Source organism: Chloracidobacterium sp., assembly GCA_016715795.1.
GTDB lineage: Bacteria > Acidobacteriota > Blastocatellia > Pyrinomonadales > Pyrinomonadaceae > OLB17.
Genome location: JADJXP010000002.1, coordinates 632,636 through 863,321, shown reverse-complemented (window position 1 = coordinate 863,321; position 230,686 = coordinate 632,636). Strand labels below are relative to the sequence as shown.

Annotated in this window: 188 protein-coding genes, 2 tRNA genes and 1 pseudogene (2 of these 191 cut by a window edge); 90 read left to right on the top strand and 101 right to left on the bottom strand. The window is 56.9% G+C overall.

Going from position 1 to position 230,686, the window contains the following annotated elements:
- The 8 genes in view from IPM59_08850 to IPM59_08815 are tightly spaced (at most 53 nt apart) and all read left to right on the top strand, a layout consistent with a single transcriptional unit that may run on beyond the window.
- A protein-coding gene (locus IPM59_08850) for a c-type cytochrome (protein MBK9215697.1) crosses the window boundary here: on the top strand, window positions 1–629 show its final stretch. The gene continues 1,030 nt to the left of window position 1, outside the view; 629 of the gene's 1,659 nt are visible here — the last part of the coding sequence; its start codon lies beyond the left edge, outside the window; the stop codon is at window positions 627–629.
- An 18-nt stretch (window positions 630–647) separates the two neighbouring features.
- Window positions 648–4,085 (top strand): molybdopterin-dependent oxidoreductase, encoded by a 3,438-nt coding sequence (locus IPM59_08845; protein MBK9215696.1) that lies wholly within the window; start codon window positions 648–650, stop codon window positions 4,083–4,085.
- A 7-nt stretch (window positions 4,086–4,092) separates the two neighbouring features.
- Entirely contained in the window at window positions 4,093–4,581 is a 489-nt protein-coding gene (locus IPM59_08840) for a hypothetical protein (GenBank protein MBK9215695.1), read from the top strand.
- Window positions 4,569–5,711: a dehydrogenase gene (locus IPM59_08835; GenBank protein MBK9215694.1), complete on the top strand. Its 1,143-nt coding sequence runs from the start codon at window positions 4,569–4,571 to the stop codon at window positions 5,709–5,711. Before IPM59_08840 ends, IPM59_08835 begins: the two co-directional genes overlap by 13 nt.
- A gap of 37 nt (window positions 5,712–5,748) precedes the next feature.
- The gene (locus IPM59_08830; GenBank protein ID MBK9215693.1) at window positions 5,749–6,570 is read left to right on the top strand and encodes a hypothetical protein; all 822 of its coding nucleotides are present in this window, start codon (window positions 5,749–5,751) and stop codon (window positions 6,568–6,570) included.
- 53 nt (window positions 6,571–6,623) lie between these two features.
- Entirely contained in the window at window positions 6,624–7,439 is an 816-nt protein-coding gene (locus IPM59_08825; GenBank protein ID MBK9215692.1) for a hypothetical protein, read from the top strand.
- A complete protein-coding gene (locus IPM59_08820; GenBank protein ID MBK9215691.1) occupies window positions 7,436–7,942 on the top strand; it encodes a hypothetical protein in 507 nt (168 codons plus the stop codon). The genes IPM59_08825 and IPM59_08820 overlap by 4 nt, the downstream gene beginning before the upstream one ends.
- Window positions 7,939–8,580, top strand: coding sequence for a molecular chaperone TorD family protein (locus IPM59_08815; GenBank protein ID MBK9215690.1), 642 nt, complete (start codon window positions 7,939–7,941; stop codon window positions 8,578–8,580). Before IPM59_08820 ends, IPM59_08815 begins: the two co-directional genes overlap by 4 nt.
- Here IPM59_08815 and IPM59_08810 read toward each other — a convergent pair.
- The 3 genes from IPM59_08810 to IPM59_08800 all read right to left on the bottom strand — a co-directional run bounded on the left by IPM59_08810 (window position 8,577) and on the right by IPM59_08800 (window position 10,874).
- Entirely contained in the window at window positions 8,577–9,344 is a 768-nt protein-coding gene (locus IPM59_08810) for a YwiC-like family protein (GenBank protein MBK9215689.1), read from the bottom strand. The genes IPM59_08815 and IPM59_08810 overlap by 4 nt on opposite strands.
- Window positions 9,345–9,412: 68 nt before the next feature.
- Complete coding sequence (gene ric, locus IPM59_08805) at window positions 9,413–10,150, bottom strand: iron-sulfur cluster repair di-iron protein (GenBank protein MBK9215688.1); 738 nt, start codon at window positions 10,148–10,150, stop codon at window positions 9,413–9,415.
- Window positions 10,151–10,241: 91 nt separating this feature from the next.
- Window positions 10,242–10,874 (bottom strand): Crp/Fnr family transcriptional regulator, encoded by a 633-nt coding sequence (locus IPM59_08800; GenBank protein ID MBK9215687.1) that lies wholly within the window; start codon window positions 10,872–10,874, stop codon window positions 10,242–10,244.
- A gap of 123 nt (window positions 10,875–10,997) precedes the next feature.
- Between IPM59_08800 and IPM59_08795 the strand changes: the two genes are divergently transcribed.
- Window positions 10,998–12,437 carry a hypothetical protein gene (locus tag IPM59_08795; protein ID MBK9215686.1) on the top strand — a complete coding sequence of 480 codons (1,440 nt, stop codon included), beginning with the start codon at window positions 10,998–11,000 and terminating at the stop codon, window positions 12,435–12,437.
- On the opposite strand, the gene IPM59_08790 is transcribed toward IPM59_08795, so the two are convergent.
- Window positions 12,434–15,184 carry a serine/threonine protein kinase gene (locus tag IPM59_08790; GenBank protein ID MBK9215685.1) on the bottom strand — a complete coding sequence of 917 codons (2,751 nt, stop codon included), beginning with the start codon at window positions 15,182–15,184 and terminating at the stop codon, window positions 12,434–12,436. The genes IPM59_08795 and IPM59_08790 overlap by 4 nt on opposite strands.
- Window positions 15,185–15,252: 68 nt before the next feature.
- Window positions 15,253–15,825, bottom strand: a complete 573-nt coding sequence (locus IPM59_08785) for a sigma-70 family RNA polymerase sigma factor (protein MBK9215684.1) — start codon at window positions 15,823–15,825, stop codon at window positions 15,253–15,255.
- A gap of 146 nt (window positions 15,826–15,971) precedes the next feature.
- On the opposite strand from IPM59_08785, the gene IPM59_08780 reads away from it, so the two are divergent.
- From IPM59_08780 to IPM59_08745, 8 genes are all read left to right on the top strand, one after another.
- Window positions 15,972–19,313: a VCBS repeat-containing protein gene (locus tag IPM59_08780; protein ID MBK9215683.1), complete on the top strand. Its 3,342-nt coding sequence runs from the start codon at window positions 15,972–15,974 to the stop codon at window positions 19,311–19,313.
- Between the two features lie 92 nt (window positions 19,314–19,405).
- A complete protein-coding gene (locus IPM59_08775) occupies window positions 19,406–21,358 on the top strand; it encodes a glycogen debranching enzyme family protein (GenBank protein ID MBK9215682.1) in 1,953 nt (650 codons plus the stop codon).
- Window positions 21,359–21,364: 6 nt separating this feature from the next.
- On the top strand, window positions 21,365–21,538 hold the full coding sequence (locus IPM59_08770; protein MBK9215681.1) for a hypothetical protein: 174 nt from the start codon (window positions 21,365–21,367) through the stop codon (window positions 21,536–21,538).
- Window positions 21,539–22,058: 520 nt separating this feature from the next.
- On the top strand, window positions 22,059–23,063 hold the full coding sequence (locus IPM59_08765) for a site-specific integrase (protein ID MBK9215680.1): 1,005 nt from the start codon (window positions 22,059–22,061) through the stop codon (window positions 23,061–23,063).
- Between the two features lie 5 nt (window positions 23,064–23,068).
- On the top strand, window positions 23,069–23,266 hold the full coding sequence (locus IPM59_08760) for a hypothetical protein (protein ID MBK9215679.1): 198 nt from the start codon (window positions 23,069–23,071) through the stop codon (window positions 23,264–23,266).
- Between the two features lie 130 nt (window positions 23,267–23,396).
- Window positions 23,397–23,606 (top strand): helix-turn-helix domain-containing protein, encoded by a 210-nt coding sequence (locus IPM59_08755; GenBank protein MBK9215678.1) that lies wholly within the window; start codon window positions 23,397–23,399, stop codon window positions 23,604–23,606.
- Window positions 23,607–24,775: 1,169 nt separating this feature from the next.
- On the top strand, window positions 24,776–25,723 hold the full coding sequence (locus tag IPM59_08750; GenBank protein ID MBK9215677.1) for an AAA family ATPase: 948 nt from the start codon (window positions 24,776–24,778) through the stop codon (window positions 25,721–25,723).
- A gap of 129 nt (window positions 25,724–25,852) precedes the next feature.
- Window positions 25,853–26,089, top strand: coding sequence for a hypothetical protein (locus IPM59_08745; GenBank protein ID MBK9215676.1), 237 nt, complete (start codon window positions 25,853–25,855; stop codon window positions 26,087–26,089).
- Window positions 26,090–26,110: 21 nt separating this feature from the next.
- Here IPM59_08745 and IPM59_08740 read toward each other — a convergent pair whose 3' ends face one another.
- Entirely contained in the window at window positions 26,111–26,515 is a 405-nt protein-coding gene (locus tag IPM59_08740; GenBank protein MBK9215675.1) for a hypothetical protein, read from the bottom strand.
- Window positions 26,516–26,647: 132 nt separating this feature from the next.
- A tRNA-Thr gene (locus tag IPM59_08735) sits at window positions 26,648–26,723 on the bottom strand.
- Window positions 26,724–26,837: 114 nt separating this feature from the next.
- Between IPM59_08735 and IPM59_08730 the strand changes: the two genes are divergently transcribed.
- Entirely contained in the window at window positions 26,838–27,368 is a 531-nt protein-coding gene (locus IPM59_08730; protein MBK9215674.1) for a helix-turn-helix domain-containing protein, read from the top strand.
- Window positions 27,365–27,811, top strand: coding sequence for an ImmA/IrrE family metallo-endopeptidase (locus IPM59_08725; protein MBK9215673.1), 447 nt, complete (start codon window positions 27,365–27,367; stop codon window positions 27,809–27,811). Before IPM59_08730 ends, IPM59_08725 begins: the two co-directional genes overlap by 4 nt.
- Before the next feature lie 340 nt (window positions 27,812–28,151).
- On the opposite strand, the gene IPM59_08720 is transcribed toward IPM59_08725, so the two are convergent.
- The 3 genes from IPM59_08720 to IPM59_08710 form a co-directional block, all read right to left on the bottom strand.
- Entirely contained in the window at window positions 28,152–31,727 is a 3,576-nt protein-coding gene (locus tag IPM59_08720; GenBank protein ID MBK9215672.1) for an N-6 DNA methylase, read from the bottom strand.
- A 55-nt stretch (window positions 31,728–31,782) separates the two neighbouring features.
- Window positions 31,783–32,190, bottom strand: coding sequence for a hypothetical protein (locus IPM59_08715; GenBank protein MBK9215671.1), 408 nt, complete (start codon window positions 32,188–32,190; stop codon window positions 31,783–31,785).
- Window positions 32,191–32,418: 228 nt separating this feature from the next.
- Window positions 32,419–34,680: an EAL domain-containing protein gene (locus IPM59_08710; GenBank protein MBK9215670.1), complete on the bottom strand. Its 2,262-nt coding sequence runs from the start codon at window positions 34,678–34,680 to the stop codon at window positions 32,419–32,421.
- 411 nt (window positions 34,681–35,091) lie between these two features.
- Here IPM59_08710 and IPM59_08705 point away from each other — a divergent pair, with 411 nt between their 5' ends.
- On the top strand, window positions 35,092–35,364 hold the full coding sequence (locus IPM59_08705) for a hypothetical protein (protein ID MBK9215669.1): 273 nt from the start codon (window positions 35,092–35,094) through the stop codon (window positions 35,362–35,364).
- A 67-nt stretch (window positions 35,365–35,431) separates the two neighbouring features.
- Here the strand turns inward: IPM59_08705 and IPM59_08700 are convergent, their stop codons facing one another.
- On the bottom strand, window positions 35,432–36,604 hold the full coding sequence (locus IPM59_08700) for a cysteine desulfurase (GenBank protein MBK9215668.1): 1,173 nt from the start codon (window positions 36,602–36,604) through the stop codon (window positions 35,432–35,434).
- 207 nt (window positions 36,605–36,811) lie between these two features.
- On the opposite strand from IPM59_08700, the gene IPM59_08695 reads away from it, so the two are divergent.
- The 3 genes from IPM59_08695 to IPM59_08685 all read left to right on the top strand — a co-directional run bounded on the left by IPM59_08695 (window position 36,812) and on the right by IPM59_08685 (window position 40,034).
- Entirely contained in the window at window positions 36,812–37,972 is a 1,161-nt protein-coding gene (locus IPM59_08695) for a radical SAM protein (GenBank protein MBK9215667.1), read from the top strand.
- Between the two features lie 13 nt (window positions 37,973–37,985).
- The gene (locus IPM59_08690; GenBank protein MBK9215666.1) at window positions 37,986–39,167 is read left to right on the top strand and encodes a glycosyltransferase; all 1,182 of its coding nucleotides are present in this window, start codon (window positions 37,986–37,988) and stop codon (window positions 39,165–39,167) included.
- Window positions 39,168–39,284: 117 nt separating this feature from the next.
- Window positions 39,285–40,034, top strand: a complete 750-nt coding sequence (locus IPM59_08685; protein ID MBK9215665.1) for an SDR family oxidoreductase — start codon at window positions 39,285–39,287, stop codon at window positions 40,032–40,034.
- A gap of 4 nt (window positions 40,035–40,038) precedes the next feature.
- Here the strand turns inward: IPM59_08685 and IPM59_08680 are convergent, their stop codons facing one another.
- The 9 genes from IPM59_08680 to IPM59_08640 all read right to left on the bottom strand — a co-directional run bounded on the left by IPM59_08680 (window position 40,039) and on the right by IPM59_08640 (window position 49,928).
- Entirely contained in the window at window positions 40,039–41,097 is a 1,059-nt protein-coding gene (locus IPM59_08680) for a tellurite resistance/C4-dicarboxylate transporter family protein (GenBank protein ID MBK9215664.1), read from the bottom strand.
- A 49-nt stretch (window positions 41,098–41,146) separates the two neighbouring features.
- Window positions 41,147–41,398: a hypothetical protein gene (locus IPM59_08675; protein MBK9215663.1), complete on the bottom strand. Its 252-nt coding sequence runs from the start codon at window positions 41,396–41,398 to the stop codon at window positions 41,147–41,149.
- The gene (locus IPM59_08670) at window positions 41,388–41,951 is read right to left on the bottom strand and encodes a ubiquinol-cytochrome c reductase iron-sulfur subunit (protein MBK9215662.1); all 564 of its coding nucleotides are present in this window, start codon (window positions 41,949–41,951) and stop codon (window positions 41,388–41,390) included. The genes IPM59_08675 and IPM59_08670 overlap by 11 nt, the downstream gene beginning before the upstream one ends.
- A gap of 15 nt (window positions 41,952–41,966) precedes the next feature.
- Window positions 41,967–42,614, bottom strand: a complete 648-nt coding sequence (locus tag IPM59_08665) for a 4Fe-4S dicluster domain-containing protein (protein MBK9215661.1) — start codon at window positions 42,612–42,614, stop codon at window positions 41,967–41,969.
- Window positions 42,611–44,842: a nitrate reductase gene (locus IPM59_08660; GenBank protein ID MBK9215660.1), complete on the bottom strand. Its 2,232-nt coding sequence runs from the start codon at window positions 44,840–44,842 to the stop codon at window positions 42,611–42,613. The genes IPM59_08665 and IPM59_08660 overlap by 4 nt, the downstream gene beginning before the upstream one ends.
- A gap of 4 nt (window positions 44,843–44,846) precedes the next feature.
- Window positions 44,847–45,248: a hypothetical protein gene (locus IPM59_08655; protein ID MBK9215659.1), complete on the bottom strand. Its 402-nt coding sequence runs from the start codon at window positions 45,246–45,248 to the stop codon at window positions 44,847–44,849.
- A gap of 8 nt (window positions 45,249–45,256) precedes the next feature.
- A complete protein-coding gene (locus IPM59_08650) occupies window positions 45,257–46,357 on the bottom strand; it encodes an MFS transporter (protein ID MBK9215658.1) in 1,101 nt (366 codons plus the stop codon).
- Between the two features lie 238 nt (window positions 46,358–46,595).
- Window positions 46,596–47,078, bottom strand: coding sequence for an SRPBCC family protein (locus tag IPM59_08645; GenBank protein MBK9215657.1), 483 nt, complete (start codon window positions 47,076–47,078; stop codon window positions 46,596–46,598).
- 6 nt (window positions 47,079–47,084) lie between these two features.
- Window positions 47,085–49,928, bottom strand: coding sequence for a hypothetical protein (locus IPM59_08640; GenBank protein MBK9215656.1), 2,844 nt, complete (start codon window positions 49,926–49,928; stop codon window positions 47,085–47,087).
- Window positions 49,929–49,989: 61 nt separating this feature from the next.
- Here IPM59_08640 and IPM59_08635 point away from each other — a divergent pair, with 61 nt between their 5' ends.
- On the top strand, window positions 49,990–50,181 hold the full coding sequence (locus IPM59_08635) for a hypothetical protein (GenBank protein MBK9215655.1): 192 nt from the start codon (window positions 49,990–49,992) through the stop codon (window positions 50,179–50,181).
- A 1-nt stretch (window position 50,182) separates the two neighbouring features.
- On the opposite strand, the gene IPM59_08630 is transcribed toward IPM59_08635, so the two are convergent.
- The 3 genes from IPM59_08630 to IPM59_08620 all read right to left on the bottom strand — a co-directional run bounded on the left by IPM59_08630 (window position 50,183) and on the right by IPM59_08620 (window position 53,943).
- Complete coding sequence (locus IPM59_08630) at window positions 50,183–50,581, bottom strand: DUF2541 family protein (GenBank protein MBK9215654.1); 399 nt, start codon at window positions 50,579–50,581, stop codon at window positions 50,183–50,185.
- Between the two features lie 95 nt (window positions 50,582–50,676).
- The gene (locus IPM59_08625) at window positions 50,677–51,198 is read right to left on the bottom strand and encodes a hypothetical protein (protein MBK9215653.1); all 522 of its coding nucleotides are present in this window, start codon (window positions 51,196–51,198) and stop codon (window positions 50,677–50,679) included.
- An 84-nt stretch (window positions 51,199–51,282) separates the two neighbouring features.
- Window positions 51,283–53,943: a hypothetical protein gene (locus IPM59_08620; protein ID MBK9215652.1), complete on the bottom strand. Its 2,661-nt coding sequence runs from the start codon at window positions 53,941–53,943 to the stop codon at window positions 51,283–51,285.
- A 30-nt stretch (window positions 53,944–53,973) separates the two neighbouring features.
- Here IPM59_08620 and IPM59_08615 point away from each other — a divergent pair, with 30 nt between their 5' ends.
- The 5 genes from IPM59_08615 (at window position 53,974) to IPM59_08595 (ending at window position 58,631) form a co-directional block, all read left to right on the top strand.
- On the top strand, window positions 53,974–54,933 hold the full coding sequence (locus tag IPM59_08615; protein ID MBK9215651.1) for an RluA family pseudouridine synthase: 960 nt from the start codon (window positions 53,974–53,976) through the stop codon (window positions 54,931–54,933).
- Window positions 54,934–55,847: 914 nt separating this feature from the next.
- Window positions 55,848–57,731: a phosphoenolpyruvate carboxykinase (GTP) gene (locus IPM59_08610; GenBank protein MBK9215650.1), complete on the top strand. Its 1,884-nt coding sequence runs from the start codon at window positions 55,848–55,850 to the stop codon at window positions 57,729–57,731.
- Window positions 57,732–57,810: 79 nt separating this feature from the next.
- The gene (locus IPM59_08605; GenBank protein ID MBK9215649.1) at window positions 57,811–58,029 is read left to right on the top strand and encodes a redoxin domain-containing protein; all 219 of its coding nucleotides are present in this window, start codon (window positions 57,811–57,813) and stop codon (window positions 58,027–58,029) included.
- A gap of 9 nt (window positions 58,030–58,038) precedes the next feature.
- The gene (locus IPM59_08600) at window positions 58,039–58,374 is read left to right on the top strand and encodes a redoxin domain-containing protein (protein MBK9215648.1); all 336 of its coding nucleotides are present in this window, start codon (window positions 58,039–58,041) and stop codon (window positions 58,372–58,374) included.
- Entirely contained in the window at window positions 58,371–58,631 is a 261-nt protein-coding gene (locus IPM59_08595) for a hypothetical protein (GenBank protein MBK9215647.1), read from the top strand. The genes IPM59_08600 and IPM59_08595 overlap by 4 nt, the downstream gene beginning before the upstream one ends.
- Window position 58,632: 1 nt before the next feature.
- Here the strand turns inward: IPM59_08595 and xseB are convergent, their stop codons facing one another.
- The 6 genes from xseB to IPM59_08565 all read right to left on the bottom strand — a co-directional run bounded on the left by xseB (window position 58,633) and on the right by IPM59_08565 (window position 68,105).
- Window positions 58,633–58,857 carry an exodeoxyribonuclease VII small subunit gene (gene xseB, locus IPM59_08590; protein ID MBK9215646.1) on the bottom strand — a complete coding sequence of 75 codons (225 nt, stop codon included), beginning with the start codon at window positions 58,855–58,857 and terminating at the stop codon, window positions 58,633–58,635.
- Window positions 58,858–59,622 (bottom strand): hypothetical protein, encoded by a 765-nt coding sequence (locus IPM59_08585; GenBank protein MBK9215645.1) that lies wholly within the window; start codon window positions 59,620–59,622, stop codon window positions 58,858–58,860. It lies immediately after the preceding gene.
- On the bottom strand, window positions 59,622–60,941 hold the full coding sequence (gene xseA / locus IPM59_08580; protein MBK9215644.1) for an exodeoxyribonuclease VII large subunit: 1,320 nt from the start codon (window positions 60,939–60,941) through the stop codon (window positions 59,622–59,624). Before xseA ends, IPM59_08585 begins: the two co-directional genes overlap by 1 nt.
- Window positions 60,942–61,463: 522 nt before the next feature.
- Window positions 61,464–63,209: a VWA domain-containing protein gene (locus tag IPM59_08575; protein ID MBK9215643.1), complete on the bottom strand. Its 1,746-nt coding sequence runs from the start codon at window positions 63,207–63,209 to the stop codon at window positions 61,464–61,466.
- The gene (locus tag IPM59_08570) at window positions 63,206–65,497 is read right to left on the bottom strand and encodes a protein kinase (protein MBK9215642.1); all 2,292 of its coding nucleotides are present in this window, start codon (window positions 65,495–65,497) and stop codon (window positions 63,206–63,208) included. Before IPM59_08570 ends, IPM59_08575 begins: the two co-directional genes overlap by 4 nt.
- Window positions 65,498–65,543: 46 nt before the next feature.
- Window positions 65,544–68,105 (bottom strand): hypothetical protein, encoded by a 2,562-nt coding sequence (locus IPM59_08565; protein MBK9215641.1) that lies wholly within the window; start codon window positions 68,103–68,105, stop codon window positions 65,544–65,546.
- Between the two features lie 166 nt (window positions 68,106–68,271).
- Between IPM59_08565 and IPM59_08560 the strand changes: the two genes are divergently transcribed.
- A complete protein-coding gene (locus tag IPM59_08560) occupies window positions 68,272–68,841 on the top strand; it encodes a sigma-70 family RNA polymerase sigma factor (protein MBK9215640.1) in 570 nt (189 codons plus the stop codon).
- Window positions 68,834–71,188, top strand: coding sequence for a serine/threonine protein kinase (locus IPM59_08555; protein ID MBK9215639.1), 2,355 nt, complete (start codon window positions 68,834–68,836; stop codon window positions 71,186–71,188). Before IPM59_08560 ends, IPM59_08555 begins: the two co-directional genes overlap by 8 nt.
- Before the next feature lie 48 nt (window positions 71,189–71,236).
- On the opposite strand, the gene IPM59_08550 is transcribed toward IPM59_08555, so the two are convergent.
- The 4 genes from IPM59_08550 to rpsO all read right to left on the bottom strand — a co-directional run bounded on the left by IPM59_08550 (window position 71,237) and on the right by rpsO (window position 75,797).
- Window positions 71,237–72,190: a hypothetical protein gene (locus tag IPM59_08550; protein ID MBK9215638.1), complete on the bottom strand. Its 954-nt coding sequence runs from the start codon at window positions 72,188–72,190 to the stop codon at window positions 71,237–71,239.
- Window positions 72,191–72,251: 61 nt separating this feature from the next.
- Window positions 72,252–72,896, bottom strand: coding sequence for a PEP-CTERM sorting domain-containing protein (locus IPM59_08545; protein MBK9215637.1), 645 nt, complete (start codon window positions 72,894–72,896; stop codon window positions 72,252–72,254).
- 329 nt (window positions 72,897–73,225) lie between these two features.
- Window positions 73,226–75,334, bottom strand: a complete 2,109-nt coding sequence (gene pnp, locus IPM59_08540; GenBank protein ID MBK9215636.1) for a polyribonucleotide nucleotidyltransferase — start codon at window positions 75,332–75,334, stop codon at window positions 73,226–73,228.
- A 193-nt stretch (window positions 75,335–75,527) separates the two neighbouring features.
- Entirely contained in the window at window positions 75,528–75,797 is a 270-nt protein-coding gene (gene rpsO / locus IPM59_08535; GenBank protein MBK9215635.1) for a 30S ribosomal protein S15, read from the bottom strand.
- Between the two features lie 326 nt (window positions 75,798–76,123).
- Here rpsO and IPM59_08530 point away from each other — a divergent pair, with 326 nt between their 5' ends.
- Window positions 76,124–76,915, top strand: a complete 792-nt coding sequence (locus IPM59_08530) for a class I SAM-dependent methyltransferase (protein MBK9215634.1) — start codon at window positions 76,124–76,126, stop codon at window positions 76,913–76,915.
- A 199-nt stretch (window positions 76,916–77,114) separates the two neighbouring features.
- Here the strand turns inward: IPM59_08530 and accC are convergent, their stop codons facing one another.
- The 37 genes from accC to IPM59_08345 all read right to left on the bottom strand — a co-directional run bounded on the left by accC (window position 77,115) and on the right by IPM59_08345 (window position 100,483).
- Window positions 77,115–78,467: an acetyl-CoA carboxylase biotin carboxylase subunit gene (accC, locus tag IPM59_08525; protein ID MBK9215633.1), complete on the bottom strand. Its 1,353-nt coding sequence runs from the start codon at window positions 78,465–78,467 to the stop codon at window positions 77,115–77,117.
- 79 nt (window positions 78,468–78,546) lie between these two features.
- Entirely contained in the window at window positions 78,547–79,002 is a 456-nt protein-coding gene (gene accB, locus IPM59_08520) for an acetyl-CoA carboxylase biotin carboxyl carrier protein (protein MBK9215632.1), read from the bottom strand.
- 102 nt (window positions 79,003–79,104) lie between these two features.
- Complete coding sequence (gene rplQ, locus IPM59_08515) at window positions 79,105–79,608, bottom strand: 50S ribosomal protein L17 (GenBank protein MBK9215631.1); 504 nt, start codon at window positions 79,606–79,608, stop codon at window positions 79,105–79,107.
- Between the two features lie 4 nt (window positions 79,609–79,612).
- Complete coding sequence (locus IPM59_08510) at window positions 79,613–80,629, bottom strand: DNA-directed RNA polymerase subunit alpha (GenBank protein MBK9215630.1); 1,017 nt, start codon at window positions 80,627–80,629, stop codon at window positions 79,613–79,615.
- Between the two features lie 99 nt (window positions 80,630–80,728).
- Complete coding sequence (rpsD, locus tag IPM59_08505) at window positions 80,729–81,361, bottom strand: 30S ribosomal protein S4 (protein MBK9215629.1); 633 nt, start codon at window positions 81,359–81,361, stop codon at window positions 80,729–80,731.
- 114 nt (window positions 81,362–81,475) lie between these two features.
- On the bottom strand, window positions 81,476–81,877 hold the full coding sequence (gene rpsK / locus IPM59_08500) for a 30S ribosomal protein S11 (protein MBK9215628.1): 402 nt from the start codon (window positions 81,875–81,877) through the stop codon (window positions 81,476–81,478).
- Window positions 81,878–81,887: 10 nt separating this feature from the next.
- Complete coding sequence (gene rpsM, locus IPM59_08495; GenBank protein ID MBK9215627.1) at window positions 81,888–82,271, bottom strand: 30S ribosomal protein S13; 384 nt, start codon at window positions 82,269–82,271, stop codon at window positions 81,888–81,890.
- Between the two features lie 6 nt (window positions 82,272–82,277).
- Complete coding sequence (gene rpmJ / locus IPM59_08490) at window positions 82,278–82,391, bottom strand: 50S ribosomal protein L36 (protein ID MBK9215626.1); 114 nt, start codon at window positions 82,389–82,391, stop codon at window positions 82,278–82,280.
- Window positions 82,392–82,401: 10 nt separating this feature from the next.
- Window positions 82,402–82,623 (bottom strand): translation initiation factor IF-1, encoded by a 222-nt coding sequence (infA, locus tag IPM59_08485; protein MBK9215625.1) that lies wholly within the window; start codon window positions 82,621–82,623, stop codon window positions 82,402–82,404.
- A 71-nt stretch (window positions 82,624–82,694) separates the two neighbouring features.
- Window positions 82,695–83,492 (bottom strand): type I methionyl aminopeptidase, encoded by a 798-nt coding sequence (gene map, locus IPM59_08480; protein ID MBK9215624.1) that lies wholly within the window; start codon window positions 83,490–83,492, stop codon window positions 82,695–82,697.
- Between the two features lie 5 nt (window positions 83,493–83,497).
- Window positions 83,498–84,148, bottom strand: coding sequence for an adenylate kinase (locus IPM59_08475; protein ID MBK9215623.1), 651 nt, complete (start codon window positions 84,146–84,148; stop codon window positions 83,498–83,500).
- Window positions 84,149–84,217: 69 nt separating this feature from the next.
- A complete protein-coding gene (gene secY / locus IPM59_08470) occupies window positions 84,218–85,636 on the bottom strand; it encodes a preprotein translocase subunit SecY (GenBank protein ID MBK9215622.1) in 1,419 nt (472 codons plus the stop codon).
- Window positions 85,637–85,664: 28 nt separating this feature from the next.
- Complete coding sequence (gene rplO / locus IPM59_08465; GenBank protein ID MBK9215621.1) at window positions 85,665–86,135, bottom strand: 50S ribosomal protein L15; 471 nt, start codon at window positions 86,133–86,135, stop codon at window positions 85,665–85,667.
- Window positions 86,136–86,144: 9 nt separating this feature from the next.
- Entirely contained in the window at window positions 86,145–86,342 is a 198-nt protein-coding gene (rpmD, locus tag IPM59_08460; GenBank protein MBK9215620.1) for a 50S ribosomal protein L30, read from the bottom strand.
- Window positions 86,343–86,417: 75 nt separating this feature from the next.
- A complete protein-coding gene (gene rpsE, locus IPM59_08455) occupies window positions 86,418–86,921 on the bottom strand; it encodes a 30S ribosomal protein S5 (GenBank protein MBK9215619.1) in 504 nt (167 codons plus the stop codon).
- A complete protein-coding gene (gene rplR, locus IPM59_08450; protein MBK9215618.1) occupies window positions 86,921–87,325 on the bottom strand; it encodes a 50S ribosomal protein L18 in 405 nt (134 codons plus the stop codon). Before rplR ends, rpsE begins: the two co-directional genes overlap by 1 nt.
- Before the next feature lie 11 nt (window positions 87,326–87,336).
- On the bottom strand, window positions 87,337–87,897 hold the full coding sequence (gene rplF, locus IPM59_08445) for a 50S ribosomal protein L6 (GenBank protein ID MBK9215617.1): 561 nt from the start codon (window positions 87,895–87,897) through the stop codon (window positions 87,337–87,339).
- Between the two features lie 12 nt (window positions 87,898–87,909).
- Complete coding sequence (gene rpsH, locus IPM59_08440; GenBank protein ID MBK9215616.1) at window positions 87,910–88,302, bottom strand: 30S ribosomal protein S8; 393 nt, start codon at window positions 88,300–88,302, stop codon at window positions 87,910–87,912.
- Between the two features lie 72 nt (window positions 88,303–88,374).
- A complete protein-coding gene (rpsN, locus tag IPM59_08435) occupies window positions 88,375–88,680 on the bottom strand; it encodes a 30S ribosomal protein S14 (protein ID MBK9215615.1) in 306 nt (101 codons plus the stop codon).
- Between the two features lie 6 nt (window positions 88,681–88,686).
- Window positions 88,687–89,226: a 50S ribosomal protein L5 gene (rplE, locus tag IPM59_08430; GenBank protein ID MBK9215614.1), complete on the bottom strand. Its 540-nt coding sequence runs from the start codon at window positions 89,224–89,226 to the stop codon at window positions 88,687–88,689.
- Between the two features lie 53 nt (window positions 89,227–89,279).
- Window positions 89,280–89,753, bottom strand: a complete 474-nt coding sequence (rplX, locus tag IPM59_08425; protein MBK9215613.1) for a 50S ribosomal protein L24 — start codon at window positions 89,751–89,753, stop codon at window positions 89,280–89,282.
- A gap of 7 nt (window positions 89,754–89,760) precedes the next feature.
- A complete protein-coding gene (gene rplN, locus IPM59_08420; GenBank protein ID MBK9215612.1) occupies window positions 89,761–90,129 on the bottom strand; it encodes a 50S ribosomal protein L14 in 369 nt (122 codons plus the stop codon).
- Between the two features lie 18 nt (window positions 90,130–90,147).
- Entirely contained in the window at window positions 90,148–90,570 is a 423-nt protein-coding gene (gene rpsQ, locus IPM59_08415; GenBank protein ID MBK9215611.1) for a 30S ribosomal protein S17, read from the bottom strand.
- 17 nt (window positions 90,571–90,587) lie between these two features.
- Window positions 90,588–90,809: a 50S ribosomal protein L29 gene (gene rpmC / locus IPM59_08410; GenBank protein ID MBK9215610.1), complete on the bottom strand. Its 222-nt coding sequence runs from the start codon at window positions 90,807–90,809 to the stop codon at window positions 90,588–90,590.
- A gap of 2 nt (window positions 90,810–90,811) precedes the next feature.
- Window positions 90,812–91,240, bottom strand: coding sequence for a 50S ribosomal protein L16 (rplP, locus tag IPM59_08405; GenBank protein MBK9215609.1), 429 nt, complete (start codon window positions 91,238–91,240; stop codon window positions 90,812–90,814).
- 76 nt (window positions 91,241–91,316) lie between these two features.
- Window positions 91,317–92,048, bottom strand: coding sequence for a 30S ribosomal protein S3 (rpsC, locus tag IPM59_08400; GenBank protein MBK9215608.1), 732 nt, complete (start codon window positions 92,046–92,048; stop codon window positions 91,317–91,319).
- Between the two features lie 2 nt (window positions 92,049–92,050).
- The gene (rplV, locus tag IPM59_08395) at window positions 92,051–92,803 is read right to left on the bottom strand and encodes a 50S ribosomal protein L22 (protein ID MBK9215607.1); all 753 of its coding nucleotides are present in this window, start codon (window positions 92,801–92,803) and stop codon (window positions 92,051–92,053) included.
- Window positions 92,803–93,093, bottom strand: coding sequence for a 30S ribosomal protein S19 (rpsS, locus tag IPM59_08390; GenBank protein ID MBK9215606.1), 291 nt, complete (start codon window positions 93,091–93,093; stop codon window positions 92,803–92,805). The genes rplV and rpsS overlap by 1 nt, the downstream gene beginning before the upstream one ends.
- A gap of 1 nt (window position 93,094) precedes the next feature.
- Window positions 93,095–93,925, bottom strand: a complete 831-nt coding sequence (gene rplB, locus IPM59_08385; protein ID MBK9215605.1) for a 50S ribosomal protein L2 — start codon at window positions 93,923–93,925, stop codon at window positions 93,095–93,097.
- 41 nt (window positions 93,926–93,966) lie between these two features.
- On the bottom strand, window positions 93,967–94,296 hold the full coding sequence (gene rplW, locus IPM59_08380; protein ID MBK9215604.1) for a 50S ribosomal protein L23: 330 nt from the start codon (window positions 94,294–94,296) through the stop codon (window positions 93,967–93,969).
- Window positions 94,289–95,137: a 50S ribosomal protein L4 gene (rplD, locus tag IPM59_08375; GenBank protein ID MBK9215603.1), complete on the bottom strand. Its 849-nt coding sequence runs from the start codon at window positions 95,135–95,137 to the stop codon at window positions 94,289–94,291. Before rplD ends, rplW begins: the two co-directional genes overlap by 8 nt.
- Window positions 95,138–95,148: 11 nt before the next feature.
- Complete coding sequence (rplC, locus tag IPM59_08370) at window positions 95,149–95,787, bottom strand: 50S ribosomal protein L3 (protein MBK9215602.1); 639 nt, start codon at window positions 95,785–95,787, stop codon at window positions 95,149–95,151.
- An 89-nt stretch (window positions 95,788–95,876) separates the two neighbouring features.
- A complete protein-coding gene (gene rpsJ, locus IPM59_08365) occupies window positions 95,877–96,194 on the bottom strand; it encodes a 30S ribosomal protein S10 (GenBank protein ID MBK9215601.1) in 318 nt (105 codons plus the stop codon).
- Window positions 96,195–96,200: 6 nt separating this feature from the next.
- Window positions 96,201–97,388 carry an elongation factor Tu gene (tuf, locus tag IPM59_08360; protein MBK9215600.1) on the bottom strand — a complete coding sequence of 396 codons (1,188 nt, stop codon included), beginning with the start codon at window positions 97,386–97,388 and terminating at the stop codon, window positions 96,201–96,203.
- Window positions 97,389–97,434: 46 nt separating this feature from the next.
- Entirely contained in the window at window positions 97,435–99,531 is a 2,097-nt protein-coding gene (gene fusA / locus IPM59_08355; protein ID MBK9215599.1) for an elongation factor G, read from the bottom strand.
- Window positions 99,532–99,540: 9 nt separating this feature from the next.
- On the bottom strand, window positions 99,541–100,011 hold the full coding sequence (gene rpsG, locus IPM59_08350; protein MBK9215598.1) for a 30S ribosomal protein S7: 471 nt from the start codon (window positions 100,009–100,011) through the stop codon (window positions 99,541–99,543).
- A gap of 91 nt (window positions 100,012–100,102) precedes the next feature.
- Entirely contained in the window at window positions 100,103–100,483 is a 381-nt protein-coding gene (locus IPM59_08345) for a 30S ribosomal protein S12 (protein ID MBK9215597.1), read from the bottom strand.
- A 466-nt stretch (window positions 100,484–100,949) separates the two neighbouring features.
- On the opposite strand from IPM59_08345, the gene IPM59_08340 reads away from it, so the two are divergent.
- Window positions 100,950–101,882, top strand: coding sequence for an EamA family transporter (locus tag IPM59_08340; protein ID MBK9215596.1), 933 nt, complete (start codon window positions 100,950–100,952; stop codon window positions 101,880–101,882).
- Window positions 101,883–101,885: 3 nt separating this feature from the next.
- A complete protein-coding gene (locus IPM59_08335) occupies window positions 101,886–103,841 on the top strand; it encodes an NAD-binding protein (protein ID MBK9215595.1) in 1,956 nt (651 codons plus the stop codon).
- Window positions 103,842–103,922: 81 nt separating this feature from the next.
- Here the strand turns inward: IPM59_08335 and IPM59_08330 are convergent, their stop codons facing one another.
- The gene (locus tag IPM59_08330; GenBank protein MBK9215594.1) at window positions 103,923–106,727 is read right to left on the bottom strand and encodes a PBP1A family penicillin-binding protein; all 2,805 of its coding nucleotides are present in this window, start codon (window positions 106,725–106,727) and stop codon (window positions 103,923–103,925) included.
- Window positions 106,728–106,807: 80 nt separating this feature from the next.
- Here IPM59_08330 and IPM59_08325 point away from each other — a divergent pair, with 80 nt between their 5' ends.
- Genes IPM59_08325 through IPM59_08315 form a run of 3 tightly spaced genes read left to right on the top strand, consistent with a single transcriptional unit; the run spans window position 106,808 to window position 109,246 of the window.
- On the top strand, window positions 106,808–107,665 hold the full coding sequence (locus IPM59_08325; protein ID MBK9215593.1) for an NAD(P)-dependent oxidoreductase: 858 nt from the start codon (window positions 106,808–106,810) through the stop codon (window positions 107,663–107,665).
- Window positions 107,662–108,744, top strand: coding sequence for a lipopolysaccharide heptosyltransferase II (gene waaF / locus IPM59_08320; GenBank protein MBK9215592.1), 1,083 nt, complete (start codon window positions 107,662–107,664; stop codon window positions 108,742–108,744). Before IPM59_08325 ends, waaF begins: the two co-directional genes overlap by 4 nt.
- Window positions 108,719–109,246, top strand: coding sequence for an HAD family hydrolase (locus tag IPM59_08315; protein MBK9215591.1), 528 nt, complete (start codon window positions 108,719–108,721; stop codon window positions 109,244–109,246). Before waaF ends, IPM59_08315 begins: the two co-directional genes overlap by 26 nt.
- Window positions 109,247–109,256: 10 nt before the next feature.
- Here IPM59_08315 and IPM59_08310 read toward each other — a convergent pair whose 3' ends face one another.
- On the bottom strand, window positions 109,257–109,622 hold the full coding sequence (locus IPM59_08310; protein MBK9215590.1) for a phosphomannose isomerase type II C-terminal cupin domain: 366 nt from the start codon (window positions 109,620–109,622) through the stop codon (window positions 109,257–109,259).
- A gap of 17 nt (window positions 109,623–109,639) precedes the next feature.
- Here IPM59_08310 and IPM59_08305 point away from each other — a divergent pair, with 17 nt between their 5' ends.
- From IPM59_08305 to IPM59_08295, 3 genes and pseudogenes are all read left to right on the top strand, one after another.
- Window positions 109,640–111,391, top strand: a complete 1,752-nt coding sequence (locus tag IPM59_08305) for a PAS domain S-box protein (protein ID MBK9215589.1) — start codon at window positions 109,640–109,642, stop codon at window positions 111,389–111,391.
- 414 nt (window positions 111,392–111,805) lie between these two features.
- Window positions 111,806–113,200 carry a sigma-54-dependent Fis family transcriptional regulator gene (locus tag IPM59_08300; GenBank protein ID MBK9215588.1) on the top strand — a complete coding sequence of 465 codons (1,395 nt, stop codon included), beginning with the start codon at window positions 111,806–111,808 and terminating at the stop codon, window positions 113,198–113,200.
- A gap of 367 nt (window positions 113,201–113,567) precedes the next feature.
- A pseudogene (locus tag IPM59_08295) lies at window positions 113,568–113,651 on the top strand (prepilin-type N-terminal cleavage/methylation domain-containing protein).
- A gap of 492 nt (window positions 113,652–114,143) precedes the next feature.
- Here IPM59_08295 and IPM59_08290 read toward each other — a convergent pair.
- Window positions 114,144–116,342 carry a hypothetical protein gene (locus IPM59_08290; protein ID MBK9215587.1) on the bottom strand — a complete coding sequence of 733 codons (2,199 nt, stop codon included), beginning with the start codon at window positions 116,340–116,342 and terminating at the stop codon, window positions 114,144–114,146.
- Window positions 116,343–116,549: 207 nt separating this feature from the next.
- Here IPM59_08290 and IPM59_08285 point away from each other — a divergent pair, with 207 nt between their 5' ends.
- The 8 genes from IPM59_08285 to IPM59_08250 all read left to right on the top strand — a co-directional run bounded on the left by IPM59_08285 (window position 116,550) and on the right by IPM59_08250 (window position 123,606).
- Window positions 116,550–116,924, top strand: coding sequence for a hypothetical protein (locus IPM59_08285; GenBank protein ID MBK9215586.1), 375 nt, complete (start codon window positions 116,550–116,552; stop codon window positions 116,922–116,924).
- A gap of 260 nt (window positions 116,925–117,184) precedes the next feature.
- A complete protein-coding gene (locus IPM59_08280) occupies window positions 117,185–117,475 on the top strand; it encodes a nucleotidyltransferase family protein (protein MBK9215585.1) in 291 nt (96 codons plus the stop codon).
- Complete coding sequence (locus IPM59_08275) at window positions 117,465–117,812, top strand: DUF86 domain-containing protein (protein ID MBK9215584.1); 348 nt, start codon at window positions 117,465–117,467, stop codon at window positions 117,810–117,812. Before IPM59_08280 ends, IPM59_08275 begins: the two co-directional genes overlap by 11 nt.
- A 60-nt stretch (window positions 117,813–117,872) precedes the next feature.
- A complete protein-coding gene (locus IPM59_08270) occupies window positions 117,873–119,774 on the top strand; it encodes an O-antigen ligase family protein (GenBank protein ID MBK9215583.1) in 1,902 nt (633 codons plus the stop codon).
- Between the two features lie 63 nt (window positions 119,775–119,837).
- Window positions 119,838–120,632 (top strand): ABC transporter permease subunit, encoded by a 795-nt coding sequence (locus IPM59_08265; protein MBK9215582.1) that lies wholly within the window; start codon window positions 119,838–119,840, stop codon window positions 120,630–120,632.
- A 62-nt stretch (window positions 120,633–120,694) separates the two neighbouring features.
- The gene (locus tag IPM59_08260) at window positions 120,695–121,624 is read left to right on the top strand and encodes a hypothetical protein (protein ID MBK9215581.1); all 930 of its coding nucleotides are present in this window, start codon (window positions 120,695–120,697) and stop codon (window positions 121,622–121,624) included.
- A gap of 69 nt (window positions 121,625–121,693) precedes the next feature.
- Complete coding sequence (locus IPM59_08255; GenBank protein ID MBK9215580.1) at window positions 121,694–122,635, top strand: ABC transporter ATP-binding protein; 942 nt, start codon at window positions 121,694–121,696, stop codon at window positions 122,633–122,635.
- A gap of 683 nt (window positions 122,636–123,318) precedes the next feature.
- Window positions 123,319–123,606, top strand: a complete 288-nt coding sequence (locus IPM59_08250) for a hypothetical protein (GenBank protein MBK9215579.1) — start codon at window positions 123,319–123,321, stop codon at window positions 123,604–123,606.
- A 337-nt stretch (window positions 123,607–123,943) separates the two neighbouring features.
- On the opposite strand, the gene IPM59_08245 is transcribed toward IPM59_08250, so the two are convergent.
- Window positions 123,944–124,447, bottom strand: a complete 504-nt coding sequence (locus IPM59_08245) for a hypothetical protein (GenBank protein ID MBK9215578.1) — start codon at window positions 124,445–124,447, stop codon at window positions 123,944–123,946.
- Window positions 124,448–124,634: 187 nt separating this feature from the next.
- On the opposite strand from IPM59_08245, the gene priA reads away from it, so the two are divergent.
- From priA to msrB, 3 genes are all read left to right on the top strand, one after another.
- Window positions 124,635–126,875 (top strand): primosomal protein N', encoded by a 2,241-nt coding sequence (gene priA / locus IPM59_08240; protein ID MBK9215577.1) that lies wholly within the window; start codon window positions 124,635–124,637, stop codon window positions 126,873–126,875.
- A gap of 77 nt (window positions 126,876–126,952) precedes the next feature.
- Window positions 126,953–127,978, top strand: coding sequence for a UDP-3-O-(3-hydroxymyristoyl)glucosamine N-acyltransferase (gene lpxD, locus IPM59_08235; protein MBK9215576.1), 1,026 nt, complete (start codon window positions 126,953–126,955; stop codon window positions 127,976–127,978).
- Between the two features lie 23 nt (window positions 127,979–128,001).
- On the top strand, window positions 128,002–128,448 hold the full coding sequence (gene msrB, locus IPM59_08230) for a peptide-methionine (R)-S-oxide reductase MsrB (GenBank protein MBK9215575.1): 447 nt from the start codon (window positions 128,002–128,004) through the stop codon (window positions 128,446–128,448).
- Between the two features lie 16 nt (window positions 128,449–128,464).
- On the opposite strand, the gene ada is transcribed toward msrB, so the two are convergent.
- Entirely contained in the window at window positions 128,465–129,511 is a 1,047-nt protein-coding gene (gene ada, locus IPM59_08225; GenBank protein MBK9215574.1) for a bifunctional DNA-binding transcriptional regulator/O6-methylguanine-DNA methyltransferase Ada, read from the bottom strand.
- A 65-nt stretch (window positions 129,512–129,576) separates the two neighbouring features.
- Between ada and IPM59_08220 the strand changes: the two genes are divergently transcribed.
- The 6 genes from IPM59_08220 to rpoD all read left to right on the top strand — a co-directional run bounded on the left by IPM59_08220 (window position 129,577) and on the right by rpoD (window position 137,094).
- The gene (locus tag IPM59_08220; GenBank protein MBK9215573.1) at window positions 129,577–129,966 is read left to right on the top strand and encodes a DUF393 domain-containing protein; all 390 of its coding nucleotides are present in this window, start codon (window positions 129,577–129,579) and stop codon (window positions 129,964–129,966) included.
- Between the two features lie 91 nt (window positions 129,967–130,057).
- Window positions 130,058–132,523 (top strand): Smr/MutS family protein, encoded by a 2,466-nt coding sequence (locus IPM59_08215; protein MBK9215572.1) that lies wholly within the window; start codon window positions 130,058–130,060, stop codon window positions 132,521–132,523.
- Between the two features lie 98 nt (window positions 132,524–132,621).
- Window positions 132,622–132,981, top strand: a complete 360-nt coding sequence (locus IPM59_08210; GenBank protein MBK9215571.1) for a UPF0175 family protein — start codon at window positions 132,622–132,624, stop codon at window positions 132,979–132,981.
- Entirely contained in the window at window positions 132,981–133,397 is a 417-nt protein-coding gene (locus tag IPM59_08205; protein MBK9215570.1) for a PIN domain-containing protein, read from the top strand. Before IPM59_08210 ends, IPM59_08205 begins: the two co-directional genes overlap by 1 nt.
- Complete coding sequence (locus IPM59_08200) at window positions 133,397–135,247, top strand: DNA primase (protein ID MBK9215569.1); 1,851 nt, start codon at window positions 133,397–133,399, stop codon at window positions 135,245–135,247. Before IPM59_08205 ends, IPM59_08200 begins: the two co-directional genes overlap by 1 nt.
- Before the next feature lie 119 nt (window positions 135,248–135,366).
- Complete coding sequence (gene rpoD, locus IPM59_08195) at window positions 135,367–137,094, top strand: RNA polymerase sigma factor RpoD (GenBank protein ID MBK9215568.1); 1,728 nt, start codon at window positions 135,367–135,369, stop codon at window positions 137,092–137,094.
- A gap of 40 nt (window positions 137,095–137,134) precedes the next feature.
- On the opposite strand, the gene IPM59_08190 is transcribed toward rpoD, so the two are convergent.
- A complete protein-coding gene (locus tag IPM59_08190; GenBank protein ID MBK9215567.1) occupies window positions 137,135–138,532 on the bottom strand; it encodes an HD domain-containing protein in 1,398 nt (465 codons plus the stop codon).
- A 296-nt stretch (window positions 138,533–138,828) separates the two neighbouring features.
- On the opposite strand from IPM59_08190, the gene IPM59_08185 reads away from it, so the two are divergent.
- On the top strand, window positions 138,829–140,631 hold the full coding sequence (locus IPM59_08185) for an amino acid transporter (protein MBK9215566.1): 1,803 nt from the start codon (window positions 138,829–138,831) through the stop codon (window positions 140,629–140,631).
- On the opposite strand, the gene IPM59_08180 is transcribed toward IPM59_08185, so the two are convergent.
- The 7 genes from IPM59_08180 to IPM59_08150 form a co-directional block, all read right to left on the bottom strand.
- A complete protein-coding gene (locus tag IPM59_08180) occupies window positions 140,628–140,903 on the bottom strand; it encodes a hypothetical protein (GenBank protein MBK9215565.1) in 276 nt (91 codons plus the stop codon). The genes IPM59_08185 and IPM59_08180 overlap by 4 nt on opposite strands.
- Window positions 140,904–140,959: 56 nt before the next feature.
- Window positions 140,960–141,655, bottom strand: coding sequence for a response regulator transcription factor (locus tag IPM59_08175; protein ID MBK9215564.1), 696 nt, complete (start codon window positions 141,653–141,655; stop codon window positions 140,960–140,962).
- On the bottom strand, window positions 141,652–142,755 hold the full coding sequence (locus tag IPM59_08170) for a DUF4118 domain-containing protein (GenBank protein MBK9215563.1): 1,104 nt from the start codon (window positions 142,753–142,755) through the stop codon (window positions 141,652–141,654). The genes IPM59_08175 and IPM59_08170 overlap by 4 nt, the downstream gene beginning before the upstream one ends.
- The gene (locus IPM59_08165; GenBank protein MBK9215562.1) at window positions 142,752–144,143 is read right to left on the bottom strand and encodes a glycine--tRNA ligase; all 1,392 of its coding nucleotides are present in this window, start codon (window positions 144,141–144,143) and stop codon (window positions 142,752–142,754) included. The genes IPM59_08170 and IPM59_08165 overlap by 4 nt, the downstream gene beginning before the upstream one ends.
- Window positions 144,144–144,206: 63 nt before the next feature.
- The gene (rimO, locus tag IPM59_08160) at window positions 144,207–145,556 is read right to left on the bottom strand and encodes a 30S ribosomal protein S12 methylthiotransferase RimO (GenBank protein MBK9215561.1); all 1,350 of its coding nucleotides are present in this window, start codon (window positions 145,554–145,556) and stop codon (window positions 144,207–144,209) included.
- An 88-nt stretch (window positions 145,557–145,644) separates the two neighbouring features.
- Complete coding sequence (locus IPM59_08155) at window positions 145,645–147,291, bottom strand: hypothetical protein (GenBank protein MBK9215560.1); 1,647 nt, start codon at window positions 147,289–147,291, stop codon at window positions 145,645–145,647.
- Between the two features lie 54 nt (window positions 147,292–147,345).
- Window positions 147,346–147,768 (bottom strand): prepilin-type N-terminal cleavage/methylation domain-containing protein, encoded by a 423-nt coding sequence (locus tag IPM59_08150; GenBank protein MBK9215559.1) that lies wholly within the window; start codon window positions 147,766–147,768, stop codon window positions 147,346–147,348.
- A 317-nt stretch (window positions 147,769–148,085) separates the two neighbouring features.
- Here IPM59_08150 and speA point away from each other — a divergent pair, with 317 nt between their 5' ends.
- The 11 genes from speA to IPM59_08095 all read left to right on the top strand — a co-directional run bounded on the left by speA (window position 148,086) and on the right by IPM59_08095 (window position 161,867).
- Window positions 148,086–150,008 carry a biosynthetic arginine decarboxylase gene (gene speA, locus IPM59_08145; GenBank protein MBK9215558.1) on the top strand — a complete coding sequence of 641 codons (1,923 nt, stop codon included), beginning with the start codon at window positions 148,086–148,088 and terminating at the stop codon, window positions 150,006–150,008.
- A gap of 25 nt (window positions 150,009–150,033) precedes the next feature.
- On the top strand, window positions 150,034–151,095 hold the full coding sequence (locus IPM59_08140; protein ID MBK9215557.1) for a deoxyhypusine synthase family protein: 1,062 nt from the start codon (window positions 150,034–150,036) through the stop codon (window positions 151,093–151,095).
- A 68-nt stretch (window positions 151,096–151,163) separates the two neighbouring features.
- On the top strand, window positions 151,164–152,066 hold the full coding sequence (gene speB / locus IPM59_08135) for an agmatinase (GenBank protein ID MBK9215556.1): 903 nt from the start codon (window positions 151,164–151,166) through the stop codon (window positions 152,064–152,066).
- A 69-nt stretch (window positions 152,067–152,135) separates the two neighbouring features.
- Window positions 152,136–153,617: a DegQ family serine endoprotease gene (locus tag IPM59_08130; protein ID MBK9215555.1), complete on the top strand. Its 1,482-nt coding sequence runs from the start codon at window positions 152,136–152,138 to the stop codon at window positions 153,615–153,617.
- Between the two features lie 90 nt (window positions 153,618–153,707).
- Window positions 153,708–154,205 carry a hypothetical protein gene (locus IPM59_08125; GenBank protein MBK9215554.1) on the top strand — a complete coding sequence of 166 codons (498 nt, stop codon included), beginning with the start codon at window positions 153,708–153,710 and terminating at the stop codon, window positions 154,203–154,205.
- Between the two features lie 67 nt (window positions 154,206–154,272).
- Complete coding sequence (locus IPM59_08120) at window positions 154,273–154,659, top strand: hypothetical protein (GenBank protein MBK9215553.1); 387 nt, start codon at window positions 154,273–154,275, stop codon at window positions 154,657–154,659.
- Between the two features lie 112 nt (window positions 154,660–154,771).
- Complete coding sequence (locus tag IPM59_08115) at window positions 154,772–155,191, top strand: FixH family protein (protein MBK9215552.1); 420 nt, start codon at window positions 154,772–154,774, stop codon at window positions 155,189–155,191.
- A 13-nt stretch (window positions 155,192–155,204) separates the two neighbouring features.
- Window positions 155,205–158,333: an efflux RND transporter permease subunit gene (locus tag IPM59_08110; GenBank protein ID MBK9215551.1), complete on the top strand. Its 3,129-nt coding sequence runs from the start codon at window positions 155,205–155,207 to the stop codon at window positions 158,331–158,333.
- On the top strand, window positions 158,323–158,967 hold the full coding sequence (locus IPM59_08105) for a hypothetical protein (GenBank protein MBK9215550.1): 645 nt from the start codon (window positions 158,323–158,325) through the stop codon (window positions 158,965–158,967). Before IPM59_08110 ends, IPM59_08105 begins: the two co-directional genes overlap by 11 nt.
- Before the next feature lie 135 nt (window positions 158,968–159,102).
- A complete protein-coding gene (locus IPM59_08100) occupies window positions 159,103–160,317 on the top strand; it encodes a TolC family protein (protein ID MBK9215549.1) in 1,215 nt (404 codons plus the stop codon).
- On the top strand, window positions 160,314–161,867 hold the full coding sequence (locus IPM59_08095; protein ID MBK9215548.1) for an efflux RND transporter periplasmic adaptor subunit: 1,554 nt from the start codon (window positions 160,314–160,316) through the stop codon (window positions 161,865–161,867). Before IPM59_08100 ends, IPM59_08095 begins: the two co-directional genes overlap by 4 nt.
- Window positions 161,868–161,940: 73 nt before the next feature.
- Here IPM59_08095 and IPM59_08090 read toward each other — a convergent pair.
- Window positions 161,941–162,017, bottom strand: a tRNA-Pro gene (locus IPM59_08090).
- Between the two features lie 69 nt (window positions 162,018–162,086).
- Window positions 162,087–162,560, bottom strand: coding sequence for a MerR family transcriptional regulator (locus tag IPM59_08085; GenBank protein ID MBK9215547.1), 474 nt, complete (start codon window positions 162,558–162,560; stop codon window positions 162,087–162,089).
- Between the two features lie 78 nt (window positions 162,561–162,638).
- Between IPM59_08085 and thiL the strand changes: the two genes are divergently transcribed.
- A complete protein-coding gene (thiL, locus tag IPM59_08080; protein MBK9215546.1) occupies window positions 162,639–163,598 on the top strand; it encodes a thiamine-phosphate kinase in 960 nt (319 codons plus the stop codon).
- Here the strand turns inward: thiL and IPM59_08075 are convergent, their stop codons facing one another.
- Window positions 163,599–164,396 (bottom strand): phosphatase PAP2 family protein, encoded by a 798-nt coding sequence (locus IPM59_08075; protein MBK9215545.1) that lies wholly within the window; start codon window positions 164,394–164,396, stop codon window positions 163,599–163,601.
- 106 nt (window positions 164,397–164,502) lie between these two features.
- Between IPM59_08075 and IPM59_08070 the strand changes: the two genes are divergently transcribed.
- From IPM59_08070 to IPM59_08060, 3 genes are all read left to right on the top strand, one after another.
- Complete coding sequence (locus tag IPM59_08070) at window positions 164,503–165,066, top strand: HNH endonuclease (GenBank protein MBK9215544.1); 564 nt, start codon at window positions 164,503–164,505, stop codon at window positions 165,064–165,066.
- Window positions 165,067–165,149: 83 nt separating this feature from the next.
- Window positions 165,150–165,581 carry a hypothetical protein gene (locus tag IPM59_08065; GenBank protein ID MBK9215543.1) on the top strand — a complete coding sequence of 144 codons (432 nt, stop codon included), beginning with the start codon at window positions 165,150–165,152 and terminating at the stop codon, window positions 165,579–165,581.
- 100 nt (window positions 165,582–165,681) lie between these two features.
- Window positions 165,682–167,082 (top strand): cysteine--tRNA ligase, encoded by a 1,401-nt coding sequence (locus IPM59_08060; GenBank protein ID MBK9215542.1) that lies wholly within the window; start codon window positions 165,682–165,684, stop codon window positions 167,080–167,082.
- 3 nt (window positions 167,083–167,085) lie between these two features.
- Here IPM59_08060 and IPM59_08055 read toward each other — a convergent pair whose 3' ends face one another.
- Genes IPM59_08055 through IPM59_08040 form a run of 4 tightly spaced genes read right to left on the bottom strand, consistent with a single transcriptional unit; the run spans window position 167,086 to window position 172,170 of the window.
- Window positions 167,086–168,582, bottom strand: a complete 1,497-nt coding sequence (locus tag IPM59_08055; GenBank protein MBK9215541.1) for a glycosyltransferase family 39 protein — start codon at window positions 168,580–168,582, stop codon at window positions 167,086–167,088.
- Window positions 168,583–169,143 carry a cysteine dioxygenase family protein gene (locus IPM59_08050; protein ID MBK9215540.1) on the bottom strand — a complete coding sequence of 187 codons (561 nt, stop codon included), beginning with the start codon at window positions 169,141–169,143 and terminating at the stop codon, window positions 168,583–168,585.
- Between the two features lie 24 nt (window positions 169,144–169,167).
- Entirely contained in the window at window positions 169,168–170,244 is a 1,077-nt protein-coding gene (locus IPM59_08045) for a hypothetical protein (protein MBK9215539.1), read from the bottom strand.
- Between the two features lie 27 nt (window positions 170,245–170,271).
- The gene (locus IPM59_08040; GenBank protein MBK9215538.1) at window positions 170,272–172,170 is read right to left on the bottom strand and encodes a thioredoxin family protein; all 1,899 of its coding nucleotides are present in this window, start codon (window positions 172,168–172,170) and stop codon (window positions 170,272–170,274) included.
- Between the two features lie 502 nt (window positions 172,171–172,672).
- Between IPM59_08040 and pdhA the strand changes: the two genes are divergently transcribed.
- From pdhA to lpxD (IPM59_08000), 8 genes are read left to right on the top strand one after another with little or no spacing between them, the layout of a single operon-like run.
- Entirely contained in the window at window positions 172,673–173,602 is a 930-nt protein-coding gene (gene pdhA / locus IPM59_08035) for a pyruvate dehydrogenase (acetyl-transferring) E1 component subunit alpha (protein ID MBK9215537.1), read from the top strand.
- A 5-nt stretch (window positions 173,603–173,607) separates the two neighbouring features.
- Window positions 173,608–173,868: a DUF4160 domain-containing protein gene (locus IPM59_08030; protein ID MBK9215536.1), complete on the top strand. Its 261-nt coding sequence runs from the start codon at window positions 173,608–173,610 to the stop codon at window positions 173,866–173,868.
- 5 nt (window positions 173,869–173,873) lie between these two features.
- Entirely contained in the window at window positions 173,874–174,236 is a 363-nt protein-coding gene (locus tag IPM59_08025; GenBank protein MBK9215535.1) for a DUF2442 domain-containing protein, read from the top strand.
- A gap of 1 nt (window position 174,237) precedes the next feature.
- Entirely contained in the window at window positions 174,238–175,221 is a 984-nt protein-coding gene (locus IPM59_08020) for a pyruvate dehydrogenase complex E1 component subunit beta (GenBank protein MBK9215534.1), read from the top strand.
- A gap of 37 nt (window positions 175,222–175,258) precedes the next feature.
- Entirely contained in the window at window positions 175,259–176,575 is a 1,317-nt protein-coding gene (locus IPM59_08015; GenBank protein ID MBK9215533.1) for a pyruvate dehydrogenase complex dihydrolipoamide acetyltransferase, read from the top strand.
- Window positions 176,572–177,543, top strand: coding sequence for a DMT family transporter (locus IPM59_08010; GenBank protein MBK9215532.1), 972 nt, complete (start codon window positions 176,572–176,574; stop codon window positions 177,541–177,543). Before IPM59_08015 ends, IPM59_08010 begins: the two co-directional genes overlap by 4 nt.
- The gene (locus IPM59_08005) at window positions 177,509–177,790 is read left to right on the top strand and encodes an STAS domain-containing protein (protein MBK9215531.1); all 282 of its coding nucleotides are present in this window, start codon (window positions 177,509–177,511) and stop codon (window positions 177,788–177,790) included. The genes IPM59_08010 and IPM59_08005 overlap by 35 nt, the downstream gene beginning before the upstream one ends.
- Before the next feature lie 43 nt (window positions 177,791–177,833).
- A complete protein-coding gene (gene lpxD / locus IPM59_08000; protein MBK9215530.1) occupies window positions 177,834–178,856 on the top strand; it encodes a UDP-3-O-(3-hydroxymyristoyl)glucosamine N-acyltransferase in 1,023 nt (340 codons plus the stop codon).
- Here the strand turns inward: lpxD (IPM59_08000) and lpxB are convergent.
- On the bottom strand, window positions 178,828–180,000 hold the full coding sequence (lpxB, locus tag IPM59_07995; protein MBK9215529.1) for a lipid-A-disaccharide synthase: 1,173 nt from the start codon (window positions 179,998–180,000) through the stop codon (window positions 178,828–178,830). The two genes, lpxD (IPM59_08000) and lpxB, sit on opposite strands and share 29 nt — an antisense overlap.
- A 210-nt stretch (window positions 180,001–180,210) precedes the next feature.
- Between lpxB and IPM59_07990 the strand changes: the two genes are divergently transcribed.
- Both IPM59_07990 and IPM59_07985 read left to right on the top strand, forming a co-directional pair.
- The gene (locus IPM59_07990) at window positions 180,211–182,841 is read left to right on the top strand and encodes a PD40 domain-containing protein (protein ID MBK9215528.1); all 2,631 of its coding nucleotides are present in this window, start codon (window positions 180,211–180,213) and stop codon (window positions 182,839–182,841) included.
- A gap of 130 nt (window positions 182,842–182,971) precedes the next feature.
- On the top strand, window positions 182,972–183,934 hold the full coding sequence (locus IPM59_07985; GenBank protein ID MBK9215527.1) for a branched-chain amino acid transaminase: 963 nt from the start codon (window positions 182,972–182,974) through the stop codon (window positions 183,932–183,934).
- Window positions 183,935–183,952: 18 nt separating this feature from the next.
- On the opposite strand, the gene IPM59_07980 is transcribed toward IPM59_07985, so the two are convergent.
- Both IPM59_07980 and IPM59_07975 read right to left on the bottom strand, forming a co-directional pair.
- Window positions 183,953–186,463: an LPS-assembly protein LptD gene (locus IPM59_07980; protein MBK9215526.1), complete on the bottom strand. Its 2,511-nt coding sequence runs from the start codon at window positions 186,461–186,463 to the stop codon at window positions 183,953–183,955.
- Between the two features lie 60 nt (window positions 186,464–186,523).
- Window positions 186,524–187,018, bottom strand: a complete 495-nt coding sequence (locus IPM59_07975; GenBank protein MBK9215525.1) for a hypothetical protein — start codon at window positions 187,016–187,018, stop codon at window positions 186,524–186,526.
- Window positions 187,019–187,049: 31 nt separating this feature from the next.
- Here IPM59_07975 and IPM59_07970 point away from each other — a divergent pair, with 31 nt between their 5' ends.
- Window positions 187,050–188,723, top strand: a complete 1,674-nt coding sequence (locus IPM59_07970) for a methylmalonyl-CoA mutase family protein (protein ID MBK9215524.1) — start codon at window positions 187,050–187,052, stop codon at window positions 188,721–188,723.
- A gap of 41 nt (window positions 188,724–188,764) precedes the next feature.
- The gene (locus tag IPM59_07965) at window positions 188,765–189,199 is read left to right on the top strand and encodes a YraN family protein (GenBank protein MBK9215523.1); all 435 of its coding nucleotides are present in this window, start codon (window positions 188,765–188,767) and stop codon (window positions 189,197–189,199) included.
- Here IPM59_07965 and IPM59_07960 read toward each other — a convergent pair whose 3' ends face one another.
- The 8 genes from IPM59_07960 to atpD form a co-directional block, all read right to left on the bottom strand.
- The gene (locus tag IPM59_07960) at window positions 189,200–190,165 is read right to left on the bottom strand and encodes a hypothetical protein (GenBank protein ID MBK9215522.1); all 966 of its coding nucleotides are present in this window, start codon (window positions 190,163–190,165) and stop codon (window positions 189,200–189,202) included.
- Window positions 190,166–190,625: 460 nt separating this feature from the next.
- On the bottom strand, window positions 190,626–200,180 hold the full coding sequence (locus IPM59_07955) for a DUF11 domain-containing protein (protein MBK9215521.1): 9,555 nt from the start codon (window positions 200,178–200,180) through the stop codon (window positions 190,626–190,628).
- Between the two features lie 195 nt (window positions 200,181–200,375).
- Entirely contained in the window at window positions 200,376–206,381 is a 6,006-nt protein-coding gene (locus tag IPM59_07950; GenBank protein MBK9215520.1) for a beta-propeller fold lactonase family protein, read from the bottom strand.
- A 314-nt stretch (window positions 206,382–206,695) separates the two neighbouring features.
- Entirely contained in the window at window positions 206,696–208,834 is a 2,139-nt protein-coding gene (locus IPM59_07945; protein MBK9215519.1) for a carboxypeptidase regulatory-like domain-containing protein, read from the bottom strand.
- Window positions 208,728–219,518: a choice-of-anchor J domain-containing protein gene (locus IPM59_07940; GenBank protein MBK9215518.1), complete on the bottom strand. Its 10,791-nt coding sequence runs from the start codon at window positions 219,516–219,518 to the stop codon at window positions 208,728–208,730. The genes IPM59_07945 and IPM59_07940 overlap by 107 nt, the downstream gene beginning before the upstream one ends.
- Before the next feature lie 402 nt (window positions 219,519–219,920).
- Window positions 219,921–224,600, bottom strand: a complete 4,680-nt coding sequence (locus IPM59_07935; GenBank protein MBK9215517.1) for a choice-of-anchor J domain-containing protein — start codon at window positions 224,598–224,600, stop codon at window positions 219,921–219,923.
- A gap of 276 nt (window positions 224,601–224,876) precedes the next feature.
- Window positions 224,877–225,278, bottom strand: a complete 402-nt coding sequence (locus tag IPM59_07930; GenBank protein MBK9215516.1) for a F0F1 ATP synthase subunit epsilon — start codon at window positions 225,276–225,278, stop codon at window positions 224,877–224,879.
- Window positions 225,279–225,288: 10 nt separating this feature from the next.
- Window positions 225,289–226,800, bottom strand: a complete 1,512-nt coding sequence (gene atpD / locus IPM59_07925; GenBank protein MBK9215515.1) for a F0F1 ATP synthase subunit beta — start codon at window positions 226,798–226,800, stop codon at window positions 225,289–225,291.
- A 195-nt stretch (window positions 226,801–226,995) separates the two neighbouring features.
- On the opposite strand from atpD, the gene IPM59_07920 reads away from it, so the two are divergent.
- The 5 genes from IPM59_07920 to zwf form a co-directional block, all read left to right on the top strand.
- On the top strand, window positions 226,996–227,952 hold the full coding sequence (locus IPM59_07920; GenBank protein MBK9215514.1) for a PhoH family protein: 957 nt from the start codon (window positions 226,996–226,998) through the stop codon (window positions 227,950–227,952).
- Window positions 227,949–228,134, top strand: a complete 186-nt coding sequence (locus tag IPM59_07915; GenBank protein MBK9215513.1) for a type II toxin-antitoxin system HicA family toxin — start codon at window positions 227,949–227,951, stop codon at window positions 228,132–228,134. Before IPM59_07920 ends, IPM59_07915 begins: the two co-directional genes overlap by 4 nt.
- 7 nt (window positions 228,135–228,141) lie before the next feature.
- Window positions 228,142–228,354 (top strand): type II toxin-antitoxin system HicB family antitoxin, encoded by a 213-nt coding sequence (locus IPM59_07910; GenBank protein MBK9215512.1) that lies wholly within the window; start codon window positions 228,142–228,144, stop codon window positions 228,352–228,354.
- Complete coding sequence (gene ybeY, locus IPM59_07905) at window positions 228,355–228,804, top strand: rRNA maturation RNase YbeY (protein ID MBK9215511.1); 450 nt, start codon at window positions 228,355–228,357, stop codon at window positions 228,802–228,804.
- Between the two features lie 595 nt (window positions 228,805–229,399).
- On the top strand, window positions 229,400–230,686 hold the 5' portion of the coding sequence (zwf, locus tag IPM59_07900; GenBank protein MBK9215510.1) for a glucose-6-phosphate dehydrogenase. 213 nt of this gene lie beyond the right edge of the window; 1,287 of the gene's 1,500 nt are visible here — the first part of the coding sequence; the start codon lies at window positions 229,400–229,402; its stop codon lies beyond the right edge, outside the window.

Sequence of the window (230,686 nt, the reverse complement as noted above, 5' to 3'; positions counted from 1 at the left end):
ATGTGTTCTTGCCCAAAGATCGCGTAAAAGCCATGCGCTTCGGGGCACGAGAGTTTGCCAATGACGGGCCGACGATCTACGCGGCGGTCTGTTCGGCTTGCCACGCCGCAAACGGCGCGGGAGCAAGATATCCGGGGCTGGTGCCCAATCCATCGATCACGAATCCGGATTTTCTCTCGCTCGCGTCTGACGACTTTCTATTCGCGTCAATCAAAGGCGGACGGCCCGGCCGGCCGATGCTCGCTTGGGGCGAACGTGAGAATGGCCTGGAGGACGAGGAGATCCGCTCGGTGATCGCATACATCCGTGCCCTCGGCGGCGGCCAGCGGGCGGTGCCCGACACTAAGCCGCAGATATGGGCAACAGGCGACGCAACCAACGGCGAAAGGCTCTTTTCGGCGAACTGTGCCGGCTGTCACGGCAAGGCAGGTGTTGGGGGCGAAGGCCCCGCACTCAACAATCCTGCATTTCTGACCGCCGTGACAGATACCTATCTGGTCGGCACGATAACGAACGGCCGACGCGGCACGGTAATGCAGGGGTTTGCAAACGGTTCGCCGACACGGCCGGTTCTTACACAGGTGGAAATAGAGGCCATTGTTGTTTATCTGAGATCGCTCAAGAAATAGGTCACAAAGGAACAAGTTATGAAAAACGAATTATCCCGACGCGAATTTATGGCACGCATGACCGCGGCCGGCTTTGGTGCCCTTGCCCTCTCGGCAACGGATGCATGGGGCCTCGATGCGATAACCAATCCGCTCGCGGTTTACCCAAATCGCGACTGGGAAAAGGTGTATCGCGATCTGTGGAAGTATGACTCGCGCTACACCTTTACTTGCGCGCCGAACGACACGCATAACTGCCTGCTCAACGCGCATGTTCGCCAGGGCGTGATCACGCGGATCGGTCCGACGATGAAATACGGTGAAGCCAAAGACCTGCTCGGCAACGGCACGTCACACCGCTGGGACCCGCGCATCTGCCAGAAAGGGCTGGCGCTGACGCGTAGGTTCTACGGAGATCGCCGCGTGAATGGCACGATGGTTCGGGCCGGCTTCAAGAAGTGGTATGAGGACGGCTTCCCGAGAGGAAAGGACGGAAAACCGAGCGAGAGCTATATGAACCGCGGCCGCGACGAATGGGTGCGAATGTCGCATGATGAGGCCGCGGTAATTGTTGCCGCAGCGCTCAAGAACATCGCCGAGACCTACACCGGCGACGAGGGCATGCGCAAACTCAAGGAGCAGCACTACGACGAAGAGACCATCGCGGCGACGCAAGGCATCGGCACGCAAGTGATGAAATTCCGCGGCGGTATGCCGCTGCTGGGCATGACTCGCGTTTTTGGCATGTATCGCATGGCAAACTCGATGGCCCTGCTCGATAGCAAGATCCGCGGTGTCGGCCCCGACCAGGCGATGGGAGCCAAAGGATTTGACAACTATTCGTGGCACACCGACCTGCCGCCCGGACACACAATGGTGACGGGGCAGCAGACGGTCGAGTTTGATCTAAACTCCGTCGAGCAGGCAAAAACGGTCGTCGTCTGGGGCATGAACTGGATCACTACCAAAATGCCCGACGCTCACTGGCTGACAGAGGCCAGAATGAAGGGCACAAAAGTAGTCGTGATCGCGTGTGAATACTCAGCAACGGCGACAAAGGGTGATGAGGTCGTCGTTGTCAGGCCCGGCACGACACCCGCCGTGGCACTCGGGTTCGCCAACGTAATAATGCAGGAAAAACTGTATGACGAGGATTACGTCCGCCGTTGGACCGATATGCCGATCCTCGTCAGGATGGACACGCTCAAGTACTTGAAAGCGTCGGAGGTATTCGGCGGCGGCCCGGCCGAGCTGAAGCAGACCTTTATCGTCAAGGAAGGCGAGAAAGAGCCTCCGCCGATACAGCAAGACATCAAGAACGTCGTCCCGGAGAAACTTCGTAACGAATGGGGCGATTACGTGATCTGGGACACGAAGACCGGAACGCCGCAGATGCTCACCCGCGATGACGTCGGTGAGAATTCGAAAGCCGCGACGGCCCAACTCGAAGGCTCCGTTGAGGTCACACTTGCCGATGGCAGCAAGGTAAAATGCCGCCCGGTCTTTGATCTCGTCAAGGAATACGCCTCGCACTTCGACCCGAAAACTGTCGAAGAGCTCACCTGGGCACCTGCTGCCGCTATCGAAAAACTCGCCCGGCATTTTGCCAAAGAGCCTGGCACTACGCTCTTCGCGCTCGGCATGGGGCCGAACCAGTTCTTTAACAGCGACAACAAGGACCGCGACGTGTTTCTGCTCGCTTCGCTCACCGGCAACGTCGGGAAGATCGGCGGCAACGTCGGCTCGTACGCGGGTAATTACCGCACAGCACTGTTCAACGGCTCTGCACAGTGGATCAACGAGAATCCCTTCGATATCGAGCTCGATCCGACAAAACCCGCGCGGCCCAAACAGTATTGGAAGGCCGAATCGGCGCATTATTACAATCACGAAGATCATCCGCTGCGTGTCGGCAACAAGCTGCTGACCGGAAAGACACATATGCCGTGTCCGACGAAGTCGCTCTGGTTCGCAAACGCAAATTCGATCCTCGGCAACGTCAAGTGGCATTACAACATGGTCGTCAACGCGCTGCCGCGCATCGAGATGATCGCCGTGAATGAATGGTGGTGGTCAACGTCGTGCGAATGGGCGGACGTGGTATTCGGCGTCGATTCTTGGGCGGAGTTGAAGCATCCCGATATGACGGCGTCAGTGACAAATCCATTCCTGCTCGTCTTCCCAAAGACGCCGATGGAACGGATCTTCAACACAATGGGCGACATCGAGGTGTTCGCTACTGTTGCTTCAAAACTCGCAGACCTAACGGGTGACAACCGGTTCAATGACCTCTGGAAGTTTGTCCGCGAGGGGCAAACCGATGTCTATCTTCAGCGAATACTAGATAATTCGACCAACACGAAGGGCTACAACTTCAAGGAACTGCACGAAAAGGCCCTCAACGGAGTTCCCTCGATCATGTTGAGCCGAACGACGCCGAAGAACGTCGGTTACGACCAGCTTGTGGACGCAACGCCGTGGTATACAAAGAGCGGCCGGCTTGAACTGTACCGCGAAGAGGATGAGTTCATCGAGGCGGGCGAGAATCTGCCGGTCCATCGTGAACCTGTCGATTCGACATTCTACGAGCCGAACATCATTATTTCGGCGCCACACGAAGCCCTTCGGCCGGCGCAGCCTGAAGATTATGGTGTAAAGCGCGACGATCTCTCGTGCGAGACGCGTTGCGGGCGCAACGTCGTCTATACCTGGGCCGAGGCAAAGACGAAACCGCATCCGCTTATCAAGGACGATTACAAGTTCATCTTCCACACGCCCAAGTATCGCCACGGCGTCCATACGATGCCTATCGATACTGATATGAACGCCATTCTTTTTGGCCCGTTCGGCGACATCTATCGACACGACAAGCGAATGCCGTTCGTAAACGAAGGTTATGTCGATATCAACCCGCAGGACGCGCGAGAGATCGGTGTGAATGACGGCGACTATGTCTGGATCGACGCCGATCCGGAGGACCGGCCGTTTCGCGGCTGGCAGAAGGACAAGAAGAACTACGAATTCTCCCGACTCTTGTGTCGGGCAAGATACTATCCCGGCACGCCCCGCGGCGTGACGCGGATGTGGTTCAACATGTACGGCACGACGCCGGGTTCATTCCAAGGGCAAAAGGAACGCAAGGACGGCCTTGCCAAGAATCCACGAACTAACTATCAGGCAATGTTCCGCTGCGGTTCGCACCAGTCGGCAACACGCGGCTGGCTCAAGCCGACATGGATGACTGATTCACTCGTGCGCAAAGGAATGTATGGACAGGGGATCGGAAAGGGCTTTGCCGCCGATATCCACTGCCCTACCGGAGCCCCGCGTGAATCATTTGTGAAGATCACAAAGGCCGAGCCGGGCGGCATCGGCGATGAGCTGTTATGGCGTCCCGTGAAGCTCGGGATTCGGCCGGATAACGAGTCGGACGCGATGAAGAAATACCTCGCGGGCGAGTTCATTAAGAAGAAATAGGCGAGAAATGGACGCATTAAAACTACATCTCTTGCTCAATTATTACCCCGCGATCGGCATGGTGATCGGTTCGCTGGTTCTCGCCGCCGGTTGGTGGCGAAATCGGGCACGAACGCAGCGATTCGGGATCAAGGTCGTGTTGGTCACCGTCGCCGTCGCCATCGCCGTGGCCTTTACCGGCGAGTTCGCAGGGCTAGCGGCGGAGCCATCTGCCGGGCCGCGGGCTAACGCTCTGAATGCCCACAAGTTAAGCGCGACAGCCGCATCTGTCACGGCGCTTGTTGCGGGGATCTTCGGCCTAGTCGCCCTAATTCGCGGACGGGCCGATGCCGAACGTCCTAAGCGACTCTACGCGATCGCGATGATCTTCGCGATCGTATCCTCCGTGCTTTTCATCGCAACAATTTTCAAGGGGCGGCAGGTAAAATGGGCCGATAAGAATGCAACCCAAATAAACAGACCATCGAAACTGGAGAATAAACTATGGCACGCGTAAATAACTGGCAGCTTGGCCGTGAAATGTCTTACTGGTATCCGGAGAGTCGCCCTGAAAAGCAGTTCGCCGCCGTCTTCGACACGAATAAATGCATCGCGTGTCAGACCTGCACACTGGCTTGCAAGACCACCTGGACGAGCGGCAAGGGGCAGGAATACATGCTCTGGAACAACGTCGAGACCAAACCATACGGCTTTTATCCGCTCGCGTGGGACCTCAACCTGCTCCAGATGCTCGACGGCCAGCAGTGGACCGAGAAGGACGGTAAACACGTCTATGAGGGCAGCACGATATTTGAGAATGCTCCCGCGGGCGAACGCGTTCTCGGCTGGCGGCCAAGCGACGAGGATTACTCGTATCCAAATGTTGGCGAAGACGATTGTTCAGGCGGCGTTGACGGCGGAGCGAGCCTCGAAGGCACGCATGACATGGCTTGGTTCTACTATCTGGCCCGCATCTGTAATCACTGCACGTATCCGGCGTGTCTCGCATCGTGCCCTCGCGGTTCGATCTACAAACGCCCGGAGGACGGCATCGTGCTCGTCGATCAGGGCCGTTGCCGAGGTTATCAGGAATGCGTCCGAGGCTGTCCTTATAAGAAAGTGTTCTTTAATCCGATGACTTCGACGTCAGAGAAGTGTATCGCGTGTTACCCCAAGATCGAGGAGGGCCTGTCGCCGCAGTGCTTTGAGAACTGCATCGGCAAGATTCGGATGGCCGGTTTTCTCAACACACCCGACAAGGCGCAGGCAGATAACCCACTCGACTATCTTGTCCACATCAAGAAGGTTGCTCTGCCGCTGTTTCCGCAATTCGGGCTCGAGCCAAATGTTTACTACATCCCACCCGTGCATGTGCCGACGCATTTTACGCAGCAGATGTTTGGGCCGGGCGTCGATAAGGCGGTCGAGGTTTACAGAAACGCACCAAATGATCCAGAGCTAACAAGCTTGCTCGGGTTATTCGGTTCGACCGCGAGTATCGTGCGCAAATGGAAACGCGTGGGCGATAAAGCGATCGGAATGGATGAGAACGGTAAAGAACTGGTCAATGTGCCGTTCAAAGAACCGGTGCATATTCGCCCGGCTTACGACAAGGTCTATCAGATCACACGCACAAATTGCCCGTAGCGGGAGATATTGAATGCGGCCTGCGGCCCTATTAGTTTTGAGTCTGTTTCTGGCCTGGTTGGGTGATCCGATCGGGTCGGCGAAGCTTTACCTGATGCCCGTCAGCGATCTCACGCTGAATCCGAATGCGGCCGTTTGGGACTCCGCTGCATCGACCACCGTTAAGATGGTGCCTCAGGACTTGGTGACACCTAAACTGCTTGTCCCCTCGGTGCCTGAGATACAGGTACGCGGTATGTCCGACGGGACGAATATCGCAGTCCGGCTTGAGTGGCAGGACGCGACCCTGGACGACCGGCCGGTATCCGGTTCGTTTGTTGATGCCTGTGCGATGCAAGTGCCTGCGGTGACCGAGGCCTCGGTACCGGTGGTTGCGATGGGTCAGCCCGCACGGCCGGTCGATATTACATTCTGGCGAGCCGATTGGCAGGCGATCGTCGACGGGCGTGAGGACAGCATCTCGGCGTTGTTTCCGAATGCATCTATCGATCACTACAACGCAAAGGCCAAGCCGCTCGATAAAAACTCAGCCGCGCAAACGGAGTTCGGACTCCGCGAGGCTCCCGCCCGCGCCGTCCAACCCGGACGGTCGGGCCCACGCGCGGAGCCGGTGGAAGATCTCATCGGAATGGGCCCGGCCGACCTGCGGCCGGCGGCAATTAGCGTCTCGAAAGGGCGCGGCATTAGGACGGCTTCGGGCTGGGCGGTTGTGCTCTCGCGCCCGGCTCCAAAGGGGTTTTCGTCATCGAAACCGATCAATATAGCGTTCGCGGTCTGGGAAGGCTCGCATGACGAGGTCGGTTCGCGCAAGATGCGGAGTGCATGGGTGAGCTTGATGATGACTGATCTGCGCCGTTAGCGGCGCGACGGAGGTTTGTAAATAATATGCGACTGTTAACTATCGCAATAATAATGACGATCCTATTTGCGGCCGGATGCCGCCGAGTTCAAGTGCCGACCGCCGAGGTCAACGTGGCTCAGGTTAAAGAGATCACCCTAGATCCGAATGCCTCGCTTTGGAATAACGTCTCGCTGCATGCGTCGAAAATGATCCCGCAGGACATCGTCGATCCCAGACTGCTTGAGGTATCGACTACTGAGGTTCAGGTAAAGGCGATAACCGATGGCCAGCAGATCGCTTTTCGGTTGGAATGGCTCGATTCTACGCAGAATGACGTTCCCGGGCCGAAACACTTCCTCGACGGCTGTGCTGTTCAGATACCGGCCAAGATCGAGGCCAATGTTCCTGCACCGCAAATGGGCGAGGTCGGCAAAGGTGTCGAGATCGCATTCTGGAGGGCCGACTGGCAAGCGATTGTCGAAGGGCGAGCCGATGATATCAAGAGCGTCTATCCTAACGCCCAGATCGATCATTACCCCTCGCAGGCAAAGCCACTCGAAGGTAATCCGCAGGCGTTGGCCGAGGCTGGGGCACGCTATGCTCCCGCAAGGGCTCTCGGCAATAACCGCACGGGCCCGCGCGAGCAGCCGGTCGAGGACATGATAGCCGAAGGGCCGGGTACGCTAACGCCTGCCGCCGCAACGACATCTAAGGGAAAGGGTGTGCGGACAAAAACGGGCTGGGCTGTCGTCATCGCTCGAACAGTTCCGGCAGGGTTCTCATCCGCGACGCCAACACAGACCGCATTTGCGGTATGGGAGGCCGCCCATGGCGAGGTCGGTGCTCGAAAGATGCGCACCGGATGGGTCCCGCTGATGCTTAAATGACAGCAACGGTCACGGACATCATGGCTGTTCACGATGAGCTCGACTCAATATTCCTCGAGCATCAGCGTGCCCTCCTGCGCATGGACCACGCGATGGCTGTGAAAGAACTTGAACGATACGAAGTAGGCCTTGTTCGCCATATGTTGGATGAGGAACGCATTCTGCTGCCGCTATATTCCGAGCGTTGCGAATTCCCAGGCGTCGCTGCCCCAAAGCTCTTTTTGGATGAGCATGAGAAGATGCGTGCTCACATCACCGTTCTCAAGGATGCCACCGCAGATCTAACAAACGCCGCAGACGTCGAGCCTGCCGTATTGAGGCTGCTCGGCCATGAGGCATTCTATCTTCGGCTGTCGGGGCACCATGATAAGCGTGAAGGTGAATATCTATACCCTCTTCTGGATGCCGTACTGTCCGACGCCGAGCGACGCGAACTACTCGACCGCGTCTGGCTCGGTTCAGGACAGGACAACACTGCGAATACATTAGGAGATCAGAAATGAAGGACGCCGATACATTACTTAATGAGGCCGCGGAATGGCGATTGCTCAGCCTGTTGTTCGATTGCCCGAAACGCGATTGGTTTCGACAGGTCTCGCTGCTCGGCGAACAGGTGCATGATAAACGCCTTGCGGCGGCGGCCAGGGCCGCTCAGGATGAGGCGACCGAGGGCCTGTTTCACTCCGTCTTCGGCCCCGGCGGGCCTGCCCCCGGCCGCGAAGTGAGCTATCGAAGCTGGGTTGAGCCGGGTCAACTGTTGTCAGAGTTGTCGTCCTATTACGATGCGTTCGGATACAAGACGTCAACCGAAGAGGTGCCCGACCACATTGCGGTCGAGACAGGATTTATGGGCTATTTGTGCCTCAAGGAACTCTACGCTCGCGAATGCGGCGACTCTGAGAATGCCGAGGTCACGGCCGAGGCCGCCCGCTCATTTATTGACGACCATCTCTCGAAATACGTTGAAAAACTCGATTCTCTGCTAAGTGGTTCCGGCATCGAGTATTTGGAGGGCGCGGGCAAGAGCCTGTTCGAGCGAGTCGGCCCTGACAAGGACAAGAGCAAACTCCGCGAGGCGGCCCGACCAGTCCTGGCCGAAGATGAAGATGAAACTATGTTTGAATGCGGGGCCGCGGTCTAGGTCGCGATCGTGTACGAATAGGCGATGATGACCACGGCGACGAGTAACGCACCGTAGATTACTTCCCACACGCCGATCCTCATCGCCTTGACCTTTCTCCGTACCGGTGAGAGGCCGATGGCAGCTCGCAGGAATAGAAGCATGAACATCGCAACCGGCAGGAGCGGGATGATGCCGGATCCTGCTAGTGCGGCCGCGGCGCCCAAAGCGACGACATGACTGAGGATCGGAAGGGCAAACGACATCGGCTTCCCTTTATCCAATGCCAGCCTGTTTCTAACGTAAAGCACCGACGGCAGGAAGCGTGCGGCGAAAATGAACCACAGTCCGGCCGCCACTGTCCAGCCCTTGCCGTCTGCAAGGGCCATTGACGCGGCTGTCGCGGCCATAACGATGCCGCCCGATAACTCAGCAAATAGCTGCCTTCCCGGCCGTGCCGCCTCGTACCAAAGTTGAAAGAGAGCCAGCGGCAGGACCGCGGCCAGTGGGATCAGGCACTGCCCTCCGCCCGATACGGCGGCCCCCACGATGCCTCCGCCGATCAGAATAGAGAAAGACGTGAGAAAATTCGCTGCGACAGGAGCGATCATGTTCGGATCGCCGCGTCGCCACACCGTGAGTAGTACCTGCAGTGGGCGACGTGCGAGGAATGCCCCGATCACCGCAACCGCAATCCAAAGGCCTGCCGCGGAAAAGGCGACCGCTAAGCCCGCAACTATCGGTTCAAAAAGAAATCCCCACGAGCCGTGTTCGGTTGGAAGCACGATCTGCCTCAATTTTACACGGCGCGCGGGGGCAGTCCTTGAAACTGTAGCGGTCGCGGCCATAACTCTTACGCAGCGGCGGCGAGCAGGCCCTGTTCCATCTCGATCGCCTTCGGGAACAGTAGGTTATTCTCAAGATGAATATGCTGATGCAGGTCGGCCTCAAGCTCTGCCATGCGATGATACAGTGCCGTAAAGCTGGGGCACGCCCATTCCGGCAGCGTGTAATCATCCGTCAGCTTCCGCATCTTTTCGAGCAATTCGCCTGCCGACTCATGCTCTATCATCATCATTCCGACCGGATTCTGGACGGTCGCGAACGGTGGAAATGCCGGCGGCATATTCTTATCGCGTCGCGATTCCATCTCTTCGATATACGGGAACAACACGTGCTCTTCCTTCATCATGTGCGGGCCGAGCTCGTCGCAGAGCTCCTGAAATGTGTCTCTTAGCTCAAGCAGCGCCGGCAGATGATCGCCGTGACGCGTCGCTACCTTGTTGGCCAGAGCCGTCAAGTGGGTCATTTCTTCGCGTGTATAGTGGTGGTGCTTATCGACGATATAATCGATCACCTCGGCGAGAGCGGCCGTTGTTAGCCAATCAAGCTCTTGGTTGCCCAGCTGGCCGACAACACCATCGATCTTGTCGAGCACAGCCTTGGGATCGAGGCCCTTGCTGACGCACGCCTCTTCAAAATTCGTATGCCCGTGGCAGCAATAGTCTATCTTGTATTCCTCAAAAACGCGGGTAGTTATCGGCATCGCCAATGCGATCTCGCGAACCGTCTTTGTATGTAAGTCTTGCATCAAAAGTCCTCCTTGGTGACTATTGCCATTGTGCCGTTATCGAGCGGGGGCGAATATGACCTGCCTCATACGAAACGAAAAAATACAGGAGCTAATCGACGAGACGGCGGAGAGGTTCGAGCGAATCGATATGGATCTTGCCATGCACGATACGAAACAGATCACGTGCGGCCATGCGGCGGATAGAGCGGATGGTCGTTTCGATGGTCAGTCCGGCCATATCTGCGATATCCTGCCGGCGGTGGTCGATGCGCCGCGGCCCGGTCTCATCGATTTCTCCGACGATCGAGATCAGGACGCCGGCAATGCGCTGCTCGGCCGACGGCGTCGCAAGGATCCGCACCGTGTCGGCCTTCTGACGCAAGATGTCACACATCTGTTCGAGTATGACCGCCGAAAACTGCTGCGAACTGCCCATCAGCTCCTTGAAATCTGCGCTCGGCATAAAGAGCAGTTCTGACTCTTCCATTGCAACGGCTGTTGCCGGGAAACTCTTGCCATCCAATGCCGGCGGAATCGCGAACACCTCGTCAGATCCGAAGGTGCCGACGATGATCTCCTTGCCTAGTTCCGGGTATCGGACCATTTTAATACGGCCCGAACGCACGAAAGGCAGGAACGTAGCGTCGTCGCCCTCGGAGAAGACGATCTCGCCTGCAGAAAATCGTCTTGCCGACGACCTTTCGGCGAGTAGCTCGGTGAGTGTTGCGTCTAGAATCGCCATAGCCGTAAAGTTCGATTCTAGCGCTTCAGTTGACGAACACAATGTTGTGACCTCCGTCATACACGGTGGGGCGTCGCCAGGCGGAAAATATCTTAGGAGGGTTTGTTTTCAAGAACTACCGATATGAAGACACTTAGAGACGTCATTGTAGCCCTGTTGTTTCTGACGATCGCTGCGTGCACGGCCGTTTCACAGACCAGGGCCGAGCGCACGGATGTTGATGAACTTGCCCGTCGGATCGAGGACCTTGAACAAAAGGTCAGGCTGCTGACCGAGGAACTCGTTCGCCGTCAGACACCGGCTGGAACGATCGCCCCGGCGAAACAAACCGACCGCGATCAGGCAGTGGCCACGGCCGACTCGCCGTCACGACCTGTAAAAGATACTCCGCCGCAACGCGACCTCAGTGTTAACGTCGGCAACCTTAAACTGACGCCCTACGGCACGATCTACTTCAACGCCTTTGGCAATACGCGAGGGACCAATAACGCCGATGTGCCACTGTTAGCCTCGTCGGGAGGCACCGGCGGCATGAGCGCGAGCCTCAGGCAAACGCGGCTCGGACTCAAGATGGAGGGTGCCAAAGTCGGCAGGGCCCGTCTTGGTGCCGTTGTTGAAGCTGACTTCTTTGGTGGTTCGCCTGGCATCGGGATCGGCGAGAATTTTGGCCTCGTACGGCTACGCTTGGCGAATATCAGGCTTGATTGGGAAAAAACCGGCCTGACCATCGGTCAGGACTGGATGCCATTTGCCCCGCAGAGTCCAGTTTCGCTTGCCGCAGCCGCAATACCTCAGATGGCCGCCGCCGGCAACAACTGGGCACGCATCCCGCAGGTTAAGATCGAGAGAAAGTTCGGCGCCGTTGCATGGCAGGGAGCGGTTCTCGCCCCGCAGTCGGGAGATTCGTCATCCGCAGGCGGTTTCTTCCTTCAGCCGAATTCAGGTTCGACGTCGGGCTTTCCATTTTTCCAGAGCCGTCTCGCCTACTCAGGCAAGAATTGGTTAGCCAGCAAGAAGGCGGGGTCGATCGGCATTTCGGGGCATTTCGGCCGCGTAGCGGCCAACACAGGTCCGGCGAACGCGCGTTATACCGACGCATCGTGGGGCATCGCCGCGGATTGGAGCATGCCGCTGACCGATGTCGTCAGCGTCGCCGGCGAGGCATTCGTCGGCCAGGGCCTCGGTGGTTTTCAGGCTGGAGTTTTTCAGGGTGTAAACCCTGATTTCGCTCGTGTCCAGAGCAATGCGTCGACCGCAGACGGTATTCGGGCGATCGGCACACGCGGCGGCTGGGTCCAAATCGCCGTCACCCCGAGAATGAAGGGCAACAAGCTTGGCTTTTACGGCACGGTCGGGGTCGACGACCCTGATGACGCCGACCTTCGCAGCGTGAGTTCACGCGACTGGCGGACGCAGAATCTGGCTTTTGCCGGTGAGGTGATCTATAAGTTCAGCCCGCAGTTTCAGATGGGCATCGAGTTGCGGCGCTTCGACACGCGATACCGTCTGTCGCGGCGACGCACAGCCGAGCACCTCAATCTGGCGTTTGCTTATAGTTTCTAGGAGGAATACCGGGCCAATTCGTTCCCCAGTTCGGTAAGCAGGTCCTTGTCCGTATCGCGAAGGGCGTTCTCATCGCGCAGGCCTTCGACGATAGAGATCGCCTTTTTGATATTCTCAACGGCCCTCGCTTTGCTTCCAGTCCGGGCATAGGCTTCGGCTGAGAGACGATAGGCGATAGCTACGTCATACCGGTAGGTCGTGGTCGCTTTATCTGCCTCGGCGATAGGTATCATTACGCGAAGCACCTTCTGCGCGCCGTTTTGAGCCTCCGTGTATCGGCCAAGTTTCAGGTGTGCGCGAACGCGCTCGGTCTCGTAAACCGCCAGATTGCGCTGATACTCCAGATTCTCCGGGGTCTTCTTGCTCAACGGCGTCATGGCAGCAATGGCCCTGTCAGCATAGGTGATAACACTGTTATAGTCACCGGCGAAACGATATGCCCGGGCCGTATTAAAGTACGAGATCGCAAGGTCATAGGCGACGACGCCATTTTCGGGCTCCTTGGCCAATGCAGCCTTTGGAAACCCGATCGTCGGCAGGCATGTCTCCACGCCTTTTTGAGCATCCTCTTTATCGATATACAGTTCGCAGGTCAGCGAATCGGTAAGCCAGACACTTCGCTGGACGCGAAAATCGTCAGGAAACTGACTTGCGAGTTCACGGCTGATCTCCGCCGCGAGGGCAAAGCCCTTGATGCCGCCCTCGTAATCGCCGATCGAGCCTTTTGCCTTGCTCATGACGCGGAGCAACCGCGTTTGGGTCTTCTTAAAGTCGGCATTCGCAGGATCCTGGCTGCGCAATTTCTCAACGATCGCGAGTGCTTCCTCAAACAACACAAGCGCTTGCTCCGTCTGTGAATTGAAAACAGGGATCGCGCCGTAATCGATCAGCACCACAGCCAGACGGTTTTGGTATTCGACCGACGACGGCTGGCTGGCGACCAGCTCGCGGCGGAGCTTGAGGCTCCGCTCAAAGGCCCCGGTTGCCTCCTGTGTCTGGCTGTTGTTCCAAAGAGTGCGGGCTGTCGTATAGTAGTTCGCCGCAAGTTTTTCCTTGACATCAAGATCGGACGTATCGGCCTGATAGACCGCTTCGCGCAGTTTGGCCGCCTTTTTGTAGCTGTCGAGTCCTGCCTGGATGTTGCCCAGGCTGGAGTTGGTCAGAGCGCCCTGCACGTCGCCGATCTTTTCGTAAGCGGTCGCGAGTTCGCCCTGCAATTCGAGGTCGTCGCCGGCCTCTGTCGACAGGCTGTCGAGATAGCCGAGGGCATTCGTTAGTATCTTCTCGCGGGCCTTTAGCGAGCCTTCAAGGTTCTCGATCTCGGGATAAACATCAAAGATATAAGAATTCGCCAGCTTTCGAACATCGTTAAAGCGGCTTTCCGCCCTAAGGCGTTCGGTATGCGCTACGCGGGCCTGCCACAGTGTCGCGATGGCTCCGGCGATGATCGCGATCAGGACCAATGCCGCGGCGATCGCGGCGTAGCGGTTTCGCCGCACGAACTTCCCTGCGCGATAGACAAGCGTGTCAGGCCGCGCCGTCACGGGCAGCCCATCCTGATAGCGGCGGATATCATCCGAGAAGTTCTCGGGTGACAAGTACCGCCGCTCAGGCTCCTTTTTGAGTGCCTTCAGGATGATATTGTCGAGGTCGCCGCGCAGATATTGCGGCTTGATGCTCATCGGGTGCGGCGCCGTAAGCCGAGGCGATTGATGCCGCGTTTCATTTACGGCGGACATTTCGCCGGGTCTCGCGGTGATCGCTTCAGTGTCCCTTTCCGGCAATGTTCCGGCCATTGACGACGGCAGCGGCGGATCGGTCTCGATCACGGCGTGAAGGATATCCTTAAGGTTGCCCTCCTTGCCTTCGAACGGACGATGGCCGCTAAGTAGCTCAAAGAGTATTACACCAAGCGAATAGACGTCGGTCGAGGTAGTTACGCTCTCGCTGCGAAGCTGCTCGGGCGACGCATAGCCGGGCGTCATGGCGCCGAGCCGCGTGACCGTTGCTGCCGTCAAGCCCTCGTCGTCCTCCGACAGGATCTTTGAGATACCAAAATCGAGCAACTTTGGAATGCCGTCTTCCGTTACCAGAATGTTCGACGGCTTGAGGTCTCGATGGACAATTAAATTACGATGTGCGAAATCGACAGCCGAGCAGATCTGCCGGAAAAGCTCGAGCCGAGCGTCGAGATCGAGCCCGTGCTTGTTGCAGTATTCGTCGATTGGGCGGCCCTCGACATACTCCATCGCAAGGAATGGTATCTTGTCGTCGGTCGCTCCCGCGTCGAGTAGCCGGGCAATATTCGGATGCTCGAGACGCGAGAGGATGTCGCGTTCCTGTTCAAACCGGCGGCGAAGCGCGGCGGTGTTCATCTCGCGCTTGAGCAGTTTCAGTGCGACGCGCTGCGAAAATGTGCCGTCCTCTCTCTCCGCCAGATAGACGGCCCCCATGCCGCCATGCCCGATCTCTGACACGATACGGTAATGCCCGATAAGCTGCCCGGCCAACCGATCGTCCGCCTCTCTGCCGTCGATGAACGAGGCTGAGAACTCCACCGCCGAGAGCTGCATCAAGTCGGCCGATTGTTCGTCAAAGCTCAGAAGCGAATCGACCTCGGCCCTAATATCGGCCCCGAGTCCGGCATTATCGAGATAGGATGCGCGCGCGGAACCATCGATCCTCAGGGCTTCATCGAGGATCTCTTTGACCTTGTCCCAGTTCTCCGGCTGCATTTGTGTTGACACGCCCATTTCGCGCTTCTGACCAATATGCGTAGATTGTGAGGAAACTCTGCCAGAATTTCTGCGACTATTTAGCCGCCGGAGTTTAGCTCGCGATAGAGCCATAATCTTGCGGCCTGCCAGTCGCGCACTACCGTGCGTTCCGAGATGTCAAGGCTCTCGGCTATCTCACCATTCGTCATCCCGCCAAAGAAACGCATCTCAACGACTTTCGCCTGCTGCTCGTCTAGCTTTTCAAGCCTGTCGAGCACGTCGTTCAGCACGAGCAGCGAGTCTGCGCGTTCCTCGACCGATACCTGAACATCATCCAGCGAAAAATGTATCGGGCGGTTGCCGCGCTTTGCCGTCGCGTGTTGACGGGCGTGATCTATCAATATCTGTCGCATTAGCCGTGAGGCGATCCCGTAAAAATGGCTCCGATTCTTCCAGTCAACGCCGGCTTGCTGGTTTAGTCGTAAGAAGGCTTCATGGACAAGCGCGGTCGGCTGCAGCGTGTGATTATTGCGCTCGGACGACATTAGTATCCGGGCCTGTCGCTTTAGCTCGTCATAGACGAACGGCAAGAGTTCCTCCTTCGCGGCCTCATTGCCATCGTTCCAATCCTGCAAGATCCGCGTGATCTCCGATGGCTTGACGTCGCTCATAGGCTGGGTCGAAAGAGTGGTAATTCAAGACGAAGTTTAACCTTTTTCGTGAAATAAGGAAAATTATTGGTCGATTTGGCAGACTTCATCACACTTTTACGCATATCCGAGCAGACACACTCTCGTCCAAACAAAAAAGGAGAATTATGCTGAGTCGAATTACAATACTTATTACGTTATTGCTTACAGTTGGTGGTTTTCTCGTCGAGTGGAATGCAAGTGCCACGTCGGCCGCTGATTCGCGCCAGGCGTCGGGCGACCTGCCATCCCTAACCGGTTCGGCGGCTGTTGACTATCTAAAGAATGCTGATGAACTTGAGCGCCTGTACGCCTCGATGAGTACGAGCGCTGAGGGCGGCGGCGTATACACCCTCCAGCAAAGGCTGACCGCAAGCGACGGCAACACGGGAATGGGGATGAGCATCGCGATCTCCGGCGACACGGCCGTCGTCGGTGCCAATGGCGACGCCGGTCTGCGAGGCTCGGCATACGTTTTTGTCAGGAACGGTTCGACATGGACGGAGCAACAGAAACTAATTCCGAGCCACGCGTCGCCCGAAGCCACACAGTTTGGTTACTCGGTGGCGATCTCCGGCGATACGATCGTCGTCGGCGCCATATCTTCCCAGATACCGGGTTCGACCGGCCGCGGCTCGGCGTATGTATTTGTCAGAAACGGGACGAGTTGGACTGAGCAGGCTCGCCTATTAGCACCGGATGCAGGCGGCGAGGGCATTAATTTTCAATTTGGACGGTCCGTAGCTGTTGACGGGGACCTTGCTATCGTTGGAGCCGACGGCGCGGGGCCAAATTTTCGCGGAGCAGCATATGCCTACGTCAGATCCGGTGGCGCATGGGCGTTTGACCAGCGCCTCGCGGCAAGCGATGGGGCGGACGTTGACCAGTTTGGCTACAGTGTCGCCATCGAAGGTCAAACGACGATAATTGGCTCGCGTGGAGACGACGATGGAGGTGAGGCAAGCGGCTCGGCATACGTCTATGTGCGGAACGGCACATGGAGTGAACAGCAGAAACTGGTACCGTCCGATCCGATCCCATCCGGCAATTTCGGCATCAGCGTAGCCCTTTCGGGCGAAACTGCTGTGGTGGGATCAATGCCGCTGGACGATATTTTCACTCCCACACAGGGCTCGGCATATGTCTTTACCCGCAGCGGGGCTACTTGGTCGCAAGCTCAGAAGCTGCAGGGCTGCGACATCGACCGTGACCTGTTTGGCGGCAGTGTTGCGATCTCCGGTGACAGGATAGTTGTCGGACGAGAACTCCCTGCGAGCACGCCCCCGGCTATGCCGCCGGGAAACGCATACTTCTTTGACCGCACCGGCTCAAATTGGACGCTGCGTCAACGCATACAGGGCGGGCCGACCGCGGTGTACTACGGTAACGGAGTAGGAATCGCCTCAGACGGCACCGCTGCCGTCGGTTCAATCCGCGACACGAGCCTTACTGATCATGCCGCATACATCTACGTCGAGCAGCCCGGGTCTCCGTCGGCCCCATGTCCGGGAGGCACTCCGACGCCATCAGTAACGCCGACGCCCACACCTTCGCCCACACCGACACCCTCACCAAGCCCGACGCCAACCGTCTCGCCAACGCCTCCATCAGGCGGACAACCTGCAATGCTCTCGCAGAGCATCACTGGCGGAGGAGGCGCGATCGTAAGGTATAACGACCCGCGAAATGCGCCTGGCAGCCAGGTCTTCACGGCCGGACTGCCCTCGAATGCGGAACCACACGGGATCGCCGTTGCGGGTAATGACACAGTGCTCGTGGGCGATTTCAGTCATTCGAGGATCTTTGTCGTCCGTGCTTCGGACGGAGTCCTTCAATCGACGATCAGCACGTCTGCCGCGGGCTACAACGGTTCCGGCTCGATAGCTGTGCCGCCACAGCAGAACGTCGCCCTTGCGATCGGCAGCAGCAGCCTGAAAGTTATCCAGGCGCCATTTAACGAATCGTCAGCGATCACCTCCGTGTCGCTGCCCGGGAGCGTCGCGGCCTTCCAAACACAGGCCATCGTGTTCAATAGCGAAGGCCGTGCTTTCGTGCGGCACTCGACCGGGATCTCGGTATTAGATGCACCCTATACGTCGGTGGCATTTACAATTCCGATCAGCACCGGCCTCCGGGCCGCGATCGCGATCACCCCGGACGGCAACACGCTGCTCGCAACAGGCTCTAACGGTCTCACGAACTTTGTGTTCATAATAAACGCACCTTTCAGCGCCGCGTCAACGCCGCAAAGTCTCGGCGTAGTTAACACCGCAAATGGCATTAAGGTCACTCCGGATGGAAGCAAGGCGATCGTTGCGAGCAATGACCTGCACATTGCGTCCGCCATCTCGGCGCCATTCAGTTCCAGCTCGAACGTCCAGGCTCTGCCGCTGCCGGCGGGAACGGCCGGCTTCGAACATGTCGATATCAGTGCTGACGGACAGACCGCGATACTTGCGGGGCGAACCGAGGCCGAACCGCCCATCCTGATCCGGGCACCATTTACGAACGCCGGGGCCGTATCGTCGTATATTCCGGTCAATGCCTCTAACCCAAATCGCGGCGGTGGAGCCGTGGTCTTCCTGCCGCCATCAACTCCGCAGCGGACAGAATATGACTTTGACGGCGACGGGCGTGCAGATCGATCCGTTTTTCGTCCAATGCCCGATCCGGCGGCGAACTTCTGGTACATACAGCCAAGCTCAACCGGTACGAGCTACGCGACCGAATGGGGCATCGAGACCGATAAGCTCGCAACAGCGGATTACGATGGCGACGGCAAGGCGGACATCGCCGTTTGGCGTGAGGACCCGTCCGATCCCGACAGGGCGATGTTTTACGTCCTGCGAAGTTCAGACGGTCAGTTTCAGATCGAGCAATTTGGCAAAACGGGCGATGTGCATTCGGTCGTCGGAGACTGGGACGGCGACGACAAGGACGATGTGGCCGTCTATCGCGTGACCGGCGGACAAGGGCAGTTCTTTTACCGTCCGTCGTCCCAGCCTGGTGTTGATTTCGTGACGATCAATTGGGGTACGACTGGCGACCTGCCTGTCAGAGGAGATTTTGACGGCGACGGACGCCACGATGCCGCCGTATTCAGGCCGTCCGAAGGAATCTGGTACATCCTCCAAACCTCGAATGGCCAGCCTCAATATCGAAGCTGGGGCTCACCAGGTGACAAATTCGTCCCCGCGGACTACGACGGCGACGGCAAGACCGATCCCGCCGTATTCAGAGACGGCACGTGGTACATCCTGCAAAGCTCGAATGGCCAGCCAAGCTACATCAGCTTCGGCACATCGACCGACACCCTCGTCCCCGCCGACTACGACGGTGACGGACGCACAGATACGGCCGTTTATCGAAACGGCACATGGCACATAAACCAAACCTCCGGTGGTTTCGCTGCATTCAACTTCGGCCTCGGCTCGGACATACCCGTGCCGTCGGCCTTTGTCGGGCCCTAAGCGTGGCCTTTATTCTCCCACCTTTTGGCGAGGACATTGTCCTCGCCTTTTTTGTCCCCTTATCGGCGCTAAGGGTATCATCTATTCAGACCATGATCAGCTTGGGGCCGGAAATATGCACGGATCGCGTGGATTCATTCTCCCGCGAATGGCTCGAAACGAACGGCATCGGCGGATACGCATCGTCAACCGTGGCGTGCGCCAATACGCGCCGTTACCACGGCCTGCTCGTCGCAGCGACGCAGCCGCCGCTCGGTCGGATGGTGTTGCTCTCAAAATTTGAAGAGACGCTGATCATCGGTGAATGCCGCTTTGATCTCTCGTCAAACCAGTATCCTGACACGATCGATCCGAACGGCTACCAGTTTCTCACGGGCTTTCGCCTCGACCCATTCCCTGTTTGGACATACAACGTAAATGGCATCAAGATCGAGCGGGCCGTATTCATGGTCAATGGTGAGAATACGACCGTCTGTCGCTGGTCAATGACGGGCGCGGCCACGAGCGACGTTAGCCTCGCGCTACGGCCGCTGCTTGCGTTCCGCGACCATCATCACCTGCGGCACGAGAATGCTCAATTCGACAGAACATATGAGGCAGAACAGGGCCTCCTGAGGTTCTCGCCACTTGCCGACACGCCAACGCTGCATCTGGCACATAATGCCTCAAAGGTCGAGCCTTCGGGCTACTGGTATCGCGATTTTGAGTACGAGATCGAGAAGGAACGCGGCTTTGACTATCATGAGGACCTTTATCAGCCGTGCGTGCTCACCTTCGACCTATCCGCGGCAGCGGTGGTCATTGCTTCGACCGAAATGCCGAATGTCTCTGATCATGAAAGCCTTCGAGCGAGCGAGATTCGACGTCGTGCCCGCTTGGTCGCCGCTTCGGGGACAAAAGACGATACGGAACGCCAACTCGTTCTTGCCGCCGACCAGTTCATCGTCCGACGCGGTTCGGGGCACACGGTCATCGCAGGCTACCATTGGTTCTCCGACTGGGGCCGCGACACGATGATCGCCCTGCCGGGCCTGACGCTGGCCACGAATCGCCCCGATGTTGCCCGCAGCATATTGCTCGAATTCTCACGGCATATCTCGCAGGGAATGCTGCCGAACCGCTTCCCCGACGCGGGCGAGCAGCCCGAATACAATACCGTCGATGCGACGCTGTGGTTTTTTGAGGCGATCCGAGCCTATGTCGCCGCAACCGGCGATATTGCCTTCGCTCGGGATGAGCTATTCGAGAAACTTGCCAATATCATCGACTGGCACATTCGCGGAACACGATACGGGATCCGCGTTGACAATGACGGCCTGCTGGTCGCGGGTGAACCGGGGACACAGCTAACCTGGATGGATGCAAAGATCGGCGACCATGTCATCACGCCGCGTATCGGCAAACCGGTGGAGATCCAGGCACTATGGTTCAATGCCCTGTGCGTGATGACAGACCTCGGAGAACAGTTCGGTGATGTGGCGAAAGCTCAGGAATATCGCTCGATCGCTACGAGGGCAAAAGTGAGCTTCCGACGCTCTTTTTGGAATGACGAGCAAAACTGCCTCTACGACGTCATCAATGGTGACGAGCGCGATGCGTCTGTCCGCCCAAACCAGATCTTTGCGGTCAGCCTTCGGCACACGATGCTCGACGCCGCCGCAGCCCGCAAGGTCGTAAAAAAGGTTGAGGCCGAACTCTTGACGCCATTCGGGCTGCGTTCGCTCTCGCCGCGCGACCCGCGCTATGTCGGCCGCTACGAAGGCCCGCCGGAAGTGCGCGATGCCGCCTATCATCAGGGGACCGTCTGGAGCTGGCTGATCGGACCTTTCGTCGACGCCTATCGCCGAACGCACTCTAAAGACCGACGGGCCGAGTATCGCGTCACCGAGACCCTCGGCGCGCTCTACTCTCACCTGAACCATACGATGCTCGGGAGCGTCTCAGAGATATTCGACGGCGACGCCCCTCACACCCCACGCGGAGCCGCCGCCCAAGCCTGGAGCACCGCCGAACTCCTCCGACTCGCATCTACCATCAAACCGTAGAGCCCCATGCCAGCTTCCAAGGATTCATGGATCCATCACCTCCGGGCCGGTGCCGGCGATGAAGTCGAGGTCGGCGATGTCATCGGTCAAGGACACTATGCAGGTCGGGGCTATCGTCGTATCGTAGCCGATGCCTACGGCGAAGTCGGGTTGTCTCAGCTAAAACGTCGTCGACGCTGAGTCTGCCAATGCCCAGGCTCGAGAAACCTTAGACAATCTCGCCAGCATCGCAACCCGTTTGGACAAGACCGGCCGACTAGAATGACCCACCACAGAAAAATGGAGCCACCCGTCGGATTTGAACCGACGACCTTTCGATTACGAATCGAACCGACAGGGATTTTTGCCAATTTCACGATCTTTCCAACTATGTGTAAATTCAGTAGTTTACGCTTGACTACTTGTTCAGAAGATTTCACAATATAGCCTATCTCACCTAATTCTCACCTAGTTTTAGGTGAGAAAAAAGGTGAGAAAAAAGTGAGGTGCTTTTATGGAGATCACGGCGAAAGTATTCAAACGAAAAAGTGGCAAATCGAAAGGCAAATGGACAGCTCGCATTTCCTATTTCGATCACAGGACGGGCAAGACGTTAACCATTGAAAAAGCCAAAGCCAAACGAACGGACGCGATAGATGAACGCAACCGCCTTGTTAATGAGATCAAGAAATCTCACGGCGGAATCCGTGAAGGTGAAAGAATGACATTTTCGAGACTTGCAGATATTTGCTCAAAGCAATTCTATAAACCAGCCGTGATTGAAAATGGAGTAAAGACGGAAGGCGTAAGATCACACGCCGGAATACAATCCGCCGTTAAGAATCTCACAAGGTATTTTGGCAAACGTCGGATAGGTGAGATCACAAAAGAATCCCTTGCCGATTACAAGCAATGGCGGCGAAAACTAGGCTCACTCCGAACGAAGGCGAAAAATGAGCCTATAAAGATAGCTACTATCAATCGTGAACTTGCAGCTATGCGCCGAATGATGCGGTTTGCCTTATCGGAAGGCTGGCTAGTGAGAGATATTTTCTTTGGTGCAAAAGCCATTGTTACTTCCGCCGAAACCGTTAGGACAAGGATTCTGTCTGAAAGCGAACAGGAAAGGCTTTTAGCGGCCTGTGAGGGCGAGCGAGCTATAACCTATACACGGCATCACTACGGCAAGTCAGAGACGGTCACGGCAACGATAAAGGCCGATAATCCGCATTTGAAGGCAATCATCTTGCTTGCTGTCGATGCCGGAATGAGACGCGGCGAAATCTTGAAGCTGCATTGGAAGGATATTGATCTTGAGGCCGGAATCATTACGGTTAAGGGAAGCAATACCAAGACGGAGACGGAGCGTATTGTGCCTCTGACGGAACGGGCAAAGGCGGAACTGGAGAACGTCCGCTCTTTCACGCCCGAAGGCGAATCACGCCCGTTTCCATTTGTTGACTTTAAGCACGGCTGGCAGACGGCAAAGCGGATAGCCGGAATTGACGATCTTCACTTTCACGATCTTAGGGCTTCGGCTATCACGCGCTGGCAGAGAGACGGATTGCCATTAGCCTTTGCGTCAAAAATAGCCGGACACTCGGACACTCGGACAACGAGCAAATTCTATACATCCGCCGATGTAGAGATCGTTCGCGAGCTGGCGGAGACGATGAATCGCAGTCACGCAAAAGCGGATATTTTAGATACGGAGTTTGTGAACTAACGCTTATGGCTACAAAGAATCTTGTGGATTGGTATCGCGTATTGCCCCTTTTGGACTCCAAATTTGCTAAGGGCTTCGATGACTTCTTTCGTGATCTAATCGAAGGTCTAAGAGAGGCCGGACGCGATGAGGATGCGATGAGGATGCCGACGCTTGGGCTAAGGTTAAAAGCTACTTTCACGCCCGTTATTCAGCAAACGTGAATTGAGAAAACCCGCTAAATACGACCCGAAAATAACCCCTGAAATAAGTTGTTAGGTTAAGAGCTAGAGAGCAAATCTCTGGCTCTTTTTTGCATTAAGAGTCAATAAACATAAGGAGATACCTAATTTTATGACTAACGACAACGATTTCATTACACAAAACGAAGCTGCGGAACAATTCCCCGTCTCTACGGTGACTCTTTGGCGCGAACGCAAGGAAGGCCGTTTGCCCTTTTATCGCGTTCGCGGACGTGTCCTTTATCGCGTTTCTGACTTGATAGCACTCTTTGAGGCCGGACGGCGGAACGGTGCGGAGGCGATCGAAGATGAAAAAAAATGATGCCGAAGCAGTGGCTGGCTTCGGCATTACTCGAAAGACGAAAACATTTTTTAACAGTTTCAAGTCTAGCCGAAGCAGCTCTAAATATCAATGCCTTAATTGTGAGGCGTGGAAACAAGGCAGAAAGCTAATCGCGATTGCTCAATACGATCACGCGGCAGCCCGTCTCACGTTGTTTCGATCTTGCCGTCCTTGCTGGCAGTCATATAGCCGCGTTTCTGACGATCTAAAACAGGCTTTTATCTCTCGGATAAGAGAGAAAATCAGAAAGGCATCGGAGGTGATTATTGATGAATCATCTTGACGATCTTCTGCAAAAACTCTCGAAGGTAAAGCAAACAGCTAACGGCTGGACGGCTCTTTGTCCTTCACACTCGGACGCAAACCGAAGCCTTTCCATTGCGAACAAAAACGGCAAGATACTTCTCAACTGTTTTGCCGGATGCGACGTGAAAAACATCGTTGGAGCGATAGGTTTGCAAACCAGCGATCTATTTGAAGCGAACACGAACGGACTTTATGTTTCTGCGCCTGCAAAAGCCAAAACGATAGCCGCGATCTATGAATACTTTGACGCTAACGGAGTATTAGGTTATGAAAACGTCCGATACAGCAACAAGACTTTTACACAACGCAGGCCGGACGGAAAAGGCGGCTATATCTACAATCTGCAAGGTATAGATCGTATTCCTTACCGTTTGCCGGAACTGATCGACGCGATCAAAAACGGGATCAATGAAATCTGGCTTTGCGAAGGCGAGAAGGATGCTGAATCCGTGCGATCTTTGGGCTTTACAGCGTCCAGTTTTAAGAATTGGACTAATGACTTCAATCAGTATGTGAAAACGGCTCACGTCGTTCTATTCAGCGATCACGACACAGCCGGACAAAAGCAGGCAGCGGATGCCGCTAACATTCTTTCCGGCGAATGTTTATCCGTGAAGGTTATTGACCTTTTTGACGGTGAACCTTTGCTAAATAAAAACGGCAAAGACATTACAGACTATATTCAAGATGCCCTTGCCAATGGTGAAGATAAAGACGGCATAGCCGAAAGGCTGTGTCAGATCGTAGAAGGCGCAGAAGTTTGGACGGCAACCCAAACGACCGGACAAGCCGCGTCTTTGTCTGACAACCTTTTCACTTTACGGCCTGCAAACGAGTGGATTATGGACGCAAAAACGAGACCGATACCAAAGACTTTATTTGATGAATTTTGGTTTGAAAATGAGCTTTGTATTTTGTTCGCTGATACCGGAAAGGGCAAAAGTATCTTAGCCGTCCAGATCGGAGAAAGCATAGCAAGCGGACAAGCGATCAAAGGCTTTACGCAAACCGCGTTAACTCAAAAGGTGCTGTATTTTGACTTTGAGCTATCGGATAAGCAATTTGAATCGCGTTACTCTGAAAAGCCTGCAAACGGTGACTATCATACGAATCATTTTGTTTTCTCACCTAACCTTTTCAGGCTGGAAATCAATCCAGACGCGGACTTGCCGCAAAGCATAAAGTTTGAAGATTTCTTGATTCAGTCAATCGAAGATCGTTTGAAGGAAACCGGAGCTAAGGTTTTGATTCTCGACAATATCACTTACCTTCGATCCGACACGGAAAGGGCAAAGGACGCTTTGCCGCTAATGAAGGAACTCAAACGCCTAAAGACTCAATACGATCTTTCGCTTTTGGCTTTGGCTCATACTCCGAAACGCGATCTTTCGAGGCCGATAACTGTAAATGACCTTTCCGGCTCGAAGATGCTAAGTAACTTCGCAGACAGCATCTTTGCCATTGGCGAAAGCCAAAAAGATCACATCATTCGATACCTAAAACAGATAAAGACCCGAAGTTCAGAGACTATTTATCACGCGGACAATGTTTGTATCTGTCAGATCGAAAAGCCGTCAAACTTTCTGCAATTTCAGTTTTTGAACTTTGGCAAGGAAAAGGAACACCTTCTCGAAGTCTCTCAAAAGGACAAAGATGCTTTGATTCAGAAGGCTCACGATCTTCACTCACAAGGCAAGACGCAAAGAGAAATAGCTAATGAGCTATCTGTCTCGTTAGGCAAAGTAAATAAGATGCTAAAGACAATTCTGGTAAAGACGGCAACCCCGTAATGTTCATTTTGTTCACGGTGTTCATTTGTTCATTTGCGTGAACATTATGAACAAATGAACAAAATGAACAAGTGAACACGATCAAAGATGAACCGAAAAGCCAAAGGAAATCGAAACGAATATAAGACAATGCGGCTATTAGAATCGCTTGGCTATGAGTGTTTCCGTGCGGCTGGCAGCTTCGGACTCTTTGACGTGATAGGTATATCGGCTTCGGACGTTCTGTTAGTCCAGGTCAAATCAAACCGCTTGCCGTGCTCTGTGGAGATCGAAGCTATCAAGATGCTCAAGACACCTAAGAACTGTCGAAAACTTATTCACGTCTGGCGAGATCGGCAACGCTTGCCACTGGTAAAGGACATCTGACGAATAAACAGACTCGGACAATTATTCCGGCGTTTCGTCAATCGCGTAAATATCATCAATCACGGATTGAAGATCAACGTCCAGCTTGCCGGAAATTTGCTGATTAACGTCAAATCGTTCACGGAACTTTTCGGCGCGGTTGCCCTTTAACGCAAATTCCAACAAGCGATCACTCTTTCGCCGGATGCCGTCTTTGTCAACGATGCCCGTTACAGCTCGCCTGTATAGCTCGGATTCCATTTCGTCATAGACAGACGCTAGCACGTCGTCCCAAGCCGTTGAAAAGACGGCATCCTTCTGTTTGTGAAGATACGCAGAAGATCGGCTAATCTTGACCGCCTGAATCGCCTTAGAGACGTTGCCGTGAGAGGTCTTTAGCTTTTGCAGGAACGCGGCCTTTTGCTGTGTCGATAAAGTCAGTGACATAGCCCTATTCTAGCCCTACTTCGCAACCGCGATCTTCGATCAAAAACACGTCCAGCTCACCTTCTTAGGTGAGATTCTAGGTGAGACAGGCTTCTTTTCAAAAGCACAATCCCCGTAAGTTATTGATTTTAATGGAGCCACCCGTCGGATTTGAACCGACGACCTTTCGATTACGAATCGAATGCTCTACCAACTGAGCTAGGGTGGCTTACAGGAGGGCCGAATTTTTGAATATACGTGGCTCGCGACGGCGTGTCAAGCGCCTCAGTTTGATGCACTTATGAGATTGACGTTGCATTCGTAATACGTTAACATTTGTTGCATGGAAAACGAAGATTTCGTCCGCCGTCTTGATAAGGCGTTCGAGCATCAGTCGATGGCGGATGTGGCACGGCGGCTGCGCATTCCGCATGCGACGGTGAGGAATTATTATAACGGACGGCTGCCGGCATCTGACGTGCTGATCAAGATCGCCCGCGAGAGCGGAGTGTCGATCGACTGGCTGCTGCTCGGCAAAGGTGAGATGTATATCGGCGACACGCGGGGCGTGGATATCGGTCGGTTTATCGAGAACAAGATCACCGAGCTGATCGACGAAAAGCTTGCGGGCACGGGCCGCGAGGCCATTCGCGACCTCGGCACGATCGATGAATTTGACGTCGAAGCCGCCGTCCAAAGACTCAATGATCCGCAGGCGGTGATGCAGGAATGGTTCCGTCACGAGGGCCGCGAATACCCCGAGGATTACGGCATCGCGTTCTTCCGCGGCTGGGAATCGTTCAACTCGCGGCAGAAAGCAGAGGCCGTCCGCGACGCCAAACGCGTCCTCGACCGCTCTTATCCTAAGAGATGAAATTCATCATCGAAAAACTCTGCACCTTACGCATCGGATGGAACGAACGTGTCCTCGCCGAGTCCGATTTCCATCGCTTGTGCCGGCGTTTTCGCATCCGCGTCGACGAAATGCCGCTCAGGCCCGGCGGATTTTACTATCGACTGCGGGGCCGTGATTTCATAGCGATCGACAGCCGGCTGACGGGCGTGAGAAAACTCGCCGTGCAATTCCACGAACTCGGCCATTTTCTGCTGCATACGCCCGAAAGCGGCACCAGCGCAAACTTTCACCGCGTCGGCACACGCACCCGCAAAGAGCTCGAAGCCGACGCCTTTGCACTCTGCGCGATAATCCCGCTCTCGCTTTTCGAATCGCGCACACCCGCCGAACTCATCGACGACGGCTTCCCCGCCGACCTCGTCGCCGACCGCATAGCGATATTCGATCGCTACGGAATATGACTCACCGGGTCGGAGAGGCGGGCACCTTGCCCGCGCGTGACGTTCGTTATCTTGAACGCGGATCGAGCGGATGAATGCGGATAAGAATATAGAACTTCACATCCGGCTTTTTCCGCCTGATCCGCCTTATTTGCGTTCACGTGCGTTAAATACGCGCGGGCATGGTGCCCGCGTGCCGACACCACGCCATTCTCAATTCTCGATCCTCAATTTTCCTCGCCGTCGCGCGAATCGCAACCCCCTCCAACCTCTTCGGCGTCCTGAGCCGACTGGTCGTGCTCAGGACGCCGAAGAGGTTGGAGGAAGAAACCACGCCGCCGCCCCTCGCCCGGCTCAGATCCTAGTTCGAAAGGTCAAACGTATCGGCCTTTATGCGGTTGTAATTCTCGTTCAACTCAGATTCCATCAGTACCAGTGCGGCGATGCGGCGGGCCATGTTTGTTACCTCGGTCACCTCATCGATGGACAGCGGACGGCCTAGCAGGTCGAATTCGCGATAGCTGAGCCATTTCTTCATGACCTGATAGCCGCCAATGTAGTAGTTCCAGACCCTATCGGGCACGTTGCGAAAGTGCGCGACGTCGTTGAGATAGATATGGAGTGTCATATCGCCAAGGGCCTCCATTCCGTCTGAGCCGAGTGAGAGCATTTCGTCTTCGGTGTACGAGTTCAGCCATACCTGGCCCTTACCGGGCATCGTTACACCGTCTTTGCCCGTGTGCCCCCAGCCTGCGGTAACGCGAAGATCGTCGTCCTGCAATTGACCACCTCCAAGCCGCGACGCCACACCGATGGTTCTAAGTTCCGGCCTTATCTTGCCGGCAGTCACGCCCTCGACCTCCATTTCCGTATCAAGTAAAGCCGCTACGCGCCGCCCGAGTTCGGCCGATGCAATCAAGCTGTCGCGGTTTGCCGGCAATGGAACACGTGGGAAATCCTGTCGAATGCCGTCTGCGTTCTCGGTTAGGTATCCAGGGGAGTAGCCAATTGCTAGAGCGTGATACCAAATAAGCGCAGATGTCTGCTCATCGTCGTCGATCCTCTCAAATCCCAATTTGACCAAATAACCCCGAGCCGTCTCCGACAGATTCGCCCGCGTTACGGCTTCGCCTGTGCCGAAGAAACTACCCTGATTCTCGTCTCTTGCAGGTGCATCGCCTGATCTTAATCGGAACGGGACGTAATATGCGTGTCCGCGAAGCGAGTCGTTGTCGCCCAGCAGACCCGTAAAATAGAACGGCTTTCCTTCGGGGTTAGCGACACCGCCCGGCCGAGTTACCAGAAACAAGTTGCCCTTTCCAAAATGCTGCCACAATGTCGGGCGGGGTCGATTCCAAAGTGGATTGATCTCGGAAAAATAACACCAACGAGTCTCAAAAGGGCGGATCGAATAACGGAGAACTCTGTCAGGTTGAAAACTGGCTTTCGAGATCAGTTTCTTTCGCGTTTTTCTTGCATCATAACCGGCCATATCAGTAGTCAGTCCGCTTTCTAATCGCTGTAGTTCGTCCCACGAAACGCTTTTGTCGAAATACATCCTCATTCGCCTTTCGAGTTCATCCCTGTCGATATCGATCAATGCACCGCCCCGCTTTTCCATCAGGCCGTTTGAATTGACCTCACAAAGTTCGTTTATCAGCGGCCATGACTGATAGTCATCAGAAACATCGCCGGGACGCATCGAAAAGCGGTTGACCGCCCCCGGCGAAGCGGTTTCGTCGGCGAGTTTGCTTTCACTCTTCACGGCTCCGCCGCCCGATGTGCGGCGAAGCTCCGCTTCGCCGGCACCATCCCCAATTTCTTCGAGGCTGTGCCTCCGCTCCTGCCCCGGCGGCGTAGCCGCAAGATCAGATACAGCATCCGGAAAAGCAGAGCTTTTCCGCACATCGGGCGGCGGAGCCGAAGAAAGACTTTCGAGCAATTCTTCTCTTTTCCTCGTCCCCCAAAACTCGCGATAACCGACCTCGGCCATGCCTCCGTCAACATGGTCCGGCCGACGGACAAAAAGGCCGATCGAGGTTCCGACACGGATTCCGGTCTTTGTCTGCTCTGTCGAAAAAATGCTCGGGTCTGGTTTGCCGAGCGGCGTTGTTTTTCCCGTCTCCCGACTATCGCCGTTGAGATTGTCGATCCACACGCGGTCAAATTCCGATAGGAATTTTTTGCGCATTACGACAAATGACGGATCGCTCAAATAAGAGAAATTAGAGATATAACAGACAATTCCCTGACCTGTCTGTTCCGCGATCTTTCGTTCCGCGAGCCGGAAAAAACGTATGTAAAGGTCGTCAAGGTTAAATTTCTTGATTCCCCATTCCTTGATCAACCCTTTCTTATATGGTTCCACAAGGCCCATTTCCTCTTCGGGACTCACGCCCGCAAACCCGTCATACGGCGGATTACCAAGGATCACGAGAATGCGCGATTCGCGCTTTATCTGATCGGCAAAGTCACGTTCCTGCTCAAATTCCGGATAAGGAAGGTGTTTTTTGGGATGTTCGTCCCAGCCGGTGAGCGAGTTTGTTAGATAAACGCCGGCTCGTTCTTTTCTGTCGTCGCTAAAACCGACGCCGAGCTGTTCAAGCAGCAGACCTATCTGCAGATGAGAAACAACGAACGGAGCGGGCAATATCTCAAAGCCAAAAACGCGCGACATCACGGCCTTTTTCAGCTTCTGCCCCCGTATCGAATCCTCACCTTTTTCTTCCAAAGTTTGATTGATTCGTCGAAGCACTTCGACAAGATACGCTCCGGTGCCGCACGCAGGATCGAGGACATAGACGCTCTCATCAGCCAGGCCGTCGGGCAGGTTTAACTCAGTGCGAAGAACGCGGTCGACACGCTCGACCATATAGCGAACGATCTCCTCGGGCGTGTACCAGACACCGTATTTCTTGCGCAAGACTGGATCAAAGGCTTGCAGGAACGGCTCGTAGAAATATTGAACAGCGTGTTCCTCTGCAAACTTTGCAAAAAACTCTTCGCGAGAAACGCGATTGAGCACGTTTTCGGTCCAATCAAGCACCTCGACGATATCAAGCTGCTTAAGATTTGACGGAGTCGCGATCTGTTCAAAAAGCACCGAGATCATCGGAACCTTTAGCTCCCAAACGGCCTCTTTCCAATTGAATTTCTGCCGGCGGTCGCGATTTCGTTTGTGCCATAGCACCCACGCCGAAAATATGCCGTAAAAAAGCGTCTGGACGAGCGTCGAGCGAAAGAAATGCTCGCCTTTCTCCCCGTCAAACTTAATTCCGAGCGATTCTTCCAACGCCTTACGGATCGTGTCGAGAGCATGAAGATCAGCCTGCTCAACCCGGCCGCGTGCGTCTCGCGCATACGAAGCGAGGAACCACGCAACGTCCTCGGGCTTTGCCAACGCTGCCCGATAGAGCATCACTCTCTTGAGGAAATCAACAAACCGCTCGTTTTCAGTATCCGTGATCGCCCGATGGCCGTCAGCCTTTTCCCAGAACGCCGTTTCATCCTCCGCAAGACTAAAGCGTTCGAGCTTCTGCGGCTGACGGCTTTCATCGAGGCTTATCAATAGAAAGTCACGATAGTTGGTAACAAGCACCTGCCTATACTTGGCGAGGTATTTCCCAACTTGAATGCTATCTGCCGTGAAATCGACCTCTTCCGACGTACTCTTTACTTCGACCGCTCCACGCTCAGGCAGTTGGCCCTCGATCAGGTCATTAGAACTACGCTGAAACTGGTTCGGTGTGAAAAGACCGCCGTCGGGAATACCTGCACCTTTGTTGGACGGATTGATGACGCACTTGACCTTGGGTTTCAGCGATTTGCCAGCCTCGTTGAAAAGATTCTCTATAGCCCCGTAACCTGAAGTCTCGGGCACACCTCCCGCACGGCGGATTCGGCTCAAATGTGAGAGATATTCCCTTAAGGCATTCATAGGTTGGAGTTGAGGTTTCGCTAATGCGACGCGGGCATTATACACCAAAGCCTCGTTACTTTGGGGCGGCGGGGTTTGGGGTGTTGGGGTGGCGGCGGGCCGGGACGCGATATTTCAGTTCGAGGATGAGCACGCCGTGTTCGATGCGGGCGGTGGGGAATGATGCCGTGCCGTCGATCTTTATGCCCTGATCGCGACAGAACGTCCGGCAGGTGAACCCGTAGGTGTGGCCTTTGTGCAGGCTGCGGATCGTGTAGGCATGAGGCAGTTCAGGGTCGGCCGGCCTCATGCCTATCGAGCTGTTGCGTTCGTCCACGAGCAGTTCGACTGCGACGGGACTGCCAAGGTCGAGGAACGCCTTTCGATTTAACAACACGATTCCGTGTTGGTTCAGTGATACGTAAATGCTGTCACGCTTTGCCGTTCGCGGCCCGGTCCCATAAACACGCCATTGTCTGTCCATACGCCGAATGTGGCATATGTTTTCGTGCGTGTCAAGCATGCAACGTGTTTTGGGTTCCAGGCCTGCTTTCTCCCTACTGCCGACTGCCTGCTCCAGAACAGCGAGCACCGCCGGATGAGCAGTGGTGTGCAGGCGCCGCGCAATGGCCGCTCCGGGCGCGTTACAACATCCTCAAATTTGGGGTTTTTGTCGATACGATCCGAGTTTTTGTCGATACAGAATGGGCCTTTAGTGCAAAAAGCCGGGTTCGGATTTGATGATAGCGGGCGATCTGCCGTTTCGGCCACGAGGCGCGGGCGGGACATCGCCGGGTTTCGACGGCAGCCAGCGGCGGTGTTCGTAGAGGGCTCGCTCCATCTTTTCGCGGGTCTGCGGCTTTGAGAGCAGATAGCCCTGGCCGTAGTCGCAGCCGAGATTTTGCAGCAGTTTAAGCTGCGATCTGGTCTCGATGCCCTCGGCGATGACCTTCTTTTTCAGGCTCTTGGCGAGCGAGATGATCGTCTGCAGGATCTCGGAATTTTCGCCGCTCTCGCCGACGCTATAGACGAACGAGCGGTCGATCTTTAGCGTGTCAAAAGGCAGCCTGTGCAGATAGCTGAGGCTCGAATAGCCCGTGCCAAAATCGTCTATCGATAGCTGCACGCCGAGCGAATTCAGGCGATGCAGCATGCCGATCGTGTGTTCGGCATTCTCCATCGCGGCACTCTCGGTTATCTCGAGCTTGAGAGTCTCGGGCCGTATTTTTGCCGTTTCGATGGCCGCTTGCACGTCGTCGAGCAGGTCGTCATTCGACAGGTGTTTGCCCGAGATGTTGACGCTCACGACCAGCTCAGCGTATTCGGGGCCGATCTGCTGCCAAGCCGCGATCTGGCGGCAGGCGGTGTTAAGCATCCATCGTGTCATCGGCACGATCTGGCCGGAATCCTCGGCGATCGGTATGAACTTATTTGGCGGTATCTGGCCAAATTCGCCGTGATGCCAACGCATGAGGGCCTCAAAACCGAGCAGAGAGCCCGTGTGCAGATCGACCAGCGGCTGATAGCTTACACCAAGCTCTTCCCGGTCGAGCGCGAGCCGGAGGTCATTCTCATAACGAACTCGTTCCATGAATCGAGTCCGCAGGTCCATTGTGAATAGCTCCACGCCGGTCCCTCTTTCCTTGGCGTAGTGCATCGCGATGTCGGCATCGCGAAGCACCTCTTCGGGCGTCGAGTATTCGGCATCACACGGAGCAACGCCAATGTTGACCGATATCGAAATGCGATTGCCACTCAGGTTGAACGGCTCTGCGATGCTGTCAAATATCCGCCGCGCCACCTTTTGTGCCTTGCTCGCCGTCGCGAGGTTTTTGAGGATCACGGCGAACTCGTCACCGCCGATGCGGGCGACCATGTCGTCGTCTTTGAGCAGCCTGACGAAACGCTTGCCCGCGATCATCAGCACCTTATCACCCAAAGCGTGGCCGAGGCTGTCGTTTATGTTCTTGAATCGAGAAAGATCCAAAAACAGAACGTGAAACGTCTCTGACGGATCATTCCTGTAAGCCTCGATAAGCCGTCGGAGAATGTCGTTGAAGCGTTTTCGGTTAGGCAAACCTGTCAGCGAATCATGCAGCGCCGCGAATTGCAGGTCCTGCTCGCTCCGCCGCAGAGCGTCGTTGGCCCGCTCTTCCTTTTCGAGAGCTTGCTCAAGCTGGGCCGCGTTAGCCTCGGCTTCGATGCGGCGTTCGCGTTCAGCCTCGGCCTTCGATCGCTCTGCCGCCTCCATGTTCCTTATTGCCCGATTGGCTTCGCTGATCGATTTGCGGTAGCTCAGATATGCGATACCCAACGCAGTAAACGCGATAAGTCCGCTGACGATGTCGCCATAGTTGATCAGCTTGAAAATAAGTCCGGCCAAGGCCGCGCCAACCATCTGCGTCACGGAACTGCTGAAACAGTCCCTGAGCCAGACCGTCCAGAGGCTTGCGCCCTCTCGCAAAGCCTGGAACACCGCGACCAAGATCGATGAAACAGTAAACTGGACAACCGCTAAGCTGCCCAAGGTCGCGATCATCAACTGCATGCTGCCCGGAGCGGCCGTGACGAATGATGCACGCGGCACGTTGACATAAACCAGGTAAGTTATCGCGGTCGATACCGCGTTGATCGAAACATTGGTCGGGATCATCAATCGGCCGAATGGAAAGCCCTTTCGCCTCAGATACAGACAGTTCGCGAGGGTTTCAGCCCCGGCAATAATGATCGCCGCCGGGCCGCCGAAGAGCATAAATGACAGAAAGATGGCCGCGTCAGAAAAACTGAGTGCGAACCGCGACCCTTGCAGGGCGAGGCTCATCCGCGGAGCAACCAGCGTCGAGAACAGCAATACCAACAGGAATTCCAACCCGAGACTTGCCGTGTTAAAGCCAGAGACAGCCCATATCACACTAGCCATGCCAAGGAGGATGGCCAGTAGTTTGGCGAATTGTGCGATCTTGTCTCGCGTCATCGGAAGGAAAGAGGCGTGGATGGTCAATGGAAGGCGCACGATGAGGGACAAATTCCCATCAGAAAGTTTAACATTTTTGTGCATAAGAACAAAGAAAAAAAGTGGGCCGAAACGCGAAATGTATACAAGTTATACACCCAGAAAGTGTATATATCGTATGCAACTCTACAAGTATCTGGAATACATAGGTTTACGTCGACGATGGTGGTTTGTTGTTACATCAGTATACACAATCCCTCTCTTCGGCCCGTAACCGAAACTCTCCTCTCGGGTACGTGTAACATATTGATCTACAATGGCTTAAAGAAATCTAGTCGCGCGGTCGCCGCTTTGGCACGCGGGTTGTAATAAGGAGGGCAGAACGAAGCTGATGAGCTCCGGACTAAAAAATACTTTTTAGGAGATAAAGAAATGAAAAAGGTACTTTCGACGATCGGATTGGCAGTGGTTTTGGCCGGCAGCACATTTGCAAATGGCGGCATCATCGTGGGCGACAAGGGCACGACTTCGACAGGTTGCCCCACATCGCGGGACGGCATCATCGTAGCGGGCCGTGATGGCATCATCGTAGCAGGCAAGGATATTATCGGTATCATCGTTGCCGGACTGACGGGTGTCTCGATAAACACGACCGGCTCGGGCTGCACCTCGACCGAGCGTGACGGCATCATCGTTGGCGACTAGTTCTTGACTTCCAACCGGGAGGAAACTAAACAGCCGCGTCGGGAAACCGGCCGGCTGTTTCCTTTTGTTATCGCTGAACGGCCAACCCGCGAAGATTCTCAACCGCCGACGGCAGCACCTCCATCAAGCGGTCAATGTCCTCAATCGTGTTGAACCGACCCAGGCTGAATCTCACGGCGCTCCGAGCCTCGCCATCCTCGCGGCCCAATGCCCTTATCACGGGCGACGGCTCAAGGGTTCCGGATGAACAGGCCGAGCCGGTCGACACCGCGATACCGTGCATGTCCAGATTGATGAGCAGAGCCTCGCCCTCTATTCCTCGAAAGGAAATATTCGTGATATTCGGCAGTCGGGCGGAGCGGTCGCCGTTAAAGATTGTATTCGGGATCGAGTTCGCGATTCGCCGTTCCAACTCGTCCCGCAGCGCCGCTAATGATCTCGCTGAGTCGTCCAAAACAGCGCCGGCAATCTCGCAGGCCTCGCCAAATCCCGCGATCAGGGCCACCGACTCAGTCCCGCCGCGACGCTCGCGCTCCTGATGCCCGCCGAGATTCTGTGGGGTTATCCGGACGCCGCGCCGCAGATAGAGAGCGCCGCTTCCCTTGGGCCCGTGGATCTTGTGTGCCGAGATCGTCAGCAGGTCGCAGCCGATCTCACCGACATTCAAGGCCGTCTTACCGGCCGCCTGAACTGCGTCAGTGTGAAACCATATCTTCTGTCCGGCATCGCGGCGTTCACGCACAACACGCCCGATCTCGACAACAGCCTGGAGCGTGCCGATCTCGTTGTTCGCCGTCATCACGCTCACCATCAGCGTGTCGGGACGGATAGCGTTCTTGAGATCGTCGACTTTGACGATCCCGTTTTCATAGACGGGCAGATAAGTAATCTCAAATCCGCGCTTTCCCAGTTCCTCGCAAGCACCGCGGACCGCCGGATGCTCGATCGCGGAGGCAATAATGTGGCGGCCGTAGCTCGCATTTGATTCGGCGAAGCCGCGGATAGCGAGGTTATCGGCCTCTGTGCCGCCCGATGTAAAGATGATCTCATTCGGACGCGCGCCGATCAGGTCCGCGACCTGATGCCGGGCCTTGTCCACAGCCGCTCGTGCCTGCTGGCCAAAATAGTGAATGCTCGAAGGGTTTCCAAAATGCTCGGTGAGATACGGCATCATTGCCTCAACGACCGCAGGATCGAGCGGCGTCGTGGCAGCATTATCGAGGTAAACGCGGCGGAACATGAAGATAGTTTACTTTATGATAGCGTCCTAGTCTGGTCCTATTCGTGCATTCGTGGCTAGTTCTTTTTCCACCGATAGCCACGAATGCACGAATAAGACGCGACCTACTGTCCAAATACTGGCGAAAATGGTGCGAGTGCGATAGAGTTAAACTCGGCTTAGTGCATCTGCATCTAAGCCAGTTCGCCACTGTGCGAGGCAATAGTAATGGATTTTGCGACAAAAGAGATCTTTAAGCGATACGCCAGCCTGGTAACGGGCCGGACGATATCACCCGTTTTCCTAAATATCCTTGTGACAAGTGTTTGCGACATGCGCTGCACACACTGTTTCTTCACGGATGAGCTTGATGACCGTCCGCGAAAAAAGCTGCAGATGAAGGCCGATGAGATCGCCCGCATATCCGAAACACTTGGGGGCAATCTCGGCGTCCTCGTACTCGCCGGAGGCGAACCGTTCACACGCAAGGACCTGCCCGAGATCGTCCGCGCTTTCTACGAGAATAATAAGCTCGACAGCGTTTATCTGATGTCAAACGGCCAGATCCACCCGCGCATCTTCCCCGATGTGGCCCGCATCATGGACGAATGCCCGAAGCTGAACGTAAGCGTCGCTCTCGGCATCGACGGAATGAAGGAAGCTCACGAGAAGATCCGCCGCAAGGAAGGCAGTTGGGACAAGGCCATCCACACGGCACGCACGCTTCAGCAGATGAAGCGAGAGCAGTATCCGCAACTCGACATTCAGACGTGCACCTGTGTGATGAACTCGAACCAGGACACGATATTCGACTGGTACGATTTCCTCAAGTACGACCTCAAACCGGACAAGGTCAACATCAATTACATCCGCCCGCCATCGGCCGATCCGAGCGAACTCGACTTTGACCACCAGATGTATGCTCGCCTGTCGGACATGATCCTAGAGGACACCAAGAGTGCCGCGTTAAAAAACAATTACGGCGGCAAGGGCGGTTTCTTCAAGGCCGCAGTCGACATCTACATGCACGGCGTGATCGCAAAGACCAAGGAAGAGGACAAGGCTCAGCTCAAATGTTACGCCGGTTCTGCCGGTGCCGTGATCTATGACAACGGTGCCCTTTCGTCGTGCGAGAACAAGGCCGATGTCCTGAACCTGCGTGACTACGACTGGAATTTCCAGGCCGCTTGGAACACGGACCTGATGAAACAGCGCCGCAAAGAGGCCGGTGCGGGCTGTCACTGCACGCACGAGTCGAACTGCTTCTACCCGTCGCTGCCTTTTAACGTCAAACATCTCGTCAAGATCAAGAAACTCGAGAGCGAGATGAAAAAAGCGGCAAAGGACGCAGGATTTATCACCGGACGCGAAGTTGCTCTGAAGGCGTAGATTTTCGCTTCAAATGCAGCCCAACAACCCCAAAATTCTAATAATCTCCTCCGACACGGGCGGTGGGCACCGTTCGGCTGCGGTTGCTATCACCGAGGGCCTCAAACGGTTCTGGAAGGGCGAGTCGGCGGCTGTTCGCACTATACGTGCCGTCGAGGACTCGCATCACATCACCGAAAAGCTCGTAAATGTTTACAACTGGCTCCTGCGGCACAAGCAGGGCTGGATGAAATACCTCTATTGGGCGGTGAATAAGCTCCGTCCTGAGACACGCGAGTTCTTTCACAAGCGATGCTTTGGTTACGCACGCGACGTGTTCGAGAAATGGTGCCCGCATATCGTTGTCAGCGTCCATCCACTGACGCAGCATTTTGTGGCGAAGGTTTTACATGAACTTAATCTGTCACATCAGGTTCCGCTCGTAACTGTTGTAACCGATCCATGTTATGGATTCTGGAGGGGCTGGGCCTGTGATGATGTTTCTCTCTATCTCGTCGCTAACGACGAAGCCCGCCAGCAGTTGATCGACTACGGTATCGCTGAGGAAAAGATAAAGGTATCGGGCATGCCCGTGCACCCCAAATTCCACGAACTCGACGAGGCAGACGCCCAAAACGCCCGTCGTGCCTACGGCCTCGATCCCGACAAGTTCACCGTATTTGTGAACGCGGGATGGATCGGTGGCGGCAATGTCCCACAGATCTTCCGGGAACTCGTTCGGGGTGAACTAGATGTTCAGGCCATCTTTCTCGCCGGAAAAAATGACGAACTGCGAGCTGAAGCTGAGCGGATCGCAAAGTCTGCCAAATTCCCTGTCAAGGTCATCGGTTATTCCGACGAGATCGAGAAACTGATGCAATCGGCGAACGTCATGGTTTCAAAACTCGGCGGCCTTACTACTTTCGAGGCCCTTGCCTGCCGCCTGCCGATAATCGCCGACGCAACGACTCCGCCGATGCCCCAGGAGGCCGGGACCGTCCGCCTTCTTGAGACAAGAGGTGCCGGTGTTCTGCTCAAGAAGAGTGCCGATATAGTCCCTACGATCCAGGATCTCGTAAGCGACAATACTCGTTATCTTCAAATGAAGGCCGCTACGGCGGGGCTGACCATGCCCAATTCGACCGAGCAGATCGTCCGCGAGATCAACGCCCTCTGGCCCAATATCCAAGCCGGACCCGTGCACGCCGCCGCCTAAACCACAACGGAAAGTTGATAGTGGAAAGTGGAAAGTGGAGAATAGACTTTCGTTTTCAGGTTAGGTTCTGAATTCTTGCTTCTGAATTCCGACTTCTGAATTCCGACTACCCCATTTATGAGCCTGCTTCTGGAAGGTAAGCTTGCATTCGTGTCCGGCGGCACGCGCGGACTCGGCGCCGCGATGTGCGATGTTTTTGCCCGCGAAGGCGCTGACGTGGCGTTCAATTATCACTCGAGCGACGAGCGTGCTGAGGCGACAAAACGCACCATCGAGTCTCACGGCCGTCGAGCCCTGTCCTTCAAGGTCTCGGTCACCGATCGCTACGGCATGAAACACGTCGCCCGCGAGATCAAGGATGCATGGGGCCCGATCGATATTCTGGTAAACAACGCGGCGGTAAATAAGCCCGACAATTTCGCGACCACGACGGACAGATCCTGGGATTGGGTCGTAGATACCAACGTCGGCAGCCTGTTTGCCGTCACAAAGCCCTTCTACAAACAGATGATCCGCGAACGCCGCGGCCATATTCTTAACATCACCTCGGTCGGAGCGATCCGCAGTCTGCCAACGTCTGTCCACTACGCTACGTCAAAGGCCGCGATGATCGGATTTACAAAATGCCTCTCGCGCGAAGCGGCGAACTTTGGCATTTCGGTCAACGCCATCGCCGCCGGCATATTTGACACCGATCTCGGAAACACGCTGCCCGACCGCCTGCTCCAGATACACGAATTTTGGGTGTCAAAAGGCCGCTCCGGCATCCCGTCCGAGCTCGCCGAATATGCCGCGTTCCTCGTCAGTGACCGCAACACCTTTATGAACGGCGAGGTCGTCATCGTCGACGGCGGCGCCGTAACCTAGGCAATTAAAGTCGATCTCGCCGCGGAATAAAGCTGTAGATCATGCCGAGAAATGTGGCCGTCCAAGCGGCAAGCGCCAAGAATACAAAGATCTTTGGTATCACGAGCAGCGGCTGGAAGGGTATTGCCTTGGCAAGCTGGAATGTGCACGCCGTGTACATTCCCAACGGGAAGACCATGCTCCAGTACTGCGGATCATAGCTTAGCGGCTGCCTCTTGTAGAAATGCCGCCAGGCTCCGAGGATCAGCAGCAGCGGTATCCACCATGTTCCCGACGCCCAGAAGAATAGGGTGAACCCGACCAGAAACGGACGGATCTCGCTCAGGAACTGCCATTCGCCCACTGCGAGTATCAGCCTTGCTCCCGCAAGTGTCGTAATGGCGACGGCCCCCATGTTGATCCAGTAGGGCGGCGTAAGGGTCTCGCGGGTAATATCGAGGAACGTGAACCGGTAAAAGATCAGCGTGATCAGCATCAGATACAGCATGCAGCCAACGAGGAACATGCAGAGCGTAAAAAAGAGTATCGGCTCAGTATAGGGGCTGAAGTGGCCGGCCAGCAGCGTGCCGAGAACTGATATCGAATGCGTCGCAACCGCTGCTACCAGCCAGGCTCCGTTTATGCCCTTTTGGAGTACGGGCTTGTCCTCTTTTACTGTGACCGCCGTAAAGAAGCCATACATTATCACCAGCCAGCATGCGATGCCGAGGAACCACAAGGCGGCCGCGGCCTCATACTCTTCCTTAACGATCACGAACTGGCTGCCCAGCACGCACGACGCGGCAACCACCGTAAAGAAGCCGGGCCCGCGAACGTGGTCGCCGAGGTCCGTCAATACGCGCGGGAAGAACCATACAAGCCTCAAGAGCAGCATTGCCCACAGGATGACGAACGCCGCCACATTGACATAGACGAATGCTGCCGCAATGCCCGGCATTCCGAGGGAATGCATGGCTATCGACGTAATTCCCGTAGCCATCACGAGGGCAAAATAGCCCGGGAAAAGATCGGCGACGGCACGCATCAAACGGCCCTCGGCCTTATGGTTCGATTCCGGCTCCATTCTTCAATTGTGCTGATTTCGTGATCGTGCCGCAACCGAGGTCAGAGATCTAACGCCTGATCTTGACCGGTTTCCACCACAGTAGGATGGTGATCGCTATTATCCAGCAGACGCCCGACGCGATGACGAGTGGCATCAAGTGGTCAAATTCGTGTGCAAGTGCCGCCTCGACCACGGCCGACAGGATCCACATCTGGGCAATATTGATCATCACGAGCAAGGCGAGCCGCGCCTGCGATACGGCTTTGCGGCCGCGATTTTGCGGGCTATTGACACGGCTGTAGCCAATGCTAGGTTTCATTGCCCCTCACCTCTCTGCCGGTCGCAAAGACGCGGCCGTTGTGCACCTCGATCTCGATCTTATCGAGCGGCCGCGGAGGCGGGCCGTAGAGCACCTCGCCCGTCCTCTCGCTGAATCCGCCCTCGTGACATGGGCATTCGATCCGCTGGTGTTCTTTCGAATAATAGACGGGACACGAGAGGTGGGTGCATTTCTGTCCGAAAGCATGATAGCTGCCATCGCGCGACCTGATAAGGATCGCCGTGTCCTCCTCGCCCGGATATGTAAAGTTCATCGCGCTCCCCGGCGTGAGGGTCTCAGAATCCTCTATTGGGGTCGGCGCGAATCGCTTCTCGACTCCCGCGTCGTACATAGCCTTTGCCGAAAAACCGGCCGCACCCGCAAACATCGTGGTCGATGTCAGGACGAGAAAGTTGCAAAACTCCCGTCTCGTCACCTCGGCCTCCTGATCGCGGCTATACGGAAACTCGGCCTGGTGCGAATCCGTCGCCCGCCGAACGTCGGTTTCGTCAGCAAGAACTCGGTCGATAGTCTCTGACAGATTTGAACTCATATCTTAGGTCCGAAGCTAGAATTCATTGCCCTTGTCCGTTTCTTCCACTTGCGTGTCGATCCATGACTCATGGATCGACGGATCGACGCCAAGTCGTCCTTCAAAAACGCCGCATCCATCCACATCGACGGCTTCCTCATCCGTTGGCAGCATCAGAAAGACCTTTGTCTCCACCTTCTGATTGCCAAAAACGTGCACGTTCACGGGTTTCGTCCGCCGCAGCGGCACAACGTCTTGATACTTACCGAATGTCAGTGCTCCGGTCGGGCAAACGCTCGCGCACATCGGTTTTAGCCCTTCGCTCGTGCGGTCATAGCACATGTCGCACTTCATTTGCAGGTGCATTGCCGAGTTGTATTTCGGCACGCCGAATGGGCACGCATTCACGCAGTTCCGGCAATCGAGGCAGCGCGGCTTGAGTGCCGAAAGCACCACACCGTCCTCGGTCTGTTTGATTGCATCGGCCGGGCAGACCTGCGCACAGGTGGGCTCGTTGCAGTGCATGCAGATCGTCGGCATCGTCGCCGTCGTTTCGGCCCGGTCGAGATAATCGACAAAGATCATCGAATAGCCCTTGTGTGTCCCGCACTCGCGGCAGGCCGCCACGCAGGACCGGCAGCCGATGCACCTTTGCGGATCGATGAACATGGTCTCCTGCATCATTTTCCTCGCTGCACCTCGCTCGCGCTCCGCCCCTTACGGCCCTTGCCCAGGATCGGAAGCTCACGCGAATGTATCTTTTCGATCCTCGCCGCGCAGGCTTTGAATTCAGGTATCTTCGACGTCGGGTCGAGTGCCGCATTCGTTATCTGATTTGCGGCGAGTTGTTCACCCCAGTGATAAGGAATAAAGATCGTATCCCGCCGGATGGTATTAACGACAAGAGCGGGAAACACTCCCTCACCGCGGCGTGAGATCACCTTGATGCGTTCGCCGTCGTTTATCTGGTACTTCATCGCCGTCTCAGGATGTATCTCGACGAAGGGCTCCGGACACTGTTGCACGAGAAAACCTATCCGCCGTGTCTGATTTCCCGAAAGGTATTGGTGCACTATGCGGCCGCTTGTAAAAACAAGCGGATACTTGTCATCAGGCTGCTCGGCAGCCCCCTTGTATTCGATTGCGTGAAATCTCGCCTTGCCGTCGTCATGCGCGAATTTCTCCTCAAAAAGGCGCGGCGTGCCCTCGCTCTCCTCGGAGGGGCAAGGCCAAAAGACGCCGTTCTGCCGCTCGATCTTCTCGTATGAGATCCCATAGTAATCGGCCTTGCCGCCCTTTGACGCAAGCCGCAACTCGTCGAAGATATCTTCGGGACTACTGAAAGTAAAGTACTTTCCACGCCCGAGCCGGTGGGCGATGTCCTGCAGCATGTCCCAGTCGCGGCGGGCTTCACCGGGCGGCTTGATAGCCTTGTTTATCTTGATGACGCGGCCCTCGCCACTGGTCGTGGTGCCCTCGTCCTCGGCCCAAGTCGTCCCTGGCAGAACGACGTCGGCATAGCGGGCGGCCTCGGACATAAAAAAGTCTATGCAGACGTTGAAATCGAGCGCCTCAAGCGACTCGCGCACCTTGTTTGTGTCCGGCAGCGAGACCATCATGTTGCTGCAGATCGAGAGCAGGCCGCGTATCTCGCCGTCGCGCATCTTGCTAAACATCTCGACCGCCGAAACTCCCGCCTCGGGGAGTTCGGACTCGTCGATCCCCCAAACGCCTGCGACATACTTGCGGTGCTCGGGGTTCAACATCGATCTATAGCCCGGCAATTGATCGGCCTTCTGCCCGTGCTCACGTCCGCCCTGCCCGTTCCCCTGGCCCGTAATCGTCCCGTACCCGCGACCTTTCGCACCTATCTTGCCGGTCGCAAGCACGATGTTGATATAGCTAAGTACGTTTTCGGTGCCGTTGGAATGGTGCTCTATGCCGCGGGCGTGCATTATCATTCCCGTCTTTGCCCGGCCGTAAACCATTCCGGCCTGCACGATCTTCTCGGCCGGAACGCCGGAGATCTGCGATGCAACATCAGGCGTATATTTGAGCGCAACCTCTCTTGTTGCCTCCCAATCGTTCGTCCGGCTGTCAATGAACGCCTGGTCGATCAGCTTCTCGTTTATCAGCACGTTCAGTATTCCGTTCGTTACCGCCGCATCGGTTCCGGGCCTCAACTGCAGGTGAATATCACCTTGCCGGGCTGTCGGCGTTTCGCGCGGATCAATGACGATCCAGACGCCGCCATTGTCACGCTGCTTCCACAGGAACCCGTTGATTATCGGGAATGTCTCGGCACAGTTGGCCCCTGCGATTATCAGCACCTCGGCGAACGGAATATCACTCCATGGATTAGCCGCACGGTCGATGCCAAACGCTTTGTTGTTCCCAGCTGCTGCCGAGGCCATACACAGGCGGCCATTGTAATCGATGTATCGAGTCCCGAGAGCCACGCGGGCAAATTTACCGACCAAGTATGTTTTCTCAGTAGTCAGGGACGAGCCGGAATAGACTGCAACAGCGTCCTTGCCGTATTCCTCCTGCAAACCCCGGAGCTTCGAGACGACCAGATCGAGTGCCTCGTCCCAACTCGCCCGCTCGAAAACACCCTTTCGCTTGATCAACGGATATTCAAGGCGATCCGGATGATGCGTCTGCAGATACGCCGTCACACCTTTCGGGCATAGCCGTCCTTCGTTAACGGGAAAATCATATCGCGGCTCAAGGCCGACGACCTTGTCTTGCTCAACGAGCAGCTTTAGCCCGCACTGCATTCCGCAATAGGGGCAATGCGTATCCACGACCTTGTCGATCACGCGGTCTGACAGCCAGCCGCCGTCGGGCTCGTCGTGCAGGTGCGGCCCGAATCGATCGATGATGTTGTCGAGATACTCTACCTTTGACATAGATTCAAAGCTCCGGCCTAATTCCCCGTAAGCGGGCAGTAAGCAGCGGAGCAACCAGCATGAACGCCAACCCGAACAGCATTAGGCCGCCGCGTCCCGGATGGTAATCTTCGGCGATGCGGCTCCACGTCATCCCAAGAGCGCGTCCGAGTCCGACCTCGAAGCCCGCTGTGAGCATGACCCAAAACAACCCGACCATCACTAGTGCAGCACTCGACCGCATACCGAGCCAGCGGATCATTAGGAATGTCACGGCAAATATCAGGGCCATCCCGATAAATACGCCTGCCTGTCGTGCTCGCATGTCGCCCAGCCGCGGCTCTAATATGAGGCCGCGCAACGCCCCGTTGAAACTCTCGGCAATGATGATCAACAGCCATATTGCGAACGCCCGTCCCACCGCCATAGCCGATCTTATGCTTCCGATCCGCCGGCTCGCGTTCCCTTGAAGACCACATCTTGCTCATTCGCGATCCCCGCATAGGCAAGCCCGCGCATTACCCGTTTACATCGCGGGCAATAGTCCTGCAGCGTCTCGCCGTTTGGCATGCGATAGTCGTAACCGAGCCGCTCGACGACGATCTTCAGGTCGTCTATCCACATCTGACCTGCAAATACCGAATGACATCGCGGGCAAACGGCCTGCGACATCTCTTGCGAGTGTTTTTGGTAAAGCTCGACACCGATCGACGCCGGCCGCTGGACAATGTGAAACAGTTTGCCAAAGGGCAGGAAAAAAAGTGTCATTATCACCAACGCCTGATGCGAGAGCGATATGAACGAGTACATATAGCCCTCGAACCAAAGGCTGGACGCCGTCAGCATCAGCCCCGAGACCGAGATCGCCAACAGCAGCATATGCGGGACGAAATCGAGCAAAAACTGCTGCACGGCGATAGCACCACGGTCTCTCAATCTCCTGCGGATCGCGATCGCGCAGCCCGCTATGACCAACACCGCCGAGATATCGAGCCCATGGAACATGATCCACGCCGATATGCTTCGGCCTTGAAGGGCCGGCCCGGTTGGAAACCCGAAGAGGTATGGCTGATAGCCCATATCGCCGACCAGCTTGAAATGCACCCAGCCAAATACGAGCGGAAACGTGATCAACGCCGCCAGTATGCAGCCCCACATTATCAGGCCGTGCATCAGCCAGCGTCCCGCGCCCCGTTTGAATATGAATCGCTGCTCGATAAGGCTGGACGCGATCGTTTTCGCCGCCGTCGTCGCCTGTTTTGCAAACTTTCTCTTCTGAAAGAATAGCTGCAGGCCCCGTTTGAAATACACTCTCGTCGCCGGACGCTGCAGCCAAACCGAATAACGAAAAACTATCGCCCCGAACGCAGCGATGCTCGCGATCGTGTATCCGAACAGCGCGGAATCAAAGTTTTCCAGGTTTCGGGAGCCGACTATGACGAGGACCGTCAGCAAGAGAGACGCCGCCAGCCCGAGCAATGTCGGATGACGGAAATTGACCTTAGCAGGAGCTGAAGCGGACAGTTCGTTCCCCATTCTAACTATCCAGACACAGACCAAAACGCCCGATGTTGTCAGTTTACATCAATACTAACCGCAATCAAAAACCTCGCTCTCAACGACTCAGTAATAACCGGTGATAAATAAGATATGTTGGTAGTGTCTTAATTTGGATATATTCGTGCATTCGTGGCCAACTCTTTTGAACGCGTACTTAGCCACGAATGCACGAATTAAGACACTATGAGCAGATGGCATTTTCCAAGTGCCGAAGCTACTCTTCCAGCCTCTGCTTCGCCTTCTCGATGAACTTCCGGATCATCTCAGTGATGCTTGCGGTCATTTCTTTTGATATTAGCGATTCGCCCGCAAGCCACGCCAGAGCATGGAGTTCCGATGCCTTTTTGCGGCGAAGCTCGACCTGCTGGGCAAAGTGGACCTGGGTAACGCCGCCGTTTCCAAGAAAATCGGCCGAGTAGCGGAGGAAGTTGTCCGTTTCGCCCGCAAGCGGCGACCATTCGACGCGTTCCGGCGTGTTTTCAGTCAGTTCGAGCGAAAAATCCTGTATGATCTGCCCGACCATCGGCACTTCCGCCCCAACGCGCCACTGGGCAATGTTGTTGCTATCGAGATGGGCCCGCTCAACGCCCGGCATCATCTCGGCGAAATTTGAAACATCGAGAAAGAATTCCCGAACTTTCTCCGTCGCGGCCCTTATCTCAATATCGTCGCTAAACGCGGCGCGAACAGTAAACATATGTGCCTAAAATACTCCGTTGAACAAGATCGAGTTAAAGAAGAGCCGCGCGTTCGAGCGGAATATCCCGCGAAAGAACGGCTCCTCGGCAAACAGAATGACGTGGCCGCTGCCCTGCGATTCGTCGATGACGTATGACGTTCCGGCGAGCAGGCGTTCGGTATTATCGGGCCAGACAAAGCCTGAAAGCGTCAGTGGGCGCGCGGGTTTCGCATCAAAGACTACGGCGTTTGCTCCCTCTTTCGAGTACCGGAAGAAATAGCCGCTCGCGAGCAGCACAGGCATCTCATCCTGCTCGATACCATACGTGAGATATGTCGTCCGGTCGACCGTTGCCCGCATTATCGAGCCGGGCAGCGGGACCGGCACATTGTTGGCGTCTGCAGAGGGCGACGCTATCGGTGGCAGGCCCGAGCTCATACCATCGCCCCGATCGGTAGCCAACTCTTTGCGCGAAGGGTTAGCATCGGGTTCCTTTCTGGCACCTTGACCTTTCCCATCTGTCGGTGTCGGGCTGGGTGACGCTGTCTTCGCGTCGTCTTGCTTGATCTTGCCCTTTTCTTCATCCTCGTCGGTCCCGACAAGGCGCGTCGTCGTCAGCCCTACGCTCTTGATGGCGGCAAAGACCGATGCGGCCCTTACCGTGACGAGCGTGCCGCCATTCTCGGTCCAACGCTTGAGCTCGGCAATGCCGCCCGGGCCAAACAGCGCGTTATACTGGCTCGCCGAACCGTCGGGCAGGATCAGTACGTTGTAATCCTTGAGAGCTCCGCTGCGGATCGCCCTTATGCTCAACGGAGTGAACCTGATGCCGTACCGGTCGAATGACCACCAGATCGATCCATACGACGTCTGATTGACTGCCTCGTCGGCCGCCATGGCGATCTTTGGCTCGCGAAGCGATATCACATTCTCACCTCCGATCCCGGTGTCACCCTCGTCCGTAAACCCTGTATTGACAGAAGTTACATGCACCCCCATCTCACCGGCCAGCCGGGTAATCGTGTCGTGAACTGACTCAGGATTGCGATTGACGCGAATGACGAATGTGCCTCGCGGCCAGTTTCGTCCGCCCGCATTCATCTGCTTTGTGGCGACTGCGACGCGATAACCGCTCTGCATCAGCCGCGTCACAAGTGCAGCCGTCGAATCGGTCTTGTAAGGAATGATATACGCCGCCTGGGCCCGTCCGGCAACGCTTCCGCGCCGCGCGGCCGCGATCTTCTCAGCCGTTACGGCGCTTGTTGCGATGGCTCCCGCGTCCTCCGTCCACCACGCATCGATGCCGAAGGCCAGCGGCAGCGACCACGCCGTGATGTCATAGAAACCGTAGTCCTCCTTCGACTGCCCGGCACCCTTCATCTGATTGCGACGGAACCGTGCAAGGTTCTCGTCAACGAATGCCTTATCCTGCGGCGTGTCAGGTTCGAGTATGGCCTTGATCAGCAGGCGCTGCGGCTGGTTGAGATCGACGACGTAAGAGCCGGCCGCGAATGTCTTCGTCATCGCCGGGCTGTTGGTATAATATGCGTGTGCCGTTTGCGATGTGAAAGGCTGAGTTGTCACACCGACCTCGATCTTTGAACGCTGAAGTATCTCTACCAGTTCAGCCGCCTTCACCGTGTCCTTTGCAGGATCGATGATGACACGGCGGAGCTTTGCCGTTGAATGGCCACGCATGGCCGCAGCACGGAATTCGTAGTAGTCCCTGAGCTTTTCCGCCCGGTTTGCCGCCGTCGTTTCAAGCGTTGTCATCGACGCAACATAATGCTTTGCTATCGCCGATCGCAGTGTGGCGATCGTCCCGTCGTCGCGGGTCCACCGCAGCCCCTTCGTGCCTCCGCCATCGGTCTCATACGTCATGCCCGTCGCTCCGTTGAGATTCGGATACATATCCCAATAGCCCGGATAGAAGGCGTCAAAAACGTCTCGCACGTAATATTCCCAGCGATTTGCGTCAAAAGCTCGCGCGTTCGCGCGGCCATATGTCGTTTCCCATTTCGACGTCACGGGCTGCGGCAGATTTGGGTTGATCGGCAGCGCAGTGGGCGGAAAAAAGAACTGCGATACCTGCCCGTGATGATCGACGGCGACCTGCGGGTTCCATTCCTGAAAGGCACGGGCCAGGTTCTGCGTCTCTTTCTGCGTCATCGCGAGCGTGTCGCGGTTGAGGTCGAACCGGTAATGGCTCAGGCGTCCGTAAACGCTCCAGGGCTCGCCGTGCTCGATCGCGTTGCGATTGGCGTCGCCCGTCGCAACTGAGTTATACCAGGTCGCAAACCGCTCATGCCCGTCAGGATTCTCGCCCGTCACGATCAGCACGACGCAGTTCCGCAATATCTCAAGCGTCGCCGGCTCGTCCGATGCCGCAAGCTGATACGCGACCTGCATCATAGCCTCGAACGAAGCCGATTCGTTGCCGTGGATCGTATATGCCATCCAGGCGATGGCGGGCGTGTTTTGCGCGATCGTTGCGGCCTCGGCCGTCGACGTCCGTCGCGGGTCGGCCAGCCGGGCAATATTCGATTTGATCTCATCGAGAAGTGCGATATTCTCGGGCGACGAGACCGCAACGACGTGCATCATCCGATGCTCGTTCGTCAGCCCGATATCGAAAACACGAACCCGCGACGGCGCAGCAGCCGCGATGTTCTCGATCACGCGCTCCATCTGAGCGTATGTCGTGTGATGATCACCAACGTCAAACCGCAGCGACGCCTGCGGCCGTGGCACTCCGGCCGAATACGGCCCACGAGCGTAAAAATCGAACTTCTCCTGCGGCTGGCCCGAGGCAAATTGCGATACAACGAGACACGTCAACAGGGCGAGCGAATATCTGGCTTTTTTCATTGAACGAGAGTACTTCCGAGCGGCGGAAAATGTTTCTGATATTGTGAGATTATAGCAGACGATGACGAACGAAACCTGTCCGCGCTGCCACTCGCGAGCTATGCGACGCTGGCCCGACCTGACCGACGACGAGAAAATGCTTGCCGAACGCCTGCCAGCGTCAGCCGAATACACGCCGAAAGAAAGAAAAAAGCACCGCATTTGCATACGGTGCTGGTATGAGGATGACGGCCGTCATGAGGTGACGGCTTAGGTCATCTGGCTCCCCAAATATTTACTTTTGCCCCTCTTCCGCGAGTCGTGACAGCGTCATACCAGAACTCGATCTTCTCGATCGTTCGACTACCGCCGTTCAGGTCGATCCAGCGAGTCTGCCCGCCCGCGGGGATCCGATCACGCAGATCGATCTCTTCACTGCCGCCATTGCCGTAGTGGACCTTTACCTTGTGAAAATCAACGCCGTGCACCTTCACGCGGAACTGCAGCCGGCGAAAGTATCCACGTTTTGATCCGACAACAAGCGTGTCATGATCCGACCGGTCCGGCACCGTTCGGGCTCCAAGAAACGTGCCGCCCTGAGCATTCGCCTCAGAACCAAAGACAACAAACACGGCTGCAAGTATTGCAACCGCAAAGAAACTGCGTTTTAACATTAACTTTTACCTCCAGAAAGTTTGCGCGCATATCATAATCGCACCCCATTGGACGCGCAAGCCGAAGAAAAAGCCGGAAAACGTCGTCCCCGTAATTATGGCTGCGTGGTGACTTTAACTGACTTTTCCTCGTCCGTGAAGACCTTGATCTTTGTCCCTTCCTTGATCTCGGCGTTCTTACCTTTCTTTAGAAAGCCAAGGGGTCCGAACAGAATTACCAGCGCTACTGTCGTCCCGGTCTTGTCGTTTCCCTCTTTACCTTTGGAAGCTCGGACCTTAAGTTTCTGGCCATCGACCGTTACCGTCGATTCAACTCTAATGTTGAGTTGGCCGCCTTTGCCAAAGAATCCGCTCTTCTTTGCGTTTGTCACGACACCTTTCAGAATAGCTCCCTTTGCTATCACTATCGCCCCATTGATGATGACGTCTTCGTCAACCTTAAATGTGATCGCATCGTCCTCGTGGGCGGTCTTGCTGGATATCGTCTCCGTCGTCACCGCGGATATCTCAGTGCCGTCGGGGACGACGACGGTCTTATCAGCGAATCCAACAAGGCCGGCCAACGACGACCAAGTTAGAAGGCAGGTCAATAAAAGGCAACAAAATAACTTCTTCATACGGATCCTCCAAGTTACTAGTCAGGTTGTTCTCGAAATAATACTTGAAACTATATCACGATGGCCGTTTGCAAGCACCATAGGTCATCCGACCAACTCCTCGAATGCTTCTCGAATCCCGATCCGATCGAGAGTCAACTGTTGGAGCAATTCCACGGATGAGCCAAGGCCCATTCTCCTACCAATCATCTCCAAAACACCTTGCTTTCCGAGCGGCACGCGCGTCGTGCGGCCCACGGTCAGTCTGAGGTTGTGATCGAGGGCTGAGAGAAAACGGTAGCCGTCGCGCAGGGCGGCAAGCTCGGCCCTTGCGTCCTTCAACGTATCAATCGAGGCCAGCCGGTCGAGCATCGAAACGGTCGAGCGGTCGCCCGTGTCGTCGGGAATATTGTGCACGAGTTGCAGGTAACGCATTGCAAAATAGACGTCGAGCATGCCCCCCTCGCCGTATTTGATGTCGATCTCTTTCCCGCGACGCGCCTGCGAACGTTGTTTTTCGAGTGCGAGCCTGACGCGGCGTGTCTCAGCGGCGAGTTCGGCACGATTGGTAGCTAAGGCTCGTTCGTGGATGATCCGCCGAGCCCCGGACTCGGCCATTTCACCGAGCTTCACGTCGCCGCCCGCCGCACGCAGCTTTACGAACGCGAGCATCTCCCAGACGGCCGCCGTATCCCGCATGTAGTCGAGAAATCCGGAAGCCGGCATCGCGGTCAGCCCTTTTGATCCGTATGGCCGCAGCCGCAGGTCCACGCGATACAAGCTGCCGTCGCGCGTCATCGAGGATAGCGTCGTCACGAGCAATTCGGCCGCCCGTGCATAGAATTCTGCTGATGTCAGCTTATCGACGGGTGGCGGTCGCTCGTCGTCATAGACAAGCACCATGTCGAGGTCGGAATCGTAATCCAGCCCGCGTCCCCCGAGTTTGCCCAGGCCGAGAACGGCCAAATGCAGCACATCGATCTCGGCCACGAACTTTCTCGACAACTCAACCCTCACGACCTCTATCGCCGCTGCGATGCTCGCCTCGCCGAGCTGGGTCTGCAGCCGTTTGGCCTCAAACATATTTGCCTGTCCATATACGTCGCGAACGACGATCTTCAACAACAGCCGCGACCAGGTCTTTCTCAATGAGCTCAGGCGCTCGCGAAAACCGCTTGCATCCGTAACAGCCGTCATCAGCACTTCCGCGTAGTTCGGTTCACCGTCATCGAGCCGCCCAAGCTCGTCGACAAGCTGCGGATTCGCCGCTATCATCGCCGCAAATCGAGGCGAAACCTCGATCAGGCGCTCCAGGACAGGCGTATTGCCGCCGACATCGATCCCGGCCTTGTCGAGCGATGCCATCACATGTGCCCGCGTCCGGTCAGGGGCACGCGAGACCTCAATGCTCGCGGTAGTTTCCTCGCGTGCGGCCTCGCCAAAGACGCGGGTAAATATCCGCGCCACATTCTCCGAATGCCTAACGAGGTCGCTCTCAAACTCGCCGCCGCCGGCCATTTCGATACGACGAGCGAGCAAAGCACGCTTGGCCGCGTCGTCCGGCACGGTATGCGTCTGCAGCCCGTTCTCCATCTGCAGAACGTGTTCGGTCCGTCTCAAGAACTCATACGCCGACGATAGTTCCGTCAGTTCCGTCTCGCTCAGATGCCCTCGATCCGCCAACCGCGCGAGCGAGATCAACGTGTGCCCCTCACGCAGCCACCGGTCTCGCCCGCCATACGCAAGTTGCAACGCCTGTGCGATAAATTCGATCTCGCGAATGCCGCCGCGGCCGAGCTTGACGTTAAACCCGCCGCCGCGGGCGTGCAGGTCGATCTTGTCCTTCGAGGCCCGCGCGTTCGCCAAAGCCGTCTCGACGGTCTCATCCTTAACAAAAACCAATGGCTCGATCTCACCATAGAAACGCTTAAACAATGCCGCGTCGCCCGCCGAACATCGCGAACGCACCATCACCTGCCTCTCCCACGGCCGGGCGTCGTTCTGGTAGTAGCGAACCGTATCCGGAAACGACACCGCCAGCGGCCCAAGCGTGCCGTGCGGACGCAGCCTGACATCGACGCGATACGCGGTCCCTTCGCCCGAATGCACGCCGATCAGCTTGATCATGTGCTCAGCGAGCTTGACGAAATATTCGCGATTCGTCACCGCATCACGTCGCCCGCCAGTCGAAATGCCTTCATCGGAATAAAGAAAAACAAGGTCGATATCTGATGAATAATTCAGCTCGCGCGAGCCGAGCTTGCCGAGGGCGATCACGCAAAATGCGGCGTCATTGCCCGCCTCGCCATATCGCTCAACGATCTCGCCGCGAGCCATGTCCAACGCTAATTCCAGCGTCGCGTCGGCGAGATTCGATATCTCTTCGGTGATCTCGGCGATCGTCGCCAGCCGGCGAATGTCGCGCAGATATATCCGCAGTAATTCCCGCCGTCGAAACCGCGTGAATATCACCTGCGAATCGAGTGGGGGGCTTGCCTCGGCAAAGCGTCTGAGCGATGCGAGCAGCGCGCCCTTGTCACGATCTATTACAGAGCGCCTTTTCTCATCCAGCCACCAGAGGTATTCCGGCGTCTGCAGCAGAGTGGTCGCGAGCAGCGGGCTAAACGCCGCCAGCGTTGCGGCATCTGATAGCAACGCGACATTCGCCATCAGTCGCGAATGATGCTCGGGATGTTTGGCCGCGAGGTCCTCGACAAACCGCCGCGCGGCACCGCTGTCGGGCAGCCCGGCGATCAGTTTTTCCATTGTGTCTGCCACGCGTTAGAATCTACACCCGTGCCCGCAAGCGAACAAATCACGCGGCTGACTTTCGAGGTCGAGCCCGAAAGCCACAAACAAAAGCTCGGCGCATACCTGACCGACCACTTGCCCCAACTCAGCAAAATGTACATCCGCGAACTAGTGCGCGACGGCCACGTCGAGGTAAACGGCACCCACGAAAACAGCGGCCGCCGCCTGCGTCCCGTCGATTTCATCGAGGTAACCTACGACGCAACCCGCGGCACCTCAATGCGCCCCGAAGACATCCCGCTCGAGATCGTCTTCGAAGACGCCCACCTGATCGTCGTCAACAAACCCGCCGGCATGCTCGTCCACCCCTCACACCGCGAAAAGACCGGCACGCTCTTGAATGCTCTCACATACCACCTGAACCGCGACTCTCTTCGGGCTTCGCCCGCCTATTTGCGGAAAAGCTCCGCTTTTCCGAACGACACCAAAGAAAAAAGCGGCTACGCCGCCGCCGTACGTCCGGGCTTAGTCCATAGATTAGATAAGAACACCTCAGGCCTAATAGTGGTTGCAAAAACCCCATTAGCCCATCGAAATCTTTCAAAAAGCTTCATGCGCAAACAGGTCAAAAAGCTCTACATCGCCCTCGTCGAGGGGCTGATCCCCGACGACGCCGGTACGATCACCGCCCCGATCGGCCGCCATGCGATGCAAAAACAATGGAGCGTCCACCCCAGAGGCAAACACTCCGTCACAAACTACCGCGTCCTCTCCCGCAACCTCGACGCCGACACGACCCTCGTCGAATTAGAACCCGTCACGGGCCGCACCAACCAACTCCGCATCCACTGCCAATCGATCGGCCACCCCATCCTCGGCGACCAACAACGCGCCACCCGCGAGCATGCCAGACTCTGCCTCCACGCCCGCCGCCTCGACTTCCCTCACCCCGCAACCAACGAGCCGCTCCAATTCCAAACCACGATCCCGCGCGAATTCGTCTGACTCACCACGTAGCGGTGGATTGACATTAGCCGTGGGTTTCAACCCACGGAAGCCAAACGAATGCCGACCTCGTCGCGTCGCGACGAATGACCCGTCCACCGGTCGCTGCGCGACGGCCGATTACGCGAGCCTCATCACGAGCATTGGATCGTCATTAAACGATGCAATACCTTGTCAAGCCCTATTTTGTGGTCCGTTCCCTGAAAGGGAGCCATGTAATAGCGTCGGGAGCATCCCGACGATAGCGATCTACACAGGATCATGTCCCTGTAAGGGACAGATCTGCGTCTCGACCGCCTAAACTGCGAACGTTTATATGTCCCCTTCAGGAACACACGCGCAGGGGCCGCCTTGCCGTCGGGCTGCACCCAACGCTCTTGCATTTGTCCCTTTCTGAGACAGGCCAGGCGATCTGCTGACTACCGCTACGGCCTACTTTCCGGTGGATGGACTGAACGGATGGACGGAGCGAACGGACCGAAAGGCCGTGCGTCACAAAAACGGTCCGTTTTGCATGCGCGTGGGTCATACGAAAATGCAGTTGGTCATACGCGGGACACAAGCGTCCCGCGTCTTGGGTTCGGTATTAGGTGTTTGTCACACCTATCACCTAATGGGTAGTGGTTCAGTTTGAAAAACCGCCTCTCCGCGAACTCTGCGTTTCATTCTCTGCGTTCTCTGCGTGGAAAAAACCTCAGCAAACATTCCACGCGGAGAACGGAGAGAGTTTCGCAGAGATCGCAGAGACGATCACAATTTGAAACTGAACCATTACTACCTAATGCCGATCACCTAATACCTTCCCTATTTTGTGATAAGCTATACGAATAACCGCTGAAACTGTCGCTAATTACTCGTTTTATATGTTTTTTGGCGGCCGTTTAATAGAATCCTAGGTTGGAGAAACTTTTGTTATGGCAGAGATATCGATACCTTCAAACATCACGAACGAAGAGCTGATCAAGTTCGTCACCGAGGCCGTGGAGCTGTGCAAGCCGGCGAATGTAGTCTGGTGCGACGGCTCACAGGCCGAGTACGAACGCATGTGTCAGGAAATGGTCGATTCGGGCACGTTCATCAAGCTGAACCCCGAAAAGCGGCCGAATTCGTTCCTGGCCCGCTCGCATCCGAGCGATGTCGCCCGCGTTGAGGACCGCACTTACATCTGCTCACGTGCCAAGGGCGACGCCGGCCCAACCAACAATTGGATGGCTCCCGTCGAGATGAAGGCCATTCTCAAAAAGAAATTCGACGGCTGCATGTCGGGCCGCACGATGTACGTCGTGCCGTTCTGCATGGGCCCGATCGGCTCGCCGATATCGCAATTCGGCGTGCAATTGACCGATTCGGCCTACGCCGCCGTCAATATGAAGATAATGACGCGCATGGGCACCGAGGCTCTTGAGGCTCTCGGCGACGGTGAATTTACGCGTTGTCTGCACTCGGTCGGAATGCCGTTGAGCGATGGCCAGGCAGACGTCGCATGGCCGTGCTCGCCGGACCCGAAAGATAAGTATATTGTTCATTTTCCTGAGGAAAATTCGATCGTTTCCTACGGCTCCGGCTACGGCGGCAATGCACTTTTGGGCAAGAAATGCCTCGCCCTGCGTATCGCTTCGACCCTCGGCCGCGCCCAGGGCTGGCTCGCCGAGCACATGCTGATCGTCGGCGTCGAATCGCCCGACGGCAAGAAAGATTACGTCTGCGCGGCGTTCCCTTCGGCGTGCGGTAAGACGAATTTCGCTATGCTCATCCCGCCGAAACCGTTTCAGGAAGAAGGTTGGAAGATCACCACCGTCGGCGACGACATCGCCTGGATCAAGCCCGACGACACCGGCAAATTGCGTGCGATCAACCCCGAGAACGGCTTCTTTGGCGTCGCCCCGGGCACGAATTATTCGACAAATCCCAACGCCATGGAATCGATCAAGGAGAACACGATCTTTACGAACGTGGCCCTGACCGACGACGGCGACGTTTGGTGGGAAGGCATGGACGGTGATGCCCCGGCCCACGCCATCGACTGGCAAGGCAACGACTGGACGCCGGCAAGTGAAGGAAAAGCCGCCCATCCGAACTCGAGATTTACCGCACCGATCACGCAGTGCCCGGTCGCCGATGAAAGATTCAATGACCCGACCGGCGTGCCGGTCTCCGCCTTTATCTTCGGCGGCCGCCGCAATTCGGTCGTGCCGCTTGTGCAGCAGAGCTTCAACTGGGCCTTTGGTGTTTACATGGCCGCGACGATGGGGTCTGAGATGACCGCCGCCGCATTTGGCAATATCGGCGAAGTTCGCCGCGATCCGTTCGCGATGCTTCCCTTCGCCGGTTATCACATGGGCGATTACTTTTCACACTGGCTCAACTTTGGCCGCCAGATCCCCGATCCGCCGCGCATCTTTAGCGTCAATTGGTTCCTGAAGGACGAGAACGGCAAGTTTGCGTGGCCGGGTTATGGCGAAAACATGAGGGTGCTAAAGTGGATCGTAGAAAGATCTCGCGGCGGTTCAAAAGGCATCGAGACTCCATTAGGGTGGCAGCCTCGTTATCAGGACCTGGATTTTCGCGGCCTCGATTTTACGGAAGAGCAATTTAATGCCGTCATGAATCTCGACCGCAACCTCTGGCTCAAGGAGATCGCCCTGCACGACGAGCTTTTCTTTAAGCTATACGACCGCTTACCAAAGGAGATGACGTTCATACGAGAATTGCTCGTCTCCAATCTATGGCGTTCGCCGGAACTCGGTCTCGCCGCATCGAGGCCAGAACCCGAAGGTGCCGTTAAGGCCGCCGGTTAAGATCTAGTGAGGAAGCGGCTCGTCAGAGCCGCTTTTTTGATGTAGACTTGGCTGTACAAGTCAGTCTTGGGAGCCTCGTATGAAAAGGATATTGATATCGGCATTATATCTCCTACTGCTGGGCTCAGCCGTTCTGGCCCAAAAGGACGCCCTTGTACCGACACAGTTAAAGGTCGGCGACCTTGCTCCGAATTTCACGTTGAGCGATACCACGGGACATAAGGTCAACCTCAGCGATTTTCGAGGCAAGCACAATGTTGTCCTGGCCTTTTATGTTTTTGCTTTCACGGGCGGCTGAACGAAGGAATTGCAGGCGTACCAGGCTGGTATCGCAAACTTCGAGGCAGCGAACACAAAAGTTTTGGGCATCTCGATGGATTCGAGATTCTCGAACAAGGCCTTCGCCGAAAAGATTGGCATCAGCGGCTTTCAGCTGCTGAGCGATTGGGGCGGGGCCGTTACAAAACAGTATGGCCTGTTTAATGAGGCCGGCGGCTACGGCAAACGCGGCACGTTCGTAGTCGATAAAGAAGGCAAGATCCGCCAGGTCGTCCTCGATAATTTAGCGATCGACCCGACGAGTACGCTCGAAACTTGCAGCTTGATGGAGAAGAAACTGGTCGTTGCGCCGCCAAAACCATGACAAATTACGCACCATGCCCATTCTGCGGCGCAGCAAACGCCGAAAAAGTTAAGTTTACCTGGTGGGGCGGCCTCCTCGGCCCAAAGGTCCTCAGCCATGTTAAGTGCCTTTCGTGCGGCAAAGGCTATAACGGCAAGACGGGGAAAGACAATCAGACCGGCATTATTATCTATTCGGTGATCGTCGCGCTGGTCGTGCTGGCGTTTGTCGGCGTGCTCTTTGCGGCCCTCGCGATCCTGATGGTCGCGACGCGATAGCCTATCTGTCGTCGGTGGCAAGCTCCTCGACATGAAGGCCGTCGGCGTCCTTGATCAAGACCTCGATCCGCCGCTCGGCGTTTGTAAGCCGCTGCCGACATTCGCGTGAGAGCTTGATCCCCTTCTCAAATAATTCTAGGCTCGCCTCGAGCGGCAGGTCGCCGTCCTCGAGCTTGGTAACGATCTCTTCAAGTTCCGCGAGCGACGCTTCAAAGGTTTTTTCCATTTATCTCACCAGTTCTTCCGCCTGCCGCAGCAGGTCTGCGAGGTTGCCCACACCGAAGGTCTCAGCTGCCTTCTTGGTCAGACCGCGCGTAGCAAACTCGATCAGTTGTTGGCCGACCGTGCGCGCAATATCGGTCGCAAGTTGGTCGTCGTTGAGACCAACGACCTTCCACTTGCCGCCGACCTTGCTCATCTTCAATTCGAGCCGTTCGCTGGACCTGCTCCGTACGATCGCTGTATCGCCCGCTGCGTTAATGTCGAGGTATCGCCCGGCGCCAATTACCATCATAAAGAACGGGACGCGACCGTAGCGTTCGGTGCGGTCGCGAATGACCTTTGCCAACTGCGTTCGCGCCCGGTCCTTGATCGCGGGCATCAGTGGATCAGCGAGCCGCGACATCTTGTCGATGACCGGCTGCGGCACGCCGCGGCCGTACATCTCCACGGCCTTTTTCACAATCTGAGGCATGAAATCATCCACCACCGCATCGATGTCGATTATCTCGTTTATCGTCTGCTGGTCGTCCCGTTTGGCGGCGTCAACAAGCAGAGCCAGAGCGTACTGCGGTTCATCCTTCAGGCTCTGGTAATACAACCAAGCGGTGAGCCCGCCAATAGCGGCAACGCAGGCCGCGACCGCGACCATGATCCCGAGCACCTTGCCCTTCCGGCCATTTCGTTGAGAAACACTCTCAAATGGCGGCTGCGGTGCTGAGCGAACGCTCTGCGCCGGTTCGTTGTCAAGAATAACGCGAAATTCAGACATCAAACTTCAGTGGCCGTGACCTCGGCGTCCAGTTTCCCACGCTCAAGGCGTATTTTCAATTTATCGCCGGCCTTCGCTTGTCCCGCGTCACGCAGCACGCTGCCAGCGGCCGTTTGCGTGATGGAATAGCCCCGCGTGAGCACCGCGAGCGGCGAAAGGGCGTTGAGCTTTGCCATATCCTGTTCGAGTCGGGCCTCACGCGCTTTCATCGACCTGCCGACGGCCACATCGGCCCGCTGAAAGGCCGTATCGACCCTGTGTCCCAACCGCGCGGCCCTGGCTTGGATGGCGGTCGGCGTGAATCGGGATGCCACGCCCGAAAAACGGTCCTTTGCCTCTCGAACTCTGCCCTCAAAGCTGCTCTCCAAACCACTCGATGCCAGATCAAGCCGGGCGTTCGCCTCGTAGATCCTGCGTTCGGTCAGATCGCAGCACCGGTCGCCATACGAAACGAGCGCGTTAACGATATCCTCTTCCCTCGCGGCGACCATCTCTGCCGCCGCCGAAGGCGTTGGAGCACATACATCCGCCACGAGATCTGAGATCGACTCGTCGATGGCATGCCCGACGGCCGAGATCACAGGTATCTCGCTCGAGCGCACGGCCCTCGCCAAGGCCTCGTCGTTAAACGCCCATAGGTCCTCGGCCGACCCGCCGCCGCGTCCGATTATCACCACGTCGAGGCGCTCAGCGGCGGGCAAACCGCTGTTGTATCCATTCAACGCGATCAACGCCCGGCGAATGCTGTCGGCCGCTCCCTCGCCTTGAACCAAAGCGGGAGCCAGTAAAATGCTGACCGACCGCGCACGCCGCGTCAGAACCGTCAGAATGTCCTGAAATGCCGCTCCTGACCTGCTCGTGATCACGCCGACGCGTCGCGGAATGAACGGTATCACGCGCTTCAGTTCATCCGCGAATAACCCTTCGCCCTCAAGCCTCGACCTGATCTGCTCAAATGCTGCGCGCAGAGCGCCCTCACCCGACGGTTCAAGCGATTCTACGACGAGTTGATAGCTGCCGCCCGCCTCATAGACCGTAACTTTTCCGCGAAGACGCACGGTGATACCGTTCTCAGGCGTGAATTTGATCCTATAATTTGTTCCCTTCCAGCACACGCATTTGACCTGCGCATCGCCGTCGTTGAGGTTGAAATACCAGTGCCCCGACGCCGCCTTGGCAAAATTCACCACCTCACCTTCGACCCAAACACTGGCAAACGAGCGTTCTAAGAAGGCGCGCACCTCTGCATTTAGCTCCGAGACCGTCAACGGCCGGCTCTCATCCTGCTCAAACAATGCTTGGAACAGAGGTTCTTCCACTCGATTCAATTTGAACATATAACCAGCTCGGGGCACAAAGAACTGACAAGAAGGTGATCCTCTCCGACCGCCGCGCTGGCCGATCGGTCCGCCAGCTCATTCGCCTTCGCATAAAAAAAGGGAATAATTTGATGCCCGGCCCGCACAGCAGACGACACGCGGTCACAATGCGGGATCTCTTACTTTGACGCGAGAATGCACAATATGACTTAGATCTCTCAATAATGCATAGTTTGCGTAGAACGAGCGGCGGGATAAAGGGCCCGTTTTCGGCCATCAGCGGCGGGACGAGCAGCGTGACCAACCAATAGGACGAGTACGGCGTTTAAGGTGGGATAAGCACGGTCGATGATCGTGGCGCCTCAAAATGACTAATGGCGGGACAAGCTGAGTCGGTCTTTCTTAAAAAATGTCGATACAACCAGGGAAAATTGTCGATACAACTGACCAAAATGTCGATACAAAACGGCCGATTCCGGGTCGTCGCCCCTTCCTGACCGTGAGATAGCGAAGGGCACCGGTTTACTGATGAGCTTCGGCAGTGACGGCCGTCACTGTGGCAAACGTATTTTCCCGCTTCGACCTTATCTTGAGCTTTGGCGAAACGCCGCTACCCGCTGCGGTAGTGTCTGAGCGGTAGGTTATCAGGTAGGCCGAGCGGAGTTGGGCCACGATGTCGTCATAGGCCTGCTGGATCTGGCCGATCTGACGGATCGGGTAATATACCCCACCCGAGATCGCGGCCAGGCGTTCGCCTTCGCCTTCGCTCTTGGCAGAGAGCGACATATACTTCATCCGCATCGGGTCGATCACCGCTCCCGTTTCAGAGGCAGCAACCAAGCCTGACGGCACGTAGAGTGGATAAACAAGCGCCCCGCTTTCCTGGACCGACCCGGCAAGCGACTCGAACGGCAGGAATGATCGATTGTCGTCTCCGTCCGTAAGGATCACTATTGCCGACCGCTCACCTCTCAGCGGTCTCAGCGTGTCGGCGATCGTGTAGGCGAGGGCGTCGTAATACGCCGTGCCTCCGCCGGCGTCGAATAGATCAAGGCTCCGGGCCAGCGCCGTTTTGTCGGTCGAAAAGTCTGTGAGCTTCTTGATATCCTCGTTGAAGGTGACTATCGAAATACGGTCACGCTCATCGACCGTCTCAACAAAGTTCCGTGCTGCCTTCCGGATAAAATTCACATAGTTCTCGACACTTCCTGAAACGTCCAGGAGCAGCACCAGATTTACTGGCGCCATCGAACGCTTGACGGAAATGATCTCGCCGGGCTGTCCATTCTCAGATAATTCAAAGTCTGATGCATCCAAACCATCCATAGCACGGTTCCTCAGATCAGTAACCCTCACAGTCGCGGTCTTGATGGCCGAAATGGGCACGTCCAAAGGGGCTCGCTTGACCGCAAACGCCGGTTCGCCCTTGACCGGCGGGAGCGTACTCAGATAATCGCCAAAGTACTTCGGTGACGCCCTCCGTATTGCCTCGGTCAGGAGGCTGTCGCCGCTGCGAACTATCGCCTTCGCTGCCTCGGTCAGAGGCCGCTCACGAAGGTCTGACAGCACTTCGCTCGGAGGCACGTTCAGCAAGATGATCCCTCGGGCAGTTGTTAATTTCAAAGACACGGCCCGGCCAGTTCTGCCTACAGCCGTTCGACGATAACCCTTTTCTTCGGGCTCACCCGCCGCCGCTCGCGTTTCTGCCTCCTTCTCTTGTCGCTTCTTGTTTGTCTTTCCCTTTATCACAAAGCGGCCACCACTCTTTTCCTGGACCTCTTCGATGTCGAAATTGGCAAGGTATCGCGGCTTAGATTCTGTCCACAGGCATGAGTACTTCAGTTCGTCAGTTGGCACGTCCGTAACGATCGTGCCGGTGTCTGTGTTAGCCTCGACCGAGGCGAAGTTACCGACGATCTCAACAGCCCCGTCAACCGTCCCAACCCTGACCTTCATTCGTTCTGGAACTGTCAGGATCAGATCTATACGCTTATTCTTCTCGGCCGGTAGGACCATTATTCGCCCTTCCGCGATCCTTATATCCGACTCCAACACCGGCTTGTTCGAGATCGCCGTAAGGGTCGATTCCGCGGGCATCTCATCTTCTTTGGCAGGGACGGCCGTTACCCCGACACGGCCAAAGTTATTGGTCACATCGAGCGATCCGCCCTCGGTTAGGGTAAGCTTGCGCGTCTGTGCGTCTACAGACAGGGCCGCCGCACACACCAGACAGATTGTGAGAAGAGATCGTTTGGCGAAGGTGCTCATCTGCTCGGATTGCTCGATACTCGTCCAGACTGGATCAGGCGCTGACGCACGCGTTCCTGCCACTTCTTTTTTGGACGTCCGTCGTCGTCAAATCGTTCGATGAGATCATTCATCGACTCACCACCGGCCAGCCTCGTCTTCAAATAGAGCAGGGCAACAATTATCGCCGAAAACGAGAATACGACGATCTGACCCGGCAGCCAAAAGATCTGGATCAGCGATTCCAACAGCGTCTGGCGCACGCGTGAACGCATATCGGCCCCCTCGATCTTGACCTTCGGTGAGCCCGGACTGTTCACGGTGAAGCGAAACCACCCTTCATCCTGTTCAGTGTCCGACGGGGCCGTATCGTTGTTGCTCGCTTGTTCGCTCTCGGGCTTTGGCGCAGGATCAAAGGCCTTCGCCGAGACATTCACAACGAATGAAATACTGCCCGCGATTAGTGCGGGAAGCAAAAACATGATGAGCACAGCCCCGGTCGCAGTCGCAAAGGACCGACGTACAAGGTGCCGCGACCTTCTCAAAGCTTCGATCACTCCCACGTTCTCGAGCATCACCACTGGTGGAACCAAGATCCACCCAATATATGAATAGAAGAATCCAAGCAGACCGGCTCCGGCGGCGCCTATCGCTCCCGTTATCGGGATCACAGCAAAAGAATCCGTAAAGGGATAAAGAGCTAGTCCGAGTAAGGCAAAAACGACGAATCCTGCAATGCCCACAGCCCCGCCGACCACAAATGGCAGGATCGCGGTTAACACGCCGGAGCCGGCAATGCGCTTCCATTTACGACGTGCTTCCTTCAGCGCAGGCCGCACACGCACGGGCCTGAGTGGGACAGAGAGATATTGGATCGTGATCCAGCCTATCGTACCAATGATCAGGTTTGTGCAAAAGGCACTCGCAAATGACAGCGCCAGCCCTACCGCCCACAGAGCTACGCCGCTCGCTGTATCAGACATCATTTCGCTGACTTTCAGGAAGGAGAGTCCGAGCATCGCCAGGGTTAGAACGATCATCGGGGCGGAAAAAAATGCCGATAGCGAGACGAACTTACCCAGATGCTCGCTGTAGATCACCATCGCCCGCCGGAGCAGTCCCCAAATACCTTCGGACCGCGACCGCAACTGGCTTGCGAATGCCTCAGCCGTCTGCGGCCTTCTCTCGGGGTCTTTATCGAGGGCTGAGTGAATGGTCCTCCTCAGCTTCCGCCGAAGTTTGCGGGCACGAAGCTTCGGCGGATCGAGCGTCTTATGGGCCTCCATCACATCCTTAAAATCACCCTCGAATGGAGGCGAACCCGACAACATCTGATACGCGATCACGCCGAGACTGTAGATGTCCGACCTTGCATCGAGATGCTCGCCGCGGCATTGCTCAGGCGACATATATAGCGGCGTTCCCAACACCGCCCCAACACGTGTCAGGTCTGACGACGTCTTTGGATCATAGAGGGTCCGCGGTAATGAGGATTCGTCGGCGATAGGCGCAATACCTACCTCATCAACGAATACCTTCGTCCCAATAGTGTCCTGATCTGTCTGTACATCGTAGATGGCGGTTTTTTGTTCTTTGGCTGCAGGCGTCAGATGAGCTGTCACTTGGGCCCCTTTCTTTACAACCGCGGGGCCCTCACCAAAATAACTTGCCGCAACGGGATCGGTCATCGTCCCGCTTTCTCCGCCGTCAAGCGTGGTCGTCCCGCTGTCAGCGAAGGTTGGATTTCCGGTGATATGAATGCGCTCGCCGTTTGATCTTTCTGCCGGATCCTCTTCGAGCTTCGCGATGCCAAAATCAAGTACTTTAACGGTATAACCGCCACGCTGGTTTGGCTCTAGCCAAATGTTATCGGGCTTGAGGTCTCGATGTATGATGCCCTGTGTGTGGGCCGCATGGACGGCTGAGCACACCTGCTCGAGAATATCGAGCGTCCACCCCACCGGCAGGTTCTTCTCCTCGTCCAAGATCTCGCCCAGCGTGCAGCCGTCGAGATATTCCATTACGAGATAGGCGACCTGGCCATTGCGCGTCTCGGCGAAGCCGAAATCGGTTACATTGACAACATTTGGATGTCGCAGGCGTCCGGCCGCGCGGGCTTCGCGCCGGAATCGCTCGATAAATTCGGCCCGCTCCATGTATTGCGGAGCGATGACCTTGATCGCGACCGGCCGCTCGGTGCCGAGATGCGTCGCGAGATAGACCGTGCCCATGCCGCCGCGACCGAGTTCGCGGGTCATCTCGTATTTGCCATCCAAAACCTGGCCGGCAAGATCAGGGCATTCCATCATCGCGATCCAACTTCGCTTCGAATAACATCGTTAAGGCCGCAAACGGTCACGGTACATAAGCCTTCGGCATAGGCGTGTCGGTCGCTGCACCGAACTGGACGCCGGTGTAGCCTTGCGTCGAGCGGAGCATGTGCCAGATGCCGCCGCGATAGACGGCTCGGTCGTATTTGTTGTCCGCGTCGTAGTCGCCCGGGACAGGGATGTCGCCCGTTGTGCCAAACGGCTGGAACTCGACCTGGCCGTCAGAACTGCGTCGCACGATCCACAGCCCGTCACGGAACACGGCGATGTCGTCCTTGTTGTCGCCGTCGTAGTCTGCGGGTACGGGTATGTCAGCCGGGAGGCCGAAGTTCGTTGTCGTGCTGCTCCCGTCGTTGTTGCGGACAACCCAATCGCCGCTTGACGGGCGGAAATAGACGAGATTGGCCTTCCCGTCGCCGTCCGTGTCCATCGCATACGGCTTGTCGCCGTTCTGGCCGTGCGTGATAAAAGTGAATCCGCCATTCGCACCGCTCGAATTCACTATGTACCAGGTGCCGTCCGATGGCCGCCATGCCATGACGTCTGTCTTCTTGTCGCCATCATAATCGCCTGAGACGAAGATGTCTCCGGTGTTGCCCCAGACAGGGAACTTGGCCGTATTCGTCGAACTCTCCAGATAAATGAGATCGACGCCATCGGCCGTCGTAAACCTTGACACGCCAAAATCCGTTCTATTATCAGCATCAAAGTCACCTGCGATGGCAACATCGCCCGTATTGCCAAACTGTATCCCAAAGAAGCTGCCGTTGCCCGAATACTGCGTATAGAACGCACTCAGATTCGGTGCAAACGCCGTCGGACGCCAAACCGTCGTATCCGTCTTATTGTCACCATCATAGTCACCCCGCGTATACAAAGGCGTCGGCGACACACTCGGACTTGGGCTCGGAGAAGGACTCGGCGTCGGTGTCGGCGTTGGTGTCGGTGTCGGTGTCGGCGTCGGCGTTGGTGTCGGTGTCGGCGTTGGTGTCGGGCCGGCTCCGGGAACCATTGCGTATGCACGGGTCTCGCCATTATGGACACCGGTACCGACAATGACGTTATTTTCGCTGATACCCAGGGCGGATGACGACGTGTTAGTGGACAGGTCCCAGCCCGAGCCCGGCGGGATCAGGTCCTGCAAACGATACGACGACGTTCCGTCGAATAGGAACGGTATCGCGAATGCCGACGAGGCAGTACCAACCGCCCATCCGGCAGAGTTCACGGCACGCGCCGAACCTTGTGTTGTACCGGCAGGTAATGGGATCGCGGCAATACCAATGCCCGGCGTCCAGATATACGGCAGCCCCGATCCCTGATTCATCATCGACGCTCCGACGACGTGGCCCGCGTTGCTTACACCAAAGGCAAGCGCCCCATTGGCTCCTGGCAACGCTCCGACCTCAAAAGCGTTGGCCGTCCCGATGTCATAGACGATGCCTACGTTACGGGCTGCATTCTGCGGGTCTATACCCTGGCCGACAATGCGCCGCGAGTTATTTACACCGAAGGCCGTTACAAAGAAACTGCCTTCCGTAGTAGTTTGCGTAATGATCTCCGGAGCACCATTACTGTAATAGACCGCTTGCTGCAAGCTTCCGCCATCTACGGAGCCGACAACGACGCCAAAATTATTCACGTCGTTCGCATCGCCGAGTGTTTCGCCCGGCGGGAGGGTCAGTTGCGCGACGCTGCCGTTGGTCCACTGCAGCGGCAGTCTGCCTGAGCCGAACGCCGTTGTCGCGCCGGTCCCGACAACGATACCGTTGTCATTAGCCGAGTTCGATACGGCGAAGGAGCGGCCCGCGAGATTCGGCAACGCCACCAGGCCGCCGCCCTCCGTCCAGCTAAAGGCCTGTGTCCCGGCGTTACTCGGCCTGAACGATCGTCCGACGGCAACGCCGCCACTCGAAACTCCAAAGCCCTGCGACGCGGTATCACCGGCCTGCGCGATACCGATGTCGAATATCTGATACTGCGGTGGTGTCGGTGTAGCTGTCGGCGTCGGCGTCGGCGAACCGACGGCGATAACGGCCGACGCAGTGTATATCTGATCACCGTCGCTCGAACCATTGTCGTCCGCCTGATTGCCGGCTGCCCAAAATGATATCGGGCCCATGTCCGTCGACGGTGCCGTCCAACTGAATGCCCATTCGGCACCTCCGATCTGGCCACCGTACGACCCTTCGAGCGTGTGCTCCGCATACGAGCGGCCATTCTCGGTCAGTATCTGGGTGGTCGGCCCGAGACTGGTGAATGTGCCCGCAGGAGTCTGTCCTGAAAGCGACGTGACCTGAAAGCCCCAACGCAAGCGCGTTGCATCGGTAGTCGCGTGGTGAACCTGAACGAGGTAAGTCTGTCCTGGCACATACGACGTGGGAGCGGTTATCGAAAATTGCCCCGTATTGCTCGGTCCAGAGTGACAAGCCGCGCAAGTCGTTTCGTCTGGAGCACCGGTAAATCCCGCGGGCGGCCCCGTGGAGTAACCCCGGGCACGCTCGATCATTCGGGCATCGTTACTGACGATAGCAAAGACAGCGAAGGCGACACAAAAAGCAACACAAAATAGCTTAATTCGACGCATCAGGCAGAAAAAACCTCCAACATATAATGACGCAAGGATTTTATCACGATTGCAGCAGGGCCTAAAAATGCACGCTCCGGGGCCGATTCTATGTCCGGTTCAACTCGAAGAGGGGAAAATTCTTGTCGCTACGAATATTAAAAGGAGTATAATCACCCTGTCAAAAATGCCTGAAACGCACGAAGTTACGCTCCTTCTACATGAATTGAGTGACGGGTCCGGAGAGGCGCCTGAGAAACTGCTACCGCTCGTCTATGACGAGTTGCGTCGCCTTGCCCAAGGTTATTTGAACAATGAGCGGGCCGGGCATACACTGCAGGCCACCGCCCTCGTCCACGAGGCCTACATCCGCCTTGTGGACTGGAAGAACGTGTCGTGGCAGAATCGAGCACATTTCTTTGCCGTCGCTGCCCGCCTGATGAGGAAGATACTTGTAGACCACGCTCGCGCTCGAAAGGCAGAAAAACGTGGTGGGGCTTGGCAGCGGCTGGCGCTGGACGAGGCCGTGAGCTATCCGACGGGGCGTGACCTCGACCTGGTCGACCTTGACGATGCACTCAGTGCTCTTGAAGAGTTAGATCGTCTTCAAGGGAATATTGTTGAGCTTCGCTTTTTTGGAGGGCTGACTATCGAGGAAACGGCTCATGCACTCAGCATCTCTCCCGCAACGGTAAAACGCGAATGGACGGTCGCAAAGGCCTGGCTTTACCGTGAGATATCACGAAGTAATGGCTGACGGTGACTGGGAAAAAGCCAAGGAGATATTCCTAGCCGCCCTCGACGAGCCAGAGGCGGAAAGGACACAGTTTATTTCTGCCCGGTGCGGACCAGATCCGACCCTGATCGACGAAGTTCAATCTCTGCTTGCTTCACACGAAAGTGCGGGCGATTTTATTGAATTGTCGGCATTTTCAGTTTCGTCCATTGTAGGCGATTCATCATCGATCATCGGTAAGGAGTTCGGACCATATAAGGTACTTGACGAGATCGGCCATGGTGGGATGGGGGCAGTTTTTCTTGCCGAACGGTTCGACGGTGAATTTCGTCATCAGGTCGCCATCAAGATCGTTCGGCCCGGCCTCGATACGGCGAATGTCCGCCGGCGATTCCTACACGAGCGTCAGATCCTTGCCGATCTTCAGCACCCGTATATCGCTCGTCTGCTAGATGGGGGAACAACGTTAGATGGGCTTCCCTACCTAGTGATGGAATATGTCGATGGTATTCCGATCACAGAATTTGTAAAGCGCCTAAATCTTCACGAACGCCTAGGATTGTTTCAAAAAGTATGCGAAGCCGTCGCCTTCGCTCATCGCAGGCTCGTAGTACACCGCGATCTTAAGCCCTCGAACATATTTGTCACCCCCGACGGACGGCCGAAGTTGCTCGACTTTGGTATCGCCAAGATCCTCGAAAACGATGGGACTCAGGCCCAGACAATGACTAGCCTCAGCGCATTCACGCCTGATTATGCCAGCCCGGAACAAATTCGTGGCGGAGCGATAACGACGGCTTCAGACATCTACAGTCTCGGCGTGGTGCTCTACGAAATATTGGTGGGTAGATCGCCCTACGAGTTTGGTACACGCAGCCCCGAGGAGATGATCAGAGTCATCTGCGAGGACGCTCCAACCTCGCCGCAAAAGCAGCTATTTGGGAACACTGCAAACGAAAGTCTTGTTAGTGCCGGTGAACTCGCGGGCGACGTCGAGAACATTGTGCTAGTAGCCCTTCGCAAGGAGCCTGAAAGACGCTACGCATCAGTAGAGCAGTTCTCTGATGACATACGTCGACATCTTGCGGGGCTGCCGGTGATTGCCCGTGAGGATTCGGTGACATATCGGACGGCGAAGTTCATCAGCCGACACCGGATCGGGGTCGCAATGGCAACATTACTCGTTCTGATCCTGATCGGCGGTATCGTCACGACAGCTTGGCAGGCAAGGGCCGCGAGGCAGCAGCGCGATGCCGCCGAGGCCGAGCGGGCAAAGGCCGAGAAAATAAACCAATTCCTACAAGAGATGCTTTCGTACTCAAATCAGAGTTGGAACTCCGTAGCCGGCGGCCAAGGCCGCGATGTGACCATTAATCAAATGCTCGATAATATCGTACCTAGGATCGATACTGAGCTTGCAGATCAGCCCGATGTGCGGGCGAAGATCTATCGCACGATCGCCAACGCCTATAACTCACAGGGCCGTTATCCTCTAGGCGAGAAATACCTGCGAACAGCGCTGGCGATCCAGACCGAGCTCTATGGAGAGGCACATCGCGAGACGCTTATCACGACGGATGAGCTTGGCGAGTCCCTTTTCCAGCTTGGGAAGCTGGAGGATGCAACGCAGCTTTACGAGAGGCTTATCTCCATGCTGCGTCGAGATGAGGATCGTGGACAGCGCGGTGGAGAGGTGTACCTACTCGCCGCAGCCCTCCACGGTTTGGGTTCTACACTCGCGATGAGGGGCGAAACCGATCAGGCGATCCGCATCCTTCGGGAGGCATCCACCACGATCGCCGGACTCGACATGGCGGCGAACGAACGCGGGCTGGCGGCCGAGATAAAGCTAAATCTGGGCGCCGCGATCCTCGCCCAAGGTGATCTGGTCGAAAGCGAACTCTTGCTTCGCGAGTCTCTCAGTGGCTTTCGCTCCCTTCCGGGTAATTCGCGATGGGAAACTGGGGTTGCCCTTACCAAGCTCGGAGAATGCCTTGTTCGACAACGGAACTACGCCGAGGCGGCCGGGCTTCTCCGTGAGGGAGAGGTTATCTACAAAAATACGATCGGTGAAGCCAATAATTACCTAACGCGAAATCTTAACTATCAGGCCCAGGCCGCATTGGAACAGGCGGCATATGCGGAAGCCGAAAAGTTGAGCCGAACCGCGATCGAGATTAATGATCGTTCGCAATCACCGGCGGACTTGGTTCGGGCACGAACTCTGCTGACGCTTGGACTTACCCTCTGTAAAACGAATCGGGCTATCGCGGGGTATCGCTTCGTGAGCCAGAGCCTAGAGCTATACAAAAAGGCAAACAGCGTTGGCCCCGATGTGGAAATCGCAATGCGAGGGTGTAAGAACTAAAAAGGGACGGGCGACTGACACCCGTCCCTTTCATCATTTCAGGCCGTCCTAGTCGATCGGTGGCAATGTCGCCCCCGGCGGGACGATCCACAGGACGAACGTGGTCTTAAGCCGTGGACTTCCCTTAACGATCTGTATACGCCTTGGGTCAAAGCCGCGGTTCTTCACCAGGTAATCCAGAGCACGCTTCGACAGGCGATCGTACGTATTCACGGTCGAGCTGCGACGGTCGGTGCCCGGGTAGATGATGATGTAGAGCTGCGAATCCGGCGTGTTCTGGGCCTGGATCACACAGTTGTCGAGCCGTGCCTTGTCCTCATCCGCCGACTTGGACTCAAATTCGTCACAGCGGTACGGCTTTGGAACCTCGGGCTCGCGTTGCGGTATGACATCCGTCGGCACCGAGATGACCTGACGGCATGCGTTGTCATACACGTCGTCGTTGACATCAAGTTCGGCATTGATCGACTTGCCGCCCAGACCGGTAGAATCGACGGTGATCGACGTGGAGCCCAAGCCGCTCGTGATCCGCCCGTTTGAAACGCGCCATGCGTAACGGAGCGGAATTGGTGCAGTTCCTGAGTTGATGGCGGCAAAGGTCACCAGGTCACCTTCCGTAATACGATCAGGCCCTTCGAGATGAAACCGGTAAGGACACGGCTTGGTGATGGTCTCGCGGATCATCTTGAGGCAGATACAGTGCTTGCGGTCACGCAGAACCTCGATCTCGTCCCGCCAAACCTTACCGTCCTCGCCCGTGACCTCAACGGTATGGATACCAGGGCTTAGGTAGAACTCGGCACCGTGGCCAACGCCGCTCATTCCTATATACTGCCCGTCAACCTTGATCGGATATGCCTTGTCGGCGGTCTTGACACTCAGCGTCCCTGTATTCTTGGGGCGTTTTGAATCCTTGTCGCCGCCACTCGCAAAAGCCGTTGTCAGCCCGAGTGTGAGGACCAGACCAACCATAAAAAGAAAGTTATATCTCTTGAATCGCATTTTTCTTTTCCTCTGGACGATGGCCGCGCCGCCAATCGGCGGCGCGTCACACATCATATATCTATTCTGTGTCTTTTTCACCTTTCTTCTCGCCCTTCTTGCCAAATCTGCGGCGGGCCGCTAGGCCAATGGATGCCAAGCCCGTGCCAAAGAGCAGGATCGTCATTGGCTCAGGTACTGGCTCCGGCGGCGTCGGCGAGACCTGAGGCGTCGGCGTCATCTGTGGCGTCGGAGTTGTCCCCGGCGTCGGTGTAACACCTGGTGTCGGCGTTACTCCAGGCGTCGGCGTCTGGAACGGCACAGTCGCGGTTGGCGTCGGCGTATCTTTTTTGCGTTTGATCAGGATGAACGCAATCGGAATCGCGGCGAGTCCCAAGAGCGCCCATTTAGGGAATCCGCGCTTTTTGACCACTTCCTCTTCGCAATCGCAGACCTCATCCTGGACGATATCTGTTCTCGTCTCGGTAATGACGCGGCCATCCTGTTGCTTTTTCTTGTCGTCGTCATCGTCGCCCGTTAGATACGAATACTGGCCTTCAACCGAAAGCCGCGTAAACATTGTCGTCTCGGCCTTGCCCGGACGGGCATTGACGAGTTGGATGACGTCGCCGAATTGCACCGGCCCGGCCGCGACCTTACTAAAGCCCGCCAAGATCGAAATGACGCAAACTATCGAGAGTAACCCTCTTACATTTATGTTTCTCATGTCTGTAACCTGACTAAACGGTATACACGGCGAAAACCTGATCGGCTTCCACAGTTCGGTTGGCACTCACTGTCGATTTGATTTTTGGGGGCAGTGCGAAAAATATAGCAAAAAACTAGTTCAAATGCACCTACTTTTTGATAAATTTCCGCCCTTTCCAGCCAAAAACACGCAAATTCCACTAATTCAGACAGAAAATATGCCTAATGCGGACAAACTTCCACAGTTTTTCAAAGAATTTCCGGCTTTTCTTCAGGTCGAGAAAGAAGAAGCCGGCTACCACAAAATAGTAGTAACCGGCCGTCTATTCCCGAAATTCGGGGCTAAGTTTACTCTGCGTCGCCGCTGGCCTTGGCCTTTTCCTCGGCGAGGATCGCCTTACGAGAGAGTTTGACCTTGTTTCCTTCCTTGCCGATACACTTAACGAGGATCTGCTGGCCTTCCTTGAGTTCGTCACGAACATCCTTAACGCGGCGGTCAGATATCTCTGAGATGTGCAGCAGCCCGTCGAGGCCCGGAATGATCTCAACGAACGCTCCGAAATCGACGATCCTCGAAACCGTCCCGAGATAGGTCTCGCCAACCTCAGCCTCGGCCGTGATCGCCTTGATCCGAGCGATAGCCTGTTCTGCGGCCGCGCCGTCGTTCGTCGCGATCATGACCGTGCCGTCGTCCTCGACATCGATCTTGGCACCGGTTTCCTCCACGAGTGCCCGAATGACCGAGCCGCCCTTGCCGATAACGTCGCGGATCTTGTCGGGATGGATCTTGATCGTTATGATTCGCGGAGCGTATTGCGACAGGTCCTCACGCGGCTCGGCGATGGCCTTTGCCATGACGTCGAGGATGTGCAGGCGGCCTTTCCTGGCCTGCTCCAGAGCTTCCTGCAGGATCATTGCGTTGATGCCGCTGATCTTGATATCCATCTGCAGCGCGGTGATACCATCGGCGGTTCCAGTGACCTTAAAGTCCATATCGCCGTAATGATCTTCGGCTCCTGCGATGTCCGAAAGGATCGCGTACCGGTTGCCCTCCATCACCAAACCCATAGCGACGCCAGCGACTGGTTTCTTGATCGGCACGCCCGCGTCCATCAGGCTCAGGATGCCGCCGCAGACCGACGCCATCGACGACGAGCCGTTCGACTCAGTAATGTCCGAAACGATGCGGAGCGTGTATGGAAATTCCTCGTCGCTCGGCAGAACCGCAGCGATCGCCCGCCGGGCGAGATTTCCATGGCCCGTCTCCCGGCGTGATGTTGAGCCAAACCGGCCCGTCTCGCCAACCGAGTACGGCGGGAAATTATAGTGGAGCATGAAGCGCCGGTCGATCGTGCCTTTCTCCAGGTCGTCCATGAACTGGCCGTCCACTTTCGTCCCCAGCGTCGTCGTGACCATCGCCTGGGTCTCACCTCTGGTGAAAAGGGCCGAACCGTGTACACGCGGCAGCCAGCCGACCTCACATGAGATCGGGCGAATTTCCGAGAACTTACGGCCGTCCGGACGACGCTTGTTCCCAAGCATGTCCTCACGAAAGATCTTCTCTTTTAAGTGACCAAAGGCCTTTCCGGCCATTGCCCGTGTTTCGGGCTCGTCCTCGGGAAAGCTCTCGACGACCTCTTTCTTCAGTGCGTCGATGCCTGCGTAAACCTCAATCTTCTCACGGCCCGTCGAATCGAGCGCTTTGCGCAGTTTATCGACGAACTTCTTCTCGACCTCGGCGAGCACCTTCTCATCGATCGGTGCCGGCGTGTACTCTCGCTTTGTGATGTTCAGTGCTTTGCCAAGCTCTTTCTGCCACAGGCACAGTCGCTTGATCTCGCGGTGTGCAAGCATCAGGGCCTCGACCATGATCTTTTCCTCGACCTCATTGGCCTCGCACTCGACCATGCAGATGGCCTCTTCGGTGCCCGCGACGATCAGGTTGAGGTTCGATTCACGCCGCTCGTCGTAGGTCGGATTAATCAGATATTTTCCGTCTATCAACCCGATACGCACGCCCGCTATTGGGTTGTGAAACGGAATGTCCGAGAGGTAAAGAGCGCACGACGCACCTGTGATCGCGATAACATCGGGATCGTTGTCTGTGTCCGCTGAGATGACCGACGCCACGATCTGCGTTTCAAAGCGATAACCGTCGGCGAAAAGCGGCCTAACGGGGCGATCGATCATCCGGCAGGTCAGCACCTCTTTTTCGTTCGGGCGTCCCTCGCGGCGAAAGTAGTTCCCGGGAATGCGCCCGGCCGAAAATGAATTCTCACGGTATTCAACCGTCAGCGGGAAAAAATCCATGCCCTCACGCGCCGTGCGGGCCGACACGGCGGCGACCAGCACCATCGTGTCTCCGTATCTAATTACGACCGAACCATCGGCCTGTTTTGCGACCTTACCGGTCTCGACGATCAGGTCCTGATTTCCGACCTTGATCGACTCATTCAAATATTTTCTTGCCATTTTGTTCCTTAAAAACAACGACGAAAGAGCTATGACGTGAAGCCCTTTCGTCGTTACAATCGTTAGATTCGACTAGATCCAAACTTGTCCCGGCTAGTTTTCGCTGTCACGTTCAGCAGCTCGGGGCAATTTCTTCGAAAGGATCTCTATATGGTTCGGCTCGAAGAAGCCGTAACTCTTATCGGCGTATGCCGAGTTTCTTGATCAGCTCGTGATACTGTTCGATATCACGATGCTTTAGATAATCAAGCAATTTTCTACGTCGCGAGACCAACTGAAGCAAGCCTCGACGCGAATTGTTGTCTTTCTTATGGATCTTGAAGTGCTCGGTCAGCGCGTTGATCCGCTGCGTGAGCAGTGCGATCTGAACTTGTGACGAACCCGTATCGCTGGCGTGGATCCGATTATCGGTAACTATTTTCTCTTTCGTTTCTTTCAATGTTGACATCTTTGTCTTGCCTTGATGGCCTCTCCTTTTGGCTCGCAGTCCCTCCGCGTCCTAAGCGCGGAAACCGCGAAAATTTGTGAATAACTACTAACTAATAGTGAATAGTGTCCTGCTTTATTGTCTAACATTTACACGGATCGGGCAACTCGCTTTTCACTGTTCTCTTTCCCGGTTCAGGTGGTGTCTCAATTCCGTCCTGACAAATCCAACACTTCGATCTATTTCTATCGGAATGTCGGCAAATCTCGACCTGGCTGCTCCGGGATTTTAGGTGGAAATGAACGCCTATTGTAATTTTACGTAAGGTTGGCAGGTGTATCGGATTTATGATGGATGCAAGTGACATCGCGGTGTGGGAAGGCATTGAGGTTGAGCGGAGCGGATCTGAGGCGAAAAAACGTCAGAATGAGGATTTGGAGCTATCAGATTCGATCGTTCAGCGTTACCTCGATCCGCCCGCGGATTCTCCTTTTCCGTTAGAGTATGCGTATAACCTCCTAGGCAATGCTTCCGGGCAGAGAGTGCTGGATTACGGGTGTGGAGCGGGCGAGAACAGCGTACTTATCGCTGCGCACGGCGGAACGCCCGTCGGAGTGGATATTTCGCCCGAGCTCATACAACTTGCCGAGCGTCGGATGGCCCTGCATGGATACACTGACTTCGAATTTAAGGTCGGCTCAGCCCACGAGTTGCCACTAGAGGATGAGTCAATTGATGTGGTCTTGGGAATTGCAATCCTACACCATCTCGACCTTGACCTTTCATCGAAGGAAGTTTTCAGGGTGCTAGCAAAAGGTGGCAGAGCGATCTTTTTCGAGCCTGTGAGAAACTCCAAGTTCATTAGATTTGTCCGCAATCTGATCCCTTACCAGTCACCCGATGTCTCGCCCTACGAAAGGCCGTTAACAGACCGAGAATTGAAGGACTTTGCAGCCCCATTTGAAAGTTTCGAGGCAAAGGCCTTTTCGTTGCCCTTCGTAAACCTTATCGAAGCCCTTGGCTTTTCCGACACGGCGCTCAAACTTGCCATTCAAGTTGACGGCACAATTCTAAACGCCATTCCGTTTCTGAATTACTACGGATCAATACGTGTGATCGAAATGAGAAAGAGCGGTTGAAGAAACCTCTTGCAATATAGATCAATGGGTGCATAATGAACGAAGTCAGAACTTTTCTGAGTCAAGATACTACGACTTCAAATGGGATTTGGTACATCCAACACTCGACGGAAGGTTTTGGGGCACGGGGTTCGGGACCAATGGTGACATTCCAATACAGTCTACCTACGTCCGTTAAAGCTCGCCAGCCTGTTCACTGTTAGCTGACATCGTACTTAAACTCTTCCATAAACTTGGTCGAGAAGTTTCCTTTCTGGAAATTCTCGTCAGCCATGATCGCCTTATGAAGCGGAAGAGTCGTCTTGATCCCTTCGATCACCATAACGTCCAGCGCCCGCTGCATCCGGGCTATCGCCAATTCACGCGTCCGGGCGAGGACGATCAGTTTTGCGATCATCGAATCGTAATACGGCGGCACTACATAGCCCGGATAGACGGCCGTATCGACACGGACGCCAGGCCCACCTGGAAAGTTGAACGCGGTGATGCGTCCGGGACTCGGCGTGAATTTCACCGGATCCTCGGCATTGATGCGGCATTCTATCGCATGGCCGACGATCTGGACCTCATCCTGAGAATAACCAATGTTTTCACCCGTCGCGATCCGCACCTGATTCCTCACGATATCCGCGAGGGTCACCATTTCGGTTACGGGATGCTCTACCTGGATCCGCGTATTCATCTCCATGAAGTAGAAGCTGTCGTCCTCATCCAGCAAGAACTCGAACGTGCCCGCACTTGCATAGCCGATCTCCTGACAGGCTTTGACGGCGACAGCACCCATCTGTTCGCGAATCTCTGGTGAGATCGCGGGTGACGGAGCCTCCTCCAGCAGTTTCTGATGACGACGCTGGATAGTGCATTCACGTTCGCCAAGGTGGATAGTATTGCCGTGTTCGTCAGCCAGCACCTGGATCTCGATGTGCCGGGGCCGCTCGACGTAACGTTCGATATAGACCGATCCGTTCTTAAAAGCGGCAAGCGCCTCAGCCTGGGCTGTCTCGAGTTGCCCGACAAGTTCGCTTTCCTGCCGGACGATACGCATACCCCGCCCACCGCCGCCTGCAGCGGCCTTGATGATCAGCGGAAAGCCGATCGCAAGCGCCAGTTTCTTGGCCTCCTCAGCCGATTCGATCGGGTCCGGGCTGCCGGGAAGGATCGGAACACCCGCGGCCGTCATCGTCCGCCGGGCCTCGACCTTGTCGCCCATCATGGCAATAACGTCGGCACTAGGGCCGATAAACTTAATATTGCAATCGCCGCATATGGTCGCAAAAGTCGCTGATTCTGCAAGAAACCCATAGCCGGGATGCACGGCGTCGGCGTTTGTGATCTCGGCGGCGGAAATTATCGCCGGAATGTTCAGATAGCTCTCGGCCGACGGTGCGGGACCGATACAAACCGCCTCGTCGGCGTATCGCACATGCAGGGCTTCGCGGTCGGCCTCTGAATGAACGGCGACGGTCTTAATGCCCATCTCCTTGCACGTCCAGATGATCCGACAGGCGATCTCGCCCCGGTTAGCTACGAGAATTTTGCGTATATCACGCATAAAAAAGTCAGCAGTAAGCAGTCAACGGTTAGCAGTCGGAGAAGAACTGCTCACCGCTATCTGCTTACTGCTCACAAACCTATTTCTTAACGCCAAACAATGCCTGGCCGAATTCGACAGGCTGGCCGTTCTCGACGTAGATCTTGACGATCTCGCCTGAAACCTCGGCCTGAATCTCGTTCATCAATTTCATCGCCTCAACGATGCAAACGGTTGTCTCTGGGCCGACGTTGCTGCCCTCGCTAACGTACGGATCCTTATCAGGCCCTGAGGCCCGATAGAATGTGCCGACGATCGGCGATATGATCTTGTGCAAGCCTACGTCCGCGTCCGCGTCCGCCGCCGTTTCAGTTTCAGGCTGAGCGATCGGGCCCGTAACTGGAGCAGCGACGGGTAGTGACGGGGCCGCCGGGGCCTGAGCGACAGCAGTGCTTGTCATCTTGCTCAACCTTACCCTGATATTCTCATTCTCAAACTCAAAGTCCGTGAAGCCGTGCTCGTTGACCAAAGCCGCGAGGGCCTGAAGCTCGTCCATGTCAAATGACGCATCGCCCGCGTTCCTTTTATCGCCCTTTCTATCCACGTCGCTCGCTCTTGCTGAAGCCGAATCAGTCATATCTGGCCTCCGTGACCGGGATTACCCATTCGCCGCCATTTCCTGCGGATTATCGACCAACTCTATCACAGCCATCTCGGCATTGTCGCCCTGACGGCGTCCCACCCGAATGATCCTGGTGTAACCGCCATTGCGATCCTTATAGCGAGCACCGAGTTCATCGAAGAGACGCTGGACGGCTTTCACTCCGGCGGTACGCTCGATCGGCTCTTTGGCCTCGCCCTTCTTACCACGAAAGCGGCTCGCCGCGAGTTTGAACGTTGAGTTACCTGCATGGAAGAACTTCGCCGCCTGACGCCTGAGGTGGACTTCGCGTACGCCGGCGTCGTCGCCTTCCAGCGTCTGTGCCTTGCGCGCGAGTGTTATCACTTTCTCGATGAAAGGGCGCAGTTCCTTTGCCTTCTGCACGGTAGTAACCAGATGCTCATTCTCGGCGTTTATCAATGAGGTCGCCAGATTGCGCAGCATCGATATACGGTGTTCGGTGGTCCTTCCTAGTTTGCGATGTGCCTTTTTGTGTCTCATTTCTCTAGTCCAGGTCGCGTCCGCCCGAGCCCGGGATCGGGTTTCCCTGTTCGTCAAAGTCCATACCAAAATCAAGGCCCATGCCATGGAGCATATCCTTGATCTCGGTCAATGACTTTTTGCCAAAATTCTTGGTGCCCAGCATGTCCTTTTCACTACGACGGATAAGGTCACGTATGGATCGGATATCTGCGTTCTTCAGGCAGTTGTACGAGCGAACCGAAAGCTCAAGCTCATCGACCGATTTGTCCAGCAGATCGTTGCGCATCAAAGGCGGCCGAGCTATGTCCTCGTACTTGTATTCCTCTTCCTCCTCCTCAAAGTTGATAAAGATGGACATGTGGTCTTTGATCAACTTCGCCGCCAGCCCGATCGAATCTTCGGGCCTGACCGAGCCGTCAGTCCAGACCTCGATCGTGAGGCGGTCGTATTCGGTGTTCGAGCCCTGACGTGTCTTATCGACGCTGAAGTTGACCTTCTTGATCGGGGTGTGGACCGAATCGATCGGAATATATCCGACCGAGAGATCTTCGTCGTTATTAAACTCCGCCGAAACATAGCCGCGTCCCCGCTTTAGCCGCATCTCAAGATTTAGGCTGCCGCTCTGGCTGATAGTCGCGATGTGTACATCGGGATCGAGGACCTCAACGTCGCTGTCCGTCTCGATGTCGCCGCTCATGACGGCGCCGGCACCCTTCTTGCTTATCGACAGTGACTTCGGGCCGGTGCCGTGCAAGATAAAGGGCACCTGCTTGAGGTTGAGAATCACGTCGGTCGCGTCCTCAACCACGCCCTTGATCGATGAAAACTCATGCTCTACGCCGTCGATCTTAACGGCTGTTACCGCCGCCCCTTCGATCGAGGAAAGTAATGCCCGTCGGATCGAATTGCCTATAGTGGTCCCAAAGCCACGCTCGAATGGTGCGGCGTGAAACTTTCCATAGCGGTTGGTCAGTGTCTCGCTATCGACGTTGAGTCGGCTCGGCATCTGAAAATCTGTCCAATGATTGCTCTGCGTCATAATTTGTTCTTTTTTGTCCAAAAGGTTGGCTTTGTCCCCGAACGGCCAAAGAGAAGAACGACTCTTCAGGCCCGGCTACTTCGGCCAACCCGCTACTTGTTACTTACTGTAAAGCTCAACGATCAGCTGCTCATTGATATTTGCGTCGATGTCCTCGCGCTTCGGCAGGCCCGAAACAGTTACTGCCAATTCCTTGCTTGGAGCACTTAGCCATGCAGGACGCCCGCGGCCAATAGCCGTCGACCATGCACCTTCTATGTGCGGGTTTTTCTGGCTGCGAGGTTTGACCGCGACCACATCACCGGCTTTTACCTGGAAGGAAGGGATGTTGACCTTGCGATCATTGACCGTCACATGGCCGTGATTGACCAGCTGACGGGCTTGACGGCGTGAGGTCGAAAAACCGGAACGGTACACAACGTTATCCAACCGTCTTTCGAGCATGAAAAGCAGGTTTTCACCCGTAACGCCTTTCTGGCGGCGAGCCTTCTCAAAATACGTCCTGAATTGCTTTTCGAGAATAAAGTAAATGCGTTTTACCTTCTGCTTTTCGCGAAGCTGCTCACCATAGCCTTGGAGCATCTTGCGGCGGGCAGCACCATGCTGGCCCGGCGGATTGGTTCCGCGTTTTTCAATAGCACACGACGGCTTGTAACACCGGTCACCCTTGAGGAATAACTTTGCACCTTCGCGGCGGCACAGCCTGCACACCGCATCTCTGTATCTAGCCATAATCTATTTTCTGCCTCCGCCTCTTCGGGCGGAAAAGTTTACAGGCCCGTATGCCCTTCTTCCTTTCGATAAAACGGTCTGAGGTCAAACTTTAGTATGACATCAGAACCAAGATCAAACTCTTCGCCTTTTCGGCGGCCTGCAGCCGTTATGCGGGATCGGCGTCGTATCGCGTATTGACGTCACGCGGATGCCGACCTGGCTTACAGCCCTGATCGCCGACTCGCGTCCGCCACCGGGTCCTTTGACGCGGACCTCAACCTCACGCATTCCCGCATCAAGCGCTTTACGAGCGACTTCCGTCGCAGCCTGTTGGGCCGCAAAGGGAGTTCCCTTTCGGCTGCCGCGGAACCCGCGCGCACCGGACGAACACTGTGCGACCAGGTTGCCCTCGGCGTCTGTGATCGAGATAAGCGTATTATTGAACGAGGCCGATATGTGAACGATCCCGACCGGAATGTTCTTCTTCTCGCGCTTCTTAAAGGTCTTCTTCTTAGTAGCTGCTGCTTTAGCCATATCTCAGTGATTACTTCTTGCCCGGAGCTTTCTTCTTGGCAACGGCTGCCTTGCGCGGCCCCTTGCGTGTACGAGCGTTGGTATGCGTCCTTTGTCCGCGAACCGGCAGGCTCCGACGATGTCGGAGGCCACGATAGCAGCCGATGTCCATCAGCCGCTTGATGTCCATCTGGACACGCTTGCGAAGGTCGCCCTCGATCTCGCCTTCGGTGTCGAGCAAAGCACGGATCTTATTGAGATCGTCTTCGCTGATGTCCTTGATCTTTGTGTGGATATCGACGCCGACCTTGCCAAGGATGTCGGTAGCGCGCGATTTGCCTATACCGTAGATATAGGTCATTCCGATCTGTGCCCGTTTGTTGGGCGGTAGGTCAACTCCTGCTATACGAGCCATAATTCGCTATCCCTGTCGTTGTTTGTGCTTGGGGTTATCACAGATGACGCGCACGACGCCCCTGCGGTGGATCACCTTGCACTTGTCACACATTTTCTTTACCGAAGGCCTTACTTTCATTGTTCGCCTCTCATTTATAGCGGTACGTTATCCGCCCGCGCTTCAGGTCGTAGGGAGAAAGCTCGACAAGTACCTTGTCGCCCGGCAGGATGCGAATAAAATGCTTCCGCATCTTTCCCGAGACATGAGCGAGGACCTCGTGATTGTTATCATCGACGGCAACCTTGAACATCGCGTTAGGCAGTGTTTCCAGCACGGTCGCCATGACCTCGATCGCCTCTTCCTTAGACATCTCGACTAAGCCAACCTGCTGAATGGTTGGACAAACTATTAATACTAGCGTTCTGCTGTCAAGTTTTCAAGTTACGCAGCCGCAATTTCAACCGTCCGTGCCGCACGCCACCGTTTCTGCTCTTTTGTCAGCGTCAATACCTCGGGTCCGTCCGCGGTGACTGCCAGCGTATGCTCGGCGTGGGCCGACGGTTTGCCGTCAAGGGTAACAACGGTCCATTTGTCGCTCAGTGTTCTCGTCTCGTGCGTGCCCAAGTTTAGCATCGGCTCGATCGCGAAGCAGTATCCGGCCCGTATCTTCTCTTTTGTCCCTGCACGCCCGTAATTCGGTATCTGCGGCGATTCATGCATATGCCTCCCGATACCGTGACCTGTGTAATCGCGAACGATTCCGTAGCCGTATTTCTCAGCATGCTGCTGAACCGCCCAACCGATATCGCCAACGCGATTGCCGATCCGCGAGGCATCAATACCAAATTCAAGACATTCTTCCGTCACCCGAATTAGCTGCTTCAGGTCTTCGGCGATCTCGCCTACCGGCACCGTCATCGCCGTATCACCGACAAACCCATGATACGTGGCCGCCATGTCGAGCGAAATGATGTCGCCCTCCGCGAGCGGCTCAGGCTTCGAAAATCCATGCACGATCTCATTATTGACCGACGAGCATATCGCGAACGGAAATCCATGGTAGCCGATAAATGTCGGTATTGCCCCCGCATCTCGGATCATACGGTCAGCCGCGTTGTTCAACTCCATCGTCGTAATACCAGGCTCGACCATGCCACGGAGTACTTCTCGCACCTCGGCGATGAGTTCGCCCACGGCACGCATCTTATCAAGGTCTTTTGCGGATTTGGCGATGATCACTGGTATTACCGTCGGACAAGTTTCTCGAGTTGTCCGTATATATCTTCAATGTCGCCCGTGCCGTCGACCTTCTCTAGCCGGCCGGAGCGGTCGTAGTAGTCGATCAATGGCCGAGTGTTCGCCGCATAAGTGTCCAGACGAATGTTCACGCTCTCTTCGTTATCGTCCGCTCGGTGATCAAGCTTGCTCTCCGGATGATCATCGCAAACGCCCTCTATCTTTGGTGGGCGGGAGTAAATATTGTAGATCTCACCACAAACCGGGCAGCTTCGCCGACCCGTTAGACGTCGGAGCAATTCATTCTTCGGCACATCGATCTCGATCGCCTGAATGTCCTTCCCTTGCTCGTTCGCGAGTTCCTCAAGCTGTTCGGCCTGAACGGCGGTCCGCGGATAGCCGTCAAGCACGTAAGTGCTCCGCGTGTCGGATTGCGACGTACGCTCACGGACAATCTTATATGTGATGTCGTCCGATATCAGTTTGCCGGAAGCCATGATCGCCTGGACCTCGCGCGCCAACGGCGTATCCGCCCTCTTCATCTCGCGAAACATATCGCCCGTCGAGATCTGCGGAATGCCAAGCCGCTCCTCTAGCAGCCTCGCCTGCGTGCCCTTACCTGCCCCGGGTGCTCCTATTAGAACGATGATCTTGTCCATAAAAACAATCACGAATTACGAATTACCACTTCCGGTGTTCGTAATTCGTAATTTGTAATTCGTAATTCGCTAGGCTCGGCGTCCTCGCAAGCGCGAGCCGGAGCCGAGAAAACCCTCGTAATTCCGCATAACGAGCTGGGCTTCGATCTGGGCCACGGTATCCATCGCCACACCGACCAGGATCAGCAAGCTAGTGCCGCCAAAAAAGAACTGATATCCAAGACCCGTCGGTATCCAATTTAATCCCGGAGTCCCGCCCATGAAAGTGTCGAGCGACGTGCCAATGAACGGCAGCCGTGCGACCTTAAAACCGCTCAACAGCAACTGAGGCACAAACGCGACAAATGCGAGATACAGGGCGCCAACCGTCGTCAATCGCGTCAGGATTTGGTTCAGATAATCTGCGGTCGGGGCGCCGGGGCGAATACCGGCAATGAATCCGCCGTGCTTACGCAGATTGTCAGCCACTTCATCGGTATTGAAGATGATCGTGATGTAAAAGAACGTGAAGATCACGATCAGTGACAGAAACACCAATTCGTAATACGGATCGCCGCCGTGGAATTGCTGAAAGAATGCGAACACCTTTGACCATGTCGAATTTGGCTCGTTCGGGTCGGGCGGAAAGGCCGAGAACAGCGTCTGCGGCATCGCCAGCACCGACGATGCAAAGATGACCGGGATGACGCCGCCCATGTTGATCTTGAGCGGCAAGCTCGTTTCCTGGCCGCGAAATGTCTGGTTGCCAACACGCCGACTCGCATAGCTGATAGCAATATGCCGACGGGCAGACTCAACATAAACGATCAATGCGATCAACGCGACCAGAACGACGACGAGAAAGATCACGCCAAGCGATTGAACAGGGTCACCCGCCCCTACGCGACTCATCACCTGCGTCACGCCGTTCGGCAGGCCGATAACGATACCGGCAAAAATGAGCAACGAGATCCCGTTACCGACGCCGCGCTCCGTGATCTGTTCACCAAGCCACATGACAAAAACAGTTCCCGTCGTAAGGGTGATCACGACCATGGCCGTCGCCCACCACGTCTCTGCGATGATGTTGTTGCGCGATAGCCAGGTCGCAACAAAGAACGTCTGGACAGAACAAAGTACAACAGTCGAATACCGCGTCCACTGGTTCATCTTCTGCCGCCCAACCTCACCCTCTTCCTGGATCTTCTTCATCGCAGGCGAAAGCACTGGCAAAAGCTGCATGATGATCGACGCAGTAATGTAGGGCGTCACGCCGAGAGCAAAAACGGAGATCGTTCGAAAATTACCGCCCGAAAACAAGTCGAGAACGCCGAGCAGTGTGCCCGCGACCTCGCCCCAAACGCGTTCGAGTTGAGCGCTGTTAATGCCCGGTGCCGTAACGTGAGCACCAAAACGATAGACCGCCAACATCCCGAGCGTGAAGAGGATACGCTTCCTCAGCTCAGGGATCTTGAACATGTTCTGGACGGCGCTAAAAAACTTCTCCATATTCGTGTCGGCTAGTAACTACCAATAACTATTCTGCCGGAACGGTCTTTGCGATAACCGTCGCGGAACCGCCGGCCTTTTCGATCTTCTCTTTCGCGGCTTTGGTAAAGCGATGGGCCGAGACGTTCAATTTCTTGGTCAGTTCACCGTTGCCGAGAATGACGAGATCGTGCTTGGCCTTCTTGATCAGTCCCCGCTGGTGCAGGATCTCTGGTGTAACGTCGTCACCGGCATTGAAGTTGGCATCGATCTTGGCGAGTGCGATCTCGATCCACTGTTTCTTAAAGATATTGGTGAATCCGCGCTTCGGAAGGCGACGCTGGAGCGGCATCTGGCCCCCCTCAAAGCCGGGGCGACTCGAATAACCCGAACGCGATTTCTGCCCCTTGTGTCCTTTGCCTGACGTTTTGCCAAGCCCCGAACCAGGGCCGCGCCCGAGACGCTTTTTCTTGTGCGTCGAGCCCGGGGCCGGATGAAGATTGTTCAACGATAAAGCCATCTTTCCCTCTTATTCAACGATCCGCAGCAAATGCGGCACTTTTGCGACGACGCCACGGCTTGCCGGTGAATCCGGCCGCGTTACCGTCTGGTTGAGCTTCGTGATGCCGAGGCTCTTAACGATATCTTTCTGTTTTTGGGCATAACCGATCATCGACCTGTAATACTGGATCTTGATGGTTGCGCCGCTGCTCTCTTTCTTTGCCATCTCTTTAAGTTACAGAGTTTCCAGAGTTACAGGCAGTTGCAGAGTTTATTCCGTAACCCCGCAACTTCTGCAACTTCAAACTAATTCTTCCACCTGCTTTCCGCGCAGTCTTGCAACCTCGAGCGGGTCTTTCATCCGCATCAGGCCGTTGAACGTCGCACGGATCACGTTATGGGCGTTGTTCGAACCCAGGATCTTTGTGCGAACATTGTGAACGCCGAGGCTCTGAAGCACGGCACGCACGGCACCGCCAGCGATAACGCCCGTTCCCTCAGCCGCCGGCTTGAGCAACACGCGGCCCGCTCCGTATTCGCCGATCAGTTCGTGCGGCAGGGTGCCTTCGATCAATGGAACGCGAATGAGATTGTTCTTGGCGGCCTCGACCGCCTTCTTGATCGCGTTCGGCACTTCCTTGGCCTTACCTGTCCCAAAACCTACGTGTCCCGCCTCGTCACCTACAACTACGAGTGCCGCGAACGACATGTTCTTTCCGCCTTTGACGACCTTGGTCACGCGGTTGATCGAGATCAACTGGTCCTTCAATATCAGGCCGTTTGGTGAGATTCTCTGCTTATTCATTATTCCTCGCTGCCATCGGCCGATGCCGGCTCAGCCTTTGCCTCGTGCTTGTTCAATCCCGCCTCACGCGTGGCATCAAGCAATGCCTTTACACGGCCGTGATAAACGTAGCCGCCGCGATCGAAAACCACGCTCGAAACGCCAGCCTTCTGGGCCCTCTCGGCAATTGCTTTACCGACTGCTTTTGCCGCGTCGATATTGCCGCCAGTCTTGAGGCCTAGCGATTTCTCGATCGTCGAAGCGGTCGCAAGCGTCTTGCCGCTGCCGTCGTCAATCACCTGTGCGTAAATGTGATTCAGGCTCCTGAACACCGCTAGGCGTGGACGATCCGCCGTCCCGCGTACTTTCTTGCGAATGCGGCTGTGAACGCCTTGGCGAATATCTGCTCTACTCTTCTGTCCCATAACTCTGTTACCTATTTGCCGGTCTTGCCCGGCTTGAGCCGATAGTATTTGTCGGCGTAGCGCACACCCTTGCCTTTGTAAGCATCCGGCTTGCGTAGGCGGTTCAATTCCGCCGCGACCTGGCCGAGCTTCTGCTTGTCGATGCCGCTCAGCGTGATCGTCGTCTGATACTGGTTGATCGACGTTTTCGTATTCACACGCTCGGCTTTAGCATCAATGCCCTCTGGCAAGACGTATTCGATCGGATGCGAATAGCCGAGAGCAAACACGATCTTCTTGCCCTGCACGTCTGCCTTGTAACCAACGCCGACGATATCGAGGTCCTTCGAAAAGCCCTCGGTCACGCCGACAACGGCATTGTTCGCGAGTGCCCGGGCGAGCCCGTGAAACGCCGCGTGCTCATTGCCCGCACGCTCGGCCACAAGGCTGCCGTCCTCCTGCTTAAAGGTCACGCCCGCCGGGATCGGCGTCGTCAGCGTGCCCTTTGGGCCTTTGACTTCCATCGCCGAATCATTGATCGTCACGGTCACGCCGGACGGTATGCTGATCGGTTTCTTTCCTACTCGTGACATAACTCTAAACCTTTAATAGACCTCTGCGAGAATCTCACCGCCGACGTGTTCGGCACGTGCGCGCTTGCCGCTCATCAGGCCCTTTGACGTCGAAACGATATTCACACCATATCCTCCGAGCACTTTTGGTATCTCACCCGAGCCGACATAAACGCGGCGGCCCGGACGCGACACGCGCGACAGGTGAGTGATCGACGATTGGCCCCTGGCATCGTAGCGAAGCGAAACTCGGATCATGTACTTTGGCCCTTCGCCCTTGGTCGAAAAATTATTGATGTAGCCTTCTTCCTTGAGGATTCTGGCAACCTCCATCTTTAGCTTTGAGCCCGGGATATCTACACGAGTATGCTTTGCAGCTATCGCGTTTCGTATCCGTGTGAGCATATCGGCTATTGGGTCTGTCATTCTCTTATAACTCCGTAAATTATTATGGCGGTTCGGCCTGTTACTCGTTGGGCCGCCTACCGTAATCAAAACCTACCAACTCGACTTAACAACGCCCGGGATCTGCCCCTCAAGAGCGAGATCGCGAAGCGCGATGCGCGAAACACCAAACTTACGCAGATATCCGCGTGTACGGCCCGACTGCGAGCAGCGATTGCGAACCCTTGAGGGGCTGGCATCACGCGGCATCTTTTGCAGGCGGATCACTGCCGCATCGACCTCTTCAGGTGTCGACCGCGGGTTATTGATGATCTTCTTGGCCGCCGCACGCCGTTCGGCATAGAGCTTGACCTTTTCTTTGCGTCGATTGTTGTTTACAACTTTGCTGATCTTTGCCATAAAAACTTATTGTCTAAAGGGCATCCCCAGTGCCTTCAGAAGAGAGCGTGCCTGATCGTCCGACTTTGCCGACGTAACGATCGAGATATTCATCCCACGCGTTTTGTCGACCTTGTTAAAATCGATCTCCGGGAAGATAAGCTGTTCGCGAACGCCGAGTGTATAATTACCGCGTCCGTCAAACGCCTTTGCCGAAACACCGCGAAAGTCTCGGACACGCGGCAAAGCAACCGAGATCAGACGATCAAGGAACTCATACATCCTCGCACCGCGAAGCGTAACCATGGTGCCGATCGACATTCCCTGACGGAGCTTGAACGCCGCAATCGACTTCTTGGCTTTGGTGATCACCGGCTTCTGTCCGCTGATCGCCTTAAGCTCTTCGGTCGCAACATCGAGGATCTTGGCGTTCGCCGAAGCCTCGCCCAAACCCATGTTCAAAATGATCTTTTCGACACGCGGGATTGCCATCGGATTCTTGATATCGAATTCCTTCGCGAGCGCCGGAGCGATCTCTTTCTTGTATTTTTCTCTAAGTCTGGCCATCTTCTTTGTTTGTCTGGGTCTCGGCTTGTTAATACCGTTTCCAAACTAAAACGCTATTCTTTCTCTTCCTTAGCCGGCTTCTCATCTTTAGCCGGTTCGGCCGCTGCGGCCGCGACGGTTTCTTCGTCGACCGTCTTCTTGGCTTCCTTCTTCACCCAGGCGATTTCGGCGATCACCTTGCCGCTTTTTGCGACACGAACCTTCTGGCCGTCACGTATTTCGTACTTCACTCGTGTCGGCAAACCTGTTTCGGGGTCGATGAGGGCGACATTCGAAATGCTCACCCACGCTTCCTGCTCAAAGATGCCGCCTTCGCGGTTCATCTGCGGAACGGGCTTGCGGTGGCGCTTGACCATCATCGCTCCCTCGACCTTGACCTTGCGGTTGCGTGCATCGACGGCGATCACCTTGCCGCGATACGGCTGGCGTTTGCCGGCGCTGTCGTAGCGGTTGAATTCCTTGCCCGCAATAAATACGACCTGATCGCCGCGCTTGATCCTGCTTGTAACTGTTCCTGTCTTACTCATTTCAGTCCTATATGACCTCTGGTGCCAACGAGACGATCTTCATAAAATTCCTTTCACGAAGTTCGCGTGCCACGGGCCCAAAAACGCGTGTTCCTACCGGCGTACCGTCGTCCTTGATCAGCACCGCCGCATTCTCGTCAAAGCGAATGTAGGATCCGTCCTTACGGCGAATTTCCTTTCTCGTTCTGACGATTACGGCGTTGTAAACCTTGCCCTTCTTGGCAGTTCCATCGGGCGATGCCTCTTTCACGGTCACCTTGATGGTGTCCCCTAGGCGAGCGATCTTGCTGGTCGAACCGCCGACCGGCATGATCATCTCGACCCGCTTTGCTCCTGAGTTGTCTGCGACCGCCAAGGAGGTCTGCATCTGGATCATAACTTTGTTACCTCAACCCTAAACTTCCGCCCGCTGAATGATCTCGACTACACGCCAACGCTTTCTCGCTGACAAGGGCCGCGTTTCGACGATCTTCACCTTGTCGCCGATCTTTGCCCCCAGGTCGTCGTGCGCCATGAATTTCTTGCGCTTCTTGACGTACTTGCGATAGACCGGATGCTTGACGAGCCGGTCGACACGGACGGTGACCGTTTTGGTCATCTTGTCCGAAGCAACGATGCCAACCTTCTCGGCCCGCTTGTGCAGTACCTTCTTCGCCGAAGCGTCCGTATCAACTGCCGCGTTTTCCTTCCTCGTCTTCGTAGCCTTTTTCGCCTTCTCCTGGACAGGCGCAGCTTCGACAACCGCCTCTTCAACCGTCGCTTCTACAGCTTCGGTCTCGGTCGCTTGAACTTCTTCTTCAGTCTTCTTCTTTGGCATTTCTTCTCTCTTTTGCCCTAGGCCTCGGCGGTCTTAGCGTCAGCCTCTTTTTTGTTCAACAGAGTGTAAACCCGTGCGAGCGTTTTCTTCTCGCGGCGAATGTCCTTGAGTACATCGCCCACGCCCAGCGTGCGACGAAACTTGAGCCGAAAGAGCGATTCTTTCAACGCATCCGCCTGATCCTTCAATTCCGTAACGCTCATGTCGCCGAGTTGGTCGAGCTGTTCTTTGCGTTTCATTTCTAAACTACGCCTCCTTCGAGGTCGGCACGGGTGACGAATTTCGTCTTGATCGGGAGCTTCTGCGCAGCTAGCTGCATGGCCTCACGCGCAAGAGCCTCGTTAACGCCCTGGATCTCGTACAGAACACGACCGGGCTTAACAACCGCCACCCAGTGATCCGGTGCACCTTTACCCGAACCCATACGCGTTTCGGCCGGTTTCTTCGTGATCGGCTTGTCCGGAAACATCCTGATCCAGATCTTGCCGCCGCGTTTGACGTGGCGCGTCATCGCGATACGAGCCGCCTCGATCTGGCGGTCCGTGATCCAGCCTGCGTCCATTGCTTTCAAGCCAAAATCACCAAAGCTGAGCTTCTCGCCACGCGTGGCCTTTCCACGCATGCGGCCTTTCATCACCCGGCGGTGCTTGACCTTTTTTGGCATTAACATAACTTTCTAATCCCAATCTTCCGAATTAATAATTATTAATTTGCAAATTAGCAATTACTAATGAAAACAAATTCCGTTACCGACGATCATCCCGCCGCGGTCGGCGATCACGCATCGCGCCGCGATCGACCTTGACCTCGTTCATCGGATCGGTCGTCGTCCCGCGTGCCATCGAAGCGTTCGGATCGAGGATCTCACCGCGATAGATCCAAACCTTGACGCCGATGATCCCAAATGTCGTCAACGCCTCAGCAAAGCCAAAATCAATGTCCGCGCGCAGCGTGTGCAGCGGCAGGCGGCCCTGCAGCGACCATTCAGTTCGGGCAATTTCAGCACCGTTCAGCCGGCCGGCGATCATCACCTTGATGCCCTGTGCACCAAAACGCTGCGATTCCTCCATCGTCTTTTTCATCGCACGACGAAAAGCGATTCGCTTCTCAAGCTGCTGTGCGATCTTTTCGGCCTGAAGCTGAGCATTCAGTTCAGGGTGACGAATTTCGAGGATCGAGATCATCACCTCGCGGCCCGTTTTGCGGGTCAGGTCCTCGCGAAGCTTTTCGATCTCGGCCCCTTTGCGGCCGATGATGATACCCGGACGAGCCGTGTAGATCAGGATCTTTAGCCGTGTGGCCGCACGCTCGATGTCGATGTGCGAAACGCCGCCGCCCGCGAACTTCTTCTTAAGCTCGCGCTTGAGTTCTAGGTCCTCGGCGAGGAATTCGGCAAACTCCTTTTTGGCGAACCAATGCGAGTGCCAGTCCTTGTTGTATCCGACCCTAAAGCCGTATGGATGAACTTTCTGTCCCATATTTACTCTTTCTCAGCTTCCTCGCTCCCTTCGCCCTCTGTCGACGTCTCATCGATGGCAGGAGCCTCTTCGGCCACTTCGTCAGTCGTAGCTGCCTCGACGGCCTCTTCAGACGCCGGTTCCTCAACTGCAGCTTCCTCGGGGGCTGCCTCCTGAGTCACAGCCTCAACTGCCTCATCAACGCTGGTTGCATTTTCGGTTACAACTTCTTCAACGGTCTCGACCGCTGCCGCATCGACCACTTCCTCAACCGGTGCGCCCACTGCCTCTTCGATCTCAGCCGGAGCGGCTTCCTTTTTCGCAGCTGCCTTTGGTGCGGCTTTCTTCTTTTCCTTCTTCGGCGCCGCAGCCCTCTTCGCCTTTGCGGCCTCGGCCTTGAGTTCTTTCTCGGACTTCGGTTTTTCTTCGCTCGTAACCGTGATCGTGATGTGGCAATAGTGCCTCTGTTCGCGATACGCACGGCCCTGCGGTGCCGGGCGCATTCGGCGGCGGTTCTTCGTCGGCCCCATGTCCACAAAGCAGGTGTTGATCCACAGATCGTCCGGATCGATGGCGATATTCTCCTGCTCGGCCTTATAGGTCGCATTAGCGATCGCCGAGTTTAGACACTGCGCGATCGGATCGGCAGCCCGCTTGTCCGTAAACTTGAGGATCGACAGCGCCCGCCCGACATTCTCGCCTCGGATCAGGTCGATCACGAGACGCGCTTTGCGGGGCGAGCCCTTAAGATATTTTGTCTTTGCTACCGCTTCCATTATTTCCTCTTTGCCATCTTCTCGGCCTTTGTGCCCGGATGGCCTTTAAACACGCGTGTCGGCGAGAATTCGCCAAGCTTGTGGCCGACCATATTCTCGGTCACAAATACCGGGATGTGGCGCTTGCCGTTGTGAACGCCGAAGGTCAACCCAACCATCGTCGGCGTGATCGTCGAGCGTCGCGACCATGTCTTGATCGCCGGTGGCTTTGGCCCGCCGTCGTTGATCCGGCGAAGCGTTTTCTGAACGCTCAGGTCGATAAAAGGTCCTTTTTTCAGTGAACGTGGCATATTACTTTCTTCTGCGATCCTTCACGATCATGTTGCTTGTCCGCTTGTTGCGACGCGTCTTGTAACCGCGTGTCGGCTGTCCCCACGGCGTTACGGGATTGCGTCCGCCTGAGGTCTTGCCCTCGCCGCCACCGTGCGGGTGATCGACCGGATTCATCGCGACACCGCGAACCTTCGGCCGCTTGCCCTTCCAACGGTTGCGTCCGGCCTTACCAAGCGAAACGTTCTCGTGCTCAGTATTCCCTACCTGGCCGACAGTCGCATAGCACACAACAGGCACCTTGCGGACCTCACCCGAAGGCATACGAAGCTGTGCGTAATCGCCCTCTTTCGCAATGATCTGGGCAAATCCGCCCGCCGAACGAACCATCTGTCCGCCCTTTCCGGGCCGAAGCTCGATGTTGTGCACCTCGGTTCCCAGCGGGATATGCGTGATCGGCAAGGCATTTCCCGGCAGGATATCGGCGTCCTCGCCGCTCAAGATCATCGTCCCCACCTTAATGCCGAGCGGAGCAATGATGTATCGCTTCTCGCCGTCGAGATAGGTGATCAACGCGATATGAGCCGAACGATTCGGGTCGTATTCGATCTGCGAGACCTTGCCCGGAATTCCGGCCTTGTCACGCTTAAAATCGATCACGCGGTAAAACCGCTTGTGGCCCCCGCCGCGGCGACGGATCGTGATCCGGCCGTCGCTGTTGCGGCCTGAGATCCTCTTCTTTGGCTCCAGCAGTGACTTCTCGGGGACTGCGTTCGGAGTCAATTCATCACGCGTCAGGTACGTCTGGTATCGACGTGCCGGTGATGTTGGTTTTAATCTCTTGATACCCATATTTCCTACTTTGAAATATCAAATTTCAAATCTGAGATCTCTTATATGGCCTCCGCGTAATCCACCATCGGCTCGCCCGCACGGAGAGTAACGTACGCCTTCTTCCAGGCTGGGCGACGTCCTTCGATACGGCCGCGCCGCTTCAACTTGCCGTCGTATTGGACCGTACGCACGGCCGCAACCTTAACGTTAAAGATCTCTTCGATCGCGCTCTTGATCTGCGGCTTTGTTGCCTTGCGGTCAACACGAAACGTCAGCACCTGTCCGGCCTTGCGCTTACCGCCCTCGTCGGTCGAATCCTCCTTGAGCAGCACGCTCTTTTCAGTAACGACCGGCGATTTCAGAATGTCCCAAACGCCTAAACTACTCATTCTCGTTTGCCTCCTCAGCCGCCGGTTCCTCGGCAGGGACTTCGAGAGCTACTTCCTCGTCCACCGCAGGCTCCTCGGCCTTGGCTTTCTTCTCAGCCTTCGGTTTTTCGACTTTCTCTTCGGCCGGCTCAGTCTTTTCAGCCTTTGGCTTCGCCTCTTTCTTTGCCTTCGGAGTCTCGACAACCTCGGCGACCTCACCGCTCGGATCGAGCAGTCTGGTCAGTTCCTCGACGGCCGCCTTCGAGATCACGAGCTTTTCGTGATAGATGATGTCGTAAATATTGAGGCCAAAGCTGTTAGTGACCTTCGTCTTCTCGACATTCCGTGACGAAAGCACTAGGTTCGCGTTATCAAGAGAGTCGATGAACAGCGTCTTTGCACGCGTTGCTTTCTCGATCAGTCCCAGCGAAGCCATTGCCGAAAGAAAGTCTTTTGTCTTCGGCGCCTTGAATGCGATCTCGTCGATCACGATCAGATTGCCCTCGCGAAGCCGTTCGCTCAGTGCCGAGCGCAACGCGCCGCGGCGCATTTTCTTCGGCATCTGGTACGACCAGTCGCGTGGCTGGGGGCCATGGACGTTGCCGCCACCTTTCCAGAGCGGCGAGCGAAGCGACGCGATACGTGCGCGACCCGTGCCCTTCTGCTTCCAAAGCTTGCGGCCCGAACCGGAGACATTGCCACGAGTCTTCGTGGCCGACGTGCCCTGACGGCCGTTGGCCTGAAAATTACGTACGGCTGCGTGTATCAGCGACTCGTTCAATTCGGCGCCGAATACGGCATCCGACAACGCAATGTCGCCGACCTCTTTATTCTTCAAATTGCGAACCTTTACGGTAGGCATAATCTACTCCGTTATGATTTCCTGACGACAACCAGGCTGCCGTTCGCTCCCGGCACAGCACCGCGAACCATCAAAAGGTTGTTCTCGGCGTCGACCCTGGCAACGGTCAAGCCCTTTACAGTCACACGCTCATCGCCCATATGGCCCGACGATTTCGTGCCCTTGATAACACGCGAAGGATATGCCGACTGGCCGATCGAACCCGGTTTGCGAACATTCATCGAACCATGCGACTCAGGCCCGCGTGAAAAGTTGTGCCGTTTGATCGTGCCCTGAAAACCGCGTCCCTTAGATTTACCGACGACCTCGATCTTGTCACCGTCGACAAAGATATCGGCCTTCACCTGATCGCCAACTGCTGCCTCGGGCTCGCCGGTCAGGCGGATCTCCTTCAGAACGCGCGTCGGCGGCAATCCGCCACCCGTCTTTTCAAAGTGCCCTTGCAGCGGCTTCGAAACGTTCTTTAACCGCACCGGCTTGTCCTCGACGAGGCCGAGCTGAACGGCGTTATAACCGTCGCGGCCCGCCGCACTCTTGGTCTGGACGACAACGCAAGGGCCCGCCTTGATGACGGTCACGGGCGTTACCGTGCCATCCTCAGCAAAGATCTGCGTCATGCCCAACTTTCTTCCAATGATTCCGCTAACCATATCTCTTAGTTCCAGAGTTACGGAGTTTCAGAGTTCCAAAGCTGAGTTCCCGCGAACTCCGCTACTGGGCAACTCTGTGACTCGGTTAACTATCGGCCAAAGGCCTTAATTTCCACATCAACACCCGCCGGCAGGTCAAGTTTCATGAGCGCGTCGACCGTTTCGGCAGTCGGGTCGAGAATATCCATCAAACGCTTGTGCGTGCGGATCTCGAACTGCTCACGCGATTTCTTATCGACGTGCGGCGACCTCAGGACCGTCCATTTGTTTTTGATGGTCGGAAGAGGTATCGGCCCGGCGATCCTCGCCCCCGTTCGCTTTGCAGTATCCACGATCTCGGTCGTGGACTGATCCAAAACACGGTGATCGTAGGCCTTAAGCTTGATGCGGATCTTTTCGTTCAACATAATTCCTTATTCCACGATCTCCGACACTGTACCGGCACCGACGGTGCGGCCGCCTTCGCGGATGGCGAAGCGGAGGCCCTTTTCCATGGCGATCGGAGCGATAAGCTCGATCTCCATCTGGATGTTGTCGCCGGGCATGACCATCTCGACGCCTGCCGGCAGGTGTGCTACGCCGGTCACGTCAGTTGTGCGGAAGTAGAACTGCGGGCGGTAGCCCGTAAAGAACGGCGTGTGACGGCCGCCTTCTTCCTTGGTCAGCACATAGGCCTCGGCCTTGAACTTCGTGTGCGGAGTGATCGAGCCCGGCTTGACGATGACCTGGCCGCGTTCGATCTCCTTTCTTTCAACGCCTCTCAGCAGCAGACCGACGTTGTCGCCTGCCATTCCCGAGTCGAGCAGCTTCTTGAACATCTCAACGCCCGTAACAACGCTGTTCCGCGTCTCGCGGATGCCGACGATCTCGACCGGCTCGTTGACATTGATCTGTCCACGCTCGATACGGCCCGTGGCAACCGTTCCGCGGCCCTGGATCGTAAAGATATCCTCGACAGGCATCAGGAACGGCTTATCGGTCTCGCGTGCAGGTGTCGGAATGAAATCATCTACAGCCTGCATCAGCTCGTCGATCTTTGCTTCCCACGTCGCATCGCCCTCAAGGGCTTTCAGGGCCGAACCCTGGATAACAGGGATGTCGTCGCCCGGATACTCATATGAGCTGAGCAGTTCGCGGATCTCCATCTCGACGAGTTCGAGCAGTTCCGCATCATCCACCATGTCGCACTTGTTCATAAAGACGACCATCGTCGGGATACCAACCTGTCTTCCAAGCAGGATGTGCTCACGCGTCTGCGGCATCGGGCCGTCGGTCGCAGCCACAACGAGGATCGCTCCGTCCATCTGTGCGGCTCCCGTGATCATGTTCTTCACATAATCGGCGTGGCCCGGGCAGTCGACGTGTGCGTAGTGACGATTTGCCGTCTCATATTCCACGTGTGCCGTCGCGATCGTGATACCACGTGCCTTTTCCTCAGGTGCGTTGTCGATCGAATCGAACGACCGAAACGCCATCTTCGGATTGTGCTTCGACATCACCTTTGTGATCGCCGCCGTCAACGTCGTCTTGCCGTGATCCACGTGCCCAATCGTCCCAATGTTCACATGCGGCTTACTACGATCGAATTTCTCTTTGCTCATATTCTCCTCTCAGAAGTAATTAGTAATTACTAATTAGTGATAGAAACTAGTTACTTGCTCCCTTGACCTTCGCAATAATTTCCTCGGCAACATTCCTCGGTGCCTCGGCATAGCGCTCAAAGTGCATCGAGCTTGTCGCCCGTCCCTGCGTCGCCGAGCGAAGATCCGTCGTATAACCAAACATCTCGCTAAGCGGCACGAACGCTGTCACGACCGAAACATTTCCCGGACGCGGCTCCATCTTTTCGATCTGGCCGCGGCGGCGGTTCAGGTCGCCGTTGACCGAACCCATATATTCCTCAGGCGTTACGACCTCGACACGCATGATCGGCTCCAGTAGAACCGGCTTTGCCTTCTTAAGGGCATCCTGGAACGCCAGCGAACCTGCGATGTGGAACGAACGTTCGTCCGAGTCAACCTCGTGATACGAACCGTAGATCAATGTCGTCTTGATATCGACCAACTCGTAGCCGGCGAGAAATCCGCGACGCATAGCATCACGGACGCCTTCGCTGACAGGCTTGATGAACTGTTTCGGGATCGCTCCACCGGTGATCTTGTCTTCAAAGACAAAGCCCTCGCCCGGTGCCGGCTCGATCTCGAGCTCTACGTGGCCAAACTGCCCGCGACCGCCCGACTGTTTCTTGAATATCTCCTTGCCCGGCGCACCGGTCGTAATGGTCTCGCGGTACGCAACCTGCGGCTTACCGACATTCGCCTCGACGCCGAACTCACGCTTCATGCGGTCAACGATGATCTCAAGGTGAAGCTCACCCATACCGGCGATGATCGTCTGTCCGGTCTCATGATCGGTCGAGACCTGAAAACTCGGATCTTCCTGAGCAAGCCGATTAAGCGCGATGCCCATCTTATCCTGATCGGCGCGCGTTTTCGGCTCAACCGCAACACGAACGACCGGATCCGGGAACTCCATCGACTCAAGAATGATCTGCTTCGACTCATCCGAGATCGTCTCGCCGGTCGTGACGTTTTTCATGCCGCCAATGGCGACGATCTCGCCCGCACTTGCCTTCTCGACGTCCTCACGCTTGTTGGCGTGCATCATCATCAGGCGACCGACGCGCTCTTTCGAATTCTTGATCGTGTTATAGACGTAGGAGCCTGAGGTGACGGTGCCAGAGTAGATGCGAACAAAAGCGAGTTGGCCTAAGTGCTTATCGGCCATCAACTTAAAGACGAGGCCCGCAAACGGTTCCTTTGCATCCGCTCCGCGTGTTTCCAACTCGCCCGTCTTCGGATTCTCACCCTCGATAGCCGGAACGTCCAGCGGCGACGGCAGGTAATCGACAACACCGTCAAGCAGCGTCTGGACGCCTTTGTTCTTAAACGCCGAACCGGTAAACACCGGTACAATCTTCATGGCAAGCGTTCCTTTTCTCAGGGCGGCTCGGATCTCGTCCTCCGATATCTCCTCGCCCTCGAGATATTTCACCATCAGGTCGTCGTCGATGGCCGAAACCGCTTCGACAAGCTTCTCGCGTTCCGCCTTTGCCTGATCGACAAGGTCGGCAGGGATCTCGACAGTCTCGTAATTCGCTCCTTTAGCCTCGTTGCTCCAGATGAGCGCCTTCATCGTGATCAGATCAACGACGCCCTTGAAGTGTTCCTCAAGGCCGATCGGGATCTGCATCGCAACGGCATTTGCTCCGAGCCGGTCGAGGATCGATTTGAAACTCCGCTCGAACGACGCACCAGCGCGGTCGAGCTTATTAACAAAACAGATACGCGGAACGCCGTACTTATCGGCCTGACGCCAAACTGTCTCGGACTGCGGCTCGACACCGGCGACTCCGTCGAAAACTGCAACCGCACCATCTAAAACTCGAAGGGACCGCTCAACTTCCATCGTGAAGTCAACGTGTCCCGGCGTATCGATAATATTAATGCGGTGCTCGACGCCGTTACGCGTCCAAAAGCAGGTCGTGGCGGCCGACGTGATAGTAATGCCGCGCTCCTGCTCCTGCTCCATCCAGTCCATCGTCGCCGTTCCTTCATGAACTTCGCCGATCTTGTGCGAAACACCGGTGTAATACAAAATGCGCTCAGTCGCCGTGGTCTTACCCGCGTCGATATGGGCCATGATGCCGATGTTTCTAAATTTGTCTAAGCTAATGTTAGCCATTGCTAAAAACTAGAATCTGTAGTGTGCAAACGCCTTGTTGGCTTCCGCCATGCGGTGAACGTCCTCTTTCTTTTTCATCGCACCGCCGCGTCCATTCATCGAATCGATCAGTTCGCCGACGAGCCGGTCTTCCATCGTCTTTTCACTGCGGCCGCGAGCGTTGGTCACGATCCAACGGATCGCGAGCGTGTTGCGGCGATCACGCGAAACTTCGAGCGGCACCTGATAGGTCGCACCTCCAATACGGCGTGACTTGACCTCAAGGGCCGGGGCAACGGCATCGAGTGCCCCCTTAAATATCTTGAGCGGCTCCTCGCCCGTCTTCTCAGCGATCTTTTCCATCGCGCCGTAAAAGATCTGCTCAGCCACACTCTTTTTGCCCTTCCACATCAAGCCGTTGATAAATTTCGTTACGGCGATGCTGTTATAGATCGGGTCCGGCAGGACTTCTCTTTTTGCTGCAACTCTACGTCTTGGCATAATCAGTCAATGCACAATTCACAGTGCACAATGCACAATTGCTGAACTTTTCTGCATTCTGCACTGTGCATTGTGCATTATGCATTCGGAACTACTTCGCTCCTTTGGGTCGCTTCGCACCGTACTTCGAACGGGCCTGATTGCGGTTGCCGACGCCCGATGCATCGAGCGTTCCGCGAATTACGTGGTAACGCACACCCGGAAGGTCCTTTACACGGCCGCCGCGGATAAGCACGATCGAGTGCTCCTGCAGGTTGTGGCCGATACCCGGAATATAGGTCGTAACCTCGATCTGGTTGGTCAGACGAACACGTGCCACCTTACGCAAAGCCGAGTTCGGCTTTTTTGGCGTCGATGTATAAACACGCGTGCAAACGCCGCGTTTCTGCGGGTTTGACTGCAACGCGGGGCTCGCGGTCTTATATTTCACCCGCTGGCGCCCTTTGCGAACTAATTGGTTGATAGTCGGCATATTCTAATTGCTCAAATGGCAAAACTTACGTCTTACCTGACTCTTGCTCGGAACGTGTCCGGCAGTTAGCACAAGCAGCTCTCGCTGACCCGAATTGCTATATGTGATCGATTCTTAAAGAAACCGGGACTTTGCTGTAGCGTGGCCGTTTGAAGAACCCTCGCGGGTTTTTAGTTTGCCGGCGGCCGGTGCTGACCGCTCGCTTACGCTACAATTCCTGTCGTCGAATTCTCAAAAATCCCGTCTTTATTGCCTTACAGCCATAAAGAACGCCCAGACCCAAAAGTCCGAAACTTTAGATAGTATGTATTCAACTCCGCCGTGTCAAGCGTAGAGTGATGGATTCGCGTTGGTAGCTTCCGGCTACGGCCAACCGCTTCGGCTGCGGCCGACGCGCGGCCCCGCTTGCAAAAACTCGTCTCAGCGACTTTGATTCTTCGGCCCGACGAACGAGAATCGGTTAACTGTGACGACCGAACGAACTAAGTTTTCACCGATCTGGTATGTGCTGGGTGCGGTCCTTCTATGGAGCACCGGCGGCCTCTTTATAAAACTCACGACGCTCGACGCATACGAGGTAACATTTTTCCGCTCGCTGCTCGCAGGCCTCACGGTGCTGATCGTCACGAGGCGAAGCGGCTTGCGAATAAATGCCTTCGGCGTATTTTGTTCGCTCATTTACGCGATCCTGCTTTTCCTCTTTGTCTGGGCGACCAAGCATACGACTGCCGCGAATGCGATCTTTCTGCAATACACCGCGCCAGTTTACATCCTTGTGCTGGCTCCATTCGTGATCGGTGAAAAGTTCCACATTCGCGACCTCGCAACCGTCATCTTTTGCATCGCCGGAATGTCGCTATTCTTTGTAGGCGACCTCACTATCGGCGACTACCAAGGAAATGTCGCGGCCCTCGGCTCGGGCATCTTTCTCGGCCTCTACATAATGTTGCTGAAGCATCCGCGATTTGCCGGGCCGCGGGCCGCGAACCTGCCGGTTTCCGCTGTCGACACGCCGCGACGACTGCAGACGGACCGACGTTACTCGCCCGTCGCGACCGTGATATACGGCAATTTTCTCCTCGCTTTGCTCACGCTGCCGATGGGAATCGCCTCTGTTCCGACGATCACGCCTCTCGATATGGCGGCCGTCAGCTTTCTCGGGATTGTCCAGATCGGCATATCTTACATCCTGTTTATCAAGGGCGTGACAGGCGGCACGCGGCCACTCGACGCATCGATCATCGGGTTTATAGAACCTCTGTTGAATCCGGTTTGGGTCTTTCTGTTTGTCGGCGAGCGGCCGTCAAACTGGGCGATCCTCGGCGGAATCATTATAATTGCTACAGTCGTCCTTCACACTCTGAATCAATACCGCAACCGGCCAGCCGAGGCCGCTTGAACTATGGCCAAGCATACGCTTCGCGAAAAGCTCCGTTACTACTTTGAGAACACGATGTCAGGCGGCCCGGTGGCGGTCATACGCTGGCTGTTTATCGTGTCGGTCACGTCGGTGCTGGTGCTCGGCGGCGTGATCGTCATGTTGGGCATTGCCCGCTCGAATGAGCCCGACGCGGAACCGCTCAGCTTCCTCGAAGGGGCGTGGGCGAGCCTGATGGCGACGCTTGACCCCGGAACGATGGGCGGCGACGAGAATTGGGATTTTCGCCTCGTTCGCTTTGCGGCAACTCTCACTGGAATTTTTCTGATCTCGATACTGATCGGTTCGATCGCGTCGGGCATCGATCAAAAGATCGAAGAACTCAAACGCGGCCGCTCGCGTGTCATCCACGACAACCACACGCTCATTCTCGGCTGGTCCGAGAAGATCTTCACCATCATCAAAGAGATCGTCGAGGCGAATTCCAACCAAAAACGCCCGTTTATCGTCATTCTTTCCGACATGGACAAGGTCGAGGCAGAGGACGAGATACGTGCCCGCATTCCCAACACAAAAAACACAAAGGTCGTGGTCCGCAGCGGTTCGACGCTCGAATCCTCCGCAGCCGAGATGGTGAATATCCAAGAGGCACGCTCGATAATCGTGCTCTCGCCCGAGGTCGAGAATCCGGACACTTACGTCATCAAAACCGTCCTCGGCATCACCAACGGCAAGAATCGTCGCGACGAACCGTATCACATCGTCGCCGAGATCCGCGACGAACGTAACCTCGACGCCGCCGAGCTTGTCGGTAACGGCGAGGCCGTCTATGTCCTCTCCGAAGACCTGATTTCGCGCGTGATCGCACAGACGTGCCGCCAGTCGGGCCTCAGCGTCGTTTACGCCGACCTGCTCGAGTTCGAGGGCGACGAGATATACTTCGCCGATATTCCTGACAAACTCGTCGGCAAGACGTATCGCGACTCGCTCTTCGCCTACGAGGATTCCTCCGTCATCGGCGTGTACACGACGGCTGGCGAAGGCGTCAGTAGCCCGACCGTGAGAGAGGGCGCCGCTCCATCAGCAGGCCGCGTCCTCATAAATCCTCCAATGGACCGCATCTTCTCAGAGGGCGAGCAGGTGATCGCCATCTCCGAAGACGACGACACCGTCATCGCCAACGGCCGCGGCACAACAACGGCCCCGCAAACATTCGACCGCCGCGAAGACGACAATCCGGAGCAGGAAACAACCCTCATCCTCGGCTGGAATGACATCGCGCCGCGGATCATTGCCGAATTGGACAACTACGTCCGCGGCGATTCGGCCGTTCTCGTGGTCGCGAACGACCGCGAGGTCGATGTTGCAGTAACAAAGCTCGCAGCGGACCTACAGAATCAAAAGATCGCCTTTATCGAGGGCAACACGGCAGAGAAAAAGACGCTGCTCGACATCAACACGCGCAGCTTTGACCACATCATCGTGCTGTCAAACCGCTCGATCGACATTCAGGAATCCGATGCTAAGACGCTGATCACGCTGCTTCATCTTAGAGCCATCAGCGATGCCGAGGGCGTCGATTACTCGATCGTCACCGAAATGCTCGACATGCGTAACCGGGAACTCGGCCGCGTCGCGAAGGCCGACGATTTCGTCGTCAGCGACAACCTCGTCAGCCTGATGCTCAGCCAAATCAGTGAGAATCGCGAGCTAAAGAAGGTCTACGACGTCCTCTTCGAGGCCGAGGGCTCTGAGATCTATCTAAAGCCAGTCAGCCGCTACGTCGGGCCCGGCAATGAGGTCGATTTCTACACAGTCCTCGCCTCAGCCGCCGAACTCAATGAATCTGCCATCGGCTACCGCATCGCCGCCGATTCTCGCGACTCTGACAACCACTACGGCATCCGCCTCAACCCGAAAAAATCCGACAACGTCACATTCGCGGCTGATGACCGCATTATTGTTTTGAGTGAGGATTAGCGAATAGCCACAGAGAACACAGAGATCACGGAGAACTCAATAACTCTCTGAGTTCTCTGTGATCTCTGTGGCGAATCAGACTTATCGATGGAATGAGCAAAATTCCTTCGGTTCGCTTCCGGAGCGGAACGACTTGGCCTGCTTATCGGGACAATTTACCGTTGCACGCATTCCCGTCAAAGGACATATCATTACGGTGAGGCCGCGCTCGTTGGGATCGAGGTCACGGCGTTCGGGTTTCGGAGCTTCGGATGGTTCGGTGCCATCCTGCCAGGTTTCGGTGACGGGTAACGGGCTCGGGGCGGGGCGTTCGGCACCGCCGTCGGCGGGGCTGTCGTCGTCGAGCGGAATTATCGAACGGTTTGGCACGGTGCCGGCGACGAAGATCTCGACGCGGCGGAATTCGGCCGGGACGTTGGTCACATATATTTCGCGAGGTTCAGTGACGGGTTCCTCGTAATACGGGCTGCTAGGGTCGGTGGACTGACGGTTGGGATTAGGCGGCGTCGGTGTCGGCGATGCGGTCGCAAAGGCGTCGAGTTCTCGGATAAGGCTGCCGTTGCGGAGATCGATCTCAGCTTTGCGGATGTTGGCGGGCATCGCCCAGTCGCCGTTCCATTCGGGATGTAGTTTAAGAGCTTCCTGCATAAAGTCCGCCCAGATCGGCAGGGCGGAATCGGAGCCTTTCATGCCGAGATCGTCGCCGTTGTCAAAGCCGACATAGACCACGCACACGATCTCCGGCGTGAATCCCGCGAACCAACCGTCACGCGAAGTTCCCGTTTTCCCTGCGAACGCGCGTTTGCCTGATTCGTTACGGATGCCCCACGCACCGGCCGACGCCGCGGTGCCTCGGTTGATGACGTCTTTCATTATGTCGTTCATCACGTAGGTCACGTCGGGTCGGATGACGTTCTTTTTGTCGGGCACGGGCAGTTGCACCGTGCGGCCGTCGCCGGCCGTGACACGCGTGATCGGATTTGGCAGGACGCGATCGCCGAGATTCGCGAACATCGTGTAGCCGGTCGCGACCTGCAGCGGCGTCGCCTCGGCCGTGCCGAGGGCCATTGAGGGATAGGCCTTCTCGACCTTTGGGAGGCCGGCCTTTGTGGCGAGCGTCATTACCTTGCCGATGTTCAGCGACATCGCGAGATCGACCGTAATGACGTTCTTGCTGCGGACCAGCGCGTCGCGCAGGGTGATGTCCTGATTCGTGAACGTATCGCCAAAATTGTTTGGCGAATACGTCTCGGTGCCGAATGTAAAAACCTTTTTCTCGTCCTTGAGAATACTCGCCGCCGTGAACTGACGCGAACTGCTGTCGTAAGCCGAGTTGATCGCAGCCGCGTAAACAAAGGGCTTGAAGACCGAGCCCGGCTGCCGCATCGCGTCCGTCGCCCGATTGAACTGGTTCATCAGATAGTCGCGTCCGCCCACCATCGCAACGATCTCGCCGGTCTTGGGGCGAACCGCAACGAGCGCGGCGTTGAGAGTTCCCTTCTCTTTTTTGGGGAAGAACTTGTCGAGCTTGTCGAGCCGCTTTGCGACCGTCTCGTAGGCGATCCGCTGCAGGTCGGGGTCGATCGACGTATAAACGCGCAGGTGCTGCAACGCCTCAGGGTCACTCACAACCTTTGGTAATTCCTCGATCGCGAACTGCGAGAAATACGGCATCCCTTGCAGGTCCTTGGTGTTCGAGATCGGTTTGAGCACGATCTCGGCGCCGCGGTTCTCGACAAGCTGCTGCTCGGTGATCTCGCCGGCCTCGAACATCGAGTCGAGCACCTGGTTGCGGCGTTCCTTGACGCGATCGGGCGTTTTGTAAGGGTTGTAGCGGTTCGGGCTGCGGATAATCCCCGCAATAAATGCCGCTTCTGACAGCGTCAATTGCGAAACGTCCTTGCCAAAATAGGCATTCGACGCCTCGCCGACGCCGTAGATCGAGACGCCCGCCTGCTGGCCGAGGTAGATCTGGTTGGCGTAGAGCGTGAAGATCTCTTTCTTCTCAAGCCGCGTTTCGAGGATCATCGACATGTACGCCTCGGTGATCTTGCGTTCCCAGGTCTGCTCGCGGGTGAGGAAAAGGTTTTTGACAAGCTGCTGCGTGATCGACGAGCCGCCCTGATTTGCGATCGGCGAAGCCTCATCGCCCTCGTAACGCCGCCAAAGAGCGCGGGCGATGCCGCGGAAGTTCACGCCGTAATGCTCAAAAAACGCACGGTCCTCGGTCACGGTAATCGCCTTTACGAGATGCGGCGGCAGGTCGTTGAAGGTGACGGTCTTTCGGCGTCCATCGCCCTCGGCTGCGATCGAGCTGAGGATCCTCGGTTCGAGCTTGGCCTCAGCAAGTTCGGTGTTCGTGTCACGGTCGCCGATGGCGGCGACGGACTTGCCGTCCTTTGAGAACTTTACCGACAGGGCGTGAAAAGCCTTTTGCCCATCGATCATACCGCCCGTTCCCGGCTCGATGCCGAGTACGTCACCGTCAACAGCGTAACGGCTGCGCGACGGATCTGCCTGATTATTCCGCTCGATGTAGCCGGCAGATTTAAGGTAATCGATAAGGGCCGTCGCCGTTGCAGTCTCGCCGACCTTGAGCGTCTTCGGAGCCGAATAGATGCCGGCTGAGGCGGTGAATACGTCGCCGCTCAAAAGCCTGCGATCAATACGGTCTGAGAACTCGAACCAAAAATATGTCAGCGTCAGAAAGATGCCCAAGGCTATGAATAACGCTATCGAGATCGTCCAGCCGTTGAAGACGACGCGCAGGAATCGCTTCCACCTTGGCGACGGCGGGGCCTGATATGATGCAGGCCGGCGTGCCTTGACCCAGCCCTTGGGCGGCATCTTTGAGCGAGTGCTTTTTGCCGGTAGGTTGTCCTGCATCAGAGGTTGGAAATACGCGGGGCGAAGTGAGATTATCGACTTCGGATGAGCCTCGATTAGTTTATTGCTTTCCGGAACTTATGGCAACGAATATCCTTGTAACAGGCGGCAGCGGCTATCTGGGCACGCATTTGACGCGGTATTTCTCGGCTGATGACCTGTCACGCCGCTCGGGCGGCGATATTCTGGATGCTGAACAGTGCTCCCGCATAGGCGAATACGATGTCGTAATCCATCTAGCCGCGTTGCTCGACAAATCGCGCGATGCCGAGGCCGACATATTCGAAACGAATATCGAGGGCACGATCAACGTGCTTGAAAACGTGAAGAAAGGCGCGGCGTTCATCTTTGCCTCGACAAAGGACGTTTATGGCAGATTCGCCGATAACTATGCCGAGGTCACAGAGGAATGCCCGATCTACTATTGCGGCCAGTCGCCGCTCGAATGGTCAAAATTAATCGCCGAAAGGTACGTGGAATACTACGCCCACACGCGCGGCTTTCGGTCGTGTATCTTTCGGCTCTCAACGGTTTACGCGCCGCCGAGCGCAGGCAATGTGCCAAACTTCGTCGGTCATTTTGCCGACACGCTTAACCGCGGCATATCGCTCAGGCTGCCCGGTCGAGGCCGTGCGATCCGCGACATTCTCCACGTTGACGACTTTGCGGCGGCATGCAATGCGTTTTCCGATTCCGTGATCAGCCACGGCCTTTATAATCTCGGCGGCGGCACAGCAAACGCATTCGTCCTTCGTGACCTGATCACCGAACTCGAACGCGTCTCGGGCCTGCAGGCCAATATCGATGCCAAACATCCTTTACCCGATCCCGTGCCGTGGCGATATATAACCGACCTCGGCCGCGTTACGCAAGAACTCGGATGGAAGCCCAAAGTGGCCCTCGATGATGGGCTGAAGAGCCTGTTTGACGCGAGATGAAGATCATTGTCCGCGGCACAAATTGGATAGGCGACGCCGTTATGTCAGTGCCGGCCCTGCGTGAGCTGCGGCGAATATTTCCCGACGCGAGGATCACCCTGCACACACGGAGCTGGGCTGATGGTCTCTTTCAGGATGCCTCGTTCATAGACGAATTGGTGACATATGACCGGAGCCGTTGGGCGGCGAAAGACATTTACCGAAACTCGCAATTTCTGCGTGACGACGGCTACGACCTTGCCATAATGCTGCCGAACTCGTTCGAATCCGCTATGACGACCTTCCTCATGCGAGTGCCCCGACGCATTGGCTACAACAAGGACGCTCGCGGGCTCTTGCTGACCGATCCTATCGCAGTCCCTGAGTGGAAGGGCCGGCGGCATGAGGTCTTTTACTATCTGAACCTGATCAGCGAGGTCGAAAAACGCGTCCTCGGCCGCGATACCGTCTCACGAACGTGGCCGGAAACGCTCATCGAGATCTCGGACGAGCGTTGGAACGCGGCACAAGGGTTCCTGACCGCCGCCGGCATCGATCCCGCGAAAAGGACCGTCGCTCTCGGCGTCGGTTCGACAAATTCGCGAGCCAAACGATGGCCCGCGGAGAAATACGCCGCTCTGAGCGATATGCTGCAAGCCGAGTTGGACGCGAAGGTCCTCCTCGTCGGTGATAAGTCGGACGGCGACGTGGCCGCCGATGTCATATCTCTGGCCGAGAGGCCGCCGATCAACTTGACCGGCAAAACCGACCTTGCACAAGCCGTTGCGGTATTGGCAGTCGTCGATCTGCTCGTTTCTAACGACATGGGCCTGGCACATGTCAGCGCAGCCCTAAATACACCGACCATTACGATATTCGGCCCGACAAATCCCGAGACCACGCGGCCGTGGGGCAATAACGCCATTGTCGTGCGCGAGCCGGTCGATTGCTCGCCGTGTATGCTGCGTGATTGCCCCATAGACCATCGATGCATGACACGTATCACGCCCGAGGCCGTCCTCGCTGCAATTGAGGATGTGTTCAACGCTCACGACAGCGTGCCAGAGAATCATTATGAAACGCCCTGCGATATTTCTTGACCGCGACGGAACGCTGATCGAAGAGGTCAACTACCTCTCGCGCAGCGAGGACCTTCGGCTTTTTCGCTATACCAAGGGGGCGGTCGAAATGCTCAAGGCGGCCGGCTACCTTGTCGTGGTGGTCACCAACCAATCCGGTATCGGCCGTGGCATATACACCGAGTCGGATATGCACGCCATTCACGAATCGATCCAAGTGCAGCTTGATCACGCCATCGACGCGTTCTACTTCTGCCCACACCTGCCGTGCGATGGCTGCGTCTGCCGAAAGCCACGGACCGGAATGATCGAGGCGGCCGTCCGAGACCTCGACATCGATCTTCAAAGATCATGGATGGTTGGAGACAAGGATGCAGACGTGAACTGCGGCAAGAATGCCCGTATCAAAACGGTTCTCGTTCTGACGGGCTATGGTTCCAGCCACCGAGGCATGCTCGACCATCCGCCGGATCTGATCGCCAACGATCTCGGCGAGGCAGCCGCGATCATCTCAGCGGCCTGACCACCCAGTGTCATGCCCGGCCGAAATCATCCTCAAGCCGCTCGATGTCGTCCTCGCCAAAATAATTGCCTGTCTGCATCTCGACAAAGATAAGGAGTTCGCTGCCTGATGGGTTCTCTACGCGGTGCGCGTCGCCGGCGGCGATGTCAACGGCCGAGCCGGTATTGACTAGAATTTCAACACCGTTTAATGTTACTTTAGCAGTGCCGCGAACTACGATCCAATGTTCGGCGCGGCTGCGATGCCGCTGATAGCTAAGACGCTTTCCCGGCAAAACCTCGATCCTCTTTACCTTGTAATCGTCCGCCTCGTCCAATATGGTAAAACTGCCCCAAGGCCGTTCTTCATAGGCTGGCGATTCGAGATTGCTTTCCATATTCGGCGTTAGCGAGTATGCACAGTTTAGACGAAAAGGACGCCAACGCCAACGCAGGCACCCTGTGGCGTCTCCAGAGCTTGATCATCGGCCGTCTAATGGTCATTTTTGTGCTTCTCATCACAAGCTGGATCTGGTCCTCGGGCACGCTGAGACTATCGTTTGAGAATTTCCCCCAGGGCCTATTCCTCGTCTTCGTCATCTCGGTGGGGCTAACGATCGTCTATTTCTTCCTGCTCACGCTCAGCCGGGGTTATGCATGGCAGATACGAGTGCAATTCCTGCTCGATGCTCTGCTGATAACGTGGCTGATCTGGCGGACGGGCGATCTGTCGTCGCCGTACATAACTTTGTATATCGTCCTGATAAGCGTCGCGAGCTTCTTTCTTCGGCCGCTATCGACGCTGCTTATGGCGGCCGTGTGCACGTTGCTGTTCGTATCGCTGGCTGTTCTGACCGGAAACGCGGTCATCGACACATTCGGCCCGGGGATCGAACCCGGCAGAGCAGTGCAAGTGGTCAGCTTTCATATCGTAGCCCTGCTCGTGGTGGGCTTGCTCGCATCAAAACTCTCGGGCCGATATTCGTCGGGACAGGAACTCGCGGAAACGGCAAAAACGCTCGCCAGCCTCCGCGTCCGTCACGAACGTATTGTTGAATCGATCCGTTCCGGCCTTATCACTACGGACCTGGACGGCACGATCTATACAATAAACGCCGCCGCATCAGAGATCACCGGTAACAGGCTTGACGAGGTGGAGGGCAAGAATATCAGTTCACTTTTCGGCGATATCCAGGAGCAGATCGACCTCAGCCTGGCCGCCGCAGGCGATGGCGAGCAGCTGCCCAGATTCGAGACCGACCTGCTTACGCCCGACGGATTCGCAATAAGGATCGGGTTTAGTGTCTCTTTGCTGTTCTCCGAGACAAACGAGGCAACGGGACTGATCGTGACCTTTCAGGATCTGACCGAGATCCGCTCAATGGAGGAGAGCGTGCGGCGCAGGGATCGCCTCGCCGCCGTCGGCCGCGTCGCGGCCGGCCTGGCACACGAGATACGAAACCCACTCGGAGCCATGCGTGGGGCGATCCAGGTAATGGAATCAACAGCCGACAAAGGATCGACGCAGGCGGGGCTGATGGACATTATCCTTAAGGAATCAGATCGTCTCAACAGCATCATCACCAATTTCCTCAGCTACGCGCGGCCTGCGGCCGGTGAATTTGTCGAGATCGACGTCGGCGAAGCGTTGCGTGAGACGGTTACCTTGCTAAAACACAGCCCCGACGTCCGCGAGGGCCACGTCCTGCTGAACGACGTCCCCGCGAAACCGCTCATGATCTCGGCCGATCAGGCCCAGCTCAAGCAGATATTCTGGAACCTGGCCCGAAATGCGATGCAAGCGATGCCGGACGGCGGAACGCTCACGGTCACGGCTAAGGCGATCCCCAATAGCCGAATCCGGATCATCTTTGAAGACACCGGCCGGGGCATGTCGCCGGAGCAGGTCGAGCAGCTTTTTGAACCATTCTCCGAATCGACCACAGGCGGCACCGGCCTCGGCTTGTCGATCGTTTACCAGATCGTCAAGGACCATAACGGAGCGATAAACGTCCGCAGCATCGAGGGCAAGGGCACAACGATCACTATCGATCTGCCACGCGAGAACCGCCGTGCCCCGGCCGCGGCAAACGGCCTCGATGACACCGCCGAGCCGTCGCGATTGGGCGAGTTCCTCCACGTCGAAGAACACCCGCCGAAAGCGTAGCCACAGCCGGAACAGACGACCCTATTTTGGCCACTTGTGGCACAAAAGACGTCGTCTGCGGCTAAAACGACGCATGTTCCACTACACTTTTGCCCTCATGGAACGCCGTATCTGATAGATTCTACTGGGCTTACGGCCTCGTGCAACGGTGTTCCGCCGATGCGCAAAAAACCTTGCCGTGTTCCGCATCTTCAATTGTCAAAGAACCACTGTTGCATATATAGCACATCCTCATCGAATTTGTCAAGCATGTATGATCTTAGAATGTAGCTATTAGCTGACAGCTATTAGCTAATAGCTGCTTTTATGATCTTTTGCGCCCCGGAATTTAATCCTTGTATTCTAAAGCCCTAATCTGTGACAATCGAGAATGGTGCGACGCGCTCGCCACACCATCTAGAAACCGACAATTCAATGGCAAATATCCTGATCGTTGATGACGAGCAAAGTTTTCGCCAGTTGCTGACCTTGGTGTTTGAAGAGGCCGGCAACTCGGTCCGGACGGCCATGAACGGCCGCCAGGCCCTTGCCGCGCTTGACGAGGAAATGGCCGACGTTATCGTCTCGGACGTAAAGATGCCGGATATGGACGGGATCGAGATGCTTCGCACGGTTCGCGAGACCCTTCCGGACGTTGGCGTCATTTTTATGACGGCGTTCGCGTCGGTCGAAACGGCAAGAGAGGCGTTCAAACTCGGTGCGGACGATTTTATTGAAAAACCCTTCGACGTCGAGGAACTAAAGCTCATCGTCCGGAAAACGCTCGAGAAACAGGCGTTGATCGTCGAGAATCGTGCGTTCAAGCGTGCTCAGCACGAGCGCGGCTCGGTCAAGAACATCGTTGGCTCGTCGGCGAAGATGGCGGCGATCTTTCAGATGATCGAGACAGTCGCTGAAGTGCAGTCGACCGTGCTCGTGACGGGTGAGAGCGGCACCGGTAAAGAGCTTGTCGCGAGAGCGATCCACGATCTTAGCCCGCGCAGCGAAAAGCCGTTCATCTCGATAAACTGCGGTGCGTTTACCGAAACGCTGCTTGAAAGCGAGCTTTTCGGTTATGTAAAAGGAGCATTCACCGGTGCCAACACGAATCGGAAGGGCCTGTTCGAGGCCGCACATGGCGGAACCCTGTTTCTCGATGAGATCGGCGAGATGTCGCCGGCGATGCAGGTCAAGCTTCTGCGTGCCCTGCAGGAAAAGCGCGTCCGCCCCGTTGGTGCTCATGATGAGTTGGCTGTCGATGCCCGCGTGATCGCTGCCACGAATCGAGACCTGAAGGCGATGACCGAAGAAGGGGCGTTTCGAGAGGACCTGTTCTACCGAATCTCGGTGATACCGATCCATCTGCCGCCGCTGCGAGAGCGGGCGGACGATATTCCGGCTCTGATCGAGCATTTTGTCGAAAAATTCTGCTCACAGTCGGGCAAAGAACTTACGGTTTCGCCAAAAACAGCGCAGTTACTCGAAAAATATGCATGGCACGGCAACGTTCGCGAACTTGAGCACACGATCGAGCGGGCCGTAGCACTTGAGCGTTCTACCGAGATCCAGCCCGAGCAGCTTCCCGACCACATAACGAACTACAATCCCGAACGCATCGCCGCCGAGTTTTCTCTGCCCGATGATGGGATTAATCTCACCAGCCACATCGAAAATCTCGAAAAGACCTACGTCGTCGAGGCATTGAGAAAAACGGGCGGCAATCAGACCCGCGCGGCCGAGCTCCTGCATATTCCCGTTCGCTCACTCCGCCATCTGCTCGACAAGCACAGCATCCGCAGCCTGTCAGCCCAGATGCGAAGTGCGGACTAGCCTCGCATTCACCTAGGTGCAGATGCGATGCAGGCGGAAACCCGAGCAGTAGCGAGGGTGCCCCACACGTCAGGGCGTGCTCCGGACAGGGCACACTCCCTACCGGTCGTGTTTCCGCCTGTCCTGCCATCTTGATGGGAATTCTGACACTTTTTGTCATTCCCGCCTTACCAAAATCTGTGAATTCGCCCGCCTTACCGATCATCAGCACTGCTTGTTATCGTGCCATCAAGTCCAGTAACCCCTTGTCTTCTCAAGACTTAAGACCCCAGACGCCGAACTCAGTGTCTCTGGCACAGCGGTTGTTACTACTCCTGCGGCCTGGGAAAGGTACAAGTATTTTCAAACTTTAGGAGACTGTGAAAAAATGAAAAATCAAAAGGGTTTCTCGCTTATCGAGCTTCTCATCGTTGTCGTGATCATCGGTATTATCGCCGCGATCGCTATCCCCAACCTGCTGGCGGCCCGCCGCTCGGCTAACGAAGGTTCGGCCATCTCGGCTATGCGCACACTGCACGGCGCACAGATGACGTATGCTTCGACCTATGGCGGCGGCGCCTACGCCGGTGCTACCACTGCTACGGCCGCAGCTTTGCAGGCTCTCGGAACTCCGGGTCTTGTCGACGCGGTCCTCGCCGGTAACGGCACGACGGCGACCAAGGGCGGCTATAATTTCGTGGGCGGACAGGTTGCTCCGTCAGCGGCTGCTCCGGCACAGTTCTGGTTCTCGGCTAACCCGACGACCGTGAGCGGTGTTACGCAGACCGGTTCACGCCGATTTGGTATTGCCACTGACGGTGTGATGCGTTTCGATAGCACCGCTGCAAACCTCGGAACGGTATTCGCAGATATAGCTGCGGTTAATGCGGTATCCCCGCTAGCAAACTAAGGTCTTACAAGAACTTAGTAAAAGAGGCGGCCCTTGGCCGCCTCTTTTTGGTTATTACTCTTCGCAGAGTAAGTCGTTACGCTGAAACGCAGCTGCAACGGGTATATCACCACTAGTTCCAAAGTAGGTATATCTGATATCTCCGCTTCGAGAGGCCACGGTGTACCATGTTCCGTTGCCGGGTCTGAATACAGCAATGTCGGTCTCACCGTCACTATCGTAGTCAGCGGGAGCGGGGATGTCCTCACATTGACCAAATTGTGTCTGTGTAGTGCTTAGATCAGAAGAGTTCCGGATATACCACGTGCTATTAGAAGGTCTAAAGACGGCGAAGTCCGACTTAAGATCACCATCGAAATCACCACCAACAGGGATATCTCCGCTCGTCCCCCACTGAACGCCCCCATATTGCGATGCCACGACATCATACCAGTAGAACGTTCCATCGCTAGGCCGGAAAACAACCAATTCACTATAACCATCGCCGTTTATATCCCCCTGGATGGGTATATCGGCTGATTGTCCCCATTGCTGGGTAATTGTTCCTCCACTACTCTTCAGCACATACCAAGTTCCGTTCGACGGTCTAAAGACAGTGGCATCCGCGCTCCCGTCCGCGTCATAATCCGCCGGCATCGGAATATCCCCGACAGAGCCAAAATCCTTATAAATGGTGCTGCCGGTGGCGCTGTCACGGATATACCAATCATATGTACTGTCGGACGGCCGGAATACGGCGATATCCATCCGTCCGTCGCCATTGAAGTCAGCTGGTGCAAGCTTGTCTCCTGTGGTACCCCACGGAGTCGAAAACAGTTGAGGGGTTGGCGTCGGACTCGCCAGCGGGGGTCCGCAATAGGGTTGGTCGAAATACCAAGTGTCATTTGAAGGCCTGAATACGCCCACCTCAGCCCCGCAGATCCCGTAGTTGTCAAATCTGGGCGTTGAAGCGGAGAACCGGCCATCGTAGTCAAATCTTACTGGTGGAGTCACAGAGAACAGCGAAGCACTGCCGTTATCGACGTTGGCGCCTGCTATGATGCGATTCCCATCAACGCCTACATCCGAGCCAAGAAAGTCGAGAGATGTCGTTTGCGCGGTTGCCATTGTGCCCTTGTGTGTCCAAGTCCCACTGATTTTTCTAAAAACGAGTACCTCGCCACGAGCGTTCGTAATATGGACGCCGACAACGATCATATCCCCGTCAATGTCAACGCTCGTTCCGATCTCGTTACCGCCGCTCGGAGATAGTGCGGCTAAACTGCACCAGCTTCCTCCCGAGCAAGTCTTGCTTGACGTATATGCAGTTTGAACATTGCCCGGCGCTCCAACCACTGCTGTATCAGAGTCAATAGCCACGGAATGGCCCAGTGCGCTGTTGGACGCAGATCCGACGAATTCCTTAGTCTTAATCCAGTCCCCCGCACTCAGTTCGAATATAAACGCTAGGCCGAATCCGAGTTCGGTTGGACTAGAAGGTGAATAATTGTTACCCCCAACAATGGCCTGATCACCCGCAATATCTACGCTCCACCCGAACTGAGTGGGCGTCGCGCTACCAGCCCCAGGTCCCGCCAACTTCTCAGCGACTGACCATGTCGTTCCAGACCGCGAAAAAATTGTCGCCGATCCGGATACAAAAAAATGTGAGGCAGACGTTGAATCGAAGTACGCTCCAACGATTATCCGGTCGCCATCGATTGCGACCGACTTCCCAAAATAGTCGCTTGCGAGGTCATCGCCGGCATAATCCGCGGTGTCTTCAAGCCGAGACCCTTGTTGAGTCCACGTACAGGTTGGCGAACACGACTCAGTATAGACGTATGCGGCCCCCTTGTCGTTGCTACCGTAATGGATCGCTCCTACAACGATTGTCGTGCCGGATATCCCCACGCTCTCACCAAATCTATCGCCGGCGTTCTCGCCGGTGATTCGTTGGACCTGTTGCCAATCATTCCCGACCCGTTTATAGAGGTATACGGCACCTTTATTGCTATCAAACTCGGGAGCTCCGACAACTGCTCTATCGCCGGAAATCCCGACGGACGTTCCGAACTTGTCCTGGCCTACTGGGGACGGACTCGAAACCACAAGTTTCTGGGAGAACAGATAAACATCTGTTGCTGCCGAAAGGACCTCGGGTTGGTTTTGCGACGAATTTCTAAGACTCGCGTCCACCGTAAATCCCGCTGAAATAAACGCGACACATGCGGCGATCAAAAGACTAAGCCGAAAAGTACTTAGGTGTTTCATAATTTTTCTCCTTTTTGGTTTGGAGCAGGATGTGGAAGACGCGCAAAGGGAGTTGCATCCTTGTGAGAGCGTTGAATCCATGACCGGCTCGAATACCATTGTTGCGCTAATGCAACATCCTTGTCAAGAGAAAATTTGCATAACTGGCACACATACCCCAAATAGGGGACACGCCGCTCGGCTAACGAAGGTTCGGCCATCTCGGCTATGCGTACACTGCATGGTGCTCAGATGACGTATGCTTCGACCTATGGCGGCGGCCAGTATGCTGGTGCCACGACCGCTACGGTTGCTGCTCTGACGGCTCTCGGAACACCGGGTCTGGTTGACGCGGTTCTCGCGACCGGCACCAAGGGTGGTTACAACTTCTTTGGCGGACAGGTTGCTCCTTCGGCAACGGCTCCGGCACAGTTCTGGTTCTCGGCTAATCCGACGACCACGAGTGGTGTCACCCAGACGGGTTCACGCCGCTTTGGTATCGCGACGGATGGCGTTATGAGGTTTGACAGCACACCTGCTAACCTTGCAACGACATTCCCGGATATCGCCGGCGTAAATGCGGTCTCCCCACTGGCCAACTAAGCACCTAGCTAAGGTCATTTATGAAAAGAGGCAGCCGTTTGGCTGCCTCTTTTTTCACATTGCCGTTGCCTTTAGGCAACGGTTAGCGGCACAAAACATCACCGGGCTTTAGCCCAAACAGCCAGTTGGGCTAAAACCCAAGACCAATAAAGATCCTCACCGTTCGCTAAAGGGAACGGCAATATGGCCAACTCACGAGCCGGTTCGTATCAATTTTAAGGGTCTATCTGTGAAATATGCTAAAATCCGCCTGAGGCGCAATGATGGACATCAATCCGTTGTTAAATAGACTGATATCGATTTGCCGAGACAACGATATCGGCATGCTGGGTGTATTCGGGTCCGTGGCCCGCGGTCAGGATAAACCGGATAGCGATGTCGATCTGCTGGTAAGGCTGGACAAGCCCGTCGGACTATTTAAGTTTTTTGATATTGAAGATTCGTTCAGCAAAGTTCTGGGCAGACGTGTCGACCTCGCGACCGAATCGTCCCTCCATCCATTGATCCGCGGCAGTGTTCTTGCCGACCTCAAGATCGTATATGAAAAGTAGGCATGACAGCCTATATCTATATGACATTATCGAATGCTGCGAGAGGGTCGCGGACTATGTGAATGGCGTCGTCGAGTCGGATTACGATGTGAACCCAATGATGCAGGACGCCCTCGTCCGCAATATCGAAGTTATTGGCGAAGCAGTCAAGAATCTTTCTCAGGAGCTAAAAGAAGCTCATCCGAATATTGCCTGGGTTCAGATCGCCCGTATGCGCGACAAGATCGCCCATCACTACTTTCGAATAAATCTCGACTTGGTTTGGAAGACTGCGATAGAAGACCTCCCACGGCTAAACGCCCAAGTAGCTGTAATTTACGAATCAATAGACCGTTAAGGACATCTGGCGGGTGAAACGTCCGCGTGTGGTGCAACTTTAGTTATCTCGGTTTGTTTCATGGTCCGAAACACAAAAGACACGTCGAGGTGGCCTCATGTCGCGGGTTTTTCAGCCATTTTGCTGGCGGCGCTGATGCCGTGGCCGCGGGCAGCGGCAGGGACGAGCCAGCCGTGGCGTGTGGAATTGGCCGCGGCGATTGTCTTGTTTGGAATCGCGATATTCGATGTGGTCAGGCCACTACGAAACGACGACCGGCCGGACAGATCAAAGACCGTTTTCCTCGCCCTCGGCGGATTCACGCTGTGGAGCGCGGTCTCGGCGGTCTGGGCGACATATCCGCTGCCCGTGGCGCATCACACGCTGGTTTGGGCGATGTATCTCGGAGTGCTGTATCTGGCACTGAGATCGAACGGTGTTTGGGTTGCAACGACGGTTTTTGCGTTCGTTTCGCTGATCGTGGGCTTTGCCTCGGTGGCCGATACGCTGACGGTGACGGATTTTGCGTCGGCGGAATTCACGATCAGGTCGCGCTATGCCAAACACGCCGAATTGCTGGCCACGATCCTGCCGGTGTTGTGGATCGCGAGCGTTTATGTCCGCAAACGGCGGCACAAACTAGGCCTGATCGCCACCGGAGTGCTTGGCTGGACGGGCGTGATGCTCTCGCTCAGCAAGGGCGCGTTGCTCGCCGGAGTTATCGGTTTTACAGTAGTTTTTGCGGGCTGTTTGCTCTTTTCGAACAAAGCCGTTCGGCGGCCTGTGCTCGGCCTCGCGGCCCTGTGGCTGGGCGTGACGATAGCCGTGCAGGTGTTCTTTACGTTGACATCGCCGATGCCTGCGACGGCGGACTATTTTGCGGGAAGGGCCGGTAATGCAGCCCTTTCGTCACAGCATAGAATGCTGGTCTGGCGGATCGCGGGACGGATGATCGCAGAACATCCGTTGACCGGCGTCGGGGCCGATAATTTCGCGGCATTCACAAATGCCGCCCGAGCTGACCTCGCGTCACGCAACACAACACCGCCGCAGACCGAGATCGTTGAGGATGCGGTCATGGAACGTGCGCACAACGAATATCTGCAGATCTTTGCCGAGTTGGGCTTGATTGGCTTTGTGCTGTTCGCCGTTGGATTTGGGGCACTGAAACTCAAGATATTTGCTGAATTCCGCCGCCGTTGGCGGCTCTCGCCGATGATGTGGGCCGCGATCGGCGGGATGACTGCGTTTGCGGTGAGTTCGATGGTCAGTTCATTCTCGTTCCGCGCCGTGCAGAACGGCGTCGCCTTCATGCTCGTCGCGGCGGTCGCATTGGGCCGAATGAGATCAAAGGCCACCTCAAAGCCCGCCAAATGGCCGTGCGCTGTCATCGCGGCGTGCTATCTGGCAGGGATCGCATTTTTCGCGACCAAGGCAGTTGGCGAATATTACGTCTATCGTGCCGAGGCCGCCGAGGAACGCACCGACACGATCAGCGGCCTCGAACGCGCCCTCAGCATCGATCCCGACAACGCCAACGCCCGCGGCGTCCTCGCATCGCACCTTGAGACCGCCGGCCAGTTTGATCGTGCGGCGGTCGAACTTCGCAATGCGATCGACCGCGGCCTGGGCGTCTCACTGACGTATGCCAAGCTCGCAAACCTGCAGCGAAAAGCAGGCGATCCCGCCGCCGCTGAAAAAACATTGGCCGAGGCCGTCGCCGTGTTTCCCCGCTCGGCATATCTGCGTGTCGAATACGCTATCCTTCTCGACAGTATCGGTCGCCAGAGGGATTCTGATTACATGCTGGCCGTCGCCCGCAACATCGATCCTCAACAGGCGAACGGCTGGTATTCGCTGATAAAGGACGGCAGTGTCGCAGCATTTCTGAGGTCGCAAAGTGACCCAACAGCCGCCGCCCCGGCCGACCTTGTCCCGGGCAATGCGGTTAGGCAGTACCTGGACGCCGTGCCGGGACATTAGATGGGACTGATAGGTCGTATGTGTCCTATATGTCGCATTTAGTGTAGAATAATCGCGTCCCAAATGAGTGCCAACTCGACCCGTTCCGGGTCACCTATACCTGCAATTGCACGCAACGCCTTTCGCGAGGCGGTGCGCGACCGCATTCTGTATAACCTGATACTGTTCGTGCTGATAATCACGGCGTGCGCGGTGTTTATTGGTGAACTGACCGTCGGGCAGGAATCGCGTGTGATAGTCAATCTGGGGCTGAGCGCGATGCTCGTTTTCGGGACGTTCATCTCGATATTTGTCGGCGTCAGCCTCGTGTGGAAAGAGATCGAGAAACGCACCGTTTACTCGATATTCTCAAAGCCCGTCCGCCGCTCGCAGTTCATCATCGGCAAATATCTTGGCCTATGTCTGACGCTGCTCGTGAATGTCGCCGTGATGGGCGTCGGCGTAACGCTTGCCCTTCTCTACGTCGGTGGTGGGCCGCTCGTGTGGGCGATCTGGCCAGCTATATGGCTTATTTTTCTTGAACTTACGGTCATCACGGCCGTTGCGATACTGTTCTCTTCATTCTCGACGCCCGCGCTGTCGGCGATGCTGACCTTTGCGGTCTTTGTGATCGCCCATTTCAGCACGAGCCTGCGCGAGTTGGCCCAGTCGATGCCGTCGCAAGCCGCACGAACGGTGATTGACGCCGTCTATTACCTGCTGCCAAATTTCTCGCATTTCAGCTTTATTACCGAGACCGCGAACGGCCTTGCCGCACCGCCCGCGATGCTCGGCGCGTCAACAGCCTACGCCGGCGTTTGGGATATCGTGCTGTTGGGGATCGCGGTCGTGATATTCAGCAGGCGGAACTTTAAGTGAGTAAGAGCGGGGCCAAGGCCCCTTTCTAACCTCGAGATTTTGATTGGTGAGTGGACAACACCATGAACAGAATTAGCCCAAAATTATTTTGGCAGGCAGCAATAGTAATTAGTAGCCTTCTGATCTCTATTCCTCTCAGCAACTTTGCCGAGAAGCACCGACCGACGCTGCCGGATTCATACATCGACAGCGACCTGCAGGTGCAAGGGGCGAGACTGCGAGGATTTGTCTTTGGGATGGAAGGGTTGGTGGCGGACTGGTATTTTATCCGGGCTCTCCAATACATCGGCTATAAACTGCTGCAAAAGAAAGGGGACATCAATCTCGACGACCTCAGCGATCTGAATCCACGCTTGCTGTATCCGCTGCTCGACAGCGCGACGGACCTCGACCCGAATTATTTGATCGCCTACTCTTACGGTGCGATAGTTCTGCCCGCGATCGACCCGCAAAAGGCCATCGCTATCGCAAAGAAAGGCATTGCGAACAACCCGACGCAATGGCGCCTATATCAGTATCTCGGCTATGTCTATTGGCGCCTCAAGCAGTATGATGCTGCGGCCGCAACATTCGATCAGGGAGCAAAGATCGAAGGAGCTCCGCCCTTCATGAAGCTGATGGCCGCCGCTATGCAAAGCGCCGGCGGCAGCCGCTCGACCGCACGTACGATCTATACACAGATGCTCGAGAGCTCAAATGACGATGCCGTCCGATCTACCGCCAAAAAGAACCTGCTCGAACTCGATTCGCTCGATGAACGCGACGCAATTAACGCGGCCCTGAGTGCATTCAAGCAGCGGACGGGCCGATGCGCTCAGTCGTTTGCCGAGATCGAACCGATCCTTATGGCTGTCGATCTGCCCGACGGCCGCGAATTCCGTATCGATGCCAGCCGCCGCATTGTCGATCCGACCGATGCTCCGTATGTGCTCGACCAGGCAGCGTGCAAAGTAAAACTGGATGTTGAGAGGACAAAATTGCCGGTAAGGTAGAGGCCAGTGAGAGCGGGGCCAAGGCCCATTCCTGACCTGGAGATTTTGTGTGGTTGAATCATATTGTTGATGGAAATTGTTATTGAGATAAATAACCTTAGCAAGGATTACGAGAAAGGTTTTCTCAAAAAGACCAAGGTCCGGGCGTTGGATGGGTTGAGCTTGAACGTTCGCGGCGGGCAGATATTCGGGTTTCTGGGCGGCAATGGTGCGGGCAAGACGACGACGATCAAGCTTTTGATGGGACTGATATTCCCCACCGAGGGCTCGGCGAAAATACTCGGCAGCGACATCGCAGATGTCGCGATGCACCGGCGGATCGGATATTGTCCTGAGAATCCTTACTTCTATGATTACCTGACGGCGAACGAATTGATGGACTATTTTGGGCAGTTGTTCGGGTTTGACGAAGCGACACGTAAGGAAAAGACCGACGCTCTGCTGACGGCCGTCGGCTTGGCCGAGAAGGACCGCAAACGGCAGCTTCGCAAGTATTCCAAAGGCATGCTCCAACGCGTCGGACTCGCTCAATCGCTAATAAACGACCCCGAGATCGTCTTTCTCGACGAGCCGATGTCCGGCCTCGACCCCGTCGGCCGTCGCGAGATCCGCGAGCTAATTGCAGGCCTCAGGGACAAAGGCACGACCGTTTTTATGTCAACGCACATTCTCTCGGACATCGAGGCATTGTGCGACGAGGTAGCCATCCTTCGCGCGGGTAAACTCGCCGCTTCAGGCAAACTGGATGAGCTTTTGACGTCGGACGACGAATCCTGGGTATTGGAGATCAATGTTCAGGGCGTTGAGTTTGACGCGATACGGGATCAGATCGAGTTCATAGCGGGAGCCTCGATCAGGCCTAAGCCCAGTGGTGCGAGTATTCAAGTGATGGACGAATCCGATATCGAGGCCGTACTTCAGACCACGCGGGCCGCAGGGGGCCGATTGACCTCGATACAACCCGTTAAACAGTCCTTGGAAGAACTATTTGTTCGGAAAACCGTTGAATGAAGAGGAGCGGAGAGTACGAATGCGTGATCGTTCGATCGCTTGCAGACATGCGTCAGTTAGGTCTATTATTCCCGAAAGTCCGTAGAAGCAGCCGATCTGCTGCTGAGGGCTCGGAGGTTGAGATCCTATGAGGTTGTCGTGGTCATTCGCTTCGCGGTGTATCTTTGGGGTTGCGTTTGTCTTATGGGCTCTACCACTTTCCGCGTATGCCGAGTGTTGGGTTGGAATCCGCCTCCATATCTTGGATGACCTTCGCGGCGGCTCTGCAACCTTTGCAAATGTTGAGGTCTTGTTTCAGCGGGGCGAAAGGCTCACAATGCCGTTAGCAAGGGCCGGGGTATCGATTCCCGCCGGCAGGCCAGCCTGGCGAATTCAGTCCCCGTACGACTTGTTAAGAGAAGTTCGTCTGGTTACATTGACTTATCGATTGGATCCGGGCGACGGCCTGCTGCTTAAGCCTGATACCTGGAGTTTCTTCCCGGACGACTTGTACGTATATTGTCTCCGCCCAGGAGCATACGACAAGTTTCTTTCTGAGCCATATTCCCTCGACCTTGACTTCTCCAACCATGAGCCCTTAGGAAGGAGAGCCGGCTCACCAGAGACACTAACTGGCGCGGGAACGCTGACCCTTTACAGCAACTTGCTCAATCCAGTAGGCCAATGCAGAAGCGACTCTGACTGTGCAGATCATAGGTTTTGCAATGGCGATGAGCTTTGTCGCCCGGGTAAGCCCGGATCCGACTCGCGTGGATGCCGAGCCGGAACGCCAGTTAAGTGCGGTCGGGATCAGACCTGTTTTGAACGCATTGGGTGTGCCCCCTCCTCATGTGCGGGTGCCGATAGAGATAGCGACGGGTATGCGTCAATTGAATGTCGCGGTCGAGACTGTAACGATTCTGACCCTGCAATTAGTCCCGGCAATCGTGAGGTTTGGGATGCTCAGAACCGTGATGAAGATTGCGATCTAACTACGAATGGGTCTGCTGAGTTCTTCAATGCTGCGCAGGTATGCGACGGCGAAAATGGGGTTGTCCTCATCCCCTCATTGCGACGTGTGATGTGCCCAAGCGGCTCGGTGTGCGTACCACAACCGTCCGGTGGCGGCGTTTGTGCCGGAAGGCCCGATGGATATGATCCGCCGCCGCGGTTTACGGCACCGCAGCAGCAAACCGGGCATCCTCTCGAAGTAAGGACCTTAGACCAAAAGATAACACCATCGATCATTCCACCGAGAATTAAGCCGTCTAATTTTCTCGAGCATTAGCGGGCGTTAGGTTTTCGGCGATGCACCCTGCGCCAATCTTACTACTCTGCCCTGATCGCCGTGACCTTCCAGCGAATGTTCGCGCGGTCGTCCTCTTTTTTGAAGCCGTCGAGCGTGAGCGTAACGGGCACGGTCTCGTCGGGGCCGAGCGTCGGCTGTTGGACGGGGACGACAAGCAGGCGGCGTTCTTTCAGCACGTCTCCAAATTGTGTGACGACGGCGACGTTTACCTCCAGGGCGGTGATGGTGCGCGTGCCCTTATTGCGGACCTTGCCGTGGATGAACATCGAGATCGTGCCGAGGCCGGTCGGCGACTGAACCGTTCGGTCGTCGGTCGAGAGGATGATGTCCTTGTTGAGGTCGGCGTATTCAGGCGAGCCTTCGCGGTGCGACCCGGCAAGGATCGCCGCCGTCTGGTCCTCGATCGACGGCGTCCGCATTAGCAGCGCGATAGCGACCCCAACGGCCACAAGGCCGATAACGGCGCCGATGATCAGGATCGGGTTGATACGCTTTTTCTCAGGTGCGGCGAACATCTCTTGCATGCGCGTTTATTCTAACGCAGAGAGTCACGAAAGCGAATTTGGCCGCGGATCACGCGGATGAAACGGATAAGAACAGATATGAAAAGCGCTTATCCATCTTTTCTTTATCTGTGTTATCCGCGTTATCCGCGGCCAAATTTGCGTAGGTTTTCACGTGTCTGTGTCTTTAGGTTAAAGTTACTTCTGAGTGCCGCCCAAGAAACAACCCAAATTCGTCGAGGCCGCGTTGCCGGTGCCGTTGAGGCGGCATTTTACGTATCGTGTGCCGGAACAGCTGCGCGGTTCGATAGTGGTCGGCGCTCGGTTGAAATTGCCGTTCGGCAAGCGGAACCTGACAGGCTACGCCGTAGGCTTGCATGGCGAGATGCCCGCGGACCTTGATGAATCGAAACTCAAGGACGTTTACGAGATCGTCGACGAAGAGCCGCTCATCACACCGGAAATACTAAAGCTCGCCGAATGGACGGCGGATTATTACGCGTCGTTTCCGGGCGAGATGCTCAAGGCGGCGTTGCCCGCCGGGCTTCATGCTGAACGCGTCCGGCCAAAGCGGCGCAAGGCCGTTCGCTTGCTCAGCGACATTCCGCTGGACAGCGACAAAACGCTCAGCGAACAGCAGAAATTCGTCATCGAGATGCTCGCCTCGAATGGCGGCACGATGCTGTGGACCGAGGTGCTGGAACAAGCGGACGTCACTGCGTCGCCGCTGAACACGCTCGTGAAACGCGGTTGTATCGAGGTCTATGTCGAGGACGTTCGCCGCGACCCATTAAACCGGGCCGAGTTCCCTGACGTTGAGAAATTCGAGCTGACGAGCGATCAGCAGACGGCGTTGGACAGCGTTGTTGAGGCGTTGAAGAAAGGCGAGTATCACGCGTTTTTGCTGCACGGCGTGACGGGCAGCGGCAAGACGGAGGTTTATATTCGCGCGATGCGCGCGGCCCTCGACGAAGGGCTGTCGGCATTGATGCTCGTGCCCGAGATCGCGTTGACGCCGATCTTTTCGCGGCGGCTGAGGTCAGTGTTTGGGTCGCAGGTCGCGATACTGCATTCGAGCCTCGGCACCGGCGAGCGCTACGACGAATGGCGACGAATTCGATTGGGACAGGCGCGAATCGCCATCGGAACACGCTCTGCCGTCTTTGCGCCGCTTGAGAATCTCGGCCTCGTGATCGTGGACGAGGAACACGACGGATCGTATCGCCAGCACGAGTCACCTTTCTATCATGCACGCGACGTAGCCGTGATGCGTGCGCATTTTGCCAATGCCGTCGCCGTTCTCGGCTCGGCGACGCCGGCGATGGAATCTTTTCACAATGCTAAAAGTGGCAAATACACATATTTACAGCTTCCCGAACGCATCGCGGGACGCTCGCTGGCCGACGCCCGGATCGTGGATATGCGTGAGGTTTTCAAGCGTGCGGGCAAGGACGTTGCCCTGTCGCCCGAACTGCTCGAAGCCATCGCTGCCACGCATGCTCGCGGCGAGCAATCAATCGTGCTGCTCAACCGCCGCGGCTTTTCGCAATTCGTGCTGTGCCGCTCATGCGGCGAGGCGATCAAATGCCGCAACTGCGACATCACGCTGACGTTCCACCGTCGCGACGGCAAGCTGATCTGCCATTACTGCAACTACCGCATCACCGCGCCGCGAATTTGCCCGAAGTGCGAGAGCGAATATCTCTATTTCATCGGCGAGGGCACCGAGAACCTCTCCGACCAGTTGATCAAACGCTTTCCCGCGATGCGGATCGCCCGTGTCGATCGCGACACGATGACGCACAAGGGCGAGCTCGACCAGGTGCTGCTCGACTTTGCCGCCGGCGGCCTCGACATGCTTGTCGGCACGCAAATGATCGCGAAGGGGCACGACTTTCCGAACGTAACGTTGGTCGGCGTTGTCGGCATCGATATCGGCCTCGGCATGCCCGACCTAAGGTCTGCCGAGAGGACGTTCCAGTTGATAACCCAAGTCGCCGGCCGCTCCGGCCGTGGCGACAAGCCCGGCAATGTCCTGATCCAAACCTATTACCCCGACCACTACGCCCTGCGGCACGCGATGCGGCAGGATTATGAGGGCTTTTATAATGAGGAAATTCGCTTTCGCGAGAGGCTGGCGTATCCCCCGTTTGTCGTGCTCGCGTCGATGATGATCAAGCACCGCGACCACGGCCACGCAATGCGGCAGGCCAACATTCTGCGGCAATCCCTGGACTCCGCAAACACCACACGCCACGTCCGCATACTCGGCCCCGCACCGGCATCGATCAGCCGCCTAAAGAACGAATACCGCATCCAGATCATCATCAAAGGCCTCTCACGGCGCGCTCTTCGCGACACTCTCGACAACGCCATCGCGAACGCAGAAGCTCGCGGATGCGACATGCGAAGCGTCTTTATCGAGATCGACCCAATAAACCTGATGTAGCATGGCCGGCAAACTGCCCCCGTCCGTGCTAATTGGCGACTAACCGTTTTTGCTGGATTTCGGTAAAATTTCGAAAGATGAAGCTGTCCGACCTCGCTGCTGTCACAAAAGCTACGGTTGAACGCGGATCGCCCGATACCGAGATTACGTCGGCGGCAGGGCTCGATATCGCGGCTCCGGGCGAGGTAACCTTCCTCGCGAATCCAACATACACACCGCAGGTCGCTACGACAAAGGGTTCGGCAATATTCCTGAGTTCAGGTGTTGATATTGACCGCGAGGACATCGCGATCCTCCGTGCAACGGATGCATACGTCGCCTACACGCTTGCGCTTAGGGCCTTCTTCCCAGAGCCTGAGGTGCTTGCCTTCCAGCATCCGACGGCCGTTATCGATCCCTCCGCGAATGTAGCCGCCGCGGTCGAGATACACGCGAATGTGGTGATCGGGGCTGGTTGCACGATCAGCGACGGCGTAAGGATCATGCCGAATGCGACCATCTACGATGGGGTCAGCATCGGGGAGAACACGACCATTCATTCGGGCGTTTCTGTCCGTGAGAATTGCGAGATCGGCCGCAACTGTATTGTCCACAACAATTCCACGATCGGATGCGATGGTTTCGGTTATGCGAAGACCGAGAATCGACGCTGGCTCAAGATACCGCAGACCGGCCGCGTAGTCCTCGAGGATGACGTCGAGATCGGTGCGAATACCGCGATCGACTGCGCTTCGGTCGGCGAGACACGCATCAGACGCGGAACAAAGATCGACAATCTCGTCCAGATAGGCCATTCGTGCACGGTTGACGAAGATACACTCATCTGCTCGCAAACAGGCCTGGCCGGAAGTTCGCACATCGGCAAACGCGTCCTGTTGACCGGCCAGGTCGGCATCGCAGGCCACCTGAAGGTCGGTGACGACGTTATAATCACTGCGAAGTCCGCGACCTCCCACGATGTCGAACCGGGGAAAGTGATATCCGGTATTCCGGGATTCGATAATAAGGACTGGCTCCGCTCGACTGCGGCGTTCAGGAGGCTTGGCGAGTTTGCAACCCGGCTTAGAAAACTAGAGAAGAAGGTCTTTGGGGCCGAACCGTAATCATAGGGCGGCAACCCTTTGTTATGAAAACATCAGATTCCGGCTACGACATAACGCCGTTGTCAGGCGACACCATCCAACGCCTCGCCCAGGACCTTAGCGATGACGAGTACCGGATTCTATTGAACCACGGTACCGAACCGGCATTTTGCGGAACGCTCCTCGATAACAAGCTGGATGGCATATACGCTTGCCGTCTCTGCGGCCTGCCGTTGTTCAGATCTGCCAACAAGTTCGATTCAGGGACAGGTTGGCCGTCCTTCTATGCTCCGTTCGATATGCAGCACCTAATCAATATCGAGGATAACAGTTGGGGAATGAGACGCGTCGAGATCAGGTGTGCCCGCTGCGGTGGTCATCAAGGCCACGTCTTCCCTGACGGCCCACCGCCTACGGGGCTGCGCTACTGTCTGAATTCAGCGTCGCTCGAGTTTTTTCGGGACGGTGAGCCGGTCGAGCAGAAAGTGTGACCCACAAGACACTAGTCTATTCGGCATGAGTAGCCGTCCGCTCGCGGGCAAGTAGCTTTGCCTTTCGCTCCACGCCCCAGCGATAGCCGCTAAGTTTGCCGTCGCTCGCTACGACGCGGTGGCACGGAATAAGTACAGCCACACGATTTTTTGCACACGCTTGGGCGACGGCACGGACCTTCTTTTTGTCGCCCAACGCCTCCGCAATTTCGGCATACGACCTAGTCTCGCCATAAGGTATCTTCCGCAAAAAATCCCAAACCTGCATCTGAAACGCCGTTGCCTGCAGGTCAAGCGGCAGGACGAGCCGCCTACTTTTGCCCAAAAGATACTTGATGATCGCATCGACCGTGTTGGCGAGATCGTCCGATGCCTCGGTGATCTCGGCGTTTGGAAATTCCCGTGAGAGGCCGTCGGCGAGCTCTTTTTTGGTATCGCCAAACGTAACGCTGCAAATGCCGCGTTTCGTTCTCGCGACGAGCAATTTACCTAGCTCGCAATCGGCGATCGTGTAATTTATCTTCATTCCCTGCCCGCCTTTTTTGTAAACCGCCGGCGTCATACCGAGCCCATCTGAAGCTTTTTCATACAACCTGCTGCTCGACCCGAAGCCCGCCTCATACATCGCCGTCACCACGTCGCTGCCTGACCGCAATTCATCCTTGAACCTTTCCATTCGTTTTGCCTCCGCGTATTTTTTTGGCGTAATTCCGATGATCTCCTTGAAGCTCCGCTGCAAATGATAGCTGCTCAACCCGACCGCCGCCGCAAGTTCGCCCAGCGTCAAAGCGTCGCCGTCGATCAACTCGCACACTCGAAGCACGCGGTCGACCTGCGGATCGACCGAGTTGACCTCGTTGGGACGACACCGCTTGCAAGCCCGAAAGCCGTTATTCTCGGCAGCCCCGACCGTCGCGTAAAAATCAACATTCGCACGATTTGGCAGCCTGGCACGACACGAGGGACGGCAGTATATGCCCGTCGTTTTCACACCGATCACAAACGCCCCGTCAAACCTCGCGTCATTCGTTTCAACAGCTTGCCAATACAGTTCCCTATCCATGTTTGCGAGTCTATCCCCAGCCACAGCTAAAATCTATCCGATTGTTGCGGTAGAATTTTTTATTGATGGAAAGGATCGTTCTATTTGACGGCGTCTGCAATTTTTGTAACGGCGCGGTGAATTTTATTATCAGGAATGACCCTGACGGACGCTTCAAATTTGCGCCGCTGCAATCCGAGACAGGCCAAAGTCTGCGGGCTAAGCTTGATATCGGTGATGATATTGATTCGATAATTTTGGTTGAGGACGGTCAGGCGTTCACGCACTCATCGGCTGCCCTGAAGATCGCTCGCGGATTGGGCGGAATATGGTCGCTCGGATACGCATTCATTGTCATACCCACGTTCATCCGTGACTGGTTTTATAAGCTGTTTGCAAAATTTCGCTACAAACTATTCGGCAAAAAGGACGTGTGCATGATACCGACGCCCGATTTAAAAGATCGGTTTTTATGAATAAATAACCACAGATAAACACAGATGCACACAGATCATCTAGAACTCTATCCGTGTCTATCTGTGTTCATCTGTGGTTAATTCTTCTTTCATGAGTTATTCGCTCGACACATTAGAATTCGGCCGCCTGCTCGAGTTGGTCGCCCGCAACGCGCAAACACCCATAGGCCGGGAGCGGGTAATCTCGCTGTGTCCGCTGTCGAACCGTATCGAATTAGACGCCGCCCTTGCAGCAATTTCTGAGGCCATCGAACTCGTTGACGAGAAACAAGTTTCGTGGTCATTCAGCGGCCTCGGAGACCCGTCTGGTCCACTCGCCATGCTGCGCATCGAGAACGCAGCCCTCGAACCGATGGCTTTACTCGAAATTTCACGCGTGTGCGCACAGGCTTTATTCGCCCGATCCGCTATCCAACCAGAAAAGGACGCGGCCCCGACGCTGTGGGAAATAGTCGAGAATATTCCGCCATCGCTGCTCGCCGTTACCGAGCAGATCAACAAGAAGTTGCTACCAAGCGGCGAGATCGACGACGATGCCTCGCCCGAACTCGCCGCGCTCCGACGTGAGATAAACGCCCAACGCGCTCGACTAACAAAGTCGCTCGAATCCGCTATGCGGGCGGCCGGAACGGCGATCCAGGACGAGATCGTCACGGTCCGCAACGACCGCTTTGTGATTCCCGTAAAGGCCGACTTTCGCGGCAAGGTCGGCGGCGTAGCGCACGGCTTCTCATCCAGCGGCCAGACCGTTTATGTCGAACCGCTCGCCGCCATCGAGGCGAACAACGAACTCCAAAACCTCAAGGGCAAAGAGGAACGCGAGGTCGCCCAAATACTGTTTTCGCTAACCGAAATGCTTCGCGAACAGATCCCGGCCGTCGAGTCCGCCGTTGACGCGGTCGCTGAGCTAGACGCGATCAAGACCAAGGTCGAATTCGCCCGTAAATTCAACGCCGTCGTGCCTCAAATAACGGACGACACCCTCGACCTCATCGATGCCCGACACCCATTGCTTGAAGAGAACCTGAAGGCGACGGCGACGAAGGCGGAAACACGACCGGTAGGGAGTGTGCCCCGAGAGGACAACGAGATCGTCCCATGCTCATTCACTCTCACGGCGACCAAGTCGGTCATGATCATCTCCGGCGCCAACGCCGGCGGCAAAACGGTCGTTCTAAAGACCGCCGGCCTGCTAAGCCTGATGGCGATCTCAGGCCTGCCAGTTCCCGCAAAGGGCGCAAAAATTCCCTTTTACCGCTCGGTCCTCGCCGATATTGGCGACCATCAATCGCTCAGTGCCAACCTATCGACATTCTCATCTCATATGTCGAACATAGCCGGCATGATCCGCGAATGCCGACCTCCATCGATCGTCCTGCTCGACGAGGCCGGCACGGGGACCGACCCCGACGAAGGCTCGGCCCTCGGCGTGGCGATCGTGGATCATTTCCGCCGCAACTGCGGTGCACACGTCATCGCCTCGACGCACTATCGCGGCCTCAAAATGTACGCCGCCAACGACGAAGGCGTCGTCAACGCCTCCGTCGAATTCGACGAAAAAACGCTCCAGCCAACTTATAGGTTGTTAATCGGCCTCGCCGGTGCCTCATCCGGCATCGAGATCGCCCGTCGTTTTGGGATCGATCAGCAGGTAATCGACTCGGCACGCAAAAATCTCGACATCTCGGCCCAAGAGGCCGCAAAATACCTCCAAAAACTCCAAACCGAAACCCGCCAGGCCGAGGATCTTCGTGCTGCTCTCGAAGAAGAACGCGAAGCCGTGGCGATGAAATTCGCCGGTCTCGAGATCGAGGCTGTAAAGAAGGAAAAAGCACGGCAAAAAGAATTCGAAGGTCAGCTAGCCGCCGCCGTCGACGATTTCGACCGCCAGTCGAAAGCATTTCTCAAAACCATCGAAGACAAAGCACTCAAGAACCGCCTCGAAAAAGAACGCCTGACTCGAAAGTCCGAACTAAACCGCGCCGTCATGCAGAAGATTTCAACCGCAGAGACGCCGAGACGCGGAGGTTCCAGATCAGGCTCCCCTCCTTACGAAGGAGGGGTGGCCGCCGCTTCGCCGGACGGGGTGGTTCTCTCGGTCGGCAGCAGAGTCATCACATCCTTCGGTAACACCGGCACCATCGAGCGTATGGACAAAGAGGTCGCCGAGGTCCTAGTCGGCAACCTCCGCCTCCGCGAAAAACTTGTCGATCTGCGCTTGTCGGAACCGCCTGCGTCAGCGGGCGGCCAGTTGTCTCGTGGTAAAGGTAAGCACAGCATGCCACTCGGCCGCCCCATCGACGCCCCCGACACAGCCGCCGAACTCAACCTCATCGGCCGTACCACCGCCGACGCCGAATACGAACTCGACCACTTCCTCGACGAAGCCTACATGTCCGGCGTTCCTCGCGTCCGCATCATCCACGGCTTCGGCACCGGAGCGCTAAAGAACTACGTCCACCACTTCCTAAAAACCAGCGACCTAGTCGCCCGCTTCGAGTTCGCCCCCGACAACCAGGGCGGCCACGGTGCTACAATTGCGGAACTCAAACGATAAATGGTCTTCGACCAATACTTCATCGACGACCTGAAGATGCGTGCCGCGATTTTGAGGTTCTCGTTGACACAAAACGGCATTAGGCGGAAAATCTGACTATGACCGCGACGCTTGAGATAAATTTGCCCGATTCCGTCAAACTTAGTGATTTTGATCTGAAAATGACGCTCGCCGCAAAGATGTATGAAGACGGAACTCTCTCGGGCGGGCAGGCGGCGAACTTGGCCGGGGTATCGAAGCGAGAATTCCTCGAATCTCTCGGAAAGTATGGAGTGTCGATCTTTGGCTATTCGCTCGACGAACTGGAAGACGATATGGGCGAGGTTGCGATCCACGAGCGGATCGCAATAACTGAGAGTCTGGCCGGCTCGCTTCGACCAGATGGCAAGTATGTCCCGATGACTCGCGAAGAAGACCGGGAACTGATCGAAGAGTACCTTGCCGAAAAACATTCCTAATGCAAATCCTGCTCGATACAGATGTCGCGTTGGATTTTCTTCTTCGTCGCGAACCCTTCTTCCCGAATGCTAATGAGATCTTCCGTCTCAACGCTCGTAAACAAATCACCATCCATTTAGCCAGCGTCACGCCGGTCAATATTTTTTATATCGGACGTAAACTTAAAGGGCGAGAAGATGCTTTTAAAGCTGTTCGCCGCATTGTCCGGTTGACCCGCATTTGCCGCACCGACGAAAGCGTTCTCAACGCCGCCCTGAATCTTGGAATATCTGATTTCGAGGATGCCGTTCAGGTAGCCGCCGCCGTGGCTGAGCGCCTCGACGCGATCGTCACGCGGAATTTCAGTGATTTCGAGGCGTCACCGGTTCCTGTGTATGATCCGACTGAGTTCCTGAGTCTCGTCTCGAAAGGTTGATGCTCTTCGACCAATACTTCATTGACGACCTGAAGACCCGGGCCGATCTGGTGCGGATAATACAGCCGTATGCGCTGGACTTGAAGAAAAAGGGGCGGAACTGGATGGCGTGTTGTCCGTTTCATCAGGAAAAGACACCGTCATTCTCGGTGAGTCCGGAAAAGGGATTTTATAAATGCTTCGGCTGCGGCAAGGGCGGGACGGCTTTCAATTTTCTGATGGAGATGGAAGGGCTCAACTTCCCCGAGGCCGTCAAACGTGTTGCCGAGATGAGCGGCGTACCGCTGCCCGAGCCGGTCGATGACGTCAGTTTTCAGCGGTCAAAGCAGCAGCGTGAAGAGAAGAAGCAGCTTGCCGATCAAGTGATCGAGCTAAACGAGGTAGCGCTTGAGTTTTGGGAAAAGGAACTACAAGGAAAAAGTAAAAAGGCAAAAGAGGCGAGGGAATATCTCGCTAATCGGGGCATCTCTGAAGAGATACAACGGCGGTTCCGCATCGGCCTTTCGCCTGATAAATGGGACGGCCTGCTCAGCGTGCTGCGTGACTTTGGTGCGGACGAAAAGGTCATCGCGCAAAGCGGGCTTGTCTCGGTAAACGAAGAGAAGGAACGCACGTACGACCGCTTTCGTGGGCGGATCATGTTCCCGGTGCTCGATGTCAACGGGCGGCCGGTGGCATTCGGCGCACGCGCGCTAAAACCCGACGATGAGCCGAAATACCTCAATTCGCCCGAGACGCCGGCATACGTCAAGAGCGAGCATCTCTACGGTCTCTTTCAAGGCAAGGACGCTATCCGCAAGAAGACGTTCGGCATTCTCGTCGAAGGCTACCTCGACTTGATCGCACTCGTCCAGTTTGGCGTGACCAATGTCGCAGCGAGCCTCGGGACGGCGTTTACTGAGCAGCAGGCTAAGCTGCTTGGCCGCTTTGCAAAGAGCGTCGTCATCAATTACGACGGCGACTCGGCGGGCATCAAGGCTGCGCGGCGGGCGATCGAACAACTTTTGCCGCAGGATTTTGACGTCAAGGTGCTCGTGCTGCCCGACGGTAAGGATCCTGACGATTTTATCCGCGAGAACGGGAAAAAGACCTATGATCAGGCGCGCGGCAACGCTGAGCCTTTTATGCAGTTCGCCATGCGGACCTCGGTCGGAGAGCGAAACATCGCAAACGCCAAGCAAAAGGCCGCCGCGATCGAGGAATTCCTGCCTGTCGTTGCCGCGATCCGCAACAGCATCCAGAAACGCGAGAGTTTTGACCAGGCAATGGAGTTCTTTCACGTCGAAGACGCCGGCCTCAGGCGTGAATTGTGGAATTCCCTATCACAACAACGTCACGGCATCTCACCCGCGGTCACGCAGAAGATATCGCGCGCTGCCCGCCCAAAGACCACCATCGCCGAACGCCGCCTGCTCGAGCTGCTAACCTACGACCGTGAGCTTCGCGACACGGTAATGCCGATAATCGAACCGAGCGATTATGAGCACCTGGCGACCGCCGAGATGTTCGCGGCGTTTGTCGCCATACAGCAGCGAAAGCAAGATATCGGTCCCGAGGAGCTAATGGAACAACTCGATGACGACGAAGACATGCTCAACGTAGCTCACGAGGTCCTTCAGGCCGCAAGGCCGCGCCCGGACGAGCCTATCGACCGCGTTCTGCGCGAAGCCGAGGACTGTATTTTTGCTCTTCGCGGCATGGCTATTGGACATCGGGTTGCCGAGATCAGCCGCGAGGCTGCGCTGGCCACGCAATCCGGCAATATCAAGCTCGCCAATCAACTCGCGGCCGAGCAATTGGAGTTGGAAAAGATTCGCCGCAGCCTTCAGCAACGCATCAAAGATTTGTGATATACTTTACGATTTGATTCCGGACGGCAGGGGCGCAACATTTTCCCGGCCGCCGCCGTTAGAATATTGAGAACAACTATCTTCACGCTATATAGATCAAACCGCATTTATCGCTGAATATGCCCGATTACGACGAGAAACAAGACTTAGTAGACCGCCTGATAGCCCGCGGCAAGCGCAAGAAGGGGCTGAGCCTCGATGACCTTCATCGTGAGCTGCCGGCAAATATGCTCTCAGCTGAGGACATTGAGGATGTCCTCGAACGCCTGGAGAGCGCCGATATCTCCGTAGCCGAATCGGATGCCCAATTGCTCGAACGCGCCTCAAGTCTCGCCCTCGACGACGAAGAGGAAACGGCGGAAGAGGAAGAGGATCTCGACCTCGATCTGTCGGCCGGTGTGCTCGATAAATCAAATGACCCGGTTCGCCTTTACCTGCGCGAGATGGGCGTCGTGCCGCTGCTCAACCGTGAGGGCGAGGTTGCTATTGCCAAGCGCATCGAGCGCGGCCAGATCAAAACGCATAAGACCATTTCGCGTTCGCCCATCGCCGTCGAACGCCTGCTCAAGATCGGCGAAGACCTCGTCGCAGGCAAACAGGGCATCCGCGAGACGGTCGTATTTAGCGAACAGGCCGAGATCTCGGTCGAGGAGGACAAGGCCGAGGAGTATCTGCGCTGGACGCTTGAGGGCATCGAGAGCATTCGCGGCAACTATCAAGTAGCACTTAAATCGTGGACGCAACTCCTCAACGAGCAGGAAAAGACGGCCGGTAAAAAGACCAAAAAGCTGCTTCGCCTCAAGCGAAACACCGCCCGCCTGCGTCTCGATATCGCCCAGGAGATCAAGAATCTCAACCTGACCGAGCGTTCGCGCCAGGTGTTGATCGCAGCCATTCGAAAGGTTGTGGGTGATATCAAGGACGCTGAAAAAACGATCAAGAAGGCCAAGGACAAGCTCGAGAAAAAACCCGAAGCACCTGTAAAGAAAGAACTTAACGCCAAGGTCCGCGAGGCCAAGGCCGTCATCGCTGAGATCGAGGAAAAGTACCGCCTGCCTGCCGTCGAGATCAAGCGTTCGCTGCAGACGATCAACGTTGGTGAATTTGAGACCAATAAGGCCAAACGCGAACTAGTCGAGGCCAACCTGCGTCTCGTCGTCTCGATCGCCAAGAAATACACCAACCGCGGCCTGCAGTTCCTCGACCTCATTCAGGAAGGCAATATCGGCCTGATGAAGGCCGTTGATAAATTCGAGTGGCGACGCGGCTATAAGTTCTCGACCTACGCCACGTGGTGGATCCGCCAAGCCATCACGCGTGCTATCGCCGACCAGGCACGCACGATCCGCATTCCGGTGCACATGATCGAAACGATCAACAAGCTGATCCGCACCTCGCGCCTGCTGGTTCAGGAACTCGGTCGCGAACCGACGAGCGAGGAGATCGCAAAGCGGATGGACATTCCGGTCTCAAAGGTCCGCAAGGTCCTAAAGATCGCGCAGGAACCGATCTCGCTCGAAACGCCCATAGGCGAAGAAGAAGATTCACACCTCGGCGATTTTATCGAGGACCGCTCGATACTGAATCCGGCCGAATCGGTGACGTTCTCAAACCTCCGCGAGATCACAGACGAAGTGCTCGCCACGCTCACGCCGCGTGAGGAAAAGGTCATCAAGATGCGCTTCGGCCTCGGCTCGACCGGCAGCGAGCACACGCTCGAAGAGGTCGGCCAACACTTCGCCGTCACCCGCGAACGCATCCGCCAGATCGAGGCAAAAGCCCTGAGAAAGCTGCGGCATCCGTCGCGGTCGCGGCGGCTAAAAGCCTTTCTCGAAGGAAAACCATAAGCAGTAACCGCGAAAAACACGAAACACGCAAAACCTCGATTTAGTGTGTTTTCGTGTTTTTCGCGGTTTCTATCGCTTCTTCCAGGTCCCTTATCTTCCCGTCTAATTGCAACTCATAGACCGCATCGAGAATGCGTTTGAAGTCCGGGCCGGGTTCGAGGCCTAGTTCGATCAGATGGCGGCCTTTTAGGATGGGTTCGGGGGCGCGTTTCTCGACCTGTAGGGAGCGGACCTTTTCGATGAACCATTCCTGCGCTTCGGAGCCGAAGATCATCTTGCTGCGGTCGCCTTGCGGGTAGCGGCCGAGGGTGTCGGCTTTGGCGACACGATAGAGCAGGTCGGGCTCGACCTTGCGGGCGAGGCGGCGGAATGCTCCGTCGCCGACGGGCGATTTGGCCTTGTGCCATTCGCCGGGGACGAGGTGATAGCGGACGAGTTGGACGATCTGTTCGCGCACATCAAAACCATCAAGCGTAAAGATGCCGAGACGGTCGAGCAACGATAATGTCGGTTCAACGCCCGCTTCGTCGTGTCCGCGCGAGCGGATACGGCCGTCGATCTGCTCCGTTGTCGGCGGTTTGCCGAGGTCGTGGCAAAGAGCTCCGAGCATGACGGCGGCCTGACGTGCGCGATCGAGATCGTCGATCAGCCTTCGCGCCTCGTCGCAGACCATCAGTGTGTGAACGTCAACGTCGCCCTCAGGATGCCAATCTGGCTCCTGCGGCACGCCGACCAACGACGCAAGCTCTGGAAATATCTGATCGACAACACCAAGATCATAAAGCCAACGCAGTCCGATCGACGGTTGCCGTGCCTTTAGCAGCAGTTTTTCAAGCTCGCCCCAGATGCGTTCGCGCGGCAGATCGGTCACATCGATCGTGCGGCAAACGTCGGCCGTTTCGGGCTCGATCTCAAACTCAAACCTCGCCGCAAACTGCGCCCCGCGCAGCACTCGGAGGCTGTCCTCGGCAAATGTATCGGGTGATACCATCCGCAGCGTGCGGCGTGCAATGTCACTCTGACCGTCAAACGGATCGACGATCTCGCCCGTGAGCGGGTCTTTCAGTATCGCGTTGATCGTAAAATCCCGCCGTCTGCATGCATCCTCAAACGACATCGACGGATCGCCCTCGACAATAAACCCGCGATGCCCGCGAGACGCTTTTCGCTCCCGGCGCGGCAGCGAAACGTCCAAATGCCGCCCGACCTTATAGACCGCGAACGCCTCGCCGACGACATTGACCTCGCCAAATCTCGCAATGATCTCACGCAGCCGCTCCGCCTCAACGCCGTAGATCTCAAGGTCCCAGTCCTTCGATGCCTGCGGCGGCGTGAGCAACGGATCGCGAACGCAGCCGCCATTCAACATCGCCCGCCCGCCCGCATCGCGGACGGCCGTTGCCAGGTCGAGCACGGTTGTTGGAGCGTCGCTCATCATTAATCAGTCTAACCCAGTTTTTCGGCCGCACCTGTGTCGCCTGGCCGTCTTTATGAAATCTTTATGTGCTCCTTACACAGCCTTTAGACATCGAAACTTATTCTGAAAAAGCTGGCCCCCAGTTGCGGCCAGACCTGCGGTGCGGCCATCGCCTTTCGGTGTTCCGCCGCATTGTTATGTCATCAGCAAATACAGCAACAAACGAGGCCATTGGAAGCTGGGCCAACGGCGACCGCCGGGCAGCAGCCAAACCTGCGACAAAACCGCATCATCAAAAACACCCTTGGTGGCAGGTGATGTGTCTGACGGGCCTCGACTATTTCTCGACGCTCGGCTACCAGCCGGGCATTGCCTTCGCGGCCGCCGGTGTCCTCTCGCCGATCGCCACGCTGATCCTGGTAATGCTGACACTCTTTGGAGCGCTGCCGATCTATAATCGCGTCGCGGCCGAGAGCCCACATGGCCAAGGATCGATCTCGATGCTCGAGCATCTGCTTTCACGCTGGAAGAGCAAGCTGTTTGTCCTCGCCCTGCTTGGCTTTGTAGCGACCGATTTTGTCATCACCATCACGCTCTCCGCAGCTGATGCCGCTGCTCATGTGATCCACAATAGTTTTATCGAGGAGCACCTGCCCCAGTTCGACCATCCGGTCGCGGTCACGCTCGCGATGATCGCCCTGCTCGCGGCCGTCTTCTTCAAAGGTTTTAAGGAAGCGATCGGTATTGCCGTGTTTCTGGTCGCCGTGTATCTCGCGCTGAATCTTGTCGTGATCGCAGCCGGTGTTTATCACCTGCTGCTCGAACCGTCGCTGCTAGCAAATTGGCGGACTGCCGTCTTTACCAACGCCGCGACCGGCGGTACGCGAAGCATGTTCATGATAGCGGGCCTTGCCCTGCTTGTTTTCCCAAAGCTCGCCCTCGGCCTGTCAGGATTTGAAACAGGTGTTGCCGTGATGCCCCTCATTGACAACCCTAACCGTATCCGCAAAACGCGAAAGCTGCTCCGCACGGCGGCGTTGATAATGAGTTTTTTTCTCATCTTCAGCAGCCTGATCACGAGCGTCCTGATCCCGGTTCAGGAATTCGAAGAGGGCGGCAAAGCTCAGGGGCGTGCTCTGGCTTTTATTGCACATCAATACCTTGGCGAGATATTTGGCAGTGTCTATGATGTCAGCACGATTCTGATCCTTTGGTTTGCGGGTGCGTCGGCAATGGCCGGGCTGCTGAGTATCGTCCCACGCTATCTGCCGCGATATGGAATGGCCCCGAACTGGGCACGTTCAACGCGCCCGCTCGTGCTGATCTTTACGGTGATCTGTTTTGCGATCACCTACATCTTTTCCGCAGATGTCGAGGCCCAGGGCGGCGCCTATGCCACGGGCGTCCTGGTGCTGATCACATCCGGAGCGATCGCTGTCACGATCTCGGCATGGGTCCGCAAACAGTCCGTAAAATGGGCATTTGGGTTCATAGCCGTGGTGTTCTCATACACGACGATCACAAACATCGTCGAACGGCCCGACGGTATAAAGATCGCATCGCTATTCATCCTCGGCATCGTAGTCGCATCATTCATTTCCAGGGCAATGCGGACGACCGAGGTTCGTATCCAGAAGATAGAGATGGATCGGACGGCCGAGAGGTTTATTGAAGACCTTGCTGAGGGTGATATTCGCATCGTTACGAATCGCCGCGAGGAAGGAGATCTGACCGAGTATCGCTTTAAGGAACATGAGAAACGCGTCGATAATCACATTCCGGCGAATGACCCGATCCTTTTTTATGAGATCGAAATCGGTGATGCCTCTGAGTTTTCGGGAAAACTCAGGATCACGGGTGTCGATATCGACGGCTATCGGATCCTCCGAACACACGCACCGGCAGTCCCAAACGCTATTGCCGCGCTGCTGCTGCACCTGAGGGACAAGACGGGCAAGATACCGCACGTTTACTTTGGCTGGAGCGAGGGAAACCCGGTCAAATACCTTATTCGTTACATCCTTTTTGGCGAGGGCGATACTGCCCCCGTGACTCGTGAGATATTGCGGCAGGCCGAACCCGACCCTGAGCTGCGTCCGAGCGTGCATGTGGGCGGCTAACGCTGATGACGGTCAAATACATCCATCAGGTGGGCGCCGGCGAAAAGCAGCGGGATCGAAATGAACGTAAACACCATTGAGGCCGCTGCAAAGCGCGCGTCACCCGGCACAAGCGCGTGAACAACGCTCAGTACCAATCCAAGCAGCGGCGACGTGATGCCGCCGACCAGTGAGATCAGCAGGGCGAAGATTAGCCCGTAACGCGGCCGCTCCGTCGGCCTAACGGCATTGCCCCGTGAGATCGCCGCTGCCGTGTCGAGTCGCGCTGCCATACATCGCGAAGATATCCGCGCGAACGTAAGTTGTGCGTAATGACTTTATAAAAAGTCTATAAAGGTAGGGGCGAAAAGCGATAGCCGACCCATGGCTCGGTCAGTATATATCGCGGCTGCGAGGGCTCGGCCTCGATCTTCTTGCGGAGTTGGCCGATAAAGACGCGAAGGTATTCTGTCTGTTCGGTGTAGTCGCCGCCCCAGACAGCGGCGAGGATCGCTCGGTGCGTCACTACGCGGCCCCGATTGCGAAACAGGAAGCTGAGCAGGTCAAACTCTTTGGGTGTAAGATGCACCGTCTTGCCGGCGACAATCACCTGTCGCGTCGCGGTGTCGATCCTAAAATCGCCGTCAACGAGGGGTGCAGACGCATCTTCCTCATTCCGTGATCGTCTCAATGCAGCCCTGACGCGGGCCAAAAGCTCATCAATGCCGAATGGTTTTGTTACATAATCGTCGGCTCCGGCGTCGAGGGCCTCGACCTTAGTGCGTTCCTCTCCGCGAACGGACAGAACGATGATCGGCACGGCAAAAGCCTTTCGTATTTCACGGCAGACAGCGATCCCGTCCATTTCGGGCATCTGTAAGTCCGTAATGACAAGGTCCGGATGCCAGTCACGAAACGTCTCCAAGCCCGAGACGCCGTCCGCGGCGGTGCGCACATCATACCTGTGGGCCGACAGGCTGTGTCGAAGGACCCGCGTGATCTGCGGTTCGTCGTCGATCACAAGAACTTTTTTGTTCTCACTCATCTGTTGGCCGCCGGAAGCTCGACTACTATCTTCGCACCTCGCCCGTGCTCGCCATCCTCGACGCTTATCGTTCCGCCCTGAGCCTCGACTATGCCGCGCGCGATCGCAAGGCCGAGGCCCAAGCCACTCGCCGGGCCTTCGCCCAGCCGGACAAACTTTTCGAATACCCGTTCCCGCAGATCATTCGGGATGCCCCTGCCCTCGTCGTTGACCGAGATCGTAAGGCTGCCGCTATTGGCAGCTGCATTGATCGCGATCGTCGATCCCGAAGGTGAATATTTCGCCGCATTCTCAAGCAAATTATAGATTACCTCGGCAACAGCTCCGGCATCTGCCTTCACCATAAGCTGATCGCCCGTATCGACCTTAAGGATGTGCGCCCCCGTAACGGGCATGGCACGCTCAACGGCCGCCACGATGATCTCATCGACGCTAGATATCGAACCCGCGTCAGTCGAGCCCGCCTCGACGCGTGCGAGCGCGACCATCCCTTCGATAAAGCCGTTGAGCCGGTCAGTCTCTTCGTTGATGATCGAGAGGAATTCCGCTCGGCCCTCGCTGTCGAGTTCGATCGTGCGTTGACCGCCTTCGCTGTCGAGAAGCGTTGTTACTGAAGCCTTTATCGATGTCAACGGCGTCCGCAGGTCGTGCGTGACGGCATCGAGGAGTGCGGACTTTAGCTTTTCACTCTGCTTTAGTGCCTCAGTGTGGGTTGCCGTCTCAAAGGCCTCCTGCAACTCGTCATAAAGCCGTTCCGCCTCGCGAGCTCGCCTCCGAGCATAACTCGAAAGTTCGCCCGCCATGATCGCGGTAACCGTAAATGCGGCCCACGCGATGAGGTTTTGCGGTTCCGCGATGTGCAGTTCGCCGATAGGCGGCAAAAAATAGTAGTTGAAACACAGCATCGCCGCAAACGACGCCAACAACGCCGGATTGCGCCCGAAAAACGTTGCCGACGACAACACGATCAGCAGGAACGCCATCGCTACTGTGATCTGGTTGATACGTTCGGATGCCAAGAGCAAAGCAAACGAGACTGCCAGAACGGCACCGACCGAAATGCCGTACCGCAGCAGTCTCTTTCGTCGGCCCAAGCTCATTGCTTGAGTCGCTCAAGTAAAAGCTCTGTGAGGTTATCCAATCCGACACGCTCCTGCTCCCATGTATCACGGTCTCGGACAGTGACGGCGTTGTCGGTGAGGGATTCGTGATCGACCGTGACGCAGAACGGCGTACCGATCTCGTCCTGGCGGGCGTAGAGTTTGCCGATGCCGCCGGTGTCGTCGTAAACGGCACGCATCGAGGGTTGCAGATCGTGTTTGAGTTTCTTGGCGAGAGTTACGATCTCGTCGTTATTCTTGGCAAGAGGCAGGACGGCAACCTTGATCGGGGCGATTTCGGGTTTGAGTTTCAGGATCACGCGCGTCTCGCCTTTGTCGTTTGTCTTCTCGGTGTAGGCGTCCATCATCACCGCGAGCAGCGTGCGGTTGACGCCGATCGACGGTTCGATGCAATACGGATAGAAACGCTCGTTGGCCTGCGGGTCAAAATATGAAAGATCCTCGGTCGTGTCGGGATTGATACGTTTTCCGGCGGCATCCTCGGGCTTTTTCGAGTGGACTCGAAGGTCGTAATCAGTGCGGTTGGCGATGCCAAGAAGCTCGTCAAATTGCCTGTCTTCCTCTTCCCGCTCCGGGAAAAAGCGATACAGAAAATCGACCGTTCGATCCGAATAGTGGGCAAGCTCAGCCTTCGTCTGTTCGTAATGAACGACGTTCTCGCCCGAGATGCCGATGGACCGAAGCCACCCGTCGTATGCGTCGATCCACTCCTGATGGATACGCGGCGCATCCCCAGGACGGCAGAAATACTCGATCTCCATCTGCTCGAATTCCCGTGTGCGAAAAATGAAGTTGCCCGGCGTCACCTCGTTGCGAAACGCCTTGCCGATCTGCGCTATACCGAACGGCAGCTTTCGACGTGAGGTGTCGAGAACATTCTTAAAATTCACAAAAATACCCTGCGCGGTCTCGGGCCTCAAATAAGCCAACGCCGCCGGATCATCCTCGGCCGAAGCCGCTCCGACCGTAGTCCTGAACATCAGGTTGAACGCACGCGACTCGGTCAGATTTGTCGAGCCGCAATTCGAGCACACGAACTTGCCATCAGCGTCCTTTTCGAGCTTGTCCTCACGCAAGCGCGTCTTGCAATCACGACAATCCACGAGCGGATCGCTGAACGTGTCCTCGTGACCGCTGTACTTCCAAACCAATCGATTCTGAATGATCGACGAATCGACGCCCTCTATGTCGTCGCGTTCGTAAACGGCCCACCGCCACCAGCTTTGCTTGATGTTATTCGCCAGTTCGACGCCCAGAGGCCCGTAGTCCCACGACGAGCCGAGGCCGCCGTAAATATCCGACGCCGGATAAACAAATCCGCGGCGCTTGCTCAAGGAAACAATGGTCTCGATGTTTGGTGCAGTCATAAGGAGCTGTCTAATAATTGTTAACTATTAATTTGTTAATTAGTAAGTAGTGTCCGGAATGAATCAAACGATCGCACCGACCAGGTCGTAATCGTGGGCCTCGGTGATGCGGACGTCGTAGATCGTCCCGATCTTGGGTTCGAGCCCGTCGGGAACGTCGTTGATCAGAACATGGCCGTCGATCTCCTGTGTCTGGCCCTCGAACCGGCCTTGAAACAGCAGGTCGGATTCTTCTGAAAGGCCCTCGAACATTACCTTGTACGTCCACCCGACCTTTGATCGATTCAGTTCGCGGCTGATCTTGGCTTGTTCCTTCATCAGGCGGTCGCGACGCTTCTTGGCGATCTTAGGATCGACCTTGTTTGGTAGATCATAGGCCGGCGTGCCCTCTTCGTCCGAGTAAGTAAAGACACCGACGTTATCAAACCGGCAATTTTGGACAAAAGCGATCAATTCTTCGAAATCCTCATCCGTCTCGCCCGGAAAACCAGTGATGAACGTAGTCCGTATCGTGATCCCGTCCACAGCGGCACGAACACGGCCGATCAACCGTTCAAGGGATTCTCGCGTGCCGCCGCGTTTCATCAGCTTTAGCACATTCCGCGAGGCATGCTGCAGCGGCATGTCGAGATATTTTACTGCCTTTGGGGTCTCGGCAATGGCAGACAAGAATGCATCCGATATGTGGGTAGGATACGCATACATCACGCGAACCCATTCGAGATCCTCGATTTCGCCAAGGGCACGGATCAGGGCGGGAAGAGCATCAATCTCGCCGAGGTCTTCGCCGTAGCGAGATGAATCCTGCGCTATCAGCACGACCTCCTTGACTCCTTGCTTTGCGAGCATTCTCGCCTCTTCCACGATCGAACCGAATCGCCGCGACCTGAACGAACCCCGCATAGACGGTATCGAACAGAATGCGCACGGCCGGTCGCAGCCCTCGGCGATCTTAATGAATGCAGTATGCGATTGTGTCGCACGCATCCTGGGCGTGTACTCGTCGTAGAGGTATGTCGCGCTCTTGTTGCCGACCGGAGTAATTGTCAATTGGCGTGCATCAAACTCATCATCCGCAGCCTTTAATATGTCGTTGACCTGCGACGTACCGATGAACGCATCGACTTCCGGCAACTCTTTCATCAGATCGTCTCGATAACGCTCAACGAGACAGCCCGCGACGATAACGCGTCCCGCCGCCCCTTCAGATTTCCACCGCGTAGCTTCGAGGATGGCATCGATAGATTCCTGCTTGGCAGACTCGATAAAGCCGCACGTATTGACAACTACCGTATCGGCGTCCGATGCGTCATTCGTGATCTCATATCCGGCCTCGGCGAGTTGGCCCATCATTACCTCGCTGTCCACGAGGTTCTTTGGGCATCCAAGACTGACGAATCCTACCTTTTTCATCCCAAACCGTAATCTTTTATTGTAGCAAGGCGCTAACAAAAAGGCCGCCTCTGCAGACGGCCCGTCGCGAAACACATGAGTTGTGAGTTTACTGCATATTAACGTCCAGTCTCGTAGCTGATGCGTAAGCGGCTGCCTTGCCATCTTTCGTTAGAAGATTGACCTGCGTACAATTGAACTCTTTGCATGATCCAAACACCTTCTGCAGATATTCCAACCGCTTTTCCTTTGGCAGAACGTCCCAGGATGGTTTCAGCAGGCCGTAGAAAACATCCTGGCTGACCTTGGCAGTCTTGATGTGCTCGTCGAGGAACGTCCCTTCGACCGTGATCTGGTTGACACCCGCAGTTGAGATATTCTCCTCGGCATACCCCGACCAGATCCAAATACCGACGGAAGCGGCAACCAGGATCAAGGAGACCGTCAATAGCGTCCGATTGATCGAGCGGACCTGATGAATGGCCTTTTGAACTAGACCTGTCGGCACTGGCCGGGCCTCGACCGAGGCAGGATGGGCCTGTTCTGTCTGGCTCGTATCATCGGCCTCATATGCGATCGGCTCGGTTACGGATGCTTCCTGCACGGGCAGGTGGACCGGCGGATTTCGTAGAAGATCGACGAGGTCGAGCGTCCTGGCGGCAGCGTCCGAAACAGCATCCTGTTGTATCTCGGCGTACTTCGACTGGAGACTCTCGTCGTCCATTTTTCTACGCTCACGTTCGAGCAGTTCTACGTAGGCATTACCGACGCGAACATTGCACTCGATCGCTGCCACTACAACGTTAGGGGCGAAGAACAGCTCATTGATGCTCTCCTTAAAGAGCCTCAGACGGCCGAAGAAATCATTCGCGATCAACTGGTCGAATGCGCTTGCATTCTCGGCCTCGGTGGCAAGATCCTCAAAACTGAGCGCTGTCAGCAGAAGATCTGAGTCTTCATCGCCGGCCTCATAAAGCGGTACGCTCGACCATTCGCCGTATAAGGTATTGATATGCTTGAGCGCGTCATCCCGACTGAACAAGTACGCCCGTTTTGAGCCGTCGATCGGCCGCGAGAAGAGCCTGGTGATAATAAAGTCAAACTTTGCCCTTACCGGCTCGGTGTATGGCAGATTGCGATAAAAGCGAGCCAGCCCCAGCATCGCCTGTGAACTCAGCGATGGACGCGAATTCTCACAGCACAGCCGGAAGCTCGCGACAGGAATGTCTCCGTCACGCTCGGCCAACGCGCTGCACCACGCCTCGGTTTCATGCAGCAGGTGAAATTCTGCGGTCTTGTGCTCGTCAGACTCGACATTTTCGGCAACGTTAAGAAATGTGTTCAGCGCCTTCTTGGCATTAAAATCGTCGTATGTTCTCGGGACGATCCTGAGATATTCGCGCTCGACGCCGGTGAGGACATGCTCGACCATCTGCAGGCATGAAACCTCGGCGATCGCACGCTTTTGATAGAACTGGGGCCCCTTTTTTACCCTGATCGGCTCGTCCGGAACGGTCGTGGCGGCCGACTCGGATGCAATATCCTGAAGGTCCGTTGGCTCTTCCTCTATCGGATCGCCCTCCGGCTGCTCGTCAATTGATCGCGCGACAGGAGCACCGTCTTCAGGCTTGTTTGGCTCGTCGGTCCGATCCAGATGCGTTGTATCCGTCCCGTTTAGCAGGTGATCATCAATGACCGTCTCTTCGAGCAGGTTCTCCTGCTTAAGTTCGACGACAAGTTCTTCGAATACGTTCATGGTGGGCACTCATCTAAGGGCGGGAATCGAGGCGGGCGGAAAGAGAGGCGCGAGCTAGGGCAGTATCTGCCGGATCTCTCCGGTCTGGGTCAACTGGTACACATACGTAACACCTTCGCCGGCGACGTTCCGTGTCGCGGTAACGGTGTAGCCGTTGCGTAACTCAGCATCCGTCGGAGCGGCCGGCGTCATTGATATCACAAACTTCCCTCGGGTAACCTCGTTGCCGGAATTGGTTCCGATGCTGCTGGAGAGGAGGTTATTGATCTCGGTTATCCTGCCAAAGCGGCTGTTCTGAGTAAAAAAATTGACCTGCGTCGAGGCGATCGTTCTCATCGTCGCAAAGGTATTGCCGTTTTCCGAGGCCCGCAACGCCTTTTGAAGATGCGGGATCGCAAGGGACGCTATTATGCCGATCACAGCACACACGGTCAGCAGTTCGACCACCGAAAATCCCTGTTCTCTCGTACTTCTCATCGGATCACCTCGCTTCGCGAAAATATTCAGAAGTGACGTATTTTGTCACATCGACCTTGACAACTTTCGGCATGCTGGCTGCGTTATATTGCCGCGAATATGGCATTTTGCTGGATCTAGTGGCTCATTCCGGCTGATCTGCCATCGCCCGGATGATTCATGTGCAAGGGTTATGCCAAGAAATACAAGATGACGACACTGGGAATTTTACCGATGGTCAAAACACCGTGTTTGTTTTTTTGGATTATTTTATTACACTACAAACTTTGCCTTTGGAATGCCCGATTGGACATTTTGGCCGGAGATAGACAACCGATTTGAGCGCGATCGTAGATCAGAGCATAGAGACGTACGGCATCGATAACTGGGGGGCCGACTATTTCGGTGTAAACCGTAAGGGCAATCTTGTTGTCCGCGCTCCCGAAAACGACAACCTAACCGCAGATGTTAAGGAAATAGTCGATGACCTGAGGAAGCGAGGCGTTTCGACGCCCGTGCTTCTACGATTCCCTCAGCTTATCTTTGGCCAGATACGCAAGTTACAGACGGCATTTCGTAAATCGATAAAAGAATTCGAATACGAAGGCGGCCACCTCTGCGTGTTTCCGATGAAGGTCAATTCGAACCGAGCCGTCATCGAGGAATACCTTCGCGAAGGTTCGCGTTACGCCTTTGGCCTCGAGGCCGGCTCGAAGCCCGAACTCTACGCCGCCCTCGGACTCGAACAGGCCAAGGACAGCCTTCTTGTTCTCAATGGCTTCAAGGATCGCGACTTCCTGAACCTGGCCTTTGCCGGGGCTCTCGCGGGCAAGAATGTCGTCATTGTGATCGAGAAGCTCAGCGAACTTGACCACACGCTTGATATCGCCTCGAAGATCGCCGCGGAAAGTCCGGATATCTCGCTGCCAATGATCGGCGTCCGAGTAAAACTTTACTCGAAAGGTTCAGGCAAGTGGGAAAAATCAGGCGGCGAAGCAGCAAAATTCGGCCTGACGACGACCGAGATACTCGAAGTGATCCGCCGCCTGCAAGACGCCGGCCGGCTGGATATGCTGCGGCTGCTGCACTTCCATATCGGCTCGCAGCTCACGGACATCAAACGCATCAAGAACGCCATGCGCGAGGCCGCGCGGACCTATGCAAAGATCCGCAAAATGAAGATCCCGATCGAGTATCTCGACATTGGCGGCGGCATGGCCGTGGATTACGACGGCTCGCGAACGTCATTTGAGTCTTCAGCGAACTACAACGCACGCGAATTTGCCAACGATGTTGTTTATATAATAAAGACGGTTTGTGAGGACGAGACCGTCCCGCATCCGACCATCATTCAGGAATCGGGCCGCTACCTCTCGGCATACCACGCGATCCTGGTCACGAACGTCCAGGACGAGATCGAGACTGTGGTCGAGGACCACGGCCTCGTTGACCCTGACCGCGACGACCCGCAGATCGTGCATGAGCTCTTTGACCTTCGCGAATCAATCAACGGAAAGAACTATCGCGAGTATTATCACGACGCCCTCGAACATCGCGAGGAACTTTTCACGATGTTCAATCTCGGCTTGCTCACGCTGGAATCAAAAGGCAAGGGCGAGGTCCTGTTCTGGGACATTTGCGAAAAGGCAGACCAGTTCGCCCAGCAAAAGAAGTATGTATCGGAGGAATTTGATGATCTTCGCCGCCTGATGTGCGCCAAATACCTGGCCAATTTCTCGGTGTTTCGCTCAATGCCGGACAACTGGGCACTCGAACAACTCTTCCCGATCGTGCCTATACATAAACTCAACAAAAAGCCCGCCGAATATGCTACGCTTTGTGATATAACCTGCGATTCTGACGGTATCGTCGATAAGTTCGTTGACCTTCACGACGTCAAACCAGTGTTGGAATTGCACAAGCTCGTTAAAAGTGAACCTTACTATCTCGCAATGATGCTTGTCGGGGCGTATCAGGAGGTGATGGGCAATAACCATAACCTTTTTGGCGTTCCCCACGAGGCCCATGTGTTTATCGGTGAGGATGGTTACATCATTAAGAAGGTAATTTCTGGTGCGACACTGGGCGAGGCGGTTTCGTCGGTAAGGTTCGATCCGGGACAGCTGCACGATACTTTTCGTAAATCGGTGCTCGAAAGCATCAAGGATGGCCGGCTGTCGAATACGGAGGGCAGCAAGGTAATAGAATTTTATGAGGGACAGGCCGAGACATACACTTACCTGACCCCGAATGGAAAATAGTTAAACTATTGGTGGAAATAAACTTATGGTATCGAAAAACAAGAGCAAGTCTTCAAAGTTCCTGACCGTTCCGACGCGGCCCGTTCCCGTAGATCGTGATCGGTCCGTAGCCGGGCTGCTCGAAAAAATGGAAGGGGCCGGGTTCGGCGCCCGTCAGCTCGCCGAAGCGCATCGCATCTGGCTCGATATGCTTGATGACAATTCGACGATATATGTCTGCGGCTCAGGCAATCTGATCACCTCAGGCATGCGCCGGCTGCTGTCGTACGTTATCAAGAATCGCTTTGTCGATGTGCTCGTCATGTCCGGGACGGTGTTGTACCACGACATCCACGAGACGCTCGGGCGCAATCATTTTCAGGCCCATCCGAGCATGAGTGATGAGGACCTTGATGCAGCTGACGTTATGAGGCTTGGTGATGTCATCGCAAACCGTGAAGAATATCAGGAAGCCGACGAATGGATCGGTAGCGTCATCAACCAACTCGACACCAGCCGGCCGTACTCGTTTCGCGAGTTCCTGCTGCTGCTCGGCCGCGAATTGTCCGAGATAGCCCATGAGGACGGGATCTTGACATCTGCCTTCAAATCGCGAATACCGGTCTATTGTCCGGACCTGCCCGGTTCTGAGATGGCGATCGGCATCGCACGCGCAAAATTCGATAAGAAGCTGCAGATATCGTTCGACACGACACCGGACACGATGGAGATCATGTCCATCGCGCAGCGAACCAGAAATTCGGGCATCATCACGCTCGGTGGAGCCGGCACACAGCACGTCGTAAATGTTGGTGAGATAGCCTCTTACATTACCCGCACTAACCCGAGAGGTCATAAGTACGCGATCGCGATCGCGAACGACCTCGCCGGCGCAGGTGCGAGGACACCGTCGTATAACAGCGACCATCCATCGGTCTTCGGCAAGCTCTTGAAGAATGCGACCACGGCGCACGTTGCCTGCGACCCCTCGATCGCACTTCCAATGGTCATTACGGCTCTCTCGCAGACGGCTGCAAAATTCATGAAAGGCCGCAAACGGCCAACGTTTGGATTCGCCGGCCGCGAGATGAGCATCGACGTTCCGTAGGACTTTGCGATTTGCGAATTTCAATTTGCGGTCTCCCGGAAGGTCGCAAATGGCAAATCGAAACTTCCATGAGCGAATCAGCTTCCCTTCCAATGAACTTCGGCGGTATCGACGACGAGGAATATTCTTCGTTCGATGCCGCGCGCGTTCTTGTGTGGCCCGTCGCATATGAAGGAACCGTTTCCTACGGCACCGGAACAGGCGCCGGAGCCATGGCGATAGTCGATGCGTCGCGGAACATGGAGCTTTATGAGGAAGAGACCGATACCGAACCTTATAAGCTCGGCATCCACACGCTGCCTGAGTTCACGCCCCGCGATACGCCCGACGCGATGATGTTCGGGCTTTACAACAGCGCAAAAGAACTGCTTGAATCAGGAAAGTTCATCTGTATGTTGGGCGGCGAGCATTCGGTCTCGGCTCCGATAATTCAGGCGCACAACGAGAAGTTCGAGAATCTCAGCGTCCTGCAGATCGATGCCCACGCTGACTTGCGGGATACCTACGACGGCACGCCGCACTCGCACGCCTCGATAATGGCTCGTGTAGTCAAGGACATGCGGATACCGTCCGTCCAGGTCGGCATCAGATCGATCTCAGCCGACGAGGCACGTTCGTTAAAAGACGGCCTGCCGACAAGGATCTTTTGGGCGCGCGACATCGTCGGACGAACGGATTGGATCGACGATGCAATTCACGGGTTGACTGATAACGTGTACCTGACGATAGATATCGACGGCCTCGACCCTTCACTGATGCCGACCACGGGCACACCGGAGCCAGGTGGATTGGGCTGGTACGAGACCTTGACGCTGATACGGAAACTCGCGGAAAAGAAACGGGTTGTCGGGATGGACCTTGTCGAGTATTCCTATGTCGATACCTACGACTCTCCGGCTTTTCTTTGTGCAAAACTTGTCTATAAATCGCTCGCCTACATCTTCAAAAATGAATCACCGAGGCTTGCTTAGGGCGTGTTTTGCCGAACAGTCCTGACCTTGGTTTCGTATACGATGAATGATTGGGAGAAGTAAATACACATGACACGCACTATTTTTCTTTTCACGCTGGCGTCCACATTGTTTTTCGCCGGCTGCACGACAGGTCTTTTTACGGGCGGTCAGACGCCGCCGGCTGAAGTTCCGCCTGCCGCCTCGCCGATGCCTGTCGTCGTTGACGGCATGCGAACGTCATACGCGGATATCGTCGAGCGAACGTCGCCGGCCGTCGTCAGGATAGAGGCAGATCATCGTGAAAAAGCTCCGGCTCGCGGCCAGTCGCCCGGTATGGACGACTTCTTTCGACAGTTTCAGATCCCGCAGCCCAACCAGCGTCCTCAACTCGAACGCGGCCTGGGTTCGGGCGTGTTAGTTTCGGCTGACGGCTACATTCTGACCAATCATCACGTGGTTGAAGGAGCCGAAAAGATCACCGTGCTGATGAGCGACAACAAGTCATTCAAGGCGACCGTTGTCGGCTCAGATCAGCCCAGCGACCTTGCCGTGATCAAGATCGAAGGCGAGAATCTGCCCTTTCTTACTCTTGGCAACTCTGACAGCGTGCGTGTAGGGGATATCGTCCTCGCAATCGGCAATCCACTCGGCATTGGCCAGACGGTCACGGCCGGCATCATTTCGGCAAAGGGCCGCCGCACCGGCCTTAGCGACGGAAGCTTCGAGGATTTTCTACAGACGGACGCTCCTATCAATCGCGGAAATTCGGGCGGCGCTCTCGTCAACCTCAACGGCGAGTTGATCGGTATCAATTCGCAGATACTCTCGGGCGGCGCTGGCGGCGGCAATATCGGCATTGCATTTTCGATACCGTCAAATATGGCCCGCAGCGTGATGGACCAGTTGATCAAGAACGGAAAGGTCCGTCGCGGAATGCTCGGTATCAATATTCAGAACATCACTGACGACACGGCAGAGGCCCTTGGCATCACGGAGCGTAGCGGCGTGTTGGTGAGCAACGTTCGCCAAGGCAGTGCGGCCGAAAAAGCCGGAGTCAAACGAGGCGACATCATCACCGCCATCAACAGCGAAAAGATCGACGATAGCAACGTGCTTCGGAATAAGGTCGCCGGCACGCTTCCGGGAACTGAGATCAAGCTAAGCGTCATTCGCGATGGTAAGCAAATGGACCTGACAGCGACGCTCGATGAATTTCAGATAGGCGATGAGAAGGGCGACTCGCCCGGCCGGAATCGCGGCGATGGCCCGGGTCCGCAGGACCAGGGCGGCAAGCTGGGGCTTAACATTGAACCCTTAACACCTGAAATGGCCCGCCGCTTGGACCTCGGACCCGACACCGAGGGTGTGGTCGTAACAGACGTTGATCCTAATGGGCCCGCGGCCGAGGAGGGCGTAGCGCGGGGAGACGTCATCCTCGAGATAAATCGCCAAGCGGTCAGATCAGCCGCTGACGTGCGGACGGCGCTTGATGCATCAGGTGACAAACCTGTGCTTCTCCTGATCTCACGACGGGGTCAAACTATCTACCTAACGGTCCGTCCTAGCTAGCCGAAAATCCGAGCAACAGAACGAGGCTGTCGAGGACTGTGTGCCCGACAGCCTTTTGATTTGTCCGAATTCTGTGCTAAAAACTGCGGTATGTTTGGCAAGATCTATCTGGGCATCCTGGCTGTATCGATGGCGCTGATGGCGTTCTTTACATGCTATTCGTGCAGTTGGCTCAAAAGTGTTGGTGCCCCGGCGGCCGCGATGGCTGGCTACGAGTACCATTCGACCTACGGTTGGACGGCGCTTTGGCTTACGACCGCGGTTTTGCTCCTGCTTGGTAACGCCGTATTCTGGGCCGGCGGACGAGCATGGGCATTGTGGCTGAGTGCGATCTATTTCGCCATATTTAGTATCCTGCGATCCTTTTGGCTCGAGCCTGCGGCGGCGGAGTTCCGCACAGCTAACGGTCTTTCGTCCGGCGACGGCATCGGCCCCATCTTTGCCGCTGTCCTGATCGTCGTGGTCTTTGTTGTGGCCTTTGTTGACCAATTTGTTCTCGTTCGCCTGCGAAAGCTCACATTTCCTCCAGCCGCTGAGACTGAGCAAGCCACGCCGGAAGGCCCGACCGACAATGCGGATGAGGCCTGAACTTTGATCGTGCCGGAAATCCTATTGACAAATATCGCGATTCGGCACATAGTTCTCTGGAGAGGGTATGCTCAAACGATTCGCATCACTCCTGTTCATATTTGCTATCGCCGGCCAAGTCTATGCGGGCGTTTGCGGATGCTTGGGCGGCGATGATGAAGCGACGCATTCCTGCTGCAAGAGCAATAAAGCCGGCGGTGATGCGATAAAGGCCAAGGATTGCTGCGCCGCAGACTGCGAGGTCCGCCAAGCTGACCGGCTCACGCAGGACCGTTCAAACCCGACACCACAGATCAATCTTCAGGCGGCCAGGCCTACGACTTCTTTCCCGCCGATCTCGGTCGAATGGGCCGCGGTTGAAAGATCCGTTCCCACACGGCGGGCCGCACGTCACCGCCTCAAACGTCCACGGCCTCCCGAGCTATACCTGCGCCATCACGCCTTTCTGATCTAATCGAATAATCTATTCGGCTATCCGTGGCCTTCATGGCCGGCGGTCACGCGCGCGTGTTGCAGCGTGACGGCGTATCACATTTTCAATACAGGAGTATTAAGGAAACTCAATAATGTTAAAAACTATCGCATTAATATCGATCACTGTCCTCGCTGCCTTCACATTGTCATGTGGAGCGAGCGGCAGTTCTACCGGCAAGGAGATCAAGAGCGGGCCTGCGGGAAATAATCTGACCGCAACGCTCTCAAGCTCTGACGGCACGCTCCGTAAGGGCAAGCAGGATTTTACGTTAACCTTCGCCGACGCGTCGGGAAAGCCGGTTGATGTCGGAGCTGCGGCCCTCAATTTCTTTATGCCCGCGATGGGGTCGATGGCGGCTATGAATGATCCGGCTACGCTCACAACTACCGGCACGCCCGGCGTCTATGCGGGTCACGTCAACCTGGCGATGTCGGGTGAATGGCAGGCTCAGATCACGTACGAGGGGCCGGTCGGAAAAGGAAAGGCTATGGTGCCGATCACAGCCCAATGATCCGTTGTAAAAGATGATCAACTGGCTCATCGATTGGTCCATCAGGAATCGCATCATCGTGATCGCTATATATATCGCGATCGCGTTGGCCGGCTATTGGGCGCTTACACAAACACCGCTCGATGCGATACCTGATGTCTCCGACAACCAAGTGATCGTTTTTACCGACTGGCCGGGCCGGTCACCCAAGGAGGTCGAGGATCAGGTAACGTACCCGCTGGTCACAAACCTTCAGGGACTGCCTGGGGTGCGGACCGTGCGTGCAAGTTCGGCATTCAGCTTTTCGATGATCAACGTGATCTTCGAAGACGATGTCGAGCTCTACTGGGCGAGAACGCGCATTCTTGAACGGCTCAACCTTGTTGCCCGACAGCTTCCTGACGGTGTAACGCCTACGCTCGGGCCCGACGCGTCGGGCCTCGGCCAGATCTATTGGTACACGCTCGAATCTGACACGATGAGTCTGCGCGACCTGAGGACGCTGCAGGATTGGTTCGTGCGCTATCAGCTGAACTCGACGCCCGGCATCGCGGAGGTCGCCACCGTCGGCGGCTATGTGCAGCAGTATCAGATCGATGTCGATCCAAACCGCTTGCGCGCCGTCAATATTCCCTTGTCCGCCGTCGTCGATGCCGTCGAACGGTCGAATAACAATGTCGGCGGCAACGTCGTCGAACAGGCCGGTGAGTGGGCAGTCGTCCGCGGGCTTGGCCTGGTCGAGTCGGTTGCCGATGTCGAGAATATCGTGATCGGAGCCAGTAACGGCACCCCGATCTATGTCCGGAACGTCGCTGAGGTTCAGCTCGGCAATGCGTTCAGGACCGGTTCGCTCGATAAGAATGGCAAGGAGGCGGTCGGCGGTGTCGTAATAATGCGTTATGGCGTCAGTGCTCTCGATGCGATCGATGCGGTCAAGAAGAAGATCGACGAGATCAAGCCCGGCCTGCCCGCGGGCGTCCGCCTCGTTCCTTTTTATGACCGCACCGACCTGATCAATCGAACAGCAGACACGCTAAAATGGGCCCTTACTGAGGAGTTCATCCTCGTCACGCTCGTCAATCTGATCTTCCTCGCTCATTTTCGTTCCATATTCATCGTCACTATCCCGTTGCCGATGGCCGCCCTCGTGTCGTTTCTCTTCATGTATTTTATGGGAGTGACATCCAACATAATGTCGCTCGCCGGGATCGCGATCGCCGTTTCCGACCTCGTAGATGCCGGCATAGTTGTCACGGAGAATGCATACCGAGCGATCGAAAAGGAAGGGATCAGCCTCTCAAACCGTGAAGAGGTCTGGCGAATAGTTCGCGACGCCACAAAGATGGTCGGCCGGCCGATATTCTCGTCCATGGCCATCATTGTCGTCGCGTTCATTCCGGTTTTTGCTCTCACGGGCCAGGAAGGAAAGCTGTTTCACCCGCTCGCTTACACCAAGTCATTCGCGATGATCGCCGCGGCGGTCATGGCAATTACGCTCGGCCCGGTCCTATGCGGATTTCTCCTTAAAGGCAAGCTTAAGCCGGAAGAGGCCAACCCGATAATGCGCATTCTGCGTCGCTTTTATCGGCCCCTCCTCGAATTAGCGCTTCGGAATAGAGTGATCACCGCCGCCCTCGCTTTGCTCTTCTTTGTCGGAGCGATGGTCGCGACTACCGCCATCGGCAGTGAGTTCATGCCGCCGCTCAATGAAGGTGACCTTCTCTATATGCCCGTGACGGATCCCGGCATCTCGCTCGATGAAGCGACACGTATCCTGGGCAAGCAAAATGAGATCATCGCCTCATTTCCTGAGGTCGTTTCAGCGGTCGGCAAGGCCGGCCGTGCCGAAACGTCAACGGATCCGGCGCCGATAAACATGAACGAAACAGTTGTCCACTTGAAGCCGGAGAAGGAGTGGCGTGACGGCATGACGCGCGAAAAACTCGTTGCCCAGCTTGATGCTGCACTGCGCATGCCGGGCGTGACGAATATCTGGACCCAACCGATCATCAACCGCATTGAGATGCTGGCGACGGGCATCAGATCACAGATCGGCATCAAGATCTACGGCAATGACCTCAACGCCCTCGAACATGTTTCCCGCCAGATCGCCGAGGTCGTTCGCGGCGTCGAGGGGGCAGCGGACGTATATCCCGAACAGATCGGCGGGGCACCATACATCGACATCGACATCGACCGGACAGCCGCGGCCCGTTACGGCATCGATGTGGCAGCGATCCAGGAGGTCATTGAGAACGGCATCGGCGAGGTGAATCTAACCGTGACGATAGAGGGACGCAATCGGTTTCCGATCCGCGTTCGCTATGCCCCTGAGTTTCGCCGCACGCCGGAGGCCATCGCCCGAATACCTGTGGCATCAGCTTCGGGCGCACCGATCCCGCTTGGACAGCTTGCCGAGATACGCACTGTGGAAGGCCCCTCGATGATACAAAGCGAGAACGGGCTGCTCCGCGGGACGGTGCTCCTGAACGTTCGTGGACGGGACATTGGAAGTTTTGTCGACGAGGCCGACCCGCTGATCAAGCAGCAAGTTTCACTGCCGGGCGGATACTACTTCACGTGGAGCGGACAGTATGAGAATCAGCAGCGTGCACGGTCTCGGTTGATGATAGTTGTACCGATCGTGATCTTCATAATATTTGCGGTGCTCTATTTCACATATCGATCCTTCCTTGAGGCCGGGCATATTCTGCTTGCCGTACCATTTGCCTTGACGGGTGGATTCTATCTGCTGTGGATGCTGCAGTATAACTTCTCAGTTGCCGTCTGGGTGGGGTTCATTGCGCTGTTCGGCGCGGCGGTCCAGACGACCATTGTGATGGTCGTCTATCTAGAGGAGGCGGTTGCCCGCAAGAAAGCCGAGCTCGGAACGCTGGACCGCGAATCGCTTTTGGATGCCGTTACAGAGGGTGCTCTCCTGCGCCTGCGGCCAAAGGTTATGACGGTTACGACCATTCTCGCCGGCCTGTTGCCGATAATGTGGAGTAGCGGAGCGGGTGCCGAGGTGATGCGACCACTGGCTGTTCCCGTTTTTGGCGGTATGGTTTCGAGTCTGGCGCATGTTCTGATCGTCACGCCGGTCATCTTCTATTGGCTGCGTCTTTACGAACTATCGAAGCAGGAGGTGCCGTGTGAAAGCTGATCATCTCAGGCAATACATACTTTTCGCAATACTTTTGTCCGCGCTTGGAACGATCCCGGCGGCAGGGCATGAGGATCACAACAAGAAGTCGCCGAGCGTCGTTACAAGCGTGGCCGGCAATGCAAATTCCGTCGTTGAGACTCCGGCAGCAGCTACACCGATATCTCGCTCGAGCCATTCGGAATTCCCGACGCTTCACCCATTGATCGTTCACTTTCCGATCATGCTGATCATTCTGGCCGCGGTGCTGCAATTGATATCACTCGGCGTTTTCCGCAGCGAGATGGCATGGTTGGTGATCTGCTTTGCATTCGCTGGCGCGGTGACTGCCTGGCTTTCCTCAAACACGTTCCACCCGCACACGGCCGGACTCAACGAGAATGCACAACGGCTGTTACTCGAACACGAGCAGTTCGCTTCGCTTACGTTCTGGTTTACCGTCGCGGGTCTTGCGGTCAAAACCTTGTCGAATTTTGTCCTAAAGCGTTCTTGGTGGAGCGAGGCTGTGGCGACATTGCTCCTGGCCGCAGCGGCAGCAGCAGTAGCCATGGCCGGCCATCACGGTGCAGAGCTTGTTCATAAGGAGGGCGTGGGCCCGCGTGGCGAATTTCTTGAAACGCACGATCACCGGTAATTTGTGTTAAAAACGGCATTATCAATCGGATCGATACTGGCAACCTTCTTGGTTTCGGACATTGGTCTGCTTGCCCAAACTTCCCGACCGTCTCCTTCGACAAGCTATACGAGATACCTTGATCAAGCAGGCGGCATGACCGTGGACACGGCGGTCGATGTTGCACTTGAGCGCAATACTGATCTGATCGCAATGAAAAAGGAGGCCGAGGCCGGCGAGGCCCTTCTCAGGCAGTCAGGCCTTCGGCCGAATCCGACGCTCGAGGTTCGCGGAACAAATCAGCTTGGCGGCTCTGACAACAGTTTTATGATCGAAGGCGGCCTCCCGCTCGAGCTCGGCGGACGCAGAAAGGCGAGGATGCGTGTTGCGGCGCAGGAGCTTGAGATCCGCCGACAGTCTGCCGCCGCACGTGAATTGCAGTTGGCGGCAGAAGTGCGAAACAAGTTTGGCGAGGCTCTTGCCGCCGTATTGAAGCTGAAGTTTACAGAGGATCTGCTCGCCCTTGCCACGAACAACCTCGATCTCGTCTCGGCTCAGGTTACCGAAGGGCGGCGAGCCCCGCTCGATCAAGGCATGGAGACCGTCGAACTGAATCGGATCCGAGCGATCCGTGAAACCGCCGATTCTGCGGCCGAGATCCGACTGCTCGAGCTCCGTAACCTCCTTGGAATGTCGCCTGAAGAGCCGCTGGCCCTTAGCGGTGACCTGGAGGGCCTTATCGAGCCCATACCTTCGAATGTCGGTGCGGCCGAACGTGCCCTTCAAACACGGCCGGACCTCGTGGGAGCGCGAGCGGTCGAGCAACTCGCCGCTGCTCGTGCCGACCAAGCCCGCACTGAGGGTCGCATCGACGCGGACGTTATGCTCGGTTACCAGCGAATGCAGTCGGGCTTTCCTTTGCTGGGCATCGAAGCCGATACCGGTGCCCTTTTGCCTATCGATCAAAAGATGAAGTTCTTTACGTTCGGCGTGAAGATCATGTTACCGGTGCGCAATCGGAATCAGGGCATGGTCGCCGCGGCACTTCTCGAAGAAGGTGCTGCCCGCGATCGTCGGACCTTCGGCGAACTCACTGTCCGACGTGAGGTTGCGGCCGCCTTCGTCAGTTACGACCGCTCTCGCCGGGCACTTGAGATCTATCGTGTCGGCGTTCGCGGCCAGGCGGCGGCCAATCTCAACACCGTCCGTCAGACGTACGAACTCGGCTCGAAAACGCTGCTCGACTACATCGGCGAACAGCGACGCTTTATCGAAACGGAAAATGGCTATATTGACGCGTTGCTCGCGGTATATCTTGCGCGTGTCGAGGCGCTGCGGGCCTCGAATGCTCCGGAGCTTAGAAACAAATGAGTGAGAATGAGAACTTGTCCTCGGACGATAACGGATCAGGATCCGATCCGGAGGTGCTAATGGAAGGCGGAGCAACGCGGAGCTCCAAACCATTGCTGATCGCTGGCCTTAGCCTCGCGGGATTGCTTGCAGTTGCGCTCGGCTATTGGTGGCTCGGCCCGCTTGGAGGAAATTCCGGCCGGCCCGTTCCGCCGCCTCGCAATGTCGGCGTTGATACAACGCCGGAGCAGCCACTTGCGAATCAAACCATCACTCTATCGCCGGAGCAGTTGCAAAACGCCGGTGTCACGATCGAGGCGATCGGCGAACAATTAACGACCGAGAGCGACTCCACGGCCGCAGCCGGCGTTGTGGAGGCAAACGCATATCGTCAGACGCCCGCCGTAGCTTTGGCCGGCGGCGTGATCAGGCGTGTACTGCCGGAACTGGGGGCCAATGTTCGCGCAGGGCAGACGATCGCGGTCATTTTCAGTGATAGCTTTGCCGAAACTCAAGCAAGATATGTCGCGCTCCGCACTGAAGTCGAAACGGCTCGCCGAAACCACGAACGAACTCAGCGGCTCGTAGCGATCAACTCGCCCGGCCGCATCGAGTTGGAACAGGCGACAAAACAACGCCGCGCGGCCGAAGCGGCGCTTAGCGAGATGCGCAACAGGTACGAACGCACGTCTCGCCTCTTGCGCATAGGCGCTGCAAGCCGCGAAGAACTCGAACAGGACAACACAAAGTTGCGCACGGCCGAGGCGGAAATGGAAGAGGCCCACCTTCGTGAGCAACGCGCATCAAAGCTCTTGCCCGTTGGCCCGGAGGTCCGCTCGGCCAACGAAGAGGCCCTCAATAAGCTCCGTGCCGCCGAGGGCGAACTTGCGGCAACCAGACAGAAGCTCGTCCTTTTTGGAATGTCCGACGGCCGGGTGGACCGTCTGACCTCGGCCTCGCAGGTGCGGGCGGAGCTCGCGGTGCCTGCCCCGATCTCGGGTACGGTCACCAGCCGTTCCGTCAATCCCGGAGAGGTGATCGACGCAAATAAAGAGCTACTGCGCGTAACTGACCTTTCCAGCGTATGGGTCATCGCACAGGTTTATGAGCGCGATATCACCCGGCTACGCATCGGAGGGCCGGCAACGATCGAGAGCGATGCCTTTCCGGCCCGAGTCTTTCGCGGGCAGATCGCTTACATCGATCCACAGATCGACGAGGCAACCCGTACGGCGAAGGTCAGAATAGAGCTCGACAATCCAGGTAGTGCATTGAAGCTGGGAATGTATGTGGGCGTCTCGCTTGGCGGTCTGCAGACCGGTGAGCGGACGACGCCCGTCGTTCCCGCTTCGGCTGTCCAAACGATCGATGATCGTCAGATCGTCTTTGTGGCAACCACCGATCCGAATACATTCGAACTTCGCCCGGTTCGCCTCGGCCAAGAAACAGGAGGCCGCTTCCCCGTAATGGACGGCATAACTCAAGGCGAACGTGTCGTAACGAACGGTAGTTTTATGCTCAGGGCCGAGTGGACAAAATTACAACAGGGCCAGCCCGAACACCTGCATTGAGTATAGATCGTCGAATCCTAACGTTGCCCCAAAAGCGAAAAAGGGCCTGGAAACCCCAAAGCCCTCGATCAAATGGTCGGGACGACTGGATTTGAACCAGCGACCTCTCGCACCCCAAGCGAACGCGCTACCAGACTGCGCCACGTCCCGGATCGTCGAATTTTAGAGTAGGTTTCCGGCAAATCTTTGTCAAATTTGCCGCACGTTGGGTTGATCGGACTATGGCGCCGGCTTCGTCTTGAGCAATTCCCTCAATTCCAGCAGGTGTCCCGCGATCGTTCGGATCGTGTCCTTCTGGCTGCCGGTAAAACCTGTCGGTGCCGCTTCGCCATTCGCCACGCCATCATCCAGCGAATCAAAAAGTGTTGGAGCCGACGCGTCGGGTGCCGGAGACGTTCTCGTCGTGGTCTCGATAGTCTTCGACCTGCTGCCGTCACGGCTCTCGCTCTGGAGCTTCTTGCGCGCGCCGGCGATGGTGAACATTTCCTTGTAGAGGAGCTGCTTGATCCTTAGTGCCATCTCTACGTCGCGACGGCGGTAGCTTCGCTGACCGGATTGATTCTTTTGTGGCGAGAGCATCGGAAACTCCGTCTCCCAATATCGGAGCACATGGGCCTGAACGTCGAGAAGCTCGCACACCTCGCCGATCTTGAAGTATATCTTCTCAGGTATCACTACAGGTTCCTGTGCCATTGATGCTGATGCCGTGTTAAAGTTTCTTGTAAAAGCGTGAGGCTTATTCTATGTATTTAAGTGACTTGTGTCAATCCGATGCGTAGCGAGTTTAAGTTTATTGATGACATTCGCTCGCGATACGAGCTCAGCCGCATAGGCGACGACTGTGCTGTCATGCCAATGGATGACGCCTTAGACATGGTCATTACAGCCGATCTGCTAGTTGAGGACATTGATTTTCGGCTCGAGTGGACGACACCCGAATTTCTCGGCCACAAGGCACTTGCCGTATCTTTATCCGACATCGCCGCGATGGGTGCAACGCCGAGATCGGCACTTCTTTCTGTCGGCGTCCCCGAGCGCCTGTGGAAAACCGACTTTCTTGACCGATTCTACGCGGGATGGCATGATCTGGCGGGAAAACACTGTGTCGAGTTGGTCGGCGGCGATATCTCGCGCTCGCCGGACAAATTTTTCGTCGATTCGACGGTGGTCGGTGATGTTTCGAAGGGAAAGGCCGTTCTCCGGTCTGGCGCTCAGCCCGGCGATCTGATCTTTGTCACCGGATTTCTTGGCGGAGCTGCCGCGGGGCTCGAAATGTTGCTTGACGGCATCAGGATCGATGCAAGTCCGGGAACGACGACTCGACATCTGTTGCTGAGACAACTTCAACCAATACCGCATGTCGCAACAGGTAAACTGTTGACAGAATATGCTTTACCTACTGCAATGCTCGACATCAGCGACGGACTAACGTCGGACTTGATTCACCTAGCCCGTGCCAGTGGCACCGGCGTGCTCCTTACCGCTGACACTATCCCGATCGACCCGGCTATCTTTGCCTTCCCCAATTTTTCTGCCAAGGCGCTTGAGTTTGCAATAGGCGGCGGAGAGGACTTCGAACTCCTTCTGACCGTCGACCCCGAAAACTGTGATCTTGCACTAGACCTCGGCTTTCACCATATAGGCAAAGTCACAGATCCCTCAGATGATTATCGTCTGGCCAGGAATGGGAAAATCGAAGAAATCGAGCCGACGGGCTTTCGGCACTTCTGACTATCGCGAGCCCCGTAGCTGCGGCAACAACCTGATGTCCTGCAGGATCTGTAGCGAAAGGATCGCCAGGCAGACTGCGGCGATGATCTGTTGGAACCTGAATCCGACTGGGTAAGACGTATGATCGTACAGAAGCATCGAGACTGCGCCTCCCGCAAGAAGCATTTGCAGGCCGGCCTTCGCAGTTGAATGCCCAATGAAACGACTTCCGCTAGTAAGCTGGAACCCAAGGCCGGCAGATAACCAGCCGATCGCGCCGCCGGCGAGGGCATCAGTTGGCCAGTGAACGCCAACCGCGATCCGAGAAGCCGCGACCACGACGGCTGCACCGATCAGGCCGATCCGGACCCAAGGACGCCGGAAGTGGAGGGCCAGGATACCCGCGAGCATAAATGCTGTCGCAGCATGCCCCGAAGGAAAGCCCCCTGCTCGAAGCGGAACCCCAACAACGCTGAATGCATCGCTCGGAAGTATTTCCAACGGCCGTGCCGAACCAAAAATATACTTCAGGGCCTGCACGAGGATCAGGACGATCAGAGACGAGACCAGCGTATTCCACGCGATCTCGGGCCTCGATCTCACAAACGGCAGAGCGATCACGATGGCGACCAATCCATCGCCGAGGATCGTGATGCATTGCAAGACCGGGCCGCCGATCGCCTGCAAATGCTGATTCAGCCAGAGAAACAAACTCCGATCGGTTCCCGTAAGAGCGACTGTGACAAACGAGACCGCAAGCAACAAGGCAGGGATCAAAAAACCGATTGGGTCACGTAGTTCTTTGATCGATCTCATCATCGGATACACGCTGACACCCACGATTTCGCTGTGGCACCTTTCTTAGATTTCGCTTGCGTTTGTTCGCCTTTGATATTACATTACATCAGAGAAAAACGTAATTGCGATGTCCGTCCTGACCTCACGAGTATTGCTCCTCAATTTCTCATACGAGCCGCTTGGCACGGTCGGCGTGGCGCGCGCTGTCTGCCTGTGGTTTCGCGGGGCGGTTTTTGTTGAGGAGAACGACGGCGACAAAGTCCTGCATTCGCCCTCCACCATCTTTCCGGTGCCCTCGGTGGTTCGGCTGCGGCATTATGTTCACGTTCGCCGCAACAATCGCGAAACGACGATGAAGCGTGCGCGAATTTACATCCGCGACCGCTACCGCTGCCAGTACTGCGGCGAGCACAAGCATGCTAAGGACCTGACGCTCGACCACATTTACCCGCGTGCACAGGGCGGCGAAGCAACGCCGCAGAACCTCGTGACGGCGTGTGTCAAGTGTAACCAGCGCAAGGGCAACCGTACGCCCGAGCAGGCGCGAATGCCGCTGTTGACGTCGCAAAAACTGCTTCGTCTCGGCCTCGACCACGTTCTGCTCTGTCATTACGCTGAGAACCGGCCCGAGTGGCGAAAGTATTTGTTCATGGATGATGTTGACCAGGAGGCAACAGTCATGGCAGCATAAAAGCTGACAAGTTATTGAACAAACGCGATCGCGGGGCCTGTGACCCGCGATCGCTTTTTTGTGTTTTAGAATATTTGGAGAAAATGATGAGATTCAAAAATGAGGAAGAAATAGCCGAGGTCGTTCGAGGCTTTGAGGACGCGACGATAGGGCGCGACGCGTGGAAACACGCCGAACACCTGACCGTCGCGCTGCATTACCTCACGCTGCACGACATCGAGACGGCGACCGATAAGATGCGCACCGGCATTTTCAAACTTCTGGGTGCGTTCGAGGTCGATCTGACCAAGGAAATGCCGTATCACGAAACGCTGACGGTCTTCTGGATGCGCACCGTGGCGGACTTTAACGCCGCAAAGAACGGTGCGTCGCTCTTGGACAAAGCCAACGAGCTTGTGGCGAATTACGACAAGGACTATCCGATGCGGTTTTACAGTCGGGAGTTCTTGTTTTCTGACGAGGCCCGGGAGAAGTTTGTAGATGGAGATCTGGACGATCAGATCGGGAATAAGTGATTAGGGATAAGTGTTAAGTGAAAAGTCCGAACTTATCACGTTTTACTTTTGCCTTTTCACTTATTCCGAAGAGTATCGTTTATCATAACTGAGTATCGTAATGCTTAGATTTTTCAATACATTATCCAGACAGGTCGAGGACTTTCAGCCGCTTGAGGACGGCAAGGTGCGGCTTTATATCTGCGGGCCGACGGTGTGGAATTTTGCACATATAGGCAATTTTCGCACGTTTGTTTTTGGCGACATTCTGCGGCGGTATCTGAAGTTCAAGGGCTACGAGCTGATGCACGTGATGAACCTGACCGATATCGACGACAGGATCATCAACGAGGCGGCTGCGCGGAATATCAGCATTAACGAGTTCACGGCGCCCTATACGCAGTATTTTCTCGAGGATTTTGACGCGTTGGGTAATGAGCGGCCTGAGATAATGCCGCGGGCGACCGAGCATATTCCGGAGATGATCAACATCATCTCAACACTGCTCGCAAATGGCCACGCTTACGAATCGGACGGTTCGATCTACTACCGCATCGCGGCGTTTCCCGAGTACGGCAAGCTGTCAAAGATCAGTTTCGAGGGCAACATCGCCGGCGGCTCCGAACGCGTTGATACCGACAAATACGATAAAGAGGACGCCCGCGATTTTGCCCTGTGGAAACTCGTCGGCCCAACTGACGAACCCGGCTGGGACGCGCCATTCGGCCGCGGCCGCCCGGGCTGGCATATCGAGTGTTCGGCAATGTCGATGAAGTACCTTGGCGAGACATTCGACATTCACGCCGGCGGCCAGGACCTGCAATTCCCGCATCACGAGAACGAGATCGCCCAGAGCGAAGGCGCGACCGGCAAACTGTTCGCTAAATACTGGATCCACAGTGAGTTCCTAAAGATCGACGACGTCACGATGTCGAAATCAAAGGGAAATTTCTTCACATTCCGGGACCTGCGTGAACAGGGCTACTCCGCCCTCGCGATCCGCTACGTTCTGCTCTCGGTTCCCTATCGCAAACAGTTGAATTTTACGTTTGAGGGCTTGCAGGGCGCGGAATCGACGGTGGAACGGCTCCGCAGCTTCAGATCCATAATTTCAGATTTGAGAATAGCGAATAGTTCAGGTGGCGGGGCATTAAAAGCTGTAAACAAAGCCTTGGCGGACTTTGAAGCCGCCATGGACGACGACTTCAATACGGCGGCAGCTTTGGCCGCTGTGCACGACATGGTCCGCGAGGTAAACACGGCCATAGCTTCGGGCGGCCTGACGACGGATGAGCAAACAGCCGTTCTTGATGCCATCGCTAAATTCGATGCCGTCCTTGGGATCTTCGGCCCTGAGGAAAATCGACTACTCGATGCCGACATCGAGGCCCTTATAGAGGAACGTCAACAAGCCCGCCACAACCGCGATTTTGCCCGTTCCGACGAGATCCGTGACGAACTGGTGGATCGCGGTATCATCCTCGAGGACACAAAAGACGGCGTCAGGTGGAAGCGAAGGTAGCGTTCACTTTTCCAACAGATATAATGCCGCCGTCTCACGGTCCGACCTTATGCTCCGCCGTTCCGTGATCCGATAACCGCGAACAAGGAACTGCCTGAGCGGCGGCTCGCTCTCCGAGATCAACGGCGAGCGGAATGCGAGCCACAGCTTTGCCTCGTTCAACATCTCGAACTCAGCCACCTCAACGCCATCGAATCCACGCGGTAAGAAATAGGCATTGTCCTCACTCACTCCTTCGATGCCCATAAGCTTATAGACCCTCGCGTTCTGGCCGCCCCGGCGTGCAAACCACGCATGATATGCGATCAGATCTTCCGTCGCATAGACCGGCACATTTCCGGTCGATGCCGTAAGCTGCTCCCACGAGCACCATGAATTGACGGGCGTTGCCCGCTTGCCGTGCAACACGCCGGCATAGCAGGAGAATAGAAGTAGAAGCGTCACAGAGGCGGCCTTTAGGCGTTTATCCGTGAGCGACGCGATCGCAACTCCAAAAAATATGCACAGCGGTGCAAAGACAATGATCAAATGCCGTGTTCCCCATATCGAATACGGCAGCAGCCAACTCGCGACGAGGCAGAGCCATACAGGAATCTTGATGAAGAAAAGCAGAACGTAGGTCTCATCTCTCGCCGTCCGCTTAAGGATCGCCCCTGATAATACCGTGCTCGCCACGATCAGGATCGCCAAGACAGGCAGCGACAACGAATAAATAGATCCCGGCTCTGCCGTGCTCGTCTGAGCATAGAAGGGCTCGACGAGGTCGAGCACAAATTTACCGATCTGCGCAATGCCGGGCCGCGGCATCCAGCCGATGTTCTGTGATAGTGCGGACCCGCGGCTTGCCGCCATCATCACCGCGGCCAGCCACGGCACAAAAGCGACGAATGTAACCCCGAGCATCGCAACGATCCGCCGCCATTTGATCCGCTGGAACCACACGATAAGAAGCACCTCGCTCACGACCACGAACCAGCCAAAGTAGTGCGTGTAGATCATCAGCACGTTGACGATGACCAGCGGCACGAAGCTCTTACCCTTGACAAAATACCTCGCAAACAGCCACATCGAGAACAGCGACAGGCACATCAGCGGAGCGTACATCCGTACTTCCTGCGAATACTTGATCAGCGAGCCGTTGACGGCGAAGAGGAACAAAGCCAGGAGGCGTGTCCATTTGCCGACCTTCAGTTCGCCGCATAGGCGCAAAAATGGATAGATGGCGATAACTGACCAGAAAACCGGAAACAGTCGCAGCCACAGCAAGCTCTCGCCGCCCGCGGCGATCCAGAGTTTTAATAAGACGTAGAAGAGCGGCGGATGGATCAGGTCGAGGGCGACGAAATTCATTATCTCGCCCCAACCGTGTTCGGCGGCATGCACGCTGAAGATCTCGTCAAACCACAAACACGCGTCCGTCAGCCCCCACAGCCGCGCCGCGACGTAGGCCGCGACCAGCAACGTCAGAACGACGAAGCGAAAGATGCGCGACTCAGCCATTTACGCCGTGCAGAGTTTACCGTCGATGCTTGCGTAGCCCAGTTGGACTTCCTTGAATGTGTGCGTGTCGGGGCAGAATGACAGACAGCTCGAGTATGGCCTGGAATAGATGTGGATGCTGACGGCACGCTCGTCGTATTCGGCCAGATTAAGTATCTGGTGAATGGGCTCCTCGAGCTCGACCTTTGCGGCCATGCAGTCCGACAGTTCGAAGCTGTTGGTTTCCCGCAGCCGGCAATAGCTGCGAGACGGATCCATCTCCTCGACCGCAAAATTCTGTCCGCGAAGACGCCCAACCGGCACAGTCATCCAGCATTTCTGTCCCGCGTGGTCGTGGATCGTTGATGCCTGGCCGCGTTCCCAGCATATCGCCAGCATCTCAAACCGGTCGTCTCGATAGATAAGGTTCCGCGTATAAAAATCCGGGCTCCAGAAGAAATAGTGTGTGATCGAATCAACCTCGAGCGGATTATCGGCGAGGTACTGATACACCTCATCGCAGGTAAAACTCACGTCCGGGATCTCTCTTAAGCCCGCGATCAGATGTTCGATCTTGACCATTTATGCAAGCGATTGTAACAGAATCTAAAACAAGCCGCGATAGTAGGTTGCCTTGCGGTTCGTCGTCAGGCATTTACCGTCGTTCAGTGGATCGCCCGTATCGCGGCAGCACGGGTTTGTCCGCGAGCATGTCAGGCCCGCACTTAATAACCGTGCGAGTGTATCCTGACCCGACGCCGACGGGTGAAAACAGTCACAGCACGACAACTGGTCCGCCTTGAATCGATAGAACCACGCAGCGTCAGAATAGCCAAACGTCGTCCCCGCGGCCTTGATCGCTCCCCCGACCGTTGCTCCGCCGATCATCACTGTCGGCGACGCATCTCCGACCGCGATCGCCTCGTACTCCGCCGTGACGCTCCTTAAGATATCCCGATACCGGCTCATCGTGTTGTAGGTGTCGATGACTCGGGTCGACGAGCAGCCCCGCGTCAGCGAACCGCAGATATTGACTAGCGACCATAGCAGAGAACACGATCCGCCGAGCTGACAGTTCGATTTGCCGCCGAAATTGCACAATTGCGACACACGCACCGGGGCGACGACTGCGATACGTGTATCGCCGGTCGTGATGAGTATGTCGAGCCCCTTGCGGAGTTCCCTCTCAAAAGCGTCCGGCCGTGTGCGACAGTAGTTCGCCGGGTCAAGGTCCGAGTTCGAACACGACGCGTTCGTTTTTGCGATCGTTCCAGAACAACTATCGTTGTGCCCGATAAACACGACCGCCATTCGCTGGGCCGGGATCGATTGGAGGTACGCCTTTACATTTCCCGCTTGCATTACGAGATCGCGGACCAGGGTCGCACCGGAGAAGGCATGATTGGCATTCGGCGCGGTCAATTGTGCCGAGCGGTAACATTCCATCCGCTCAAAAACGCTGAATACATTCTCGCTGCCGGCCGCGCACAGGTTCACACCGTGCGTATCGCTCGTCAGCCAGTTGTAGTTTTCCTGATCGCCGTTCGAGCATGGCGATGCGCTCGATGCGTTAAAGCCCTTTGAGATGCTGTCGCCCATCACATCAAGGGCCGAAATGCCGATCTGCGCGCGGGCCGCCATCGCGCAGATCAGAATGCTAAGAACACAAAGAGTTCGCTGCATCGAGATTTCTAACGTAGCTCGCCTATTCTATTGCCCTTTCTTTAGGAACTCAACAAACTCGTCTGCGTTCCTCGTCAATCCCGCGAATGTCGCGACCGGGCGGCCGTCGCCGCTCATGATCGCATAGAATGGCAATGCCACGGTGCCGAACATGTCCTGCTCCATCCGCTGCTGTCGCTCGTAGACCTCACCTTCGCCGTCCGTGTAGAGCTGGACCAGAATAAACTTCTTAAGCTCGGCCGCGACCTCTTTCTTCGGAAAGATATTGGCCTCCATCCAGCGGCAGTTGGTGCATGTATAGCCCGTAAAATCGACAAGGACGGACTTATTCTCGGCCATTGCCTTGGCGAGAGCGCCCTCATAATCATTGACCATCCATTTCGGCTCATCCTGGCCCGCGCCGAGCGGCCGCGAGGATGAGTTGCCCAGCTCCGGCGGCAGGAATGATTCGAGTTCACCGAGCCTTGCACCAAAAAGACCCGTGAGCAGATAGAATGTCACCGCCAGCGTAACCACGGCGGAAAACATTCGCAGGGCACCGAGCCGTTCGGGCTTCGAGTCGTGCGACAACTGAAATTTGCCCAATAGATACAGGGCCAGAACGACCCCGATCGCGATCCAGACGGCAAGCACGACGTCACGGGTGAAGATTCCCCATTTCCATACCAGATCGACGTTCGAGATGAATTTCATCGCCGCGGCAACCTCAAGAAAGCCCATCGCAACCTTGACCGAGTTCATCCAGCCGCCGGCACGGGGCATGTGCGAGACGAGTTGCGGAGCGAGCGCGAGCACAAAGAACGGCAGCGCAAAAATGCTCGAGAACGCCAGCATTCCGACCAAAGGCATCTGCCATTCGCCCTGCGACGCAGACACGAGGATCGTGCCCACAAACGGCGACGTACACGTAAATGATGTCAGCGTAAACGTAAGGCCCATCAAGAGAGCTCCGACGACGCCGCTGCCCTCGCCCTCTTTGCTCCGCGTGAGGCTGTCGAGTTTCGTCAAAATGCTGGTGGGTATCGTTATCTCGTAGGCACCAAACAGATTAAAGGCAAAAAACAGAAAGATCGCCGTGATCAGCAGATTGATCCACGGATTCGCGGCAAAGAGATTGATTCCGGCCGCCCCGACAAAGACCGCGAGCAGCATGCCGAGCAGCGTAAATGTCGCTATGATCCCGAGCGAGTAGATCAGAGCAAGCTTGACAGACCTTGCTCGGTTCCCCGCGGCATGGTTCGTAAAATACGACACCGTGATCGGGATCATCGGAAACACGCACGGCGTCAGCAGCGATAACGCGCCCAATGTGATCGCCAGCCAAATGAACGGCCAGAGCTCGGTGGGCTGTTGGTTGCTTGTGGTCCGCAGCTCGTTGTTTGATATTGCCGGCGTCGGGCTGGCTGCTCCCTGCGGGGCGCCAAAAATGCTCTTGACGACCTCAGCCCCGGCCGCCGAAACGCGAACCGTGCGGGCCGGAAGACAGATCGTGTCGTTGCAGACCTGAAAACGGACGTCAATTGCCACGTCAGCGGAGGTCGTGTCCGCCGTTGCCCGCAACGGGACCCTGAAGTTTGCGCTCTCAGTGAAGTACTTTGTTACTAAGGCTTTGCCGTCGAGGCCGACAAACAACGGATCCGGCTTGACGGTCGGCTTCGGCGATTCAACGCTGCCGTTGACCTCAAATGGCCTGCCCTCGGCAGCCGTGATCTTGGTCGCATACGGCCCGCCCGGCGGCTGGTCCGTAGCGTAGAGCTTCCATCCCGTGTCGAGAACGACCTTTAGGTCCGCCCGGATCGCCTCACCGGCCTTGAGCGCTCCACTCTTAGCATCTGACGACAGGCTCCACCTCGTCGGATCGTCTTGGCCGAGGACCGACGTCGAAAGTGTGAGTAGTATCAGTATCCGCGGGAACAGTTTTCTCATCGGCGACTAAAAGGAAAATATAACATTTCACGGTTAGATCCCGCGTGCGCATCGGATCTTTCTTGACTTTTGAGGCTGATTGTGCTACATTCTTGCATCAATGCAACGCTGGAGACAACAAGTTCGTTTTTTGCGCGAGATCCGTGGAACGCACTCAAAATACGGCTGTAACTCTAATAAAGTCATCAGTTACAGCGTTCCGCCTAGGGGTGGAACAGAGGCGGAACAGAAGCGGAACGGAGAGTCACATGAGAGCGCGTAGATTTTTGCAGTTTAACCGAGCGTCACCTATAATATTGTATTTTCGCTAGTCACGGAGGAATCGAGCTTGCCCAAAACAGCAACCCGCCAAAAACAGTCAGCCAAAACGGCAAAAGGGTCGGCGAACGGCGCCGGTAATGGCGATTTTGTTGACGTCGAACTCGCGATAGCGGAGTACAAGGATCGCAAAGAGGCCCAGCTTGCTGCGATCAAGAAGACCGACAAGACGGTCCTTCGCGAGATGCTCTATCAGATGGTGCTCGGCCGCCGCTTTGAGGAAAAGTGTGCCGAGGTCTATCGAATGGGCAAGATCGGTGGATTTTGCCATCTCTACATCGGCCAGGAGGCCATCGGCGTCGGCTCTATGATGATGCTTGAGCCGACCGACATGGTTATCACGTCGTATCGCGACCACGTGCAGGCGATGATCAAGGGAATGTCACCCGAGAGCGTAATGGCCGAGCTTTACGGCAAGGCCGGCGGCTGTGTTAAGGGCAAGGGCGGCTCGATGCACATGTTCTCAAAAGAGCATGAGTTCTACGGCGGCCACGGCATCGTCGGTGGTCAGATCGGCGTAGGCACCGGAATGGCATACGCCGCTAAATACAAAGGAACAAAGCAGGTTACGCTGTGCTTCTTTGGCGAGGCGGCGGTCAACCAGGGCATCTTTCACGAATCGCTCAATATGGCCCAGCTCTGGCGGCTGCCGATCATTTACATTTGTGAGAACAACCAGTACGGAATGGGCACGTCGCAAAAACGCGCTATGTCCGCCCGAAGCATTGCTCGAAAGTCCGAATCGTTCGAGATGGCCAATGAGTTCGTGGATGGAATGGACGTGATGGCCGTCCGCGGCGCGACGCGACGAGCGATCGAACGCGCCCGGAACGAGAGCCTGCCGACCTTGCTCGAGGTCCGCTCGTATCGCTACATGGGCCACTCAATGTCCGATCCCGGCAACTATCGGACCCGTGACGAGATCGCAAAATATCAGGAACGCGACCCGATCACACTCTTCAAAGCCAGCCTCAAGGAGGCTAAGATTTTGACCGATAAGGATTTCGAGCAAATTGAGGGGCAGGTAGCCGACGCCGTCGAGCGTGCGGTCAAATTTGCTGACGAGAGCCCGCTGCCGGATGAGAGTGAATTGATGACTGATGTGCTTGTGTGATCGTTATGCCGTTGATTAGTCGATTCTTTGGCATTTTGATCTACATGTATTTTGATGACCATGCCCCGCCGCATTTTCATGCGGAGTATGGTGAGTACGAGGAACTGATCGAGATCATGACCCTGAACGTATATCGAGGTCAGCTGCCACGCCGAGTTCACAATATGGTGTTGGAATGGGCCGATCTACATCGGCAAGAACTAATGGAAAACTGGTTGGCGGCACGAAAGAATCAAGAGCTTAAAGGGATAGCCCCGCTCGAATAGATAGTATGAAACCGATAAGAGTGATAGCAGCCACAGCTATAGAAGATTTTGTGGTAGGGTTTGAGTTCTCCGACGGCACAAAAAAGGACATTGATCTGGAGCCATATCTGCGGGGACCGATATTTGAACCACTCCGCAATGATCGCTCAGCTTTCCTAGAATTTTCCGTAGGGGATAGCCCGACCATTAGTTGGAAGAATGGTGCGGATATCGATCCTTATGTCCTCTATCATGGGCTAATCCCTCAATGGACTGAGGAAGATGATGTGGTTGTCTCAACCCTAGAAACACTTCGGGCGGAACAAAGCGGAGGCGCTCGACGGTTACCTTGCGGAACGCTGACAGGATCAGAGTCAACAATTCAGTAATATGGCAGTATTGACCATCCGCGACGCCCTTAATCAGGCCCTTCGAGAAGAGATAATCCGGGACGAGAACGTCTTTGTCATGGGCGAGGAGGTCGCCGAATATGACGGCGCGTATAAGGTGACCCGCGGGCTGTGGAAGGAATTCGGTGACAAGCGCGTTGTCGATACGCCGATCACTGAGCTCGGCTTTGCCGCCATCGGCGTCGGCGCCGCGATGGCCGGTGTGCGGCCGGTGATCGAGTTCATGACGTGGAACTTCTCGATCCTCGCCGCCGATCAGATCATCAATCATGCGGCAAAGATGCTGTATATGTCCGGCGGCCTCTTTAACATCCCGATCGTCTTCCGCGGGCCAAACGGCTCAGCTTTTCAGGTCTCATCGCAGCATTCTCAGGCGCTTGAGGGCATGTACGCTAATTTTCCCGGGCTTAAGGTCGTAATGCCATCGACTGCTGCCGATGCAAAGGGCCTGTTGAAATCCGCGATCCGCGACGATAACCCTGTGATCTTCATGGAGCAGGAACGTATGTACGGGCTTAAGGGCGAGGTCCCCGAGGATGAGGATTTCACGATCCCACTCGGTGTCGCCGACGTCAAACGAGAGGGCAAAGATTGCACCATAGTCGCTCGTTCGATGACCGTGCCCCTTGCGCTGCAGGCCGCCGAACAGATCCAAAGCGAATTTGACGTATCGTGCGAGGTCATCGACCCGCGAACGATCAAGCCGCTCGACATCGACACGATAGTTGCGTCTATCCGCAAGACGAACCGCCTCGTCATCGCCGAGGAATCGCACGAATTCGCGTCCGTGGGCGCCGAGATCAGTTATCAGGTCATGGATCACGCATTCGACCATCTCGACGCCCCGATCAAGCGTATCTCGACCGCCGAGGCTCCAATGCCATACGCCAAAAACCTCGAAGCTGCGGCGCTGCCTAGCGTTGAGAAGATAGTGGCGGCTGTGAAGGAAGTTTGTTACTTGTGACGTTTAACCACCCGCTACCGCAGGTGGTTCTGACTATATGGCTGAAAAATTTCTAATGCCAAAGCTTTCGCCCACGATGGAAGAGGGTCAGATCGCCCGTTGGGTCAAGAACGAAGGCGACACCTACGAGGCCGGCGAAACGCTCGCTGAGGTCGATACCGACAAAGCGACAATGGAGATGACCGCCCTCACCGGCGGCACCTTGCTCAAGATCCTAAAACAAGCCGGCGACACCGCGGCCCTCGGCGAAGCAATCGCCATCACGGGCCAAAAGGGCGAAGACATCGCGGAGCTGCTGTCCGAAACAGCGGCTCTCGGCGTAGCCAAGGCAGAACCGCCTGCGTCAGCAGGTGGCAATGGAGCCGACGGGAAGGAACTTCAGCCGGAACGCGCGGCAATCGCCGCACAGGCAGAAACACGACCGGTAGCGAGTGTGCCCGGCACCGCACCAACTCAACAGGCCTCGCCCGCTAACGGCCGCCTCATCGTCTCGCCCATCGCTGCCCGAATGGCCGCCGAAAACAACCTCGACCTGCGCACTGTGACCGGCACCGGCCCGAACGGCCGCATCATCAAGCGCGATATCGAGACAGCCCTCGCAGGGGGAATTCAAAGGCCAAAGGCCGAAGACCAAAGACCGTTTGCTCCGTCCACTCAAGTCGGAGCCGCCGCCTATCGCGAAGAACCGACCTCGCAAATGCGCCGTGTCATCGCGAGCCGTCTGGCTGAGTCCATAGGGCCGATCCCGACCTTCTATCTCACTCTCGAGATCGAAATGGACGCCACGCTCGCATTGCGAAAGCAGGTCAATTCGACCATCAGCGAAGATCAAAAGATCAGCGTCAACGACATCATCGTGAAGGCGGCAGCGATGGCATTGGTAAGGCATCCATTCGCCAACTCGTCGTATCAGGACAAGACGATCCGTTTCTACGACCAGGCCGATATCGGCGTCGCGGTCGCGATAGACGAGGGTTTGATAACACCGGTCATCCGCGGCGCGAACCGTAAAGGTTTCCTGGAAATATCTGCCGAGATCAAGGACCTGGCCGCGAAGGCCAAGGCCAAAAAGCTCCAGCCTGAGGATTACACCGGCGCGACCTTCTCGATCTCAAACCTCGGTATGTTCGGCATCAAGGAGTTCACCGCGATCATCAATCCGCCCGAGGCCGGCATACTCGCCGTCGGCAGCGCACAATCGACACCCGTCGTTCGCGACGGCGAGATCGTCATCCGCAGCATCATGAACGTCACGATGTCCTGCGACCATCGCGTCGTCGACGGTGCGACCGGTGCGAAGTTCCTCCAGACGTTCAGGCAAATGCTCGAACAGCCCGGGATGATGTCGGCTTGAGAGAAGAAGCCCGACCACCGTCTGCCGTCCTCGCCCTGCTCCCGGCCCAGCTGCTCTTTGGCTCGCTGCCCGTCATCGGCAAGGTCGTCCTGACCGTCTTACCGCCGATAGCACTCGTCGGCATCCGCACGGCGATCACAGCGATCATACTGTTTGTCATTCAAGCGTTTCGAGGCCGCGTTTGGCTCAAGGAAAAGCGAGATTATGGCCGTTTCGCATTGCTCAGCCTCTTCGGCGTCGTGCTCAACCAGCTGTTCTTTATCGGCGGCCTCTCGCTTACTTCCGCGGCAAACACTTCCCTGCTCGCGGTGATGATCCCGGTCTTCACTCTGGCCATCGGCGCCCTCATTGGGAGCGAACGCTTAACGGCGAGCAAGGTCGCCGGGATCGCGCTGGCCGCTGTCGGCGCCGTCATCCTGATCGATCCGCGACGCGCATCCTTCTCATCTCAAACGACGATCGGCGATCTATTCATCATTATCAATTGCTTTGCGTACGGTGTATACGTCGCCACGTCAAAGGATGCCATCACGCGAAACGGGACCTTCCGTTCGATGATGTGGGTCTTTATCTTCGCGAGCATTGTCTGCGTCCCGCTTGGCCTCTGGTCGCTCTCAACGATCGACGTTGCAGCCGTGCCGGCGTCGATCTGGCTGATCAGTGTCTATATCGGTATCGGGGCGACAGCCGGCCCGTATCTGCTGAACGCGTGGGCACTCTCCAAGGTCAACCCTTCGACGGTTGCCGTATTCGTTTACCTGCAGCCATTGATCGGGTTTGTTCTGGCCGTAATGTATCTCGGTGAGCACCTCGGCCTCGCCTTCATTGGCTCCGCCGCGCTCATATTTGCCGGCGTGTATCTGGTCAGTAAGAGATCATCGACAAGCGGGCGCGAGGTTGCTTTTTTGCGGTTTCAGGCATCTAATCATCAAGATGCCCACCCAGATCACCAAGACCGAGTTGGATGACCGACGAGGAGTGTTACTCCGCATCGACGGTGAGATGTTCTACCACGACGCGGCATTGCTGCAACGGATCGTTGCCGACACGTATGAGGAAACCGGCAATGCGGTCATCGTGGACCTTGCCGCTCTTGATTTTCTTGACAGCGAAGCGGCGTCGGTCCTGAGACAGATGGAACGAAGCGGTATGGCAAAGATCGAGGGCGTCGAGGTATTTCTCCAATCTGCTGTCGATATGGCAGAACGAGCATGAGCCGACCTTACATTTTTATCAGAAACGAATTACATTTGATGCCATGAAGGCGCAAGAGATCGCTCGCCTTGTTGGCGGACAACTGACCGGCGATGGTGAGGCCGAGATACTACGTATCAGTGACCTGGAACGGGCCGCTGCCGGCGAGATCGCATTCGTTGACGATTCCGCGGGCACCGTGGCCGCAAGTAACGCCGCATGCCTGCTCATCGGACGCGACGCTGACGCAGCGGCCGACGCGGTGATCAGGGTTGCGGATCCCAAGCTTGCCTTTGCCAAGGTCGCCGCCCTGCTCCGCCCACCAAGAAGCTATGCGGCCGAACGACATCCGTCAGCGGTCGTCGCCGGATCTGCACAGATCGGTGACGGTGTCTTCGTGGGGCCATTCGTTACCGTCGGCGATGGTTCAGCGATTGGCGACCGAAGCGTGCTTGCAGCCGGGGTAAGGATCGGCAGCAACGTTAGGATCGGATCAGATTGCATCCTGCATGCCAACGTTGTCGTGGAGGACGATTGCGTAATTGGCAATAGAGTGGCACTTCACGCCGGTGTCGTCATTGGGGCTGACGGTTTTGGATACGTTGCGGATCAGGAAAACACTCACCACAAATTCCCGCAGATCGGCCGAGTGGTTCTCGGCGATGATGTCGAGATCGGGGCCAACACCTGTATCGACCGCGGGTCGCTGGGTGAGACAAGCATAGGCGACGGAACAAAGATCGACAACCTCGTTCAGATTGCCCATAACGTCCGGATCGGCAAGCGTGTTGTGATCGCGGCCCAAACAGGGATCTCAGGCAGCACGATCATCGAGGATGATTGCGTTATCGGCGGTCAGGTCGGCATCGGAGACCACGCCCTCGTCAAAAGTGGGGCCGTTATTGGCTCACAGGCAGGCGTCCTTCCCGGCAAGATCGTCCGGCCCGGCATCTGGTGGGGCACGCCCATTCAGCCGCTCGACGAATACAAACGCCAAAACGCCCGCGTCAAAGGCCTCTCTCGGCTAAGTGAAAGGGTCAAAGCCCTCGAAGAACTGCTTACCGCTCTGAGGGATCGGTTGGGCTGATCAGTTTTCGGATTAGCTCGGCAGCGCGCTTTGATGCGCCGCCGTGTCCGAGTCTCTCGACGGCAGCACTTAGATCGGCCCGGACGGCGTGATTCCGATCATTTTGCAGCAGTTCCGTCAATTCATCCGCGAGATGGCTTGGCGTGAAGTCGTCCTGAATGAGTTCTGTGACGAGTCGTTGACCGGCAACCAGATTTATCAGAGCAAAATGTGGGACGTCGATAAGCGGCCTGAGCAGGCCGTAATTCAGTCGCGATGTCTTATAGACCACGACCATCGGGAGATTCAATATCGCTGCTTCGAGCGTTGCCGTCCCGCTGGTAACGGCCCCCGCATCCGCCGCGGCCAATACGTCGTATGTTCGATCCGTAACCAATCGGATACCGCCGCCCGTGTCAGCCCCGTCGAGTATCCGGCGGCAATGTTCGGCGGCCCGCTCGTTCGGTGCGCAGACCACATAGGTCGTATCGGGGGCGGCGGCTGAGACAAGTAACGTCGACGCCAGCATAGTCGGAAGGATACGGGCTATCTCCCGTTCCCGGCTCCCGGGCAATAGCGCGATGATCGGCCGCGTAGGATCCACCTCCAGCTTCGTGCAAAGTTCGTGCTTGTCCACCGATGGGTGGACCTCGCGAATGTGCGGATTGCCTACATACTCAACATGATGCACGCCGTGCGCCGCATACCACGCCCTCTCAAATGGAAGGATGCTGAGAAGCAGATCGACGTAGCGGTCGATGAATGCCAAGCGGTATTTTCGCCATGCCCACAACTGAGGCGAGACGTAGTAAACGACCTTGGCCCCTTGCTTCTTAAGGTGCCGAGCAAGCTTGAGGTTAAACTCAGGAAAGTCAATGAGCACGACGACGTCAGGCCGTCTATCCGCCGCAACCGCGCGCAGTTTTCCCATTGCCCTGAGAAAGACTGGAAGCGAGCGTCCGATCTCAGCTAGGCCCACTACCGACAGATCGTCGGCAGCGACCACGGCCTCGACACCGGCAGCCCGCATTCGCGGGCCCGAGCAGCCAAACAGCCGCAGATCGCCATCGTCGAATAAGGCTCGAAGCTCAGCCGCTAGCTTTGCCCCGAGCAAGTCGCCTGAGGCTTCGCCTGCAACCATCATGATATTGGTGGGTGTCTGCACGCTTCTCCATACTTAGGATACAGAACAAGGCAAAAACGACAACCGGCCGCATTCCGGCCGCATCTAACCTCCAAGTTTGTGTAGAGCGACGCTTTTCACGGGTCAGGTGGTTGCACAACCATCGCCGGACGCCTAAAATTGAGTATTTTGGGTCATTCGTTGACTTTTGATCGCCACGTGACGATCGGGTTTGAGTTGGAGGAGTTCTCTGTGACGTTTTTCCGCAATCTTCTATTGGTTTTCCTCAGCCTGGCGGCGGGCGCCCACATCGCGCTCGGCCAGACCGAGTCTGTGATCGGCCAGGTGTCGAATTCACCGGCAGAATCGTTTGCGGGGGCGATAAGCGGCGACGGCCGATTTATTGTCTTTGAATCGAGAGGCAACATCGCGACTGAAAACCCGCGAAACGCCGACAACAATACCGAGATATTCCTGTTTGACTATGCCCAGCGCCGTATCTATCAGATCACGGATACAAAGAGTGTGCTTTTTGACACGACCAAGCCGCCCGAATTTTTTAATATTCGCGTCGAGATATCAAACACTCGTCCGGTCATAAGTGCGGATGGCCGCTGGATCGCGTTCAGTTCGAATGCGACCGCGTCGACACCGTCGGTGCCCGACGCAACAAATCCCGGCTCCTTTGACGGAAACGTGTATACCTCGCCCACACCGACCCCGTCACCTACAGCGACTCCGGTCGCGACGCCGTCAGCCACGCCGACCGCCAGCCCGACACCAACGGCTACGCCGACACCGGCACCTAATCCGTTGGCTCAGGACGGCAACCTCGAGATATGGCTCTATGAGATTCCCGCCTACGCTGCCGTGGCCGACCTGTCGACCGGTGACGAGATACCAAGGGCCGAGCTTGCCGGCGGTACCTTTACTCGCGTTACGAATACTTTGCCCAGCCAATTGCCTCGTCCGGGTACTCCAACGACCGGGCCGTTCATTGCCGACGACAATCATGACGTGTCGATCACTGATAACGGCGAGATGATAGCATTCGGTTCGACAAGGGATCTCGTGCCGGCAGTGGGTAATCCATTTCCGGCCGAGGACAATGATGAGATATTTACTTACGTCCGAGCCAGCGCCCAGACCAATCAGGTGACCAAAACCCCGAGAGGGCCGATCGTCAACCCGATCTACAGTAAGTTCCCTACTATCTCGGGCAACGGTTCGCGTGTGGCATTCGCCAGCACGGCCGACGATCCGATCGACGATCCGAATAGCACCACGAATTTTGATACCGGCAGCAATCCTGAGTCGAGCCGTAACGAAGAGATATTTTACGCCGACCTTGTGAACGGCGTCCCGACAGGCGGCCGGCAAGTGACCACGACGACGCCGACAAACCCGGGCGACCCTGTTAACCTGTATGACTTTGGACGGCGTATGAGTCGGGACGGGCGCTTTATTGCGTTCGATTCGTATGCCGACCTCGGAACGTCGCCAAACGGCGCAAATTTGCCCGGTTTTGCGACATTCCTCTACGATGCTGCCGCCAACAGCATCCGCCAGATCGGGCTTCGAAGCGACGCCGATTCGGCCGCCACGGGTGGCGACATTCAGCGCTATCCGGCATTCACCGAATACAATGGAGCGGGTACGCCTGCATTGTTGGTCCTCGAAACGCGCTTGAACATCCGAGCCGACGGTACCATTCCGACAACGGCGGCTGATGGCCTTAATCCCGATCCGTCTCGCCCGGCACAGATCTACTCGTATCCGCTGAATGTTCCCGCGGCCGACGCGACATTCACGCGACTCGCTAACTTCCCTCGCGCCGGGCTGTTCATTGGCTCGACACAGATGCTGACCGGTGATTCGATCAAACGCATGGCCTTCAATTTCTCACTCTCAGAGTTGGGAACGGGCAATGTCGATCTGCAGTCAGAGGTGTTCTATTTCCTGCAGCCGAACGTCAACACCGGCACTCCTGTGACGGTCGATCTGGCGACCGGTGCCAGCGGCATGCCGGTATCGCAGACGGCCCTGCCGAGCCCGACTGCCAGTCCGACCCCGACAGGATCACCGACGCCTAGCCCAACGCCAACACCGAGCCCAACACCGACGGCTAGCCCGACGGGCTCGCCTACGCCGGTCCCGACACCTACGCCGGTCACGCCGCCGGCCGTTCACGGCATCTCCGCCGGCATGCTCGCGGTGCTGAATTATCAATCGGGTATTTCTCCGCCCACCGTTGCCCGCAGTGCAACCGGGTCGATCTTGCGCAGTTTTAACCTGCCTATCGAGTTGAGCGGTTTAAGTATGACGATCAACGGCGTGGCATGTGGCCTGAAATACGTCGATCGTCGTCGCATCGAGTTTGTCGCTCCCGCAGGCCTGTTGCCCGATGCTGATGGCACGACCTATCCGCTCGTGATCAACAATAACGGCGTTCAGATGAAAACGACCGTCACCGTCGTTCCTGCGAGGCCCGATATCTTTAATGTCGAATTGATCCCCGCGCCCGGTGGACGGGCTAGACTCTTTAACGTCACCAATACCGTATTTACGACCGAGCCGTTTTCAGTGCGGACGATCAGACGCAAGGGCAATCGCCTCGTCCCAAGCGTCCTGCGCCTCTATCTTACCGGCGTTGTCCCGCACACAACAGGGCTGATCGTCAAGATCGGCGGCACCAATATTGGCGGCATTGCGCTCAGATCGGTGCCTGTCCTGGTCGAGCCCGGGATATATACTCTCGATTTTGAGCTTCCGGCCTCTCTCGACCATGCCGGAGACCAGCCTGTCGTCGTATTCACCACCTTCGGCACGATCGTCTATAGCTCTCGGCTTGAGGACACGGCCCCGCGTGTGTCTATCCTGTAACTGCATCACCCGCCGTGATATACTGAATGGCAGTAAGACCTCTTATTTTTCGAGAACGTGCAGCTGTTTCGCAGTTTAGTTGCGCCTGGAGGCTCTTCTGATCATTATGTCCGAAAAAGACGTCAGCACAATGAAGATCGCACCTAAGGTTTGGAAGAATGGTGAGCTTATTGCTTGGAATGACGCGCGAATTCACGTGATGTCGCACGTCGTCAATTACGGCTCCAGCGTGTTCGAGGGCATTCGCTGCTATGAGACGAGCAAGGGATCGGCCGTTTTTCGCCTTACCGAGCATATGCAGCGGCTCATTAACTCGGCAAAGATCTACCGTATGGACTCTAAGTTCAGCCGGCAGGAGTTTTGCGACGCTACCGTCGAGCTTATCCGCGACAGCGGCCTCGAACACTGCTATATCCGCCCGCTCATCATGCGCGGGCTGGATGAAGATAAGCCGGCATTCGGCGTCAACCCGTTCCCCAACCCGATCGATTCCTACATCGCCGTCTGGCAGTGGGGCAAGTATCTCGGCGAAGAGGCGCTCGATGCCGGCATTGACGTCTGCGTGTCGAGTTGGACTCGCATAACGTCAAATTCGATGCCCGCTATGGCCAAGGCCGGGGCGAATTATATGAATTCGCAGCTCATCAAGATGGAGGCCCTGCTCGGCGGCTACAGCGAAGGTATCGCCCTCGATGACCGTGGTTATGTGTCCGAGGGGTCGGGCGAGAACATCTTCTTGGTCAACGGCGGACGGCTCATCACGCCGCCGCTTGGAGCCTCGATACTGCCCGGCATCACACGCGATTCGGTCATCCAGATCGCTCGTGAAATGGGTATCGAGATCGTCGAATCCCAGGTTCAGCGATCGGCCCTCTATCTTGCCGACGAGCTATTCTTCACCGGCACCGCCGCCGAGATCACGCCGATCCGTTCGGTCGACAAGATCACCGTCGGCTCAGGCAAACGCGGTGAGATGACCGCAGCTATTCAGGACGAATTCTTCCGGATCCTCGCCGCCGACCGGCCGGCCCCGAATGAGCAGGCATGGCTGACCTTCATCAACACTGATGAAAAAAAAACGGCTAATGCCTAGATAGTCCCGCGATCCGGCCTATCGCCCCAGAACCCCGCCGGGCAGCTCGGTGCCCAGGCTTCCGAGGCCGTTCAGGCGGAAGCTGAAGATGAGGCGATTCTCTTTTCGCACGCCGATATTAAATGTGTAGTATTGCAGGACGAGTGAGCAGCAGTCGTAGGCATAGCCGATGGTTGCCAGGGAACTGACCATTGGTGACTGGCGCGAGGCACGGCGGTTCTGAAAGTCGAAGAAGAATGACGTACCGCCAAAGAAGCCTCGGTCGCGGTTTCCGACAAAGACCGACGGGCTCCACTGCGAACCGCGCAGTGTGCCCGGTTCTTTTCCGCCCGGCCCCGCATACTGGGCGAGCGATGGCATCAGTGTTACTGCACGCGTGTAGTAAAACGTCTGAAAAAGCTTGATCAGCGGCCGTTCCACGCCGATTGTTGCTGAAATGGCCCTTATCCCGTCTCCATTCAGGCCGACGTCCATTCGAGTATTGGCAAAAATGGTCCTGCGCGGCCGGTAATTCAGGTCGATCGCTAGCGGCGACAGCCGTCGGGGCACGCCGCCAAATGTATAGAAGCTCAACGCCGTGATCGGTTCGATCTGGTTTCTGCGGCCCGGAATAAGGGCACCACCAAAGGTGTCATCAAAGTAGTATTTTCCGCGGACCGTCAGCGTCAGGACCTCATAGGGCTGCACATCCGCCGATCTCTCGCCCGTCGTGTTAGGCTGCCTCAACTGCTGCCGCTGTGCTGCCGGCGTTACCGCCTCACCGTATCTCCTTGTGTAAAAACGATTTATGACCCCATACTCAACTTCGTTCGTGTTTGCGATCGTGTCAACGTAGTCAAAGCGGATGACGCGGTGAAAATTGTTGACACCTCGCACGAGTCGATACGTCACATAGGGTTCGATCACATGACGAAACTTGAAGGCGTTGTCTTTGCCGTAATAGTTCTTGGCAAGTGCGACCGGTCGAATGTCGAAAGCGAATTCGCCGTATTTGCGTATCACGTCACGGCTCACGACCTGGCGCATATCATTGAACGAATTCGAATAGTAGGTAACCCTCGCCGAACCGGTAGCCGTAAAATTGAAATATTTCGTCTGCAGCGGCAGCGTGACCTGCGGGTAAATATCAAGACGCTGCACGAGCGAAGGCGAAACCACCGGGTCGGTCCCGGTCATCGAGCGGTAAAGTGCAAGATCGGTCACCTCTTCTCGCCGCGATACACCCTCGAGAGCCGCCTTATATGAGAAATAGAGCCCCTTCAAAAATGATGGCATCGTCGGACGTTTCTCAAGGTGCACACTCGGTAAATTGCGCGTCTTTTCGCGAACATTCGGGATCGAGATCACCTGGCTCCGGGCCAGAAAATTCAGCGTATAGTCGTTCCAGCTTTTGTTAACAAAAACCTGCGACACCTCTATCGGAGAAATTATCTGCTGAATGCCCTCGGCAAACTCCTGCCGGAAAGCGAGACTCGACGTCAGCCTAACGTCCGCCGACGCCGTAAAACCATTCGGGAAGTAGTGAACGCCCTCGGCATATAGGAGCGAACCTCCCTGGTCGGGATGCTGTGCATCCGCTTTTGGGCCAAAGAGACGGTCTTTGACCGCATAGAAGCCAAAATTCAGATACGACCGGGAATTTGCCCGCGTCCGGACATCTGCCCCATACCCGACGCCGCGTTTCGAAAAAATGTCGGCACGCAATGTCACATCCGCCGACCGGCCGAGTGTCAGGTAGTATGCGCCCGACAGCTTCACGCCCTTCCTGCTCGAATATCCACCTGCCGGTGTGAGAAATCCCGAACTGCGGTCCCTTTCCTTGATCGGTATCGATGCAAAGGGCAACAGCAGCAGCGGCACGTCCTTGACACGAAACTTTACGCTGCGAAGTTTGATCTTGTCGTTTGTCCTGATCCGAGCACGCTCCGCCGTAAAGCTCCATTTCGGTACGGCTTCTTCACAGGCGGTGAACTTCCCCTTCGTGACGACGATCTCGTCTAGGCTGACCCGTTCGACCCTTGCCGCGGTAAAGTAGATCACCGTGCCGTCGTTCGTTTGGTTTGTAAATCCGGTCGAATCCTCAAATGAGCCGAGCTTTGTCTTGTAGTTCCAGATTGCGGTCGCCCCCGTAATACGCTGATCATTACCCTGATCAAAGACCACACTGCCGCGGGCCACGACGCGATTCTCCGCCTCATAGATCGTCAGTTCATCAGCCTGCAGCCGATAGATGCCGTATCTCAGATCAACATTCCCCGAATGACGCACGATCCGCTTTCCCTTATCGCCTTCGACCGTTTGGCGTTCAGAATAGACCACGACCTCACCATCACCGCCCTCAGGTTCTACCGTCGGCCTTTTGGGCTTCGGTGCGGCAATACTTTGTTCTGCCGAGATCGGATTGATATTTGGTGTGTCAGTGATCGGATTCGAGATCTGCCGTTCGACCGGGTTTGTCTCCTGCGCCCAAGCCGTCAGGCATACGGCCAGGATCACGAGAATAGGCCCCAATGTTCTTATAAACCGCATTGGATCAACAAGATAAATACCGATGCTAACACGAAGCTCGCAGCGGCGTGAAACCGCATCTTATTGGGCCGAGACCTCGAGGACGAAATGCTCACCGCCCTCGACTCTCGTAATGCGGCCGCTGTTGTATCTGTCGCTGAAGAAGGCATTCGCAGGGTACGCTGTGCCGCGGATGGCGGCGTCACCGCTCATTTCGCTCTGAGCGATCAACTCTTCGGGAAACCATGTCTCGACAGAAAGCGTGGCTGGCTGGCCCCGGCCGTGGGCCTCGGCGTCAGCGACCACGCGGTTCGCCGTTTCCTTCGAAAATAGAAGCACGGCCACTAGCTTCTTTGTCGAAACCGACTCTTTCCACACGACGTCCTCCGCCTCATATGGGACGTTGACAAGCAGGCCCAATTCCTCAACATTTGTTTTAGGAGCAGCCGCGTTCTCATTTCCGGTTCCGACACCCGACGGCGGGCGCGAGTTCGCCTTCTCGTCGGAGCCGGCAACACAGCCCGACAGAACGGCACAAACAGCAAAAAGTGATAAAATAGCCCAGAGTTTGAACACGATCGAGATAGATTCACCTTACATAAATCCTATGTCGAAATCAAAGATAGCTGCTTCGGGTGCGGTCCATATCGAGGTCGAACGCTGGGAACAAGAGATATTGGCCCCTGTCATAGAGCGAACGCCCGAAAGAAAAACGTCATTTGAGGGCGTGAGCTTAGAGCCTGTCGACAGGCTCTACACATCCGCCGATACCGATGAGATCGAGGTGGGTTTTCCCGGCGAGTTTCCTTACAAGCGCGGTATTCACCCGACAGGTTATCGTGGAAAGCTCTGGACGATGCGGCAGTTTGCGGGGTTCTCTTCACCTGAGGACACTAATCGCAGATTCAAGTATCTGATGGCCCAGGGCCAGACCGGCCTCTCGGTTGCCTACGACCTGCCGGCCCTAATGGGCCTTGATGCCGACTCGCCATTGAGCGAGGGCGAGGTCGGAAAATGCGGCGTTGCCGTATCGTCCCTTGCGGATTTCGAGGTGCTCTTTGACGGCATTCCTCTCGATCAGGTCACGGTGTCGCAGACGATCAACGCCCCTGCACCGATCTTTCTCGCGATGTATCTGGTTGTCGCCGAAAAACAGCGCTCTGATTTCAATAAGATCTCCGGGACGCTGCAGAATGATATTCTCAAGGAATACATCGCACAAAAGGAGTGGATCTATCCGATACGCCCGGCCATGAAGCTGGTCATCGACACGTTTGAGTATTGTTCGCGGTACGTGCCTAAATACAATCCTATCTCCGTCAGCGGCTATCACATCCGCGAGGCCGGGGCGACGGCCCTTCAGGAGTTGGCCTTTACGCTCCGCGACGGCGTCGAATACGTTCAATACGGCATTGACCGCGGACTGGACGTAGTTGAATTCGTGCCGCGCATCTCGTTCTTCTTCAATGCCCATAACGATTTCTTTGAGGAGATCGCCAAATATCGTGCCGCCCGCGTCGTCTGGGCCCGAACCATGAAGGAACGCTTTGGCGCGGCGGATCCGCGAACGATGCAACTCCGCTTCCATACCCAGACCGCCGGCGTGTCGCTCACCGTCCAACAGCCGCTCAACAATATCGCCCGCGTCGCTATACAGGCCCTCGCCGGTGTGCTCGGCGGGACGCAATCATTGCACACCGACTCGTACGATGAGGCGCTCGCTCTGCCTACGGATAACGCCGCGTTGATCGCCCTTCGCACCCAGCAGATCATCGCCGAGGAGACTGGCGTGGCAAATACGGTCGATCCGCTCGGCGGCAGCTACTATGTCGAATCGCTCACCGAAAAGATGATCGCGGGGTGCCTCGATTACTTTGATAAGATCGACGGCCTCGGAGGTATGGTCGAGGCGGTCGAGGCCGGTTTCCCGCAGCGTGAGATACAGGAGTCGGCTTATCAGTATCAGAAGGCGGTCGAACGCGGTGAACAGTCTATTGTCAGCGTCAATAAGTACGCAATGGATGAGGAGACCCACCAGACCGACATCCTCCAGATCGATGAGACGGTGCGCGATCACCAGCTTGCACGCCTTGCCGAGACCAAGGCGAAACGTGACAATGGAGCTGTCACAATCGCCCTCGACAAGCTGCGATCCGCATCGCAGAATGACGAAAACACGATGCCTGCGATCATCGAGGCCGTCGCAGCATACGCTACCGTCGAAGAGATCTGCGTTGCCCTGCGCGATGTTTACGGGATCTACGAGGAACCGGTCATCTAGGTTTGGACAAAACAGTGTCGATCACACAATCGCCGACAACGCTGCGGCCGAACCTAGGCGAGGTCGGTGAACGTGCGGCCGCGCGGTTTCTCGAGGACAACGGTTATCGTATCGTCGTCACAAACTTCAAGATTCCTGTCGGCCGCAACAGCAAGGGCGTCGCGGTAACGGGCGAGATTGATATTGTCGCCCTAGACAGCGAAACCCTTTGTTTTGTGGAAGTTAAGACCCGACGCTCCGCCGAGTTCACGCCGATCATCACAAACGTTGACCTCCGCAAGCAGCGTCAGATCACGCGAACCGCAAAGCTCTATCGCCGTCTGTTCAGCGTCATCGATATGCCATTCCGTTTTGATGTGGTCACCGTGCTGATGCCAAAGCACGCTGTCACCGAGATCGAGTTGTTCAGGGGCTTTTGGACCGAGGCCAAATTCCGCAAGCACAATTGGCAGGTTGACCCTTGGATCGACGCGTGATCATTCACCGCAAATCAGCTGCGCGGCCAGCAGCGGCATCGTCAGTTCGTGGTGGCCTGTGATCGAGTAGCCTTTGCCGGCTCCGTTGGCTGTCGGCCGATGGACGACATTTGTCATCGGGCGATAGCGCTGGACGAAGTCAAAGTTCGCTGTCGTGATGTCCTGCACCTCATGTCCGAGATTGCGGACGACCGTGACCGCCTTGAGAAATATCTCGGGCATTACGACGGCCGACCCGTAATTGATATAGACGCCGCCGCCATTCATCTCCCTAATCAGCGAACAGAACAAACGAAAGTCCGTGTGCGACGACGCGCCGAGGGCCGCCCCGTCAGCCGACGCGTGAAAGTGGCCGATGTCAGACCCGATCGTGAGATGGGCGGTAAAGGGCATGTGCTGCTCGTATGCCCGGCACAGCAGCGACTTTTCAGCAAACGGCGGTGCCGCCGCTGTCAGCTCTCGTCCCATCGCCTCGCCCAGCCCTACGCCTTCTCGCTGGGCACGCGCAGCCGCGGCATTCAACATCTCGCCGGTCTCGCGTGCCGCCCCAAAATCGCCCTTGCCCAACGTCGCATCGACGTCCTCGCTCGTAAAACCGGCCATAGCGATCTCGCTGTCATGCACCAGCACCGAGCCGTTTCCGGCCAGCGCGGTCACGAAACCGCGCTCCATCAGGTCGATCAGGATCGGCGACAGGCCGGTCTTGACCACGTGGCCGCCCATTCCCCATATGATCGGCTTTTTCAGGTCACGCGCCCGCTTGATCTGTGCGGCGACAGAGCGCAGGCTCTGGACGGCGAGAATGTTCGGGAGCTTTTTCAGAAAGTCCGCGGCCGTATCATCAGGTGCCGGCGGCCTGGCGAAATCATCCACGGTGACCTTGCTCGGGCGCGAGGCAAGCTCATATGTGCTCACACCCGACAGATCGATCGGTTTCAGGCCGTCGTAAATCGACTTATTCTCCATTACTGTCTGAATTATACGAAAATGGCACGGCAGTGGCACCTATTGCCGCTGCCGTGCCGTCACATGCCCGTATAACGGGGCTGGGATCTCCTATGGGTCCATCACCTCCGGGCCGGGGCCGGCGATGAAGTCGAGGTCGGCGATGTTGTCGGTCAGGGTTACGATGCGGCTTGGGGTTTGGAAGATGAAGCGGCGTTGGGTGACCGTGACAACATACGTCTCGCCGGTGGCGAGGCCGTCGAAGGTGTAGTAGCCGAATGAGCCGGTCTGGAAGACACGCGGTTCGCTGAGCGAGTTGCCGGTGATGGTGACCGTGGCGTTGCGTATAGGCCGCCCGTCTGCCGTCATCACGCGGCCCGAGATCGAGGCTTGTGCGGCCGTTGTCGCAAAGAACTCAAGGCCCCAGCCGCCCGCAAAGCAGCCTGATATGGACTCAGGTGCGTGCAGCGGGTTGCCAGCGTCATCGCGGATGTAGAGGTTCCATGTGCCATTGGCGTTCGTCAGGCCGTAGTTGCCAAAGAACGTCTGTGTGCCCGTGCCGCCTATGGTCTTTGCCCGGCTCAGAGTACGGCCCCGGTGGTGCCGCTCCCGGGAAGTTAGTGACAGGCGACTCCCACGTTGTCGGTTCAAAGTTCCCTGATGCAAGCGGCCCTGCATTTGGCAGCACGCCCGTACCGGCATCCGTAAAGCTGAGCGTCACGGGGTTGCCCGTCGGGATGGCCAGTGCTCCGCCCGAATCGCCCATGATCACGAACTTCTGCCCCAGCGGGCCTACCAGCAGGGCGTCTATGTTGTCAGGCACCGTGTATGACAGGTCATACAGCGTCACACGCATCGACCCAAGGGCCAGCGGGGCATTCGAGACGGTGAGTTGTGACGGATACGGAGCAGCCGTTCCGGCCAGCGTTACGCACATCGGGTCGGCATTGCGGAACTGGCTCGCCGTGTCGTTGATGTTCAGAACGGCGTTCTGGGCCTCAGGCATGTAAGAGTGGCCCTCTGCCTCGCGGCCCGTGAATGGCCCAGTCAGATGCAGGTTAACCGTCTGGTTCGGCTCAGGTATCACATCGCCGCACACTGTGACATTTACCAGCTTCAGCGTCTCGGCCGGGTTGAACGTCACTATCTGTCCCGTGACCGTTATGTAGTCTATCCCCGAAGTACAGGCCGCTCCGCCGGTTGCCGTGCCGTCAGAGGTCGAGAACGTCACTGTATTTGTGCCTGACAGGTCTCCCGTTCTCACTATCTCGATCACGGCCGTCTGTGATTCGTCCTCTATATACGTCAGAGAGCCGAATGTAATGAACGGCGTAGGCGACGGTGTAGGCGTCGGCGTTGGTGTCGGCGTCGGTGTAGGCGTCGGTGTCGGCGTCGGTGTAGGCGTCGGCGTTGGTGTAGGTGTCGGCGTCGGCGTCGGCGTCGGCGTCGGCGTCGGCGTCGGTGTCGGCGTCGGCGTCGGCGTCGGTGTCGGCGTCGGCGTCGGCGTCGGTGTCGGCGTTGGTGTCGGTGTCGGCGTCGGTGTTGGCGTCGGTGTAGGCGTCGGCGTCGGCGTCGGTGTAGGCGTCGGTGTTGGCGTCGGTGTCGGCGTCGGTGTCGGTGTTGGCGTCGGTGTAGGCGTCGGTGTCGGTGTCGGGCTTGGTGTCACGAAGGGTATGTTCACCGTGAATGTCTCCACAGTGCCCGTTGCAACAAAGTTTGGCCCGATGTCTGCCACCTGCGTCGGCTGAACGACGATCTGATACGTCCCGTTATCGGCAAAGTCCCACGTCCCGCCCGGCGGGATGATCCCGTACTGGGCCGTCCTTGGGGTGCCGTTTGTCGGATTGTCCACGATAAAGTACGCCGCAGGCACGTCAAACCCGCCCGGCCCGGTCACGCGTATGTCGCCGCCATCGAGCGAAGAGACATTCATCCCCGCATTAAAGCCCGTGTCCGTGTATGTCACGTCAAAGAAGTGCATCACGCCGCCCGCGGCCGTTATGTCCACTGAATTCCCAACCGCCGTCGGTGCAGGATCCGGCGGTGTCGGCGTCGGTGTCGGCGTCGGCGTTGGTGTAGGTGTCGGCAGCGGACACTTTCCGGCACTTCCGGCGTTGTATATGCCCAGCACCTCGGCCGGTGCCAGCACGCGGTTGAATACCTCGGCCTCATCGATCCGGCCGGGGAAATATCCGCCAGACTGCAGCCTGCCGACATAGAACGGCTGGCTGTTGTATTCGATCGTGAAGCCCGAGTTGTAGTTGCTGGGATTGAACCCGGCGATCGGCTGCGGAACGCCGTTGATGTAAAGTTGGGCGTCATTGATGTTGCCGTTCGTATTCGCCCACGTAGCTGTGACGTGGTACCAAGTGTTTGGGGTCGGATTGAAGAGGACGGCCCAGTCGGCGTAGGCACCGGCCGTGAGGTTATTGACCTGCAGGTTGAGCGTCCCGCCGCCGTCGTACATGAAGTACGAGTTCCAATTACCGGAGCCGAGCTCCTTCGCAATGATGCCTCCCGAAGCCGCACTCGTTTTATAGATCCACGCGTCTAGCGAGAACGCGCTTGGCCGCAGGCTCGGGCTGTCAGTGGCTTCGAGCCACTGGTTCGTGCCATTTAGGCTCAATGCCTGCCCGACCATCCCAGCCGCAAAGCCCGCTCCGCCTTGGAGCGTGCCGTTGTTAAGGCCGGTCGCGTCGCTGGCGTTGTTCTCGCCCTTATACCACGCCACCATCCCGCTCGGTGCCGGATAACACGTCGGCGACGGCGTCGGCGTTGGCGTTGGCGTTGGCGTTGGCGTTGGCGTCGGTGTAGGCGTCGGCGTCGGCGTCGGCGTCGGAGTCGGTGTCGGCGTTGGCGTCGGTGTCGGAGTTGGAACCACTCCTGTCCCGGTTAGGGTGACGTTGAACGGGTCTTCGTCGCCGTCGTCGGTATCGATCAGGAGCGTCGTCGTGCGCAGTCCGGCGGCAGTGGCGGTGAATGTCACGTTGAACGTCGTACTCGTGTTCGGGGCCAGCGTCGGACTGCCGACGGCACTGGCCATGAAGTCGATCGAATTGCCACCCGAGACCGAGACAGACGAGATATTCAACGTCGTCGTGCCGGTGTTGCGGATCGCGAACGTCTTCGCCGCGCTCGGCACACCGACCGTGTGGCTGCCGAAATCGTCAACCGAGATGTTGTCCACCAGCCCCGTGCTGACGGGCTCCTCGACAACGATCTCAGGGGCGAGGCACTTGCCCGCACTCGAAGCGTTGTATATGGCCGCGATATCAGCTGCAGACAGCGCCCGTCCAAAGATCTCGACCTCGTCCACCAAGCCGACCATGTTATGGACATCGGCCTGTTCGCCGCTGCCCACGAATACGCGGCTCAGGTCGTCGGGCATGAGGGGGCCAATGCTTGAAATACTGCTATCGAGGAACGCTCCATTGAGATAGAGACGGATCGGCTGGTTCGGCTGCGCCACGAGGGCATAATGATTCCACACGCCCGCCGCTATGACCGCCGATGTCGTAAATCCTACAACGTCGTATGCGCCGCTGCCGGCGCGCCTTACCTGATACAGGATGAAACCATTCTGAACAAGGACGCGGTAGCGAATATCATTTCCGCCGCCGCCGCCGGCATGATTCGAACCGCTCACTATACCGTTGTTGCCAGTGACCGTTGAGAGGTTTGCCCAGAAGTCTATCGTCGTTCCGGCCGATCCTGACGGGAACTCACCGGCCCCGTAGTTCGCGGTCATGTTGCTGTCACCGCCCGGGAAGCTGAACGCCTGATTGACCTTGCCGGCCGCGAACGTCGCACCGAAGTTCATCGTCCCGTTGTGCAGGTCAAACCGGTCGTTGGCGTTGTTCTCGCCGCTGTACCACGCACTCATGCCGCTGGCCGACGAACCGTTGTACCTTGCCCCGATCTCGCTTGCAGACAGCGCACGGTTGAATATCTCGACTTCGTCGATCTGTCCCGAAAACGGGTCCTGCAAGACGTTGTTTTCCCCGCCGATGATGACGTTCTCGCCTGACCACGGGCTCAGTGCTGTACCAGTGGCCATTACATCCAGAACACCGTTGACATAGACCCGATAAACATTCCCTGTCCGGGTTACGGCAACATGGTGCCACTGGCCTGCTGTGAAGGTAGTCGTGCCGGTGAGGTCGTTAGAGTTTACGCCGTCGCTGTCAAAGTAACGGATCTTGCCGGTGCTCGGCAAAGTAAGGAAGAAATACTGACTGTTCGCATTTCGGTTGGAGAAGATCTCATGCTTGACGCCGACGGAAGTCGGATTGATCCACATATCGAACGTGAAATCGCCTCCAAAAACGTTTAACGCAGGCGCATTGCCCAAATTGACTCTGTCATCGGGATTCCCCGCGTTGGCGAGGTCAAATGCCTGCCCCGACTTACCAGGTACGAAATCTGCCCCGTTCTGCAGGGTTCCGTTCTCAAACGTCGGGCCCTGGCTGTCGTTCCCGTTGCCCTCAGCCTTGTAGTACGCGATGCGCGACGACGGCGGATCGGTGCAGGCCGCAGCAAGAACACTCGTCGTCGCCGTCGCCGTGTTCGGTGTGGTCGGGTCGGCGGTCTCCGACTCTACGTCGGCGGTATTCGTAATCGTTGTGCCCCCGGCGGCCACCTGCGGAACAACCGTGATCGTAAAGGTCGCCGTCGCGCCGTTTGCGAGCGATGCCAGACTGCACTGAACGATACCGAGCAGATGGCCGCATGCCCCGCCCGTCGCCGAAACGAATTGAACCGTCGCGGGAAGCGTGTCGGTCATCACCACATTGACCGCCGGATCAGGCCCGTTGTTGGTTACGTTGACCATGTAGGTCAGGTAGTTGCCCACCGTCACCGGATCCTGCGAATCAACCTTCGTTATCGTCAGGTCCGCCATCGGCGTCGGCGTAGGCGTCGGCGTCGGTGTCGGAGTAGGCGTCGGTGTCGGGACGACGATGGTAGTCGTCTCGTTGTCGCTGTTGGGTGTCGATGGGTCCGCTTCGTTGGCCGTGGCGGTGCCCGTATTGGTCACAGTCTGGCCGCCCGAGCCCGGGTCGGCCGTCACCGTGATGCGGATATCGCAGTATTCGCCACTCGGTATCCTTCCGCCCGTGCAGTTGATCGTGCCCGTCTGGCCGACGGTCGGCGTCGTGCAGGTAAATCCCTGCGAGGTGAATGTCCCCGATTGGTTGAATACTGTCGGGAACGGCAGAGTTTGCGTGGCCGGCGGCGACGTCCGCGTGAATACGAAGACCGGCTGCACCGGCAGCGTTGATGAGAATGTGCCGCCGTTCAGCGTCGTTCGCGTCAGCGACATCGTTCCCGGCGGCTGCGGCCCCGGCTGCAGCATCACACCGACATTCCACGGCTCGGGGTTCGACCCGCCGCTGTATGTGACCGTGATCGGCTGGACGCTCCTTAGCTCGAGTGCGACCATCTCGATCGGTATGACGTCCGTGCCGCCGACATTCGGAATGTGCCCGTGCCCGGTGCGCCGGACTATCGTATCGGTCCCGAACAGTCCCGCCCCGCCGCAGCCGGGATCGGTCGTCGTGCCCTCGTGCTTGCCATTTGGCCCCACGCCGAGCCCCGCCGGCCCGGCGCATGTGCCGTTGCCGTCCTCCGTTGCACCGAGCGGCACCGGCGGCGGCCCCATCCATACCTGCCCAATGAACGGGTCCGACCCCGGCCCGAAGAAATTCGGCGGTATCGGCGGCACAGGCTGAAGTATCGTGCCAGTCGTCCCCGGCGGCACGCCCGCCACCGTCTCTATCGTCTGATCGCCCGCCTCGATATTCAGGTCAAAGAACACGTCAAAAAACGACAACTGCGTCGGAAGAGTGTCGGTAACCGTCACATTCGTCGCCGTGTCTGGCCCATTATTCTGAACCCTGATCGTGTAAGTAAACTGATCGCCCTCAGTCACCGGATCCGCCGAGTCCGTCTTTGTCACCACAAGGTCCGCCGCTTTCAGGTTGAATGTTGCGATGACGTTTCGGGCCTGGTCCATCGTCACACTGCAGGTTCCCGTCCCCGTACAGTCCCCGCTCCAGCCCGCGAAGGTTGCGGTCACATCCGGAGATGCCGTGAGCACCACCGTTGTCCCGCTGTCATATGATGCAGAACAACTCGATCCACAGTTGATACCCGGTAGATCGCTGGTCACCGTCCCCGTGCCCGTCCCGCCCTTAGTGACGCTGAGTACATACGTCGGCGTCGGCGTCGGTGTCGGCGTCGGCGTCGGCGTCGGTGTCGGTGTCGGTGTCGGGGCGATGAGTTCGGTCAGGGTCACGTCATTGCCTGTGTCGCCAAAGTAGCTGATCGTCAGGTTTACGCCGTTTACCGTTACGGTGGAGCCTTCTGCAAGGCCGTTAAACGTCCCGCTCACGCTATCCGTGGAATCGTTCGCGATAATGGTGAATGACTGTCCCGGTGACGACGTGATCGTGCCTGTGGCATTCAGCGTCGCGCTCCCGAGCGAGACCGCGCCTGTTACATTTAGCTGGTCATAGCCGGTGCCGGGCGTCGCCCCGTCTAGCTCGACCATGAAGGTGGAACTGCTATTGAACGTGACGTTGTTAGTGTTCAGAATTCCCGGACTGAGGCCCGGCCCGACCGCACCGCCGCTCTGGACGTTCGTCGCACCTGAGGTCGTTACGCTTCCGGTGCCGCCGACCGTAGCGCCGCTCAGCACCTGAACCGAATTCGCGAGGATGTCGCCGCCGCCCGCGATCGTATTAAAGCGGCCGCCCGAGAGTGTCAGCGTAAAGCCGCTGGCGTTGATGTCGTTGTTGCCGACGGTTACCGTGTTGAGCTCGCGCAGGTTCTGGAGATTTGCGGAACTGGTGAAACAGATGTCGGAATCCATCTCAGCATCGATTGCCAACACGCTGATCATGCCCAGCTCGTTGGCGATCACATCAAGGACTCCCATCGTCATATTGCTGTTGATCCCGCCGCCCGAGGTCAGATGGAGCCTCGCAATGCTCGGCCCGTCGGTAACGTCAATGGGAACGGGGCCGCTGAACGAGATGCTGCCTGTTCCAGCATCGCCGATCTCGAGCAATGGCGACGTGATCGTATCGATCTCACCGTCCGTGAGGCCGAGGAATGAGCCTGAATCCGGCCCGCCGAGGTCGATCTGCTTGCCCGGCGTCCGAGGAGCGATGCGAACGGAGAAGAGGTCGGTCAAAACGACGCCCGGATCCATCAGGATCTGGTCGCATTTCATCGTGATCGCGCCGTTCGCGGCCGAGAGGCTCGACCCGCTCGACATCGTCAGGATGCCTGCGTTGGCGGTGATCGTGCCGGTGCCAAGTGTCGAGACGTCGCTCGTCGTGTTCGGTGTATTGACGTTCTCGCCCGTGACATAGATGTTGCGGTCCGTCGGCAATGCAAGTGTCGAATTGATGTTGACCGTGTCGCCGTCAACACCGCTCGTGTCACCGCCGGCATCAAGTACATACAGCCGCCCCGTCCCCGAGCCGTTGTGGCTGGTCAGGTAAATGCGGTCTGATCCCGCCGCGACCTCGATCCGCTGCGGAGCACCGGCGGGAAGCGTAAATACCGTGCCGAATGACGTTAAGCCATCACCCGAGTACGACCTGATCTCGCCGCTGCTTGTCAGGACATAGAGCCGGTCTCGGAGCGTATTCACCGCAAAGTCCTGCACCGCCGTCCCGACGCTCACCGTGGTGAGCAGCGTCGGCGTCGCCGGAGTGGTGCCGTCATAAACCCTGACCTGCGTGTTGACAAGACCGGTCGCATACAAACGATTGGTCACACCGTTCACCGCGAGGAAGTACGGTGAATTCGGTCCCGCGATCGTGCCGTTCATCGCCGGTGTGGCCTCATTCAGATAGAACGTATCGCCCGGGCTGCGGCTGAAGTAGTAATATGCTGTTCCCGGATTGTAGAGCACGTTCGAGCCCACCGCGAGTGCTCCGGACGTGAACGTAAGAGCGGCTCCGGCCTCGTTATAGAGCATGAATCGGTCGGCGCACTGCGTGCCGATACCGAACGTGCCGTTACCCGCTGCGATGCTGCCGCCGCATCCTGTGATCCCCTCGAAATCGTAAACGGAACCGTTCTCGTTAAAGACAGACAGCGTCGAGATATTTGTTCCGGCAAATCGACCCGTAACAGGATTTACCGCCACGCCGGCGCCGTTGCTCGATGTGATGTCCGACGTCATTGCGGCCGGATTCGATGCATTTATCCTGCGAAACGGCGTCTGGCCAAAGCCGCTGCCGAGATACACGAGTTCGCCGTTCGGGTTCGCGTCCATCTGGTTGCCCGGGTTGTTATTGCCGTCAACCGGATAGTCAAACGTGCCAAGCAGCGTCGTTCGCAGCGTCGCGTCGCCATACAGGTTCAGGTGCGCGTTAAACCCGCTGCCGAGCCCGTTGACATCCACTGTGTCCCCGCCCGTGCCCGGATAGACCGTCAACGAGCCCGTCGGATTGGTGAATGTGACCGATTCGCTGAGGTTTGAGTCGATCTGCGTCATGCCGGCGATCGCGGGGTCAGAGAGCGTGATCGTCTCGGCGCCGCCTGTGAACGTGAACACGCGGTCCACCGCGCTCAGGTTGTCCGTAACCGGTTCGAGGCCGGTGTATGAGATCTGCCCGTTGCCCGAGATGTTCACGCGGCCCGAGCTTTCGCTCTCGAGCGTATGCGTCACATTGGCAAAGGGCCCTCCGCCGGTAAGCACAAGCGCATCGCCGCCGACCAGCGGCCCTGCCGGGCGCCCGTCCGGCATCATCGGTATTATCTCGTTGCCGCCTCCCGTATATGAGATCGGCACGGTTATCGGACAGCCGCCGAGATCGACCGTCAGCGTATCGTTGCCATCATGGCCATTGAAGAATATGCCCCCCGTGATCGACGACATCAGTATCGTCACCGTATTCGGCGGGACATTCGTCGTCCCCGCCCCGCCGTTCACCGTATTGCCCGGGTCCGTAATAACGAGGTTGCCCCCGCTGCACGAGATCGTGACGTTGTCGTTCGATGTCCCGCCGTTATCATCCTCTATCGTTACCGTCCCCGCCGACAGCGAGACCGAAGTCTCAGGTGTCGGAGTTGGAGTCGGTGTCGGCGTGGGCGTCGGCGTTGGTGTCGGCGTTGGCGTCGGCGTCGGAGTCGGATCCGGGGCGGAGGCCTCGGGCCAAGTGTTTCCGACGCGGATGGCGTCGACAACCGTTTGAGGTTGTGCGACCGCCCCTTGACGAAGTGCGATGGCATTGATCGTGTCCTGTCCGGCGGTCCCAGTATTGTTCACCTCTGGAGTACCGGCGGCAGCCTCGGATGCAGGAACGCCGGAACTAATGACCCATAGCTGAGTACTATCGTTTCCCCCGGTATTGATCGTGTACTTTACGACCAATAGATAAGTTTGATTCTTGCTGAATGACGTAGCTCCGTAAGTAGGGGCGGTCGAGTTGGTTAGGCCGAAGTTGACGCTGTCACTTACGATTCGGGCGTAGACACGCCCCGCGAGGCTTGTAAGAACCGTCGAACTCGTCCTGTTGCCAATATGAAGGAAATAGTCACCCGTTTTTGAGCTAGCCGTGTCGGTGATGTTAACCAAAAAGGAGTAATAAACGGTGGTGCCATTACCGGTTTGGTCCGCCGAAAGACCTCGGTTGTCGTCTTCGGCACTACTGGACGATCCAACCACCTGAGCCGCGTTGCCAACGCCACTTCCAAGATAACCTGCGTATGTCAATCCGCTGGTTGTCGAGATCGGACTGTTCCCTGCTCCGCTGTGAGAAGTCCACCCGTTACTTGTTAGCTGTCCGGAAAAGTCAAAGTCCTCAGTGAGAAGGACAGAGGAAGGGGAGTCACCATCACCTGTTCGCACTGTTTCAGGCATCTCCGCCGAACGGAAGATCGCGCTCAGCGGGGCCCAGAGGTTGAAGCCGGCGGCGCTCGAGCCGATGGCGGCCGTTGTGAGAAGCAATGCACCGATGAGTGCTACAAGGCCGATACCACCAAACAGACGACGGGACGAACGCAAGCCGATAATCATAGAGCCCTCTCCTACCCAGCCAGCAGGAGATGGCGTTCAGTTTTTTGGATTACGCGTGAATTATAGGCACATTCGATCAGATTTGCAAGCCAAAACGCGCCTGCAGGCACTGCCCGACGGTGAGGCCGCCGGGGCATGAAAAAAGGGCGAGGCCGGTGAGGCCTCGCCCTTGGATGATGTCCGCTGTGTGCGGAGCTATTGTGTCTGGCTGTCGTCGGGCAGAGCGATGAAGTTGAGATCGGCGATGTTGTCCGTAAGCGACACGATCTGGCTCGGCATCTGGAAGAAGTATCGCCGTCCCTGTACCGTGATCACATACGTCTCACCCGTCCTCAGGTCATCGAAGTTGTAGTAGCCAAAGCTGCCCGTCTGCACCACGCGAGGCTCGCTCAGGCTGTTGCCCGTCACCGATACCGTCACATTGCGTATCGGCCGCCCGTCGGCCGTCAGCACGCGTCCTGAGATCGAGGCGTTGGCCGCCGTCGTTGACAGGAACTCAAGGCCCCAGCCGCCGTTGATGCAGCCTGAGATGGCCTCTGGTGCCAGCGGCACGCCCGCATCGTCGCGGATCCACAGATTCCACACGCCGTTGGCGTTCGTCCCGCCAAAATTGCCCGCGAATGTCTGTGTTCCCGTGCCGCCTATCGTCGATCCGGGCTCAGAGTACGGCCCTGCGGGTGCCGCACCCGGGAAGTTGGTCACAGGCGTCTCCCACGTGGTCGGCTCAAAGTTGCCCGTCACCAGCGGCCCTGAGTTTGGCAGTACGCCCGGCCCTATGTCTCGGAAGCTCAGCGTTACGGGGCTTCCCGGCGGTATCGGCAGAGCTCCGCCCGCGTCGCCCATCATCACGAACTTCTGCCCTCCGGGCCCGACCAGCAGTGCATCGATGTGGTCCGGGAACGTGTATGACAGGTCATACAGCGTCACACGCATCCCCGCGATCGATGCCGGCCCGCCTGCCACCGGAATAGGTGCCGGATAGGCATCAGCCGTCCCGCCCAACGTCACGCATATCGGGTTCGTGAATCGGAATGCAGACGCCGTGTCGATGATGTTCAGCACTGCGTTCTGCACCTCAGGTGCAGCCGCTGTCGTGCCTTCGTCCTCATCTCCACCGCCGGGCCTCGTGAATGGCCCGCTCAGCGTCAGATTCACCGTCTCGGTCGCCTCCGTCAGCGTGTCGCCATAGCACGGCACGTTCACGTTCTTTGACGCCTCCGTCGGCAGGAACGTGACGTTTGTGTTGACGTTCTGATAGTCGATGCCCGCTCCCGGTGCCGCTCCGCCGACCGCTGTGCCGTTCGACGTTGCGAGGTTCACCGTATCCGTCCCTGTCGTGTTGAAGTTACGCACAAGCGTGATCACTCCGTTCATCGACTCGTTGCAGTAGTACGTATTCGCACTAAAGCGTATCTCCGGCGTCCCGCCCGGACTCGGCGTCGGTGTCGCCGGCGGCGGCGTAGGTGTTGGCGTTGCCGGTGGAGGCGTCGGAGTCGGACATCCGCCGCCCGCAAACGTCATATAGCCAATGCCGTTGATCGCTCCGATCGACCCGAGCGTGTTGCTCGGCTGCGAGCCGAGATTGGTCAACGCCCCTGAGCCGGTATTCACGCTAAACGTAGTAATACTGCGGCTGATGCGGTTATTGACAAACAGGAATGTGCCTGCGGCATTCGTGACCAGCCCGTTGGCGGTCGTTGCACCCGTCGCAAATGGCGACCCCGCGACCGGCGCGACCGTCGTCGCCGCACCGCTGCCTGATATCTGGTAAACGCCTACATTGTTGCCGCTATTTCCGGCAACCATGTAGAAGTTTTGGTTCGGATGGACAAAGCCCATTCGCCGCGCCGAGAGCCCTGATGGGAAGGGGTTGCCGGCAGCCGGTGACAGGGCTCCTGCCGACGACGTAAATACGCGAATTCCGTTCGTCGTATCGACGCTGTAAAGGCGGCCGGCACTGTCCGTGGCATATCCAAGGGACGCGGCAACCGTCGGGAACGGGGCCCCTGCGATCGGGGTCAGCACGCCCGTGCCCGCGTCCACGCTAAATCCGCCTATGTTGGCACCGAGATTACCGCCAACATAGTAGTAGTTGCCGTCTTGGCTCATGCGACTCGAGAAGCCGGCGACGGCGGCCCCCATCGGATACGGGCTGCCCGCCGCGGATGTCGCCGTCGTCGGCGTGATCACAAAGCTCTGAACGGGCCCGTTGGTGCTATTACTGGCTACCACGAGCGGCGAGCCGCTCGGATGCACCGTGATCGAATTCCATCCGCCGGTGCCAAGTGCGATCGGGCTGAACGGCATCGCTGTCAACGCCCCTGTAGCCGGATTGATCGCGTAGGCGCTGACCGTGTCAGAGCTGTCGTTGATCACATACAGCCGGCCATTTGCATTGTCCACGGTCATGCGTTCACTGACGATCGAATTGATACCGCCATTGCCTGCCGCCACCGGGAATCCCGCCAGCCCGGTCAACGTTCCAGTCGATTCATCCACCTGGAAGCCGTAGATATTGCTGCCGGCCGAATCGTCGTTTAGCGCATAGAGATAGCTGTTGCCGGCCCCCGGCGTACAGCCCGGTGTCGGTGTCGGCGTCGGCGATGCCGGCGGAGGTGTCGGTGTCGGTGATGCCGGCGGAGGCGTTGGCGAAGGTGTCGGCGATACCGTCGGGCTCGGTGTCGGGCAGCCGCCGCCGCTTGTGCCTGCGAAGGTTAGACCGAGCAGATTCCCCGCCCCGGTCGAGCCGATCAGCGTCGCGGCCCCCGTGGCCGTGTTGATAGTGTAGAGACTATCGGTGGTGTTATCGACCAAGTAGAGATTCTGATTGTTGGGATTGTAAGCCAGACCGTTGGGGTTGGTCGGCCCCGACAACGGGCCGATCAGAGTGGTAGCCCCGGTCGCGCGATCCATCGAGTAAAAGCTGTCGGCACCGCTGTTGGTCGCAAACATCTGGTTCGTCGTCGAGTTGAATCCGATATTAGTAAACGACGTGAGCGTTGAGGTGCCGATCAGCGTCGCTACGCCTGTGGTCTTGTTAATGTTGTAGAGGCCGTTGTTGTGTGAAGAAACCCCGTAAAGGATCCCGGTGGACGTGTCGTACTCCAGGCCATGCATCACAATGGCTGCATCGCCAAAGGCACCGATCAACGTCGCCGTGCCGGTTGCCAGGTCCAGCGTGTACACGGAATCGTTGCCGCTCGAACTCAGATACACGATATTGTTTACCGGGTCGTAGGCCATCCCGGAGGTTGTACCGGCATTCGCACTTACCGTCCCTATCAAGGTCTTAGCCCCTGTAGTTATGTCGATAGTAGACAGCGCACGCGATGAATCGACCGCGTATAGCTGTAGCGCCCCGCCCGGCGGACACGTCGGCGACGGGCTCGGATTCGGTGTCGGCGTCGGCGTTGCCGGCGGAGGCGTCGGCGTCGGCGTTGCCGGCGGAGGCGTCGGTGTCGGCGTTGCCGGCGGAGGTGTCGGCGTCGGCGATGCCGGTGGAGGTGTCGGTGTCGGACAGCCTCCGCCACCGCTCAGAGTTGAGATCTGCACGGCGTTGAGATAGGTTGTCGTGTCAACGCCACCCTGCACCATCAGTTTGCCGCCGGCGAGGCCACCGGCCGGAGCCGCAGCCTTGGTAACGACGGGATTCCCATAGCTCCAACTGTTCGCAGCGATGTTGTATATCTCCACCGAGTTCACAAGCGGAACGCCGGTAAAGAAGGTGGAATCACCACCCATAACCGCAAAGATCGACGTACCGTCGGGTGATGCCATTACTTCGGCACTTGCCCGAGCGGTCTGAAGCGGCGCCATTGTGGACCAGGTATCCGCAACCAAGTCATAGCGATGGACCGCAGCCGTCGTCGCTCCTGCAATCCCACCTATGTAATAGGCGAAGTTACCGACAACCACCGCTCTTCCGTAAGTTGTCGCTGTGGGCATCGACGCACCCGTGCTCCACGTATTCGCAGCAATATCGTAGATGCGTGTTATTGCCGTCGGGCCCGGATTGCCGCCAAAGACGTAGACCTTGTTGTTATAGGCAACCGTGGCACCGCTCACTGCTGCAGGCTCGGGGGCACCGGTGGACCATGTGTTCGTTGCAATATCGTAGATCGCATTCTCCGTAATATGCGCAGGCGTCGCGTTGTATCCACCCGGCACATAGATCTTGCCATTCCAGTAGGCACCCTGAATGTTCTGTTTACCCGTCGGCATGTTCGCTAACTGCGTCCAGGTACCAGTAGTGGGGTCCCACCGCCACAGATCGTTGAATCGGGTGCTCGCAACGCTATCACCTCCACCAAATACATAGACGAAGGTGCCGTCGCTCACCGCACCGTGACGGTATCGGGCTGCCGGGCCAACAATTCCGTTGGACCATGTTCCCGGTGTCCCGGCGCCTGGCACACACGTCGGAGACGGACTCGGCGTCGGATTCACGCTCGGGCTCGGATTCGGGCTTGGCGTCGGTGAGGCCGGCGGTGGTGTTGGCGAAGGTCCGCCGCCGCCTGCTACCAAGCAGAGGTTTGCGGATGACAGTGTTCCCGTGTCGCCGCCCGCATTGTCGCTGACCGTCAGCGTCCAGTTGCCGTTCGCTGCCTCAGGTGCCATGCCGTCAAACACTTCAAGGCCTGCACTGTCCGCTGTCGGACGCACCGGCCCGCCGAATATAGTGTTCAGCGATACCGCTTCGCCCGGCGTCGTTACGCACTGGCTTGCTGAGTAGTCGCCCGCAGGCACAGGATTGCCCGCTACCGTGTGGAACGTGTTCGGGAACCCGTCGCCAAAGTTGTACGGCCCGACAAGATCATTCGATGACCCAAATCCAGTCGGCGGACACACCGTATTGCCGCGCCGCTCGACGATCGTCGCCGTCGGTCCACCGCTCGGTGCTTGCAGCGTCATCTTGATGTCGCCGCCCCATGAGTGCGCCGGGCCCCACGTCCAATCCCTCAACTGTGCTGAGGTCAGCGTCCCTGTCAGTCCCGATACCGTGATGGTAATTGGCACGCCGCCTGGCGAGTTATCAGGTATCGCAATCGGCAGCCCGCTCGCCGGGAATGTCTGTCCCGCACATCCCGCAGGAGGTGTCGGCGTCGGCGTCGGCGATGCCGGCGGTGGTGTCGGCGTTGGCGTTGGCGTTGCCGGCGGTGGTGTCGGCGTTGGCGTTGGCGTTGCCGGCGGAGGTGTCGGCGTCGGCGATGCCGGTGGAGGTGTCGGCGATGGCGTCGGCGTTGCCGGCGGTGGTGTCGGCGTCGGGGTGGCTACGCCCGGGAGTGGGTTCAATGAACCAATATGATTAAGGGCCTGACCACCGTAGCCGGCCGGATATGAGTCGCCGGCGTTCATCGTCCAATTCGGTGCCGTGCCGCCCAGGGCGCCGGCATACCAGTCAGAAGCCGATGAGTTTCCCTGTGCAGTTCCCTGCCGCCCCACATAACCCATCGCGGTGGTCGTCACCACGACGTCTCGGCCCGCCGAGCCAACAAATGTCGGGCTCGTCGAATAGACAACCGGAGAGTACGCCGAGTCGGTTGCGGCATCGACGACGCCCACCCCGGGATCTCGGATCACCCAACCGGCATAGATCACTCCGTCCGCCACACCATCGTTATCGGGATCAATATCATCAGTGAGGGTCGGCGCGGTCGACGTCGTGATGAGCAAAAAGCTGGCCGAGGAATTCTCTATATCGGTACCCGAGTCGGCGGCGAAGCCGGCGGCTCCGGTAAAGCCGGTTCCGGTTCCAACGATCGACGTCGAGGCACCGTCAACCGTGTAGGTATTATTCATCTGCCGGATGGTCAAATAGCCGTTGCTGCCTATCGTCAGTCCGCTTAGATCGAAGATCGTCTGAACATCACCCGGGTTTCCCGAATCGCCTTCGATCCCAACCAGATAGGTACCTGCGGGGATCGTTCTGTTCGGAATGCTGCGGATCTCGACATACTCATTCGGGCCGTCAGCTCCGGGCGGGTTGAATAGCACCTCATTTATGAAATCTGGCCCGTTTCCTAGCGGGAGGGCCGATGCTGACGGGCTTGAAATGCCTAACGCCCCTCGGATCGCATCCAGAAGCGAAAACGAAGCGGCGCTTGTGCCCGCTGCGGCTATCGAAAGAAAAACCGTTCCGGCGATGGCTAGTATCAGGGAACGGTTGGCGGTTGTGCGATACGATCGGGCACGTCTTGACATGATTGATCCTCTCTCCAAATAAAGATTTAGTGACTCTGCCTCGCAAGCTTCGGCGGCCGGGTGGGCACACACATCTCTGCGACAGAACGAACAAACTACCTGATTACAAGTAAGTATAATGAGATTCGCGATTATTGCAAATGCTGCGGCGGCCTCTTGGCCTCCCCCGTTCTCGTCCGGTTCGGGGGTTCAAGTCCGCAATGAGCAGGTTGCTGCTGCTAAGGACCGACAAAGAAAGGGCAGGCCGCTCGGCCTGCCCTTCATTCATATTCCATGCCCGCCCGCGATGTGCGGGCGGGGCTCATCCGTTTGGCCTACTCTTGCGTCGGGTCGGCGACGAAGTCAGCGTCCACGACGTTGTCGATCAGGCTGATCACGCGTGCCGGCACCTGGAAGGTGAAGCGGCGTGAATTCACCGTTACGACATACGTCTCGCCCGTCTGCAGGCCGTCGAACATATAGTATCCGAAGGTGCCCGTCTGGAACGTGCGCGGCTCCATCAGCGAGTTGCCCGTGATGGTGACCGTGGCGTTGCGTATCGGCCGTCCGTCGGCGGTCATCACGCGGCCTGAGATCGACGCACTCGCAGCCGTCGGCACCTGGAACTCCATGCCCCAGCCGCCCTGGATGACACCCGTGCCCGGGCCGTCCTGCCGGAGGTGGAGTGTCCACGTTCCGTTCGGATTGGTCAGGCCATAGTTGCCAAAGAACGTCTGTGTTCCCGTTCCGCCAATGGTGCTGCCCGGCTCACTATACGGTCCCGGAGGTGCCGGTGCCGGGAAGTTGGCGATCGGCGTCGTCCAGCTCGTAGGCTCAAACTGTCCCGTCGTCAGCGGCCCATTGTCAGCCAGCAGTACAGGTCCCGCGTCGCGGAAGCTCAGCGTAACAGGCCCCGTGGCCGAGTTGCCGCCCGCATCCGCCATCATTACGAATGCCTGGCCGCTCGGCCCGACGAGCAGTGCATCGACGTTCTCGGGGTTCGTATGCGAGTAGTCATAGAGCGTTACTCGCATCGAGCCGATGATCACCGGTGCACCCGACACTACGATCGGTACTGCCACCTCAGGTGCCAGCGGCCCGGGCCCGAGAATGATCGGCCCCGGCGACTCGTACTGCGTGGCCGTATCGTTGATCGTCAGCACGGCCGTATTCGGCGTTCCGAGATTTGCTCCGGTCAGCGTCAGGTTCACTGTCTGGTTAGGCAGTTCCGTCAGCAGGTCGGCACAAATATCCGAGGTAAACGTCTTGGTCGTTTCCGTCGGGTTGAAGGTGACCGAGCCTGCCGCACTGACATAGTCAATACCGGCGGTGCAGCTCGGGCCGCCCGTTGCCGTGCCGTTTGACGTCGCGTAGTTCACCGTGTTCGTCCCCGTCAGATCGCCCGTCCTCGTGATCGTGATCGTCGCAGTCTGCCCCTCATCCTCGATGTAGGCCGCAGAGCTGAACTGGATCGACGGTGTCGGCGTCGGTGTCGGGCTCGGCGTCGGCGTCGGCGGTGGAGGCGTCGGCGTCGGCGTTGCCGGCGGAGGCGTCGGTGTCGGTGTCGGCGTTGCCGGCGGAGGCGTCGGCGTCGGCGTTGCACATGAGCCTCCCGTCGTATAGTTCACGTTGCCTGAGAATGCCCGCGGCGTGAACTGCGAACCTGCGAACGCAACAGCTCCGGTACGCGACACATCAGTGAACATCGTAACGTCGGCATTGATGTATGTCGTCGTCGACGTTGTCCCCGTGCCGAAGTATCTGATACCGAAGCCGGTTGAAACCGAATGCAGGTAGACCGATGTCGTACCACCGAACGGTATATTCAACGGTGTCGTTAGCACCACAGGAGCATTCGTTGCCGTTCCGGCGGTCGTCGCGGGAACGGTCTGAGTCAGTGTCCACCCCGCACTGCTGGTCGTAAAGCCCGCGTACGGGCCGGGACGCGTCCAAACCTCAACATTGGCCGTATTCCCAGCAGCCCCATTGAACTGCGTGTCGAACGAGGTCACCGTCAGATTGGACGTCGCCGGCGTCAACTGCAGGAAGACACCGCCAGAGCCGTTGTTGGACACCGTCGACGTGTTCAGGCTTGCCGATCCGCCCGGCGGACACGTCGGTGACGGGCTCGGATTAGGCGTCGGCGTCGGCGTTGCCGGCGGAGGCGTCGGTGTCGGCGTCGGCGTCACACCCGGCGTCGGCGTCGGCACCGGCCCGCACGGCGCATTGTAGGCGAACGTGTCGATGCCGATGTAGTTGCTGTTAGCTCCCGTTGGGCCGCCATTCTCCACAAAGTATCGGAACGCAAACCGTCCCAGTGTCGGGCTCGGTACGCCCGTCACCGTCACCGTCTGCAGCGTCCAGACCTCAGGATATACGCCTCCCGTCTGATACGTCGGGTTGATGTCGAGCAGCAGCCGTCGTAAAGTCGCCCAACCCGGTCGGGCCCGTTCCGACATTCGTGCTTGCACCATTCGTGCTCATTCTCACCTGCAGGCGGTCAGGGAATGGGCTCGCCGTCGCCGTCCGCGTCCAGAAGGTCATCTGTGCACCGTCCTGCAGCGTCACCGCCGGTGTCAACAGCCATGTGCTGATCGTCCCCGTTCCCGTGGTCGAGTTAAAGTTAGCACCGATGTAGGATGTCGGGGCCCCTGAGTGCGACGGGAAGACCGCGCTGTTGCCCTGGAACCACGTCGTCGAACCGACCGTCGTGCTGTTGTTCTGTGCGAACCAGCCCGGCCCCGGCACATTCGCCGTGATCGTGTCAAAGCCCTCAGAGATCACCGTCGGTGTACAGCTCGGGCTCGGATTCGGCGTCGGTGTCGGCGTCTCGACCGGTGACGGCGTAGGCGTCGGCGATGCCGGCGGAGGCGTCGGTGTAGGCGTCGGAGTCGGGCAGCCGATGCCGGCCGTCGTCAGCCTCAAGGTCGCCGCTGAGACCGCGCCGGTGTCGCCGCCTCCATTGTCTGAGAAGTGCAGCGTCCATGTCCCATTCGGGTCGGCCACCGAGCCAAACGCCGCCGTCATGTTGGTCACCGGCGAGTTGTTGTTGGTCGCCTGCGGCCCGGCCTGCGTCGTTCGATAGCTGCCGGACGTCAAGGCGACACCGCCAGCCTGATTGAATGCCTCGAGCCACCAGTTGATCCCGGCCGCGCTGTCGGCGAATGTGTACGGGCCTGCAAGGTCCGAACTGTCGCCAAAGCCAGTCGGCGTGGTTGCTCCGGTGGATGCAAAGAGGACATGGACAGGCGAGCCGCCCGGCCCCCTGAGTTCGACATCGACGTCGCCCGCCCATGTATGGATCGGCTGGAACGACATATCGACCTCTACATTAGTCGGAGCTCCCGGCGGCAGCCCTGAGACCGTGAATGTAACGTCAAGTCCTGCTGGCAGCGGTGAGTTGTCGGGGATCGGCCCAACGCCCGTGCCTGCATAGCTCGTCGTGTTGCCTCCCGGCGGGCACGACGGTGACGGCGAAGGCGACGGTGTCGGTGTCGGCGTCTCTACCGGCGTCGGTGTCGGCGTCGGCGTCGGCGTCTCTACCGGCGAAGGCGTCGGCGTTGGCGTCGGCGTCGGTGTCGGCGACGGGACCGGGCACGAGGCGGTGATCACGAGCGAGAATGCTCGGATCGCACCTGTGTCAGACCCTTCGTTGTCGCTTACGTTCAGCGTCCAGTTGCCGTTCGGGTTTTCGCCGTCAAAGGCCGACAGCGGATTATTCGGCGTGAACGAACCTGACGGGAATGCCAGATTCGGGTCGCCGTTCGGGCCCGGGCCGGCACAAGCTGTCTCTACGGGCGAGCCTGCCTCGTCATCGAGGGTCAGCAGCTGCAGATTGTTATTGCTGCAGCCCGTAAAGTCGAGCGGCACGCCCGGCCTGTCAAAGAAGGTCACGCTCGTCCCCTGAGGCGACGTCAGCGTAAACTTCAGATCGCCGACCCATCCGTGGTTCATGCCGACCGTGGTTGAGGTCGGGTCGGCACTTGGTGCCGAACCGTCAAATCGGAAGTCGAGATCGCCGATGAAGCCCATGCCGCTTACCGGCAGAACGACATCAACACCGGCCGGCGTGTCGTCAGGAACAACGACGGCTGGCCCCGTGTAGCTCGTCACACCGTCACACGGCGGAGGCGGTGAACATGGATCCGGTGCCGTTAGGAACGGCGTATAATCCACGACTCCGTCCGGATCGATGACCGCGTCACCCGTGCCGCCCGGATTGCCGGCATGCGTCGGCCCTGTCGGGCTTCCCCAGTAGTTGTTCTCGGCATTGACCGGGCCTGTGTGGCCGCCCGCCGCAACGGTCAAGCCCGATGTGGCATTGCCCTCGATGCGGTTGCCGTTAATGACCACGCCTGTCGCCGGCCCTCCGCCGAAGTCCTCCACGCGAATGCCGCGAGCACCACCGTTGAACACGGTGTTGCAGGTGATCGTGACGTTGTCGCTCGAGAACACGCCGATCTGCGTGAACGGAGAGTCTGCAACCATGTTGCCGCTAATGATCGCCCCGTCTGTACCGGAGTCAAACAATATCCCGTTGCCGTTACCTCTCAGGTAGTTATTCGACACCGTGACATTCGAGACCGTCCCGGCCTGATTCGAAGCAAAGTTAACGCCCGGGCCGTTATTACCGACAAAGTCGTTCTCGTCGATAAGGATGTTGGTGTTCACCGGACCGGCAGTGTATTGATCTGAGTAGATCGCATGGCCGCTGGCCGCACCCGGATTGTTGTTATTGCGGAACAGATTGTGCTCGATAATGAGCGGGCTGGCCGCACTGTCGTTGGCCGGGTAGAGCCCGATGATGTTGTCCTGAACGACATTATTTCGGAATTCCGTTCCGGAAACGCCCGGCTGGATATATACGCCCGCACCAAATAGGTTCACGTTCGTATTGCCCGTTACCACAAAGCCATCCCAGGTAACCTCGTCAGCCGTGACAAACACCGCCGTCGATCCGGCATTACCCGAGACTATTGTCTCCACTGCCGGATTCGGGATGCCGGTTCTCGTGCGGCCATCAATGCCAAATTGGGCCCCTTGGACGCTCAGCGTCTTATTGACGTTGACCATTTCAGGGAATAGCCCCGGACATACCTGGACGATGTCGCCCGCGCTGGCTGCGTTGACCGCTGTCTGGATCGTGTTAAACGTCGGATTCGGGTCATCGCAGTTCCCCGGAACCGCCATACCATCGTCGTCAACGGCCCATATTACAGGTGTCGGCGACGGCGTCGGTGACGGCGTCGGCGTCGGCGTCTCAGTCGGCGTCGGTGTCGGCGTCGGTGTCGGAGGCGTCGGTGTCGGCGTCGGTGTCGGAGGCGTCGGCGTCGGCGTTGGTGTCGGCGTCGGCGTCGGTGTCGGCGTCGGCAGCGGGCATGTAGTTGCCGCTATCGAGAGCGACCAGCCGCCCGTGATGCCGCCCACGTCGCCGCCGCCGTCGTCAACCACATATAGTGACCACGTGCCGTTCGGTGCCGTGCCGTTAAACACATTAAATGCGCCGCCATACGGCCCCGCAGGTGCAGGTGCCGGGAATGTATCGGCCGGGGCGTAGTTAGACGGCTGATATGTGCCGCTCGTCAGTGCCGACGAATCCGGCAGCGGGCTGACCGCGTCGCCGTCAAGCGTGATGTTAAGTCCGGTGACCGGGAAGTTGCCGCCCACGTCGGACATAATGATCGCGCTCTGGCCGCCCGGTCCTACGAGCAGAAGGTCTGCGTCATCCGGGAATACATGGCCAAAGCCGTTGAGCGTCACCGTGACCTTGCCCACCGTGCCCATCAGGCCGCTGACGGTGATGTCAGACGGATACGGATTGGCCGGGCCCTGATCGTTCGGTGATGCCGGTATCTCGATCGGCGTCGTATTTGAGAACGGTGCAGGTGCACAGAAATCATCATTGGTGATCGTTCCCAATCCGGTGCCGTCCGAGATGGTGGCGCCCGAGGCGTTGCTGAGCTCGACCGTATAGGTCTCGTCGCCTTCAAACGTCGTGTCGCCCACTACCTGGACCGTAATGGTCTGGACATCCGTCGTCATCGACGGCGGGAATGTCAGCGTGCCGGAATTGAATATATAGTCGTTGTCGGCGATCTTGGCACCCAATAGGCCGATGCCGTCCATCGTCGTAAAGTCAACCGTCACCGGTGATGCCGTGGCACCCGTCTTCGTTACGTCGAACGTGAACGGGAATGTGCCGACATGCTCTTCCTTATGGCTAAAGTCGCTGATCGTGATCGTCGGAGCACCGTCATCATTGATGATGTTGCCTGTTCCGCTGTCATACATGACCGGCGTCGGGCTCGGTGTCGGCGTCGGCGGTATCCCGCAGCTGCCGTTCACATTCATCACCATGTTCATGCTCGGGAATCCGATTCCCGCGAGATCAGTCGGCACCAGAACTCCACAGTCTGCGGCCTGAATGTAGCCGGGGCCCGTTTGCCCTAACGCGTTCGAGCCAATAAAGAAGAAAACGTTGTTTGGCTGGCCCGACGGGGTAAAGACCTCCATCACAAGTGACACCGTCCCCGGCGGGACCGATGCCGCGATCGGCACATTGAGGATCGTGCCTGTCTGGTCACTCACAACGACCGGCTGTGTCGCCAGCAGTGTCAGGGACCCAGGCCAGGTTGCCGCCGCGGTCCCGCTGCTCGCGTAAAGGTTGACAGTGAGCGGCTGTGTCGTGCCCGAGCCCGCATCCGCCTCTTCTACGCCGATATCTACCGACGTTACGTTATATGTGTCGGTCGGGCCGACGCCAAAGGATGCAAGCGTAAATTCTCGCCAGTAGCTGTTGTTCGTATGCCCGAGGCCGCTATTACACGAGATCGAGTTAAGCGCCGTAATCGTCTGCGACGTCGAGTGCGTGATCAGCGCTGCACATGCCAATTCAGGCACGGCCGTCATCGGCAGAATACCGGGGCCGCTCGCCTGCGGCGTGATGCCCTCGGCATTTGTAAACGAGCTGCCGCCCGTCGGATCGGCCTGCGTGCTGCCCGGTACGATCGTCGTGCGCTCGGGGGCGGTCGCCGGCCCCTGTGGGCCTGTCGGCGGTGCCGGTCTGCACGGCAGCATGGGATCGCGCAATTGCAGCGTAAATGTCTCATCCGGCTCAAAGGTCGTATCGCCATTGACGAGCACCGTCACCGTCTGCGTGGTCGAGCCTGCTCCGCTGACCGGGAAGGTCAGCACGCCGCAGTTCGCCTGATAGTCGCTGTTGGCAATTGTTCCCGTGCCGTCTGCGGTCTGATAGCCGACTGAGGTGACCTGATTGGTCGGGCCGACCTTAGTCACGGTAAAGTCGAACGACGTCGTCCCGACGTGTCCCTCGTTGAGCGTCACATCGTCAACCGTAAACGTCGGATACGGGAAGTCGTCATTGACGATCGTTCCGGTACCTGTCGGGCCGCCCAGCTCGGGGCCCGGCCTCGGGCCGCAGCCGCTGCCAAGCTCTACCTCAAAGGTCTCATCCGGCTCATTCGCATAGTCGCCGTTGACGACGACCGTGATGGTCTGCGTCGTCGAGTTTGGCCCTGTCGGCGGGAATGTCAGCGTCCCACACTGATCGACATAGTCATTATCGGCCGTGGTCGCCGTGCCGTCATTGACACGGTAATCGACCGTATGCGTCTGTGTCGTAGAGCCGACCTTGGTCACGGTAAATGCGTGTGACGACGTATTTGGCGGATCGCTCTCATTTTCGCTCGTCGCCGCCGTGATCGTATAGGTCGGGATCGGATCGTCGTCGGTAATTGTGGTCGTCGCCACATTCGGCGTGCCGATGCCGGCCTGGCCCGTCGTCAGTTGGATCGACGAGTCAAAGGTCTCGCTGAGTTCAAATACCGCGTCGTCGCAGAGCGTCACCGGGAATGGCTGGCTCGTTACGCCGATGCCAAAATTGAGCACCTGCGTCGTCGAGAGATAATCCTCGCCCGGATCGCATACGCCGTCCGCGCTTGCCGTGGCGTCGCCGCCGCCGGTCGCTACGGTCGCCGTTGCGGGCGTGTCGGTTCCGCCCGTGCGGGTCACCGTCAGGGTCGCCGTTCCGGCGCCCTCGCTGGCCGAGTAGGTCGCCGAGCTGAATTCGACCGTGCCGGTGCACTTGCCCGTCGAGTCGGCGTCAAAAATGTCCTCAACCTCGGTCGCCGTCAGCGCACGGTTAAAGATCTCGATCTCATCGAGCGTGCCGTTGAGCACCGGGCCGCCATTCGGGCGTTTGCCGACATATACCGGATAGGTCGTCTGCGGCGTAAAGCCCGTTCCGAGGTTCGCCGTCGTGTCTGTTCCCGAACCGCCGCCTACAGGCCCGCCATTCGCGCCGATAAGCTGCGGCACGCCGTCCACATAGAAGCGGACATCGCCCGACGCCTGGTCAAATGTGAACGCGACATGCGAATAAACGCCCGCCGTCAGGATGTTCGGATTCGTGTAGGCAATATGGCTCGAACCAAGTGTATCAACGATGTTCAGATACAGGTCGGCCGGCCCGTTCGCTCCGCCGTAGGTCACCGAATGCCAGAAGTGGGCACCGACATAGGATGAGTTGCCCCACTCAATGATCGGCTGGCCGCCGGCAAAGCCGCCCGGCTTGAACCACGCGTCAGCTGACATGCCCGGCGTCGTCGGGTGTGCTCCCGCTCCGCCTAAATCGAGGCTCGCGCTCGCCGGTGCGTTAAAGAACGCATTGACACCGTTAAACGTCATCGCCTGAAACACCTTGCCCGTCGGCGTAAAGGTCACGCCCGAGTTGACGCCGTTATTGGCATTCGCGGTCCGGTCATTGAGGTTGCCCTCGCCCGACCACCACGCCGCCATCCCGCTCGGCGGGATAACGCATCCCGGCGGCGGATCGACCAGCCAGCTATAGCTTGCCGGAGCACTTACGTTGTTTGAGTTGTCAACGGCGCGCACCTGGAAGTTGTGCATTCCGGCCGCGAGGCCCGTGTAGTTGATCGGCGATGTGCACGTCGTCCACGGAGCACTGTCAAGGCTGCACTCAAAGCGTGCGATGGCCTCAGGCGCCAGCGTGTCGCCGCCGCTGAAGGTAAACGTAGCGTTGCCGCTGATGCTCGGATTCGGCGGATTCGTGTTGATCACCACCGTCGGCAGATTGGTGTCCGCGACCGTCGTGATATTCAGGCACCAGCTTCCCAGGCTGCCGAGGTCGCCGCCGGCATCATCCATTGAGTAGAGCGACCATACGCCGTTCGGGTTCGTCCCGCCAAATACGCTGGCAAACGTCGCCGCACCGCCCGGGGCCGGGCTGTTATATGGCCCCGCAGGTGCAGGTGCCGAAAACGTATCGCCTGTCGTTACATCCGTAGGCAGATAAACAGCGCCGTTGACAAGGTTTCCTACCGTGGGCACAGCGATGCCGCTGTCGGCCAGCGTAAAGGAAACGGCCGTATCAAGCCCCGCGAAACTGCTGGCATCCGAGAAGAGGACGAATGTCTCACCGCCCGGGCCCACCAGAAGCAGGTCAATATCCGTTGCGAACGTATGCGTGAAGTTATTGAACGTCACCGATATATCGCTGATCGTGCCGACAGCCCCTGATACTGTGACCGTCGATGGGTAAGGCGATCCCGGAGTGTTGGCCGGAGCCGGTGATGGTGACGGGTTCGGGATCATTATAGGCCCGTCCGTGTTGCAGAAAGGTGCAAGATCCGTGATCGTCAGCGTCGCCGGATTGTTCGCCCCGATCGTGCCGCCTGCCGATACGTTTGACAGCGTCAGGCCTGCGGTCTGCGGGCCCTCAGAATCGCCGTCTGTGCAGAGCGTGACCGTAAATGTCTTGTCCGCGGTATCGAGGTCGCCCCACATCAGCGTTCCCGATGCGTTGATAAAGTCGATCCCCGTCGTGCATGCCGCGCCGCCGATTGCCGCTCCCGGCCCGACGCCGCTGCTGGTTGCGTAATCTACAGTCAGCGCGCCGCCTGAACCGCCCGTTCGTGTAGCGGTGATCGTCGCCGATGTGCCCTCGGCACCCGTGAAGTTCAGCGAGTTGAACTGGACCGTTCCCGGCGGGTTATTGGTGATATTTAGCGGGACCGGATTTGTTCCCGATACGCTCGTTCCGCCGATCGGATTTGCCAGCGTGAGATTGACGAAATCATTATCAACGACCGCGTCACCGCAGGTGGTGACCGTAAACGTCTGAGGCGTCACATCCAGATCGGCCCAGTTCAATGTCCCGGCCGTGGTTACATAATCGACCGCACCGCCGCATGCCGCGCCGGCCGTCGCCGTGCCGCCGCCCGTCGAATAATCGATAGAGATCGCCCCTGAGAAGCCATTCACGCGGTTTACCGTAATGGTCGCCACCGTTCCCTCGAGCGTCGTATAGCTCGTCGCGCTGTACTCGACCGTTCCCGGCGTTGCGTAGAATTCGTCAGCACCGATATCGTAATCGACTCCGCCAAGAGCCGACGGCCGCGCCTCGCCGTCAATGTCGTCCGGCACCGTCGCTATCGTCGTTCCGGCATTCCTTGCAGCCGATGTCGGGAAGATGTGAAGATTTGTTGCTGAAGCAAAGATCGGGTCGGCTGAGATGCTGTTCACATCCTGGCCGGTCATCGCCGTCTGCCAGTCGCCAAGGGTAGCGTAATTTGTCGCGCTTCCGATACCGACAAAGCCCTGTGTGGCGTCAGCTATATACAGATCGTTATAGTCTGACAACGAGCCGGCCGCACCAATTGATGCCAAGGCGGTTGAGTCCCACGCAATGTGTTTTGCCGGAGCGGTTTGCGGACCGGTCACATTTGCAAAGATATTGTTCCTGACATTATAGATGGGGCCTGAGGTCGTACCGTGGCCAAACGCGGAACTCGAAACATTAGGTGATGACGAACCGTCGATCCGCACGGTATTGTTGTGGACGTTGTGAAAGTCCCCCACACCGCTGCCGCCTGACTGCAGCCATATCCCCTTGATCTGCCGCGTTGCCGTTGCTGTACCCGTAAATGCCGAGCCAATGTTCCAAACAAAGTTGTTGACAACGTTATTGACATCGCCCGCAGTAGCGCCCCTGGTATTTGACCGTATGCCGTAGATCGCAGACGCACTCGAGGTGGTGCTGTTGTTCCGAACCGTATCGACCATATTCCCGCTGACCACGCTGGTGCCGACCGTAGCATCCAGAAAGATGCCGTCGGTCACAGCCGCCGAAGCACCGACATTCCTGACCAGATTATTGGAAATAATTACCCCGGACTGCTGCAGGGCTCGGATGCCCTGCGTCCCGGTCGTCCCGCCGCCGATATCATTCGCAGTTGTCCCGCCGACGACCGAATCCGTCACCTGATTGCCCACATCCGGGAATCCTGTAGGCGAACAGAGCGTCGAGGTTCCCAAACTGATGCCTCGATAGGCGTTCTCAACTATGAGATTGTCAAAGGTGTTGCTGTTATTCGTCCCGGCGGCCGAGGTTGCTCCTCCCGCGCATGAATGGAGGACGCCGATCGAGCTTGTATTGCTGCGATTAAGCACGATCTTCGCGTTCTTGACCGTGTTATTGTTCGCCCCGTTCGAGCTTGTTCCGCTGCCATAATGCAGTACGCCGTACTCGACCGTGGTAGTCGCCGGCAGGACCTGCACGTCAATACCGTCAAACGTGATGTAATCGCCCGTAAAGATACAGATGCCCGCGTCCTGTGTGCTCGCGCTGCCCGGCGGCACGATCACGGGGTTGGCCCCGACGCCGCTCCTCTGGAAAATGACCGGATTCGCCGCCGACCCGCCGGTGACACAGGTACCATTCTCCGGGAATGATTCGCCCGCCGCCACATTGAACGTCACCGGCCCGGCGACGCCGGCGTTGACATCCGAAACGGCCGTCAGGAAGTTTGGATAGTTGCCCGCCGAGCCGATCGTGTATGTCCCCGAGATGGGCGCAGCGGTGGTCGTGCTCCCCGTGATCGGAGCGCTCTGGACACCCTCTGTCGCTGCCGCAACCTGGAAGAAATAGCTTGTTGCTGCCGTCAGGCCCGTGATATCCACAAATGTCGCGTTAGGGGCCGCCGAGCCAATGTAAGAATATGTAGTTCCGCCATCGAGAGAAATATAGATCGGGAAGCCGACCTCATTGCTCGATGTATCCGTCCAGTTAAGCCGCAATGAGCCTGCCCTGACATTTGAGAATGTCAATCCTGTCGGAGCCGACGGCGCACCCGGCGTGAATTTAAATGAGGTGCCGCTGGCGATCGCATCTGTCTGCGTATCATTTGCGGTCACATACGATACGCTGTTGGTCGAGGTCGTGACTGCCGCGAAATTCGTCGCCGCGCCCGACTGCAGGCCGACTGAATAACCGCTGTCACTGCTTGCCGTCATCCCGCCGCCATAGACAAACTGGATCGATCCCGGATCGGTCCCCGTTCCGTCAGATTCGTTCAGCCATATTTGAAACGTGCCGGCCCCGACGGCCGAGCACCCGGACGGTGCCGTTGCCCGAGTGATCTTCATGTTCTGGAATTCAACTACCGCCCTGCGATTTGGCGCGGAGCCGACCACCTTCCAGTGAACAAGGCCATTCGTGCCGACGCAGAGGTCGTCCCAGAAGCCCGCGATCTTCGGAGATTGAGTTGTCGAATCAAGATCGTTTGTAAAGTTCGAACCAGAAACAACGGTCGCCCCGATCTTAACAAAGCCATTCGCGTTTGCCGAAAAGTTCGTCGCAGGAACCCCATCGTAGAAAAACGTAAAGCCTAGACTCTGCAGGGTCGAGTTGCCGTCATCGCTCCCCGCAGCGATCAAGGTTGTCGTCCCCGACGACATGTCCTCAAGGGCGACGCCCGAGAGGCTCGAGAACACATACGTGCTGCCGCTGATCACCTCAGGCACATAGCCAGTCGGTGCATAGCCGAGATCGGCAGGTGGCACCTCTACCTTGCCGCCGCTCTCAGGCTGCGATCCGCCGCCTTCGCCCGTGTCAGTCTGTGCAAGCGGGACTCGGGTCACGCTGATCACATCGCCCTGCTCAGAGGTCACCGCAGGCGCAGTTGTGCGCCCGGACGGCGCGTTGGCCGCCGTCGTGGTGGGCTTGAATAGCGACCACGCGGAAACGCTGCCCCAATTGGCTGCGAACGCTAGAGCCGAGATCGAGATGATCGCGAGGCTGACGATGATTAGACGAAACGACTTTTGGCTTTTAGACATAACTTTTTGCCTGTGGGGCAGGCGGCTCCTGATTTAATTCTTCCTTTCGGTTTACCAGCAAATTTACATGTCTCGTGCCGATACGCGAGACAAACACCTCGCTTTCGACATTGACTATTAGGGCCTAAATTCGAAAAAAACTACTTTTCGGTCTGAATTGAGAAAATTATGAACGCCTCTAAATCCAATGTCAAGCAATTTCGCACATAAATTGCTCAGGCGAACGACTTTACTTCCGCCGTCTCACGTCTCACATCTCACATCTCACTTCTCACTTCTCACTTCTGACTTCTCACTTCTCACTTCTCACTTCTGACTTCTGACTTCTGATCTCCCCCGCTCACAAGAAAAGAGCGAGGCCCCGAGGCCTCGCCCTTGATGTCCGCGTCGTGGCGGAGCTGATTAGTTATTCGTCGCCTCGCCGTCGAGTGCGATGAAGTCAAGATCCGCGATGTTGTCGGTCAGCGACACCACCTGGGTCGGGACAGCGAATATGAACCGCCTCGAGTTGACCGTGAGAATGTATGTTTGACCACTCTCAAGGCTCGGGAAGTTATAGTATCCAAAGCTGCCCGTCTGCACCCTCATCGGCTCGGTCAGAGTGCCGCCCGATAGGACGACCTCGGCATTGCGAATTCCCTGTCCGCCGGCCGTCAGCACGCGTCCTGAGATAGACGCATTTGCCGCCGTGCGAGGCTGGAATTCGATGCCCCATCCGCCGTTGAAGCAGCCCGTGACCACATCAGGCGGTGCCAGCGGAACTCCGCCGTCATCCCTGACATAGAGCGACCAGACGCCGTTCGAGTTGGTAAAGCCAAACGATCCGAAGAACGTCTCGCCCACCGGCCCGCCGACTGACGGTCCCGGCTCGACATACGGGCCAGCCGGTGCCCCGGTAAAGTTAGTCACCGGCGATTCCCATGTGGTCGGCTCGGTCTGTCCCGTCACCAGCGGCCCTGAGTTGGGCAGCACCGCCGCCGTGTAATCACGGAAGCTGAGCGTCACCGTATTGTTAGACGGTATCGGTATCGCTCCGCCCGCATCGCCCATGACGACGAACCTGGCTCCCGTCGGCCCGACGAGCAATACGTCGAGGTTGTCGGGCAGCTGATGTTCGAGGTCATACAGCGTCACGCGCAGGTTGCCGATCTGATTTGGCCCGCCCGCAACCGTTATCGTTGACGGCGGCAGCGTGACCGTGCCGAGGTTGGTACAGATCGCAGCAGTGTTACGGAACTGCGTCGCCGTGTCGTTGATGTTCAGTATCGCATTCTGGACCTCAGGCAGCCGTGTCCCGACGCCGGTCAGCGTCAGATTGACCGTCTCGGTCGGCTCAGCAAGCGTATCGCCAAACACCGGCACGTTCACCGTCTTGAGCGTGTCGCCCGGGTTAAAGGTGACATTGGTGCTTGTCGTCTGATAGTCGATGCCCGCACCCGGTGCCGCTCCGCCCGTCGCCGTTCCGTTTGACGTGGCAAAGTTGACCGTGTTCGTGCCCGACAGGTCGCCATTGCGAACGATCCCGATCACCGCCGTCTGCGATTCGTCCTCAGTATAGGTGTTCTGGACAAACCTGATCGTGAATGCCGGCGTCGGCGATGGTATCGGCGTTGGCGTTGGCGAAGGTCCGCCGCCGCCCGTGACGAGGCACAGGTTAACGGCCGTGACCGTTCCCGTGTCGCCCGCGGCATTGTCGCTGATGTTCAGCGTCCAGTTGCCGTTGGCAGCCTCAGGCGCAAGCCCCTCGAATACCGCAAGCCCGGTGTCATCCTGGGCCGGCCGGACAGGCCCGCCAAAGATCGTGTTCAGCGATACCGCCTCGCCCGGAGTCGTTACGCACTGGCTTGCTGAGTAGTCGCCCGCTGGGACCGGATTGCCCGCCACCGTGTGGAACGTGTTCGGGAACCCGTCGCCAAAGTTGTACGGCCCGACAAGGTCATTCGATGATCCTACGCCCGTCGGCGGACACACCGTATTGCCGCGTCGCTCGACGATCGTCGCCGTCGGCCCGCCGCTCGGTGCCTGCAGCGTCATCTTGATGTCGCCGCCCCATGTGTGCAGCGGGCTCCACGTCCAGTTTCTCAACTGGGCTGATGTCAGCGTGCCCGTCAGCCCCGATACCGGGATCGTCACATTGACGCCTGCCGGTACGTTGTCCGGCGGTGCTACCGGCAGCCCCGTCGCCGGGAATGTCTGTCCCGCACATCCCGGAGGAGGCGTCGGCGTCGGTGTCGGCGGCGGAGGCGTCGGCGTCACACCCGGCGTCGGCGTCGGCACCGGCCCGCACGGCGCATTGTAGGCGAACGTGTCGATGCCGATGTAGTTGCTGTTAGATCCCGACGGCCCGCCGTTCTCAACAAAGTACCGGAACGCAAAGCGTCCCAGTGTCGGGCTCGGTACGCCCGTCACCGTCACCGTCTGCAGCGTCCAGACCTCAGGATATACGCCTCCCGTCTGATACGTCGGGTTGATGTCCAGCAGCAGCGTCGTAAAGTCGCCCAGGCCGGTCGGGCCCGATCCGACATTCGTGCTTGCACCATTCGTACTCATCCTCACCTGCAGGCGGTCTGGGAACGTATTTGCGGTCGTCGTCCGCGTCCAGAAGGTCATCTGAGCCCCGTTTTGCAGCGTCACCGCCGGTGTCAGCAGCCATGTGCTGATCGTCCCCGTTCCCGTGGTCGAGTTAAAGTTGGCACCGATATACGATGTCGCAGCACCCGAGTGTGACGGGAATACCGCACTGTTGCCCTGGAACCACGTCGTCGATCCCACGGTCGTGCTGTTGTTCTGTGCGAACCAGCCCGGCCCCGGCACGTTCGCTGTGATCGTGTCAAAGCCCTCAGAGATCACCGTCGGTGTACAGCTCGGGCTCGGCCCCGGTGTCGGCGTCGGGCTCGGCGTTGCCGGCGGTGGTGTCGGCGTAGGCGTTGGTGTCGATCCGCCGCCGCCTGCCACGAGGCAGAGGTTAAGCGTTCCGATCGTTCCCGTGTCTCCGCCGGCACCGTCACTGACCGTCAGTGTCCACGTGCCGTTAGCCGCCTCAGGTGCCATGCCGTCAAAGACCTCAAGGCCCGGCCTGTCTTCCGCCGGCCGCACCGGCCCGCCAAAGATGGTATTCAGCGATACCGCTTCGCCCGGCGTCGTTACGCACTGGCTTGCTGAGTAGTTGCCCGCCGGGACAGGGTCTCCTGCGATCGTGTGGAAGGTATTCGGGAAGCCGTCGCCAAAGTTGTATGGCCCCACCAGATTCGCCGATGACCCTACGCCCGTCGGCGGACACACCGTATTGCCGCGTCGCTCGACGATCGTCGCCGTCGGCCCGCCGCTCGGTGCCTGCAGCGTCATCTTGATGTCGCCGCCCCATGTGTGCGGCACGCTCCACGTCCAGTCTCTCAACTGAGCTGATGTCAGCGTCCCCGTCAGCCCCGATACCACGATGTTCGTGCTTACCGACGAAACATCAGGTACCGACAGCGGCAGCCCGCTCGCCGGGAATGTCTGCCCCGCACATCCCGGAGGAGGTGTAGGCGTCGGTGTCGGCGTTGCCGGCGGAGGTGTTGGGGTAGGAGTCGCCGGCGGAGGCGTCGGCGATGGCGTCGGCGTCACGCCCGGGCTCGGTGTCGGCACAGGCCCGCACGGCACTCCGTATGAGAACGTGTCGATCCCGATATAGTCGCTGTTCGCTCCCGTCGGCCCGCCATTCTCTACAAAGTACCGGAACGCAAACCGTCCCAATGTCGGGCTCCCAACGCCCGTCACCGTCACCGTCTGCTGTGTCCAGATCGCCGGATAACCCGTCGGGGTGTAGGTCGGGTTGATGTCCAGCAGCAGATTCGTAAAGTCACCCACGTCTGTCGCCGCCGTCCCTACGTTCGTGCTCGCACCATTTGTGCTCATCCTCACCTGCAGGCGGTCCGCGAATGTTGAACCGGTACCTCGTGTCCAGAAGGTCATCTGAGCACCATTCTGCAGCGTCACCGCAGGCGTAAGCAGCCAGTTGCTTATCGTTCCCGTTCCGGCCGTGTTGTTAAAGTTGGCACCGATATACGCTGTCGGAAGTCCGGCGTGTGACGGGAATACCGCACTGTTGCCCTGGAACCAGTTCGTCGAGCCAAGCGGCGAGCTGTTGTTCTGGGCGGCCCATCCCGCGATCGGCACAGGCCCTGCGACCACTGTGTCAAATCCTTCCGTGATCGACGTCGGCGTACACGATGGCGACGGGCTCGGATTCGGGCTCGGCGTCGGTGATGCCGGCGGAGGCGTCGGACTTGGTGTTCCACCGCCGCCGGCCGTTCCATTCACTAAGAACGGTACGTCCTGTAGCTGCGTACCTGCCGCTCCGTCATCAATAGCCACCCATGCCGTGCCACTCCATTGCAGGGCATTAGCTCCCGGCTTGCCCGTCTGGCCAAGTATTGTCACCGGCGGAGTGAACGGCCCCGAAGCCAGCGTCCCCCCAAGTTGATAATCGATCCAATACGTTCCTGCCGCCAATGTCTGATTGATCGTAACGTCCACGCTCATGATCGGCCGCGTCGCATTTCCAACGGTAGTCTCGGTGTCCCTGTAGATCGTCGAAAACGCCGTAGACGCTATCCGGTTCGTCGTCGTGTCCCCAAAAATGATCGATCCGCCCGCATTCGGGGCCCCATTCCAGATCTGTATCCGGCCAACGTCGAAAGTACTCGTCGTCGTTGACCCTGTCTGATACCCATACAGTGTTATCGTCGTTACATTCCAACCGCCAGCCGGCACCGTAAAATCGTCCGCAATCCTGAATACACCCGCATCTGACGCCGTGAACCCGATCGAGTTCAACCCCAGTGACGTGCTCTGCAATCGCGATGCCGGCGCACCGGCCGGGCCTCCCGTTGCGTGCGTGATCAATGGACCATTGTCATACAACTGTACCAACGGAGCCTCGGCGATCGCACGCGATTCCGTAGCATCGCCCGCTGCCGCCGCACTCGGCGACATGAATATGTTGAAACTGCCAAAAGACCCAACAGCAACTATCGTCGCTATTGCGATCAGGACTGTGGCTGCTGCCACACCCCGTAACGATCTCTTTGATCTGGACATGAAAATTTCTCCTCCTGTGAAAGTTACCTTTCTCCGGCCGGGCAAACGAATGTCATTACACCGCGCCGTAGCGTCGTAATTAATCTATGGAATACTAACTGTCGTATTTGTAGCACCATTACAAACCGATGTCAACCGATTTGCGGCCACTTGCACAAAAATCATTCGCCTAATGTCACAATGCTTATGTCGGCCGCACAGCCGTCGCAGAAGGAAAAGGCCGGGCATCCGCTTATTCGATGCCCGGCCCGTATCAATGTCACTGTCTGTCGTCCGTCATTTTCCCGACGCTATCGCGATCCGCGCGTCGGCATGAACTACCGCTTCGCGCATCGCCTCTGATTCTTCGGCCGAGAGCTGTCCGGCGGCTGAGATGGCTTTTTCTGCCTCCTGACGCGATGACCTCGCTCCGTCAATATCGACCTCATCCGCCGTCTCGGCCGTATCCACCAGAACCGCGACCTTGTTGTCGTTGACCTCGACAAAGCCTGATGCGACCGCGATCTTTTCGGACGCACCCTTTATTGAATAGCTCAGCACGCCCGGCTTCACGGCCGAGACCAGCGGCGCATGGCTAGCCAGAATGCCGACCTCGCCCGACGCGGTCGGAACCGTGACGCCATCGACCTCGGCGTCGATCACGCGGCGTTCCGGAGTGACGATCTCAAGTTTCAACATATAAATAAGGTCAGGCCGCAGCGGCCATCCTCTTGGCCTTCTCCATTGCCTGCTCGATCGTGCCGACCATATAGAATGCCTGCTCAGGTATATCGTCGCACTTGCCCTCGAGGATCTCGCGGAAGCCCTTGATCGTGTCCTCGACCTTGACGTACTCGCCCTTGAGGCCGGTAAACTGCTCACCGACCGTGAACGGCTGTGAGAAGAAGCGCTGTATCTTTCGTGCCCGGGCAACGATCAGCTTGTCGTCCTCGCTCAGCTCGTCAAGGCCAAGGATAGCGATGATGTCCTGCAGGTCCTTGTAACGCTGCAGGATGCGCTTCACCTCCTGCGCCGTGTTGTAATGCTCATCGCCGACGATCTGCGGATCGAGAATACGCGAGTTCGACGCCAGCGGATCTACCGCCGGATAGATGCCGAGCTCCACGATCTGACGCGACAAAGCCGTAACAGCGTCAAGGTGAGCAAAGGTCGTAGCCGGTGCCGGATCGGTGTAATCGTCCGCTGGAACGTAAACCGCCTGGATCGATGTGATCGCGCCGGTCTTGGTCGAGGTGATCCGCTCCTGCATCTCGCCCATCTCGGTCGCGAGATTCGGCTGATAGCCCACCGCCGACGGCATGCGGCCGAGCAGGGCTGACACCTCAGAACCGGCCTGCGTGAACCTAAAGATATTGTCGACGAAGAACAGCACGTCGTTCCCCTGATCGCGGAAATATTCGGCGACGGTCAGCCCCGACAAAGCGACGCGCAGGCGTGCTCCCGGCGGCTCGGTCATCTGGCCGTAAATAAGCGACACCTTCGAGTTCTTGATCGCCTCACTGTCAACCTTTGAAAGATCGAAGGCGTCGTTGGCCTTGAAATCCTCCATGAACTTATCGCCATAGGTGATGACCTTTGACTCGACCATTTCACGGAGCAGGTCATTGCCCTCGCGGGTACGTTCTCCGACGCCGGCAAAGACCGAGAAGCCCTCGCGGCCCTTGGCGACGTTATTGATGAGCTCCATGATGAGCACCGTCTTGCCGACGCCCGCACCGCCAAATAGGCCGATCTTGCCGCCGCGTAGAAACGGCTGCACAAGGTCGATGACCTTAATGCCCGTCTCAAACATCTCGAGCTCGGTCGATTGCTCGTCAAAGCTCGGCGCATGGCGATGGATCGGATATCGCGTGTCAGATTCCAGCGCCCCAAGCTCATCAACCGGATCGCCTACGACGTTCATCACGCGGCCCAATGTCGGCGCACCGACCGGGACCGTGATCGGCCCGCCGAGGTCGAGTGCCTTCATCCCGCGAACCATTCCGTCCGTAGGCAGCATCGATACCGCACGCACACGGCCTTCGCCAAGGTGCTGCTGCACCTCTGCGATAACATCGACCTTGTCCTCGACGTCAAAGCCTTCGCTCGTTATGCGCAATGCTTGATAGATCGGCGGAAGATAATCCGTAAACTCAACGTCAACCACAGGCCCGATGATCTGCACGACCGTCCCGACCTGTCCGCTTTGCTCTTTAGCCATTATTAAACCAATATGCTCCTCTAATAGATGAGAAAATCGCCTAATTTACAAAGGAGTAAGGCTATCACATCGATTGACAGCCGCGCAAAGCCGCACCGCGAAAATTGACTTGAATTACGGCGTCTAGTAGCCTCGACTTATCGACGCAGGAGTTTGGAATTGTCAAGTCTCCTAGCGTCAACCTATTAGAACTCTCTGAAAAAGCTGGAACTACCATCTCAAGGCCTCAATACGCTGTTTGGCGTGCAGGACCAAAATATCAAGTATCTAGAATCACTTCTCGACGTGACCATCGGCGTGCGCGGCAGCGAACTGCTGATCGACGGCAACGAGACCGACATCAAAACCGTTCAGCAGATACTCAACGATTTTGGCGACCTGTTTGATAACGGCAGCACGTTCTCTGACAAGGAGCTAAAGGACGCGTTCAAACAGATAGCCGACGACCGGGCTTACTCGCTCAAGGACCATTTCGAAAAAGCCCGATTCAACCCGTCGGGCAAGAAGACAGTAGCGCCAAAAACCGCGAATCAACGCAAGTATCTCGACGCGATAGCGAAAAACGATCTCGTCTTCGGCATCGGCGTGGCGGGCACGGGCAAGAGCTTCCTCGCCGTCGCGATGGCCGTCGATGCTCTTTTCAAAAAAGAGGTAAGCCGCATCATCCTGACGCGTCCGGCAGTCGAGGCCGGTGAACGTCTTGGCTTTTTGCCGGGCGATCTGCAGGAAAAGGTCGATCCATATTTGCGGCCCCTTTATGATGCGCTGTTCGATCTCGTCGATGGCGAAAAGGTCACAAAGATGCTCGAAAAGCGAATCATCGAGATCGCACCGCTGGCATTCATGCGCGGCCGCACGTTGAGCGACGCCTTTATCATCCTAGACGAGGCCCAGAACACGTCTAGTGAGCAGATGAAGATGTTCCTCACCCGCATCGGCTTTGGTTCAAAGGCCGTCGTCACGGGCGACACAACTCAGATCGACCTGCCCCGCGGGCAAAAGAGCGGCCTCAAAGAAGCCGAAAAGGTCCTCGCCGACCTCGAAGGCATCGATTTCGTTTACTTCACCGACAAAGACGTCGTCCGTCACAAACTCGTCCAGATGATCGTCAAGGCGTACCAGACTCACTCGACAGACGGGCATCCAGAATGAAAGTAAAGGAGATGATCCGCATTCTGGAACGCGATGGCTGGCGGCTGGAGCGAATTCGCGGCAGTCATCGCCAGTTCAAGCACCCTGACAAACCCGGAACCGTAACCCTCGCGGGTAAAGAGAGCATCGAGATCCCGCCTGGAACTTTGAATAGCATTTTGAAGCAGGCAGGGCTAAAATAGGAACTCTATGAAATACATGGTAGTTGTCGAAAAAGGTGATAACAGCTTCGGTGCCTACGTTCCCGATCTGCCTGGTTGCGTGGCAGTTGCAGAAACGGAGGAGGAAGTGCTTGGGCTGATCCACGAGGCTATCGAGCTTCATATTGAGTCGCTAAGAGAAGACAATCTACCCATCCCCTTTCCGCACTCCGTCGTTCAGTACGTCGAGGTCCCCGCCTAGGTGATCGACCTCGTTAACCTCCAACGCAAGGTCAAGATCGACACAGCCGCTATTCGTGCATTCGTGGCCGATCTCTCCGCCGCGGGCGACGAATGGAAAGGCAAGACCTTCTCCGTCGCCTTTGTCTCGGACCGGCGGATGAAGCCGTTGAATCAGTTCTTTCGCGGCAAGGACGTGACAACCGATGTGTTGTCGTTTCCGCACGAGCCGGACGATCTTGAGCTCACCACTCACCACTCACCGTTCACCACTGCTTTTTTGGGCGATATCGTTATCTCAGCCGAACAGGCCGAACGGCAAGCCGTCGAGAACGGCCTGGACCTTGAGACCGAGATAAAACAACTGATCCTCCACGGAGTGCTTCATCTGTGTGGCTACGACCATGAGACGGACAACGGTGAGATGGACGCACGCGAGATCGGGCTTCGGAAAACGCTCGATATCGCGTAAGCGCATTCAGAAATTCCTTGACAAAACGTTGGTGCTGTGATACGCTGTTTCATAGTCACAACACTCACATCGACGCGAGATATTCTAAAGCCTTGCATTTATTTTTTCAAAAAGTCAACGAGACAAGGACAAAATTCGACGTAATTCATTGAAAACACTTATGGTTACCTGTCCCAGTCACCGGCGGGACGCTTCGCGGACACACAGAACATTCGCGTCCCGAAAAGTTTTTTTTCAAGAATCGCAGGACGGGCGTCAAAAATGGCTGTAAGCTATTGAAAACATACATAGTTATTCGTCCCTTTGGCGAGCGGGACAGCAGCGGGGCACTTGGGCCCCGATATTGGGAATTTCAACTGCAACTTATTGATATTGTTGCGCTTATGAGATATCGAATTTATTTCCCTCCCGCGGGACAGTATGTGGCACAATGGTGACAATGTCCGACACAAAAAAAGCCGAGCCGTGCGTGATGGTCATTTTTGGCGCGACGGGCGATCTGACCAAGCGGAAGCTCTTCCCTGCTCTCTATAATCTGGCGAAGGACGATTTCCTGCCGCACAAGTTTGCCATCGTCGGCATCGGGCGGCAGGAGATGACGAGCGAAGAGTATCGCGAACAGATGATCGCGAATCTGCGTGAGTTCGTCGGGAATCAAGACGTCGGAACGCGGGCTCCTGGCCCGCCCGAAACAAACGCAGGCGTCACCGCAATAGAAGCAATCGACGGGCGGGCTGGGAGCCCGCGTTCCGACAGGGAGAGTCGCGACGGCGCCGTTGATGAAAAGCTCATCAACTGGTTCGCAGAGAGAACCTACTATACCGGCGGCGATTTTGACGATGATAAGAAGCTGTTCGGTGATCTGAAAGCCTTGCTGGGCCATGTGACGGCGGAACATCAGATACCAGACAGCTATCTTTTCTATTTGGCGACGCCGCCGGACCTGTTTGCGAATGTGACGCAAAAGGTCGTGAAGAACGGCCTCGGTAAAGAGGAAAACGGCACCTGGCGGCGGTTCATCTATGAGAAGCCATTCGGCCGCGACCTTGCGTCGGCAAAGAAGCTCAATGCGAGCCTGCTCCGCTCACTCAAGGAGAAGCAGATCTACAGGATCGACCACTACCTAGGCAAGGAGACGGTGCAGAACATTTTGGTGTTCCGCTTTGGCAACTCGATATTCGAGCCGATCTGGAACCGGAACTTTGTCGACCACGTGCAGATCACGGTCGCTGAGACGCTTGGCGTAGAGCAGCGTGGCGGCTATTACGATTCGGCGGGAGCTCTTCGGGACATGATCCCGAACCACATTATGCAGCTCGTAACGCTCACCGCGATGGAGCCGCCGGTGTCCTTTGACGCCGATTCTGTACGCGACGAACAGGCCAAGATACTGCAGGCAATCCAGCCATTCCCGCCCGAAGAGGTCTTTAACCGCACCGCAAGAGGACAGTATGGCGGTGGCGAGATCAGTGTCAGCAGCCCGTACGTAAGTAAGGGCTCAACTGAGCGAGTCAAGGCCTATAGAGACGAGGAAAAAGTCGCCCCACACTCAAACACGGAAACCTTCGCTGCCCTCAAGCTCTCGATCGACAACTGGCGTTGGGCCGATGTCCCATTCTACGTCCGCACAGGAAAACGGATGCCCTGCAGGCATTCAAGCATCATCATCGAATTCAAAAAGGCGCCCTTCATGCTGTTTCGCGAGACAGGCATCGAAAGGCTCAGGACGAACCGTCTCGTCATACACATCCAGCCCGATGAGGGCATCACGCTGCATTTCGGGGCAAAGGTCCCGGGGCCGATCGTTAATGTCGGCCCGGTCGATATGGACTTCGATTACGCCGAGCACTTTGGCGAGCAGATCGCGACCGGTTACGAGAGA

Bases quoted from the DNA above. Each gene is read 5' to 3' on its own strand.
- rpmC (MBK9215610.1), bottom strand. From the start codon at position 90,809: ATGAAACGCAAAGAACAGCTCGACCAACTCGGCGACATGAGCGTTACG.
- waaF (MBK9215592.1), top strand. From the start codon at position 107,662: ATGAAGATCATTGTCCGCGGCACAAATTGGATAGGCGACGCCGTTATG.
- atpD (MBK9215515.1), bottom strand. From the start codon at position 226,800: ATGGCTAAAGAGCAAAGCGGACAGGTCGGGACGGTCGTGCAGATCATC.
- IPM59_08700 (MBK9215668.1), bottom strand. From the start codon at position 36,604: ATGTTCCGCCGCGTTTACCTCGATAATGCTGCCACGACGCCGCTCGAT.
- rpsD (MBK9215629.1), bottom strand. From the start codon at position 81,361: ATGGCTAGATACAGAGATGCGGTGTGCAGGCTGTGCCGCCGCGAAGGT.
- ada (MBK9215574.1), bottom strand. From the start codon at position 129,511: ATGGATAGGGAACTGTATTGGCAAGCTGTTGAAACGAATGACGCGAGG.
- IPM59_08705 (MBK9215669.1), top strand. From the start codon at position 35,092: ATGAAAAAGGTACTTTCGACGATCGGATTGGCAGTGGTTTTGGCCGGC.
- rpsH (MBK9215616.1), bottom strand. From the start codon at position 88,302: ATGACAGACCCAATAGCCGATATGCTCACACGGATACGAAACGCGATA.
- rplC (MBK9215602.1), bottom strand. From the start codon at position 95,787: ATGGTTAGCGGAATCATTGGAAGAAAGTTGGGCATGACGCAGATCTTT.
- speB (MBK9215556.1), top strand. From the start codon at position 151,164: ATGAGCGAATCAGCTTCCCTTCCAATGAACTTCGGCGGTATCGACGAC.
- rpsK (MBK9215628.1), bottom strand. From the start codon at position 81,877: ATGGCTAAAGCAGCAGCTACTAAGAAGAAGACCTTTAAGAAGCGCGAG.
- IPM59_07980 (MBK9215526.1), bottom strand. From the start codon at position 186,463: ATGCGGTTTATAAGAACATTGGGGCCTATTCTCGTGATCCTGGCCGTA.
- accC (MBK9215633.1), bottom strand. From the start codon at position 78,467: ATGCGTGATATACGCAAAATTCTCGTAGCTAACCGGGGCGAGATCGCC.
- IPM59_08625 (MBK9215653.1), bottom strand. From the start codon at position 51,198: ATGAAGAAGTTATTTTGTTGCCTTTTATTGACCTGCCTTCTAACTTGG.
- IPM59_08475 (MBK9215623.1), bottom strand. From the start codon at position 84,148: ATGGACAAGATCATCGTTCTAATAGGAGCACCCGGGGCAGGTAAGGGC.
- IPM59_08650 (MBK9215658.1), bottom strand. From the start codon at position 46,357: ATGGGGAACGAACTGTCCGCTTCAGCTCCTGCTAAGGTCAATTTCCGT.
- pdhA (MBK9215537.1), top strand. From the start codon at position 172,673: ATGCTCTATCAGATGGTGCTCGGCCGCCGCTTTGAGGAAAAGTGTGCC.
- IPM59_08150 (MBK9215559.1), bottom strand. From the start codon at position 147,768: ATGAGAAGTACGAGAGAACAGGGATTTTCGGTGGTCGAACTGCTGACC.
- IPM59_08570 (MBK9215642.1), bottom strand. From the start codon at position 65,497: ATGATGGAATGCCCTGATCTTGCCGGCCAGGTTTTGGATGGCAAATAC.
- IPM59_08220 (MBK9215573.1), top strand. From the start codon at position 129,577: ATGGAAAGGATCGTTCTATTTGACGGCGTCTGCAATTTTTGTAACGGC.
- IPM59_08255 (MBK9215580.1), top strand. From the start codon at position 121,694: ATGGAAATTGTTATTGAGATAAATAACCTTAGCAAGGATTACGAGAAA.
- IPM59_08130 (MBK9215555.1), top strand. From the start codon at position 152,136: ATGACACGCACTATTTTTCTTTTCACGCTGGCGTCCACATTGTTTTTC.
- IPM59_08075 (MBK9215545.1), bottom strand. From the start codon at position 164,396: ATGATGAGATCGATCAAAGAACTACGTGACCCAATCGGTTTTTTGATC.
- IPM59_08820 (MBK9215691.1), top strand. From the start codon at position 7,436: ATGACAGCAACGGTCACGGACATCATGGCTGTTCACGATGAGCTCGAC.
- IPM59_08645 (MBK9215657.1), bottom strand. From the start codon at position 47,078: ATGTTTACTGTTCGCGCCGCGTTTAGCGACGATATTGAGATAAGGGCC.
- IPM59_08630 (MBK9215654.1), bottom strand. From the start codon at position 50,581: ATGTTAAAACGCAGTTTCTTTGCGGTTGCAATACTTGCAGCCGTGTTT.
- IPM59_08055 (MBK9215541.1), bottom strand. From the start codon at position 168,582: ATGGCTGAGTCGCGCATCTTTCGCTTCGTCGTTCTGACGTTGCTGGTC.
- IPM59_08555 (MBK9215639.1), top strand. From the start codon at position 68,834: ATGGCTGACGGTGACTGGGAAAAAGCCAAGGAGATATTCCTAGCCGCC.
- IPM59_08015 (MBK9215533.1), top strand. From the start codon at position 175,259: ATGGCTGAAAAATTTCTAATGCCAAAGCTTTCGCCCACGATGGAAGAG.
- IPM59_08670 (MBK9215662.1), bottom strand. From the start codon at position 41,951: ATGAGTTCAAATCTGTCAGAGACTATCGACCGAGTTCTTGCTGACGAA.
- IPM59_08660 (MBK9215660.1), bottom strand. From the start codon at position 44,842: ATGTCAAAGGTAGAGTATCTCGACAACATCATCGATCGATTCGGGCCG.
- IPM59_08545 (MBK9215637.1), bottom strand. From the start codon at position 72,896: ATGAGAAACATAAATGTAAGAGGGTTACTCTCGATAGTTTGCGTCATT.
- IPM59_08695 (MBK9215667.1), top strand. From the start codon at position 36,812: ATGGATTTTGCGACAAAAGAGATCTTTAAGCGATACGCCAGCCTGGTA.
- IPM59_08070 (MBK9215544.1), top strand. From the start codon at position 164,503: ATGTCCGTCCTGACCTCACGAGTATTGCTCCTCAATTTCTCATACGAG.
- rplW (MBK9215604.1), bottom strand. From the start codon at position 94,296: ATGAGTAGTTTAGGCGTTTGGGACATTCTGAAATCGCCGGTCGTTACT.
- ric (MBK9215688.1), bottom strand. From the start codon at position 10,150: ATGCAAGACTTACATACAAAGACGGTTCGCGAGATCGCATTGGCGATG.
- IPM59_08730 (MBK9215674.1), top strand. From the start codon at position 26,838: ATGGAAAACGAAGATTTCGTCCGCCGTCTTGATAAGGCGTTCGAGCAT.
- IPM59_08140 (MBK9215557.1), top strand. From the start codon at position 150,034: ATGGTATCGAAAAACAAGAGCAAGTCTTCAAAGTTCCTGACCGTTCCG.
- IPM59_08675 (MBK9215663.1), bottom strand. From the start codon at position 41,398: ATGAAACCTAGCATTGGCTACAGCCGTGTCAATAGCCCGCAAAATCGC.
- IPM59_07930 (MBK9215516.1), bottom strand. From the start codon at position 225,278: ATGTTGAAACTTGAGATCGTCACTCCGGAACGCCGCGTGATCGACGCC.
- IPM59_08345 (MBK9215597.1), bottom strand. From the start codon at position 100,483: ATGCCGACTATCAACCAATTAGTTCGCAAAGGGCGCCAGCGGGTGAAA.
- IPM59_08170 (MBK9215563.1), bottom strand. From the start codon at position 142,755: ATGAGCTTGGGCCGACGAAAGAGACTGCTGCGGTACGGCATTTCGGTC.
- IPM59_07960 (MBK9215522.1), bottom strand. From the start codon at position 190,165: ATGGAGAATAAGTCGATTTACGACGGCCTGAAACCGATCGATCTGTCG.
- IPM59_08020 (MBK9215534.1), top strand. From the start codon at position 174,238: ATGGCAGTATTGACCATCCGCGACGCCCTTAATCAGGCCCTTCGAGAA.
- IPM59_08210 (MBK9215571.1), top strand. From the start codon at position 132,622: ATGACCGCGACGCTTGAGATAAATTTGCCCGATTCCGTCAAACTTAGT.
- IPM59_08050 (MBK9215540.1), bottom strand. From the start codon at position 169,143: ATGGTCAAGATCGAACATCTGATCGCGGGCTTAAGAGAGATCCCGGAC.
- IPM59_08245 (MBK9215578.1), bottom strand. From the start codon at position 124,447: ATGCAAGAGATGTTCGCCGCACCTGAGAAAAAGCGTATCAACCCGATC.
- thiL (MBK9215546.1), top strand. From the start codon at position 162,639: ATGCGTAGCGAGTTTAAGTTTATTGATGACATTCGCTCGCGATACGAG.
- IPM59_08280 (MBK9215585.1), top strand. From the start codon at position 117,185: ATGATGGACATCAATCCGTTGTTAAATAGACTGATATCGATTTGCCGA.
- IPM59_08840 (MBK9215695.1), top strand. From the start codon at position 4,093: ATGGACGCATTAAAACTACATCTCTTGCTCAATTATTACCCCGCGATC.
- IPM59_08215 (MBK9215572.1), top strand. From the start codon at position 130,058: ATGAGTTATTCGCTCGACACATTAGAATTCGGCCGCCTGCTCGAGTTG.
- IPM59_08725 (MBK9215673.1), top strand. From the start codon at position 27,365: ATGAAATTCATCATCGAAAAACTCTGCACCTTACGCATCGGATGGAAC.
- rpsC (MBK9215608.1), bottom strand. From the start codon at position 92,048: ATGGGACAGAAAGTTCATCCATACGGCTTTAGGGTCGGATACAACAAG.
- IPM59_07940 (MBK9215518.1), bottom strand. From the start codon at position 219,518: ATGTCTAAAAGCCAAAAGTCGTTTCGTCTAATCATCGTCAGCCTCGCG.
- rplO (MBK9215621.1), bottom strand. From the start codon at position 86,135: ATGGCTTTATCGTTGAACAATCTTCATCCGGCCCCGGGCTCGACGCAC.
- IPM59_08025 (MBK9215535.1), top strand. From the start codon at position 173,874: ATGAAACCGATAAGAGTGATAGCAGCCACAGCTATAGAAGATTTTGTG.
- IPM59_08335 (MBK9215595.1), top strand. From the start codon at position 101,886: ATGGCCAAGCATACGCTTCGCGAAAAGCTCCGTTACTACTTTGAGAAC.
- IPM59_08045 (MBK9215539.1), bottom strand. From the start codon at position 170,244: ATGCAGCGAACTCTTTGTGTTCTTAGCATTCTGATCTGCGCGATGGCG.
- rpsE (MBK9215619.1), bottom strand. From the start codon at position 86,921: ATGAATAAGCAGAGAATCTCACCAAACGGCCTGATATTGAAGGACCAG.
- IPM59_08710 (MBK9215670.1), bottom strand. From the start codon at position 34,680: ATGACGCGAGACAAGATCGCACAATTCGCCAAACTACTGGCCATCCTC.
- rpsM (MBK9215627.1), bottom strand. From the start codon at position 82,271: ATGGCTCGTATAGCAGGAGTTGACCTACCGCCCAACAAACGGGCACAG.
- IPM59_07910 (MBK9215512.1), top strand. From the start codon at position 228,142: ATGAAATACATGGTAGTTGTCGAAAAAGGTGATAACAGCTTCGGTGCC.
- rplE (MBK9215614.1), bottom strand. From the start codon at position 89,226: ATGGCCAGACTTAGAGAAAAATACAAGAAAGAGATCGCTCCGGCGCTC.
- IPM59_08785 (MBK9215684.1), bottom strand. From the start codon at position 15,825: ATGAGCGACGTCAAGCCATCGGAGATCACGCGGATCTTGCAGGATTGG.
- rpsJ (MBK9215601.1), bottom strand. From the start codon at position 96,194: ATGTTGAACGAAAAGATCCGCATCAAGCTTAAGGCCTACGATCACCGT.
- IPM59_08325 (MBK9215593.1), top strand. From the start codon at position 106,808: ATGGCAACGAATATCCTTGTAACAGGCGGCAGCGGCTATCTGGGCACG.
- IPM59_08665 (MBK9215661.1), bottom strand. From the start codon at position 42,614: ATGATGCAGGAGACCATGTTCATCGATCCGCAAAGGTGCATCGGCTGC.
- tuf (MBK9215600.1), bottom strand. From the start codon at position 97,388: ATGAGCAAAGAGAAATTCGATCGTAGTAAGCCGCATGTGAACATTGGG.
- IPM59_08765 (MBK9215680.1), top strand. From the start codon at position 22,059: ATGACATTTTCGAGACTTGCAGATATTTGCTCAAAGCAATTCTATAAA.
- IPM59_08745 (MBK9215676.1), top strand. From the start codon at position 25,853: ATGCGGCTATTAGAATCGCTTGGCTATGAGTGTTTCCGTGCGGCTGGC.
- IPM59_08260 (MBK9215581.1), top strand. From the start codon at position 120,695: ATGAACAGAATTAGCCCAAAATTATTTTGGCAGGCAGCAATAGTAATT.
- IPM59_08825 (MBK9215692.1), top strand. From the start codon at position 6,624: ATGACGATCCTATTTGCGGCCGGATGCCGCCGAGTTCAAGTGCCGACC.
- IPM59_08040 (MBK9215538.1), bottom strand. From the start codon at position 172,170: ATGAGAAAACTGTTCCCGCGGATACTGATACTACTCACACTTTCGACG.
- rplD (MBK9215603.1), bottom strand. From the start codon at position 95,137: ATGCCTACCGTAAAGGTTCGCAATTTGAAGAATAAAGAGGTCGGCGAC.
- rplR (MBK9215618.1), bottom strand. From the start codon at position 87,325: ATGGGACAGAAGAGTAGAGCAGATATTCGCCAAGGCGTTCACAGCCGC.
- IPM59_08030 (MBK9215536.1), top strand. From the start codon at position 173,608: ATGCCGTTGATTAGTCGATTCTTTGGCATTTTGATCTACATGTATTTT.
- rplP (MBK9215609.1), bottom strand. From the start codon at position 91,240: ATGTTAATGCCAAAAAAGGTCAAGCACCGCCGGGTGATGAAAGGCCGC.
- IPM59_08330 (MBK9215594.1), bottom strand. From the start codon at position 106,727: ATGCAGGACAACCTACCGGCAAAAAGCACTCGCTCAAAGATGCCGCCC.
- rplB (MBK9215605.1), bottom strand. From the start codon at position 93,925: ATGGGTATCAAGAGATTAAAACCAACATCACCGGCACGTCGATACCAG.
- IPM59_08065 (MBK9215543.1), top strand. From the start codon at position 165,150: ATGATGAGATTCAAAAATGAGGAAGAAATAGCCGAGGTCGTTCGAGGC.
- IPM59_08315 (MBK9215591.1), top strand. From the start codon at position 108,719: ATGAAACGCCCTGCGATATTTCTTGACCGCGACGGAACGCTGATCGAA.
- IPM59_08110 (MBK9215551.1), top strand. From the start codon at position 155,205: ATGATCAACTGGCTCATCGATTGGTCCATCAGGAATCGCATCATCGTG.
- IPM59_08740 (MBK9215675.1), bottom strand. From the start codon at position 26,515: ATGTCACTGACTTTATCGACACAGCAAAAGGCCGCGTTCCTGCAAAAG.
- IPM59_08680 (MBK9215664.1), bottom strand. From the start codon at position 41,097: ATGGAGCCGGAATCGAACCATAAGGCCGAGGGCCGTTTGATGCGTGCC.
- IPM59_08155 (MBK9215560.1), bottom strand. From the start codon at position 147,291: ATGAACGTATTCGAAGAACTTGTCGTCGAACTTAAGCAGGAGAACCTG.
- IPM59_07985 (MBK9215527.1), top strand. From the start codon at position 182,972: ATGAAGATCGCACCTAAGGTTTGGAAGAATGGTGAGCTTATTGCTTGG.
- IPM59_08690 (MBK9215666.1), top strand. From the start codon at position 37,986: ATGCAGCCCAACAACCCCAAAATTCTAATAATCTCCTCCGACACGGGC.
- IPM59_08185 (MBK9215566.1), top strand. From the start codon at position 138,829: ATGTGTCTGACGGGCCTCGACTATTTCTCGACGCTCGGCTACCAGCCG.
- IPM59_08085 (MBK9215547.1), bottom strand. From the start codon at position 162,560: ATGGCACAGGAACCTGTAGTGATACCTGAGAAGATATACTTCAAGATC.
- IPM59_08640 (MBK9215656.1), bottom strand. From the start codon at position 49,928: ATGAAAAAAGCCAGATATTCGCTCGCCCTGTTGACGTGTCTCGTTGTA.
- lpxD (MBK9215576.1), top strand. From the start codon at position 126,953: ATGAAGCTGTCCGACCTCGCTGCTGTCACAAAAGCTACGGTTGAACGC.
- IPM59_08175 (MBK9215564.1), bottom strand. From the start codon at position 141,655: ATGAGTGAGAACAAAAAAGTTCTTGTGATCGACGACGAACCGCAGATC.
- IPM59_08190 (MBK9215567.1), bottom strand. From the start codon at position 138,532: ATGATGAGCGACGCTCCAACAACCGTGCTCGACCTGGCAACGGCCGTC.
- rplF (MBK9215617.1), bottom strand. From the start codon at position 87,897: ATGTCACGAGTAGGAAAGAAACCGATCAGCATACCGTCCGGCGTGACC.
- IPM59_08205 (MBK9215570.1), top strand. From the start codon at position 132,981: ATGCAAATCCTGCTCGATACAGATGTCGCGTTGGATTTTCTTCTTCGT.
- IPM59_08565 (MBK9215641.1), bottom strand. From the start codon at position 68,105: ATGCGTCGAATTAAGCTATTTTGTGTTGCTTTTTGTGTCGCCTTCGCT.
- IPM59_08060 (MBK9215542.1), top strand. From the start codon at position 165,682: ATGCTTAGATTTTTCAATACATTATCCAGACAGGTCGAGGACTTTCAG.
- IPM59_08270 (MBK9215583.1), top strand. From the start codon at position 117,873: ATGGTCCGAAACACAAAAGACACGTCGAGGTGGCCTCATGTCGCGGGT.
- IPM59_08290 (MBK9215587.1), bottom strand. From the start codon at position 116,342: ATGAAACACCTAAGTACTTTTCGGCTTAGTCTTTTGATCGCCGCATGT.
- rpoD (MBK9215568.1), top strand. From the start codon at position 135,367: ATGCCCGATTACGACGAGAAACAAGACTTAGTAGACCGCCTGATAGCC.
- infA (MBK9215625.1), bottom strand. From the start codon at position 82,623: ATGTCTAAGGAAGAGGCGATCGAGGTCATGGCGACCGTGCTGGAAACA.
- IPM59_08655 (MBK9215659.1), bottom strand. From the start codon at position 45,248: ATGGCGGTGGGACGGGCGTTCGCAATATGGCTGTTGATCATCATTGCC.
- IPM59_08770 (MBK9215681.1), top strand. From the start codon at position 21,365: ATGCCAGCTTCCAAGGATTCATGGATCCATCACCTCCGGGCCGGTGCC.
- rpsS (MBK9215606.1), bottom strand. From the start codon at position 93,093: ATGCCACGTTCACTGAAAAAAGGACCTTTTATCGACCTGAGCGTTCAG.
- rplV (MBK9215607.1), bottom strand. From the start codon at position 92,803: ATGGAAGCGGTAGCAAAGACAAAATATCTTAAGGGCTCGCCCCGCAAA.
- IPM59_08775 (MBK9215682.1), top strand. From the start codon at position 19,406: ATGATCAGCTTGGGGCCGGAAATATGCACGGATCGCGTGGATTCATTC.
- IPM59_08300 (MBK9215588.1), top strand. From the start codon at position 111,806: ATGGCAAATATCCTGATCGTTGATGACGAGCAAAGTTTTCGCCAGTTG.
- IPM59_08275 (MBK9215584.1), top strand. From the start codon at position 117,465: ATGAAAAGTAGGCATGACAGCCTATATCTATATGACATTATCGAATGC.
- IPM59_08265 (MBK9215582.1), top strand. From the start codon at position 119,838: ATGAGTGCCAACTCGACCCGTTCCGGGTCACCTATACCTGCAATTGCA.
- IPM59_08620 (MBK9215652.1), bottom strand. From the start codon at position 53,943: ATGGAAAAACTGATCGCCGGGCTGCCCGACAGCGGTGCCGCGCGGCGG.
- msrB (MBK9215575.1), top strand. From the start codon at position 128,002: ATGAAAACATCAGATTCCGGCTACGACATAACGCCGTTGTCAGGCGAC.
- IPM59_08125 (MBK9215554.1), top strand. From the start codon at position 153,708: ATGTTTGGCAAGATCTATCTGGGCATCCTGGCTGTATCGATGGCGCTG.
- IPM59_08585 (MBK9215645.1), bottom strand. From the start codon at position 59,622: ATGTCTGAATTTCGCGTTATTCTTGACAACGAACCGGCGCAGAGCGTT.
- IPM59_08305 (MBK9215589.1), top strand. From the start codon at position 109,640: ATGCACAGTTTAGACGAAAAGGACGCCAACGCCAACGCAGGCACCCTG.
- IPM59_07970 (MBK9215524.1), top strand. From the start codon at position 187,050: ATGTCGAAATCAAAGATAGCTGCTTCGGGTGCGGTCCATATCGAGGTC.
- IPM59_08100 (MBK9215549.1), top strand. From the start codon at position 159,103: ATGACCGTGGACACGGCGGTCGATGTTGCACTTGAGCGCAATACTGAT.
- IPM59_08815 (MBK9215690.1), top strand. From the start codon at position 7,939: ATGAAGGACGCCGATACATTACTTAATGAGGCCGCGGAATGGCGATTG.
- rplQ (MBK9215631.1), bottom strand. From the start codon at position 79,608: ATGAGACACAAAAAGGCACATCGCAAACTAGGAAGGACCACCGAACAC.
- IPM59_07915 (MBK9215513.1), top strand. From the start codon at position 227,949: ATGAAAGTAAAGGAGATGATCCGCATTCTGGAACGCGATGGCTGGCGG.
- IPM59_08800 (MBK9215687.1), bottom strand. From the start codon at position 10,874: ATGGCGATTCTAGACGCAACACTCACCGAGCTACTCGCCGAAAGGTCG.
- IPM59_08595 (MBK9215647.1), top strand. From the start codon at position 58,371: ATGACAAATTACGCACCATGCCCATTCTGCGGCGCAGCAAACGCCGAA.
- IPM59_07945 (MBK9215519.1), bottom strand. From the start codon at position 208,834: ATGGTGCAAGCACGAATGTCGGAACGGGCCCGACCGGGTTGGGCGACT.
- rpsQ (MBK9215611.1), bottom strand. From the start codon at position 90,570: ATGCCAAAGAAGAAGACTGAAGAAGAAGTTCAAGCGACCGAGACCGAA.
- rpmJ (MBK9215626.1), bottom strand. From the start codon at position 82,391: ATGAAAGTAAGGCCTTCGGTAAAGAAAATGTGTGACAAGTGCAAGGTG.
- IPM59_08200 (MBK9215569.1), top strand. From the start codon at position 133,397: ATGCTCTTCGACCAATACTTCATTGACGACCTGAAGACCCGGGCCGAT.
- fusA (MBK9215599.1), bottom strand. From the start codon at position 99,531: ATGGCTAACATTAGCTTAGACAAATTTAGAAACATCGGCATCATGGCC.
- rpsO (MBK9215635.1), bottom strand. From the start codon at position 75,797: ATGTCAACATTGAAAGAAACGAAAGAGAAAATAGTTACCGATAATCGG.
- IPM59_08750 (MBK9215677.1), top strand. From the start codon at position 24,776: ATGGACGCAAAAACGAGACCGATACCAAAGACTTTATTTGATGAATTT.
- IPM59_08685 (MBK9215665.1), top strand. From the start codon at position 39,285: ATGAGCCTGCTTCTGGAAGGTAAGCTTGCATTCGTGTCCGGCGGCACG.
- rplX (MBK9215613.1), bottom strand. From the start codon at position 89,753: ATGAGTAAGACAGGAACAGTTACAAGCAGGATCAAGCGCGGCGATCAG.
- IPM59_08635 (MBK9215655.1), top strand. From the start codon at position 49,990: ATGACGAACGAAACCTGTCCGCGCTGCCACTCGCGAGCTATGCGACGC.
- IPM59_08715 (MBK9215671.1), bottom strand. From the start codon at position 32,190: ATGGACAGACAATGGCGTGTTTATGGGACCGGGCCGCGAACGGCAAAG.
- IPM59_07935 (MBK9215517.1), bottom strand. From the start codon at position 224,600: ATGTCCAGATCAAAGAGATCGTTACGGGGTGTGGCAGCAGCCACAGTC.
- IPM59_08095 (MBK9215548.1), top strand. From the start codon at position 160,314: ATGAGTGAGAATGAGAACTTGTCCTCGGACGATAACGGATCAGGATCC.
- rpsG (MBK9215598.1), bottom strand. From the start codon at position 100,011: ATGCCAAGACGTAGAGTTGCAGCAAAAAGAGAAGTCCTGCCGGACCCG.
- lpxD (MBK9215530.1), top strand. From the start codon at position 177,834: ATGAAGGCGCAAGAGATCGCTCGCCTTGTTGGCGGACAACTGACCGGC.
- IPM59_08845 (MBK9215696.1), top strand. From the start codon at position 648: ATGAAAAACGAATTATCCCGACGCGAATTTATGGCACGCATGACCGCG.
- rpsN (MBK9215615.1), bottom strand. From the start codon at position 88,680: ATGGCAAAGATCAGCAAAGTTGTAAACAACAATCGACGCAAAGAAAAG.
- IPM59_08180 (MBK9215565.1), bottom strand. From the start codon at position 140,903: ATGGCAGCGCGACTCGACACGGCAGCGGCGATCTCACGGGGCAATGCC.
- IPM59_08165 (MBK9215562.1), bottom strand. From the start codon at position 144,143: ATGACTGCACCAAACATCGAGACCATTGTTTCCTTGAGCAAGCGCCGC.
- IPM59_07955 (MBK9215521.1), bottom strand. From the start codon at position 200,180: ATGATTATCGGCTTGCGTTCGTCCCGTCGTCTGTTTGGTGGTATCGGC.
- rpmD (MBK9215620.1), bottom strand. From the start codon at position 86,342: ATGGCAAAGAAAGAGAGCAGCGGCGCAACCATCAAGATCCAGTATTAC.
- IPM59_08310 (MBK9215590.1), bottom strand. From the start codon at position 109,622: ATGGAAAGCAATCTCGAATCGCCAGCCTATGAAGAACGGCCTTGGGGC.
- IPM59_08795 (MBK9215686.1), top strand. From the start codon at position 10,998: ATGAAGACACTTAGAGACGTCATTGTAGCCCTGTTGTTTCTGACGATC.
- IPM59_07950 (MBK9215520.1), bottom strand. From the start codon at position 206,381: ATGTCAAGACGTGCCCGATCGTATCGCACAACCGCCAACCGTTCCCTG.
- IPM59_08605 (MBK9215649.1), top strand. From the start codon at position 57,811: ATGAAAAGGATATTGATATCGGCATTATATCTCCTACTGCTGGGCTCA.
- IPM59_08760 (MBK9215679.1), top strand. From the start codon at position 23,069: ATGGCTACAAAGAATCTTGTGGATTGGTATCGCGTATTGCCCCTTTTG.
- IPM59_08575 (MBK9215643.1), bottom strand. From the start codon at position 63,209: ATGAGCACCTTCGCCAAACGATCTCTTCTCACAATCTGTCTGGTGTGT.
- IPM59_08285 (MBK9215586.1), top strand. From the start codon at position 116,550: ATGCGTACACTGCATGGTGCTCAGATGACGTATGCTTCGACCTATGGC.
- accB (MBK9215632.1), bottom strand. From the start codon at position 79,002: ATGGACGAGCTTCAGGCCCTCGCGGCTTTGGTCAACGAGCACGGCTTC.
- IPM59_08005 (MBK9215531.1), top strand. From the start codon at position 177,509: ATGCCCACCCAGATCACCAAGACCGAGTTGGATGACCGACGAGGAGTG.
- IPM59_08550 (MBK9215638.1), bottom strand. From the start codon at position 72,190: ATGCGATTCAAGAGATATAACTTTCTTTTTATGGTTGGTCTGGTCCTC.
- IPM59_08835 (MBK9215694.1), top strand. From the start codon at position 4,569: ATGGCACGCGTAAATAACTGGCAGCTTGGCCGTGAAATGTCTTACTGG.
- rplN (MBK9215612.1), bottom strand. From the start codon at position 90,129: ATGATCCAGATGCAGACCTCCTTGGCGGTCGCAGACAACTCAGGAGCA.
- IPM59_08755 (MBK9215678.1), top strand. From the start codon at position 23,397: ATGACTAACGACAACGATTTCATTACACAAAACGAAGCTGCGGAACAA.
- IPM59_08530 (MBK9215634.1), top strand. From the start codon at position 76,124: ATGATGGATGCAAGTGACATCGCGGTGTGGGAAGGCATTGAGGTTGAG.
- IPM59_08510 (MBK9215630.1), bottom strand. From the start codon at position 80,629: ATGACGCAGAGCAATCATTGGACAGATTTTCAGATGCCGAGCCGACTC.
- IPM59_08560 (MBK9215640.1), top strand. From the start codon at position 68,272: ATGCCTGAAACGCACGAAGTTACGCTCCTTCTACATGAATTGAGTGAC.
- secY (MBK9215622.1), bottom strand. From the start codon at position 85,636: ATGGAGAAGTTTTTTAGCGCCGTCCAGAACATGTTCAAGATCCCTGAG.
- IPM59_08720 (MBK9215672.1), bottom strand. From the start codon at position 31,727: ATGAATGCCTTAAGGGAATATCTCTCACATTTGAGCCGAATCCGCCGT.
- IPM59_08120 (MBK9215553.1), top strand. From the start codon at position 154,273: ATGCTCAAACGATTCGCATCACTCCTGTTCATATTTGCTATCGCCGGC.
- IPM59_08115 (MBK9215552.1), top strand. From the start codon at position 154,772: ATGTTAAAAACTATCGCATTAATATCGATCACTGTCCTCGCTGCCTTC.
- IPM59_08780 (MBK9215683.1), top strand. From the start codon at position 15,972: ATGCTGAGTCGAATTACAATACTTATTACGTTATTGCTTACAGTTGGT.
- IPM59_08610 (MBK9215650.1), top strand. From the start codon at position 55,848: ATGGCAGAGATATCGATACCTTCAAACATCACGAACGAAGAGCTGATC.
- xseB (MBK9215646.1), bottom strand. From the start codon at position 58,857: ATGGAAAAAACCTTTGAAGCGTCGCTCGCGGAACTTGAAGAGATCGTT.
- rimO (MBK9215561.1), bottom strand. From the start codon at position 145,556: ATGAAAAAGGTAGGATTCGTCAGTCTTGGATGCCCAAAGAACCTCGTG.